The sequence below is a fragment of the Pandoraea oxalativorans genome (assembly GCF_000972785.3).
Lineage (GTDB): Bacteria > Pseudomonadota > Gammaproteobacteria > Burkholderiales > Burkholderiaceae > Pandoraea > Pandoraea oxalativorans.
Genome location: NZ_CP011253.3, coordinates 3,909,688 through 4,140,373, shown reverse-complemented (window position 1 = coordinate 4,140,373; position 230,686 = coordinate 3,909,688). Strand labels below are relative to the sequence as shown.

Here is a 230,686-nt window from a genome sequence, read left to right as displayed (position 1 = left end):
CCCCGCGCATCGTCATGCCGTCGGCGGCCGCCATCACGCAAGCGGCTGAGCAACTGGCAGCGGGCGAGCTGGTCGCGTTCCCGACGGAGACGGTCTACGGGCTGGGCGGCGACGCGGAGAATCCGGCGGCTGTTGCGTCGATCTACGCGGCGAAGGGGCGTCCGGCCAATCATCCGGTCATCGTGCACTTTTCGCCGGAAGGCGACCCCGGTTACTGGAGCGACGACGTCACGCCTGCCGCGCGCAAGCTGATGGACGCGTTCTGGCCCGGTCCTCTCACGCTCATTCTCAAACGCGCACCGCATATCCCGGACGCCGTCTCCGGCGGACAGGATTCGGTTGGTTTGCGTGTTCCGTCGCATCCGGTGGCTCAGGCGCTGCTGCGCGAGTTCGCCCGGGTCAAGGATAGTCAGGGAGGGCAAGGTGGCGTAGCAGGCCCGTCCGCCAACCGGTTCGGTCAGGTGAGTCCGACCGCCGCGCAACACGTGCGTGACGAGTTCGCCGGGCTGCCGGGCGTTACCGTTCACGTGCTCGACGGCGGAGAAGCGGCCGTCGGCATCGAATCGACCATTGTGGATCTGTCGCGCGGATTCCCGGCGTTGCTGCGTCCCGGCCATATCACGCCGGAACAGATCGCCGAGGCGCTGGGCGAGATGCCGCGTTTGCCGGGGCAGGATAGTAACGCGCCGCGTGCCTCAGGCACACTCAAGGCGCATTACGCGCCGCGCACGCCGCTGTACCTGTGCGACGCCGGGCAGTTCGCGGCGGCGCTGGCCGTGCATCCTGCGGGCGAACGTGTGGCTGTGGTGGCCTTCGCGCCGACACTCGCCACGCTTCCCGCCGATATCGCCGCATCCACCGATATCGTGAAGCTTGTGCTGCCTGCCACGCCCGCCGGTCTCGCGACCGACCTGTATGCGATGCTGCGCCGCCTCGACCGCGCCAACGTCACGCACATTCTGTTCGAGCGTCTGCCGGACACGCCCGCCTGGGCGGCCGTCGGCGATCGCCTTGGCCGCGCCGCAGCGGCATTCGAACGCGCTTGAGCGCGCGCTTGCGACCGCGCTCGTTTCAGGTCGTCAAGTCGTCACGTCGTCTTCCCCTCCGGCATCGGCGCCGTCTCACGTGCATGACGCCATTCCGGCGGCCCGAATAACGCCATCCATTTGTTGCGCCAGCCCGGCATCGTGACGACGTCGTGCGCCATCGCACGCCATTCGTGGAACGTCAACGTGATCGGGTTATGGGTGTGGATCTGATCGACGATGCCGTACTCGCACGGCTCGGCGTCGCTTTCCTCGACGTATGAGCCGAACATGCGATCCCAGATCACTAGCACGCCTGCGTAATTCCGGTCGATGTAGCGCGGATTGCGCGCGTGATGCGCGCGATGGATCGACGGCGTATTGAGCACATACTCCAGCCAGCCCAGCTTCGGAATCGCCTGCGTGTGCACGAAGAACTGGAACGCGAGGTTGAGCAGCACGACCCCGACGATCTGGATCGGGGTGAAGCCGATGAGCGCCATCGGTGTCCAGAACAGCCACATCCCCGCGACGGGATACATCAGGCTCTGTCGGAATGCCGTCGACAGATTCAGCCGCTCGGAGGAGTGATGCACGACGTGCGCCGCCCACAGCCAGCGAATGCGATGGCTGGCGCGGTGAAACACGTAGTAGAGAAAATCCTGAACGATGAAGAGCAGCACGAAGCCGACCCATCCGGCAGGCATCGTGTAAATGCGGTGATGGTCGTAGAGCCACGCGTAGAACGGCACGATGAGCAGCCACGCGAGCTTGTCGGCACCCTGATGCATGAGCGCGAGCGTCGCGTTGCTGATGGTGTCCTTCAGGCTGTACATGCCGGGACGTCGGCGTCGCCAGTACCACGCCTCGATGCCGATGCACAGCACGAAGACCGGCGCGAGCGCCAGCAGAATCAACTCGACGTTCATGACCTCGCGTCTCCTCACGATTGGGTCATCTGAACCGGTGTCCCCGCCTCTCTTGACGTGCCACTTCTTGTGGCACGGCCGGTGCAGGTGACACCGATGGAACGTCTATTCTGACGCGAATCGCCCCCGGTGGCGCTGTCGTTAGAGGGAAACGTCAAGTGCCGCGTCGGGCCTCGCTTCTACGCCGATGCCCTACGACAGCACGACGAAAGCAGGAGGCAAGCAGGAGGCAAGCCCGACGCCAGCCCCACTCAAGGGGCGTTTTCGTACACCCACGAAATCAGCGCATCGTTGAACGGACGCGCGTTGCTGGCCTTCGGATCGTTGATCAGCGAGACCACGACGTAGGTGCTGCCCGAGCGCGTCGCAACGTAGCCCGCGACGGCCCCTACGTCGTCGAGCGTTCCCGTCTTGATGTGTGCGTTGCCCGCGACGTCACGATTGGACAGACGATTGCGCATGGTGCCGTCGACGCCGACCGTCGGCATCGATTCGATGAGCACCTGTCCGGTCGGGCTATTGATGCCGTGTTGCAGCAGCCGCGCCAGTTCCGAGGCGCTGATGCGTTCCACGCGCGACAAACCGGAACCGTTCTCCACGACGAGGCCCGGTGTCGCGAGATCGTTCTTCTCGAGCCAGCGCGTGAGCACTTCACGCGAGCGCGCGATGCTCGCCGGCGTTTTCCCGTCGGCGGCCAATCCCAGCGTGAGGAACAACTGACGCGCCATCACGTTGTTGCTGAACTTGTTCATGTCGTGCACGACTTCGGCCAGCGTTTGACCGCGATGCGTGACGAGCAGGCGCGCCCCTGGCGGCACGACGCCCGTGCGCACGTTCCCCGTGAACTGGCCGCCCGACGCCTGCCACAGCGCACGGAAGCCGCCAAGGAAGAAGCGGTCACGATCCGGCGCGGCGATGTTCCATCCCTTGTCTTCGCACGACGCCGGATACGTTCCCGAGAAGTGCGCCACGTAGGCGCCGTCGGGTGTCGTGCTCAGTGTGGGATGAATCCGTGTGAGCCAGTCGCCGCAATTGCCCGAGGGCGTCGACGACATTTCGTTCGCGACCTGCAGGTTCGCGAGCGGCGGCAGCACGCCGACATCCACCGTGCCGTTCGGATTGCCGGTGAAGCTGAAGGACATCGCCTTGAACGAGTACAGCAGCGGATCCGGCGCGACGTTGTAGGGCCGGTCGCTGTCGCCGTCGATGGGCCCTTGCGCGCCGATGTCCGTGCTATACGCCGAGCGGTCGAGCACGATGTCGCCGTTGATGTTCGTCACGCCCGCGTTGCGCAGCTCAGCGACGAATTTCTCCATCTCTTCCGGCACCAGCTTCGGATCGCCGGTGCCTTTGAAGTAGAGATTGCCGTTGAGCGTACGACCGTCGGACGTACCGTCGGTGAAGGCTTGCGTGCGCCACCGGTAGTCGGGGCCAAGCGTGTCGAGCGCGGCAATCGTCGTGACGAGTTTCATCGTCGATGCAGGATTGCGCGGCACGTTCGGATTCACGGCGAGCAGCGGTGCAGGCACCGCGCCGCGCGTTTGCAGCGGGTTGTCCACTTTCGCGACGATCACGCTCACGTGCGACGCGGGTACCTTGCTCGCCGCCAGCGCGCGGGCCAGCGGTTGCGGCAACGGCGTGGCGTGCGGCGCCGTCACCGGCACCTTCGGCATTTTGCGCGTCGTCTGCTTTTCGGATTTTGCCTGCACGGGCACGCTTGCCAGCATGGCAATGGCCAGCACCGCGCCACAGGCGCGCGCGACGTTAGACCTCGGGGAAACGACGGCGCGGGACGAAAGTGAGGGAAGCGACGGAAGCGACGAAAGCGATGGGGAACTGAGGCGATGCTGTGCGTCGGACGCGTGACGAAGGGAATGCAAAGGGCGGCGGGGCAGGCGTAGCAAACGCATGACGGGCGGAGTTCTCCAGTGTTGCGCGCTGCGAAACCCCACAGCGCGGTGCGATGCGTGCCATTGTAAGTCCGACGTGCAACGAACTGTCGCTACAATGAGTCGAATTCCGGTGAGTGTCACTCGAAGGCAACATTGAGCGATCCCTCCCGACGCGCGCTGCGTCGGGCAAATCGGTGGACGCCCAACGCTTGCGACCGATGTCGGACATGCCGGGCAAGCCTCAACCGGTACCCAACCATGCGAATTTTGTTGGTGGAAGACGATGCGATGATCGCCACGGCCGTCATGAAAGGTCTGCGCCAGGACGGCTGGACCGTCGACCATGTCGGCGATGGGCAGCGTGCGCTCGACGCGCTCGCCGTGGAATCGTACGACGCGCTGCTGCTCGACCTGGGGCTGCCGCGTCGCGACGGCATCGACGTGCTGCGCACACTGCGCGGGCGCGGTCAGACACTGCCGGTGCTCATTGCCACCGCGCGCGACGCCGTGGCGGACCGCGTCAAGGGGCTGGATGCCGGTGCCGACGACTACCTCGTCAAACCCTTCGATCTCGACGAACTCGCAGCGCGGCTGCGCGCGTTGGTCCGGCGTCAGGCCGGACGCAGCGAACCGTTACTGCGTCATGGCGGTATCGTGCTCGACCCGGCAACGCGTCAGATTACCTGCGACGGCGCGCCCGTCATGCTCTCGGCACGCGAGTACGCCGTGCTCGAAGCGTTGCTCAACCGTCCCGGGGCCGTGCTATCCAAGTCGCAGCTCGAAGAGCGCATCTATGGCTGGGGCGAGGAAGTGGCGAGCAACGCCGTCGAAGTCCACATTCACGGGTTGCGCAAGAAACTCGGCGCGGATGCGATCCGCACGGTGCGTGGTGTCGGCTACATGATGCCCGCGCAGACGAGCGAGACCCCGAACGGTGGACCATCGGCGTCGGAGGCGAACTGATGCGCTCGATTCGTCGCCGTCTGCTCTTCGGTTTGCTCATTACGCTGGCGATTGCGCTGGTGCTCGCGGGCATCGCCATCTTCCGTCAGGCACGCACCGAAGCCAACGAGTTGTTCGATTTCCAGTTGCAGCAGATGGCGTTGTCGCTGCCTGCCGAATCGTTCTCCAGCGTGCCCGGCGAGCACAACGACACCGAAGGTCTCGTCATCCAGATCTGGAGCCAGAACGGCGTGGAGTTGTACTACTCGCACCCGCGCACGCCGTTGCCGCCGCGTGCCGAACTCGGCTTCACCACTGTGCAGACGCCCGTCGGCGACTGGCGCGTCTACGCGGCGCGCGTAGGCGATAACGTCGTGCAACTCGCGCAGCCGATGGTGATCCGTGACTCGCTCGCGGTGTCGATGGCATTGCGCACGCTACTGCCGCTGGTCGTCGCGATGCCGCTGCTCGGCTTGCTCGTGTGGATTGTCGTGGGACGTGGGTTGAGGCCGTTGCGTCGTGTGACGAAGGCGCTCGATGCGCGTGCGCCGGGTGCATTGGAGGCGTTCCCCGAAGCCGGTCTGCCGGACGAGGTGCGCCCGCTGGTGCGTGCGCTCAACAGCTTGCTCGGTCGGCTCGATGACGCACTGGTTCAGCAAAAGGCATTCGTGGCAGACGCTGCACATGAGTTGCGTACGCCGCTCGCCGCTTTGCAGCTTCAGGTGCAGTTGCTCGAACGCGCGCACAGCGATGCCGAGCGTGCCGAGGCCATGCGCGACTTGCGTGAGGGCGTGCGTCGTGCGTCGCACATGGTGGCGCAGTTGCTCACGCTGGCGCGCCAGGAGCCGGATGCCGCACGCGCGGCTGCGGCGTTCACCGACTTGCCGTTGGCACCGTTGTTGCAGGACGTGGTGGCGCACCATGCGGCGCTGGCCGTCGCACGGGGGATCGATCTGGGACTGGACGCGCCTGACGCGCTGGCGCAGATCGGTCGAGTGCGCGGCGATACGAACGCGTTACAGACGCTCTTCGGCAACCTCGTCGACAACGCGCTGAAATACACACCGCGGGGCGGACACGTGGATGTGCGTCTGATCTCGGCGATGCCATCTCCGGTCGTCGAGATCGAAGACACCGGCCCGGGTATTGCACCGGCCGAGCGCGAGCGCGTGTTCGATCGATTCTTCCGTGGCGGCGCGGCCGCGATGGATGGCACGGTGCCGTCCGATGCCTCGGGCCAGCACCCGGCGCACGCGGCAAGCGAGCCGGACGCGCCGCGTGCGCAAGGCAGCGGTCTGGGTCTCGCCATCGTGCGCAACATCGCGCAGACGCACGGCGCGCAGGTGGAATTGCTCGATGCGCGCAACGGTCACGGATTGCGCGTGCGTGTGAGTTTCGGCGGCGCGACCTCGGTGCCCCCGGCGCTGTGATCTCGCGCGTCTCGCATCTTGCGGTGCCGACGCTCGCGTCGACACCGCATTGGCGACGGACCGCGCCAATCATCCGCGCGTCACGCTCGTGACTTTGTCGTTTTCAATCGTGAGCGTACGGCGCTCCGGACGGTGATCGCGCGTCATCGGCATGGTCTTGCCGTCCTGCATGCCGATGCGCCACGGGCACCCTTGCAGCATCGACCTGGCTTCCGTGAGCGACTTGCCGACGATGGCCTGATCGGACGGCGCATCCTTCGAACATTCGCTGTTCTGGCTCTGCATTTGTCCGGACGTCGGCCCTTGTGCGGGTGTCGAGTCGGCCGGGCCCTGCGTACCCACACCATTGCCCGATGCGGCCTGCACAGACATCGTCAGTGTCAGACAGAGAAACGTACCGGCTGCGCCGATCCAGCGTGACGCACGGCGTGTGTGGTGACGGGGCTCGGAGGGTTGGGAGGGCGCGGACGCTTCGGAGGTGCCCAACATATCGGTCTTGCGCATCGTGATTCTCCTGTCGATGAAAAGGCGCGGCGCAAAATTGCACCACCCAGCCACCGTAGACAGCGGCACCCGACGTACGCAAGTCGAACAACGCGAGGTGCGCTTTCAAACGTCTGCCGCCGTAACGCATAGCCATCACTGTCGCGCTGATTCGTCTTCGATGAATGACATTTCGGCGTCGACGCTTTTTCGTCGAGTGGTGTCGTTGCCGTCTAGAAGTCTCCCGAGTGCTTCTTCAAGTTTCGTCTTAAGGTTCTCTTAAGGGAGCCTCTCTACGATGACAGTCATGTTCAAACGTGGTCGTCGGTAAGGAGAGACTCATGCAGACTTCGAAGCTCACTCGTACGTTGGTTGCCGGTGCCGTGCTCGTCGCCCTGACGGGCGGCTATGTGGCCGGTCGTCAGCACTGGCAGACGCCTCTGACCTCGGAAATGGTCAGCGACGCGAGCGCTGCAAGCTCCCCGGCTACGACCCCGGTCGCCGCCCAAAATAGCCCGAATACCGCGCCCCGCATGCTGGTGCCGGACTTCTCGCAACTGGCGGAACAATACGGACCGGCCGTAGTCAACATCAGTGTGACGCACGATGGGAAACCTTCGGCGCAACGCGGCGCGGCTGCAAATCAGTCGAATCAGCTCCCGCCGGGCATGGATCCGAGCGATCCGCTGTTCCAGTTCTTCCGCCACTTCTACGGCGCGCCGCGTAACGACGGCGGCGACGGCGGCGACGGTGGCGACGACGGCAGCAGCGGGCCGACGCGCAGCCTCGGCTCGGGCTTCATCGTGAGCCCGGACGGCTACATCCTCACCAACGCCCACGTCGTCGACGACGCGAGTCAGGTGACGGTAAAGCTCACCGACAAGCGCGAGTACAAAGCGAAGGTCGTGGGCAGCGACAAGACGAGCGACGTAGCGTTGCTGAAGATTGCCGCCACGGATTTGCCGACGGTGAAGATCGGCGATCCGTCGAAGTCGAAGGCGGGTGAGTGGGTTGTTGCCATCGGTTCGCCGTACGGCTTCGACAACACGGTGACGGCGGGTATCGTGTCGGCGAAAGCGCGTGCGTTGCCCGACGAGAATTACACACCGTTCATCCAGACCGACGTGCCGGTCAACCCGGGTAATTCGGGTGGACCGCTGTTCAACCTGAACGGTGAGGTCATCGGCATCAACTCGATGATCTATTCGCGTACCGGCGGATTCCAGGGCTTGTCGTTCGCGATTCCGATCGACATGGCGATGAAGGTCAAGGGGCAGCTTCAGCAGTACGGCAAGGTGAGTCGCGGTCGTATCGGTGTGGCGATTCAGGAAGTGAATCAGTCGCTGGCGAAATCGTTCGGCCTGCCCAAGCCTACCGGTGCGTTGGTGTCGTCGATTGACAAGAACGGCCCGGCGGCGAAGTCGGATCTGAAGGCGGGCGACGTGATTCTGGCCGTCAACGGCGCGACCATCGAGGATTCGGTCCAGTTGCCGGAGAAGATTGCGGATATGCGTCCGGGACAGACGGCTACGCTTACCGTGTGGCGTAACGGCGCGAAGCAGGACGTCTCGGTCAAGATTGCTGCGCTCAGCGACAAGAAGGACGTGGCGAGTGCCGACGATTCTGCGACGCACGGTCGTCTGGGCCTGGCGGTTCGCGAACTGTCGCCGCAGGAAAAGCAGGCGGCGCAGGTGACGAACGGTCTGCTGGTCGCACGTGCAGGTGGTCCGGCGGAGCAGGCCGGTGTGGAGGCGGGCGACATCATTCTGTCGCTCAACGGCACGCCGGTGACAAGCGCCGCGCAACTGAGCGAGAAGCTCAAGAAGGCGGGCAATAATGTCGCGTTGCTCGTGCAGCGCGACGGGCAACAGATTTTCATCCCGGTCGATCTCGGCTAAGCCTCTGAGCATCAACACAGGCCCCGGGAAAGACGCCAAGGGATGCCACGCACTACCCGGGTACCGGCGGCAGCGCTGTCGGTACGAACCGCATCGCTTAAGTCATGCAAGGGGAGGTTGAATATGTGGCAACGACAATGGCAACGCTGGTCGGTGGCAGCCGCCACGGCCGCAGCACTGACGGGCAGTCTGGGCGGCATTTCCGTCGCGCATGCACAGGGCGGTACATTGCCCCCGACGATGCAGCAGGGCAACGTGACGTATGTGTCCGGTGGCATCGACAGCGACGAATCGGGCACGTTCAAGCGCGAAGCGTCGCGTTGGCCGCTGTCCATCACGATGGCTGCACGCGGCAATGGCGCGAACGAATACATTGCCGACGCACAGGTGCAGATCATGCATGGCGGCACGACGGTGCTCGATACTCGCGCGAAAGGGCCGTACATGCTGGTGAAGTTGCCCGACGGCGACTACACCGTGAAGGTGACGTACGAGGGCAAACCCATGACGAAGGATGTGAAGGTTTCCGCCAAGGGCCACGCCGTCGCATCGTTTCTGTGGCCGCACGAATGATGTGCCGATCGGTCGGGCGAATGTAGCGCCACGGATGTTCGATGCGTAAGTGGAGGTTACCCAGGCAGTACCAGGCAGTACCACTCTGCAACGAGTGAGCGAGTTGCGCCGCCATGTTCTTCATGGCGGCGCTTTTTTTTCGGCGTCGCTTTCGGCGTCGTTTTCGGCGTTGGAAAGGGGCGGGGCGCGAGGTGCCGAGCGCTCAGGCGGCGCTGGGGCACGCGGTGGCAGCGGGGGGGCCGTCTGCCCCGTCTGCCGCACTGTCGGTACGCAAGGCAAACGTCTGCGTGACGGCGATGCCGTTTTTGATCGCGGTCATCTCGGCAAGAATCGCCACGGCGATTTCGGCAGGCGTGCGCGCACCGAGATGCATGCCGACGGGGCCATGCAGCCGCTCGATCTCCGTCGTGCTCAGATCGAACAGCGAGAGCCGCTCGCGACGCCGCGCATTGTTCACACGCGAGCCGATCGCACCGATGTAGAAGGCGGGCGATTTGAGCGCTTCGAGCAGCGCCATGTCGTCGAGCTTCGGATCGTGCGTGAGCGTGAGCACGGCGCTGTGGGAATCGAGTTGCAGACGGACGATGAGATCGTCCGGCATCTCGCGCGAGAGTTCGGTGCCCTCGACCTGCCATTCGTCCGCATACTCGCTGCGCGGGTCGCACACGATCACGTGATAGTCAAGCGCGCACGCCATGCTCGCCACATATTTCGAGAGCTGCCCCGCACCGATCACCACCAGACGACGGCGCGGCCCATGCGATGTGATCAGACGCTCGCCGTCGAATTCCACGGGCGGTGTGTGGTGTCCCGGCGCCATACGGACCGCGCCGGTCTTCATATCCAATTCGCGCACGACGAGCCGGAACTGACCGATGCTGTCGAGCAGTTCGGGAATGCGCGACGTCTCACGCACGGGTTCGAGCACCAGTTGCAGCGTGCCGCCACACGGCAGCCCGAAGCGATGCGCTTGCTCGGCGGTGACGCCATAGCTGGTGATTTGGGGACGGTCCTGCGGCCAGTCGCCGGCGCGAATACGCGCGACGAGGTCGTCTTCGACGCAGCCGCCGGACACGGAGCCGACGAGATGACCGTCTTCGCGGATCGCGAGCATCGAGCCGACGGGACGCGGGGCGGAGCCCCAGGTGCGCACAACGGTGCCCAGCGTGACGAAAAAGCCCGCGCGCGTCCACTGCACGGCGGACTTCAGCACTTCCAGATCGACACTGTCCATAGCACTTTCCTTCGCCAATATGCGAGCGGCCGACCACTTGCCAGCGGGACACTGGCTGCCGATGGCTCTGTTACTGCGCCGCTCGATGTGATGCGGCGAAGTATATCGCGCCTTGGCTCGCGCTGTATTTCGGCGGATACTCCGGTCGGACGGAGTTCCGGTGAGGGTCGACGTGTGGCGGATCGACATCGCCACCCCGAGGAGACGATGCTGCGGCCGTGATCTGACGAGCGGTTACTCGTGTCACAATAGTTCGATGTTCGAGACAACGCCGCAATGCCGCAATATCCGTACGTCGCCACGTTGCGATGCTGCCATGCCACCTGAGGGAGGGACGTCCTTCGGGCGCAGACGCTAAGGAGAGAGGCAATGGAACTACAGAACAGTCGACAGTTACCCGTCGCGCGCGACGTCGCGTGGATCGCGCTCAACGACCCGGGCGTGTTGCAGGGATGTATTCCCGGATGCGAGTCGATCGAGCGCGTGGACGATACGACGTGGACCCTCGCAATCGCAGCGACACTCGGCCCCGTCGGCGGACGTTGGACCGGGCGCATCAAGCTCACCGACGTCATCGCGCCGACCTCGTACACACTGCATTTCGACGGGATCGGCTCGTCGGCGGGCCTCACGCGCGGTCAGGCCGCCGTCACGCTGCAACCGCAAGGACCGATGACCACATTGATGACTTACGACCTGAAGGCGCAGTTCGGCGCCGAGTACGCCAGGCTCGATACGCCGGAGGTCGACGGGGCGGCCGCCGCGCTCGCCAACGAATTCTTCCGACGCCTGACGGCAGCCATCGCACCGCACCACAAGCTGAACGATCCCATTGCCGCCGACGGCGAAGTGGCCGCCGCGCTGGCCACCGACGCCGCGGTGCGCGACATGCCTTCGACGCGGGGCAAGCTCTCGCGCTGGTGGCCATGGGCCGTGGCGCTGCTGATTCTGATCTTTATCGTCATGTGGGGCAACCATGCCAGTTGAGCGCCGTCAGGGCAAATCTGCGACGGCTGAGGTGTCACCCTCGCCACCACCGCCACGGCAGGAAGACGCTCAGCGCGACGCGCTTGCGCGCGAGTTGCTGGCGACGGCCGAAGCGCTCGAAGCGGCTGGCAAGGAGCCGGTGTCGCCGGGCGTGGCAGGGTACGACGTGCGTGTGCGCATTCGCGACGGCGAGACGCCGGTGTTTGGCCCGGGGCGTCTCACACTGCTGCGCGCCATCGATGCGACCGGGTCGATCTCGGCAGCGGCACGTCGTATGAACATGTCGTACCGCCGCGCATGGCTGCTCGTCGAAGCGATGAACCACGAATTTCGCGAGCCGCTCGTCACGCGCCACATCGGTGGCGTCTCGGGTGGCGGGGCACAGTTGACGCCGTTCGCACAGAACCTCGTCGCGCATTACGACACCCTCATCAAGGAAATCCGCTCACTGCTCGACGCCCACGTGCCGACCTTCGACGCGTATCTCAAAGAAGGCAACGCCGTCGACCCGGACGACGAGTGAGCCGCTCCTGAAGGCACCGGACGTCCATCGCGTCCTGGGCCGCAGGACCGTCGTCCCGGCCCGCTTCCCACGATTGCCCTGCTGAGCTGCCGGGCGCGGCAACACCGCAACACGGGAACACCGTTTGGCACCCGGTATTCCCCCTTGCGCCGTTCGTCACGAAAAAGTTAATTCTTCGTGAGGACTTCGTCACCGGCACGCGGCGACACTGACTCCATCGAACAACACTTCTGCGATGGAGACCGCGATGACCACGATGACGAAGTCGGTGCCCCCTGCGGCACAGCCTCCGGTGCGTCCCGCTACGGTTCAGCCCTGGTGGCTGCGCGTGACGCACTGGCTCAACGTGCTGGCCGTCGTCGCGATGGTCATGAGCGGCTGGCGCATCTATAACGCTTCGCCGATTTTCCCCTTCCGCTTTCCGAACGAGATCACGCTCGGCGGTTGGCTCGGCGGCGCGTTGCAGTGGCACTTCGCCGCCATGTGGCTGCTGGTTGCCAACGGTCTGATCTATCTAACGACGAACGCCGCAAGCGGCCGCTTCTCGCGTCGCTTTTTCCCGCTGACGCCGCGCGGTGTCGTGCGCGACCTCTTCGCGGCACTGCGCGGTCGGCTCACGCATGACGATCCCCGTCACTACAACCAGGTGCAACGCGCCGCCTATCTGTTCGCCGTGCTCGACCTGGTGTTGCTCGTCGCGTCGGGGCTGGCGGTATGGAAGCCCGTGCAACTCGGTTGGTTGTGCACGCTGTTCGGCGGCTTTCAGGGCGCACGCCTCGTTCACTTCATCGCGATGGCCGGCCTCGTGGGCTTCGTCGTCGTCCACGTGGCGATGGTGGCTTTGGTGCCCCGCACGCTGCGCACCATGATTACCGGACGCTGAGCGGGCGCTGCCCCTGTTCATCGAACGCCGACACCAAGGAAGCTCCGCCATGACGCACGAACGCAAGTCCTCGATCCTGATGTCCGACGCCCCGGTCGTGCGCGACGGCGAGGCGATTCTTCACGAAGCCCGTGCGCCGATGGCACGTCGCGTGTCCGAGCCGTCGCGCCGCGCGTTTCTCACACGGACGTTGTCGCTCGGCGGCGTCGCGCTGCTCTCCGGCTGTTCGCTCGACGACAACGCCAGCGTGGAGTCGGCGCTGACCAGGATCTCGCGCTGGAACGATCGCGTGCAGGCTGCGCTGTTCCGAAAGAGCGTGCTGGCCCCGACGTTCCCGGCCTCGGCCATCACGCGTCCGTTTCCGTTCAACGCGTTCTACACGATGGACGAGGCGCCCGTGGTCGACGAAGCCGAGTACCGGCTGGAGTTGTCCGGTCTGATTGCCGACAAAGCGCCGTGGCGGCTCGACGCCTTGCGCGACTTCGCCGCGCCGCGCGCGGCCGAACAGATCACGCGTCACGTGTGCGTGGAAGGGTGGAGCGCTATTGGACGCTGGGGCGGCGTGACGTTCGCCGACTTCCTGCGCCGCATCGGCGCGGACACCTCGGCGAAGTACGTCGGCTTCAAGTGTGCGGACGACTACTACACCAGCATCGACATGCCCACGGCGTTGCATCCGCAGACGCTGCTGGCGCTTACCTACGACGGCCAGACGCTGCCGCGGAAGTACGGCTTCCCCATGAAGCTGCGCATTCCGACCAAGCTCGGCTACAAGAATCCCAAGCACATTCGCGCGATCTACGTGACGAACACGTACTCGGGCGGGTATTGGGAGGACCAGGGATACAACTGGTTCGGCGGCAGTTGATGCGATGGCCGGGACGCTCGATTCGCTTCCCGGCTGCGTAGCGCTGCACGATTTACGGGACGGACAGGAAACGTCTCACTGGAAATTTCTCACTCTTGGAGCAAACGCAATGAAGACACGATATCTGGCAGTGATCGCAATGGGTCTGGCACTTGGCACGGGTGCCGCATTTGCACAGGACGCCATGGGCAAGGGCGACGCGATGGGCAAAGGAGACGCCATGGCCAAGCACGACGCGATGAGCAAGGGCGACGCAATGGGCAAGGGTGACGCCATGAAGAAGGGCGACGCGATGGGCAAGGGCGACGCCATGAAGAAGGGCGACGCAATGGGTAAGGGCGACGCCATGAAGAAGGGCGATGCGATGGGCAAGGGCGACGCGATGAGCAAGTAATCGCTTCCCAAAGCGAAAATAGCGACAAGGCGTCGCAGCGGTTTCCGTTGCGACGCCTTGTCCTTTTTCAAGAGGCGCGAGCGCGTTTCCAGTGCAACGCTAGCGTGTCAGCGCCACCGATTTGATCAGCAGGTACACGTCACGTCCCGGCGCGAGTTGCAGTTGATCCGCAGAGAAGCGTGTGATGCGCGCGCGAAGCACGGTATTTGCAGCGTCGCCGCAGAGCGTGGCACCGACCTCGACCGAGTCGCCAAGGTCGCGCAGCGTTGAGACGCGTGCGCGAAGCACGTTAAGCACGCTCGTGTCGACAGGGGCGGACGTCGCGACGGCCACATCGCGTTCGCGCACGAGAATGCGGCAGGCGTCTCCCGCCTCGCCACCCGCGCGGGCAACGCGCAACCGGATCGTGTCGCTGCCATTCACGGCAAGCTCCGTCAGACCGTATTGCGCGTCGTGAGCGACGATGCGCGTCTCAAGTACCGTGCCCGGAGTATCGATCGTGCCGTCGAGGGCGTCGCGATGCAGATTGAGCACATCGGCAGGTGCGCCCTGCGAAATCGTGCGTCCTTCCCTGAACAGCACCACCTGATCGGCCAGTCGCATGACCTCGTCCAGCGCGTGCGTGACATACAGCACCGGCAGCTTCAGTTCGTGACGAATGCGGTTCAGATAGTCGAGGACCTCCAGACGCCTGGCATGATCGAGCGAGGCCAGTGGCTCGTCCATGAGAAGCATGCGCGGGCACGACAGCAGCGCGCGGCCAATGCCCACCCGCTGCTTCTCGCCGCCCGAGAGCGCGCCCGGACGACGCTCGAGCAAGTGGCCGAGGTTCAGCACTTCGACGACGTGTTCGAGGGCGATTGCACCGCTACCTGCCGCAGCGACATCGCGACGTCGCAACCAGCGGCCAAAGAGCAGGTTCTGGCGCACGGTGAAATGCGGCAGCAGACGTGCGTCCTGAAACACGTAGCCGATGCGGCGACGCCAGGTCGGCAGTGCGATACCGGCGGCGCTGTCGAAGAGCACGTCATCGCCCACGACGATGCGCCCGGCGTCGGGTTTGAGCAGGCCGGAGACGGCGTTGACCACCGTGCTCTTGCCGCTGCCGGAGGGACCGAACAGGGCGGTCACGCCCATGCCTGCCGCAAACCCGGCGTCGAGTACGAAGCTGCCGAAGCGGTGTTGGAGGCGAACTTCAACCGTCATGACCCATCGCCTTGCGATTGCCGAAGCGAATCGACACTTCGGAGAAGATGAGCGTGGCGACGGCCAGTACGACCGAAATCGCGCACATGCGCCAGACCATCGCGTCGCCGTCAGGGACTTGTGTGGCCGTGTAAATCGCCAGCGGCAGCGTCTGCGTCTGTCCGGGAATGTTCGAGACGAAGGTGATCGTCGCGCCGAATTCGCCCAGAGCACGCGCAAAGGCCAGTACGAAACCGTGCAGCACGCCGGTCGCGGTGAGCGGCAGCGTCACGGTGAGAAAGGTGAGCCAGGGGCCCGCACCGAGCGTCTGAGCGGCCTGCTCGAGCTTCGTGTCGGACGATTCCAGCGCTTGCCGGATCGCGCGTACGAGCAGCGGAAAACCCATCACACCGGCCGCAAGCGCAGCGCCCGTCCAGCGAAAAGCGAAGGTGAAGTCGAACCACTCACGCAGCAGCTTGCCGATCGCGCCCTGCGCACCGAACAGAACGAGCAGCGCGAAGCCCACGACCACCGGTGGCAGTACGAGCGGTAAATGCAGGATGGCATCGAGCAACGCCTTGCCGGGGAATTTCCGGCGGGCGAGCAGCCAGGCGGCTGCGTAGGCCAGGGGCAGGCTGCAAAGCGTGCCCCACAGACCTACGCGCAGGCTAAGCTCGACGATGCCCCATTCTTCTGTGGTGAGGCCCATGTCGACCATGCCGAATTAAGGACGGCTGAAGCCGAAACGCTGGAAGGTGGCCTGTGCCGTCGGCGTTTGCAGGAATTTGAAGAACGGATCGGCGTCGGCGCGGTTGGCCTGCTTCGTCACGGCCACCGGGTAGACGATCGGTGCATGGCTGTCGGCGGGGAAGGTCCCCGCGATGCGCACGCGCTTCTCGGCGTTGGCGTCCGTCTTGTAGACGATGCCGTACGGCGCTTCGCCGCGGGCGACCAGCAGCAGTGCGTTGCGCACGTTGTCGGCGGCGGCCACCTTGCCCTGCACCTTCGACCAGATGCCGAGCTTCTCAAGCGCGGCCTTGCCATAGAGGCCAGCCGGGACGTGAGCGGGGTCGCCCATCGCGAGCTTGCCATTGCCGAGTTTGGCGTCGAGATCCGCGCCCGACTTGAGGTCGACGTCACCCGAGGTCGTGGCGGGCGCGATCAGCACCAGGTCGTTGCCGAGCAGGTTGGTGCGGGTCTTCGTGTCGATCAGGTCGTGCTTCTGCGCGTAGTCCATCCAGTCCTGATCGGCCGAGATGAAGACGTCGGCGGGGGCACCTTTCTCGATCTGGCGGGCGAGCGTCGAGCTTGCGCCGTACACGAGCACCGGCTTCTTGCCCGTCTGCCTGGTGTAGACGGCGGAAAGATCGTCGAGGGCGTCTTTCATGCTGGCGGCGGCGAACACTTGCTGGGCGGCGGCGTGGTCGGCAAACAACAGACTGGCGCCGACGGCGGCAACGCCGAGCACGCGGCCCAGCATGGCGGCAGTGGCATTCGAAGCCGGGGACGTGCGGCTAACAGTGACAGGGGGTGCGACAGCTTTCACGAAAGTGGTCTCCAGCGTGTGGTGGCAAGGCAGACTCGGCTGGCTCGGCGTTCGGCGCGCAGCGGGTGTCGGCTTATGGATACGGTCGGGCAGCGAGGCCGGACCTTCGGCTGCGCGGGGTGCACAACGCGTTGTGTAAGATTATATATAACGGTGCGGCGCTGTACAGCGATATGCCATATCACGGCACTCGAATGGCGCAGGGCGCGGCAATGCCGCGTCGCGAAACGGAGAATTCGGGACAATGTGCACGTTCGCCGGACATGGCGAACGCGAGAATTGGGCGTGACGTCCGCTAATTAATATATGTAGTAAATCGCAGGGGCCGCGAATGGGCCCCTGGGTCAAAGCTCAGACCGCCGCTGTCTGACCGCCCGGGCGCAACATCGCCGGGCTGGTGCGCAGCATGTCGAAGAAACCGTCGACCACGGCGTCGCACTCTGCGCCGAGATCGTAGTCGGGCAGGAAGAGCCAGTCCGACATCATGCCGACGACCAGCGCGTGCAGCATGATCGCCGCACGCCGCGTGTCGAGTGCTGCTGGCAACTGGCCGCGCTCGATGGCGCGTTCCATGTCGCGCGTGATGCGCTGCTTGCCGTCTGCGCAGGCTTCGCGCTGACGCTCCAGCACCGAGAGCATTTCGTTCGTGCATTCACACTTGTGGAACAGAATGTCCAGCACGCGTTGGCGGCGCTCGTTGCGTGCGGTTTCCTTGAGCACCAGCTTGCAGATCTCGTGCATGCGCTGCATCGGGTCGCCGTCTTCCGGCTCGGTGCATTCCTCGTCGATCATGCGCTCCATCGGCAAACGGATGCGATCCGTCATGGCGTTGAAGAGGTCGATCTTGTTCTTGAAGTGCCAGTAAATGGCGCCGCGCGTAAGGCTGGCGGCTTCGGCGATGTCGGCCAGCGAAGTGCGCGACACGCCTTTCTGCGCGAACACCGTCTCGGCGGTGTCCAGCAACAGATTGCGGGTCTCGATCGCTTCTTCTTTCGTTCTGCGGGCCATCGTCGTGTCACAGGGGCAGCGGAAATTTGTGAAATGTCATGTAAACCGCGCCGCACGATGGTGCGACGCAATATGATTTACATACATTCATGAATGTATCTATAATAGCAGCCGCTTGCTCTATTGCACAGGGACCATTTAAGCTGCCTCCTCCAAGGGATAACTCCCTGACCGGAGAGAGCGAATTGATGTAGCCGCGCCGCCTGATTGGGGGTTAGGTGCGTGAGTCAAGGTCGCCTGATGTCCCGGAGCCTGTTCGACGATCTCACACGAGTGCCAGCGTGCGCGGCCTGTGTCGCGCCCGGGGACGTCCTGTTGGCCCGCCCGTCCCATCCGGCGGGCCTGTCTCCGATGGCCCGCTCACCCGGGCCTTTTGGTATTTGCCGCCCGCTTTTGTGCGACGGGATTGCGGACCGGCCTTCGCCGTCGCAATCGTCGCAACGTTATTCGTCATTTTGTCTGACCGCATTCCATTTATCGGGGGCGTATATGCACGTCAAGAGAAGTTCACTGGGGATGGTCACTGCCGTCGCACTCGCGGTATTGACCCTGGCCGCGTGCGGCAAGAAGCCGCAGCAGCCGCAGGGCATGGTGCCGGAAGTCGGCGTCGTGACACTGCAACCCCAGAGCGTCACGCTGACGACCGACCTGCCAGGCCGTACCGCGCCCTACCGCGTCGCCGACGTGCGTGCGCGCGTCGACGGCATCGTGCTCAAGCGCGATTTCACCGAGGGCGGTGACGTCAAGGCTGGCCAGCGTCTGTACAACATCGATCCGGCAACGTATCAGGCCGCTTTCGAGAATGCCAAGGCAACGCTCGCGAAGGCCGTGGCGAATCAGGCGTCGACCAAGCTGCTGGCCGATCGCTACAAGCAACTGGTCGCCGTCGAAGCCGTGTCGAAGCAGGATTACGACAACGCGGTCGCCGCTGCACTGCAGGCCGACGCCGATGTGCAGGCCGGCAAGGCGGCCGTCGATACGGCGAAGATCAACCTCGGCTACACCGACGTGCCGGCCCCGATCTCGGGCCGCACCGGTCTGTCGCAAGTGACCGAAGGCGCTTACGTGCAGTCGGGCGCCGCCACGCTCATGACGACCGTGCAGCAGATCGATCCGATGTACGTGGACGTGACGCAATCGGCCGCCGACGGCCTGCGTCTGCGCCGCGCGCTGGCCGACGGCAAGCTGCAAAGCGCCGGCAAGAACGCTGCCAAGGTCGAACTGACGCTGGAAGACGGCACGAAGTACCCGCTCGAAGGCAAGCTGCAGTTCTCGGACATCACCGTCGACCAGACGACCGGCTCGGTGACCGTTCGCGCCATCTTCCCGAACCCGAACCGCGAGTTGCTGCCCGGCATGTTCGTGCACGCCAAGCTCCAGGAAGGCGTGAAGGAAGGCGGTCTGCTGGTGCCGCAACAAGGCGTGACGCGTGACCAGAAGGGTCAGCCGACGGCACTCATCGTGAACAAGGAAGGCAAGATCGAACTGCGTCAGCTCGTGACCGACCGTGCGATCGGCGACAAGTGGCTGGTGAGTTCGGGTCTCGCCGCAGGCGATCAGGTGATCGTGTCCGGTCTTCAGAAGGCGCGCCCCGGTTCGCCTGCGAAGGCAGTGCCGGCGCAGTTACCGGGTGCTCAGGCGCAACAGCCGGCGGGTGCGAGCGCACCGGCCGCTGCCAGCGCTTCGGGCGCCTCTCAGGCCGACGCCGCCTCGAGCGCCAAAGCCCAATAACGCGGAGCCTTATTCATGGCAAAGTTTTTTATCGATCGCCCGATCTTTGCTTGGGTGATCGCCATTGTCATCATGCTGGCCGGTGCGCTTTCGATTCTGAAGCTGCCGGTCTCGCAGTACCCGCCGATCGCACCGCCCTCCGTGCAGATCACCGCGACCTATCCGGGCGCTTCGGCGCAGACCGTGCAGGATACGGTCACGCAGGTGATCGAGCAGCAGATGAACGGTATCGATCACCTTGAGTACATGTCGTCGACGTCCGACGGCTCGGGTACCGCTCAGATCACGCTGACGTTCGCTCAGGGCACGAACCCGGACATCGCCCAGGTGCAGGTGCAGAACAAGCTGCAACTCGCCACGCCGCTGCTGCCGCAGCAGGTGCAACAGCAGGGTATCAAGGTGGCGAAAGCGACCAAGAACTTCTTGCTGGTGATCGGCGCGTATTCCGATGACGGCACCATGACCGACATCGACCTGGCGAACTATATTGCAGCCAACGTGCAGGATCCGATCAGCCGTGTGAACGGTGTGGGTCAGGTCCAGCTGTTCGGTTCGCAGTACGCCATGCGTGTCTGGGTCGATCCGCAGAAGCTCAACGGTTACAACCTGACCGTCATCGACGTCTCGAACGCGATTCAGTCGCAGAACGTGCAGATCTCGGCCGGTGAGCTGGGCGGCGCGCCTGCAGTGAAGGGCCAGCAGCTTAACGCGACCGTGACGGCGCAAAGCCGCCTGCAAACGCCGGAGCAGTTCCGCAAGATTCTGCTCAAGGTCAACAAGGACGGCTCGCAAGTGCGTCTGGGTGACGTGGCGCGTATTGAACTGGGTGGCGAGTCGTATCAGGTCGTGGCGCGTTACAACGCCAAGCCCGCAGCCGGTCTGGCGATTACGCTGGCCACCGGCGCGAACGCGCTGCAGACGGCCACCGCCGTCAAGCAGGCGGTCACCGAACTCGAACCGTACTTCCCGCAGGGCATGAAGGTCGACTACCCGTACGACACCACGCCGTTCGTGAAGATCTCGATCGAGGAAGTGATCAAGACCCTGATCGAAGGTATCGTGCTCGTGTTCCTCGTGATGTATCTGTTCCTGCAGAACCTGCGGGCAACGATCATCCCGACGATTGCGGTGCCGGTGGTGCTGCTCGGTACGTTCGGCATCATGGGTGCGGCAGGCTTCTCCATCAACACGCTGTCGATGTTCGGCCTCGTGCTCGCCATCGGTCTGCTCGTCGACGATGCCATTGTGGTGGTCGAAAACGTCGAGCGGGTGATGGCAGAAGAGGGGCTGAGTCCAAAAGAGGCGACGAAGAAGGCGATGGATCAGATCGTCGGCGCGCTGGTGGGCGTGGCGCTCGTGCTCTCGGCCGTGTTCGTGCCGATGGCATTCTTCGGCGGCTCGACCGGCGCCATCTATCGTCAGTTCTCGCTGACCATCGTGGCGGCCATGGCGTTGTCGGTGCTCGTGGCTATCGTGCTCACGCCGGCCATGTGCGCAACGATCCTCAAGCCGATCAAGAAGGGTGAGGTGCACGAGAAGCGCGGCTTCTTCGGCTGGTTCAACCGCAAGTTCGACAGTGGCTCGAAAGCCTATCAGGGGCAGGTGGAGCGCTTGCTCAAGCGCACCACGCCGCTCGTGATCGTCTACGTGGTGATCGTGGCGGTCGTCGGCTTCCTGTTCGTGCGCATGCCGACGGCGTTCTTGCCGGACGAAGACCAGGGTTACTTCTTCAACCTCGTGCAATTGCCGCCGGGTGCGACGCAGGAGCGTACGCTCGACGTCATGAAGCAGGTCGAGAAGCATTACCTGGAGAAGGAAAAAGACTCGGTTCGTTCGATCTTCACGGTGACGGGCTTCGGCTTTAACGGCCGTGGTCAGAACGTGGGTCTGGCGTTCACGATGATGAAGCCGTGGGAAGACCGTCAATCGTCCGACCTCAAGGTGCAGGCCGTGATTGCGCGTTCCTACCAGGCGTTCGCCAGCGTGAAGGACGCCATGATCTTCGCGATCAACCCGCCGTCGGTGCCGGAACTCGGTAACGCGGGCGGTATCGACTTCGAGTTGCAGGATCGTGCAGGTCTGGGTCACGACGCCCTGATGGCCGCCCGTAATCAGATGCTGGGCATGGCGGCGAAGAACCCCAATCTGGCGAACATGCGCCCGAACGGTCTGGACGACACGCCGCAGTACAAGGTGGACGTCGACGAAGAAAAGGCCGCTGCACTGGGTCTGTCGATTGCCGACGTGTACCAGACGTTGTCCGCATCGTGGGGCTCGTCGTACGTGAACGACTTCATCGACCGCGGTCGTGTGAAGAAGGTATACGTGATGGCGGAACCGAAGGACCGGATGCTGCCGCAGGACATCAACAAGCTCTTCGTGCGTAACAGCAGCGGGACGATGGTGCCGTTCTCCGCCTTCGCCACGGGCAAGTGGACGTATGGCTCGCCGCGTCTGGAACGCTACAACGGTGTGCCTGCCGTGGAAATTCAGGGTATGCCGGCACCGGGCAAGTCGTCGGGCGACGCGATGAAGGCAGTGGAAGAAATCGCGAAGCAACTCCCGCCGGGTATCGGTCTGGAGTGGACGGGTCTGTCGTTCGAAGAGCGTATTTCGGGCTCGCAGGCACCGGCGCTGTATGCGATCTCCATCCTGATCGTGTTCTTGTGTCTGGCCGCGTTGTACGAAAGCTGGTCGATCCCGTTCTCGGTGATTCTGGTGGTGCCGCTGGGCGTGTTGGGGGCACTGTTGGCCGCTACGTTGCGCGGGTTGTCCAACGACGTGTACTTCCAGGTGGGTCTGCTCACCACCGTGGGTCTGTCGGCGAAGAACGCGATTCTGATCGTGGAATTCGCCAAGGATCTGCAGGAGCAGGGCCGCACGCTGATGGAAGCGACGATGGAAGCCGTGCGACTGCGTCTGCGACCGATTCTGATGACGTCGATGGCGTTCATTCTCGGTGTGCTGCCGCTGGCGATCTCCAACGGTGCCGGCTCGGCGTCGCAGCACGCCATCGGTACCGGCGTGATCGGCGGTATGCTGGCCGCGACGTTCCTCGCGATCTACTACGTGCCGGTCTTCTTCGTGCTGGTGCGCAAGCGCTTCGCCCATGAGGATCTGGACACGGTGGAACATCCGGAAGCGCGTCATGAGGACCCGGACGCAACCACCGGTCCCGCCAAGGAAGGAAACTGACCTATGAAGCACAAAGCATTGCCGATGGCCTTGGCGGCGGCGTTTCTGGCAGGCTGTACCCTCGCGCCGCATTATGAGCGGCCCGAGGCACCGGTCGCCACGTCGTTCCCCACGGGCCCGGCTTACAAGACGCCTGGCGCGGCGAACCAGAACGGGGCCGCCGACAGCAATGTCGTGGCCGCCGATCTGGGATGGCGAGATTTCTTCGCCGATCCGCGTCTGCAAAAGCTGATCGAGATCGCGTTGGAGAACAACCGCGATCTGCGTGTCTCGATGCTCAACGTCGAAGCCGCACGTGCGCAGTACCAGATCCAGCGCTCGGCGCTGCTGCCCTCGGTGGGGGCGGCAGGTCAGGCGTCGGTTCAGCGCTCGCCGGCGGATCTGTCGGCGTCGGGGCGTGCGGGGATCAGTCGCAGCTATCAGGTCGGCGTGGGTTTCACGTCGTACGAACTCGATCTGTTCGGTCGCATCCAGAGCCTGAAGGATCAGGCGTTGGAGTCGTACCTGGCGAGCGAGGACACAGCCAAGGCAGCGCATATCACGCTCGTCTCGGAAGTGGCGACGGCCTACCTCACGTGGCTGGCCGATCAGGAGCTGCTCAAGCTTACGGCGGACACGCTCAAGAGCCAGCAATCGTCGTATAGCCTGACCAAGCGCAGTTTCGACGTGGGCACGGCCTCCGGGCTGGATCTGCGTCAGGCGCAGACGCCGGTCGATACGGCGCGTGCGAACTTCGCGCAGTACACGCGTCAGGTGGCGCAGGACGAAAACGCGCTGGCGCTGCTCATCGGCCAGCCGCTGCCGGCCGATTTGCCGCCGGCACGTCCGCTCGACGGGCAGGGCCTGCTGGCCGATCTGCCTGCCGGGCTGCCGTCGGACTTGCTGCTGCGCCGTCCCGACGTGACGGCTGCCGAGCACACGCTCAAGGGTGCCAACGCGAACATCGGTGCGGCACGTGCGGCGTTCTTCCCGTCGATTTCGTTGACGGCGAGTGCTGGCACGGCGAGCGCATCGCTGAGCAATCTGTTCAAGGGCGGGCAGGGTGCATGGTCGTTCGCACCGACCATCACGCTGCCGATTTTCGCGGGCGGGCAGAACATCGCCAACCTCGATCTGGCCAAGGTGCAGAAGCGCATCGAGATCGCCAACTACGAGAAGGCGATTCAGACGGCGTTCCGCGAGGTGTCGGACGGACTGGCTGCACGCGGCACGTTGGACGATCAGATTGCGGCGCAGGAATCGCTCGTGAAGGCGAGCGACGAGAGCTACAAACTCTCGGATATGCGCTATCGCAATGGCGTGGACAGCTATCTGAACGCGCTGGTCGCACAACGCTCGCTGTATTCGTCGCAGCAAACGCTGATTGCGACGCGTCTGGCGCGCTGGACCAACCTCGTCACGCTGTACAAAGCGATGGGCGGCGGGTGGGAAGAGCGCAGCGTTCCGGCCAATGCCGGCGCGGCGTCTGCTCCGGCAGCGTCTGCGTCGTGATCTCACGGCGGGATGTGAGGGCGGCTCGCGCTGCCTGACTGTCTCGCGGTGATGCAAGACTCGCAAGTCGAAACGCCCGGCCAATTCGAATTTGAATTTGCCGGGCGTTTTGCATTGACGGGCATGCCGCGCGTTGTGCGGTGCCGTGTCTCTGAGGAATCCGCTCAGTTCCCAAGAGGTTTAGACGCGGGGTTCTACGCTGGCCCCTACCTTGCGTAGGCCATCGTCGCTATCCTTGTTCGCGTTGTCTTCGCAACATCCCGAGCGTCGACGCGTGTGCCGCAATTGATTTTGCGGACATTGCCCGGTCGTCGCGCGGGTCACTTATAAGCTGACTGTTTTCCAGGGAGAGACACCATGAGCGATCTTCAAGCCCGCTTCGACGAGGCGGTAGCCCAATCCAAGACGCTGCCAGAACGCCCCGACAATCTGACGCTGCTGCGCATTTATGCGCTGTTCAAGCAAGGCACGGAAGGCGACGTTTCCGGCGCACGCCCCGGTGCGATGGACTTCGTTGCCCGTGCCAAATTCGATGCCTGGGAAATGCTCAAGGGAAAATCGAAGGAAGAAGTGCAAACGGCTTACGTCGAACTCATCGAGTCCCTCAAGGGGTGATGACGGTGCGTGCTTCGTCGATGCCCCTTACGCTTTCGAGTGAGGTAAGTGTGATGCTTAGGTGACGCGCACATGCGGCGCGACCCGCGACTATCGACGAGAAGAAAGACGGCGACTTCGGTCGCCGTTTTTTTTGGGCGATGACGGATGTGAACAGCGTGATGGTCCGCACGGGTGCGATGCGAGCGACCGGCGCGACGAAGATGGCGAGAACGGCGAGCGCCGCGCGGGCGACTGCGGCGATGTTTCTCGGGCATGGCGCGGTGCACGATCTCGTGTACGAGAAGTGAGGTCGCGCATAACGGGGCGGGTTTTGCGGTGTTGTCCGATTGGTTTGGGGAGGGTGGTGCGAGACGATGGGCACGTCGTCAACGAGTCGAGGAATCGCACCATGCAACAGGATCGCCACCACGTGCTGCAACGCATCGGGCATCACACGTCACGTGATGTACAGATGAATCGCGCGCGCGCACCGTCCTCACTGAGCGGTGCTGCACGAAATGAAGTCGGCGCGGCGCTGCCACACAAGTCAGGAACACGCCGATTGTCGCCACATACGTCGGGGAATGCGTCGGCATCGACACCGTCGAGACCGCGTTCGCCGCACTTCCGTTGTCGACGCAGGATGCGAGGGGCGGCGCTGCTCGACGTCTTGTTCACGATGACGGCGCTTGTCGCCGGTGCGCAGGGTTTCGCGCACTGGCAAGCGGCGGGCGGTGTGTCGTCGGCCGCCGGGACGGTTGCGCACACCGTAGTCACAACCGCTTTGCCTTCGCCTGCGATGCAAGGTGTCATGGCGGTTGAGCGTCTGCCATGACGACATCGCCAACGACTAGTCGTCTACCGGCAGGTAAGCGTCGCATGCACGGCTTCACCCTGCTCGAATGGGTGATCGCCATGCCGCTGGGTCTGCTGATCGTGATGGCTGCGACGGCGATCTATCTCGCGGGCATCCGACTATGGCGCGTGCAGGCGGAACGATACGAGGTGAACGAGCGTGCTGCGTTCGCGCTGAACCAGCTCACGCGTGCTGTGGGCATGGCCGGATATCGAAACTGGGATCCGTTGGAAGGTCCGATCCTCAACGCAGATCGATCTGTGCGACCCGGGCTAGGCGATTGGCCGTCACTGCGAGCCAGTGCCGAATGCGCAAGCACGGTGGACACGTGCCCGAAGCGTGGCTGGCAGGGCAGCACGATGCTGGAGGTGCAGTACCACGGTGCGGGCTTCGGCGACGAAAACGGCAATGGCAACGGCGCGGTGCAGAACTGCGGCGGGGCAACCGTCAGAGCGAGAAGCGATGGTGACGAACGTAACGTCAGTGCCTTCTACGTCGACAAGGGCGAAGACGGCGTCCCGTCGCTGTTCTGTCGATACGGCGACCGGGGATACAAGATCACAACGCTGCGTGCGGCGCAGGTACTGGTCGCCGGTGTCGAGGCGATGTATATCCGGCTGGGCGTGCGTGCCGGGGGCGCCGGACCATTGCGATGGATGACGCCGGCGAAGAGCGCGCGACGCAAGCCGCCCAGTGCGCCCGCAGGGTCCGGTGGCTGGGAGAACGTGGGTGCCGTGGCATTTTCGCTCGTGTTAAGGGGCGCACCGCGACGGGGGGGAAAGCAGCGTGCGGGTCGGACCGTCGAAGTCTTCGATGCGGCGTCCGGAGGTCGCGAGTACAAGTGGCTGACCAATGCCGGTGACGTCCATTTGCATGTGTTCACGGTGGTGGCCTACCGGCGCAACGATGGCGGGATTCGCGAGGAGGCGAAATGGTTGGTGTCTTCATCGTGATGTGGCTCGCGGCCCTGATGGCGCTGGCGGCCTCAGGCATGCAACATCGTGAACTGGCGACGCGCTTCATCGCGTACACGAACGACAGGGTGCTCGCTTTCGGCGCGGCGCACGATGCACTCCGGGCGGCTCGCGAGCGATTGGTCGGCGGCGCGGATGCGCCGGATATCGCTGCACCGTACGAATTCGACGAGGGGCCGCATGGCGTTATCGGCGCGCGTTATCGCGACGGAAGCCGCGAGCCCAATCAAATGGCGGGCTGGGTCGGGATTGGCTGGAATGACGTGCGCGTCGTCTCTGTGACCCGTGCGCGGTACTTCATCGAGCGAATTGCGTTCACCGAGTATTTGCCGGACGCGCGCGAGGCGAAGGCGGCAAGAGAGTCGCGCGTGCGCCGCTACCGCGTAAGCGCGATGGGATGCGGCAAGTTGCCCGGCACGAGAGTCTTCCTGCAAGCGATTTATGAGGTTCGTGCGTCTCATGGACGTCAGGCGGCGGGAGGTGCTGCGCCCATATCGTTCTCGTCGCGCAGGTTGAACTGGCGCGAAGTCGCGACGTGGCACGACAGCGCGATAACGACACAGGTGCCGGGGGCCGGACGTGAGCGTTGCGATGTGTGATGGGGGGAGCGTGTCCCGGCAGATCGATGGGAGAGGTAGGCCATATAGGCGATATAGATATCACGCGCGTGGCGCGCGTCCGATGCGTGGCGTCACGCTGATCGAATGCCTTGTGGCGATGGCGGTGCTTGCCGTTGCTCTGTTTGCTGTCGCGCCGTCGATAGAGGCGGTGCGGCGTCGCGTGGCAGTAGAGGCGACGGCGCGCGCATTTCTGGCGACGATGCAAGCGTCGCGAGCCGAGGCATTGGGGCGACATCGGCGAATCGCCATCGCACCGCACGACGGCGTGAGTCTGAACAGCGGTTGGGTGACGTTTGTCGACGAGAACCGAAATCACCGGCTCGACGCGGGTGAGACGCTATTGGGGCGTCATGCGCCGCTGCCCTCGGGCGTGAGTATCGAGGCGAGGTGGGGCTTGTATTACACGCAAGGGCTGGCATTCGCCGAAAGTGGCTTCATCCGGACCGAGGCGCGCAAATGGCTGTCGGGCACGGTGCGCATCGCGGGGCATGATCGACGCATCTGTATCACCATCAACGCCTACGGCCGCGCACGGGTCGCAAAGCGTTGCGATGCGTAGTCGGCCGTATGAGCGGGGGGCACGACCGCGAGTGCACGAATGAGGAGCGGCGCGGAGATGGCGCGGTGAGACAGAAGGGCGAGAAGGGCGAGAGGGGGGAGAGGGGGGAGCGGAGCGAGAAGGGGGGAAAAGAGCGAGAAGGGCGAGAAGGGCGAGAGGGGGGAGCGGAGCGAGAAGGGGGGAGAAGAGCGAGGAGTGGGCGCAGGGCGAGGAGGGCGAGGCAGAGGCGGAAGGGCAAACCGGACCTGGAGGCCGGTTTGCCGCAAATGCCGGTATTACATCAACGGCGGGGAGCCACGATCGTTGTCTTTGGCGGCTGTGCGCGATGGTGTTGTTGCGGGATTCGTTGAGGTCGCGGCGTCTGTCGAAGCGTCGGCTTGTGTCGACGATCCTTTCGTCGATTCCTGCCAGAGCTTGATGCCTTGCCACGCGAGCACCCCGAGGCTGCCCCACTTGAGTCCGCGACGGGCGATGCGTCCGATAGACGTGTGGGAGAGGCCCGTCAGCGCAATCGACGCCACCGAGCTGACGAGCGGATATCGTTCGAGCAGACCGCCGAGTTTGAGGCCGGAGTTGGCGAGGCCACCGAGGCCACCGAGGCCGCCGAGTCCGGAGAAGCGTGCGAGGCCGCCCGGCAACAGGTAGCGGACCCAGCGGAAGTTGCGCAGGCGCTCGCGCGTCACACGGGACGCCTGAATCAGTTCCGCACGCTCGACGGCAATGCGCGTGAGCACGATTTCCTTGCGGATGGCGAGGAGTTCGTGACGGGAGCGTCGCGACCGATGCGGGCGACGCGGTCGTTGTGGATGGTTCTGTTCCAGCGGCACGGGCGGGTCTCCTTCAGTCCGGACGCAGGGCGTCACGGTCCTTTTCGAACTCGGCCAGCGTGGCTTCGAACGGCATCGGGGCATCGCGCAGAATGTTGCGCGCACGCATGGCGCACCAGCTCGCGAGCAAGAGATACACGACGAAGATGCCGGTCATGGCCTGGAGCCGATAGGTGTCCCAGAAAATGACGATGACCAGTGCGGTCAGCGACACGAGGGCGAGAACACCGAAGAGCATGGCGGCAAGACCGAGAAATGCAACGCCCATCAGGCGTTCCTTCTCTTCGGTCAATTCAATGCCGATGAGTTCGATGCGCGACTGAAGGATCTCGAGCAACGCACCGGCGAGGCGCCGTAGCGAAGGCCGCGGCGGGGTCGTGCGATCATTGTCGGTCATGGGCTGGACGGGGCGGCCCACCCGACCCGTCGCACCGGTCAGGCAGGCTCCGCCTTTGGCAGAGTAGGCGAGGAAGTGACTTATGCCGATCGCGCTGACTGCGCGTATTCAGCGAGCTTACTTGCGGTTGAGCAGCAGGCCGATCACCACGCCGATACCGGCGGCGATGCCTACGGCTTGCCACGGATGATCGTGCACGTAGTCGTCCGTGGCGCGAGCGGCCTGCTTGCTCTTCTCAACCACAACGACCTGAACGTCCGACGCCTTTTCCTTGGCTTGCTTGAGCAGGGCGAGGGCCTTGTCGCTCAATTCGGAAGCACGCTCACCGGTCGTGTTGGCGGCTTGCTTGAGCAGGTCTTCGGCGTCGGCCAGTACGGATTTGATATCGGTCATGAACTTCTCCTTGTTGGTATGCACTTGCGACATAGTCGTTACCCGTTTCTGGGAGGAAAATGCGGAGGGTGTGCGACTGACATTGGGGTTATCGTACCGCTTTCAACGCGTCGTTGCCAGAAAACAACAGACTCGCCGCGGTATATTTCCAGAATTCATTTGGAACAAATTTTTTATTCGTTCTGACTAAGCTTAGCATCCTTTAGTCTTGATCCCACTGAGTGAAAGGTTCTCAAGGAGACCGTAAATGACATTGCGTTTGGGTGATATCGCTCCCGACTTCGAGCAGGATTCATCGATCGGCCCGATCAAGTTTCACGAATTCCTCGGCGATGGCTGGGGTGTCCTTTTCTCGCATCCGGCCGACTACACGCCGGTGTGCACGACCGAACTGGGTCTGACTGCAAAACTCAAGGGCGAGTTCGAAAAACGTAACGTGAAAGCCATCGCCTTGTCGGTGGACGATGCGGAGTCGCACAAAGGCTGGATCAGCGACATCAACGAAACGCAGAACACTACGGTGAACTTCCCGATCCTGGCGGACGGCGATCGCAAGGTTTCGCAGCTGTACGACATGATTCACCCGAACGCCAGCGAAACCGTGACGGTGCGCTCGCTGTTCGTGATCGATCCGAAGAAGAAGGTGCGCCTGATCATTACGTACCCGGCAAGCACGGGTCGCAACTTCGACGAAATTCTGCGCGTCATCGATTCGCTGCAACTGACCGACAACTACTCGGTCGCTACGCCGGGCAACTGGAAGGATGGCGAAGACGTGGTGATCGTACCGTCGCTCAAGGACGAGGCAGTGCTGAAGGAAAAATTCCCGAAGGGCTACAAGGCCGTGCGTCCGTATCTGCGTCTCACGCCGCAGCCGAACAAGTAATCGATGGGTGATGGATGGGCGGTTGCACGACGATGCGCCGCTCATGCCGAAGCAAGACATAAAAAATGCCAGCTCGCATGAGCTGGCATTTTTTGTTGGGTACGCGCCGTCCCTCGTTGGATTGACGGCCCGCGACATGCGGCTCGAGAAACGACGCGTACCCAACAACAGCGACACAAAAGCGGGGCGCAGACGGGGGGCGAACCGGTCGGACCCGGGAGACCGATACGTCATCGGCTCCCGAAGAGGGACCGCGAGTCCCCCGCACTTCTCGCGCTTCCTGTTCCCTGCGCGTTCGGGAATCAGAAGAACGCCTGAATACCCGTTTGCGCGCGACCCAGAATCAGGGCGTGGATGTCGTGCGTGCCTTCGTAGGTGTTGACCACTTCGAGGTTCACGAGATGGCGGGCGATGCCGAATTCGTCCGAGATGCCGTTGCCGCCGAGCATGTCACGCGCCAGACGCGCCACGTCGAGTGCCTTGCCGCACGAGTTGCGCTTCATGATCGAGGTGATTTCGACCGCCGCCGTGCCTTCGTCCTTCATGCGACCCAGACGCAGACAGCCTTGCAGGCCCAGCGTGATTTCCGTCTGCATGTCGGCCAGCTTCTTCTGAATCAACTGATTGGCGGCGAGCGGGCGACCGAACTGCTGACGATCGAGTACGTACTGACGCGCCATGTGCCAGCAGGATTCAGCGGCGCCCAGTGCACCCCAGGCGATGCCGTAGCGGGCCGAGTTCAGGCACGTGAACGGTCCCTTCAGACCGGAGACGCCGGGCATCAGGTTCTCTTCCGGCACGAAGACCTGGTCCATCACGATCTCGCCGGTGACGGACGCACGCAGGCCGACCTTGCCATGAATCGCGGGGGCCGACAGACCCTTCCAGTCTTTTTCCAGAATGAAGCCGCGGATCTTCTCCTCGCCGTTTTCGTCGGCGAGCTTGCCCCAGACGACGAAGACGTCGGCGATGGGCGAATTCGTGATCCACATCTTGCTGCCGCTCAGCTCATAACCGCCGGCGACCTTCTTGGCCCGCGTGGTCATGCCAGCCGGGTCCGAACCGTGGTTCGGCTCGGTCAGACCGAAGCAGCCGATCCATTCGCCGCTGGCGAGCTTCGGCAGGTACTTCTGCTTTTGCGCTTCGCTACCGAATTCATAGATCGGGACCATGACCAGCGACGACTGCACGGACATCATCGAGCGATAGCCCGAATCCACGCGCTCGACTTCGCGGGCAATCAGGCCGTAGGCCACATAGTTCAGACCGGGGCCGCCGTATTGTTCGGGGATCGTCGGGCCGAGCAGGCCGATCTCGCCCATTTCGCGAAAGATCGATGCGTCGGTGCGCTCGTGACGGAACGCTTCGAGCACACGCGGCGCGAGCTTGTCGTTCGCATATGCGGCGGCCGCGTCGCGAATCATGCGCTCGTCGGTGGTGAGCTGCGCGTCGAGCAACAGCGGATCTTCCCAGTGAAACTGTGCATTGCCTGCCATGACCCATCTCCTCGAATCAACTTGACGAAAGTTCCGCAATGCGGAACAATGTTCTGAAATCGAAGTTAGTTTAACACTAAAATTTTTTCCCGGGCAAACGGCCAGTGCATGCGCTGGCCGAATCTGTTTGATCATGTCCGACCCTGCTTGCCCGGTATGTTCAATGTGACTGCGAAGTCGATGCGGAGTGCGCGATGGCTGTGATCAAAACGTCCCTGTCTGCCCTTACCGGTGCGCCGGCTCATGGCGTATCGCCGTCGCACGACGAGCGCAAGTTCGTCACGGCGCTGGCGCGAGGCCTCGAACTGCTGCGCGCTTTCGGACCGGACGACATGCTGCTCGGCAACCGCGATTTCGCCGCGCGCACGGGCTTGCCGAAAGCGACGGTGAGCCGTCTGGCCTACACCCTCACCGAACTCGGCTACCTGCGCTACGACGTTGACCTCGGCAAATATGCGCTGGACGCGGGCGTGCTGGCCCTCGGCTACGCCTTCCTGAACGGCACGGATATGCTGACGCTGGCGCGTCCGCATATGCGCGCGCTTGCCAAAGAAATGGGATGTTCGATCTCGCTGGGCTGTCGCGAGGGCGTGGATATGATGTATCTGGAGACGATTCGCAGCGATTCCGCGCATCTCACGCTGGGTCTGACGGCAGGCTCCCGTCTGTCGATGCTGACCAGTTCGATGGGGCGCGTCTACCTCGCGGCCATGACGCCGACAGAGCGCGAGACGATGCTCTCGGATCTGCACGATGCCTACGACGCCAATCCCGCCGCGCTGCGCAACGTCGGCTGGGACGCGTTGCAATCGGGCGTCGACAAAGGGATCGAATCGTACAAGCGGGAGGGGCTTTGCTACTCGTTTCGCGAGTGGCATGAAGGCGTCAACGCCGTCGCCGTGCCGCTTCGCGACATCCGGCAAAACCGCTGGCTCGCGATCAGTTGCAGCGGGCCGTCTTCTTCGATTCCGGATGCTGTGTTTCGGGAGGAGATCGGACCTCGATTGAAACAGTTGGCCGCTCGTCTCAGCGGAAACGCTTAATCGGTCTGGGGTGAATCGGGTTGGGTGTCGCCCGCGGCGCTCCACTACCTTTTAAGTCGCACCGCGGGCGACACCCAACCCGATTCGTCACCGTCGTCGTTGCGATGACACCGAACGATCGACAACCGCGCCAAGTTTCCGGACATCCGATGGCGGTGATTGTCCGGCCCCTGACGTAGCGACTTAAAAGGTCTTGGAGCGGAGTCAGGGGCCGGGCAAGCGCCGCTGCCCCGGGTATGGGCAGGCGCGCTAACCGTTTCTAAACGACGGTTTTCACCACACAGCAAAAAAACTCACAGCAACGTCCGCACGTGCCAGAGCTCAGGGAACAACACCACGTCGAGCATCTTGCGCAGATAGGGCGCGCCATTCGTGCCGCCGGTCCCTTGCTTGAAGCCGATGATGCGCTCGACCGTCGTCACGTGACGGAAGCGCCACTGGCGGAAAGCGTCCTCGAGATCGACCAGTTCTTCGGCCATCTCGTATAGCTCCCAGTGTTGCGACGGATTGCGATACACCTCAAGCCACGCGGCTTCGACGGTCGTGTCGTGCGGTGTCGGCTTCGTCCAGTCGCGCTCGAGACGCTCCGGTGCAATCGCAAAATCGCGGCGCGCCAGCAGGCGCACCACTTCGTCATAGAACGACGGTGCGTTGAGTGCCGCTTCGACCTGCTGATACAGGTCCGGGCGATGCGAATGCGGCGCCAGCATTGCCGCATTCTTGTTGCCCAGCATGAACTCCAGAATGCGGTACTGATACGACTGGAAGCCCGACGAGCTGCCCAGCGACGGACGCATCGACGAATACTCCGATGGCGTCATCGTCGCCAGCACGCTCCACGCCTGCACCAACTGCTCGAGAATGCGCGACACACGCGCCAGCATCTTGAACGCTGGCGGCAGTTCGTCGTTGTGAACCGCCGTTCGCGCCGCCTGCAACTCGTACAGTGCGAGCTTCATCCACAGTTCACTCGTCTGATGCTGAATGATGAACAGCATCTCGTTGTGGTCCGTCGAGCGGGGATGCTGGGCATTCAGAATCGGATCGAGCGACAGGTAGTCGCCATAGCTCATGCTCTTCGAGAAATCGAGCTGTGCGTCGTGCCACTGCGTGGCGTTGGCAGACGTACTGGCGGACGTGGCGGACGCGCCGCCAGTCGATTCGCCTCCATGCCCGAACGGGCACCCGCCCTGCGTGGGCGAGTCGGACGTCGGCGTCGTAGTCTTGGGGGACGGATTGGTCATGCTGACAACTCCTCGCTCAGGTCACCGCGCCACGGCGACGGAACTCGGGCTTGTCCCACGAACCGGTGCTCAGCACGTCGCGCAGAATCTCGACCGAATCCCACACGTCGGCAAAGCTCGTGTACAGCGGCGTCATGCCGAAACGCATGATGCGCGGCTCACGGTAGTCGCCGATCACGCCGCGCGCAATCAGTGCCTGAATCACTGCGAAACCTTCCGGATGCTCGAAGCTCACCTGCGAACCACGCGACGCGTGATCGCGCGGCGTCACCAGCGTCAGCGGGAAATCGGCGCAACGCGCTTCGACCAGCTTGATGAACAGGTCGGTCAACGCGAGCGACTTGCGACGCAATGCGTCCATCGACGTTTGCGCAAAAATGTCCAGACCACACTGCACCAGCGACAGCGAGACGATCGGCTGCGTGCCGCACAGGTAACGGCCGATGCCGTCGTCCGGCGTGTACTCCGGCGTCATCGCGAACGGCGTGCGGTGGCCCCACCAGCCCGACAGCGGCTGCCAGAACGTGTCCTGATGCTTCTTGTTGACCCACACGAACGCCGGTGAGCCCGGGCCGCCGTTCAGGTACTTATACGTGCAACCCACGGCGTAATCGGCGTCTGCGCCGTTCAGATCGACCGGCACAGCCCCGGCCGAGTGGCACAGATCCCACACCGCCAGCGCGCCGCTCGCATGAATCTCGGCCGTGCGCGCCTTCATGTCGTACATCGCACCCGTGCGGTAGTTCACGTGCGTGAGCAGCACCACGGCGACGTCGTCGCCCAGCGCGCTTTGCAGTTCGTCCGGCGAGTCGATCAGACGCAGCGAGTAACCGTCGTCGAGCAGACGCGTCAGCCCTTGCACGATGTACAGATCGGTCGGGAAGTTGCTGCGCTCGGAAATCACGACGCGGCGCTTGGGCGAACGCTCACGCTGCGCGTCGAGCGCGGCGGCCATCACTTTGAAGAGGTTGCTCGACGTGGTGTCCGTCACGACGACTTCGCCCTTGCCTGCACCGATGATCGGAGCAAGGTTGTCGCCGAGCGTGCGCGGCAGCGCGAACCAGTCGGCTTCGTTCCAACTGCGGATTAGGCCCACGCCCCATTCGCCGGTAATCACTTCCTGCGCGCGCTTGGCCGAGGCGATCGGACGCGCGCCCAACGAGTTGCCGTCGAGATAGATCACATTGGGCGGCAGGTCGAACTGTGCGCGCAGCGGGGCAAGCGCATCGGCCGCGTCGAGGGCCAGACAATCGTTGCGAGAAGACGTCATGGTTTGCGTAGTGGAGTAATGAGTAAAAGCGTTGAATGAAAAAAGAAAACCGTGGGCGCCGCGATGCTCAGAGTGCGCGAAGCACTGCGCGCACCGGACTCGCATCGAGCCGCATGAACTTCAGCGGCAGCGCGATGAGTTCGTAATCGGCCGGTGAGATGGCGTCGAGCACCAGCCCTTCGAGGATCGCCATGCGATGCGCACGAATGCGGTGATGGGCGTCCATCGTTTTGCTCTGCTGCGGGTCGAGCGAGGGCGTATCGATGCCCACGAGCTTCACGCCATGCGACGCCAGCAAATCGATCGTCTCCGGCGCAACGGCGCAAAACTCGCTGTCCCAGTGCGAGACCGGCGCTTGCGTGTAAGTGCGCAAAAGCACGCGCGGCGGAACGTTGGCGAGGTGCGGCGCGACCATCTCCGGCGTGACGACCGGCGACGCGCCAATGCAATGGATCACCCGGCAAGGCCCCAGATACGTCTGAAGGTCGACTTCGCCGATGCAAACGCCGGCGTCGTCGTAATGACGCGGGGCATCGGCGTGCGCGCCAGTGTGTGGCGAGAGCGTGATGCGGCCGACGTTGACCGGGCAGCCGGGGCCGATCTGCCACACGGCTTGCTCGGTCAGCGGCGTGTCGCCGGGCCATACGGGCGTGTCTGCGGACAAGGGCGCGCTGATGTCCCACACGCGACGCTCGGTCGCAGTGGCCACATCTGCGGAGTTGGCCGCCATATTCGGTGCTTCCGAAGCGTTCGAAACGTTCATACGCAAGCGCTTGGTGAGGCGCGTTTTGTGGAGGAAGAAATCCCGGATAGTGTAGGAAATTCTTCGCCGCAGGTGCTTGCGTATTCGAATGCTCAGGCCGCTGGAATTGAAGTCAGGCATACATTTACGCCGATTTCGCGGTGGATTCTTTTAAGTTTTTCGAATTTGATCGAATTCGATGCGAGTTCACCCGAATTCGTTGGCGGGGTACGGGGAGGGGGAAGGGGGGAGGGGGGGAGTGCGAGGGGAGTGCGTAAGCGAGGAGGGCGACTAGCGTCGATCCGTCATCTGATCGATAAGCTCGCGCAGCGCTTCCTTGAGTTGTGCCGACTGCGGCTCACCGAATCGTGCGAGCACACTCGCCTCATGACGTCGCGCACCTGCCAGCAACGGGGTGACGTGGGCGATGCCCGCCTCGGTGAGCGAGACCAGCGATTGCCGACGGTCAGTGGCGCTCTCGCCCCGCACGACGTCGCCCGACGCTTCGAGCCGGTCGACGACCTTGGTGACGGTCGGCTGCTTGGCGAGCACGATGTCCGCCAACTGATTGATGATGCGCGCCTGCCCGTCGGACAACGTGGCCAGCACGCGCCACTCCAGCACGCCGAGCCCGGCGGCGGCCACTTCGCGGTGAAACTCGTCCGACACGAGCGCGCTCGCACGGGCGAGCAGATACAGCAGATAGTCGTCGACGAACGGCGTGTCGGAGGAAGCCGGGGTCGCCGAGGTAACCGGCCGCGCGACGGACATGAGGTGACTCAGCCCAGCGACTGCGGTTTGTGGAAGCCGCCCGCGTGGAAGATCAGCGGCATGCGCTCTGCAACCTCCGTATGCACGCCACAACGCTCCACCTCACCCACGAAGATGACGTGATCGCCTTCGTCGTAACGGCTGCGGTTGTGACATTCGAACCAGGCAAGTGCACCGTCCAGCACCGGTGTGCCCGACGCCGACAGCGTGTACGGCACGCCCGCGAACCGGTCGCCCTTCATCGTCGCGAAGCGCTTGCACAGGTCGAGCTGATCGGCAGCGAGCACGTTCACGGCGTAATGCGTGTTTTCGCGGAACACGGGCATGCTGCCCGCACGCGTGGCAAGACTCCACAGGATGAGCGGCGGCGTGAGCGACACCGAATTGAACGAACTGGCGGTGATGCCGATGAGCGAGCCGTCGTCGGCCCGCGTGGTGATCACGGTGACACCGGTCGCAAATTGACCGAGCGCACTGCGAAAAGCTGCGCTGTCGAAATCAGGCGCCGAAGCGCGATTGGCGTTCACTTTCCCTGCACTCCCGTCCGGCTAATTTGATCGGGTTGATTTGTATGAATATTCATATACTATGGCACGAACAACAGATCGACAAGACGCGTGATGGCCAACGCTGCCCGGCAAGGGCGCAAGGGTCGGACGCTCAGGAGACGATATGCTGATCGAGCGAATCGAGCATAAGTGGATCGACGTATTTGCCGAGACCTTGCGGCGCTGCGACATACGACCCGGTGATGTGGTGGCGATTGTAGCTGAAACGCAATCCCGGCCTGTCAATGTGGAATTGGCGCAGTTGGCCGCCGAGGCGCTTGGCGCAAGGCCGTTCCGGCTGGTCGTGCCCAGTGCGCGTGTCAGTGCGCCGGTGCCGGTGCGCTCGACCGGGGCAAGCGACGCGCTGGGGCAACTCGCCCCTGTCGTGGCCGCCCTCAAGGCGGCGACGCTCGTCGTCGACTGCACCGTCGAAGGCCTGTTACATGCGCCCGAACTGCCCGAGATTCTGGGCGGCGGTGCGCGCGTGCTGATGGTGTCCAACGAACATCCCGAAATTCTGGAACGCTGCGCCACCGACCCGGCGCTGGAGCCGAAAGTGCGCGCTGCGATCAAGCGTTTGCGCGGTGCAGCGCAAATGCATGTGACGTCCGCTGCCGGTACCGATTTGCGCATCGGACTTCGCGACGCGCGTGTGGGGGGCGTCTGGGGCTGGTGCGCCAAACCGGGGCAGGTCGCGCATTGGCCCGGCGGTCTCGCGCTGGCGTTCCCTGCTGCGCATAGCGTCAACGGCCAGCTCGTGCTCGCGCCGGGGGACATCAATCTCACCTTCAAACAATACTTGCGCGATCGCATCGCGCTCACCGTCGAGGACGACTATGTCGTGGCTATCGACGGCGAGGGCGTGGACGTCGACCTCATGCGCGATTACTTCGCCGCGTGGGGCGACCGCGAGGCGTACGCCGTGTCGCACGTCGGCTTCGGCCTGAACCCGCGCGCCCGCTGGGAGGCACTCGCCTGCTACGACAAGCGCGATTGCAACGGCACGGAGCAGCGTGCCTTCGCAGGCAATTTCCTTTATTCGACGGGGGCCAACGAGGTCGCGGGACGCCATACGCTGGGCCATTTCGACCTGCCGCTGCGTAAATGCACGATCGCCCTCGACGGCGACGTCGTCGTGCGCGACGGGCAACTGCAAGGCGAGTTCGCCTCATGACGCCGCCCACGATGGCCGCGCCTGCCTACCGGGAGGCTGGCGACGGTCCGCTCACGCTCGTGCTGCTGCACGGCATCGGCGGCAACCGGCACGTGTGGCCTGCGCAGTTCGACACGTTTGTCGCTGCGGGTTACCACGTCGTGGCGTGGGACATGCCGGGCTATGGCGAGAGCGCCATGCCTGCCGAGCCGACGATGGCGGCGCTCGCCGATAGCCTTCGCACGTTGCTCGATACGTTGCGCTCGACGTCGGAGGCATCGGACGCGCCACGCTTCGTCCTCGTCGGACACAGCATGGGCGGCATGGTGGTGCAGGAGTTGATGGCGCGCGGCGCACCTGCGACCCGCGACGTCGCCGCCCTCGTGCTGTGTGGCACGTCACCGGCCTTCGGCAAACCGGACGGCGACTTCCAGCGCGAATTCGTGCGTCAGCGCACAGCGCCGCTCGACGCGGGCAAGACCCTGCGCGAGATGGCCGAAGCGATCATACCGGGCATGCTCGGCGAGCCTGATGACGTGACGCGCGCGAGCGCGCACGCACTGGCCGTCGACGCCATGGGCGCGCTCACGCCACCGGCCTATCGCGCCGCGTTGCAGGCGCTCGTCGGCTTCGAGCAGCGCGCGGCACTGGCGCGTCTGAATGTGCCGGTGTTGCTGATCGCGGGCGAACACGACACCAACGCGCCGCCGAAAGTGATGGCACGCATGGCCGAGTCGATTCCCGACGCGCGCTACGTCTGCCTGCCCGGCGCAGGCCACCTCATGAATCTGACACACCCGGCCGCCTTCGACGCCGAGGTGCGCACCTTCCTCGCAACGCTCTAGAACAAACATCAGGAGACAACCGTGGCCTATCAGCCTCCCTCGATCGTCGGCGAGCACTTCCCGCTCACGGACAAGCAGCGGCGCCTGCTGGCGCTGGCAGAACAGGTCGGCCGCGAGTCGCTCGCGCCGCGCGCGGCGCGCTGGGACCGCGAAGCGTCGTTTCCGTTCGAGAACTACGACGACATGCGCGCCGCCGGTCTGCTGAAGTTGTGCATCCCGGAAGAAGACGGCGGGCTGGGGGCCGACTTCGCCACGTACATGATGGTGTCCGCCGAGCTGGGCCGCCATTGCGGCGCGACCGCGCTCACGTTCAACATGCACACCTGCTCGATGATGTGGACGGGCATTCTGTCCGACGATCTCGACATGACGCCCGAGCAACGCACCGAGCATGCGGGCTATCGCAAGCATCACTTCGCGCGCGTGATTCAGGATGGTGCGATCTACGCGCAACCGTTCTCCGAAGGCAGCGCGGCCGCCGCCGGCAAGGCCCCGTTCGGCACCACGGCGACGAAGGTCGACGGCGGCTGGAGGATCAACGGCCGCAAGATCTTTGCGTCGCTCTCGGGCGCGGCGAACTACTACGGCGTGCTGTGCACGGAAGACAAGCCCGAGCTGTCGATGAAGGACACGTTCTACATCGCCGTGCCGGGCGACGCCCCGGGCGTGACCGTCACCGGCGACTGGGATCCGCTCGGTATGCGCGGCACCGTCTCGCGTACGCTGCTCTTCAAGGACGTGTTCGTCCCGGACGAACTGCAACTGATGCCGCGCGGCGTCTACTATCAGGCGGCGAGCCGCTGGCCGCACATGTTCATGACGCTCGCACCGACCTATATGGGGATCGCGCAGGCGGCGTACGACTTCACCGTCAAATACCTGCGTGGCGAAGCCGACGGCATGGGCGCGCCGGTCAAGCGTCGCATGTATCCGACCAAGCAGATCGCCGTCGCGCAGATGCACATCATGCTGGAGCAAACGCGCGCGCTGTTCCTGCGGGCCTTGCAGGACGGCCGGGCCGATCCGGGCAAGGAAGCGCGCTTGCGCGCGTATGCAGCGCAGTACACGATCATGGAGAATGCCAACGAGTTGTGCCGTCTCGCGATTCGCACGTGCGGCGGCCAGTCGATGCTCAAGACCTTGCCGCTCGAACGCATGTATCGCGATTCGCGTTGCGGCGCGCTAATGTTGCCGTGGACAGCCGAGCTGTGCCTCGACCGCATCGGTCGCGAGGCGTTGTACGAGCCGGGTGAGCGCGACGAATAAGTCATCCAGGGCGAAGCGCGCGCTTCGCCCATCCGGAGTGCCGTGGTTCAGCGAATCGGCGAGCTCGCCAGGTGGCGATGGCCTCGCCGTCTCTCTTGTGACGGAGAAGAAGTTGACGCCTTTTGTAGAAGCGCTTGCCCGTCATGCGCGCGCCACGCCCGAACGGCTGGCGCTGCGCTGCGGTATCGGTGACGAAGCCGTCACGACCGACTACGCCGCCTTGTGGCGTCGTGTCGAGCGTGTTGGTGGTCATTTGCGCGAGACGTGGCGCATTGCGCCGGGCGACCGCGTCGCCTGTCTCGGTCTGAACGACGCATTGCAACTGGCGCTGCTCTTTGCCTGCGCGCGCGCCGGTGCCATTTTTCTGCCGCTGAACTTCCGGCTCGCCGTGCCGGAACTGGCCGCCATCGTGCGTCATGCGGGCGTGCGCGTGCTGTGGTTCGACGCCACGCATCGCGACGCCGCACGTCAGATTCGCGATCTGCTCGAACAGGACACCATCACCGATTTGCCGCCGCCGGCCATTGCGCCTATCGACGGCCTGATTGCCGTGCCGTCGGTCAAGCCGGTCGACTACCCGGACGTGCCACCCGATGCGCCCGTGCTGCTCGCCTACACGTCCGGTACGACCGGCGAACCCAAGGGCGCGTTGCATACGCAGGCCGGGCTGCTGGCCAATGCCGAAGCGAGCTGGTGGTCGCACGACATGCGTGCCGACGATCACATTCTTTCGACGCTGCCGATGTTTCACGTCGGCGGTCTGTGCATTCAGACGTTGCCCGCGCTGCTCTGTGGCGCGAGCGTCACCCTGCATCCGCGCTTCGATCCGGCGGCGTGGCTCGCCGATGTCGCACGCCATCGTCCGACGCTCTCGCTGATGGTGCCCGCCACCCTGCGCGCCGTGCAAACGCACCCGGCGTGGGGCGCGAGCGATCTCTCGTCGCTGCGGGGCGTCATGGCGGGATCGAGCGTCGTGCCGATGTCCGCCATCGACGCCTTCCACGCGCGCGGTATTCCGCTCGGGCAGGTGTATGGCGCAACGGAGACGGGGCCGGTGTCCATCGCATTGCGCTTCGGCGAGGCGAAGGCGTACCCCGGCGCGGTCGGGCGGGCGTGTCCCGGCGTGGAAGTGCGTCTGGTCGACCCGGCAGGGCAGGACGTGGCACCGGGCGACGTCGGTGAAATTCTCGTGCGGGCGCCGAACGTGATGCGCGAGTACTGGCGCGCGCCCGATCACGCGTCGTTCGACGACGGCTGGTTCCACTCCGGTGACCTGGCGCGCCTGCGCGAAGACGGTTGCTTCGAAGTCGTCGGCCGGAGCAAGGACATGATCATCTCCGGGGGCGAGAACATCTATCCCGCCGAAATCGAGAACGCGCTCGTCGATTGCCCGGGCGTGCTCGAAGCGTCGGTCGTCGGCGTGCCGGACGAACGCTGGGGTGAAGTGCCGGTGGCCGTGGTCGTGACGACACCACAAGCGGGTGCGACGCAGGCGTCCGTACTCGACTTTCTCGGCGCGCGCATCGCGCGCTTCAAACTGCCTCGACGCGTCGTCATTTTCGAGAACCTCCCCAAGAGCGCACTTGGGAAAGTGCAAAAACCGATTCTCATCGAGTGGCTATCGGACGCCGCGAATTCGCAAATGACTACCAGGAGTCGCTAATCAGAAGCTTTATTCAAATTTTGCTTAAAAGCGCCGGATGCCTTGTCAAACAAGGGTTTCGGCGTTTTTTTATGGTGGGCTTCCGCGATGCATAAGGGAAAGTCCCTATGCGTAATCTCCCAATTTGTTACCATCCGATGAGAATCACATTTTTTACTTTGGGAATTGCATCGCAAGATAGCGCCCATGTCGTCATCGGCGGCACAGCCTGCTGATTTTTTTGCTTTCTTTGGTTTTTGAAGACGATGGACACCACCGAAGCTCATTCGGTCTCCGAGCGCGTACTGCAAGTCCTCGTGACTGTAGCGCGTCATGGACGCCCGATCGCGGCACGCGAGATCGCCGCGCAAACGAGCCTGCCGCTCTCTACGGTTTACCGCCACCTCGTTCCGCTCAAGAAGTGGGGGCTGGTACAAGAGCACGCCCATGAGGCGCTCTACGAACCGGGTCCGGTCGGCGTGCAATTGGCGTGGGGTTTCGACCACAACTCGCATCTTGTGACTCAGGCACGGGAAGAGATCGACGCCCTCGTGCAGCGCACCGGGGAGACGGTCGGTCTGCTCGTCGCCGCCAACGGTCAGGTCGTCTGCCTCGACATGCACGAGAGCGAGCAATCGCTGCGCTGCTCGTTTGCAAAAGGCCGTGCGCACCCGCTGGTGCATGGCGCCTCGGCCAAGGCCTTGCTCTCCTTCCTGCCCCAGACAACCCGCGAGAATCTGATTGGCCGTCAACTGGCTGGCCAGCCCGTCGCGCAGGAGCGTCTGGCCGCGCAGATCGAAGAGATTCGCAAGCAACGGTACGCCGTGTCGGAGAGCGAAGTAGATTTCGGCGTCTGGGGCGTGTCGGCCCCGGTCTTTGCCGCGAAGGAACGTCTGGAGGGCACCATCACGCTGATGGCGCCGGCCGTGCGTGTGGCGCAGCGCCACGAAGAGCTGATCCGCCTCACGGTGGCGGCAGCCGAGCGTATTTCGAATCGATTGCAGTACTTTTAACCGGTTTTTCCGAACCGAGACTACACGAAGGAGTACCAGATGAAATTGCGTCACATCCTGTTCACGATGGCGCTGGCCGTCACCTGCTCGAGCAAGGTCTTCGCTGCTGACGACGTGCTGCGTGTTGCCACCGACGCCACGTTCCCCCCGTTCGAATATGTGGATAACGGCAAGCGCACCGGCTTCGACGTCGAAATGGTCGAAGCGCTGGGCAAGGCCATGGGCAAGAAGGTCGAGTGGACGGATATCGACTTCAAGGGTCTGATCCCGGCCGTGCTGTCCAAGCGTGTCGACGTGGCCGCTTCGGCGATCTACATCACCGACGAACGCCTGAAGGCCGTGAACTTCACGCACCCGTATTACACCGGCGGTCTGGCCATCATGGTCAAGGCCGACAACACCAGCATCAAGGAACCGGCCGATCTGAACGGCAAGAAGGTGTCGGTGCAGGTCGGTACGAAGTCGGTGCAGTTCCTGACGGAAAACTACCCGAAGGTCGCGCGCGTGGAAGTCGAGAAGAACGACCAGATGTTCGAACTCATGAAGATCGGCCGTGCCGACGCCGCTGTGACGGGCAAGCCCGCAGCGCTGCTGTACGCCAAGGCCAACCCGAGCGTCAAGGTGCTCGACAAGACCCTGACCGTCGAGCGTTATGGCTTCGCGCTGCGCAAGGACGACAAGGCGCTGACCGAAGAAATGAACAAGGCGCTGGAAAAGGTGCGTGCTGACGGCACGTACGCCGCGCTCGTGACCAAGTACTTCGGTACCTCGAAGTAAGTCGCGTCATTCGCATCACGTATTACCCGAGCAATACCGGGCGGGCTGGCCGTCGCTTCTGCTGGAGTGACGTCGCCCGCCCCTGTAATAAAGCAATAGCGCAGTAGAGCAACTGACGGAGTACGCATGGAACTCGATTTTTCGCCGGTGTGGGCAAACTGGACGGACCTGGCGCGTGGCGCGCTCGTGACCGTCGAAGTCACCGCCTGTGCCCTGGCCCTCGGCTGTGTCCTGGGTTTGCTGGTCGGCATGGGCCGACTCAATCCGGCCAACCGCATTCGCTACGGCATCTGTACCGCTTACGTCACGTTCATTCGTGGCACGCCGCTGCTGGTGCAGCTTTTCATCCTGTTCTTTGGTCTGCCTCAGTTCAATATTCTGCTGCCGGCGTTTGTGTGCGGCGTGCTGGGTCTGGGCATCTATAGCGGTGCTTACGTCTCGGAAATCGTGCGTGGCGCCATCCAGTCGATCGAGCGCGGTCAGATGGAAGCCGCCCGCTCGCTCGGCATGCCTTACGGTCAGGCCATGCGCTCGGTGATTCTGCCGCAGGCCGTGGTGCGCATGATCCCGCCGCTGGGCAACGAATTCATCGCGCTGATCAAGAACTCCGCCCTTGTATCGCTGCTCACGATTCATGACGTGATGCACGAAGGTCAGAAGATCATCAGCGTGTCGTATCGATCGCTGGAAGTGTATCTGGCGATTGCATTTGTTTATCTGATTCTGACCGGTGTCACTACGCTGTTGCTGCAGCGCGCCGAGAAGTCCCTGCGTGCCGGAGGCGCCGTGCAATGAGCGAAGTGAAGACAACCAACGGCGCCCCGATTCTGAAGATCGAAGGGCTGGGCAAGGCTTACGGCAGCCATCAGGTGCTCAAGGGCATCGACTTCGAAGTGCAGTCGCGTCAGGTCGTCGTGGTCATCGGCCCGAGCGGTTCGGGCAAGAGCACGTTCCTGCGTTGCTGCAACGGGCTGGAAACGGCCGAGCAGGGCACCATCGAGATCGTCGGCAAGAAGCTCGTCGATCACGGCAAGATGATGGGCGAGAACGCACTGAATCATCTGCGCACGGAAGTGGGCATGGTGTTCCAGTCGTTCAATCTGTTCCCGCATCTGACAGTGCTCGATAACGTGACGCTCGCTCCGCGCAAGCTGCGCGGTATGAAGCACGCCGACGCCGAAAAGCTCGCTCGCGAATTGCTCACCAAGGTGGGTCTCGCCGCGAAGGCTGATGTCTACCCGGGCACGCTGTCGGGTGGCCAGAAGCAGCGCGTGGCGATTGCCCGCGCACTCGCCATGCAGCCGCAGGTCATGCTGTTCGACGAACCGACGTCGGCCCTCGATCCGGAACTGGTCGGCGAAGTGCTGCAAGTCATGAAGGCGCTCGCGAACGACGGGATGACGATGCTCGTCGTCACGCACGAAATGGGCTTCGCTCGCGAAGTCGCCGACGTGGTGGTCGTGATGGATCAAGGCCGCATCATCGAAGCCGGCTCGCCGGAGCAGATCTTCACTGCGCCGCGCGAAGCGCGTACGCGTGAATTCCTGCAAGCGGTCATTTCGCGTTCGGCGTAACGATCTCGCGACACCGGCATCGGCAGCGGCAGCGGCAGCGGCAGCGACGGTGTACGTCAACGCAAAGCGCAAAGTAATTCGGTAACGAGCAGGTAAGGCAAGGCAGGAAAACGTATGACAATCGATCGAGCGGTCTGGCAAGGCCGTGTGGATACCGGCGAAACAGGCCACACGCTGCGTCTGCATCAGGTGCTGCGCGACTACGATGCTTGCGAAGCATCGGAAGTGGCGGGCGGCGCAGTGGTGCTGGGTTTTTGCAGCGACGAAGGCGTGCGCCGTAATCATGGACGTCAGGGCGCTGTCGCCGGTCCGGACATGCTGCGCCGGGCACTGGCGAGCCTGCCCGTGCAAGGCACGCCGTCCGTGTTCGACGGCGGCAACATCGTGTGTGCCGACGAACGGCTCGAAGCGGCGCAAGCCGCGCTGGGCCATCGCGTCGCCGAGGTGTTGGCGGCGGGAGCGCGTCCGGTGGTGCTGGGTGGCGGACATGAGATCGCTTACGGCACGTTCCTTGGCGTGGCGGAACACTACGGCGACCGTCTTCGCGACGAGCCGATTCTGATTCTCAACTTCGACGCTCACTTTGACCTGCGCGCACAGCCGACGGCCAGCTCCGGCACGCCGTTCTGGCAGATCTTGCAGTTGCTGGCGGGCCGTCAGGCGCCGTTCCATTACGCGTGTCTCGGTGTGAGCCGTTACAGCAACACCGACGCGCTCTTCGAGCGCGCCACCGCGCTGAGCGTCGACTACTGGCTCGACTCGACGATGCTCGCGCACCGTCTGCCGGAAATGTGCGACCAGTTGGAGAAGAAGCTGGCGAAGGTGAGCCACGTCTATCTGACCATCGACATGGACGTGCTGCCCGGCGAGAAGGCCCCGGGCGTGTCGGCACCGGCAGCGCACGGCGTGGCGTTCGAAGTGGTGGAAGCGCTCATCGGCGTGGTGCGTCGTTCGGGCAAGCTGCGCGTGGCGGACATCGCCGAGTACAACCCGACCTACGACCGCGACGGCCTCACGGCACGTGTCGGTGCCCGTCTGCTGCATCCGCTGATCACGCAGTTGCAGGGCTGAACTGCCGGGCTAAACGTGCGGTTGAACGGGCGGGCTGAGCGAGCAAGCTAAACGAGCAAGCTAAGGGCACCAGGCGCGCGAACGAATGAAACGGCATAGGTGCGGGGCTTCACGTATCCTATGCGCCGCGCAAGGCCTGAGGTTATTTGCGCCGCTCGCGGGACTTCTGCGCGACAATAGGGCGGGCGATCGAACTCTCGATCGCCCGCCCTATTTGTTTGGTGCACTGCGGCATGACGGTCCGACGCCAGTGCGCACAATCGCAGTCGACAAGCGAGGTCAAGATGACAGAGCAGACGAACTCCCCGAGCGATACCCGCACCGAAGTCGCCACGCTGGCCGGTGGCTGTTTCTGGTGCCTCGAAGCCTGCTATCAGCAACTGGACGGCGTGAAGTCGGTCGTCTCGGGCTATGAAGGCGGCCATGTCGACAATCCCTCATACGAACAGGTTTGCGAAGGCGACACGGGCCACGCGGAAGTGGTTCAAGTGACCTATGACCCGGACGTCGTCACGTTTGAAGAAATCCTGGTCGTCTTCTTCCAGATCCACGATCCGACCACGCTTAACCGTCAGGGCGACGATGTCGGTACGCAATATCGCTCGGCAATCTTCTATCACGACGACGCACAGAAGACGGCGGCCGAACATCTCATTGCCGAACTGATGGCGGAGATGACGTACCCGCATCCCATCGTCACGCAGGTGGTCGCCACGCAGACGTTCTGGCCCGCCGAGGCGTACCACCAGAACTACTTCCGTCAGCATCCGGATCAGCGCTACTGCGCTTATGTCGTCGCGCCGAAGCTCAAGAAATTCCGCGAGAAGTTCGCCCGCCGGTTGAAGTCGGCGGCATAAGTCGGCCGCATGAGTCTTCCGCATAAGTCGGCCTCACGAGTCGGCCGCACGAGTCGCGCGCCATTGATCTCGCTCACAGGAGCGTGCAGTTGTAGCGCGGATCGTGCTCACGCGACAGCGAATATGGCGGGGAAGGCGGGGAAGGTGGCGGACCAGCGTCCGCTGCCTTTCGACGTGCGCGCGGTGCGTCCGGCTCTGCCGAAACCGGCATCCGGCCCCGCGTGCTGGCGGTACTGCTCCGAAAGGGAGGCGGTTCGGCGCGCTGCCGACATCGTTCGATATGCCCGATGAAGGTGGCGATACGGTGTTGCTGGTGCCGCGCATTTCTCAGGCGTTGCTCCAATGGCACGTCCGGCTTTGCCACGGCGGCCGCGATCGCCGCCGCCTCCGATTTGAAGGGAGCCGTGAGTTGTACCGATGATGGGAAGGCAATGCGCCTCATCGCTTCAAGTGCCTGAAGCGCTTCGTACGCTTTGAACGAGTTCACCCCCGCTGCGCCGTAATGGAAGTCGAGAATGCGTCTGTGGTCGCGCAGGACTTCCTCCGCGTGTGGGCTGTCGCTGTCGAGGTAGGACAGTTCGCGTGCGCCTGCCTCATGTAACGCGCCATCTCCCGGCGTATCGACATCGGCAAGATCGGGCAGTGCGCTCTGCCCGATGGCCACGATCTGTGCACCCACGTCATAACGTAATGCTTCCAACGTTCCCGGCAGATATTGCGGCTCGTCACGGAGCAGCGAAGGAAGGCCCAGCGATTTCAACCTCGCCTCAAGTAACGCCGTGCCGCCCTCCGGATGCAAGGCGAGCGCTGTCGCGACCGAATGCCGAAGCTCCGCATTGCGCGCATAGCGTCGCGACGGACATCCCTCCTTGGGGGTGACCAACGCAGCGAGCACGTTATGCATGTAGTCGTTCACATGCACGCCCTGACACGGCGTTTCTCTCGGGATGGCCTGACTTCCCCTTGCCACCGACGCCTCCCGAATGGCGTGCCCTTCAGGCAGACGATTTCTGATGCTGGTGAACTGTGTCGCCGTGCGGTCGCGCTCGGGTGCCTCGCCCCCGTGGACTTGCCAGTTCGACAATTGCGGCCAGTGACCCGGAAGCGGTTGCGATGGTGCGGGCATGAAATCCTCCCTCAAAGTCTGTCGTTGCCGTTGTCACGCCGTCGCCCCGGCGGGGCGCAGCGCTCGCGAGATCGTTCGAACATCAGAGAATTACGCAGGGACCGGTTTGCATCGTGTCCAGCGGCGAGACGGGATACACGCCCCATTTGTTGACCATGAGGATCGAACGGCCAGAGCGTGCAAGACGTCGGCAACGCGTGAGGTGTGCGGTGAAATCCGAGAGTTGCGTTTCGTCTTGCACGGCGTTGACATATCCCGTCGGCGGCAGTGCCGTGTGGCCTCGCATGCCGGCGGCCCGATAGTGGAAATCGAGTATCGAAGCATGGTCCTCCCTGACCAGCGGGGCGACAGGGTCACCTTCACGAAGATGTGCCAACTCGCATTCGCCTGCAAAACGAAAGGCTGCGGCCTTGCCATAGGTGTCGGTCTCCGGGAATTTGAATCGTCCAAGGCGAATGGCGTTGGCGCCAACGTCGTAACGCATCGCATCAAGCGTCCCGGGCAAATATTTCAGGTCGTCGAGCAGCAGCGAGGGCAACCCCAGCGCTTCGATTTGTGCCGCCACGCTCACGCCTTCGCCGTCCGGGTGAAGTGCCAGCATGTCGGCAAGTTCCGTACGAAGCACGGCATTGCTCGCAAACGTTCGGGGGGCGCATTCGCCGCGTGGCGTGACGAATTCGGCGAGCGCATGGGCGAAGTAATCGCCGACCGGCGTCGGCTGGCATCCGTAGGCGCGACGAGTCGATTTGTCCGAAGCCCCGCCCCGACGCGTCGGCAATTCCCTGTCGGTGACTGAGTCAACGTTGTTGGCCACCTGCATTTCGATGGCAGTCGATGGGACGGCCACGTCGACATTGACCTTGGCCGAAACAACGTTTCTGACGCCTTGTACTTCGATGGCGCCCGATGGGACGACGAAGTCGACATTCGATCTGGCCTGTGCGGCGTCGGCGCGGGCCTGCGCGAGAGACATTCCAAATGTGAGAAACGGCATGGTCTACGCTCCCTGAGAATGGACACAACGTTGAGGAAGATGTGACGGAATGAGAAGGTCCTCCGTGGACAGGGGCTGGCCGACATTGCGCGCGTCCGTGTGCGGACCCCGCGAACGTCTACCCGGCGACGCTTGTCGCGCCGCCGGTCGCCGAAGAGAAAAGGATCAGGCACGGTTCGCCCACGTCTGCTGCATGCCCATAGGCGGCGTCGAAGTGATCGAAGTAGAACGCTTCGGCCGGGCTGGGCACTTGCTGCGTGACGATGGCGAACTGGTGGTGATCGAAACGAATATCGAGATACGTAAGGCTTGAGTAAAACCAGACGACATACCCGGCATACGGCAATGTCGCGGGAAGTTCCGGAAGTGCGGCCGTTATCTGAGCTGCCTCCTGTGCGTCAGCCGATGTCTCGCCACGTTGTGCGTTCAACCAGCGTCGGTAGTCTTCGCGCGCAGGGCGATGTTTCATGGGCGTATCTCCAGAGAAGTGACGACGACGCTTTCCGAAGCGTCGAGCGATGGTGCGGCCGTTGTTGAAGCGCGGTTTTGGCGAATGCGCTGGGAATTGACGTATTTGCTGCGTTGCGCGCCCGGCCAGGACACGTCGATGATGCCCGGCGCGTGGTGGCGTGGGGTTGTGGAGCGTCCGAAAGGGGTATCGGACAACGCCCCGATTTGAGGGAGCGGGCAGCGATGCGCATCGTGAATTGAGCCTTTGTTGAATTTTTTATAGATATACGTTGAATTTATTTTGGTGGTGACTTCGCAACAGGGGACGAGGAGGGATCCGCGCAGAACAAGGCATACCGGGGACTTCCGGTCTGAAATGCGCGTTATGCATAACCGTTCATATATTCATTACTTTTCGCATAAAATGATGCCTCCCCTCCATGAAGTCTTCAGGTAGTTTGCCGTGCGCCCCCTGCCTTTCCGCGATGCGTTGATGGCCATGATCGGCATCGCGCTCGTCAACATGCTGGTCGCCCTGGACCAGACCGTCGTCAGTACTGCACTTCCCTCCATCGTCGCCGAGCTCAAGGGGTTCGAGTATTACGCCTGGATTGCGAGCATTTACTTGCTGGCCTCCGTCGTAACCGTGCCGGTGTTCGGGCGGCTTGGCGATTACTTCGGTCGACGCACGTTCGTCATCGCGTCGGTGCTGACGTTCACGTTCGCCTCACTGCTGTGCGGCCTCGCTCCCAACATGCCGTTCCTCGTATTCGCGCGCAGCCTGCAAGGCATTGGCGGCGGGATGATGGTCGGTACGGCGTTCGCGTGCGTCCCGGACCTTTTTCCGGACGCCCGTTCGCGCGTGCGCTGGCAGGTGGTGATCACCACGGCCTATGGCATCGGCACCGCGGCTGGCCCGTCGCTGGGCGGTCTGCTCTCCGAGCATTTCGGCTGGCGCTCCACCTTCTTCGTCAACCTGCCGGTCGGGCTGGCGGCGCTCTACTTCGTATGGCGTTATCTGCCGAAATTCCCCCCGGCCCATCAGGGTGACGTTCGCGTCGATTGGCGTGGTGCGCTCTGGATCGCGGTGGTCCTGGGCGGTTTTCAGGTGTTTATCGAGAGCGTGCCGGAGCATGGCGCGTCTCTGGTCAACCTCGCGTTGATCGCCGCCGTCGCCATCGGCTTCTGGGCGTTGCTGCGTACCGAGCGAAGCGCGACGCATCCGATCGTGCCGCTCGACATGTTCCGCCATCCGCAACTGGTGGTGTTGTTCACGCTCTCCGTGCTGATCGGCTTCGTGATGTACTCGCTGATCTTTTTCGCGCCGCTGTTGTTGCAGGGCGGCTTCGGCCTCAGTCCGCAGGCCGCCGGGCTGATCGCGACGCCGATTGCGGCGTGCATCGCGCTGGGCAGCTTCATCAACACGCCGGTGGTGGTGCGTCTCGCGCGACCGACGAACATGCTGGTCATCGGCTTCTGCCTGCTGGCGGTGGCTTCGGCGGCGGTGGGACTCGCGCACAACACGACACCGCACGGCTTGCTCGCGTTGGCGATGGCCTGCGCGGGCATCGGCATCGGTTTCATCCTGAACAATATGAACGTGTTCGGGCAGGAGATCGCCGGGCGCGAGCGCTTCGGCATTACGACCGCGCTGTTGCAATCGACGCGCATGGTCGGCGGCATGCTGGGCACGACCATCGTCGGTACGCTGGTCAATCACTGGTATGCACGCGGTGTGGCCGGTGCCGTGACGAGCTACGACGGCACGCCCGCAGCACACGCCGTGGCGCGCGCGCTCGACCCACGCATCCTGATCGACCCGGCGTTGCGCGCCGACTTGCTGACGGACCTGCGTGCCATGGGCATCGATGGCCTGCCGCTGGTCGAAACCGCACGCGAGACGCTGGTGAGCGCGGTGCATGCCGGTGTGCTGCTCACGGGCGTGGCCGCAATCGTGGCGGCCTTACTGGTGCGCCGCATTCGTCAGATTCGGTTCCCCAAGCGGGTCGATCGTACGGTCGTCGTTGCACCGGAATAGCATTGGAATAGCACCGGAATAATCCGAATATCGTTCGGCGCCGTCCGACAGAACATTGCCGAACGGCGGAAAGTGGTCGGAAATCGGGCGACGGGCCGGGCAAAACGGTCTCAAACTGCCGGGCCCGGCCCGACCTCGTTTACAATGCGCGGTGTTTGCCGGGTGAGCCGGCATCACCGAATTTTGTGAACGAGGTTTCCATGATCATCAAGCCACGCGTGCGCGGCTTCATCTGCGTCACCACCCATCCCGTCGGCTGCGAAGCCAACGTCAAGCAACAGATCGAGTACGTGAAGGCGCAAGGCCCCATCGCGAACGGCCCGAAAAAGGTGCTCGTGATTGGCGCGTCGACCGGCTACGGTCTGGCCGCACGGATTACGGCCGCCTTCGGCAGCAATGCCGACACGCTGGGCGTGTTCTTCGAGCGCGCGGGCAGCGAGACCAAGCCGGCCACGCCGGGCTGGTACAACACCGCCGCCTTCGACAAGTTCGCCACCGAAAAGGGCCTCTACGCGAAGAGCATCAACGGCGACGCCTTCTCCAAGGAAATCAAGGCCAAGACCATCGAGACGATCAAGAACGATCTCGGTCAGGTCGATCTGGTCGTATATAGCCTGGCCGCGCCGCGCCGCACGCATCCGGAAACGGGGCAGGTGTTCAACTCGGTGCTCAAGCCGGTGGGCAAGTCGGTGACGCTGCGCGGCATCGATACGGACAAGGAAGTCGTGAAGGAGTCGGTGTTCGAACCGGCCTCGCAGGAAGAGATCGAGAACACGGTCGCCGTCATGGGCGGCGAAGACTGGCAGATGTGGATGGACGCGCTGGCCGACGCCGGTGTGCTTGCCCCGGGGGCCAAGACGACCGCCTTCACGTATCTCGGCGAGAAGATCACGCACGACATCTACTGGAACGGCTCCATTGGCGCGGCCAAGAAGGATCTGGACGAGAAGGTGCTGGGCATTCGTGCAAAGCTTGCCCCGAGCGGTGGCGATGCGCGCGTTGCCGTGCTCAAGGCACTCGTCACGCAGGCCAGCTCGGCGATTCCGATGATGCCGTTGTATCTGTCGCTGCTGTTCAAGGTCATGAAGGCCAAGGGCACGCACGAAGGTTGCATCGAACAGATCTACGGTCTGTACAAGGACAGCCTGTACAACGCTTCGCCGCTGCTCGACGAAGAAGGCCGCGTACGCACCGACCAGAAGGAACTGTCGCCGGAAGTGCAGGGCGAAGTCTCGGCGCTGTGGGATAAGGTGACGAACGAGAACCTGTACGAACTGACGGACTTCGCGGGTTACAAGCACGAGTTCCTGCGTCTGTTCGGCTTCGAGATCGAAGGCGTGGACTACGACGCCGACGTGAATCCGGACGTCGCAATTCCGCACCTCGTCGCATAAGCACTGCACGTTCGAATGACGATGGCCTGAGCCCGGTGTCACTGCCGGCTCAGGCCATTGTCGTTTCCGGAGGGGGCAGCTCACGCTGCTCCGCTCGATGGTGACGAAGTGAAGCAGCGATCCGATCAGTCGGCTGCGGTGTCGGCTGACGACCGTGCCAACTCGGAAATCCGCTCGGCCAGCGCCTTGCACGACAACGGCGACGAGCCTTCGGCCTTGTTGTTGACGATGACGTAGACAGGGTGCCCGGCCAGTGCATAGTGCGTGGCCAATGCGGCGAGCACGTCGCGCGTGGTCGGATCGGGATCGACGATTTTGTCGAACGGCGCGTACTTCGCTTTCGCCTGTTCGTACTTGTGGCCGCTGTTCAGGTTCCAGCGCACGACGAGCGGACCCGCGCCCATCTCATCGAGCAATGCCAATGCAGCGGCCTGACGCTCCACATGCGGCATGCGTGCGTGCAGACCGATGCAGTAGCGCACACCCAGTTGCCCCAGGGTGCGCATGAGACGGGGCGTCAGCAGTGCGCCGTCGCGAATCTCCAGCGCATAGCATGGCCCCGGCGCTGCCGTCCCGTCGGGCAGCGTCTCACCCTGAGGCAAGGGGGGGAGGGCGGAGAAGAACGATTCGATGCGTTGAATCAACGTGGGGATGTCGCGCAGCAGCTCGGTGGGTAGCGGCGACACCTGAAACACCATCACACCGGCCTTCGGACCCAGTCCAGCGAGACACGGCGCGACGAACTGTTCGGTGGCGATGCGCGCATCGAGAAAACACGGATTTGCGCTGAGACCTTCGCCTTTCTCGCCACGCACGACGGCATCTGTCACGACACTCGGTGCTTTGACCAAAAAGCGAAAATCCTTCGGAACCTGCTCGGCGTACTTCTGGTACTCGACGATCGACATCGGCTTGTAAAACGACCGGTCGATACCGACGCAACGCAGCACGGGATGGCTGGCGTAGGCGGTGAGTCCCTGACGCGAGAGTTTGGTGTCGCTGTAATCGTCGTCCCAGACGATGCCCTTCCAGCCCGGGAACGACCACGACGAGGTGCCGAGACGGATGTTGCCGGGTAACTGTTCGCCCAGCGCTTGTACTTCGGGCGGAAGGTCGGCCGCGCCGACGCCGCCACGCGACGGGCGTCGGTGCTCGGAAGACGCCGCAGAAACGGGGGCTGCGGGCGAGGTGGAAGCGGCGGACTTGCCGTGGATCTGCCAGGCACGTCCGCCTGGCGAAGGATCGTCAGGCGGTGTGCCGAACAGATCGAACTGACTCATTGCTTTTCGCGATTCTCGTACATGTAACGGCGCGACCACGGAAGCTGCTTCGCCGATTGTCCTGCCTTGCGGCAAACCACCTGATAGATCGAGACGTAATCGTGCTCGAACGCATAGGCGCATCCCGCAAGATACACGCGCCAGACACGGAAGCGTTCTTCACCGGCCAGCTCGCGCAGACGGGGCGCATTCGCTTCAAAGCGCTCCGACCACAGCGTCAGCGTTTGGGCGTAGTGACGACGCAGACTTTCCACGTCGCTCGCCTCCAGTCCGCCACGCTGCATCGACTCCAGCGCCAGGCTGATGTGCGGAAGTTCGCCGTTCGGGAACACGTACTTGTCGATGAACTCGCCGCCGCCCATCGCCGTTTCGCCGCTGTCGGGATCCGTCGACGTGATGCCGTGGTTCATGGCGACGCCGTCGTCCTTGAGCAGCGAAGCCATCTTCGCGAAGTAGTCCTTCAGATTCTTGCGCCCGACATGCTCGAACATGCCCACGCTCGTGATCCGGTCGAACTGACCTTCCACGTCGCGGTAATCCTGAATGCGGATCTCGATCTTGTCTTCCAGTCCGAGCTTTTTGACACGCTCGGTCGCCAGCGCGAACTGATTTTCCGAGAGCGTCACGCCGAGGCACTTCGCCCCGAACTTCTGTGCGGCGCGAATCACCAGTGCACCCCAGCCACAGCCGATATCGAGCAGCGTCTGTCCGGGTTGAAGTCCGATCTTCGTGAGGATGTGATCGATCTTCTTCTCTTGCGCCGTGTCGAGGTCTTCGTCGCCATTTTCGAAATAGGCACACGAATAGACCATGTTCTTGTCCAGCCAGAGCTGGTAGAACTCGTTCGATACGTCGTAGTGGAACTCGATCGAGCGCTTGTCGGACTTCTTGGAGTGATTGAAGTGACGCACGGCCCGCTCAAGCGGACCGATGGTCGTCAGACTGCTGCCCGCGAGCGCGTAGCTCATGTCGATGACGTCGGCCAGTCGGCCTTCGACATCGATCTCACCCTTCACATACGCCTCGCCGAGATTGTCGAGGCTTGGACTCAGTAGACGCGTCATGGCCGCAGGGCCATTGATGCGCAACGTTACGCTGGGGTTGCCGAAGGCACCAAAATCGTATTGCTGACCGTTCCAAAGCGCGAGGCGAATGGGCAGGTTCGACGAGGTCTTGACACCGCTGACCCAGTTTTCGAGTTTTTTCTCCCACAACATGGATGTGCTCCAAGTGTCACCAAAAAAACTTTCATCCGTACCGTCGGCACGGTGACGTCTCCTCGTCAAACGGGCGGGCAGGCGTACCGCGTCGGCGTAGCCGACACAACAACGTTCAGGGGGACAGGCGCGCGATGCGCCACGCTCCATCGGCAAGCCGGAAAAATTTGATGCGGTCGTGCAGGCGCGATTCGCGGCCCTGCCAGAACTCGATGGTGTCCGGCACGAGCCGGTATCCACCCCAGTGCGGCGGACGCGGCGGGGCGTCGCCGAACTGGCGCCGGAACTCCGCTTCGCGTTGCTCGATGATCGTGCGATCGGCCACTTCGGCGCTTTGCACCGAGGCCCACGCGCCAAGGCGGGAACCCACCGGACGCGAGTGGAAATAAGCGTCGCTTTCTTCTGCGCTCACTTTCTCGACACGTCCCTCGATGCGCACCTGACGCTCGAGTTCGATCCAGTGAAACAGCAGACAACCGTACGGCGTGGCCGCCAGCTCCTGACCCTTGCGCGAATCGTAATTCGTGAAGAACGTGAACCCGCGTTCGTCGGCACCCTTGATCAGCACGATCCGCGCATCGGGGCGGCCGTCCGGCGTGACGGTGGCGAGCGTCATGGCGTTCGGCTCGGCCAGTTGGGCGGCAAGCGCTTGCTCAAACCAGAGTCGGAATTGGTCGAACGGGCTAGACGCGACATCGGTCTCCGAAAGTGAGCCGAGGGCGTAGTTTTTGCGCAGGTCCGCGAGAGAAAGCGTCTGGGTCACGACGATCGTAATCGGTCTGGTGCGTTGGGGGTTGCGACACAGTATAGCGAAGAGTCAGGGAAATTGCGCACGTGGCGATTTGTCGCGTCGTACGCGCAACGATCCGTCGAACGCCCCGTGGAATGGGCATCTCACGCTATGTGTTTGATATTTAATGAATGAAGTATTTCCGTCCGGGGCCGTTCCCTGTCCCGAAAATCGCCCCGAAAGGCGACGTCAAATCCATCACGTTGGCATGGGCATTGCTTCGCATGTCGTGTGGCGTTAGCCGTGCCATGCCCATGTAACGCGAATCGGTCAGGGTTTCTCGCTTCCCGCGCCAGCGGCGGCGGACGGTGACGACTGCGCGGCACGCCCCTGGCCGCTGGACTTGCCACCGGAGGCGTCGCCCGTTCCGGTGCCAGTGCCGCTACCGTTCGCGTCGGGCACGGGTTTGACGCTGGCGGGGTTGCGGCTCGGCGGGTGCTGCAGCTTGGCGAGCAGTTCGCCGCAGGGGCTGTCCTTGCCGGGACCGAGTTCGAGCAACGGTACGAGTGCGGTGTACGGGGCGAGCACGCCCAGTGCAATCGCGCCGCCCGCGCGGGCCACCAGCGTCGGCACGCTGACCCCCACATCCGGATGCTTGAAGGTACCGCGCACATACAGCGGCGAGCGTAACGACAGCAGGCCGAAATGCTTCGGCTCGGGCCGGATGGTCAGGTTGAAGTGTTCGCGCTTGAGGTCGACCTGACCCGTCACCCCAATGCTTGTATCGTCGGTGTCGATCACGAAGGTGCGAGTGTCCATCAGGCCGTCGCGCACGGCAAAGTCGGCGGCGGCGCAGCGCATTTCGATCTGCTTGTCGCCGAAGAGCTTCGTCAGCACGATGTTGCCCACGTTCAGGCCCATGTATTGCAGCAGCAGCTTGCTGACCGAGCCACGGTCGATGAGCGTCTTGATCTCGCCGTTCGATGAGCCGGCCAGCGCCGCAATCGAGTTGCCGGTGGCGGTCAGGGCCGCGTCGCCATTCACTTCGCCGACACTCGTCTTCATCAGATCGACATCGGGCAGCAACTGCTTCATCTTCAGATGGCGCAGCGAGACTTGCGAATCCACCTTCATCGGTTCGGTCTGTCCGTTGAGGACGAGCGTCGACGTAATGCGCCCACCGGCCACGCCGAATTCCAGCGGTCGCAGCGAGAGCACGCCGTCGTCCAGCACGAGATGCGTGACGAGGTTGTCGATTGGCAGGCTCTTGTCCTTGACGATCTTGCGGCCGGTGAATTGCACGTCCGCGTCGATGGCGCGCCAGCGGTCCGTCTTGAACGGATCGACCGGCAGCACCTTGTCGGACGGCGGCGCTTTCGGCTTGCCCGACAGGTCGCTGCCGCCCGACGGATTCTGTCCGCCGATGGCCGGTCCCAGATCGATCAGACGCAGTTGATTCGAGACGACTGCGCCTTGCAGAATGTTGCGCGGCTGGCGTTGACGGAACAGGAGCGTGCCCGAGAGATCGCTCTGGCCGACCTTGCCCTGGAAGCGCTCGTATCGCCAGACACCGGCGGTATGCAATAGGTGCCCGTTGGTCTCGTAAGACGGCGTCTCCGGCGGCAGCACGCCGGTAATCGGATAAAGGTCGGCCATGGTCGGCCCGGCCAGGCGCAGGTGCATGTCGAGTGCCGACAGGGTGGCCGGGTTCGTGAACGTGCCCTTGGCAGCGATCTGCGTGCGGCCGATGCGCACGCTCGCGTCGAGCGGATAGGGCTCGCCATAGTCTTCGAGCGAGAGGACGTCGCCGCCTCGGCCCTTACCGGTGATGGCGACCTTGCGGAACGTGCCTTTCACGGCGACGCCGATGCCGTACGGCGCCTGGCCGTCGATGGTGGCGATATTGGCCGTCAGATCGAGTTGCTGCGGCACGAGATTGGCGCGTACTACGCCGTCTTCGAGAATCAGACGTCCGATGCGGAATTTCCACGGCGACGGTTGACCGTCACCCTTTGTGAAGGTCCAGTTGTTGCGCCCGTCTGCCTGTTGCTCGACGATGACCTTCGGTGCGGACAGCGCGACTTCGGGCAGGACGACGCGCTTGTCGAGCAGCGGCAGCCATTCGAGCGAGAACGTGAGTCGTCCGACGGAAACCATGTTCGGCTCCTGACTCCACGCAACGTTGCCTAACACGATATCATTCGCGATCAGGCGAGGCCGCGGTAGCCAGCGCCCCAGACCCGGGGCCTGCGCATTCGGGGCCAGCCAGTGCAGCGAGAGGTCGCCCCGGATAGCAAACGGGCGACCCGTCGCGGTGCTCACCTCCCGGTTGATGAAGGGCCGGGCGTAGTTCCAGTCAAACCACGTGATGAACGCCGCGAATGCCAGGACGATGGCGACTATCGTGATCGCCAGCCATTTCAAGGACGTTACCCATCGCATCATGAACAGTACCCCGTCGATCGTTGTAGCTCCGGTGCCGGCCACGCCATCGGAGAAGGATTATGATGCGAACCGCCGCTTCGGCGGTCTCGCGCGCTTGTACGGTGACGACGGTCTCGCGCGTCTGCGTGAAGCCCACGTGGCCGTCATCGGTATCGGCGGCGTCGGTTCGTGGGTGGCCGAAGCGCTGGCGCGCAGCGCCGTGGGCCGACTCACCCTTATCGATCTCGATAACGTCGCCGAAAGCAATACCAATCGTCAGGTGCATGCACTCGATGGCAACTACGGCAAACCCAAAGTTGCCGCGATGGCCGAACGGATCATGGCCATCAATCCCGGTTGCCAGCTTACGCTCATCGAGGACTTCGTCGAACTGGAAAATCTCGACGCCATGTTGGGCGGCGGCTTCGACTGGGTGGTCGATGCCATCGACAGCGTTCGGGTGAAGACGGCGCTCATCGCATGGTGCGTGGCGCATAAGCAGCGTCTGATCACCGTGGGTGGTGCTGGCGGTCAGATCGATCCGACACGGATTCGTATCGACGATCTGGCCCGCACGATCCAGGATCCGCTGCTTGCGAAAGTGCGTGCGCAATTACGCAAGCAACATGGATTTGTCCGTGGTCCGAAGGCCAAGTTCAACGTGCCGGCCGTGTACTCGGACGAGCCGTTGCAATATCCCGAAGCGGTGTGCGCGCCGGGCGAAACGCCCGAAACGTCCGATACGGCTGCGGGGCCGCAGGGCCTGAATTGCGCCGGTTTCGGTTCGAGCATGTGTGTCACAGCGACGTTCGGCATGGCAGCCGCAGCTCACGTTTTAAAGCAGGTGACGAAGGTCGGACGTTGAAATAGGCAAGGTGCGGCACTGACGTGCCCGAGATTTTCCCAAGCCTCGCGCGTGGCGTCTGTAACCAAAAGTTACGAAACGGCGACCTGTCTCTCGATGTTCAAACAAGAACGGCCGGAGAATCTCCGGCCGTTCTTGTTTACGCTGCGTTGTTTCGTCGTGCATAACGTCACAGCGTAAATGCCTCAATGCGGCAGTGCCGCAATGAAACCGTCTCAACGCAACTCGCGACGCAGCACCTTGCCGACGGGCGTCTTCGGCAACTCGGTGCGGAACTCGATGACGTGCGGCACCTTGTAGTTCGTCAGATGCTGACGGCAGAAGTCGATGATGGCCTTTTCCGACAGATCCTGCGACTTCTTGACGATCACCGCCTTGACCGCCTCACCGGTCCGCTGGCTCGGCACGCCTACGACTGCCGATTCCAGCACGCCCGGGCACATTGCGAGCACGCTCTCCACTTCGTTCGGATAGACGTTGAAGCCCGACACGATGATCATGTCCTTCTTGCGATCGGTAATGCGCACGAAGCCTTGTTCGTCGATCGTGCCGATGTCGCCGGTGCGCAGCCAGCCGTCCGGCGTAATGGTCTTGGTCGTCTCGTCGGGGCGATGCCAGTAGCCCTTCATGACTTGCGGGCCACGCACACAGATCTCGCCTTCCTGGCCGAAGCCCAGTGCTTCGTTGGCGTCGTTGCGAATGCTGACTTCGGTCGACGAAATCGGCAGACCGATGGAGCCGTTGAACTCGCTGCCGAGCGGGTTGATACACACCGCAGGCGACGTCTCCGTTAGCCCATACGCCTCGATCAGCGGGTGCCCCGTGACCTTCTGCCAGCGCTCGGCCACCGCGCGCTGCACGGCCGCGCCGCCGCCCAATGCACACTTGAGCGCGGTGAAGTCGAGCTGATCGAAGCCCGGCGTGTTGAGCAAACCGTTGAACAGCGTATTCACGCCCGTCATGAACGTGAACTTCCACTTGCCCAATTCCTTCACGAAGCCGGGCATGTCGCGCGGGTTGGTGATGAGCAGGTTGAGTGCGCCGAGCTGGAGGAACACCAGACAGTTCGCCGTCAGACAGAAGATGTGATAAAGCGGCAGCGCCGTGACGATGATCTCCTTGCCTTCTTCGAGACCGGAGCCGATCCACGCGCGCGCCTGCAACATGTTGGCGATCATGTTGTAGTGCGTGAGCATCGCGCCCTTGGCCACGCCGGTCGTGCCGCCGGTGTACTGAAGGAAGGCGATGTCGTCGTGACCGAGCTGCGCTTCCTCCAACTTGGCGCGTGCGCCTTGTGCCATGGCGGTGCGAAAGGGCACTGCGTGAGGAATGTTCCACTCGGGCACCATCTTCTTCACGTGACGCACGACGTAGTTCACGATCCAGCGCTTCGGCGCGGGCACCATATCGCCGATGGCGGTGGTAATGACGTGCTTGACCGGCGTATTCGGCAACGCCTTTTGCAGCGTGGCGGCGAAGTTCTCGATGACGAGGATCGCGCCGCAATCCGCGTCCTTTAATTGATGTTCCAGTTCACCCGCCGTATAGAGCGGGTTGACGTTCACGACGACCATGCCCGCGCGCAGGATGCCGAACACGGCCACCGGATACTGGAGCAGGTTCGGCGACATGATGGCCACGCGCGAACCGCGTTGCAATCCCGGCAGGCTTTGCAGATATGCGGCGAAGTCGCGCGACTTGCGCTCGAGGTCGGCAAACGTCAGCGTGACACCGAGATTGGTGAACGACGGACGATTCGCGAACTTCTGGCAGCTTTGCAGGAACACATCGTTGAGCGAACGATACGTGTTGACGTCGATCTCGGCCGGCACGCCGGGCGGATAGCTTTTGAGCCAGACTTTATCCATGAGCGCCTCCTTGGACTGGTTTTTATCGCATCCGGTGCGCCGGGGGAAGTACCAGTGAAAAAGTACAGGGCGACCGATGCATCGTTTCATCGCATGTCGTGTGGGGGTGCGAGCGGGGCGTCTCCTTGCCCGATTCTGCCTCGCGTGCGCAGCAGGTGCGCCATTCGATGCGTTGCAAAAAGCCGTAGCATACCGTGCCGTCTCCGGGGCGAGCACATGGAAAGCCCTGATTTGATGCGGGTTTGCGTGGAGTAATTGTTCTAGCGGCAAAGGCTTGCCAGTGAGGGGGATTCCGCGCTAATCCCGCATGAATTGCCCGATGCGGCGAGAAAACCGGGGATATGACAAAAGAATTGCAAAAAACACTTGCGTGGCAGATTGGTTTCTTACATAATTCTGTTCTCACAGCGCGGCTGTAGCTCAGTTGGATAGAGTACTTGGCTACGAACCAAGGGGTCGTGGGTTCGAATCCTGCCAGCCGCGCCATCTATTTAGAGGGTCTCCTCACGGGGAGACCCTTAGTTTTTCGGGAGAGTCCTTCCGTTGATGCACCGAGTGTCATGCACCGGTGAATATCGATGAAAGGCACGCCGACAGCAGCAGGATCGTCTGATCGGTATCTCGTGCAGTAAGTGCGGCTGTAGCTCAGTTGGATAGAGTACTTGGCTACGAACCAAGGGGTCGTGGGTTCGAATCCTGCCAGCCGCGCCAACTCAGTTGGCAAAAACGCTCCAGAGGCGAAAGCTTCTGGAGCGTTTTTCGTTTACCGCAGTCCATTGACGCCATCCATTGATCGGCGTGAGCGTGACGGCATCCCGCTCGCGAATGCCGTCACCGCCACTGCGATCAGCTCGTCGTCTGTCCCACCTGCCAACCCAGTCCCAGCGCCTTGTGCAACGTCACGAACGACTTGAGCAGTTGTGCGTCGCCCGCAATCCGGTCCTGCTCGGCAGAAAAACGCGTGCGTTCTGCGTCGAGCCAGTCGAGCGTGCTTGCCGTACCCGCGCGGTAACGCCGGCGCGTGAGCGTTGCCGCACGCGTGGCCGATGCTTCCACACTGCGCAAACGGTAGACGTTCTCCCGCTGATGACCGTAGCGCGCGAGCGCGACGTCTGCGTCGCGCAGGGCCGTGAGCACCGCGCTTTCATACTTGGCCTGCGCCTGATCGCGCCCCGCCTTTGCACCGTCCACGCCCGCTTGCACGCGTCCGAAGTCGAGCACGTTCCATTGCAGGCGCGGCAGTGTCATCCAACTGAAGTTGTCCTTGCGCACGAGATGTCCCGGATCGAACGCGGAATATCCGAGTTCGCCCATGATCGAGAGCTTCGGAAACCAGTTGGCGGTCTGCACGCCGATCTGCGCGTTCTGTGAGGCCAGACGCCGCTCGGCCGCACGAATGTCGGGACGCGCCTGCAACAACGCCGACGGATCGCCGATGGCCACCTTCGCGGGAACGGTGGGCAACGCCTTGGGCGACTTGAGTGTGTCGTCCAACGAACCCGGTGCGCGTCCCGTCAGGAGTGCGAGTTGATCGAGCGATTCGATGACGTCGGCTTCCAGCGGCAGCACGCGCGATTGCGTCTGCTCCACCTGTGTGAAGAGTCGTTCGACGTCCAACTCCGAAGCGACACCGCCTGCACGACGCTGACGCGTGAGCTCAAGCATCTCGCCTTCGAGTTGGGCCGAGTCGCGCACCAGCGCAAGGCTGGCCTGCTGATCGCGTAGCGCGACGTAGTTCTGCGCGACTTCCGCCGCTAGCTGCACGTGCGCGTCGGCGAGGTCTTCCGACGCGGCGTCGGCATCGGCGCTTGCGGCTTCCACCGCGCGACGCGTGCCGCCGAACAGATCGATTTCCCAACTGGCGTCGAAACCGGCGACGTATAGGTCGAGCGGTCCTCGTCCGCCACCGCTGCCGTTGCCGGTCAGCATGCCGAGATCGGGCGAGCGTGTACGCAGCATGGCGGCATCCACGGTGGCCTTGGGCAGCAAGTCTGCCTGATGACTGCGCAGACTGGCGCGCGACTGACGCACCTTCGCCTGTGCTGCGCGGATATCGGGGCTATGGGCGATGGCGTCGTCGATCAGTGCGGTGAGTTGCGGATCGTCGAGGGCTGTCCACCAGCGGGCGACGCCGGGCGCGTGCGCTTCGACGCCTTCGCCCGCGTGAGAGAATGTCGCACCGGTGCGCAGCGCGTCGCCAGCCACGTCGGGGGCGCCGCGATAGTCGGGGCCGACGGTACAGCCTGCGACGAGAAAGGTGGCCGCCACGGCCAGCGTTCTGAGATGAAAAGTCATGATCGTTCAATGCCCGCCGGCGCTGAAACCGGCCGGTTGCTTGAGCATCAGGGCGAGCGGCACGCAGAGCAGCAGCGCAATCCCCAATGCGTAAAAAGTCTCGGAAAACGTGATGACGCTGGCCTGTCTGGCGATCTCGGCCGCGAGTTGCGCGCTCGCCTGCAATTGCGCGTGAACCATGTCGCCCGTCTGCGCAAAAAAGCCCGCCGCATTGGCCGCGAGATGTTCCTGTCCCATCGGATTATTGGCGGTGAGCGACTCGCGTAGTACGGCGTCGTGATAGTCCGTGCGACGTCGATCAGGGTGCCCAGCAGCGCGAGGCCGACCGAGCCGCCGAGGTTGCGCGCCATGTTGTAGAGCCCCGCGGCGTCGCCGGCGTCCTGCGCATCCACGGCGGCCATCGACGCCTGATTGAGCGGCATCATCGCGAGCATCTGCCCGACGCCGCGCAGCAACTGGGACAACGTGAAATCGTGCCCCACGCTTTGCGCCGTCAGATCGATGTCGAGCATGCAGCTCGCGAAGAAGCAGAGCAGCCCGAGAATCACCAGCAAACGGATATCCACGCGACTGATCAGGCGCGGCAAGAACGGCATCATCAGGAACGCGGGCAGCCCAGAGAGCAGCATGATGTTCCCGGACTGCTGCGCGTTGTAGCCCGCAATCGTGGCGAGAAACTGCGGCAACAGGTACGACACGCCATAAAGCCCCGCGCCGACGGTGAACACGATGTAGATCACGCTCGCGTAATTCTTGTTGCCCAGCAGCGCGAGTTTGACGATGGGCTTCTCGGCGGTGAACTGCGCCACGAGCATCATGCCGATGCCGATGACCGAAAACACCGAAAGCCAGATGATCATGTGCGAATCGAACCAGCGCTCGCGTTGTCCCTCTTCGAGCACGACGGTGAGCGTGCTCAGTCCGATGGTCAGACCCACGATGCCCAGCCAGTCCGCTTTGAGGAACGCCTGCAAGTTGGTCGGTTCGCGCTTGAGGCCGAGGCCCAGCAACGTCACGATGGCGGCGGAGAGCGGCAGGTTCAGGAAGAAGCACCAACGCCAGTTCGCATTCTCGGTGAGCCAGCCGCCCACCACCGGGCCGAGTAGCGGGCCGAGCAACACGATCAGGCCGAACATCGCCATGCCGACACCCATTTGATGCCGGGGCAGACGCGTACGGATGATCATTTGTGCGGTCGGAATCATCGCGCCGCCTGCGAAGCCCTGGCCGATTCGGCCGACCACCATCTCGGTCAGGCTGCTCGACGCGCCGCACATCATCGAGAACAGCGTGAAGAAGACGGCGTTGAGCATCAGAAAGCGTCGCAGCCCAAGCACGCGTGTCAGCCACGCGGCGAGCGGAATCATGACGATTTCGGACATCAGATAGCCTGTGGAAATCCACGTGCCTTCGGTGCCCGATGCGCCGATCTGCCCCTGAATCTGCGGCAGTGCCGAGTTGGTAATCGAGATGTCGAGCGTGGCGAGCAGTGCGCCGAGCGCGCCGGCGGCGACGGCGATCCAGTCCGACGCGCTCGCGTTGGCCGGTCTGGCGGCTGCGCTGGCAACGCCAGCGGCACCGGTGTCAGCCACGTTGGACCCCGTTGGCCGGTGCCGTACTGGCGTTCGACGGCAGGCCCGTCGCGGGGCCGACGCCCGAACCGAGCGGCGCGCTGAGCGACACCTTGGTCGGGGTGGCCGCAGTCTTTTGGGTCGTGGCGTGTGTGTCGACATCTGCCGTCACGGACAACCCCGGCAGCAGCACGGCGCGCAACGATTCCGGCGCGTCGAGGCGGATGCCTACCGGCACGCGCTGCACGATCTTCGTGAAGTTACCCGTCGCGTTCTGCGCGGGCAGCAGCGCGAACTGCGAGCCGGTGCCCGGGGAGACGGAGTCGACCACGCCGTGGATCGGCTCGCCGGGCAGCGCGTCGACGTGAATCGTCACGGGCTGGCCGGGGCGCATATGACCGACCTGCGTTTCCTTGAAGTTCGCCGTCAGATAGACGTTCTGCACCGGGACCACCGTCAACAGACGGGTGCCGGGCTGCGCGAACTGGCCCACGCGCACGGCACGGTCGCCGACGCGTCCGGCCAGTGTGCTCTTGACCACGGTATCGGCGAGATCGAGTTCGGCCTTGCGCGCGCTGGCCTGCGCGACGGCCAGTTGAGCCTTGGCCTGCGCCAGCGCAGCGCTCAGCGTATCGGTTTGACGCTCGGTCGACTGAAGGCTGGCTTCGTTGCTCTTGAGCGAGGCGTCGGCGCGGGTGCTGGTGTTGCGCAGTTCGGCCAGACGTTCGTCTGTCTCCGCACCGGTCGCCACGAGCGGGGCGTAACGCTTGACCTGACCGGCTGAGTATGCGGCGTTCGCCTTTGCACTATCGAGTTCGGCGCGGGCTTGCGCAATGGTCGCAGCGTGTTGCGAAAGCTCGGCCTGCGCGCGGGCGACGTCCGCCTCACGCGCCACGACGGTCGCCGTCGCTTCGTCGTAAGCGGCCTGATACTGACGCCCATCCAACCGTACCAGCGGTTGTCCGACCGTCACCGTTTCGTTGTCGCGCACCAACACTTCGGTGACGTAGCCGCCGACCTTCGGCGCGACGGTCATGCTGTCGGCCTGCAGATAGGCGTCGTCGGTAGATTCGATGAAGCGCCCCACCAGCCACCAGTGCACGCCCCAGCCCAGACCCGCAACGACCCCCAGCGCAAGCGCGCCCAGCAGCAGTTTCTTACGACGTGGATGGGGCGGGGTCTTCGTCTGGCCGGGCTTTCCTGCGCTGTCCACCGCCTTGGCGGCGGGGGCATCTGCGGGACGCTCCATCGTGTGCACCGGTTCCGACGGTTTGGCCTGTGTTGCGGTATTCATGGGAAATTCACCAAATTATTCCAATTGGCAGAATTATTCCAGTTGATCGATTTATGTCAAGTGTTATATTTTTGACGAAAGTTTTGGGAAGCAAGGAGAGTCATGACAGGGACATCACGTGCCGGGCGCGTGCGCATGCAGAGCACAGCCACGCGCCCGCGGCATGCGGTCGATACCGGCTATCAGCGCGGCGAGGAAACGCGTGCGCGCATTATCCTCGCGGCGATCAAGTGTTTCGGCGAGTTCGGTTTTGCCGGGGCGTCCACGCGCGACATCGCGAACGAGGCGGGCGTGAATGCGCCCGCGCTTCAGTACTACTTCGACAACAAGGAAGGGGTGTACAAGGCTTGCGTCGAGTACATCCTGGGGCTGGTGCTCGGGCAGATGGGCGAGGCAATCGAGTCGGCCGAGCGGGTGATGGCCGATCCCGACGCTACAGACAAGCAGCTCATCGACGCCTTCTGTGAGCTACAGAATCGCAAGGCGGGCTTCATGGAAGAAGTGCCGGAAATCGAGGGCTGGAACATGTTCATGGCGCGCGAGCAGGCGGGTCTCGGGCCGGAAGCGGGATTCAAGGTGTTTCACGACCGCTTTTCGAGCCGTCTGGCGTCGGTAGGCGCGGGCATCGTGACGCGCCTGGCGGGCGTAGCACCCGACGACGAAGCCATGCGAGTGCGCGCCGTGTGCATCAGCACGCTCGGGATGGCGTTTCGCGTGATGCGCCGTTCCGTCGACAGTTCGATGGGATGGGGCACGGAGCCGAACCCGGAGCGCAACCGGATGGTGCGCGAAGCCGTGCTGGAGCAGACGCGTTACCTGCTGGAGCGCACGGTACGCCAGCGCAAGGCGGCCGCGAAGTCGTGAGGGTCTGAGCGACGCCACACGCGCCGATGCGTGAAGCGGTGTGTGAGTTGAAAAGAGACGGGGCATCCATGGATGCCCCGTCTCTTTTTATCTCCGCGTGCGGCGAACGCCTACGATTGCGTCGCCGTGCGCGCCTGCGGCGCCCCGTCGCGCTTGCGATACCACAGGAAGTAGATCAGCAGTACGGCGGCCACGAAAGGCACCCCGAAGATCATCGTCATGCGGAACACGCCGGTCAGGAGCGTCGTGAGCATGATGGCGGCCATGAGTGCGGCCCCCAGCAGCGTGAGCCACGGAAAGCCCCACATGCGAAACGCCAGCGGCGGGTGGCGCTCGCGTCGCCATGCGCGACGGAAGAAGAAGTGCGTGACGAAGATCATCATCCACGTGAGCATTGCCCCGAACATCGAGATCGCCATCATGAACGTGAACGACGACTCGGGGTACAGGAAGTTCACGAGCGTCGCGAGCGCAATGCCGACCGTCGAGAGCAGCAGGGCGGCCAGCGGCACGCCGCGCTTGTTCACTTCGCCGAAGCGGGCGGGGGCGTAACCCGCGCGCGAGAGCGAGAACATCATGCGGGTCGTGATGTAGAGCTGGCTGTTCATCGACGAGAGCGCTGCGATCAGCACCACGAAGTTGATCACGCCTGCTGCGCCCGGAATGTTGATGGCCTGCATGACCTTCACGAAGGGGCTTTCGTCCTGCCCGGCGGCGGTCCACGGCACGATGGCGAGCATCAGCGCGAGCGTGAGCAGATAGAACAGCACGAGGCGCACGACCGTCGAGCGGAAGGCGCGCGTGACGGCGCGCTCGGGGTGCTCGGCTTCACCGGCGGCCACGGCGATCATCTCGATGGACAGGTAGCTGAAGATCGAAATGATGACGGCTACCCACATGCCCCAGAGCCCCTTCGGGAAGAAGCCGCCGTGCGCGGTGTAGTTCGCGAACCCGGCTGGCGAATGCGCGCCGTCGGCTACGGAGCCCGGTGCAACGAACACCACGTAAGCGCCGATCAGAATGAAGGCGACGATGGCCGTGATCTTGATGAGCGAGAAGCCGTATTCGATCGCGCCGAACAGATTCACCGACATGGCGTTCACGAGCACGAGCGCGGCGGAGAAACCGGCGACCCAGTACCAGCCAGGCACCTGCGGGAACCAGTACTTCATGTAGACGGCGATGGCGCTGACCTCGGTGCCCACGGCCAGCACAATGCACGACCAGTAGGCATAACGCACGAGAAAGCCCGCCCACGGCCCGATGTAATGCTCCGCGTACGCGCCGAACGAGCCCGACGTCGGATGCGCGACGGTCATCTCGGCAAGGCATCCCATGAGCATGAGCGCGATGAGCGCCCCGATGGCATAGGAGATCAGCACGCTCGGCCCGGCGAAGCCGATGGCAAAACCGCTGCCGAGAAAGAGTCCGGTGCCGATGGCGCCGCCAATGGCGATCATGGCCATCTGGCTGGCGGTAAGGGAGCGTCGCAAGCCTTGTTCGCGACGAGTGATATGCGAGAAGTCGCGCTTGCCGGACGAAGATGACGAAGGCGACGTTGAAGACGAAGGGGCTGGGGAGTACGCGTCATGACACACCTTTCACTACAGAAGTTGAAGCGTGCTGCGGGGAGGGGGGGCGGAGGGCGCGAGCCCATCAAAACAGAACGACGCTCGCGCCTGCCACTTAGAAGATGTGGCGGATACCCGTGCCTACACCGACTTGCGTCGAGTTACCCGGCAGTTCGACGCGTGCTGCGCCGCTGACCTTGTTGTAATCGACGGTGCCGTAGAGTTGCGTGCGCTTGGACAGCGCGTACTCGGCGAGCAGCACGTACGTATAGCGACGACCCGAACCGGCATCGCCCGCCTGCGCGTTGATGTTCTTGATGTCGTTGAAGTATGCGGCGCCCGTGATCGCGAGGTTCGGCATGGCCTGGATGGTCGTGCCGAGGTAGAACGTCGTGTCCTTGCGCGGGTTGTCGTTCAGGTTGCCCGTCGTGACCGTGTGCGCCGGATCGTTGAGTGTGCCGTCGAGCCAGCCGCTGCGATCGCGTCCGCCAATGTAGCCCACGAAGACCTTGGCGATGGAGACGCTGTAAATACCGCCGAGGCCCCACATCTGCTGCACACGCTTGGCGGCGTCGCGCGCTTGCTGATACACACCGGCGATCTTGAACGGACCCATCGCATAGGCGGCGCGAGCACCCCAGTAGTTGCTGGCGGCCATCGTGCCCGCAGTGTTGCCGAAGCCGTAGGTCGCGCCGACCGACAGACCGCCGAACGTGCCGGCGTAACTCACGGCGTTGTCCACACGACCGCGCGTGATGTTGTACATCCACGAGTTGTTCGCGTAGTTGCCGATGGTGAGCGGATCGAAGTCGCCGTAGACGTTGAACGCCTCGGTGGCCTGACGCCCGATCTTGATCGTGCCGTACTGGTTCTGCAGGCCGACGAACGCATAGCGGTCGAACAGACGCGGACCGTTGGCGAGCGTGCCGTTTTGCGGGTTGATACCCGACTCCAACTGGAAGATGGCCTTCATGCCGCCGCCGAGGTCTTCCGTGCCCTTGAAGCCGAAGCGGCTGTTGGTCACGGCACCGTTGGCGACTTGCCACAGCGCGTCGTTATTGGCGTTCGCGTTGGTCTGATAGCGCACGCTCTGGTCGACGATCCCGTACAAGGTGACGTTGCCCGAGCTTTGTGCGGCGGCAGTGGTGCTGAAGGCGAGGCCGCAAGCGGCCGAGAGAATGGCCAGACTGGCCGGAATTGCAGACTTCATGGGTCTCCTGGTGACGCCTTGTAGACGTTTTATGAATGCTCTTTAAAAACGATCCGCCGTTCCTTCCGATATAGGAAGCAGCGGATTCTTCTCGGCACGACGACTGCAATATCTGAAAGCACCCGACGGAAATGTCTCACCCTTCCCGGCGCGGGGGCGAGGGCTATCATATCAACGCAAAAATTGAATTTGCTTGCTATTTCTATCAAGCAACTGGCGGTAAATCGAAGGATCTGCCAGAATCTCGGGAAACTTGATGGATTCTGCCGATGAACCTCGACCTTGCCGATCTGCGCATCCTCCGCCATCTCGAACTCAATGGCCGCATCTCCAACCAGGAACTGGCGGACGCTGTCGGTCTGTCGCCGTCGGCATGCCTGCGCCGGGTGAAATTGCTGGAGGATCGGGGAGTGATTTCCGGATACCGCTGCATCGTGGACGCACAGCATATCGGGCTGGAGTTCGAAGCGCTAGTGCAAATCACGCTGCGTCCGGACGTCGATCAGTGGCACGAAAAGTTTCTGGCGGCTGTGCAGAACTGGCCCGAAGTGGTCACCGCTCGCATCGTCACCGGATCGGCAAATTACATCTTGACGGTAAGAGCGCGCAACCTCGCGCATTACTCCGACTTTATCGTCAATGAGCTGTACCGCGCGCCGGCCGTTATGTCGATTCAATCGAACATCGTCTTAAAGACAATCAAGAACACGCAGTCGCTTGTCGACCTCGTGAAGCAGAAATAAAGAATCTAGAACATATTAACTATTCTCGAAGTACGAGAGAGAATTCTTAAAAGAAGAGACGCAGCATGGCAGTGATCACCACCATCGAGGACTTGCGGGTTCTCGCGCAACGGCGCGTACCGCGCATGTTTTACGAGTATGTCGATTCCGGCTCGTGGACCGAGTCCACGTATCGGGCCAACACCGACGATTTCGGTGGCATCGGTTTCCGTCAGCGGGTGGCGGTCAACATCGAGCATCGCAGCACGCGCACGACGATGCTCGGCCAGCCGGTGGCCATGCCGGTTGCGCTCGCGCCTACGGGCATGACCGGCATGCAGCATGCGGACGGGGAGATTCTTGCCGCGCGGGCGGCGGAAGCCTTCGGGGTGCCGTTCACGCTATCGACCGTGTCGATCTGCTCCATCGAGGACGTGGCAGCGCACACGAAAGCGCCGTTCTGGTTTCAGCTGTATGTCATGCGCGATCGCGACTTCATCGAGCGTCTGATCGACCGGGCGAAAGCGGCCGGATGTTCGGCGCTGATGGTGACGATGGATCTGCAGATCAGCGGTCAGCGTCACAAGGACATCAAGAACGGGCTGTCGGCACCGCCGAAACTCACGCTGCCGAACATCGCCAACATGATGACCAAGCCGCGCTGGTGCAGGGGCATGCTGGGCACGCGGCGTCGGACGTTCGGCAATATCGTCGGGCACGCCAAGGGAGTGGACGACATCGGCTCGCTGGCCGCATGGTCGGCGGCGCAGTTCGATCCGCGCCTGTCGTGGGACGACGTCGAGTGGATCAAGAAGCGCTGGGGCGGCAAACTGGTGCTCAAGGGCGTGCTCGATACGGAGGATGCGCGCGCAGCACGCGACACCGGGGCGGATGCCATTGTGGTGAGCAATCACGGCGGACGACAACTGGATGGCGCGATCTCGTCGATCCGCGCGCTGCCGGACATCGTCGCTGAAGTGGGGCGCGACACGGAAGTCTGGCTCGACGGGGGTATCCGTTCGGGGCAGGACGTGATCAAGGCGATGGCGCTGGGCGCGAAGGGCACGTTGATCGGGCGTCCGTTCCTGTATGGTCTGGGCGCGATGGGGGAGGCCGGTGTGCGCCGGGCGCTGGAGGTAATTGCGAAGGAGATGGACGTGACGATGGCGCTGACGGGCCGCACGACCGTCGACCGTCTGGACCGGTCGATGCTGATCCCGGGCAGCTACCCCACGGGCATCGGCCCATACTTGCCGGAGCCGGGCGGTCGCTAACACCGCAAACACCCGCATCAATGGAATAAGCCGCAGCGACCCGCTGCGGCTTTTTTCGTTTCCGTAGGGCCATTCCGATAAAACGATGATCGCGCCCCCCAGCAGCCGACGGTCCGGGATGATGTCACCAGCCTGTCCCGGTGCGCAGGAGCGGCGCTCTACGGATTTACAACAAATGTGTTGCTTTTTTTACGAAAAAAATTGCAACAAATCTGTTGTATTATTCAAGTCCATTGCGGGTGATTTATGAAGTACAGCGAGTTCAGAAGGTGGCTCCGTCGGCAGGGGGCCGCTTTTGAGCAGCATCGAGCCGGTTCCAGCCATTTTCGTGTGACGCTCAATGGACGTTCCACGGTCTTTCCCGATCATGGTGCGAAGGAAATGGGGCAGGGTCTCGTGGAAGTTATCAAGAAGCAGTTGGGGCTGAAATGAGTCCGGCAAACACCCTGAGGGCCAAGCAAACATTCGAGGTGCACCATGTTGACCTATCCCATCACGCTTAAGCGAGATACCAACGGCACGTTGTTGGTGACGTTCCCTGACGTGCCTGAAGCGATTACGGTCGGTGAGAACGAAGAGGACGCGCGTGAACAGGCGCTCGAAGCGCTTGAGGCAGCGTTGGAGTTCTACTTCGCGCAGAAGACACCGATTCCATGGCCGACGCGTCCGAAGCGGGGGCAGGAAACGATTACGCTGCCGATCATGGCGTCGATCAAAGTCCTGCTTGCCAACGAGATGATCGCCCAGAATGTGCGCAAGGCCGAGCTAGCGAGACGCATGCACGTGAATCAGGTGCAAGTGGATCGCCTTTTGAAGCTCGGATATGCATCGCGACTCGATGCCGTGGAGTCCGCGTTCGCGGTACTAGGAAAGCGCCTTGAGGTTCGGGCGGTCTGAGATCAGACACGCCCGAGCGCCAGCATCAATGGTGATGCTTGTGATGACCGCGACGCTTGCCGCGATAGTGACCATCGTCGTACGAGCTGGAGCGGGACATGTTGCCGCCGAGCGCCGCACCGGCACCGCCGCCGACGGCCGCACCGATCAGGCCGCCCGAGCGTCCGCCCATGGCATTGCCCGCGGCCGTGCCCGCGCCACCACCCAGCGCACCGCCGAGGATGGCGCCCGTGCGCTCACGACGGTTAGAGGTGATTGCGCCGCCAGCACCACCGCCGACCGCGCCGCCCACCACCGCACCGGTGCTGCCACCCAGCGCGCCGCCCACGGCCGCGCCTGCCACGCCGCCCAGCGCACCGCCGAGGGCGTTGTTCATATCGCTGGCGCTCGCCGTCAGAGAAGTCGTTGCAGCCAGCGTGGCCATCGCCACAATCGGAAAAATTCGCTTGAACATGAGTCTTGATGAGAATTCGGATTAACGCGACGCAAGTATAAAGAGACCCGGCCGCGCCGCCGTCTCCCCAATGTTTCGCTTCTCGTAAGACGGGTAACAAAGTGTTTCGGTGCGTGCAATCACGACGCATCGACGCTATGCGCATTCTCAGCGCCGTCGACGTCGGCAGTATCCGTTCCGCCCGCGCGACGTCGCGACGCCACCTTCATCTCCGCCACGAAGCGGTACAGCTGTGCCGCTGCCGGTGAGAGCGGACGCGCCTTGCTGCGAATCATCCCCATACGGCGCGTGACCACGGGGTCAACCAGCGGCACACTCGTGAGCAACGGATGACCGCCGCCCGGCATCGCCATCGTCGGCACCGCCGCGACCCCCAGGCCCGCCTCCACCAGCCCGATCATCGTCGTGACGTGTTGCGTCTCGCAGATACTCGGCGGACGTTGCGGCAAGCCGGTCAGCGCCTGATCGAGCAACAGCCGGTTGCCCGACGCCTTACCGACGGTGATGTAGTCGTATTCGTATAACTCGCGCCACGTCACCCGCTTCTTGCCCGCGAGCGGATGATCTCGACGGCACGCCGCCACGTACCGCTCCTGCAACAGCAGCTTGAACTCGATGTTCGGCTCCTGACTGCCGATGAAATTCAGCCCGAAATCGGCATCGCCGTTCACCACGGCCGCCAGCACCTCATTGGCGCTCGCGTCGAGCACCGAAACGCGAATGCGCGGGAACGCCCGGTGATAGCGCGAGATCACTTGCGGCATGAAGTAGTAGGCGGCCGACGGCACGCAGGCAATCGTCACGTGCCCGAGACTCGACGACGCGACGTCGCGAATGCCCAGCAGCGCATTGTCGAGGTCGTCGAGAATCCGCTCGGCATCGCGGGCGAAGGCCCGGCCGACATTGGTCAGTGCCACGCGACGCGTACTGCGCTCGAAAAGTTTGACGCCCAGCGCGTCTTCCAGCTTGTCGATGCGACGCGACAACGCCGGTTGGGAGAGATGAATCGACTCGGCCGCACGACGGAAGCTCGCGAGTTGCGCGACCGCGCGGAAGGCCTGCAGATCGTTCAGATCGAAGTTGATCGCCATGACATGGGGGGATGAATGCCGTACAAGCACACGGCGGACCCTGAAACCCCTGACGGCACGGGGGCGCGGGCAAATACCGGTGCGGCGCAGAGTGTAACGTGTTACCGCTCGGTAGGTGCATAAGCATCCTGTCATTGATAGCGTGGGCGCATCAATCTTTCCAAAAAATGCAATTCACAAGCGCGGAACTTCCGGCGCACCATTAGCGGCTTCATCAAGCGTCCGTGACGGCTCGACACGTCCCTGGCAGAGACGCAGTGCGACGATTAATCTCGGCCCGACCCCCCGGGCCGCAGGCAACACGGAGACAGCGCATGTCACAGCGCCCCCAAGACGCAGTTTCGCGTCAACCCTCGAAAGTCGGCGCGGTCATTCGCGTCACCGCCGGTAACTTCCTCGAACAATTCGATTTTTTCCTGTTCGGTTTCTACGCCACCCAGATTTCCCGCGTCTTCTTCCCGACGGACAGCGAGTTTGCGTCGCTCATGCTGACCTTCGCCGTCTTCGGCGCAGGCTTCCTGATGCGTCCGCTCGGGGCCATCGTGCTGGGGGCCTACATCGATAACGTCGGTCGTCGCAAAGGGCTGGTCACGACGCTGGCCATCATGGCGAGCGGCACGATCCTCATCGCCTTCGTGCCCGGCTACGAAACCATCGGTCTCGCCGCCCCCGTGCTGGTGCTGATCGGCCGCTTGCTGCAAGGCTTCTCGGCCGGTGCAGAACTCGGCGGCGTGTCCGTGTATCTCGCGGAAATCGCCACACCGGGCCGCAAGGGCTTCTACACGAGCTGGCAGTCGGCCAGCCAGCAGGTCGCGATCGTCGTCTCGGCGGCGCTCGGCTTCACGCTCTCGCTCACGCTCACCGCGCAGCAGATCGCGTCATGGGGCTGGCGTCTGCCGTTCCTCGTGGGGTGCATGATCGTGCCGGTGATCTTTGTGCTGCGCCGCTCGCTTCAGGAAAGCGACGAGTTCAAGGCACGCAAGCGTCACCCGTCGGTCGGCGAAGTGTTCCGCTCGATGGCGGCGAACCTTGGCGTCGTGATTGGCGGCACCATGCTCGTGGCGTTGACCACGACGGCGTTCTACCTCATCACCGTCTATGCCCCGACGTTCGGCAAGAGCGTGCTGCACCTGTCGAGCGCCGACGCGCTGCTCGTCACGCTGTGCGTTGGCGTGTCGAACTTCATCTGGCTGCCGATCGGCGGCACGCTCTCGGACCGTATCGGTCGTCGTCCGGTGTTGCTGCTCTTCGCAGGCCTCACGCTGCTGACGGCTTACCCGGTGCTCTCGTTCCTCGTGCAGGCCCCGAGCTTTACTCGCATGCTGGTCGCACTGCTGTGGCTCTCGTTCCTGTATGGCATGTACAACGGCGCGATGATCCCGGCGCTGACCGAAGTCATGCCGCCGGACGTGCGCGTCGCCGGTTTCTCGCTCGCGTATAGCCTGGCGACGGCGCTTTTCGGCGGTTTCACACCGGCGCTGTCGACCTACCTGATTCACGCGACGGGCGACAAGGCCGCACCGGGCTACTGGATGAGCTTCGCAGCGCTGTGCGCCATCTGCGCGACGCTGGCGCTCTATCGCGGCCGCCGTGGCGGTCAGCGTCCCGTCGGACTCGCCGCAGGCTGATATCACCGGATACCGGACGCCGCCATTGCCGCAAGTCCCGCAGCGGCACGGCGTGCGCACCGTCCCAATTCACAATAACGAGAGACAGGTCACACCATGAAAGGCATTTCGACGCGACGTCTGCTGAGCGCACTGGGTGCGGGCATCGTCCTGACGGCAACGCTCGCCGCAGCACCGGCGAGCGCAGAAAATCTGAACGTGATGAACTCCGGCGGGTTCACGGCCGCCTACAAGCTGCTGCTGCCGAAGTTCGAAGCGGCCAGTGGCGATCACGTCGACACGGCGTGGGGGCCGTCGATGGGCAAGGCGCCCGAAGCGATCCCGAACCGGCTGGCGCGCGGCGAGTCGGCCGACGTCGTCATCATGGTCGGCTACGCGCTCGACGACCTGATCAAGGCCGGTAAAGTGCGTGCGGACTCGCGCGTCGATCTGGCCGACTCGCGCATCGGCGTCGTGGTCAAAGCCGGTGACGTGGTGCCGGATGTCAGCACGCCGGAGAAGCTGAAGGCAGCGCTGCTGGCGGCCAAATCGGTCGCGTACTCGGACAGCGCGAGCGGCGTGTATGTCGAGCGCGAACTGTTTAAGAAACTGGGCATTGCCGAACAGATGCAGGGCAAGGCGGTGATGGTGCAAAAGACGCCGGTGGCCGAGAAGGTGGCGGCGGGCGATTACGCGCTCGGTTTGCAACAGGTGAGCGAATTGCTGCCGGTCAAGGGCATTGCCTTCGCGGGCAAGATTCCCGAGTCGCTGCAATCGGTCACGCGTTTTGCCGGTGGCGTGCCGGTGAATGCCCCGCACCCGGAGCAAGCGACGAAGCTGCTGACCTACATGGCGGCGCCGGCTGCGGCCAAGGACGTCGAATCCACCGGTCTCGATCCGCTGACGCACTGATTCGATTGTGGTTTGGCAGGAAAGCCAACGCGGCCCGATGAACGTCGGGCCGCGTTTTTTTTGCCTCGCAACGTCACTGTGGATGCGCGATTCCCGATAGCGAATATATGAAATAATTTCTTCGCTTCGGTATCGGGCCGGGATTGGCCGACAATGACGCATCCGATTGAGACGTCGCACCGCATGACGTCGATACCACCCATAGCGAGGAGAGAGACATGGCCGCCGTGCCGAACCTGAACGACATCGTCGCACTCGACGCGCTGGCACTGTCCGACGCCATTCACCGTCGTCGCGTGTCCTGCCGCGAGGTGATGCAGGCGTATCTTGCGCACATCGCGCAGTACAACCCCGAGGTCAACGCCATCGTGTCGCTGCGCGACGCGCAGACGTTGCTGGCCGAAGCCGACGTACGTGACCGTCAACTGGCAAGCGGCGAATCGCTCGGCTGGATGCACGGCATGCCGCACGCGGTGAAGGACATCGCGTCGTGCGCCGGATTGCCCACGCGCAAGGGTTCGCCGTTGACATCCGACGCCCCGGACACGCAGGACAGCATCAGCGTGTCGCGCATCCGGGCGGCCGGGGCCATTTTCATCGGCAAGACGAACGTCTCCGAGTTCGGACTCGGCTCGCACAGCTACAACCCCGTTTTCGGCACCACGGTCAACGCCTACGACCCCACGCGTATTGCCGGTGGCAGTAGCGGCGGCGCGGGCAGCGCACTGGCGCTGCGCCTGTTGCCGGTGGCCGACGGAAGCGACTTCATGGGCTCGCTGCGCAACCCGGCGGCGTTCGGTAACGTCTACGGATTCCGGCCGTCGCAAGGCCGTGTGCCGTACGGTCCTGCACCGGAGGTCTTCGTGCAGCAAATGAGCACCGAAGGACCGATGGGACGCACGGTCGCCGACGTCGCGCAACTTCTCGACACCCAGTCCGGTTACGACAAACGCAGCCCGCTGTCGATTGCGAACGGTGCGTCCCGCTTCGCCGGTGCCTTGCAGCGCGATGTCAAGGGAATGAAGCTCGGCTGGCTCGGTGACTACGGCGGCTATCTGCCGATGGAAGACGGTGTGATGGCGCTGTGCGAGGCATCGCTGAAGGACTTCGGCGCGATCGGGTGCGACGTCGAGGCGTGCGCGCCCGACTTTGCGCCTGACCGGCTCTGGCAGACGTGGCTCACGCTGCGTCACTGGATGGTGAACGGCTCGCTCGGCGAGATGTACGCCGATCCGGCGCGTCGCGAGAAGCTCAAGCCCGAAGCGCAATGGGAGGTCGAAGGCGGCGCGTCACTGCGTGCGACCGACGTATTCCGTGCCTCCATCGACCGCAGCGAGTGGTATCGCTCGCTGGCGCGTCTGTTCGAGCGTTACGATTTCCTGCTGCTGCCATCGGCGCAAGTCTTCCCGTTCGACGCGCAGACGCATTGGCCGACCTCGGTCGCAGGCAAGCCGATGGACACCTATCACCGCTGGATGGAGGTCGTGATCGGACCGACGCTGGCCGGACTCCCGGCGATCAGCGTGCCGGTCGGGTTCGACGCGCGCGGGCTGCCGATGGGTTTGCAGATCATCGGTCCGGCGCAGGCGGATCTCGCTGTATTGCAGCTCGCACACGCGCATGAGCAACAGACGCAATGGGTCAAACGTCGTCTGCCGCCGATGCTCACGGGGCGCTGGCGCGATCCGCCCTCGCGCGCAATGCGCAGGCGCGCGTCCCGCTTATTTCGGACGCGCCTGCGCCCGCAGCGGCTTGAGCAGTTCGCCGAGCGCGTTGTGGTCGATTTCGTGCATCAGCGCGAGCAGGCGGCCGATCTCATTGGAGGGAAAGCCTTCGCGGGCAAACCAACTGAGGTAGTTGCCCGGCAGGTCGGCGATCATCGTGCCCTTGTGCTTGCCGTAGGGCATGGGCGTGGTTACGAGACGCATCAGGGCGTCGGCGTCGAAATTAAGCATGAGCGCAGGTATAGCTCAAACCCGCGACGTCAGCAACTGCCACCCTGCCGCACCGAAGACGACGGCCAGACAGCCGTCGAGCCAACGGCGGACGCCGAGGTACACACGCCGCGCGGTTTGCGTCGAGAACAACATCGCGTAGCCGCAGAAGATCATCAGCCCGAGCATTGCGCAGCCGGGCACGACGGCCACCGGCATGCGCCCGTCAGGCCCCGACGACAACGCGACCACGGACATCCACCCCAGCACCGCCTTCGGATTGGTGAGATGGAACAGCGTGCCGCGCACATAGAGGCGCTTGAGGGACAACACCCCGTTGGCGTCCGTCGGCACGAACGTCGCTGCCTTTGACGGACGCAGCGCTGCACGCCCCGACTTGAACGCCAGCCACAGCAGATAAGCACCGCCGAAGAGCTTGAGCGCGACGAGAAACTGCGCGTAGGCGAGCAGCGTGGCCGAGATCCCGAGCATGGCGACCGTCGCCCAGAACAACGAGCCGGACATGACGCCCAGTGCGAACGTGAGCGCGGGACGGCGGCCGTGGTTGGCGGCAATGGACATGATCGCGAGATTGCTGGGACCGGGACTCGCGGCGTTGACGAAGTACGCCGTGAAGGCGACCAGAAGATGGGCGGAGAGCGCGGTGCTGACGATCATGGCGAACCTTTTACCCGATGACCGATCCCCGGTGAGGGGCGAGCAGACGGGCAATCTGACTGACGGGGAATCGTCAGAGTGTCGGGGCGCGCCTCGCCTGGCGCCATAGACAGTTGGCGTGATTTCTACCGTGCCAGTTGGCGATCGGTCTGCCCTGCGCCCATCCGCTTAAGCGTTGCGCACAGTCACACCTTGCCGGAGAAGCGCCGGTCGAAGGTCGGGCGGACGTCGAGCGGCTGACGTAGCAATCCGACCTGCGCGTAGAAGTCTGCGGTGCGTTGCTGTTCGGCAACGAGTGCGTCGTCGATATTGCGCCATTTCGTGGCGCGCCGCGAGAACTGGAGCTTCGCCGCTTCGGCCGGAATGCCGATGATGCGCGCCATCGCGGCCGAGTACGCGTCCACATGCTGATACGACCAGACTTGCGCACGCACCACCCGGGCAAGGAAGTCGCGCAGCACTTCCTGTTTGGCGGCGATGGCGGCGTCCGTGGCGGCGAGATAGCTCAGCCCCGACCACAACCCCCGCCCGTTCACCAGCACCCGTGCACGCCCGGTCGTCTCCGCCACTGCCGTATAAGGCTCCCACGTGGCCCAGGCGTCGACCGAGCCACTCGCCAATGCGGTGATCGTATCGGCGGGCGGAAGGAAGCGGAAATTGACGTCGCCCGGCGCAAGCCCTGCCGCCGTGATCGCCTTGAGCGTGACGAAGTGCCCGATGGAGCCGCGCGTCGTGCCGATGTTCTTGCCCTTGAGGTCGGCGGCGGTGCGCAGCGTCGCGTCGGGGCGCACGAGCACGGCGGTGCCGAAAGCGTCCGAGCGATTGGCGCCGATGATCTTGATGGCCGCGCCGGCGGACAGCGCGAAGATCACCGGGGCGTCGCCGATCGGCCCGCAGTCGACGGCACCGGCGTTGAGCGCTTCGGCCAGCGGCGCGGCGGCGGGGAATTCCGTCCACTGGATGTCGTACGGTAACTGCTTCAGTTCGTCGGCCGCTTCGAGCAGCGCGCGCAGGCCGCCCTTCTGGTCACCCGCCTTGAGGACAGGACGTCCCGATTGAGCGAACGAAGTGCCGGGCAGGGTGAGCGTGGTCAGCGCGCCGGCAGCGCTGGAAGTCGTGACGTACTGCAGGAAACGGCGTCGGGAAATCGTCATGATGAAAGCCTGTGGTGGATCGGAAGGGTCTTGAGGTTGAGGGATTGGCGGTGCGCACAGATGGGCGTCAATGCGCGTCAATGCACGAAGCCGCCTTTGACGAAGCGCACCGGGTCGCCATCCATCTCGCGCAGCGTGGCGGTGAGCGGGTCGCGTGCCGACGATTTGTCGCCGTCTTGCAGTGAGATCGACGTCGTGCACATCAGACCGCCGTCTGCCCAGCCGCGACGTCCTGCCGGGGCGAGCGCGCGCAACCAGCCGTCGCGATCCGCCAGCCACTCGGTGCCCGCCAGACCGGACGCCGGAGCTCCCGCGATCTGCGCGAAGACCTGCCAGGCCTCGGGGGCATCGGCGACACAGTCCGCACGGGTGCCGAACAGCGGCGTGACCTCACCGGGTGTGCGCTGAGTCGTCGCTGTGGCTGCGGTAGCCACCTTGCGCACGGATGCGGCCGCCGGTCCCGTTGCCTGCGCGTCGCCGCGCCGGACCAGCAGCGTGAGGAATCGTGGGTCTTCGAACGGTGGCGGATGCGCAGCGTCGACCGCCACTACGCGAACGCGCTGATGGCCGCGCCATGCACTCAGTGCACGGTCGGGACGGCCCGCGCATCTCACTACCATCGACGGCAGCGCAATCGGCACGGGCCAGCTCCCCCCGGCGGCCATGCCTGCGGACGCGGACAGCACGCGCATGTAATCGAGGGCGGCCCACACTTCGCGGTCGCTCAGGCGGCCGACGAAACCGGGCATGGTGACGCCCTGGTCGTCGCGCATGCCGTACAGCACGTGCCAGAAGAGTTCCCCGTCGGCGCGACGGCTCAGCAGCGCACTCGCCATCGTGGGCGGCCAGCGCCTGAGCGTAGCGGCGCGCGGCCCCTCGCCGCGTCCATCCACGCCATGACAGGCGGCGCATTGCGCCGAGTAGACGCGTGCGCCGCGCGCGATGCTGTCCACCGTGAAGCCCGTCGGACTCGTATGAAAGCTGGTCGGCACGGCGGCCGTCAGCCACAACCGGGGCGATGGCCACGGCGCGAGGATGAGTGCACCGATGGCCGCCGCCGTTAGCCAACGCCACGCGCGTCGCCAGCACACGGCCAGCAGCACGCAGACGATGGCGAATGCGATTGCCGCGAGCATCCACGCGAACTGCCGGGCGAGCGCCACGTCGATGACGAGGTTCTCCCCCGCGATGCGCAGCGCCCACGGCCACGCGGGTGCGCCGTGCGAATCGTCGGTGATGCCGAGCGCATAGAGCGCGCCGAGCCACGTCGACTGCACGAACTGCAAGGCCTGCAGCAGCGCATTGAGCCAGAGATGGGAGGGTGGCGAGGTCATCGGACGCACACCTCATGGGGGCGGTCCGATGACGGAATCGACGACGGATTCGGCAACAGCGGGCGGGATGACATCGGAAGGATCAACGACATTGCAATGCAGCGAACGACAGCACGCAGTTCGGAATTACCAGCTTGCATCGAGCCCCAGATGTCGGAGCGCTTCGTGGCGCAGTTCGGTGATGCGGGCGTCGCCGCGATGACGCGGATAGGGCAGGTCCACGTGCAGCTCTGCCACGATCTTTGCCGGGCGCGGGCTGAACACGATCACGCGTTGCGCGAGGAACAGCGCCTCCTCCACGTCGTGCGTGACGAGCAGCGCTGAGAACCCTGCGCGCTGCCACAACTCGACCAGTTCGCTTTGCATCGCCAGCCGCGTGAGCGAGTCGAGCTTGCCGAGCGGTTCGTCGAGCACGAGCAGGCGCGGGTCGTTCACGAGCGCACGGGCAAGCGCGACCCGTTGCGCCATGCCACCCGAGAGTTGGTGCGGAAAGGCGTCGGCGAACTCGGAGAGGCCCACGCGCGCGAGCGCCGCATCGACACGATGACGCTCCTTCCCGAGCACGCCGCGCGCTTGCAGACCGAGTGCGACGTTGTCGCGCACAGTTCGCCAGGGGTAGAGCGTCGGGTCCTGAAACACCACGATGCGCGACGGATCGGGGCGTGTGATGGCGGTGCCGTCCTGCGTGATGGTGCCGCGCGTAGCGGTCTCCAGACCGGCGACAAGACGCAGCAAAGTGGACTTGCCGCATCCGCTCGGGCCGAGTAGCGCAACGAATTCACCGGGCGCGACTTTCAGATCGACGCCGTCGAGCACTTGCAAGGGCGACTGACGCGAGCCGAACCAGTGACTCACGCCTTGAATGTCGATCTGTGCGCCGGTGTCGTTGGCTGAGTGTGCGCCGTCGTGAATCGACGGCGATGTCAAAGCGGCATCCGCACCTGCGAACGCAGGGGAAGACGTTGGAGAAGAAGCGGCGACGCTTACCATTTGACGGTTCCTTTCTGCCAGGCGAGTGCGCGGTCGCGCACGGTGAAGAGCAGCGTGATGACGCCCGAGAAGAGCAGGGCCATGACGATCAGCGCGGCGTACATATTCACGTAAGACGCCCAGCCTTGCGCCCACGTGAGATACCAGCCGAGACCGGACTTCACGCCCATCATTTCGGCTGTTACCAGCACCGAGAACGACGCGCCCAGTCCCATGAACAGGCCGACGAAGACATTCGGGAGTGCGGCGGGAATCGCCACGCGCAGCACCAGAAACGCTTCGGACGCGCCCAGCGTGCGGGCCACGTCGTAGTAGCTCTTGTTGACGCCTGCGACACCCGACCACGTAAGCACGGCCACGGGAAACGCCGTCGACAACGCGATGAGAAAGGCCGCCGCCGAGTAGCTCGACGGGAAGAAGTAGAACGTGAGCGGTAACAGTGCCGTGGCGGGCACGGGGCCGAGCACGCGAAGCACCGGATGCACCCAGTAGCCAATGGCGCGCGACCAACCGATCGAGACGCCGATCAGAAAGCCCGCGATCGCACCGAAGCCGAAGCCCAGTCCCAGCAGCTTGAGCGTGTTCGCGGCGCTGTCGCCGAGACGTCGCCAGTCTTCCGTGTAGACCTCGATGAGCGCTTGCGGCGGCGCGAAGAACGGCGTGGGCAGCGAGCCTGTCTTCGCAGTGAGGATTTCCCAGGCGGAGAGCGCCACCGCAATGGCTACGAGCCACGGTCCCGCGCCGCTCAGGGCTTCACGCAGGCGCAGCAGCGGCGGTGTTGCACGGCCAGCGACGGACAGCACGGCAAGCAAGGCGGCCACCGCCAGCGCAAACACACCCAACTCGTCGGTGAAGGCCCAGTCGGAGAAGCCGACGACCTTGTTCGGCCAGCGCAGTGTGAGCGCGCCGAAGGCCGCCCACGCCAGCGCGGCGGCGAAGCCCACCCCCCATAGTGCAGACGTACGCGGGGCGGCAAACAACTGGTCGATTTCGGTTTCGTCGAAGGCGGGGATGCGCGGCACGGAAGCCGCGCTCGCCGTACTTGTCCGCAGCGCGGACCCTTCGGCCTGTTCCGTCAGCTCAAGCGCACTGGCGGGCGATGCACCGCGCAGTGCGGCGTTGTCGAGAATGGCACTCATGATCACTTGTCCGGGAGGTGCGCTCAGCCCAGCACGTTGGCGTAGACGTGTTGCGCGAGTTTCTGCGGATCGGTCGTCTTCTTGAGCACACCGATGCGGCGGAAGTCGTCGGCGAAGTACGCGATCTCATCGCGCAGGTCCACGCCGGTCGGGTGATGGGAATAGGTGAGCGTGGCGTACAACTTGCGCAAATCCTCGGGGCTGATCTTCGGCGAATACTTCGCAAAGATCTTTGCGGCCTCGTTCGGGTTCTCGTTGACGAACTCGGTGGCCTGCACGATGGAGCGTGCCAACGCACTCGCAGCCGCGCGGTCGTTGCGCACCAGATCGCCGCGCGCGCCGATGACGCAGCACACCTTGCGGGCGTACTCGCCGGTGAGGTTCGTCGCCAGTTCGACGTAAGCGCCGTTGGTGCGCTTCTCCAGCAGATAGAGGTTCGGATCGCCGTCGGCAATCGCCTGAATCTCGCCCTTGTCGACGGCGACGCCGAGCAGGTCCGCAGGGTACTGACGCCAGGTGATGTCGCGCTCGGCGTCGATGCCGTTCTTCGCCAGCAGAATCTGGAAGAAGTGCTTGCCCGGTGCAGCCAGATCCGACACACCCACCGTCTTGCCCTTGAGTGCGGCGAGCGACGTAACGCCCGCCGCCTTCGAGCCGAGCAGGCGCACGCAGCCGCCGTGCGAGCTGCCGATGATCTTCACGTCGAAGCCCGATTCGAGCGGCTTGAGCCAGCGGTGAATCATGCCCACGGCCGCGTCGGCCTTGCCTGTGGCGATCGATTCGAGCAACTGGTCCGTCGAGCCGCTGTAGTTGATCAGGTCGACTTGCAGGCCGTTCTTCTCGAAGAAGCCGCGCTCCTGTGCGGCGACGATGGGCGTCAGGCAGAACGAGTTCTGGTTCCACGCAAAGGTGAGCTTCTTCGGCTGCGACCATGCCTGACGGCCAAGTAGCAGGGCGGGCGCGGCGAGCGCGGCAGCGGTGCCCGCGCGCAGCACCTTGCGGCGACCGGCGTGCACGTCGGTTTGCGTGGCGGTGCCGCTGATACCGGTCGTGCCAGCGGTCTTGTCGGTGTGGCGGAACTTCATGGGTACGACTCCCCTGTTGATTTCTGATGTTTATGTGGCTGACGCTTCAGTCGAAGACCTCAGTCGAAGAAGTCAGTCGAAGAAGTCAGTCGAGCAGATCGGGCTCGGCTTCGACGAGACCTTCGTAAAGGCTCTCGAACGAGTACAGCGCGCCTTCCGGACCGCCGACCTGACTGTGCGTGTGACGTGCCGTCGCTTCGTCGATGGGTTGCGGCGTGCCTGCCGCTTCGGCGAGCAATTGCGTGTGCGCCACGTTCTCCAGCGCGATGTACCACCACGCGGCGGCTTCCACGCTCGGACCGGCGGTGAGAATGCCGTGGTTTTTCAGGATCACGCCCTTGACCGTGCCGCTGCCGTCGGGCTTGTTCAGGGCATGCGCAATGCGTTCACCCTCGCTGCCGTCGACCACCATGCCGGTGAAGTCGTCGAACAGTGCGTGGTCTTCGAAGAAGCCGCACGAGTCTTGCGTGAGCGGATCGAGCGCGCGGCCCAGCGTCGACCATGCTTTGCCGTAGGTCGAGTGCGTGTGCGCGGCGGCGACCAGATGCGGATGCGCTTCGTGGATCGCGGCATGAATGGCAAACGCCGCCTTGTTCAGGGGGCGGTCGCCGACCACGGTCTCGCCTTTGGCGTTCACGAGCAACAGGTCGGAGACCTTGATGCGCGAGAAGTGCACACCCAGCGGATTGACCCAGAAGTGATCCGGCAACTCGGGATCGCGTGCGGTGATGTGACCGGCGAGTCCGAGGTCGAAGCCGTGACGCGCAAAGATACGGAACGCCGCAGCGAGCCGCGTCTGACGATGGCGGCGCTCGGCGAGGATGTCGCTGCGCACGGGCGGTGCGTCGAACCAGAAGCGCTGCTGCGGCGCGGCGTTGAGCACGAGACCGGTCGGCGTGGTCTTGGTCTGGGCGGGTGGGGTAGACGTGGTGCGTCCGAAACTATGTGTGTCGACGGGCAGAACGGCTGCCATAGTGTTTTTCTCCGTGTCGTGTGGGGACGCCGCTCAGGCGGCGCGACGCGTGGCGTCGTTCTGGCGGTCGCGCTCGGCGACCAGCGTGCGCAGACGCGGAATCAACTCGCGGCCGTAGTCGATTGCGTCGCCCAGCGGATCGAAGCCACGAATGAGGAACGTGGTCACGCCGAGGTCGTAGTAGTCGAGCAGGGCGTCGGCGACTTGCTCCGGCGTGCCGACGAGGGCGGTCGAGTTCGAGCGTCCGCCGATAAGCTTGGCGATCTCCGTCCACAGCACTTTGTCCAGTCGCGCGCCCTTGTCGGCAGCGGCAAGCAGGCGTCGTGCGCCTTCGCTTTGCAGCGCCGAGCCTTGCGACACACCGGCGGCTTCGCGGATCGCCCTGGCTTGCGCCAGAATCTTGTCGGCGCGTTCCCACGCCTTTGCTTCGGTCTCGGCCAGCACCGGGCGGAACGACACCGAGAAGCGCGGCGTGCGACCATGCACGGCGGCCGCGGCGCGCACGCGCGTGGTGATCTCACGCACCTGATCGAGCGATTCGCCCCACAGCGCATAGATGTCCGCGTGTTTGGCTGCGACTGCCAGTGCAGCGTCGGATGCCCCGCCGAAGAAGATCGGCACATGCGGCTGCTGCACGGGTTTGACCTCGGAGAAGCCCTGTTTGAAGCGGTAGTACTTTCCGTCGTGATCGAACGGCGTGTCTTCGGTCCAGATGCGGCGCAGGATGCTCAGGTACTCGTCGGTGCGCGCATAGCGCTCGTCATGGAGCAGAAAGTCCCCGTCGCGCTGCTGTTCTTCGTCCGATCCGCCAGAGATGAAGTGAACGCCGAGGCGGCCGCCGCTGAACTGATCGAGCGTGGCGATCTGGCGGGCGGCGAGCGTCGGCGCAACGAAGCCCGGACGATGCGCGAGCATGAAGTGGATGTTCTCGGTCACCGTCGCCGCATAGGCAATCGTGAGCGTGGCCGACGGGCTGGTGGAGTGATGGGGCACGAGAATGCGGTCGAAGCCGGATTGCTCGTGAGCGCGCGCAAAGTTGCGCACGTAGTCGCGGTCGACGGCAGCACCCTTCTTGGGGTGAATTTCGGATTGCTTACTGCTTTGAATCATGCCGATGATTTCTACGCTCATGACGACGTTCTCCTTGTGGGGTGGGGACGCGTGCACGGCGACGTGGGTCGGTTTGCGCTACACGCCCATCGATCGGAACAGACGGTGAATGGGAGTGAGCCTACGCAAACAATCATCGAGCGTTAAATAATCATTTACGCAAAGATTATTCGATATGGATGGTTGGGCGCGGCGCCGCCGGGCCTTACGCTAGGGGCACTGCGTAAAGCGGCGCACCGGGCGTCGAACGCGTATTTGCTTATTCCAAAATCATGGCTTCTTCAGGTCTCGCACATTCCGGCGCGGTGCTGCCCCTGCCGCCCCAGCCACGTGGAGATGGCCCCGCACGTCACGCGCAACTCGATGCGCTCCTGCCCCCGATCACCCGCGCACTGGCCGAGAGCGCGACGGCGCTCGATCGCGATGCACGTTTCCCTTTCGACAACTTCGCGCTGCTGCATCGTCACGGGCTGATTGCGGAAGTCGTGCCGCGTGCGGCGGGCGGTGGCGGTGGCGGTCTCGCGACGGCGCGTCGCATCGTCGGTGCCGTCGCCAAAGGGGAATCGGCCACCGCACTGGTGCTGACGATGACGTATCTCCAGCATCGCTCGCTCGTGCGCGAAAGCACGCGCTGGCCGGAGGCGCAGCGTCGCGCGGTGTTCGAGAGCGCGGTGCGCGACGGCGCGCTGATCAACGCGCTGCGCGTGGAGCCGGATCTGGGTACGCCTGCCCGGGGCGGGCTGCCCGCGACGATTGCGCGTCGCACCGAGACGGGCTGGCGTTTGTCCGGCCGCAAGCTCTATTGCACGGGCATTCCCGCGTTGCGCTGGCTCAGTGTGTGGGCACGCACGGACGAAGCGGAGCCGCGCGTCGGGGTCTTTCTGGTGCCGCGTCCGGCGGGGGGCGAACAATCGCCGGACCGTCCGGGCATTCGCGTCGTCCAGAACTGGGATCACCTGGGGCTGCGCGCGTCTGCCAGCCATGAGGTCATTCTCGAGGACATCGATCTGCCGTTCGGCAATGCCGTCGATATTCGTCCACCGAACGAATGGGCGCCAGCCGGTATCGGCCAGCGCGACAACGATGCGCACATCGAACAACAGGCGTGGATGAGTGTGCTGCTGGGTACGCTTTACGATGCGGTGGCGCGTGCGGGCGTCGACTGGCTCGTGACATTCCTGAACACGCGTGTGCCGGGCAATCTCGGCGCGCCGCTGGCCACCTTGCCGCGGGTTCAGGAGACAGTCGGCGAGATCGCCACGTTGCTGCACGTGAACCAGCGTCTGCTGGACGCGGCCGCGCAGGCGGCCGATGCGGGAGAACCGGATGACGATATCGCCAGCGGTGCGCTAAAGTTCACGGTGACGGGCAATGCGATCCGGGTCCTCGAACTGGCCTTGCAGCTTTCCGGCAATCATGGACTTTCGCGCAACAACCCGCTTGAGCGCTATCATCGCGACGTGCTGTGCAGCCGTATCCACACGCCGCAAAACGACACCATACTGGGCGCTGCCGGTCGGCAGACGCTCGCTGCTTTCCGGGAATTCGCATGACTGGTACGACCGAAGTGCTGGATGGCATCGCCTTGTCGCGCGACCTGCCAGCGCACGATTACGACGCGCTCGATCCCTTGCGCACCTTCGTGGCCGGGTTCTCGCGACTGTTGGATCGACGCCCCCATGAAACCACGCTGCTCGAAGAGGGGGCGGGCCTGCTCGCTCAACTGGTGGCACGCGACGATTGGCTGCCCGCTGCGTTCGCCACGCCGCATCCCGACCATTACCAGCAGTTCCTGCTGCATTGCGATTCGGCGCAGCGCTTCTCTATCGTGAGCTTCGTCTGGGGCCCCGGGCAGCGCACACCGATTCACGATCACACCGTATGGGGGCTGATCGGCATGCTGCGCGGCTCCGAGGACTCGCAACCGTTCGTGCTCGATGCAAAGGGCGTTCCCGTCGTGGCGGGCGAGGCAGTGCGGCTTCTGCCGGGCGACGTCGAGGTGTTGTCGCCGCGTCTGGGCGACATTCACCGCGTGAGTAACGCCTATGCGGATCGCGTGTCCGTGAGCATCCACGTGTATGGCGCGAACATCGGCGCGGTGCATCGCAGTGTCTTTACCGAGACGGGCGAGCGCAAGGGCTTCGTGTCGGGCTACGCCAACGCCCAATTGCCCAATCCGTGGGGCAAGGCGGCGCCGCCCGCCGACAAGCAATAGACAAGCCATCGCCGGGCAATCGCCAGGCATCAACGTTTCGACGTCCGACGAATTCAAGGAATGACCGTGTCCGAGCTTCCGAATCACACGACCCCCGATGCGCCATCGCAGGCCGCAGCGTTCCCCGAACTGACCTACGCCGACGTGCGCGCAGCGTTGCTCGCGCGTGAGGAAATCGCACTGCTCGACGTGCGTGAAGAAGACCCGTTCGCGCAGACGCACCCGCTGTGGGCTGCGAACCTGCCGCTCTCGCGCGTGGAGATCGACGCATGGGCGCGTATACCGCGCCGCGACACGCGCATCGTCGTCTATGGCGTGCACGATGGCGAAGACCTGGCGCCGCGCGCCGCCGTCGTGCTGCGCAAGCTGGGTTACACCGACGTCAATCTGCTGGCGGGCGGTCTGGACGGCTGGATTGCCGCCGGTGGCGAAGTGTTCCGCGACGTGAACGTGCCGAGCAAGGCGTTTGGCGAGTGGGTCGAAGGACTGCGCCACACGCCGTCGCTCTCGGCGCAGGAAGTGCAGGCGCTGCTCGATGCGGATGCCGACGTCGTGGTCGTCGACGCCCGTCGCTTCGACGAGTATCAGACGATGAACATTCCCGGTTCGACGAGCGTGCCCGGTGCCGAACTGGTGCTGCGCGTTCGCGAGCTTGCGCCGGACCCGGCCACGCGCGTGATCGTCAATTGCGCGGGGCGCACGCGCAGCATCATCGGCACGCAATCGCTCGTGAACGCCGGACTGCCGAATCCCGTAGCAGCGCTGCGTAACGGCACCATCGGCTGGACGCTGGCCGGTCAGACGCTGGAGCGCGGCGCGGACCGCCGTCACCCGGCGACGGTGCGCGACGCCACGCTGGCCGTTGCCCGTGAAGGCGCGCGCGCTGTGGCGGATCGTGCCGGTGTGCGCCGTGTGGCGCTTGAGGACGTGCCGTCGCTGAATGCACCGGGACGCACCGTCTACCGCTTCGACGTGCGCACGCCGGAGGAGTATGCGGCGGGGCATCTGCCGGATTTCGCCAACGCACAGGGCGGTCAGCTGGTGCAGGAGACGGATCACCAGGCACCGGTGCGCGGCGCATGGATCGTGCTGGCGGACGACGACGGCGTACGCGCCGACATGACCGGCTCGTGGCTCGCGCAAATGGGCTGGACGGTGTACGTCGTGGAGCCGCACAGCGCGCATGCCCGCAGCGCGCAAGGGGGCTGGCCGCTGCACACGCCGAGCGCGCCGGAAGTCGCCACCGTCACGCCCGCGTTGCTCGCACGCTGGCTCGACGAAGCCGCGCCGGGGCAGATCGCGGTGCTGGACTTCACGTCAGGCGTCAATTACGTCAAACGACATATCCCCGGCGCGTGGTTCGTGATTCGCGCGCGTCTGGCCGAAGCGCTGCGCACCATCGGGCCGGTGCAGCGTTATGTCCTGACGTGCGGATCCAGTCTGTTGGCGCGCTTCGCTGCGGACGACCTGCAACGTCTCACTGACGCCGAGATCGTGGTACTCGAAGGCGGCACGCAGGCATGGATCAACGCCGGGTTGCCGCTGGAGTCGGGCGAAACGCATCTGGCCAGCGCGCGCGACGATCGTTATCGCCGTCCGTACGAAGGCACCGATAACGCGGCCGAGGCCATGCAGGCCTATCTCGACTGGGAGTTCGGTCTCGTCGACCAGTTGCATCGCGACGGCACGCATCACTTTCAGGTGGTGTAAGCCGTCAACGTCCAGAGCATTCGGCCGAATCTGCCGGGGCGCACGCCGTCCCGGCGGTGCGCCCGTGGCATACTCCGGAACTTCCGGCGCTGCCCCGCATTCGATCCGACCATGCCACTTCCGCGTTTCATCACCCGCCGACTGGAGGCGCTCACCGAACCGAGCACCCGCATTCCGTACGCGTGGGTGTATCACGAGCCCGACGTCTTCATGCAACGTACGTCGGCTTTCACCGTCGCCAAGAAATACCTCCACCGCCGGTTGCGTCTTGCGATGAGCGGGCAACTGCGCCATGAGGTGCGGCACGTCGCACCGCAAGCGCGCGTATTGTGGATATACGGTGGAAAGCACTCGGTGGGCGACGCCGTGATGGATATGTCGGGCCGCGCGCTGCTGCGCGAACGCGAAGGTCCCGTCGATCTGCTCATCAGCCCGGGGCTCAAAGCGGTCTTCGAGGGAGACGACATCTTCCGAAATGTCTTCGACGATCCGGCTGCGGTGAATCCCGCCGAGTACGACGTCGTCGTCATGCAGGAATTCAACTACCCGACTTTGCGCATCAAGCGACGCTTTTTCTCGACGCTCCCCTTCGCGTGCCTGTTCCGATTTTTCCACGGCCCGGACCGCAATCAGACGCAATTCAGTCTGGCAGCCGTCAACGATGTCTTCGGCCTGGAACTGGCGTCGGACGAACTCTTTGCGCGGGCGAAGCCGTATCTGCGCGAAGAGACGGATTTACCGGCGGTCATCGCGAACCAACTCCCGACGGGATCCTTCGTTGTGCTGGCGATGGGAGGCGTGGAGCCGCGCCGTACCTATGCGCATTGGCGCGCGTGCCTCGATGCCTACGATGCAGCGTACTTCCCCGGACTACCCACAGGTATCGTGTTGTTGGGTTCGGGCAACGGGGCCGACGCCGCCCGCGCGCTCATGGAAGCGAAATTCCGGCATCTCGAAATGGTGTCGTTCGTCGGCCAGTTGACGCTGCGCGACGCGAAGCGAGTGATCGCGAATGCGTCGCTGTTCGTCGGCGCCGATGGCGGGCTGATGCATGTGGCGCACACCACGCGAGCGCCGAGCGTGTCGCTGTTCGCTGCGGCGGAGCCACCGTATCTGCGTCTCACACCGCGCTGTCAATCGACGCCCTTGCAGACGGAGAGCGACGTTAGCGCGGTCGATCCGGTCGAGCTTGCCCAGACGATGGTCGCGACGCTGGCGGGCGCTCCCTCGTTCGTGCCGAATCAACCCAAATCTCAGCCCGCATCGCAGCCCCAAACGCTGCCGACTTCTACACCCAGCGCTTCGCGCTGAGGCCATTTTTCCGTCTTGCGCCGTCTCTGGGCGCTTCGCGCGCCGGGACGGCCGCGTCCCGAGCATTACACGTTTGCGTCGCCTCGGCACCTGTCAACGTTGACAGGTGCGGTTTCGCGCGCCGGAATCTAACGTTGAATGAACTAAAACGCTGCAACTCCATGATTTCATAGGGTTTTCCCTTGCATTCGGAGCGTGGCGCGACGGACTGCGACCGTGGGGGGAACAGCCTGGGCGCGCCAGGGGCATTCTCCGGCGGACTGCACTGAGGGGCGCGTCCGTCGGCCTTGTCGTATCGAGCGGTTTGTTATGCGTGTGCGTAGGAGAACCGTATGAAAACGTCAAAGCCCGTGACGCCGACGCGTCATCAGATTGCTCAAGCCGTTGGCGTGGTGCTGACCTGTCTCGCAGCGCAGGCGCATGCCGGAATCGTAGACGGTGTCACCCAGACAGTCACCGCGCCTGGCGACCCCGCGGAATCATGGCAGGTGCATAACTCGGGTTCGCTCACGGTAGATCCCGGTGCTGCGACCAATGCGATCCTCGTCGATACCGACAGCTCGCTGACACTGAACGGTGCGGCGGTGGCGGCGACGGTGACGACCAACCCGGGGGTATCGCTGCTCAATACGAATGGTGTCATCACCAATTCGACCATCAGCAGCGTCGGTGGCCCGGGCCTGACGCTTGGCGGCGCCGGGGGTAGCACCATTGCACCGAGCGCGACGGTCACCAACAGCACGATTTCCGGCGCTGCGATTGGTGCGCAAGTCAGTCTGAACGGCACGCTGACGCTGAACAACAGTACGATCAGCTCCGGCAGCGCGACGGTTGGAGGAGGCTTCAACGCGGGGGTCGCCAACTTCGATTCCACCGTGATCATGAACGGCGGGTCTTCCAGAGGGGTGAACGGCTTCTGGGTCGCTACCGGTGTCGGTGGCAGTACTTCGACGACGACGCTCACCGGCGCGAACATCGTCGGGACCAGCGGCGCGGGGATACTGATCCAGCCACAGCCGGGACAAACGACAAATCGCACGGCCACGCTGCTCATCAATGGCGGTACGACGATTTCCGGCGCCGACGGCAACATCATCAAGGCCAACGGCCCAATCACTTCCGCTATCACCATCGACGGTTCTCCGCAAACAGGCAACGTGACAGGAGACGGCACCGCGATCGTCAATCTGACGTTGCAGAACAACACGACGTTGACCGGGTCGCTGGTCAACCTCACCTCGCTCGCGGTGAATTCGGGGTCGAAATGGGCGCTCGCCGGTAACAACACGGTGCCGACCGTCACGATGAACAGCGGCACCATCGATATTTCCGGTACCGCTGCGGGCACTGGCACGTTCCACACGTTAACGGTGGGCACGCTCTCGGGCAACGGCGCATTCAACATGAACACCAACATCGCCACGCATAGCGGCGATCTGCTTGCCGTCACCGGAAACGCGACAGGGGCCTATCAGTTGCACATCGCCAACACCGGGGCGGAGCCGTCCGTCTATGCGCCGTTGACGGTGGTGACGACTGGCGGTGGGGGCGCAGCGTTCTCGCTGGTCGGCGGTAAGGTCGATGCCGGGGTCTACCGCTATGACCTGCGCCAGGACGGTAACAACTGGGTACTCGCCAGCGACGTTCCCGATCCGGCCGATCCCGGGGGGCCCGATCTCACGCCGGGGGCGCAAACGGTCATCGGTATCTCGGGCGTTGCGCCTACTGTCTGGTACGGCGAGCAGGCCATCCTGCGCAGTCGCCTCGGTGACGTTCGTCTCGCAGTTCAAAGCAACAGTGGGGTGTGGGTCCGCACCTTCGGCAGCCAGTTCCATGCAACGCCGGTCTCGGGCGTCGATTACCGGCAGACGCAGTACGGTGTCATGGGGGGCGCCGACGCGGTGGTGGGCAAGGCGTGGGGGGGGACATGGCTCGTCGGCGGATTGCTCGGCACCAGTCACAGCAAGCTTGCGTTCGACGGCGGGTCCACCGGCGGTGTGAACAGCTACACCGCAGGCTTGTACGGCACATGGCTGGGATCCACGGGCTACTACTTCGAAACAGTGGCCCGCTATAACCACTTCCAGAACGACGCGAACGTCATCATGAGCGACGGAGAGGGTGCCCACGGCAGCTTCGGCGAAAACAGCTTCGGTGTGACATTCGAGTTCGGTCGTCACATGAAGTTTGCCAACGACTGGTTCGTCGAACCGTACGTGCATCTGGCCGTGTTGCGAGTTGGGGGCGACGACTTCACGCTGACCAACGGCATGGCGTCCAACACGGACCATACCAGCTCGGTGCAGGCGCGCGTGGGCGCGGCGTTTGGCAAGACGGTGTCGCTCTCGGGCGGGGGCATGATTCAGCCCTACGTGAAACTGGCGCTGGTGCAGGAGTTCATCACCAGCAACCGGGTTACGGTCAACGGCATCACCTTCAACAACGATCTGTCGGGAACGAGATTCGAGTTCGGTGCCGGTGTGACAGGGCAACTGCGCAAGAACCTCCAGCTCTATTCCGAAGTGGCGTCGAGCGTCGGCCATCACATCAATCAGCCATGGGGGTTCCAGGTGGGGGTGAGGTACACGTTTTGACGGCGAATCGATATATCAATAAGCGCCGCTTTCGATGAGATTGAAGGAATATTTATGAAGTTCAGTGAATATTGGTGTTTTTTAGTGTGATTTTGATTTTTTGATAGCGGTTTACCCTACGCTGCGCGTCGTTAACTTTATAGGAAACGACGATGACGCGTACGACGACCAAGGGCACGACGCCCGCCATGCATTCGGTTCGGGCCATCAGCTTCGCGGTTGCCGTGGTGCTGAGTGGTTTTGCAGTTACCGCCAGCGCGGCCGAGCTCGACGGTGAAGAAATAGTCCTCAAAGGCGATTACGGCGACGAAGGCTGGATGCTGACCAATGGGGCCAGACTGTTTATCTTGCCGGGGGGAACGGGCAACCCTGCCTTCATTCATCTGCAAGCGGAGTCGGGGGCGCGGGCAGATATCGACGGCGTGCGCATGATCGGAAATATCAAGGCGGGGGCGACGCCCGGCGACCGGGGATTGATCTATGTCGGCGTTGGCAGCAAGGTCTGGGTGCGCAACTCCTATATTCAGTCGCTGGATGACTATGCCGTCATGGTCGGAGGCCAGCCCTTCGGAACGGAGAGCAACGGCATTCCGATCTTTGATATGGAGCACAGCACCATCGTAGGTAAAGGGCGCGCTTTGCTGGTTCGTGAGGGAGCGCAGGCCAGCATCAACGGATCGACCATCATCGGCAGTTTCAACGACGCGAACGGTCGCGCTACGAACAATGCGCTTCAGTTGCAGAATGCGACGGCCAACGTTTCCAACTCGACGATCAAGGGAGGCGTGGATGGTGTTTTCATGGTGACGGACCAGTCCACAACCGAAGCCACCAGCACGCTGAATCTGTCGAATACGCGAGTCGAGGGCGAGCGTGGCGCGGCGATCCGGATTGACGACCATGAGCGAAACAGCCCGCTGACCGCGAACATCCTCATCGCCAACGGCAGTGAACTGCACGGTGGCAACGGCAAGCTGATAGAGGCAGGCTACGCTTCCAAATCGGATGCGCCGCTCATCGTCAATGTCGAAGTCAACAACAGTCGACTGACGGGGGACTTCGATTTCAATGACTACGTTGACAGCGACGTGACCATCACCAATCACGGCTCGCTCACGGGTCGTCTGCTCGGCACCGACAAACTGACGCTGTCGGATAACGGTGCGTGGAATCTGGTCGAAGATAGCCGTATTGCCGACCTGAACATGCGGGGCGGAATCGTTGACATTCACGGTACGGCGGCCGAAGGCACGTGGCACACCTTCGACGTCGAAAAACTGGCCGGAGAAGGGACGTTCGCCATGCATGCGGATCTGGAAATCGGCGTGGCAGACAAGCTCAACGTGAACGATTCGCAGGCATCGGGCGCCTATGCGCTGCTGGTGAAGAACACCGGTACGGAAGGCGTCGTCGATACGCAACTCCTCGTGGATCAGGCCGGTGGCGATGCCACGTTCTCGCTGGTCGGCGGCAAGGTCGACGCAGGGGTGTACACCTACGAACTCAAATCGGCTGGTGAATCGGGCGGTGAACAGTCGTGGTATCTGGAGCGCACCGAAGAAATTTCGTCGGGGACCGCCACGGTGTTGGGCATCCACAATGCGCTGCCCACGGCGTGGCTGGGCGAGCACAGCGTGTTGCGCTCACGTCTTGGCGAAGCCCGTATGGGTGAGGGCGACGCCGGCGGTGCATGGGCACGCACGTTCGGTACGCGCTTCAACGCGAAGCCTGCACTGGGTCAGGGCTACAGCCAGGATCAGTTCGGGGTGCTCGCGGGTAGCGACGCCGTTGTGATGCGCGGCGATCACGGCTATTGGCTGGTCGGCGGCATGCTGGGTACCAGTAACAGCCGCCTCAAGTTCAATTCCGGTTCGACGGGATCGATCGAGAGTCATACGGCAGGTGTCTATGCGACGTGGCTGGGCAAGAACGGCTACTACTTTGACGGGGTGTTGAAGTACAACCGCTTTGCCTCCGAACTTGACGTTCGCATGAGCGACGGTGTGCGCAGCAAGGCCGATTTCGTGTCGCATGGCGTGGGCCTGTCGGCAGAGCTCGGTCGCACGATCTCGTTGCAGAACCAGTGGTTCGTCGAGCCATTTGCACAAGTGGCTGGCATGTCGGCCGGAGGTTCGGATTTCACGCTGGATAACGGCATGCAGGCCAAGTCCGGACGCACCTCGTCGGTCCTGGGTACGTTGGGCGTGAACATCGGGAAGACGTTCGAGACGTCGAAGGGCACCTTCCAGCCGTACGTGAAGCTTGCCGTGAAGCATGAGTTCGCCAGCGGCAACAGCGTGCGGGTGAACGACATCGAATTGCAGAACGACATCTCCGGCACGCGATTCGAAGCGGGCGCCGGGTTGGCCGCGCAAATGACAACTAACCTTCAGGCCTATGCCGATGCCAGCTATTCGGTCGGCAAGCGACTGGATCAGCCTTGGGGCGTCAATGTGGGGGTGCGCTACCGCTTCTGAGTCTCCGAAGGTGGGGCGTAGCGTATGCAATGCCCTTTTGTGCACCTGGTGTGCACTTGGCCTGACAGATTTGCCTCTGTCAGGCTTTTTTCATTTGCGGTGCGTTCAACGCGTTCGACGCGACTTAGCGAGAGACGGGCGGGGGCGGCGCTGCGCAGAACACGCGAGGCTGTTCGTTGAATCCGACGCTCATCCCGGAGCCAGTGCGCATCGCCTGAAAGTAGTCGGTATGACCGGGGCGAAACCCTTCATAGACATATCGGAAGACCAGGTCGTCCGGGGCATTGTCGGTGGCGAGACGGCTTGCGCGAACGGTGTTCACGCGCATCATGCTGTCGAGCGCCACGTACTCGAACTCACTCATCCGGTGCACGACACTGAGCGCATCGACCTCGCGAACGCGTCCTGAAAAGCGCGCCGTGCCGGTGCCGTTGCGCGCGTAGTCGGATGCCATCGTGCCTACGACATGCACCAGTTTTCCGTCCGTCGTGACCGTATCGAATTCGATGTCCGAAAGACATCGCCAGTCGACGCGTTTGTCGGGCACCAGCCACCACGCGGCCATCCACGGAATGACGACGGCGGCTGCTACGCCCAGCCAAAGCGTGCGTCGGGAAACGTGTCGGGAACTATGCCCGGTCTGCGTCGGATGCGTGTGCGGGGATGGAATCATGGCGTCAGATGATTGATCAGCAGATACGAGACGCAGTCGGGCGCCGGATGCGAGATGGGTTCGAGGCAGAGAAAGTAACTGGCCACCTCGTTGCTTTGCGATCCATTGAGATACACGAGGCGTTCCGGCATGTCGTCGATGGATGTCGGCGGCGTGCGGGAAAGTCTTGAGAGTCTGTCGTCGATGAACGCCTTATCGTTTTTCAACGACGGCGGTACGAAGACGCGATTGTCGGGCGCAGAATCGAGCGCCACCCATTGCACTGCGGGGGCGTGTGAGCGCAAGTCGCCGTGAATCGCTGGCACGACCCGTAGCGCTGCGGCAGTGCTCAGAAAGGCAATGGCCAGCCACGCGATCGTCGCTTTGTCGAGCCGAACGCGTCGGCGGGGTGTCCCACTGGCCGCTGCTGTCGCAATGGCCTCTGCGGGCGCGGACGGCGAGACCCTGTCGATGCCGACGACTGGCGATTCGACTATCGGAATTTCATCGGATGACGTCGACTTTTGGGCGATTTCCCTGTCTTCGGTGGGCCGATGTGACTCGGTGACGTCGTCGGAAGGGGCAATTGCCCGTCCCATTGTGTGAGGCGAAACCCGCTCGACGCCGACAATCCGATAGCCGATGCGAGGCAACGTCACCAGCGCTGCGGGGTCGGCCCCAAGCTGTTGGAGCGCTTTGCGGATACGCACGATGGACTGACTGAGGTTGTTGTCGGAGACGACTGCACCGTACTGCTCCCATCCCTGCGCGAGGAGTGATTTCTTGGTGACGATCGCGCCGTCGGCCTCCAGCAGGACTTGAAGACAGCGACCGGCCGCGGCGCCGAGCGGCACGCTTTGGGTGCTGTCCCGACACGAGACGAGGGCAAACGTATCCGTATCGAATCCGGCGATACCACCGATCAGAAACTTGACCATAGAAAGCGCCAGGACGACGGGCGCCCTGGCGTAGTGGGGAAGATAGGTGTGGTGCGCAGTCCGGCCAGCCTTTCACCGGTTTGCGCACTTTGTTTCACCTGATGTTACTCGTTTCACTCCAATTTTGGGGCCGGTCGCAAAGAGATCTGACGGAGCTTTTCCTGCAACGGCGTGAGTTCGCCCGTGACGGATTGGGCAGGCGTCCTGGCGCCGCCATTCAGCCGACGCTGGCGCAATTGTTTGCGACGGCTCGGGCTCGTTCTCCACAGCCGGACGAACTCGTTGAGTGCTGCCTGACGTTGCTCCGCGGTCTTGCCGCGCGTGTGGCTCAGGAGTTCTGCGGTCGTCATGCGCCGTGCGCCTTCCGGGATATCAGTGGGAGGCTCGCCTCTGCCTGTCATGTCTGTACGCTTGTCGGCGCTCGGAGGGGCCGTTGCCTTGGTGACGCCGTCCGCGCGTGTAACGGAGTAGGAAACGCGGATGTACCCATAGGGATAGGTCCACTCGGCCCTTTCCTTCGGATACCCGAAGCTCAGGTCCATATCGACAGTGTCAGGCGTGACGGTCTTTTCGAAATCGTAAACCGGATGCGGATAAATCCCGTTATCTCCGCCCCACTCGGAATAGGGGTACGGGTCGCCCATTTCGCCTGACAGGAATTCATCGGCGGTGACGTGCACACGGACGACGTCACCCGCGCGCATGTTCTGGTAGGCGCGCACGGTAATTGGGGCGTGACGGTTTGGCTCGACATAGCTCCAGAGAATATTCGCCTCGTCGAAGTCGCAAGGCTCAAGACCATCTGGCCCCCCCGGATTGTCGCTACTGTCCACTGCCTCCACTTGCGCGAGCGGGGAGATGGAGATGTTCTCTTCGAGGGTGGGGTTAATGTAGCGGGTCACGGTGTACTGGATGTCGTGCGTCCCGCTACCGGCGGCTTTGACGATTTCCCATGGCAGGGTAATCACGATATCTTCCTCGTTCACCATATCCGGGGGCTGCACGGAGACCGGCGTCAATCCGATTTCCCCGTATCGGGCAACGATCAGATCGGTCGAGGTAAAGGCAGGCGTGCCGGTGGGATTGCCATTTTCGTCGCGAGTAAAAAAAGGAACGATGAACTCGTGATCCTCTTCGATGGATGCGTCGGGAATGAAGTTCTCCCGATCGTTGTTCCATTGCGAGTGATGCACAACCGGTGCGCCCAGTGCTTCGTTCTCGGGGGTTTCCGGATCGGGGTCCTGCCCGCCGGCCTGGTTCAGATTCACGACCACGTTGTGCGGGGCCGCCGGGCGGCCGACTTCCCTATCGCCACGAAAGACGACGTAGTTGACGGGAATGGTCGCGAAGCCGTCTTCATCTTGTGTGGCATCGGCCCATTCGCCGCTGACCTCGCCATAAGGAATCTCGATCTCGAGAATCACCGGCGCTTCGCTGTCGGGCCCGGCAAACGTCACCGGCGGCTGTTCGCGCGTACCCCAAAGGACGACGATACGGTCGCCTATTTCAATGCCTTCGTGTCCCGGAATGTGGACTTCGACGGGGGTGCGAGCGTCCTCTTCGTTGATCAGTTTGATGTTGGGGGCGTTGTCGTCGTCGTCATCGTAGAGCGGGACGAGCGGCGGCTCCAGATCGGCGATACCGGGTGTCAGATAAACGTCGATGATGGTCGGCTCGGACCGGGCGCTCACGTTGCCTGCGAGATCGGTGATCTCGTAGGTGAACGTCAGCAAGCCATCGCCTGCCTGTTCGAGCAGTGCGCGGGGGAACGGGATGAGCAGCTCAGCGTTCGACTGCCCGTAGGGAATCCGAACCGGCTCGGATCGGAGTTCCGTGGCGCCGTCTGCACTTTCCACAAAGCCGACGACCGTATCGCCGTGAATACGATCCATATAGCTCGGGACTTCGCCTTCGAGGATATCGCCAAGTTCGGTGAGCCGCGCGTCGGTCAAACCGTTCTCGTGTACATCGTCCGGAAACTCGAGTTCACCCGGCACCGGTTGGCCCGGAGGGTCCAGGTCGACCGTGAACATTACGGGATCGCAGGGAGGATTCCAAACGGTCTCGAGTTCGCTTTTGCAGTCGTAGATGAAGGCGTGCGCGTCATTTATTACGTAGACGTCTGGCTCAAGCGCCATTGTGAGCTGGTTGGCGTCGATATCTGCCTGGGTGACGAGATGCTCAGCTCCGTCCCAGATGCCGTCCATGTACAGGCGATAGAGCCAGGTGGAATCCATCGCCGGGTATAACGGGGCAGTGAACACGAGCGGCTCGGTGAGATGCGCTTTCTTGATCAGATTGAACGGCGCGACATTGTCGGGGAAGTCACCCGGATGCGGCACGACCGCGACCGGATCGATCGTGGCGTCGGGCGACTGCGCGTTCTTCGTTGCGTTGCGGCGGGTGGTGCTCAGACGTGCCGGGGCGTTGTCGTTGCGAAGCAGGGCCTTACTCTTGGTTCTCATGATGAACCTCCACGCGGTGGGGAAATCGTTCCCCAAGTGTGGCGCCAAGAATCTCGGGCGGTAACTGTCAACCTTGACAGGCTGCCGAAGGCGCAAGGCGTTCGCGGCCCCTGTCAAGGTTGACAGTTGTCGGGCGACAGTTGCGGTGGCGAGATAGGAACCCTGCGTCTTTTTTCGCTCGCCTCGTTTCACTCGTCACGGGGCTCGCATCTTTCCGAAGCACACCGGAGGTCGATCATGAACATCCGCGACAAATTTCCCCCGCGCGACGCCAGCCACCTTGATGAGACACGCCAGCTTCTGGCCCCTGAGGTGCCGTTGGCCGATGCCAACGGGGGGATTCGGAAGAAGGATGTCTACACCGACCTCGCTGACACGATCCAGGTGAATGTGCGCTGGTATAACTTTGTGGTGCGAGGCGACACGTTGAGGCTGTATTGGGGGCGGGACGATACGGCCGTCGACGTGATCACCGTCGAAAACACCAACGATTCGATCTTCCAGCTCAATGCTCCGGTGGTGGATGTGTTGGCGCAAGGAGACGGACTCATCGAGGTCTGGTATGAGCGGATCTCGGCGGGCGGCGATCCGGTGCCGCAGAAGTCCCCCGTTATTCAGGTGCTGGTCAAAACCACCGTACCCGGTGGCGATGACCCTGATCAGTCGACGTTCCCGCTAAACGAAAACCTGGCAAAGGTCATTTTGCCGCCGGGGCCCATCGAGGATCCGGTACCTCCGGAGGGCATCCTTGTCACAATTCCGGCATGGCAGAACATGGCGGCAGGCGACAAGGTGAGGCTGTTCTGGGCGCATCGGGGCACGGACTTCGACCCTATCGACGCGGCGCAAGTGGGCCAGCCGCTCGAATTGATGGTGCCGAAGTTCGTGATCGACGGCGTGGGCGGCGACAACGTGGCGGTGACTTACGAAATCCGTGACGCTGTCTCGAACTGGTCGGGCCGTGCCGGGCCGGCGTTCATCGAAGTGGATGTGGGGGGCACACTCTACGACGCCCCACTGGTGCCGCGGCTGGACAATGACGAACTGGACTACGATGCGCTCGCCGGTGCGGACGTGCAGGCTATCGCGGTGCGCAACGGCGACATGGCCGCAGGCGACGACGTCACCATCGTCTTCGAAGGACGGTCGTTCGAGGGATGGTTGGTCACATACACCGAAACGAAGCCGCTCGGTACCGGCGGCATGGTTGAGTTCTATCTGCCGAACGCCAAGATTGGCGAGGCTGTTCCCGGCGAAGGATCGGTGCTTTACCGCGTCGAAAACGCAGGCGTGAGCAAGGGCCGTTCCCGTCGTCAGTCGTTCACGATTCGGGGCGAAGCCGCGCCGCTACCGGCGCCGGAGGTGCGCGAAGCGGTGGGCAGCACGCTCGACCCGGGCGCCGTAGTGAACGGCGCGAACGTCGACATCGAGCCGTGGACGGGGATGGCTGTCGGGGATCTTGTCACCTTGCGTTGGGAAGGGACGACGGCGGGCGGGGATCCGGTGCCGTACACGGAGCCCAAACAACTGGCGGCGCCGGATATTGGCAATACGCTGAATTTCCTCGTGCCGTTTTCTCAGGTCTCCGCGATTGCCGGTGGCCGTGTCGTCGTGCATTACACGGTCGAGACCGATGTGAGCACGCGTTCGTCGGAACGACTCTCGCTCACGGTGCTCGAGAACGCAGCATTGCAGCCGCCGCTCGTAGAGGGCGAGACCGGTGGCGATCTGGATCCGTCGCTTGTGCCGGACGGGCCCGACTTGACGATCCCCCAATGGCCTCGCATGGCCGTGGGGGACTCCGTGACATGGTTCTGGCTGGGCACATCGGACGGCGGTCAGGAAAGCAAGACCGTCGTCGTGCAGTCCGTGGGCGATGTGGTGGCCAGGGTCGATCCGAACGTCCTCGCGATCAATGCGAACGGCAACGATAAGGTGACCGTGCTGTACGCAGTCACTTATGTGGGCGGAGGCACGTCGCAGTCGGTCATCAAAACACTGAACGTCCTGCCGCTACCGGAGAACCTGTTGCCTGCCCCGGTCGTGGAAGAAGCGGTGGACGACACCCTCAACCCGGACGACATCGACGACTTTGCCACGGTCACAGTGGCCCCGTACACAGGCATGGCCGACGGCGATGTGGTGTGGGTCTATTTCGGTGAGGGCAGCGGCGGTGGCGAGATGAGCCAGCACTTTCTCGTATCCGAAAACCACGTGGGTGTCGAGATCCAGATGTTCGTGCCCAAGGCGAAGGTCGAATTCTTCGACACGTCGAGCGTGACGGTGTATTACCGGGTTGTAAAAGGCGCGGGCGTCGAACAGCGCTCGCATCCGCTGGTGCTCAATGTCAGCTCGCCGCTTCGCTGGCCCGCGCCGCGCGTGCCGCAGGCCACTGGCGACTACCTCCCGGAAGATGCCTACCCGGTACTGGTTCACACGACCGTACTGAAGCATCCCGACATGCTTTCCGGGGACATCATCACCATCTATTGGGGCGAAGGTGCCCGGGAGTATTCCGACCGGGTGCCCGTCACCACGCCGATGGACTTTCCATTCCGTGTCGAGAAGGCGATTGTCAACCGATGGTTCGGCGAGACGGTGGCGATTCGTTACACGATTACGCGCGGCCCGCTCGTGATTCATTCGGAAGTGCTGAACTTGCGCGTGGGGGTCAAACCGACGGAACTGGCGTTGCCGGAGATGGACCAGGTCGTCGATGGCAAGCTCAATGTGTCCGACCTGACCTATGGCGCTGACGTGCGGGTGCCGATCTACGACGACATGAGGTGGGGCGATGTCGTGACCATCGAATGGGAGGGGGGAATCGACCACGGCGGATTGACGTTGGTGATTCAGGTGAGCGAGAACCAGATAGGCAAACCAATTGAAAGCTTCTTCGCAATCGGTGACGTCAGGCGTTTCGAGGGGCAGACGGTGACGGTCGACTATCGGATCGAAGGGGACCTGGGCACCCGGCAGTCCGACTCGATCGAATTCGATGTCGTGAGCGAAGCTACGACGCTGGAGCCGCCGAGAATTCCGGCCGTCGTCAACGGCGAACTGGATCCACGTCAGGTCATCAACGGCGCTCAGGTCATCGTGCCGTACTCCGCAGGCAACATGCAGCAGGGAGACATCATCTCTATGCTCTGGGACTGCACGAACGACGGTGGCGATCACACCGCGTCCGCGCCCGTCGGCGGTGGCACTGTCGACATCACGTTCACCGTGCCCTATGCAAAAGTCGAAGCCGGGATTGACGGGACCGTGACCGTCTCGTACGAAGTTCGGCGTGGCGGGAACGTCATCGGGTCAGGTACGGCGACGGCCTTCGTCATCAAGATGACGGAACTGCCTGCCGTGGTGATCGTCGAGGCCAATGGCGACAATCTGGATCCGGACGATGTGCCGGTAACGGGAGCGACGGCGGAAATCGCGGAGACGGCGGTGTTTGTGCTGGGCGACATCGTGACGTTGTTCTGGGAGGGAGCCACCGACTATCAGGTGCCTCACACCATCGCGGCGGTCGACGTGGGCAAGGCGCTGCGTCTGATGATTCCGAAAGCCTACGTCGACGCCAGCAATGGCTCCGTCGCCTCGGTCTATTACACGATTGTGCGCAAAGTAGGGGGGCATACCGAAACGTCGCCGACAGCCACTTACGACGTGGGCCGCGAGCTTGGCAGGGGAGATCTGCTGGTGCTCGGTGCGCGCAACGGCAGCGCGGCGTATCGCGCGTCGAGCTCGCCGCGATACCTGCGAGCCGTCAGCGCGACGACGCGTCAGGACATCGTTGTCGAGTGGCGCTATAAGGACGACGTAACCGCCTTCACCGGATCGTCGTTCCTCGACACTCAGCCGTGGCGTTCGCTTAGCGTGCGAACGGAAGACGCATCCACGTCGATTCGTCCCGTGCATCTGGCGGGCACGGGAACCGACAGCGCCTCCACCACGGGGGCGGCGGCGTTCGGTGCCCTGCTCAAGCAGACTGGACCGTATGCTTGGGGACACCTCAGCTGGGGCGCCAATATCCCTTCTGATTACATCGGCATGGACGGGTTTGTCGAGATCAGCACGACACCGTCGTCCATGGCGGCACGCCTGTACAACGGTACGGTCGTCGCCTGGGGACAGGCCAATACCGGTGGCGTGGTCTCGCCAATGCCGATCAACGTGAAGCGTGTGGTAGGGAACGCCGCCGCGTTCGCCGGGATGCGCAATGATGGAACGTTGCTTGCCTGGGGCAATCCCGCTAACGGAGGTCAGCTCTCGCAGGCTGCTCTTTTGGTTCGGGATGCCGAGAGTCTGGCGTCCACCGGCGGCGCGTTCTGTGTCCGGCGCGCGACCGGCACACTTGTTGCGTGGGGTGCGGCGACGCACGGCGGAGCGATGCCGCCGGCCCACGACACCACGCCGTTCGCGAGCGTGATGGGTAACTTCATGGCGTTTTGTGCGTTGACTCCCGACGGGAGGCTGGCGGCGTGGCAAGACGCGGCCTACGGCGGGGTACTGTCCGCGGAGGCGGCTGCGGCACGGAATGTCGCGTCGCTCGCGAGCGCAACGGCACGTGCCTTCGCCGTGCTCACTACCGAGCGCAAGGTCATCGCCTGGGGGCCGGAATCGCACGGCGGCGTGGTCTCCGATGCGGCCAGGCTCGTCACCGATTTTGTCGAGATCACCGCCACGTGGGGGGCGTTTTGCGGTCGCCGCGAGAACGGCAGGCTGATTCTGTGGGGCGACACGACGCGCGGTAACAGTCTCCCTCCCGCGTACGCAAACGAGGACTTCGTGCAAGTTGTCGGCACTGCGCGCGCGTTTGCCGGGTTGCTTCGCGACGGTCGCGTACTCACGTGGGGAGACCCGAACTTCGGTGGCAATTCGTCGGCGGTCGCACCGCGGCTGGTGAACATTCGCGCGGTGTATTCCAACAGCGAAGCGTTTGCTGCGATACGCCATGACGGCGGAGTCGTGACCTGGGGTATTGCGAACGGCGGCGGCACGCTGACGCCAGCGCAAGAGGCGCTGCTCAACGAGCACATGCGCTACGAAGCGGAAGGGAGTGCCGTGGACGCTGCATCGCCTCAAGGGCGTGCGCTCGCGTTGTTCCAGCAAAAGCGGATGACCTCAACGAACATTGCGGCCGAGTAACAGGGAGAGATGGTCATGGACACGAAACTCAACACTTCCGGTCGCACCGGCGCACGCGCGGCTGAACCGCACACCGCCCCCGAAATCGAGGGCGTGACAAATGGGAAACTCGATCCGGCGCTCGTGCCCGATGGACCGACGTACACGATTCCCGAATGGGCCGGCATGGCCGTAGGCGACTTTGTGCAGTGGTACTGGCTCGGCACGTCGGCGGGCGGGCAGGACATGGGAGAGCTCACCGTCGAGACCGTCGGCGATGTGGTCGCGACCGTGGCGCGCGGCGTGGTCGAGATCAACGCCAACGGCGGAGATAAGGTCACTGCCGTGTATGCCGTGACGCCCGAAGGCGGTACGCGCGAAGAGTCCGCCGCCACTGTCTTCGACGTGCTGCCGTTGGCCGGTGGCGAAACATTGCCGCCGCCGACGGTACTCGAAGCCGATGAGGGGGGGCTCGATCCGGACAACATCGGTATCGACATCACCGTGTTCGTCGATGTGTACGACGGCATGATTGATGGTGACAACGTCTGGGTCTATTTCGGTCAGGGAACGGACGGCGAGCACAGCGAACATTTCATGGTCTCCGACAAGGTCGTCGGCAAGCCGGTGGAGATGTACGTCCCGAAAGCCAAAGTCGAGCGTCTCGACGGAACCTCCGTGACCGTGTACTACGAGGTCATGCGCGCGGCTGGGTCGACCGACGTGTCGCAAGATCTGGTGCTTTGGGTGGGGGAGCCCATCGCGGGGCCGCGCTGGCCCGCGCCGTATGTAGAGGAGGCCGACGGCGACTACTTGCCGGACGGCGCTTACCCGCGAGGTGTCCGCACCGTTGTGCCGCTGCACGATGACATGCAGGTGGGCGACGTGATCCATCTGTATTGGGGGAGCGGCGAACGGGAATACACCGACTCCGTGAACATTACACAGTTGAGGGATTTCTCGTTTCGGGTAGACAAGGACATCGTGGACCGCTGGTACGGCGAAGTGGTCGCGGTGCGTTACACGCTTACGCACGGCACCAGCGTAATTCACTCGGAAGTGCTCCATCTTGGCGTTGCCGTCGAGCCTGCGGGCCTGCCGCCGCCAGAGATGTCGGAAGTCGTCAACGGCATCCTCAATGTTTCGGATCTGGCACGTGACACCGATGTCACGGTGCCTGTGTACGAGGGCATGGCATCGGGTGATGTCATCTACATCGACTGGGGGCCCGGTGCGGGAAATGGTGGGCTCACGCTTTTGGACCAAGTGACGGAAGGTATGGTCGGCAGGCCGGTGACCGCTTACTTCGAGACCGATGCGATCGCACCGTTCGTTGGAGAAACGATCCCGGTGTCTTACCGAATCGAAGGCACATCCGTCAACGCCAAGTCCGACGACCTTCTGGTGACGGTGGTTCGCGAGTCGGCGACGCTGAGTCCGCCCGACATCCCGGCGGTCAAAGGCGGGATGCTGGACCCACGACAGGTATCGAATGGCGTCGAAGTCGTCGTCCCGTACTCCCGGCAATACATGCAGCAAGGCTACCTGATTCGTCTGACGTGGCGTTGCAGCAACGATGACGCGGACTACACCACGAGCAAGCCAGTGGGCGGGGGGACTAACGACATCCTGTTCACGGTGCCTTTCGCGACCATCGAGGCGGGTATCGATGGCACCGTCACCGTCAGCTATGAGGTGCTGGTGGGAGAGGACGTCGTGGCGTCTGGCGCGGCCGATGCGTTCACGATCTACCAGGCGCCGTTGCCAGCTGTCGTGCTGGTCGAGGCGGTCGGCAGTAACCTGAATCCGGATCACATACCGCCCGAAGGTGCGACGGTGGACATCGGCGAGAGTGCGATGTTTGCGCTTGACGATATTGTCACGGTGCATTGGAAAGGCGTCACGGATTATTCGATACCGCCCTACACCATCAAGTCCGCCGACGTTGGCAATGCGATCGAATTACTCTTGCCGAAGGCGACCGTCAATGCGAGTAACGGCACGGTTGTCTCGGTGACTTACGAGGTTCTACGCAAGGCGTCGCAACTTACGGAGACCTCCCCGCCGTCGACCTACGACGTGGGCCGTGAGTTGGCGCGCGGAGATCTGATTGTGTTGGGGGCGCGCAATGCCGATTCGGATTATCGCAACGCAGGGGCATCCCGGTATCTGCGTGCCGTGGAAGCGGCGACACGCAGCGACATCGTCGTCGAGTGGCGGTATGAGGGCGATACGGCCTCGGAGTCCGGCTCGTCGTTCTTCGACCGCGAGCCATGGCGCTTGCTTCACGTGCGAACCGAAGATGCGTCCCTGTCGGTGCTTCCTCTGCATGTGGCCGGATCGGGGGTCGACAGCGTTCTGGCTACCGGTGCGGCAGCGTACGGCGCGTTGTTCGCCACCAGCGGGCCATACGCGTGGGGGCAGGCCGCTCATGGCGGAGAGATCGACTCGTCATTCATGGGGTTCGATGCTGCGGAAGTCAGCGCGACACAGCATGCCTTGGTAGCACGGCTAAGCGATGGCCGCGCGCTGGCGTGGGGCAACCCTACGAACGGTGGTTCGGTAAGTCCGTTTCCGACCAATGTGGCGCGGATCGTCGGCAATGTGGGGGCCTTTGCATATATACGCCGGGACGGGACGCTGGGGGCGTGGGGCAATCCCGGGACCGCCGGTGTGGTGACGGGAGACGCCGCTACCGTGAACGATGCCGCCTCGATAATTCCCTGTTCGCAGGCATTTTGTTGCATGCGTGCCAATGGTCAACTGGTTGCGTGGGGAGAGGCGGCACATGGCGGGGTCATACCGCCTTTGTTCGACGGAGAAGCGTTCGTGAGCGTTCGGGGGGGCATGTACACGTTTTGTGCGTTGCGTCCCGATGGCGGGCTCATCGCGTGGGGAAGCGAGGCCAACGGGGGAAAACTGTCAGACGAAGCTGCAGTAGCGCGCAATATCGCCGAGATTGCCGCGTCGACCCACGGCGCGTTTGCTGTCATTACCACCGAGCGAAAGGTGATGGCGTGGGGGCGCGAGCCGTATGGCGGCGAGGTTCCCGAAGCCATCGAACTTATCGACGACATCGTTGAAGTCGTGGCGAACACCAAGGTGTTTTGTGCGCGGCGCGCTAACGGCAAAGTGGTGACGTGGGGTGGTACTGCGCCGACCGACAACCACGGCTATCCACTTCCCAATGAATTGGCACTGGAGGAATTTATCCAGGTCACGGCGTCGTCGACTGCCTTCGCCGGGCTCAAGCGCGATGGCACCGTACTGACGTGGGGCGACCCCGCGCGAGGCGGCGACTCATCGGCGGTTCAGGCGAAGCTGGTCGATATCCGGGCCGTGTATGCCAACAGTCAGGGGTTCACGGCGATCCCGGCGCGGGGTGGGGCCGTGACGTGGGGCGTCGCCGCCGGAGGGGGCTCGCCAACGTTGATCCAGCAGAACCTTCTGGACCAGAACCTGCGCTACGACGCCGAAGGATCCGCCGTTGCCGCGGCGTCGCCGCAGGGCGCTGCGCTTGCCGCGTATCGCTTGCGAAAGGCCCGGGCGGCGAAGGCGTGAACGCAGCCGCCGTGCATGGCGTATGAGGGCGCGACGGCGACTGCCGCCGCGCCCGGCGTCATCGCTGCGCACGCCTGAGATTCACTTTCGCACATTCTGTGGGGTCGACCGATCCCAGGGAGGCATGACCATGACAACGACAAGCACTTCTGCGCAACGCACCGGATCGTCTGCATCGGTAGCGCGCCGCCGCCACGCGGGCGTCACGAATCTGCCTGCCCCGACGCTTCCGCATCTGGAGAGCGGGGGCGGCATTCTCGACCCCAATCTGCCAAGAACGAATGTCACGGTGCCCGTGTATGACGGCAAGGCCCTGGACGACCTGATTACGTTGCACTGGGACGCCCCAGTGACTGGCGTGTACACCGATTCGGTTCCGGTCACGACGCCCAATCTTGGAATTCCGATCACTTTCCAGGTCGTGAAGGAGGAGATCAAGCCGAACGAAGGCACGACCGTTCACGTCTTCTACACGGTCTCGCGCAATGGCGTCGTTGTCGAGACTTCATTGCCGACGGACGTTCCCGTCGGTGAACAGGTCGCGGAACCGGGCGATGTCGAGCCACCTGCTATCGAAGGCGTTGCCGGTGGCGTGCTCAATCTTGTCATGTGCCTGAAGCAGGTGCGGCCGCCATCGTGGCCCCCTATGAAGGCATGGGCATAGGCGACATCGTGTTCATCGATATCAACGATTCGGCGTGGGAGGATTATGTGATGATCCTCCACGCGGTACAGGTGGGACAGCCTGTGTCGTTTGTGATTCCGAAGGCTGAGTTGCAACGATACTCGGGCACGACGATCACGGTGGGGACCGTAGTGGCAAACAATGGCGAACTGATCGAATCGAATCGGCTTTCGATCCGGGTCGTGGAACCCGTCGGGGAGTTGCCGGTCGTGCGCGTGACTGGCGCTATCGGCAATTCGCTGAAACCGGAAGACATCGTCGGCAACTTCGTCGAGGTGATCGTCGGGCCGTATCCCGGGATTGCCGAGGGTGACAGGATCACGTTCCGGTGGGTCAATGCAAGTGGAAGTCCTGCGCCGTTCGAGGCCACACGCGACGTCGGTGCCACGCCCGCGCAGGATTACGTCTTCGAGGTGCCGCGTGCCCATGCGGATCAGAATCAGGACCTGTCGGCCACGCTGTCTTACATCGTGACACGAGGCACGGCGCAAACCCCTTCGGACCCGTTCGTGTTGTGGTTCGGCGAAGCGTTCGAGGCGCCGCATGACGTGGACATGTCCATCTATCGTTACATCGTCGGGAAGAAAGCGCCCGTGAGCGTGCCCGCATTTGCGAGGCTCAGCCGGGAGGCGAAATTCGGCACGGCGCCGTATCGCTACGAGAGTACCGACCCAACGCTGGCCAGCGTCGACAGTGCTGGCAACGTGACGTTCCTCGGCAGCGGCACGGTACAGATTTCCGCGACCGATAACCGCAACGAAACCCGTTCGTTCACGCTGACGATCCGAGGACTGAAGCGGATGTTCTTCGTGAGTCCGTCGGCCGACTTCGCCGGTGCGGCGGCGGCGTGTGCGGCGGCCGGACTCGACGTGCCGACGATTGACGACCTGAAAGCGTTCTGGGTGACGTACTTCGAGAGTTCGGGACCCGTGGCCATCTACATGGGCTGGCTTTCCTACTTGTTCTGGAGCGGCACGCCATTGGGGGCGGGGACGGCCTATGCCTACGACCTGAACGGCCTTGACGAGCAACAGAACGCGAAAGGGCGCAACGAGGCCGACTACTACCAGGTGGTCGGTGTCATTTCATGACGTTATGAGGTCACGAGTCGTCCAGGCCAGAGGGCACTGCGCCCCTGAGCCGTCGATGTAACGTTCCGGGAGCATGCCTCCCGCGCGAGGTGTTCCATGTCGAAGAGAATGTGGCATGCAGCACGGCTGTGGGTGACGCCGGTGCTGTTGGCGGTGTTCGCCTGTGCCTGCACAACGATTGCGAAAACGCCGGTTCCCGCGCTCTCCGATACGACGAGCGTCGCCGCCAGCACCGCACCACGTCTGGAGGGGGCGGACGTCGCATTCACCGTGAATCGGCGCTATGCGCAGACGCCAGGCAAATGCTTCGTCAGCAGCCCGGCGTTCGAGTGTTCGGGAGTCCTGTTGCGACCCGCGCCCCCCGGGGCAATAACCGACGCTTTTTGGCGCATCGGTGCCGATGAGATCGCGGCCGGTCATGCCCGCCTCGACTATGCCCGGCAGGATCTCCCGGCGGTGAATCTGTCGAACCCGGTGGGGTTCGTCCTTGCGGATCGCCCCTCGGCTGTGGGGAGCGGGCAGCCTTACACGCTCGTGTGCGGACGTGCGCCGCTCGGCCAAACATTGCCGCCGTGCACCGGGGATCCCGATGGTGTCGGCGTGAGTCTGTGGAACGTTGCCAATCCTGCGGCACTGGCCGTGCAGGCCGTGTATTACGACGTGGCGCACGGTGGCCAGTTGTCGCAGGCGCTGCGTTATCAGAAGCAGTATTACGACGGCACTGGGCAATGGGTTCCCATTCTCATCGCGACGATAGGGGACGGCACAGCGACCGCATTCGGCTTTAACGAGCGCGATCAGCTCAACTGGGGGTTCACGGTGGCGCGCGACCTTGAGGCACGCCATGCCGATACCCGCATGACATGCCCCGGCAATACGGCGCCCTACAACTGTTCGGGGGTGCTGATCCGTATTACGGGGTCTGGAGACTTCAAGTCATGGAATCCGACCGAACTCTCCATGACCCGAAACGGTGTGTCCTTCTCGTATGCACGAGCCGATATGGCGTTGAAAACGACGCACTCCGGCGGACCGGGCATCATCATGAGGGAATTACAGGCCCCGACGGCGCATCCGCTGACGTGGCGATGTGCTTTTCCTACGAATGGCAATACGAATGCGAGGGGCGACAGTTGTCCGACGCCCAACGGTGACGCACGCTTGTGCGATGCCAGAGGCATCCTGACCGCGACGCAATGGAAAAATTCGTACGGGGTCGATTCGGCGGTCGCTTGCGGCCTTTCACCCTCCGCATCCCAGTTCGCCGTGTTGCAGGAGTTGCGACAGACCGTCAACAGTGAGCACAACGAGGTCGTTATCGCCGCGTGGCCGCAGAACATCCCGGAACAGATTCCGATCGAAGCCTGGTTCTATCCGACCGCAGATGCCAAGCCGGGGGCTGTACACATTCAGCAGGACTACATGGCGACGACGGGACACTTCATGCCGGTTCTCGCGGTCACGCTGACCAACCCCGCGGGTTCGATCTACGTCTATCGGGTCGACGATCAGGTCGGTGCGATGAGTCCCGGTTCGGTGCTAACGGTGCCGGGTAATGGCGGGCCGTATCCCGATTGGTGACGATTTGCAGGCCGTGGCATCGCTCGATGATCGAAGCATTTCCAGCGTGGCGCGCGCACTTCGCCGACGTCGATGTCGGCGCTTTTTTTCACCCATTTTCAGAAAAAACAGTGCTCCCGAAGGGGCAATGCAATCGAGGAACGTCGCGGGGAAATCTCGATAAATGAGCGATTCCTGATGGCAAATTTCTGCAATCGACATGCCATGTGTCGCACCTGTCAACGTTGACAGTTTTCGCTTCATTTCTGCGTCGCTAATCTGCCTTCATCTACTAACGATGGAGGTTTGGAATGCGAGTCGATGTGATGCGCGGTGCTCAGTTGATCCCTTCTGCAAGAGGCGAAATCGCGCGCTTTCGCCACCGGGTTTTCGTGCAGAAACTGGGGTGGGAGATGAGATCGTCGTCGCAATGTGGGATGTCGGCGGTAGGTGAGGAGTCCGACGAATATGACCGCGACGACACCATTTACGTCACGCTTCGCCACGAAGACGCCATTGTCGGATGCGCTCGCCTCCTACCGGCAACACATCGTTATTTGCTCGCCGATCACTTCCCCCATCTCGTAGACGATCTTCCTGCTGCCATTCAAATGGGAGACGGCTTCGACATGGGGGAAGGGGCTTGCGCGACGCCGGTGTGGGAGCTGTCGCGCTTTGCCTGCGAGCCGCCACAGGCGGAGGGCGTGTACCCGAGTCATACGCAGGCGCAGCAGGCGACGCAAGGGGCGAGGGAATTGTTGCGTGCTGCGGTTTTCACTGCAAGCTCGCTGGGCGCGCGTCGATTGATCGGCGTGACGTTCGTCAGTCTGGCGCGTTTGTTCGCGCGCATTGGCGTGCCCACCCACAAGCTTGGTGCGGCTTACCGGATCGACGGTCGGTTGGTGGCGGCGTACCGTATCGACATCGATAATACGACGCGCATGGCGCTGGGGTTGTCGTGCGTTATGTCGAACAATTGAGTGTCGACGACCGGTGCGCCACGAAGGTGGTGTCGTCGGTCCAGCCTCCCCCACGCCTTCGAGGCATGACTCCGGCAGCGGGGGAGCGAGGGTTAGCGCCACATCACCAGTCGTATGGCGCTCTGCACCTTGTTGCGGCAGCCGGTTTTATCGAGGCAGTTGCGAATGTGGAAATTGACCGTACGTGTCGAGATACCGAGGATGTCGCCGATCTCGTCTGCGGTTTTTCCCTCTGCGGTCCACAACAGAACTTCGCGCTCGCGCGTCGACAATGTTTCAATGTCGAAAGGCGGACGTTCAGCTCGCAACAGGCGGCTCATCGACTCGTGCGTGTAGTTCGCCAGCACACCCATGCCGACTTGCAGTGAGTTCAACTCGATCGGTGTGAGGTATTGCGTCGATCGGCCGAAGCTCAACAGACCGAATTCGCCGTGAGGCCCCCAGCTCGAGCGCGCGACACCGTGATTCAGGCCAAAGTCGTTTGCATCGCGCCATAACTCGGGTGCTGCGGGCAGGGTGGGATCGCGCCAGGACAGTAGCCTTTCCGTATGTGCGCCGACGGCGACGGTCGGATCGACGTTGAGAAATCCCTTTTCGCTATAGTGCGCCATCCATCCGGTCGGATAGCTGTCGAAGACACGCACTTCCGATTGTGTCGCGCTCCGATGATGACGGAAACCGTAACAGCAATATTCGAAGCCGATGCGTTTTGAGAACGAATCGATGCGCTGAAAAAGCTTCTGTGAGTCGGTTATTCCACTGCAATCGTCGTGGATAGTTTCGAGCAAATGCATCAAGGCAGACATGATGTCTCCAGGGGGGAATCCGATGCTTGTGCGTTTAAATGCTTACTTTAGAGACACCGATTCCGAAAGTGCGCACGACGCCACCGTGACGAATTACGTCGCGTCGGCCCCTGGGTCATGCTGCTATGACGGAGTATTTAAGTGAGTGCTGTAAAAGGATGGTGTCGCTGACGTTGGCAATCGTTTCGCACGCCGTGGCAAATGCAATAAATCGAAAGCACTACGTAACGGTGTCGGGCGGCTCTGTCCGCATGTATGAACTTGATTCCGTCCACCGATGGGCTGAAGAATATCAACCGGTTAACCGGATTTCAATGATTGCATTGAAAATATTGAAAAACGGGACTTCTCGAAAATCAAGATATTTTTTTGTTTTTTTGTTTCAGGAAAAAATCAAAAAAATATCTAAGATCGACTTCCGTAATGCGAGCGTTATCAATTGTATTTTTGGCTCGGTATTATGCGGAGTTTATTTATGGCGAATGTTAATCGCTTTTGGTGGGGGTTGCAATTATAAATTAATTGCTTATTTAAATTTACAAGACATCAAGTTCGATGGGTTTTGATTGCGGCGCGGATCGAATTGGCGAGCGCTTCTTCGTCGGGGGAACGGCCTTTTTCACGCGCGCGTCTGCGGCAGAGAAAAGGGCGCTGCGTGCTATCCAGCGCCTATTTTGACGAAGACAGGAAAGACGGAAGGCTTTGGGGGAGGCTGGCGAGCGCGTGCGGGTTATCGACGCATCGCCAGCGCAACATCAGAACGCTGCCGAGTAGATAGCGAAAGCGTCGGCTTCTGACACTTCGCGGGGGTTGTTGACGAGAAGGCGCGTCTGAAGCATGGCGTCGCTGGCCATACGCGCGATGTCATCCTGCTTGACGCCCACTTCGCGCAGCGTGCGCGGAATGGCGGTCTCGACGATCATCGACTCGATGTGCCGGATCAGCGCATCGGTTTTCGCTTCATCGCTGCCGGTCGCCTTCACGGGAAGAATCACGTCGGCGAGTTCTGCGTAAAGCTTGCTGGCAGCGGGCGCATTGAAGCGCATGACGTGCGAGAGCACCAGCGCGTTCGACAGGCCGTGGGCGACGTGGAAGATGCCGCCGATCGGGTAGGCGAGCGCGTGGACGGCGGCGACCGGCGAGTTGGCGAACGACTGTCCGGCGAACATCGCGCCGACGAGCATGGCTTCGCGCGCTTCGCGGTTTGCGCCATCGTTGCAGGCGGGCAGGAGATTGCGCGAGAGCAATTCCAGGGCCTTCACGGCGAGCATGTCCGAGATCGGATTTTTCAGGTGTGCCGACGTATAGGCTTCGATCGCGTGCACCATCGCGTCGATGCCGGTGGCGGCAGTGGCAGCGCGCGGCAGACCGAGCGTGAGTTCCGCGTCGAGGATTGCGAGATCGGCAAAGAGTTGCGGTGCGACGACACCCATCTTCGTCGTCTCGCCGGTCGTCACGATCGACACGGCCGTGACTTCGGAACCGGTGCCTGCGGTCGTCGGCATTTGCACCAGCGGCAGGCGTGTACCCGTCACCTTCTTCACGCCGTACATGTCCTTGATGGACTGCGTGCCCGGCAGCAGCACTGCGAGCAGCTTGGCCACGTCCATCGACGAACCGCCGCCCAGACCCAGCACGATTTCGGCGTCTGCCGCGCGAGCGCGTTCGGCGGCTTCGAGCACCACGTGCTCGGGCGGATCGGCGATCACGTCGTCGATGACCGACACTTGCCAGTCGTGCTTCGTCAGATCGGCCAGCGCCGGGGCGAGCAGACCGCTCTTATGCAAGAAGCCGTCCGTGACCACGCACAGGCGTTTGCCCGACGGAAACTGCTCGCGCAGCAGCGCACCCAGGCGGCGCGCTGCACCGAATTCCACGACGACGGTGGGGACCGTCTGGAAACGAAATGCGTTCATGATCGCTTTCCTATTTTCCTATGAAGACTTGATGAGACTTACGCGACCATCTGGCCGCGGTCGATTCGGTAGACGTTATCGAGCACTGCCCCGGCGTGCTGCAAATCCGCACCCGAGAGAATGACGGCGAGGCCTTCGCCGCGCATCTGGCCGATCACTTCGGCAATGCGCTTCGAGAGTGCCGGGGCCACGCCTTCGAACGGTTCGTCGAGCATCAGCAGGCGCGAACTCGTCATCAGCGCGCGACCGACGGCCACCAGTTTCTGCTGGCCGCCCGACAATTGCAAGGCGCGGCGCGGGGCCCACTCGCGGGCTTCCGGAATGATGCGGTAGACCTTGTCCAGACGCGCCTGTACATCCTTCGCCTTGAGTGCCCACGCAGGCACGCACAGGTTTTCTTCCACCGTCATGTCCGGGATCAGACGGCGGTCCTCCGGCGCATAACCGATGCCCAGTGCCGTGCGTTCGTGCGACGGCGCTTTGACCAGATCCACGCCATCGAACGTCAACGTCCCGCCGTTTGCCTTCACAAGACCCATGATCGCGCGCAGACGTCGTCGTCTTGCCAGCGCCGTTGCGACCGATCAGCCCGACGATGGCGCCCTTCGGCACCGAGAACTGCACGCCCCGAAGAATGTCCGTCGCGCCGAAGCGCACATTCAGATTTCCGACTTCAAGCATGGGCTACCTCGCCAGCCATATTTCCCGACGCCGGCGCTGCGGCCACCGTCTCGCCAATGATCAACTCGCGCACTTGCGGGTCGGCCAGCACCACGTCGGGTGTGCCATCCGCCAGGATGCGGCCGTCGCAGAACGCCAGCACGCGGTCGCTGTAGCGGCGCACGATTTCCATGTCGTGCTCCACGAACAGCACCGTAATGCCCAGCGCACGCGCAGCATCCAGCACGCGATTCATCACGTCGAACTTCTCTTCTGCTGCGACACCCGACGTTGGCTCGTCAAGCAGCAGGACTTCCGGTTTGCAGACCATCGCGAGCGCGATGTCGAGCAGCTTGCGCACGCCTTCAGGCAAGGTGCCCGACATCATGTCGGCAAACTCCAGCACGCCCAGACGCGCCAGGCTCTCGTTCGCCAGATCCGCCGACAAACCCGAAATCGCCAGTGCAATCTCGATGTTCTCGCGCGCGGTCTGCGAGCCGAACAACTGCGGAATCTGGAACGAACGCGCAATGCCCAGACGCGTGATCTTGCGCGGTGCCAAGCCCGTAATGCGCTTGCCACGGAACATGATTTCGCCGCGATCCGGCTTGATGTAGCCCGTGAGCATGTTGACGAACGTCGTCTTGCCCGCGCCGTTCGTGCCGATCAGGCCAACCACGCTCTGTGCGTCGATGTTGACGGTGATGTCCTTCGCGGGCGTTACGCTCCCGAAGGTCTTGTGCAGGCCCGTAGCCTCAATGATGTGTGTCGTTGCCATCTCGTGCCCCTTATGTCGCGTCGGCCGAAGCGCTGACTTTCGCAGTCGCCGTCTGCGTGACGGGATGTGCCGCTGTCGCCTTGCGACGTCCCAGGCCCAGACTCGTGAGACCGCCCGGCAGGAAGGCGATGATGGCGAGCATGATCGCGCCCATCACGATTTGCCACGTGTTCGGTGCGTAGCGATACGCCATCGCCCGCGCCACTTCGAGCAGCAGCGCGCCGATGAACGGCGAGAAAGCGAAGCGGGTGCCCGAGAGCACGGCGATGAAGACGAATTCGCCCGACGTGGTCCAGAACGCCATGTCCGGATCGATGTGACCGATGTTGAACGCCTGCAACGCGCCGCCGAGACCGGCGAGCGCGCCCGCAATTACGTACGTCAGATGAATGTTGCGGCGGGCGGAGGTGCCCAGATATTCCACACGGATCTCGTTGTCCTTGATCGCGGGGCCGAGGCGTCCCTGCGTGGAGCGCATGTACACGGCCACGGCCATGACGCACACGATGGCGGCGATGAAGCCCACCGCGAACAGGTTCGTGCCCGTGAGCTGCCACGGCTCGGCACTGCTGCCGAGGGTCGGGGCGTTCACGTTGAAGCCGTCGCTGCCGCCGAGTTCGACGTTATTGAGCAGCAGGCCGTAGCAGATCATCGACAACGCCAGCGTAAGCATCGCGAAGAAGATGTCGCGATAGCGCGCCAGCAAAAAGCCGAGCACGAAGGCCAGCACGGCCGACACGAGCATCGACACGGCGAGCAGCGCGAACAGTTCCGTCAGTCCGTAGTAGTTCATGCCGAGGCCCACGCAATACGCGCCGACCGCGAAGAACAACGCCTGACCGAACGATGCGAGACCCGTGCGCAGCAGCAGCGCCAGACCCAGTGCGACGATGCCCTTCGACAACGCCACCGACACCAGAAACTGCCATTGGGGCAGGGCGAGACCTGCTGCGCCGATGACGACGAAACCGACCACCGCGAGCCACGTGCCGGGCGCGCGCAGTTGGGAACAGATTGCGGAACTCATATCTTGCGAGCCTCCAGCGGAGCGAAGATGCCTTTCGGACGCACAGCCAGCACCAGCGCCATGACGATGTAGATGGAGAACAGCTCGCCTTGTGGCCAGTAATGCACGGCACTCGCGCGCACCAGACCCACGAGCAACGCACCGAACGCCGCGCCGGGCAGCGAACCCAGGCCGCCGATCACGACGACGGCGAACGTAAGCACCACGATCTCCACACCCATGCCGGGCGCGACCGACACGGTCGGTGCGGTGAGTGCGCCACCGATGGCGGCGAGGACCGCACCGGCCATGAACGTCACCACGAAATAGCGACTCACGCGAATACCCATCGCCTGACTGACTTCACGGTCGTGAATCACCGCGCGCAGCAAACGGCCGCTACGGGTGAACTTCAGGAACGCCGTGAGGCCGACGCCCGCGACGAGCGCCACGCCCACGATCAGGAAGTTGTAGTTCGGGTACGAGAGATCGCCGAGGTCGAAGTTGCCGAGGAAGCTGTACGGTTCCGAGACCGAGTACGGATCGACGCCCCAGACGAGTTTGATGGCGTCTTCCATGATGAGGAAGAGCGCATAGGTGACGAGCAGCAGCACCACGGGGTCCTGCCCGTAGAAGCGCTTCAGAATGCCGCGCTCCATGATCAAACCGATGGCTCCACCTGCGACAATGGCCGCCAGCACGAGCAACAGATAGCTCACGTAAAGATTGCCGCCCTGGGCAACCCACGGGCCGATCAACGTCACGCCAGCATACGCGCCCAACGCGTACAGGCTGCCGTGCGCCATGTTCAAGATTTTGAGCACGCCGTAGACGAGGGTCAGTCCCAGAGCTACCAGGAACAGCCACGCGGCGTACATCACCCCGTCCACCAGGACGGCGTAGATCTGCGACATCTCGCATTCTCCTTGGAACGCAATGCAGCAAGTGGCGTGATGACCACGTCGCGCGCATTGCGGGTACCGCTTTATTGCCAGGGGACGAGAGGACGAGACGTGCCCATCCTCCCGAACTTGATGCTTAAGTGTTACGTGACAGGGATCTGCCGGGGGATGGCTTAGTGCTTCAGGCCGCCCTTGATCCAGTCGGCCGACTTCACGCCTTCAGGCGGCGTCACTTCGGCGATCGAGTACTGCTTCACGTCCGTCACAGTGACCTTGCCGTTCACGTTCTTCACGATGCCGAACGCGGTGCCTTGCGCAGCCTGGTGCCCCTTGCCCAACGTCAGACCGATCTTGCCCGCCGGTGCTTCGAAGGCGAGGTGTTCGAACGACGCGATGACCTGCTCGGGCGTGGGTTGCTTGCCGCCGTTCGCGGCTTGCGCCTTCTCGTAAGCGGCCTTGAGCGCGAGGATGCTCTGGTTCATCTTGTACGACGGGTAGCTCGGCGTGTCGTTGAACTTGGCGCTGTAGGCGGTGCGCAGCCAGCGGTTGAGTGCGTTGTCCGGCGCGAACATGCCATACATGCCGCGTGCGCCGATGATCACGCCGTCGGGCAGACGCGTCTTGCCGTGTGTGGCCGTCTCACCGGCGGTGAGCACCGTGAGCGACTTCTTGAAAAGGTCGCGCGGACCGGCTTGCACGACGAGACCTTCGAGGTCGCCGCCCCAGAAGCTCGAATGCAGCACGTCCGGGTGGGCGGCGAGCAGGCTCGAAATGCCCGCGTTGTACTGACCTGCGCCGAGTTGCGGCATTTGCGAGCTGACCGACTTGGCGTTCGGCTTGAGCGACTTGAGCGTGCCTTCGAAGTCGGCCCAGGCGTCCTGACCCCAGGCGTAGTTCTGATTGATGCCCGCGTACGTTTGCAGATCCGGCTTGCGCTCGGCGACGTAGCGGGCAGCGCCCACGTTGTCCATCGTGGCCGTGGCCACCGGGCGGAAGACGTACTTGAAGCTCGCGTCTTCGAACACGCGCGGCGTGCCGCAATCGAAGAACAGCGTGACCTTCTTCATTTCTTCGGCCACCGGTGCAATCGCCAGACAGTTGCCCGACGAGGTGTAGCCGACGACGTAATCGACGCCTTGGTTCAACAGGTTGCGGTATTCGCTGACCTGCTTGCTCGTGCTGCCCGCTTCGTCGATATAGACGAGTTCGATCGGTGCACCGCCGAAGCCCTTCGTGGCATACGGGGCCGGCACCTTGCCAGCGTTCAGCTCGGCAGCGGTGACTTCGGCGGCGTTCTTGGCCGGCACGCCGAAGGGACCGGCGGCAGCCCCCGACATGAACGTCACGATGCCGATCTTGATCGGGCGGGCATCGGCGTGTGCCGTGGTGGCAACCGAGGCGATCGCGGCGCCGGCCGCAAGTGCGAGAGCAAGCGGCTTCATGCCGCGCTGGATAACGCGCTTCATACTGGTTTCCTTTGGTGGTGTTGCGACGCGTACGTCGATGGGTGTCGATGTATGTCGATTTATGAACGTGCGGAGTCTGATGCCCCGGTGCGGTGCCCGGGCCTGCCGGACGTATGCCCGGCAGGCCACCTACCTCACACTTGCAGGCACAGGTACTTCATTTCGAGGTATTCCTCGATGCCGTAGCGCGAGCCTTCGCGGCCCACGCCCGATTGCTTGATGCCGCCGAAAGGGGCGACTTCGTTGGAGATCAGGCCGGTGTTCAGGCCGACCATGCCGTATTCGAGCGCTTCGGACGTGCGCCAGGCACGGGCGATGTCACGCGTATACAGATAGGCGGCGAGGCCGAATTCGGTGTCGTTCGCGAGTGCGATGGCGTCGGCGTCGCGCGTGAAGCGGAAGAGCGGGGCGACCGGCCCGAAGATTTCTTCGCGGGCCATGCGCATTTGCGACGTGGCGTCGGCGATCACGGTCGGTGCGTAGTAAGTGCCGCCCAGTGCATGGGCTTCGCCGCCCACGAGCACGCGAGCGCCACGCGACTTCGCGTCTTCGACCAGCGTCACGACCTTGTCGACGGCTTTGCCTTCGATCAGCGGGCCGATGACCACGCCGTCTTCCAGACCGTTGCCAACCTTCATTTCGGCGACGCGCCGGGCGAACTTCTCGGCGAACACGTCGTAGACGCCGTCCTGAATGTAGAAGCGGTTCGCGCACACGCAGGTCTGACCGCCATTGCGGTACTTCGCGGCGAGTGCGCCTTCGACGGCGGCATCGATGTCGGCATCGTCGAACACGATGAACGGCGCGTTGCCGCCCAGCTCCAGCGACAGACGCTTGACCGTGGGGGCGCACTGCGCCATCAGCAGACGGCCTACGCCGGTCGAGCCGGTGAACGACAGCTTGCGCACGCTCGGGTGCGACGTCAACACGCCGCCCACGGCGCGGGCGTCGCCAGTGACGACCTGGAACACGCCGCCGGGAATGCCAGCGCGATGTGCCAGCTCGGCCAGTGCGAAGGCAGACAGCGGGGTGAGTTCGGACGGCTTGACCACGATGGCGCAGCCAGCCGCCAGTGCCGGGGCGACCTTGCGCGTGATCATCGCGGCAGGGAAGTTCCACGGCGTGATGGCGGCACAAACACCGACCGGTTGCTTGATGGTGACCAGTCGCTTGTCGGCGGCGGGCGTGGCGAGTACGTCGCCGTCCACGCGCTTGGCCTCTTCCGCGAACCATTCGATGAAGCTGGCCGCGTAGGCGATCTCACCGCGGGCTTCGGCCAGCGGCTTGCCTTGTTCGCGCGTCATCAGGTACGCGAGGTCGTCGGTGTTCGCAATCATCAGATCGAACCAGCGGCGCAGCACATTGGCGCGTTCCTTGCCGGTGCGGGCGGCCCATGCCTTCTGGGCGGCTTCGGCGGCGCTCACGGCGCGCGTGGTTTCCTCTGCGCCGAGCTCCGGCACTTTGGCCAGCACTTCGCCGGTCGCCGGGTCGAGCACGTCGAACGTCTTGCCGCTGTCGGCCGAGATCCATTGACCGTCGACCCATGCAAGGGTCTTGAAAAGGTGGGTGTCTTTGAGTTGCATGGCAAGTAGGCCGGGCGGGCCGGCGTTTCCTATGGGCAGTGTCTCGGGTTGTTGCTTGCCGTTCTATCTATTGAACGGTATTCTATGTATTGAATGCGATTCTACGTATTGAACGTTTTGGGTGCAACTAAGGGGTTTTCCCTAGGCCGGAATGAGAATGACTTGCCCGTACCATGCTGGCGGCGTGTCGGTCGTTACCCGGCCCGTCCACCCGATGCATCCCGACACAATCGACGCCGTTTCCCGAGATTCCCGAGATCCCCGATTCATGCCAAAGCGCAAACTCGATCTGCCTGCCAACGCTTCTGCGGCGAACGCCGCCGCCCATTCCGACGAGCCGCTAAAGACCACAGCGCCTGCCGTGGTGCGGGCTGTGCATGTCCTCGATGTGATTGCGGCGTCGTCCGAACCGGTGGCGCTGGCCGATCTCGCGCGCGAGACGGGCGTGCCGAAGAGCACGCTGCATGGCTTGTGCGACACGCTGGTCAAACTGCGTCTGGTGAAGCGTCATGCCAACGGCGGCATGACGATGGGGTCGTATGTGATGGGATGGGCGAATGCGTTCCTTTCGCAGACCAACATTACCGAGGAGTTCCGGGCGGTCTGGGAAACGTCGCGTGCATTCTCGGAAGAAACCGTGACACTGTCCGTGCTCGATGGCGCGGAAGTGATCTATCTCGCGTGCCATAACGGCAACCGTCCGCTGGGCGTGACGTTTCGCATCGGCATGCGCTTGCCCGCGCCCTATACGGCGACCGGCAAAGCCATGCTCTCGACATTGCCGCCGGGCGAGGCGGCCGATTTGCTGGCGGGGGCGTGGCCTGCACCGCTCACGCGTGCGAGCGTCGCGACCTATCCCGCATTGGCCGAAGAGATGGCGCAAGTGCGTCGCGACGGTTATTCGATCGACAACGGGCAGATGCGCGAAGGCATGATCTGCTTCGGCGCACCGGTGTTCGACGCGAGCGGTGAGCGTGCAGTCGCCGGGCTGGCGGTGAGTTTTCTGACCAATGAGATCGATGCGCAGACCGGACAACGCATCGGTCGCCAGATGCGCGAATTGGCCGATCAGTTGTCGGTGAGACTTGGCGCGTCCGCCGGGGCAACGTCACGGCGCTAAACCGGCGTCGTCTACGCAGAATGCCCGCACGAGACGTTCGTGCTTCGTTGAGTCGAACTCATGCGGTTTGCGGGAACTGTCGAGCGTCCGACGGCGCAACCTGCGCTGTCGGACATCGCGAATCTTCCCGTAATTGCCCCTGCCACCGGTGGGGCCATGAGCCTTCGGCTCCGCCTGTCGGGGCTGTTCCGCCCACTGGCCTGCCGCGCCTTGCTGCAAGGGCTTTTCGGCCGGTGGCGTCCACGGCGGCGCGCCGTCAGCGCCGCGCCATCTTCCTGTCAGTTTCGCGCTCGCGAAGTGACAGCATCCTGAATTCGTTCGATTGTTATCTTTAACGGAACAGTCATGTCCATGAATGCGGGCTATTCCCTAGGGGTTATCACTGGCATTATCTGGCCTTGACTGATGTCCAGACAGCCAGAGGAAGCGTAGGGAAGCGCGATCCCGGCGGTGCCATGGGGCGGACATCCAATTGGGAAGCACTACGCCATGTCCAATATCGCAATCGTGTATTACTCGCAGGGCGGCGCAACCGCCATGATTGCCCATTCGGTCGCCCAGGGCGTGAATGACGCGGGCGCACACGCACAACTGTTCAGCATCGAGCCGCATCAGGTGATCGGCAATCAATGGCACGACGAAGTCATGCTGTCGCGTCTGGCTGCGGCCGACGCCATTATCTTCGGTGCACCGGCGTTTCAGGGCGGCGTTGCCGCCGCATTCAAGGCTTTCGCCGACGCCACCACGGGCATGTGGCGCGCACGCAGTTGGCGCAACAAGGTCGCGGGCGGATTCGCGTTCAGTTGCCGCTCCGGCGAAGACAAGCGCAACACGCTCGACTACTTTGCCGCGCTGGCTGCACAGCACGGCATGGTGTGGGCCGATGCGCAAGCCGACGACGCCGAATTCGAGATGCGCGGCGCGGCAGGATCGCCGGTCACGCGTTTCGCTGGCGATTTCCCGGCGGTCACGGCGCCGGGCGTCGAAGTCGACGCGGCCTATGCGCTCGATCCGGCCGATGTCATCGCTGGCAAGCAGTACGGTCGTAACGTGGCTTCGCTTGTTGCGCGCCTTGCGGGAGAAGTGCTGGAGTCACCGGCCGTCCTGGCGCGTCGGGCACTGGAAGCGGCAGAGCGTCGGCTGTAACGGCGTACAGCGGCGATGCGTCGGTGGGTCCCGCGCGCAGCGAAGCATTGCGCGGCAAAGGTCGTCGTCAATGCTGCCCGAGAGAAGGTGGCGACAAAGTCAGTCGCAAAGCAAACGGCACGTTGAGTGAATGCACTCGCGTGCCGTTTGTCGTTTGATGTGATGTTGGCCGAGATGCCGCGCGTCAGTTGCTCGGGGCGTCGCTTGCCGGTTCGGCGTGAATTTGCAGGACGGCGTCGCGCTTGGCCAGTAAATGCTTGCGCAGAATCTCGCCGAGTCGTTTGCCGTCGCGTCGCTCCAGCGCGTCGATCATCTGCTCGTGCTCGTGAATGGCGCGGTCCCACTTGTCCGAATGGAAGTTCGAGCGAAAGCGCAGCGCCATCAGCCTGCGGTTGATCGCCAGATAAGTCTGTCGCAACGCGCCGTTGCGCGCCGCTTCGTTGATGCGATCGTGAATCGCCTGATTCCGCGCGTAATAGCCCGGCAGGTCCTGCTGCACGCGGCACGCGAGCATGGCGTAATGCAAGGCCTTGATCTCTGCGAGTTCGACGGCTGTCATACGCTCGGCTGCCAACTCCCCCGAGAATGCTTCAAGCGCGCTCATGAGTTCGAACATCTCGCGGATTTCCTTCTCCGTCATGCGCGCGACGCTCGCGCCGCGATTCGGTGCGATCTCGATGAGTCCTTCGGCGGCCAGCACCTTGAACGCTTCGCGCAGCGGCGTGCGCGAGATGCCCAGCGTCTCGCACAACTCGCGTTCGTTGAGCTTGACCCCGGGGGAAAGCACCCCCTCGATGATGAGGCGTCGGAGGTGCTCGACGACGGTGTCGTGCAATCGCAGGCGTTCGACACGCGGGATTTCGGGGGCGGCAATCGTCGACGTGTTATCCATTTTTTGCATTCAAAATCATCAAATCGGCATCAGGCGTCATGGTCGCGATTGTAGCGCACCGTATCAGGCGTCCGTATCTCTAGGGTAAACGACTGTATTAAAAGCGCTTCTCACCCCTTGCGAAAGTCATCGGCTCTGCTAAAGTATTTTGAATGCAAAATTCAAAAACGAATTTTCCAAGAGGAGATAGACGTTCATGTTGAAGCTCGATTTCCATCCCTCGGGTCGCCATTTCCTGCAGATTCCTGGTCCGAGCCCGGTGCCCGATCGCATTCTGCGCGCCATGAGCTATCCGACGATCGATCACCGCGGCCCCGAATTCGGGGCGCTCGGTCGCAAGGTGCTCGCCGACATCAAGAAGATTTTCAAAACCGAACAGCCGGTGGTGATTTATCCGGCGTCGGGCACTGGCGCATGGGAAGCGGCGCTGACGAACACGCTCTCGCCAGGCGATCACGTACTGATGTTCGAGACCGGCCACTTCTCCACGCTGTGGAAGAAGATGGCCGAAAACCTCGGCCTGAAGCCGGAGTTCATCGGCCTGCCGGGCACTGATGGCTGGCGTCGTGGCGTGCAGCCGGACATGATCGAAGCGCGTCTGCGCGAAGACACCGGCCACGCGATCAAGGCGGTGTGCGTGGTGCACAACGAAACGTCCACCGGTGTGACCTCGGATATCGCGGCCGTGCGTCGCGCCATCGATGCGGCAAAGCACCCGGCGCTGCTGCTCGTCGACACGATCTCGGGCCTCGGCTCGGCCGACTACCGCCATGACGAATGGGGTGTCGACGTCACCGTCTCGGGCTCGCAAAAGGGTCTGATGCTGCCACCCGGCATCAGCTTCAATGCCGTCTCGCCCAAGGCGCTGGAAGCCGGTAAGCAGGCCAGGCTGCCGCGTGCCTTTTGGGGCTGGCAGGAAATCATCGAAGCGAACAAGAACGGCTACTGGCCGTACACGCCGAACACGAACCTCTTGTACGGCCTGTCCGAAGCGCTGGACATGATTCTGGAAGAAGGGCTGGACAACGTGTTTGCCCGTCACCAGCGACTGGCCGAGGCGACGCGTCGCGCGGTCAACGCCTGGGGGCTGGAGATTCAGTGTCAGGATCCGGCGGTGTACAGCCCGGTGCTCACCGGTGTGGTCATGCCGCAAGGCGTGGACGCCGACGAAGTCCGCAAACGCATTTACGAACGCTTCGACATGTCGCTCGGTCAGGCGCTCGGCAAGATCCGCGGCACGATGTTCCGTATCGGCCATCTGGGCGACTGCAACGACCTGACGCTCATGGCGACGCTCTCCGGTTGTGAAATGGGCCTGCAAATCTCTGGCGTGAAGCTGGCGGGTTCGGGTGTCGTCGCGGCAATGGACTATCTGGCGAAGGCAAAAGACACGCCGTCGCTCAAGGTCGCCGCGTAACCTGCCGTTAGTAATCCTAACCAGGAGACGCGGAGCGTCGGCGTCTCGATGTATGAAACGCCGGCGCTCCTGAAGTAAAACGCTTTAATTGTCATTCACGCGTGGCAGAGCTTCACGACAGAAGAGCTCGCGGCGCAGCAACGCCTTTGCGCTGCCAGCATGCTGCGGGCGCGCTTCACAGGATGTTTCAGGAGACATGCAATGAAGCTTTTCAAGGCGACAAGGGTCGTGCTGGTGATGCTATGCGTCATGTATTTCATCACCTACCTCGATCGCGTCAACGTCAGCACGGCGGCCGCCGGTTTCGGCAAGGAATTCAATCTCAGCAAGACGGAAATCGGTCTCGTCTTCTCGGCATTTGCCTATCCCTATCTGGTTTTTCAAATCATCGGCGGTTGGGTGAGCGATCGCTTCGGTGCGAAGCGTACGTTGCTGGTATGCGGCGCGTTGTGGGCAGTGGCGACGATCCTGACCGGGATGGCCGGTGGCCTAGTCACGCTGTTGCTGGCGCGCTTGCTGCTGGGTCTAGGCGAAGGGGCGACGTTCCCGGCGGCCACGTCGGCCATGTCGCGCTGGATTCCCAAGGAAAAGCGCGGTTTCGCGCAGGGGATCACGCACGCGGCCTCGCGTATCGGTAACGCCGTGGCCCCGGCCGTGGTGGTGTTCATCATGGCCACGCACGGCTGGCGCGAATCGTTCTACCTGTGCGGGATCGTGAGCCTGATCTGGGTGGGGCTGTGGGCGCTCACGTTCACCGAACGTCCGCAAGACCATCCGCGCATCACGACCGAAGAACTGGCCGTGCTGCCCGCGCTCAAGGCCAAGACCGGATCGGTACCGTGGGGTCCGCTGTTCAAGCGCATGATGCCGGTCACGGTCGTGTACTTCTGCTACGGCTGGACGCTCTGGCTGTTCCTGTCGTGGATTCCGCAGTACTTCCTGCATAGCTACGACCTCGATCTGAAAAAGTCGGCGCTGTTCGCTTCGAGCGTGTTCTTTGCCGGTGTGATCGGCGATACGCTCGGCGGGATCGTCACCGACAAGCTCTACGAGCGCACCGGCAACCTGAAGCGCGCCCGTAGCTGGATGGTCTCCGTGTGCATGCTGCTCACGCTGATTTCGCTCGTGCCGATGATGTTCACGCACCATCTGTACGTGTCGATGGCGTGTCTCGCGTCGGGCTTCTTCTTCGCCGAAATGACGATTGGCCCGATGTGGGCGATCCCGATGGACGTCGCACCGGAATACTCGGGCACGGCCAGCGGCATGATGAATACCGGTTCGGCACTCGCGGCGATCATCTCGCCGGTGCTCTCCGGCTATCTCATCGACCGCACGGGGAACTGGGAACTGCCATTCGTGGGCAGCATGATTCTGATGGCCGTCGGTGTGGTGCTGGCGTTCCGCATGCAACCTGAGAGCAAGTTCTCGCTTGCCGGTGATACGGCTAACGCAAGCAACGCGCGTCAGCCTGCCTGACGTGCGTGCGATGTCTGCCTGATCTGTCGGATCGTGAGGGGCGCGGCGAGCGTGCGCACGATCCGCAAGACAAGCGACATCTCCCTGCAGAACACCTGCCGGACGGGCCTCGTGTCCGTTCGTCGCAGGCCCGCCCCCGATGCGTGGTGCCTCTTCTTCGGTCCGGCCAGCTCAACGCCAGCAACGTCATGAATTCCCAATCGAACGCCCGCGCGACGCCTCATGGCGCCTCTTCCACGACTCCGACGCCTCCGACGACTCCAACGCCGCAAACGCCGCAAACGCCGCAAACGCCTATCAGCCAGCCCGTGCATTTGATGCCGATGCAGCGCGGCGGGGTGGCACTCACGCCGTTGCAGAACCGCCTGCGTCGCGAACTACGCGGCGACGTGCTATTTGATCGCGCCAGTCGCGGGCGCTATGCGACGGATGCGTCGATCTATCAGATCTTCCCCATCGGTGTGGTGGTGCCGCGCGATCAGGAGGATCTGATCCGCGCGCTCGATATCGCACGCGACCAGAAAGTGCCGGTGCTCGCGCGCGGTGCAGGCACGAGCCAGTGCGGACAGACCATCGGCGAAGCGCTCGTCATCGACAACAGCAAGTGGCTCAACCGTGTGATCGACTTCGACGCCGGGGCGCGCACCGTGACCGTCGAGCCGGGCATCGTGCTCGATCATCTGGACGCGTGGCTCAAGCCGCACGGGCTGTGGTTTCCGGTGGACGTTTCCACCGCCGCGCAATGCACCATCGGTGGCATGACCGGCAACAACTCGTGCGGTTCGCGCTCCATCGAGTACGGCAACATGGTGCACAACGTGCTGTCGGTCGATGCGGTGCTGGCCGATGGCGCGCAACTGCACTTTGGCTCCCTGCACACGCCGCCCACGGATGCGCGCACGAAGGCGATCCTCGCGAGCGTTCACGACATCGCGATGCGCGAACAGGCAGAGATGCGCGAGCGTGTGCCGCGCGTGCTGCGCCGTGTGGCGGGCTACAACCTCGACTTGTTCGATTGCCTGAACCCGCGCGCGTACACGGATGACGGTGTGGCCAACCTCTCGCATCTGCTGGTGGGCTCGGAGGGCACGCTGGCGTACAGTCGTCAGATCACGCTAAAACTCGCACCGTTGCCCGCCCACAAGACTCTCGGCGTGGTGAACTTCCCCACGTTCTATCAGGCGATGGACCTCACGCAGCACATCGTGAAGCTGGGGCCGGTGGCGGTGGAACTGGTCGATCGCACGATGATCGATCTGGCGATGGACAATGCCGCGTTTCGTCCCGTCATCGAGAAGGCGCTCACGGGCGATCCGCAGGCGATTCTGCTGGTCGAATTCGCGGGCGACGATCCCGCCGCACTGCGCGCGAAGCTCGACGATCTCGCCACGCTGATGGGCGATCTCGGTTTGCCGGACAGCGTGGTGAAGATGCCGGACGCCGGGCCGCAAAAGGCGCTCTGGGAAGTGCGCAAGGCGGGCCTGAACATCATGATGAGCATGAAGGGCGACGGTAAGCCCGTGTCGTTCATCGAAGACTGCGCGGTGCCGCTTGAGCATCTGGCGGAGTACACGCGGCGTCTGACCGAAGTGTTCCACCGCAACGGGACGGAAGGCACCTGGTACGCCCATGCGAGCGTGGGTACGCTGCACGTGCGGCCGATTCTGGACATGCGCCGCGACGGCGCCGTGAAGATGCGCGAGATCGCCGAGGAAGCGGCGGCGCTCGTGCGCGAATACAAGGGCGCTTATTCGGGCGAGCACGGCGACGGGCTGTGTCGCGGCGAATGGGTGGCCTGGCAGTATGGGCCGCGCATCAATGCGGCCTTCGGCGAAATGAAGAATCTGTTCGATCCGGAGAATCGTTTCAATCCGGACAAGATGGTGCGCCCGCCGAAGATGGACACGCGCGAGCTGTTCCGTTTCGCACCGGGCTATGCGGCAAAGCCGATGACGCCCGCACTCGACTGGACGGCCTGGAACGTGAAGCGCGATGCGCTCAGCGGCGAGCAGAGCGCGCCGGACACGGGGACGGACGCCTCGCACGGCCTCGCGTCCGCCGTCGAGATGTGCAACAACAATGGCCACTGTCGCAAGTTCGACGCGGGCACGATGTGCCCGAGCTATCGCGTGACGCGCGACGAGCAGCACGTCACGCGCGGGCGGGCGAATACGTTGCGTCTGGCCGTCTCCGGTCAACTGGGCGACGAAGGGCTGGCGAGCGACGAGGTGAAGGCGGCGCTCGACCTGTGCGTGTCGTGTAAGGGGTGCAAACGCGATTGTCCGACGGGCATCGATATGGCGCGCTTGAAGATCGAGGCGCGCAATGCGCGCGCGAAGCGCCACGGCGTGTCGTTGCGCGACAAGCTGATCGCGTATCTGCCGCGCTACGCGCCGTGGGCCAGCCGGGTGGGCAGGCTGCTGGATGCGGCGCAGCGTCTGCCCGGCAGCAACGTGGCGAAGCGCTGGCTTGGGCTTGCGCTAGAGCGCTCGGTGCCTGCGCTTACCGGCGCGTTCCTGGCGCGTCAGACGCCGCTGGGCCGTCCCGTCGATGCGGAGAACTCGCGTCAGGTGCTGCTCTTCGTCGACACGTTCAACAACTACATGGAGCCGGAAAACGCCCGCGCGGCGAAGCAGGTGCTCGAAGCGGCCGGTTACACCGTCCATGTGAATCAGCGCGCTGGCGAGCGGCCGCTGTGTTGCGGCCGGACATTCCTCGCGGCCGGTCTGGTGGACGAAGCGAAGGCGGAAGCGCGACGCCTGCTCGACGCGGTGATGCCGTTCGTCGAGCGTGGTGTGCCGATCGTCGGGCTGGAGCCGTCGTGTCTGCTCTCGCTACGCGACGAAGTGCTCGGCTATGGCTTCGGCGATGCGGCCCGCAAGTTGGCGGACAACGCGTTTTTGTTTGAGGAATTTCTGGTTCGCGAGAGGGCGGCAGGGCGACTGGATGTGGCCTGGCAAGCGCTGCCGCAGGGCGTGGGCGAGGCGCTGGTGCACGGGCACTGCCATCAGAAGGCGTTCGACGCTTACTCGCCCGTCACGGCGGTCCTTGGTTGGGTGCCGGGGCTGAAGGTATCATCGATCGAATCGTCGTGCTGCGGCATGGCGGGCAGTTTCGGTTACGAGGCGGAGCATTACGACACGTCGCGCGCCATGTCGGAATTGACGCTGTTGCCTGCGATTCGTCAGCGCAGCGAAAACGCCATCGTGGTGGCCGACGGCACCAGTTGCCGCCATCAGATTCACGATGGGGCCCAAACGGAAGCGTTGCACGTTGCGCGCGTATTGGCGCGGGCGTTGCCGGGCGGGGTGGCTTAAGCGACTGCGGGTGTGACCGCCAGCGCGACTGCCAGCGCGACACCGTGCGTGTTGGCGTGGCCTCGCGCGAATGCCGCCATTTTCTGCGAACGCCCATCAACGGATTGAGGATTGTGATGCCAGATTCAGTCAATACGGTTTCGACGCAGGCGAGTGCTGCCAACGCTGCGAACGTGGTCACCGGCAGCATTGCCGTGCCGCCTGTGGCACGGGCGGGGGACACGCTCGCGCAGGTGGCTACGCCGTCGCTGCTGCTCGATCTCGACGCGTTCGATGCGAACGTCGAACGCATGGCGAGCGCAGCGGCAGCGCGCGGTGTTGCGGTGCGCCCGCATGCCAAAGCGCACAAGTCCGTCGCCATCGCGCGTGCACAAATGGCAGCGGGCGCGGTCGGCATCTGCTGTCAGAAAGTGACGGAGGCCATCCCGTTCGTCAACGCGGGCATCGGCAACATCCATATCAGTAACGAATTCGTCGGCGAGGCGCGCGTGGCGCTGGCTGTGGCCATGGCGGCGCACGTCACGCTGTCGGCGTGTGTCGACGACGTGCGGCAGGTCGCACCGCTCGGTAAGGCCGCGCAGCGCGCCGGCGTGCGCATCGCCGTGCTGCCCGAGGTGGACGTGGGGCAGGGGCGTTGCGGCGTGGATTCGACGGATGCCGTGGCGCAACTGGTCGACGCCATCGATCACTACGAGGGATTGCGTTTCGGCGGATTGCAGGCGTATCACGGCAGCGCGCAGCATGTGGACGGCTGGGAAAAGCGGCGCGATACGGCGCGTCTTGCTGCCGACCGCGCATCGGCTTACGTGCGCTTTCTCGAAGCGCGCGGCATTGCCTGTCCGGTCGTGACGGGCGGTGGCACAGGCACGGCCGAGTTCGATATCGAGAGCGGCGTGTACACCGAAATTCAGCCGGGGTCGTATGTGTTTCTCGACGGCCATTACGGCTCGCTCGAATGGCGCGACGACTGGCGTTTCCGCCATGGCCTGTTTCTCGCGTCGACGGTCATGAGTACGGCGCGCAACGGGATCATCGTGTGCGATGCGGGACTCAAGAGCGTGGCGACCGATTCCGGCCTGCCACGCTTCTGGTCGTCGCAACAGGCGAGCAAACCGCATTACCGGACCGCCTCGGACGAGCACGGCGTGCTGGAACTCGCCTCGCCGGAGGAAGATAGCGCGCCATGGCTGGGCGAGCCGATTCTGCTGGTGCCGGGGCATTGCGATCCGACGGTCAATCTCTACGACCGATACGTGGCGGTGCGGCACGGGCGGGTCGAAGGTCTCTGGCCCATCGAGGCGCGTGGACTGAGCCAGTAAGACCGGGGATCGGGTGTGACCGACGGCGGGCGAGTCATCGTGGTGACATCCGGCTCCGTCAAAATATTTTGATACAGGGGCTTCCCAAGGTCGGAAAAGCACGCTATAGTCTCACTTCTTCGCCGTACGGGGGTATAGCTCAGCTGGGAGAGCGCTTGCATGGCATGCAAGAGGTCAGCGGTTCGATCCCGCTTACCTCCACCAAAACGGAAGACTTTAGGTCCCCTTCGTCTAGAGGCCTAGGACATCACCCTTTCACGGTGAGTACAGGGGTTCGAATCCCCTAGGGGACGCCAGATTTAGCGGCGTGATTCTCGGAAAGCTCCAGAAACACGACGCACGATCGGTTGTCGACAAACGCGCTTGGCTTCACGGCCAGGCGCGTTTTGTTCTTGTGCTGCCGGTTCATGCGCACGACCCTCTTTCAACGCACCGGCGTGCTTGCCGTCTTGCCGACGACCGTCTTCCACGGCCGTACGCGCCACGACTTCACCAGTCCATTCACCACATACGGATCGGTCTTCGCGAAGGCTTCTGCCGACGTAGGCGAGTCGCCTTCGAAGAGCAGGGTTGCCGTGTCGACGGGTGACTCCAGCGCGCCCGCAAGCAGCAGTTCGCCGCGATCCGAAGCCGCCCATGCGAGCGCCAGATGCGCGTCGCGGTACTGGCCGCGGCGATCGAGGTAATCGTCGACGAGTTCGTAAGTGAGCAGGTAATGCATGGTGTGATCTCCGTGATTTTTGCGCGCGCTGTGACCTGATGACGTTGTCCCGTCGCATCGACGCGCGCTGCACTCGTCATTATCGATAAAACGCCGACGGCGGTACGCCGAAGTGCCTTTTGAACATCGCTGCAAATGCGCTCTGGCTGGCGTAGCCATGATCGAGCGCCACATTCACGATCTTTTCGCCACGTGCGAGCGCTTCCAGCGCCTGAAGCAGCCGCGCTTGCTGACGCCAGCGGCCGAACGTCAGGCCCGTCTCTGTGGAAAAGCGTCGCTGAAACGTCTTCGGTGAGATGCCCGCTTCGTTGGCCCAATGGTCGATGACGGCGTCGTCGCAAGGGCTTTGCATCAGACGAGCGCAAATGCGCGCCAGACGCGCGTCTCGTGGCCACGGCAGATAGAGCGGCAAGACGGGCAGGGCGATCAGTTCGTCGAGCAGCAGACGCATGAGGCGTGCGTCGCGAGAGTCGGGCGCGTAGTCCGGCGGCACATGGATGGCGGCCAGAATCAGCTCGCGCATCAGGGGCGTGATCTCGACGACACAACTGGTGTCGGGCAACGGCTCGCTGCCCGGCTCTACGAATACGGTGCGCATCTTGACATTACCGCTCATGCGCACCGTGTGTTCCAGCCCGGCCGCGAGCCAGACACCGCGTGTCGGCGGCACGACCCAGCGACCCGACGACGACGCGATGATCATCACGCCCTCAATCGAAAAGAGCAGTTGCGCGCGCCGATGCGAATGCGACGCGATGAATTCGTTGTGCGCGTAATCGACCGCCATCGCCGCCATCGGCATGGGGGTGCTCTCGAATCGCAGGTGGTCGGTCAGACGCGGATCGATGACGCGACGCACAGCCTTTTCGGTGGCCACGGGTGTCCTTTTTGAGACAGGTTTTGGAATTTTAGCGTGAGACGGTCCGGTGTGACATCCCTGACGATGGCGTTTCCTTTGTCAAACCTGTGGGAAATCGTCATGGGGTACTTTCTGTATCCGCTCGGCGCCATGTTGTTGTGGGCCGGCAATGTCATCGTTTCGAAGCTCTCGGCCACGACCATCGCGCCGTCGGCCATCACGTTCTATCGTCTGGTGCTGGCGCTAGCCGTCATGACACCCTTCGTCATTCGTCCGCTACTGCGCAACTGGCATCATGTGCGCCCGCAACTCGCCAAGCTCGGTTTCCTCGGCTTTCTGAGCATGTCGTTCTATCAGAGCCTGTCGTATCTCGCGGCGCACAGCACCACGGCGACCAATATGGCGATCGTGACGGCGCTGGCCCCGTTGCTGACCCTGCTTTGGAGCGTGGTGCTGCTGCGCGAGCCGCCGACCCTCGGCATGCTCGTGGGCGGTCTGCTGTCGCTCGCCGGGCTGGTGTATCTGATCGGGCAGGGACATCCGTCGCAGTTGCTCGACGGCGGCATGCATCTGGGAGACATTCTGATGCTGATCGCGTCCGCTTCGTACGGGTTATACAGCGTGCTGCTGCGGCGCTGGCACGTGGCGGTGCTGCCCGCGCAGTCGACCTACGTGCAGGCGTGGGCGGCGCTGATCACGATGATCCCGATGCTCGCGATGGTGCCTGCCGGTCAAGCCCAGTTGAATGCGGCGACGGTGCCGTTGGTTCTGTACGCCGGGTTGGGGGCTTCGATCGTGTTGCCGATTCTGTGGATTCAGGGGATCCGGCATCTCGGGCCGAACCGTTGCAGCATGTTCATCAACGTGCTGCCGGTCATGACGGCAGCGATTGCCGTCGTGTTGCTGGGTGAGCAACTGCACACGTTCCACGTGATCGGCGGCGGTGTGGCGCTCGTCGGTGTGTTCATCGCGCAGCGCTGGCAACGTCCGCTGCCGGGCTTCGGTGGCGTGGAAGATTCGGACGAAGTGCCTGCGTGATTTTTTGCGGGCCGTCCGTCCGGCATAAGGTCCAGTCAGGTTGCCACTGACTGGACCTTCGACATTCAATTGCCGGGGACGAGCGGAACCACGAAGTCCTTCGCCACCGCAAGGTTTGCCGTCGCAAGATCCTTGTACTCGTCAGGGATCGGCAAAGGACAAGCGCCCTGTTGCACACGCTCCCAGAACGCTCTGGCAGCACAATACGCTTTTCCCCAAACGTTTGGCCGCGCGCCAATCGCCCCAATCCTGGGTGTGATGGGCAATAGATCGGGATCGACGCCTGCGCCCAAGGGCGCGTAATTCATGGGAAGAATGTCATATGCGGGGGCCACTCGATCAATCCCGCCACGCGCATTAAAGAGCAGCGAGATGTTCTCGAAGTGTCGGTCTCCGTTACCGATAAGCTCGCTGAATGCGGCCATCACGTGAATCTTCGTGGCTTCGGTTGCCGGAATGAGCCGAGCTTGCTCGCATCGCGTCGCGAACGCGGACCAATTGTCTCGCTTCCCAAAATACTCGTCGTCTATCGCCCCCGCAGAGAGCATTCCGACGCGACCGAAGCGTCCGATCCGGTCGAACCGTTGCACCTCAAGAAAGGTGTAGCTATCGGTCGCGAGGAGGTGCGTCGGAGCCGACGGGATGTCCGCGATACTCAGCGCCCGAAGGGCCAGATGCTCAAGCGATAGCAGTTCCGCCGCAAGTCGCCCCGACCTGTTCTTGATCCCAAACGGAGGGGGTGAGGGGCAGGGCGCTCAGGCGTTTCGCACCGCGACCCCGTAAGTGCTCACTATGCGACGGTCTTGTTCTGCGGCGGAGAAGGCTTCCCACAGCAGGCCGTTGCAGTCCGTGCTGCTGGCGTACTCAGGGGCCTCGTCGTCTTCGAAGCCGACGTGGCGAAGCTCCCCCACGCGCGACGGAGACTGATTGATCGAGAAGTTCAGCAGATCGGTGCGCCACATGGCGTAGGCACCTGGCACGACGGCTGCGGGCGGCTGCCCGAGACGCGCGGAGTAATCGATGATGGATTCGTCGAGATCGCGCACGGCGAGCGCGATATGAAAGCGTTTCATGGGGTCTCCTGACGCCGGATTCGATGTGAACCCCGCCGCTGCACGGTGTGAGCGCCCGCTCCCGTGTTGCGGCGGAGAGCGCAGTGCACGCGGTATGTCGGCGAAATTCATCTTAGGCGTCGTCGGACGCGCTAACCAGACGGGCGGTTATCCCGGTATCCGCAGTGATGGGATGGGGCAGGAGAGGAGGAGGCAGGGTTAGCGGGTGCTTACTGGGGACGTTGAAATTCGTTCTCGACCCAGGCGCGCGCGCTGTTGCGCGAGAGCTTGAACGACGGCGGCACTTTGACCGTCGCAATCGTTTCGCCGAAGCGATCGATGGCGCTCAACATGGCGTAGGGATCGTAGTCGTCGGGCACGATGTCGAGTGTGACGTCGATTTCGCCGTCCGGCCCATCCACACTGATGCGCTTGTGCAACTGCGCGCGCAGTTGCTGTTCGTGACGCCGCAACACCTCGCTCGCCGTTTTCACCAGCGTATGGAACGCGCCGACATCCAGCGGCTTCGGATTCTTCTTGTCGCGCCCCATCGTCCACGGCCCCACAAGAGCGGGTTCCGACTCGCCGTCCTTGAACATCGCCACCGCCCAGCCGTCGTCCTCTTCGTTCTTGACGACCTTCGCCGTCCACCCGTCGTCGCGCCACAGGCGGTCTTCGTGGATGGCATCGGTGCCGCTGGTGTCGTCAGTCGGGATGTCTGCGGGTGTGGCGGAAGTTGCGGTCACTGTCTGAATTCGGGGTTGGGAAGTGAGATGGGGGTGAGCGTGCGCTCACAAAGACGGCAATTTTACCGCGTCCGGCGTCGGCACGGACGCGTTCCCCGCCTTGCGTACTGCGTAGGTCTGACGTACTGGGTTCAGCCCTTCACCAGCCCGCCGTCGACGATGAGGTTCTGCCCTGTTACGGCACGCGCCCACGGCGAGAGGAAGTACAGCACGGCGTCGGCGAATTCTTCCGGCGTCGTGACCCGACGCAACGGCGTGAGGCTTGCGATCAGATCGAACACGGCTTGCGGTGTGGCGGCGCTGGCGTCGGTCACACGCAGAAGACCGCCCGAGACCATGTTGACGGTGATGCCGTCGGGGCCGAGATCATTGGACGCCGTGCGCGTGAGCGCGAGCAGGGCGGCCTTGGCGGTCGTGTAATCGTGATACGGCACGACCGGGTTCTGGAACAAGTTGGTGCCCACGTTCACGATGCGTCCGAACCCGGCTTCGCGCATGCCCGGCAGTGCGGCCTGCATCGTGTTGAGCGCGCCTTTGACGGCCCCTTCGAGCTGCTGCGAGAAGCGCGACCAGGAGATGTCGGCCAGTTTGGGACGTGCATCGCCGTCGAAGCGGAAGTCGGCCAGCGCGTTGTTGACGACGCAGACGATGGGGCCGCCAATGCGCTCGCGGGCTTCGGCGAAGAGGCGGGCGACGGCCTTCTCGTCGGTGACGTCGGCCTGCAACGCGATGGCGCGCTCGCCAAGCGATTCGGCCAGTTCGCGCGCGGCCACGTCGCTGCGCAAATAGTTGATGACGACGCCTGCGCCTTCACGCGCTACCGCGCGCGTAATGGCCGCGCCCAGTCCGCGTGCCCCACCCGTGACGAGCACCCACTGCGAATCCAGCTTCATTCCGAAATCCCCTAATCCCGCAAAAGGCCGACATTATCGCGCGTTCCGCGGGATTGTTCTTCGGGGACGGAGCAGGCTCACTCGTTGGCGGTGGCGAGCGCGGCGAGCAGCGCGACCGGCAACAGCACGCTCCAGAAGCCTGCGCCGTGGTACGCGAAGCCGCCGAGGATGGCGCCGACGGCGAAAGCGGCCAGTGCAGGCAGCATCTTGCGCAGCCGCGTTCTGGCGGCCTTGTCGTCGCCGCAGTTGCCGCTGGCGAGTTCCACCATGTCGATCACGATCTGCGTGGTGTTGCCGGTCATGATGGTGGTCGGGGCGAGGTCGGCGAGCACCAGCCGTCCGACGGCGTTCTGGATCGCGAGCGCGGCGACGCCGAACATGCCGGAGAGAATGGCGAGCGGCGCGTCGGCCGAGAGAATCGGCTGCGCGGCCATACCGACGATCATGAACCCGAGCAGCAGCAACGTCTGCAAGATCAGCAACAACCGGAGCGGACGGCGGTTGGTGTTTGCAAAACGCTGCACGATGAGCTTGACCATCGCGACGAAAATGACGAACACGGGCAACGCGAGCAACTTGGCGAGTACGCCGACGTGGGTGTTGGCGACCAGTTGTACACCGATCATCACGAAGTTGCCCGTCACGTGCGCCGTGAAGAGGCCAAACAGCGCGATGAAGCCGACCACGTCGATATAGCCTGCGACAAACGCGAGCGTCATGCCGACGGCGGTGGGGTTGGAGAAGTGGCTGACCCAGTTGCGGGCGAGCGTGGCGGCCTCGGTCGGTGTGGGGATGTGGCGGGGAGTACCCATGACGGCTCCTGTGTCGGCATGCGTGGCAGATGGCGTCCCGTGCAGCGTGCCGGTGAGGCCTCGATACTCGATACTGTCTGTCCGGCCCCGGACGCCGATGAAGCATATCACCGGGCCTGCCTCGCCGGACGTCACGTCGACTCGCTATACTGCATCACACCGGCAATTCTGCGCGACTGTCCGAACGTCTTATTGCATCGCGCGGCCTGAGCCACTGCTTTGGGCATCATTTCTGCACAATTGCCTGAACGCAAGACAATGCCATTCATGCACGATCTCACGCTGACGGCGTTGCTGTGCCGTCGTGCCGATCCGATGCTGCATCAAGCGCCCACGAAGCCGCAGATCAGGTTCGGCGGCGACTCCCGTCAGACAACGCGATTGAGTGGATTGGCGGGCAGATTGACCGACAGGGCGGACCGCTTCAGATGCTCGCGATCGTGGAACATGTCGGTCACCAGACACATCAGGTTCTCCGCATTGCGCGACATCACCGCGGCCTTGTCGTCGTCCTCGCCGCCAAGCGCCTTTTCGACCGCTAGCCGGAGTTGGTAGGCGAGCTCCCCGTCATCGTCATTGCGATGCAGGCCGATGAGTTCCAGTGCGTCGACAAGTGACGGCGAGCGTCCCAGAAACCACTGTTGTGCCTCGAGCATCCGATCTGCGTTCACTTCGGCCTTTGCCTCGGGAAACGCTTGCTCGCGCGCTGCGTCGACAATGCGGCAGAGGCCGACCTCGCCCAGCGTCTCCAGCACTGGCAGCCCCTTGTATCGAAGGGACAGCAGCAGTTTTGCCATATCGGCCACGCTCGGCGGCGGTTCCGAGGGCGCCTGAGACGCCCAGTCGACCTTCGACGCGACGATATACCCGCCTATCTGGAAGGCGGGGCGTTCGTGTTCTCCAATGAGCCACGCCAACTGCTGGCGATGTTCGGGCTCGACGTAGCGAAGCAGCTCGAGATACGACGTCTGCATCACATCGGTCGTTTCGGCATTCAGCATCCGGTATAGCGCCAGTTTTGCGTCCACGCGATGCGTGCCGAAAAACCAGTCCTTGATGCGTCCCCAGAGGCTTTCCAGGTCTTTCTCGGTGCGCGCGTTCTTGCATTCGTTGAGGTGCTTCGCGCTGAGGCTGGAGGCAGTGTCGCCGCAGAGTAGGAGGACCGGCGAAGACGGGTTCGTGATCATGGCGATGAATCCTTTGCAATGCGTTTCCAATCTTGAGGGCGCTGGGTTGCGCTGCGTGCGCAGTGACGGCTTAGTAGCGGTCCTTGAGCGCCGTCGCGAGCTTGCATAGCCGCTCTGCGTTGCGACCGATCTCGCCGCTCGCGGGTGCGACGGTGCCGTCGATCTCGATCATCAGCGCGTTGATCGCGGCCCTTACGCGTGCACTGAGGCCGGGAATTTCATCGTCACGATGCAGGCGCATGATTTGCAGGGCATCGAGCAGCGTCGGCATGGCGCTGAGCTGTCGCTGGCATCTCCCCACCATCACGGCACACTGCGGGGCATCTGTCAGATCGTGTAGCAGCAGGCCGAAGTCGGCGCCTCCCGTAAGCACGTGGTGGCCGTCGAGTCGAAGGCTGAGCAGCAGATGGCAACTGTCTTCGAAGTCCATCCACGTGCTGTGCTTCATGTAGTCCACGACATCGTGCGCGGGCGCGAAGACAGCGTCGCCGACCTGGAAACCGATGACTTCATGACTGGATATATGCCAATGCAGACGGTGCATATCCTCGCGAGCGACGTAGCGCAGCAGTTCCGCGAACGCGGCGACCTGTTCGTCCATGGTTTTCGGATCCGCCAGCCGGAACAGCGCGCGTTGTGCTGCTTCCTTGTGCGCGCCCGGGAAGAAGTCCCCCACCTGGCCCCAGAAGCTCATGCGCGCCTTCTCGCTTTCGGCGTCCCTGCACTTCTGGATGGTCTCCTCGCTTAACGTGCTCGCGAAGTGGCCGGTGAGCTGGGGAGAAGCAAGGGCTGAAGGCGTCGAACTCGCCATGCGATGAAATCCTTTTGTCGTGGTGGGAGGGGCGCGCGTCGTTGTTGCGCGGATGCCCCGGGCTATTAATTTTGCGCAAATGGCCGAGCGGAGAATTCCAGAAATCGCCCGGTGCGCGGCAGGAAAATTCCAGCGCTGATAGCATGTGCTTTTGCCCGCATTTCGCCGTTACCCGCGCATTGCGCAATGGGTCATCTCCCGAGGAGTCCCCCGATGTCCATCACCCTCTATCGCGCCACGATTCCCGTTTATCTCCGTGGCCTGACCGTCATGGCCGACTACATCAATAAGGCGCGCGCGCACTGCGAAGCCACGTCTGCCGACCCGGATTCGATTCTCAAGGCCAGGCTCGCGCCGGACATGCTCGACTTCGTCGCGCAGGTGCAGCGCGTGAGCGATACGGCAAAGTTTGCGGTGTCGCGCATCACCGGCGTCGAATCGCCGAAGTTCGAGGATACGGAAACGACGTTCGATCAACTGCGGGACCGCATCGCCAATACCGAGGCATTCATTGCGGGCATTCTCGAAGACCGTTTCGACGGTGCGCAGTCGCGCCAGATCACGCTGAAGTTCAAGACGCAGCAGACAACGATGGACGCCGTCGACTATCTCTTCAAGTTCGCGCTGCCGAACTTCTATTTTCACGTGACGACGACGCACGACCTGCTGCGTGCGCAAGGCGTGGAAGTGGGCAAGATGGACTATCTGGGACCGTTCGAGATGCAGCCGGTCTGAGGGCCGAACGCTACGCGCCAGGTCACTGGCGTGCGTCTGCAATAAGCGAGCGCGCCGACCCCGAAAGGTGTCGGCGCGCTCGTTTTCGTTCGGCCGATGGTTCGCGGTTCAGCGCGTGGCAATCGGCAGATACATGCGAATGTCGTCGCAAAAGCCGTTGCCTACGCGCATGGCGTCGGGCTCGCGGCCGATTTCCACGAAGCCGAACGACTGGTAGAGCGCGAGCGCCGCACGATTGTCGGCGTTCACCTGAAGTGTGAGATGGCGCAGCCCGGGCTGTGAGCGCGCGAGGGCAAGGGCGGCGTCGAGGAGCGCTCGGCCAACGCCGCGCCCGACGGCGTCCGTATGGACGTACATTCCCCAGAGAAAACCGACGTGCGCGAAGTTCGCACGTGTCTGACGTCCCAGACCGACCACACCTACAAGCCGTTCGTTCTCGAATGCACCGAAAACGCCCGTGTCCGGGCGCACTGTCAGCCACTCGCGCACACGTTCGACCGGCCAGTCCTTTTCTTCGGCATAGCTTGAACCGAACGCCTCCGGATGCGCTTGCAAACCGGAAAGACGCAATGCCTGAAAGGCGAGTGCGTCGGCAGGAACGAGCCGACGCACCTGAACCGCAGACACCGTCGTCGTCATGGCAGGCGCGGCTCCATCATCGCCAGCACCGTGCGTGCGGCTTCTTCCGATGAGGCAGGATTTTGCCCGGTAACGAGGCGTCCATCGCCGACAACATGGGATTCCCAGTTGCCGCCTTTCTCGTATAGCCCGCCCAGCCGCTTGAGTTCGTCTTCCACGAGGAACGGCACCACGTCGGTGAGACCGACGGCGGCCTCCTCGTCGTTGGTGAAGCCGGTGACGTGGCGTCCGCGCACGAGCGGGTCGCCGTTCGCGGCGCATACCTGACGCAGCACGCCAGGCGCATGACAAACAAAGCCGATGGCCTTGCCTGCGCGCTCGAAGGTTTCGATCAGATGAATGGAATGCGGGTCTTGCGCGAGATCCCAGAGCGGGCCGTGGCCGCCGGGGTAAAAGAGGGCGTCGTAGTCGTCGGCTTTGACGTCGGCGAGTTTGAGCGTGCTGGCGAGTGCCTGCTGTGCGTCGGGGTCTGCGCGAAAGCGTCGGGTCGCTTCGGTTTGCGCGTCCGGCTCGTCGCTCTTGGGATCGAGCGGCGGCTGGCCGCCGGCCGGCGAGGCAAGCGTGACGGAGAGCCCTTCGTCGATGAATACGTAGTAGGGCGAGGCGAATTCTTCGAGCCAGAAGCCCGTCTTCTTGCCGGTGTCGCCCAGGCGGTCGTGCGAGGTCAGAACCATCAGGATGTTCATGAAACGTCTCCCTGTCGAATCAGCCATGCGAATCATTCTACCCGTCATGTATGATCGACGAAACCGGCGCCAAGCGCCTCGAACCTTGGAGCAAGACATGCAGTTGATCGGAATGCTGGACTCGCCGTACGTGCGTCGTACGGCCATTTGCCTGAAGTTGCTTGGCCTGCCTTTCGAGCACCGTTCGTTGTCGGTGTTCAGCACCTTCGACGCGTTCGCCGCGATCAATCCGGTCGTCAAGGCGCCGCCGCTCGTCACCGACGACGGCACGGTGCTCATGGATTCGACGCTGATCCTCCAGTATCTGGAATCGCTGGTCGAACCGGCGCAGCGGCTGGTGCCTGTCGATCCTGCCGCGCGTGTGCGCGCGCTGCGTCTGACGGGACTGGCGCTGGCGGCCTGCGAGAAGTCGGTGCAACTGGTGTACGAGCGCGAACTGCGTCCGAACGAGAAGCGGCATACGCCGTGGACCGATCGCGTGCGCACGCAAGTGCACGCGGCGTTTCACGAGTTGGAACTGGAGCTGGCGCAGGTGCCCATTCTGGCAACGCCGCAACAAATTGGCGAGCATGGCGTGACGGTAGCCGTGGCGTGGCGTTTCCATCAATTGCTGCTGCCGGAAATCGACTTCGGCGCGGAGTTTCCGGGGATTGCCAACTTCTCGGCACAGGCCGAAGCGCTGCCCGCGTTTCGCGAGACGCCGCCTGTCTGACGTGTTGGGGAGGGAGTGAAGCGGGGCGTGAAGTAGCGACGGGGAAAGACAAGCCGGACGGGGTCGCCGTCCGGCATTGCTATCTACGTCAGCTTTTCAGGCGATAGCCCGTCTTGAACATCCACGCGACGACGGCGAGGAAGATCGCCAGGAACAACAGCGTCATGCCAAGGCTCACGGCGACGCTCACATCCGCCAGTCCGTAAAAGCTCCAGCGGAAACCGCTGATGAGATACACGACCGGGTTGAAAAGCGTGACCGCGCGCCAGAACGGCGGCAGGATGCTCGTCGAGTAGAAGCTGCCGCCAAGGAACGTGAGCGGCGTGATGATGAGCAACGGCACGAGTTGTAGCTTCTCGAAGCCATCGGCCCAGATGCCGATGATGAAACCGAGCAGGCTGAACGTCACTGCGGTAAGCACGAGGAAGAAGATCATCCAGATCGGATGCTCAATGCGCAACGGCACGAACAACGCGGCCGTGCCCAGCATAATGACCCCGAGAATGATCGACTTGGTCGCCGCCGCCCCCACGTACGCGCACACGATCTCCATGTAGGACACCGGTGCGGAGAGCACCTCGTAAATCGTGCCGGTAAAGCGCGGGAAATAGATGCCGAACGAGGCGTTCGTCACACTTTGCGTGAGCAGCGAGAGCATGATCAGGCCCGGCACGATGAAAGCGCCATACGGCACGCCTTCGATTTCCGGAATGCGCGAACCGATCGCCGCACCGAACACCACAAAGTACAGCGAGGTCGAAATGACCGGCGAGATGATGCTCTGCATCAGCGTGCGACGCGTGCGCGCCATCTCGAAGTTGTAGATCGCCTTCATGGCGTAGAAATTCATGGTGCGGCTCATCCTTCTTTCTTGTGCACGAGCGAGACGAAGATGTCTTCGAGCGAGCTTTGCGTCGTGTGCAGATCCTTCACCGATATGCCCGCACGCTCCATGTCGCGCAGCAGCGAGGCGATGGACGTCTGCTCGATATTGGCGTCGTACGTGAACACGAGTTCGGTGCCGTTGTTGCCGAGCGTGAGGCCGTAAGCGGCCAGCGCATCGGGAACGGTGGAGACCGGCTCGGTCAGTTGCAACGCGAGCTGCTTGCTGCCCATGTGCCGCATCAGTTCGGTCTTCTCCTGCACGAGCGTAATCTGCCCGCCGGTGATGATGCCCACGCGGTCGGCCATTTCTTCGGCCTCTTCGATGTAGTGCGTGGTCAGGATCACGGTCACGCCGGTCTCGCGCAGCGACTGCACGAGACGCCACATGTCGCGGCGCAGTTCGACGTCCACGCCGGCCGTCGGCTCGTCGAGGAACAGCACGCGAGGCTCGTGCGAGAGCGCCTTGGCGATCAGCACGCGTCGCTTCATGCCGCCCGAGAGCTGCATGATGCGGCTGTCCTTCTTCTCCCACAGCGAGAGCGAGCGCAACACCTTCTCGATGTGCGCCGGATTCGCGGGCTTGCCGAACAGGCCGCGCGAGAAAGAGACGGTGGCCCACACCGATTCGAACGAATCGGTGGTCAGCTCCTGCGGGACGAGGCCGATGGCTTCACGCGCGGCACGGTAGTCCGTGACGATGTCGTGACCGTCGACCGTCACCGTGCCCGAGGTCGGTCGCACGATGCCGCAGATGGTGCTGATAAGGGTCGTTTTGCCGGCGCCGTTCGGGCCGAGCAGGGCGAAGATCTCGCCGCGCTGGATTTCCAGGTTGATGTTTTTCAGCGCCTGGAAACCTGTCGCGTACGTCTTCGACAGATTCTGGATAGAGATCACGGATGGCATGGCGGCGACGATAGCACAGGCGTGAGGAACTTGTCGGACACGAACCGGCGAACAAAAAATGCTCGCCGCCCAATGGCGGGCGGCGAGCGTCGATGCGTGTGTGTCTGTGTGCCGGGAGATTCGGCAAGGGCGGAGGATCAGCCCTTCGGCATTTCCTTAGGCACGATCACCATCCAGTTCATGCCGAAGCGGTCCTTGACCATGCCGAACGTTTTCGCGAAGAACGTCTCGCCAAGCGGCATGTTGACCGCACCGCCCTCGGCCAGCGCGTGGAACGCCTTTTCGGCAGCGCCGACTTCAGTGAAATCGACGGACAGCGAGAAGCCGTCGAACTTCGGCTTGCCGCTCACCATGCCGTCCGAGGCCATCACCATCGATTCACCGATGAAGAATTCGCCGTGCATGATCTTGTTGTCGCTGCCCGGCGGCAGCATGCCGTCAGGGCACTGTTCCGGACTTTCGCCGTAACGCATCAGCATGCCGCGCCGTGCGCCCAACGTCTTCTCGTAGAAATCAATCGCTTCTTCACAACGACCTTCGAAAAACAAATAGGAATGAACTTGCATGGAGCGCTCCTCGATGTGTCGGTAAAAAAGGGCGTGGGGACGCCCCGTGGGGGAAGTGTCATTGGGCGAACATCTTCGGTACCTCGTCCACCATAGTGCCTTCGCATTCAATGCGCGAACGTGACGAAGCCTGTGCCGTCTGACGCACTGCAAATTGCCTTTGTGGACAGTGTACACAAACAATAGCAGACATAATGGACACTGTCCACAAGGGGTAGCAATGACAGAACAAGAAACAACGGCCGGGCCGGCGCGCGCGACTTACCGCCACGGCGACCTGCGCCGGGCGTTACTGGAAGCGGGGATCGCGCTGGCGCGCGACGGAGGACCCGACGCGGTGATCCTACGCGAGGCGACGCGTCGCGCCGGGGTCGTTCCCAACGCCGCTTACCGGCATTTCGCCAATCGTCAGGATTTGCTCGATGCGGTGCGCGCGGCGGCACTGGCCGAGTTGGCGACGGGCATCGAGCACGAGCAGGCGATGATCGACGCGGCATCGATGCCCGACGGCGTGTCGCGCTCGCGTGCCGTGCTTCGCGCGGTGGGCGTTGGGTATCTGCATTTCGCCCGGCGGCAGCCGGGGTTGTTTCGCACGGCGTTTGCGCCGTCCGAGAACGTGCGCTCGGCGGGTGGGCCGGAGAAGGCGGGCGCGAGCGGTCTGAATCCGTTCGAACTGCTGGGGGCGGCGCTCGACCGCATGGTGGCGGCGGGCATCATCGATGCAGCGCAACGGCCCGGCGCGGAGTATCTGGCCTGGGCGGCCGTGCATGGCCTCGCCGTACTCGTCATCGACGGTCCGTTGCGCGACTTGCCCGACGATCAGGTCGACGCGCTCGGGCAGCGGCTCGTCGCGATGGTGGAGAAGGGGCTGTAAGCGCGCTGGAGCACGGTCGCAGGAGACGCCGCGCTACAGACGTGGCGTCAGCAGTTCGGTAAGCCAGTTCATGAATGCCTGCGCGCGCCGTGGCAGGTGACGCCGGTTCGCATAGAGCAGCGAGACGGCCAGCGGCTCCGCCTGAAATTCCGGCATCACCTCCTGCAACTTGCCCTCGGCGATGAGGGTGCGCACGCCGCCTTCGGGCGCCTGGATGAAGCCGAGTCCGGCGACGCAGGCGGCCTGATAGGCATCGGCGTTGTTCACCGTCAGCACGCCCTCCATGGGCCATTGCGCATAGCGCTCGCCGTCGAAATACTCCCAGCCTGCCGGACGCGTGCCGAGGGTGGTCGTGTAATGGATCAGACGGTGCTGGCTCAGGTCGTCCAGCGTCGTGGGCACACCGTGACGCTCGAGATAGGCGGGACTTGCCACGTTGATCTGACGCATATGACCTAGTGGCCGGGCAATGAGCGTGGAGTCGACGACCGCGCCTACGCGCAGCACGCAATCGAACCCTTCGCGCACCAGATCGACGCGTCGGTCGGTGCTCGACAGTTCCACGCGCAGCGCCGGGTGCTGCGCGAGAAACGTGGGCAGCGCCGGGATCACGGTCGTACGGGCGAGCGTCGCGGGCAGATCGACCCGCAGGCGGCCGGTGAGCGCTTCGTCGCGTGCGACGAACATCGTCTCCCACTCCTCCATGTCGGCAAGCAGGTCCTTGCATCGCTCGAGACACGCCTGACCATCCTGCGTCAGTTGTACGCGTCGCGTGGTTCGATGCAACAAGCGTGTGCCCAGCTTCGTTTCGAGTTGCTTGATGGCGTTGGAGACGCTCGCACGCGGCAAGCCCAGACTGTCGGCGGCCTGCGTGAAACTGCCGGTTTCGGTAACGCGCACGAAGATGCGCATGGCGTCGAGTTGATGCATGGGGGCGAGGGGCCAATCGTCTCGACGGACGATCGATTGTTATTTGAATTTGATCAGTGTAATCAGATTCGTGCGGTTTATTGGTTAAATTCGTTGCAATAGGATGTTGAACAGATCGACGCGGTGTGGCCGGGCGGCCTCGCCGGATCCCATTCAGCATTCAGGAGAATCACCATGACGCACAAGATCGCTCTCATTACCGGCGGCAGCCGTGGTCTGGGTCGTGCATCGGCTATCGCCGCGGCACAACACGGCATCGACGTCATCCTCACCTATCGCAGCCACCGCGCCGAGGCGGACGCCGTCGTCGCCGAGATTGTCGAACTGGGCGCGAGGGCCGTGGCCTTACCGCTCGACGTTTCGGAGTCGTCGCAATTCGCACCGTTCGCCGCAGAGGTCAAACGTGTGCTGAACGAGGTCTGGGAGCGCGACACGTTCGACTTCCTCGTGAACAACGCCGGTACGGGCTTGCACAAGCCGGTGACCGAGACGACGGAAGACGAGTTCGACTTCCTCGTGCGGCTGCACCTGAAGGGCCCGTTCTTCCTCACGCAGACGTTGCTGCCGATGATGGCCGACGGCGGTCGCATTCTCAACGTGTCGAGCGGTCTCGCCCGCTTCACGTTCCCGGGCGCTTCGGCGTACGCCATGATGAAGGGCGGTATCGAAGTGTTTTCGCGCTATCTGGCGAAGGAGCTGGGCGCGCGCGGCATTCGTGCCAACACGCTCGCGCCGGGGGCGATTGCCACCGACTTTAACGGTGGCACCGTGCGCGACAATCAGGCCGTGCATGAGATGGTCGCGGGCACCACCGCGCTGGGACGTGTGGGCGAAGCGGACGACATCGGTGGCGTCGTGGCAGCGCTGCTCGGCGACCAAATGGGCTGGATCAACGGCCAGCGCATCGAAGCGTCGGGCGGCATGATGCTCTAAGGGGCGCGACGACGTCGCTCAGATGGACGACGGACGGGTCAGTGAGCCGGGCGGCGTGAGCGCATCGAGCCGGACCACGCAACGGCACCGACGATGCACACGCCGCCAATCGCCATCTTGAGCGTGGGTGACGTGCCGAACAACACCCACGCGAACGCAATCGCGTAGACGGGTTCGAGCGCGATCACGACCGCTGCCTGACTCGCCTTGACGGTGCGCAATGCATGAATGAAGAGGGTGTATGCCAGCGCGGTGCAAAGGACGCCCAGACACGCGAGCCATCCCCATTGCGCAGCAGGAAGCGTCAAGGACTCGCGCCATGCGAACGGCCCGAGCACGATCAGAATGCCCACACATTGCCACCAGCTTGCCTGCAACGGCGAGGCCTGCGCGCCCAGCACCCGGTTCGACAGGGCGATGACGGCGTAGATCGCGCCGGACAGCACGCCCCACGCGAGGCCGAGCGTCGCGCCAGCCTGCCAGTCGAACGCAGGCGTCACCAGCGCAAGACCGATACAAACAAGCGCAATCACCCCGGCGTCGCCCAGTGTGGGACGTTCACGGCGCAAGGGCCATTCCAGCAGAATCACGAACGCCGGGAAGCAGGCGAAACCGAGTGTGCCGACGGCCCCGCCGCCCGCTTTGATGGCGAGGAAGAAGGCCAGCCAGTGCACGGCGAGCAGCACGCCCGCGACGATGAGGCGCGCGCTGGATGCTGCCGACAGGCCGCGCCACGGTGCACCGCCGGACAAACGGGCGGCGCTGCTTATTCAGGCAGGTCCGCCGGCAAGCTCGCCAGCCAGTCCGACAAGCGCGATGACGGTAAGCGCGAGCCAGGAGAACAGCCCGCGCCCGAAGACGATCATCGTGCTGCTCGCGGCGATGTGTTCGCCGAACAGGGCGGACGCGCCGAAGAGCATGGCCGCCACGTGCAGTGCAATCTGCTGACTGGCGCCCCCCTGCGGCGCGGCGCTCTGCGCGCCGGTCGGTGCGCAAGAAGTCCCGGAAGTGGCCTCAGGCATCGCCCGATGCGTCTGGCGGCTGGGGCACCGGCACGGCCGTGGTGTACATCACTTGCTTGAGCGCGAAGCTCGAACGAATGTTGCGGATGCCAGGAATGCGGGAGATGCGCTCGGTGATCAGCGATTCGTAAGCGGCCATGTCGCTGACCATCACGCGCAGGAGATAGTCGGCGTCGCCGGACATCAGATAACACTCCATGACGTTCGGCAGCGCGGTCACGGCGGCTTCGAAGGCATCCAGTCCGTCGCGATTCTGGTTTTCCAGCGTGACGTGGATGAACACGTTGATGTGCAGCCCGAGGCGCGACGGGTCGAGCAGCGTCACGCGCTGCCGGATATAGCCCGCCGCTTCGAGCGCCTTGACGCGCGCCAGACAGGGCGAGGGCGACAGGTTCACGCGCGAGGCGAGTTCAACGTTGGTGAGGCGGGCGTCGGCTTGCAGCTCCCGCAGAATCTTCAAATCAATGGCGTCGAGTTCCATACCACTCTACGCGCGTGCCCCGGATGGGGGCCGGCGTTCCGTTCAATTAGCCGCTCGGTAGGCGACAGTGCCGCGATATTAGCCTATTTGTCGACGTTGCCGGGGCTTCTGTCACCCGCGACGCGCGCGTTCCCCGGATTCGGCGTGACCGGCACGGTAAGGAACTGAAAGGGTGTATTTCTGTGTTGTCGTTGCTGCCTGACGACAACATTTGTTGACGCTGGGCGACAGTTTGTTAATATCCCGGATCCGCAAATGAGAACGTTAACGATTCTCATTAAGAATAAATTGTTTAGTCACACGGGATTTCAAGCATGTCTTCCGCTTCGGCTCACCGGGTCAGCCGCGTTTTGCGCGCGAATGGCCGCCACGCTGCTCGTCACTTTTCTCTGACTCCCCGTAGTACCGTCGCACCGCTCGCGCTCGCCACAATGCTGACGTTTGCCGCATCGTCGGCATTCGCGCAGTCGACCTCCGGTGCCGACGACACAGCGAACGCCGGGGCTGCTCCCGCCACGCTCAAAGCGACGACGGTGACCGACTCGGCGCTACGCGAAACGCCGCAAAACCTGAAGCAGTCGGTGCAGGCCGGTGCGCTTGGCTCGCGCAGCCAGCTCGACACGCCGTTCTCCACCACGGTCGTCAGTCAGGAGCAACTTGAGAAGCGTCAGGCGACCAAGCTCGGCGACGTGTTCGTCACGGACGCCTCGGTGACCGACGGCAGTAACGCCTTCGACGCATGGGCCGGTTACATCTACGTGCGCGGCATGCCCATCGACTGGCAATCGGGCTTCAAGCTCGACGGCATGCCGGTCATGACTTACGGCGTGACCATGCCCTACGAACAGTTCGACCGTGTCGAATTGCTCAAGGGCCTGTCCGGCTTCATGTACGGTTTCGTCGCGCCGGGTGGTGTGGTGAACTACGTCACGAAGAAGCCGACGGACGAGCGCATCGCCAGCATCGACGTGGGTTTTCAATCGGAAGGCATCTGGCGCGAGCACGTCGACCTCGGCGGGCGCGCCGGTCCGAACGACATGTTCGGCGCGCGTCTGAATTACACGCACGAAGAAGGCCGCACGTACACCGACGGTAATCTGAACCGCGACACGGTGTCGGTCGCCCTCGACGCACGCATCACGCCCGACCTCACGTGGAACTTCGGCGCGATGTATCAGGACCGTCGCGCGACGGGCACGTCGCCGTCGCTGTCGACGGCTTACTTCAGCGGCAACCAGTTGCCGGGTCCGATCAACGTTTCGAACGCAAACTTGCAGACGCAGGCGACGCATTTGAACACCATCACTCAGTTCTATACGACGGGCCTGCAGTATCAGATCAACCCGGATTGGAAGGTGTCCGCGAACTTCGCGTACAACAAGTCCACGCGTGATCGAAACGAAGCAACGATGTACCTGCTTAACGGTGCTGGCGATTATCGTGGTCTGAATGATCTGGGCGATGAAATCAACACTTTCCACGCATGGCAGGTAACGGCTGAAGGGAAGGTGCGCACGGGGCCGCTGACGCATCAGTTGACGTTCGGCTACGCGTCGCAATACCAGACGAACGACTACGCGTACCTTTATAGCCCCGTAACAGCCAACCCTTACGTGCCGTTCTCGACGTATTCGGGCAATCTGTATCAAGGCAATTCGTACCAGTTCTACGGCGACGGCACGCCGCTTCAGGCGCAACGTTCCAGCGCGATCGAGCAAAAGTCGGTCTTCGCATCGGACTCGGTCCAGATCACGGACCGTTTCTCGGTGCTGGCCGGTGGCCGCTTCACGAACTATGACCAGACGAATGCGCAGGGCGCGTCGACGTACTCGACCAACGGCGTCTTCACGCCGACGCTCGCTGCGATGTACAAGCTTACGCAGAACACCACGGGCTACGCCAGTTATGTGGAGGCGCTCGAAGCGGGTGAAGTGGTCGGTTCGAACTACGCTAACGCGGGCGCGGTGCTCAACCCGTTCAAGAGCCGTCAGTACGAAGTCGGCGTAAAGACGGAGCAGGCAACGTGGAGTACGACGGCGGCGTTGTTCCGCATCGAACGCGGCGCGGTGTACACGAACAGCGCGAATGCCCGTGTGGCCGACGGTCAATCCATCTATCAGGGGATCGAACTCGCGGGCTCCGTGAAGCTCGGCCCGCAGTGGACGCTGGGTGCCAGCGCGATGGCGCTCGACGCCTGGTACGCACGCACGGCAGGTGGCTTCGACGGCAACCGCGTCGGCGGCGCACCGCGCTTCGTGCTCTCGGGCAACGTCGAACACAAGGTGCCGTACGTGCCGGGCCTGTCCGTCGGCGGCGATATTCGCTACAACGGCCGCACGACGCTCAACCCGCAGAACTCGCTGACGGTCTCCGGCTACACGCTGATCAACATCGGTGCGACGTACCGCACGCGCATGGCGGGTAAGGACGTGACGCTGCGCGCGGCCGTGAGCAACCTCACCAACCGCAAGTACTGGGAGTACCAGTACGACAACTACATCAAGCCCGCCGACCCGCGCATGGTCAGCCTGAGCGCCAAGATCGATTTCTGATCGACGCCCGGTGTCTTGATGCGACGAACGACAGCGGCCTGCGGGCCGCTGTTTTTCATCGGGCGGTCGATGATCGTCGGCGCGCGGCTATCGCCTTCATCGAAACAATCAATCGACGTCGTCGAAAAGGAACTTGACTGTCTATCTACTAGTAGATAAAGTTCGTCACATGAACCGCACAACGACATCGCCCGCTGCACCGACCGTCCGGGAACAACTGCTCGATCATGCGCAGACGTTTCTGATGACGCGAGGCTACAACGGCTTTAGCTACCGCGATCTGGCGGCGCGCGTCGGTGTGAAGACGTCGAGCATTCACTACTACTTCCCGGCCAAGGAAGACCTGGTGCTCGAAGCGATCAGAGCGTACGACGGTTTCATCGGCGAAGGACTGGCGGCGATCGACGAGACGCTGCCCGCGCCGGAAAAGCTGGCGTTGTATGCGAAGGGCTTCGGACGCATCGTCGAAGACGGCCACCGGATCTGCCTGTGCGGCATGCTGGCGGCGGACATTGAAACGCTACCGGAAACGGTACGCGAAGCGGTGCAGCGGTTCTTCGCGTTTCACGAAGCGTGGCTGGCGCGGGTGCTGAGCCAAGGCACGCAAGCGGGTTCGTTGACGTTGACGTCCACGCCGGACGCGACGGCCCGCGCGCTGTTCGCCGGGTTTCAGGGCAGTGTGATGGCGTCGCGGCTGTTTCGCGCGCCGTCGAGACTGGAGGATGTGGTCGCGTCGGTGTGCGGCGTGGCGTGAACGCTTAAGGAAACACGCCGCGAACCGTCGCGGCGCAGCAGGACCCACACGGGAGGCATCTCCCGATTATTTGGGTTCGATTATCTATCTAGTGATAGATAGATATTGTGGGATGCGAGAAACGGGACGGGCGAAGCGGCGAGGTGGCTGCGACGTTCACAGAAGGTGTCCTGTGAGTGCATTAAGATGACCGCTTGGCTGCAAGGCACCGCGTTGTGCTGTGTCGGGTCAGGAAGGTCGAAGTTTGGAAGTGAAATTTTTCTACTTACCAGGAGTTCGTCATGTCGATCGAAAAAGTGCTGTACACCGCCCACGCCACTGCCACCGGAGGCCGTGATGGCCGCGCCACGTCGTCGGACGGCGTGCTTGACGTCAAGCTGGTCGTGCCCAAGGAAATGGGTGGCCCCGGCGTTGGCGGCACGAACCCGGAGCAACTGTTCGCCGCGGGCTACTCGGCCTGCTTCCTGGGCGCGCTGAAGTTCGTCGCAGGCAAGGAAAAGGTGACGCTGCCCGCCGAGACGAAGATTGACGGTAGCGTCGGCATCGGCCAGATCCCGACCGGCTTCGGCATTCAGGCCGAACTGAAGATCAGCGTGCCGGGCGTCGCTCGCGCCGTGGTCGAAGACCTCGTGCAAAAGGCACACATCGTGTGCCCATACTCGAACGCCACGCGTGGCAACATCGACGTGACGCTCACGATCGTCTAAGCGTCCTCGTCCTCGCACGTCGGATGTGAAAAGAGCAGCCCTCGGGCTGCTCTTTCGCTTCCTGCCGCCTGCAATGCTGCGCGGCGCCGTGTTACTTCGTCTTCACTTCGACCTTGATGCCGTCCGGCAGCACGGTGATCGCACCCGGCTCGACGTCGCGTCCGCCGTACTTCAATTGCTCCGGCTTGAACGTGTAGATCGGGTATTGATTGAGGACCTGCTGGGCAACATTGCCACCGATGGCCGTCAACTGCTGACCGTAGGCGGGCGGCATGCCATTCACGTCGACGCGCTCGACGCTCGGGTTGTCGAGCAGCACGGCGCGTCTGACCGGGTCGTACTTCAGCGCGCTGGAGATCGCGAGCACGCCTTTGAGCGGCTGACCTTGCAGCAGCACGTTCTGCACCTGCGCATCGACTTGCGTGTTGATGCGGTTGGCCTGCGGATTGAAGCCGATCTGCGGATGCGTCAGCTCGACGGCGAGCAACTGGCCGTAGTTCAGCGTCGTCGGAAAACGTTTGTCGACGGCGGCCTCGATGTCCTTGCGCGTCATCGTGTACTCGCCGGTCCAGATGTTGTAGGCGGCGTTTGCCGGACGCATGAGCGGCGCGAGCGCCAGACCGAGCAACCCGCCGATGGCGAGGTGCAGGGTGTCGCGGCGCGAAAGGGCGGAGGTGTCGTCGAGACGCTGGGTGTGCGCGATCGTCCGGGTGCGGCGTGAGCGTTGCGAAGTCATGTCACTGGGCCCGGCAGGCGGGCGTGCTTGAATCGTCGATGGTCATGTGACCCGCATGGCGTGGAATCGTTCTGAATGCGGCGTTGATCCGCGCGATCGACATCAGCTGCCGGATTCCACAATGTCCGTTGCGAGGCAGCCACAAATGTTGTTGCCGCAAGTTGCGCCAAACGCGTTTCAATAGTGCGGCGGAATTTCGTGACGCGGATTGCCGTCGCTGGCGCCACTCTGACCCTGCGATTGCATTTGCTGATAAAGCGCCTTGAGCTGCTTCTGCAGCAGGTCGATCTGCTGCTCCTGACGCGTCACGATCTCGTTGAGCGTCTCCAGCAGGTCTTCCTGAAATGCCGCTTTGACTTCGAGTTCGACGACGCGGGCTTCCAACGATTCCATGAGCTTCTCCGGTGAACGCGGCATTGTAGGCCATTGAACGGTTCACACGTCCGCGCTGCATGGTGCGACGTGCGTGGCGAGACGTTTCGCGAACGTGCCGGGCATAATCGCAACATGAAAACCTTTCTGCTTTATGTCGTCACGGCGGTGGCGGAAATCGTCGGCTGCTACTTGCCCTGGTTGTGGCTCAAACAGGATCGCAGCGCGTGGCTGCTGGTGCCCGGCGCTGCGGCGCTCGCGCTGTTCGCGTGGTTGCTCACACTCCATCCGTCGGCCGCCGGGCGCGTCTATGCGGCATATGGCGGCGTGTACATCGGGGTCGCCATCGTGTGGTTGTGGCTTGTCGATGGCGTGCGTCCGACGTCATGCGACGTCGCCGGTGTCGTTGTGGCGCTCGCGGGCATGAGCCTGATTGCGTTTCAGCCACGCTGAGCTCGCACCGGCGGCCATAGCGAGGACAGCCGTTCAGTCCGTCTTCACGCGATAGGTGCAACGCTGTCCGCCTGCGAGGATGTGCGTCTCGCGCGACACGGTGCCGCGCTTACCGATCAACTCTTGGAACAGTTCCAGTTCCGTGCGACAGAAGCCCTGACAAGTCTTGGCCGCAGCGCAGATCGGGCAGTGGTCCTCGATCAGCAGCCAGTCGTCGCCATCGCGCTCCACACGCGCCATGTAACCTTCCGCCGAACGAATTTCCGCAAGCTTCTCCATGCGGGCCGGTAGGTCGGGCAGCGGATCGATGGCCTTTTTGTAGCTCGTGCGCGTCTCGGCCGCGCGTTGCGTAATCAGCCGGTCGAGCCCGTCCTCGCCGAACAACTGACGAATCGAGCCGATCAGTTGAATCGTGAGCGTGGAGTGGGCGTCGGGAAAGCGGCTGTGACCGGCTTCTGTGAGGGCCCACGCCTGACGGGGACGCCCCGCGCCACGCGAGGGCATCGTCTCGCCGGCGAGCAGACCGTCCGCCACCAGCTTCTGCACCTGCTGACGTGCCGCTTCCGCCGTGATCCCCAACCCGGAGGCGACTTCCGCCGTCGACGCCGGGCCTTGCGTCTTCAACCAATGCAAAACGCGCTCGTGCCCGGCAACCGGCGCCACGAGCGGTGCTGCCCTATTATCCAAGTGGTTATTTGGGTAATTCATCGTGAGGCATGTAATATCCAAGAACTTTCTTGCATATTAGTCGCCGCAGCGGTGACTGTCCATCCATGACAACGAGCACGACGAATTCCACGGCGCCGGGCTGGCGCGATTTGTTGAGTGGCAACAACGGCTGGCGGTCGTTGGCGCTAGCGGGTGGGGTCGCGTTACATGCGACCAACGTGTACGTGGCGACGACGGTGTTGCCGTCCATCGTGAAAGAAATCGGCGGACTGGATCTGTATTCGTGGAATACGACGCTGTTCGTCGTGGCGTCGATTCTCGGCTCGGTCTTCGCGGCCCAGATGCTTTCGACGCTTGGGCCACGCGCGGCTTATATCGCAGCGCTCGTCGGCTTCAGCGCGGGCACGATCGTGTGCGCCGCCGCGCCGAGCATGCCGTGGATGCTGGCCGGGCGCACGTTACAGGGCTTCGGCGGTGGCATTCTGCTGGCGCTGAGTTACGCATTGATCCGCATCGTGTTTGCGCCGCCGTTGTGGTCGAGGGCGATGGGGCTGGTCTCGGGGATGTGGGGCGTCGCAACGCTCTGCGGCCCGGCCGTTGGCGGCGTCTTCGCGCAGTTCGGTCACTGGCGCTGGGCGTTCTGGTCGCTACTGCCCATTGTGGTGGGACTGGGCCTCATCATTCGCGCACAGGTGCCGGGCGGACGCACGGTGAAAGCCGCCGACGGGACGTCGCAAAGCCACGGTGACAACGACGGCGCGCACGCCGTGCCGTGGTTCAAGGTCGTGCTGCTGTGCGCGTCGGCTGTGGCGATTTCGCTCGGTGCGGTCGTGAATTCGCACGTCGTGGCCGCAGCGTGGATGGTGCTCGGCCTCGCCCTCGCAGGGTGGCTGGCACAGCGCGAGCGCAGCGTGCGCCATGCGTTGCCGCGACTGATGCCCACGGGCGCGTACTCGTTGCGCACGCGTTTGGGCAGGCTCTACGCCACCATGAGCCTGCTCGGTTTGGCCATGACGAGCGAGATCTACATCCCCTATTTCCTTCAGACGATTCACGCACAGACGCCGTTTGCTGCGGGCTATCTTGCTGCACTCATGGCAGCGGGCTGGTCGGTCGGCTCGATGACGAGCGCCAGCCTTCAGGGCGACGCCGCCGAGCGGCGCGTTCGCCTCGGCCCGGTCATCGTCGCCGTGGGGATGTTTGCCCTCGCGTGGTTGCTGCCACAGTCATCGCTCTTCGACAGCGCAGCAGGGATTACAACGCTTTGCATTGCGCTGTTCGGCGTGGGGATCGGTGTCGGCATTGGCTGGCCGCATTTGCTCACGCGGGTGATGACGGCGGCGCGTCCGGGTGAAGCGGGGCTGGCGTCTGCCTCGATCACCACGGTGCAGTTGTATTCGATGGCGCTCGGCTCGGCGCTCGCGGGGCTCGTCGCGAACTCGGCGGGCCTGGCCGACGGCGGGCTGCCCGAAATCCAGCGAGCCTCGATCTGGTTATTCGCGGTATTCGCCCTCGCGCCGGCGGGCGCGGCCGTCACCATCTGGCGCGGCAGGACAGCCGCATTCATTCACGCAAACGCACAGAACGAACGAGAAGGGCGGGAGGCATCATGATCGATCGAATCACTGCCATGCGTACCTTCGTACGCGTGGCCGAGGTCGGCAGCTTCACGAAGGCGGCGGCGTCGCTCGATATTCCACGCGCGACGGCGACGACACAGGTGCAGCACCTCGAACGCTGGTTCGGCGTGGCGCTCTTCACGCGCTCCACCCGGCGTGTGGCGCTCACGATGGAAGGTGCGGCGTACTACGAGCGATGTTCGACGATTCTCGCGGACGTGGAAGAAGTCGAGTCGGGGCTGTTCGGCGCGCACGCTCAGTTGCGCGGACGCCTCGCCGTCGTACTGCCGCCGGTTATCGCCCGCGAGGTGGTCATGCCGTCGCTCGCCGAGTTTCAGGCGCGTTATCCGGGGCTGGAGATTGCGCTCGATGCGACGCCTGCCCATGGGGACTGGCGTGGCGACGGCGTGGATTGCGGAGTCGTGCTGGGGGAGTTGCCGGACTCGCGGCTGGTGGCGCGACATTTGGGCGACCTGCCGCGTGTGACGTGCGCAAGCCGTCGCTATCTCGACCTGCACGGCACGCCGGAGGATCTCGACGGACTGGCGACGCACACGTCGGTCAAATGGTTGTCTGCGCCAGCGGAGTCTTTGGCCCCGCTGGCTGCACCGTCGCAAGCATCGTCGGCATCGTCGGCGTCGTCAACTGAGGGCGGTCAGGGCTTCATGTTGCCGACGCGTTGTGGCGATCTCACGCTGACGGTCGGCGGCCAGGCGACGTGCGTGCGCACGCGCGGCCAACTACACGTCGGCGATGAAGCGGCCTATCTCGCCGCAGGGCTGGAAGGACTGGGACTGATTCAGCCGACGTTGCTGGCGGCCGCGCCGTATCTGGCGTCGGGGCGGCTGGTGCCGGTGCTGCCGAAGTGTCCGCCACCGCCGTTGCGGCTGTCGGCGGCGTATCCGGCGCAAAAGCGTGTGTCGCCGCGTGTGAGAGCGTTCGTCGACTGGCTGGCGTTGATCTGCGAGCCGTTAGCTCATGCAGGTCATGCACAGGCGGCTGGCGGCGACGTGGCGGAGGAGGCCGCAACGCCAGCCGCCCAAGCCCCCGACGTAACCGCCGGTTCGAAGCCCCGTTCGAAAGCCGAGCAGACGCGTTATGCGCCTCTGTCGGTCTTGCCCGGGGGCGAACCGTCGAGCACGCGGCGCTCGTTGACGCTGCCCGCGTAGTGATTGCGCTTCTCTTCGTACATCAGCAGATCGGCGCGCTGGATCGTCGCTTCGAGCCGTTCGCCAGCCTCGCACGTCGCCATCCCCATCGAGAACGACAGCGGCGTGCCGGGGTAGAACGAGTTATTGAGCTCCACGAGCTGACGAATGCTCTCGATCATCGCGGCACCGCCTGTCTTGTCGGTCGACGGCAGCAGCAGCGCGAATTCGTCGCCGCCGATGCGGGCCGCGATCTGAGGCGCGGCGACCGCCTTGCCCAGCACTTCGCCCGCGCGACGCAGTAGCGCGTCGCCAGCGGCGTGCCCCAACTGATCGTTCACCGTCTTCAGGCCGTTCAGATCGGCGACCACCACCGTCACCGGGTATGGGCCCTTACGCTCGAGCCGGTTGAGTTCGTCCACATAGAACGACCGGTTGCGCAGCTTGGTTAGCACGTCGTGCTTGCCGAGGAATTCCAGATACGACTCGGCCTTCTTGCGCGCGGTGATGTCGGTGAGCGCAACGAGTACGAGATCCCAGCGCGACTCATGGCCGGGCAGCACGGCGAATTGCAGATGGACGTTGATCTCGTTGCCGTCGAGCGCGTAGTTCACGACTTCGCGCTGCTGAAAGAGTTTGTTCTCCCACAGGTCGATCAGTTGTTCGCGGAAGTTGTGACGCATGTCGTCGCGGAACACGTCGGGCAGACGGCTGAGCAGGGTGGCCTTGTCGGGGGCGACGAACATCGCCAGCGTGTGACGATTCACGTCGAGCACGTCGATTTCCTGCATGCAGCGCTCGACAAACTCCGGGTGCACGTCGGTGAACGTGCGGAAGTCGGTAATGCCGCGTGCACGCGCATCGTCGAGCAGCAACTTGATCGCGCTGAAATCTTCGACCCACAGCGAGACCGGCGAATACTCGAACAGTCCTCGGGCGTATTGCTCGCCCATGGTGACGCGCTCGCGGGCGTGCTCCAGTTCGGTCACGTTCTCCAGCGAGATCAGCACGCGATCGAGCGTGGCTTCATGCCCGGGCAGGACGGAGCCGTTCAGCAGTACGTCCAGACGGCGGCCGTCGAGCGTGTAGTTGACGGTCTTGCTCGTGAAATGGGTGTGGCCATCCCACAGTTGGCAAACCTCTTCGATGTGCGTCTTGAGCATGTCGTCGCGGAACACGCGCGACAAGTTGGCGACGAGTTCGTCGAGCGTGGGCGCATTGAACATCGCCAGGGTCCGACGATTGACCTTGATGACGCGAATACGTTGGGAACACTGCGAGACGTGCGACGGATCGGCTTTGAAGTGTGCGCGCAGATCGACCACGCCCTGCGCACGCCATTCGTCGAACAATCGCTTCACGCCGCTGAAGTCTTCTAGCCACAGAGAGACGGGCGCGAGGTCGAACATCAGGGCGTCGTCGGTGACGCTGGCCGCCGAGGGCACGGCGGTCGCGGACGTCGCGGACGTCGCGGATGACGCGGATGACGCGGATGACGCGGATGACGCGGATGACGCGGGTGTCGCGGATGTCGCGTTAGGCGAAGGTACGGCGGGCATGGCGTCCGGCATGTGGCACCTGGTCGGTTATGTCTGTTTTAGCCCGCCATTTTACGTTCAAACGATTTGCAAGCCGTCCTGACTTCGTGCGATTTCGCGTTGCGTCGAATTACAGCAGCGGCGCGCCGGTATCGCGTTTGACTTCGCGCAGGGAAAGCATCGACTCGATGGACGACACGCCGGGCAGGGCGCGCAATACGTCGCGCGTGAAACTGCCGTAATCGTCGAGGTCGGTGGCGACCACGCCGAGCAGATAGTCGGCACTGCCGGAGATGTTATGGCACGACACGATACGGTCGATGGCTTGCACTTCCCGCTCGAACTGTTCGGACAGGGCACGATCGTGCACCGCGAAGCGCACATGGACAAAGGCGGTCACGCCGAGACCCAGCGCGCGGTGCGAGAGTTCGGCGCGGTAGCCGGTGATGTAGCCCTCGGCTTCGAGACGCTTGAGGCGTCGCGCACATGGCGTTTCCGAGAGCGATACACGCTCCGCAAGGCGGGCGTTGGAAATGCGGCCATCGCGTTGGACGATGGCGAGAATTGCCCGGTCGATCGCGTCGAGTTCGTTCATTGTGGGTATCCCGCTACAAAATCTGCTGCAAAGATGGCATTCCACCACGATATGGGAGGAGGGGAAAGTGTTTCCCTCGTCCGTTTGGCCTAAGCCGATGAGCAACGGGATAAAGGTGAGGATGGTGGTTTTTGTCGATGTTTAAATGATAGTGGTGTAATGCGCCAATAAATGAGTATTTATTGGGTGGAAAACGCCATGTATCGCTCATTGAATGGCGAGATCATGAGGTTCATTTTCGTCCGCTTTCATTCGTTGGGGAAAAACATGGTCTCGCCGCAGTTGCTCACCGTCTTCATTGGCGCGCTGATTGTCGTCTACGCGCTGCCCGGCCCCGATATGGCGGTGGTGATGCAAACGAGCATGACGCGCGGCACGCGACACGGACTCGCCACGGCCGCCGGTCTGGCGCTGGCGCGTGCCGCGCACGTGACGCTCTCGGCCTGCGGCGTGGCGGCGCTGCTGCGCGCCGCGCCCTGGCTGTTCGAGACGGTGCGCATTGTCGGCGCTATCTACCTGGCATGGGTGGCCCTCCAGATCTGGCGTTCACCGGCATTCGGGGTGCAGGCCGTGGCCGCGTCAGACGAGGCCGCACCGCCGCTCTCCCACGCGTTTCGCCGTGGCGTGTTGTCGAGCGTACTCAACCCGAAGGCGCTGCTGTTCTGTTCGGTGCTCCTGCCGCAGTTCGTCCGCCCCGAAGCGGGCCCGGTGTGGACGCAAGTGCTCGAACTCGGCGTGCTGCTGCTGATCGTCGGGGCGATGTTCGACGTCGCGCTCGCATTCGGCGCGGCGCGCATCGCTAACTGGCTGCGCGCCCGGCCGTTTGCACAAAAAGTACAACGCTGGTCGTTCGGCGCTGCGCTCATGGCATTTGCCGTACGACTGTCGCTCGACTGAAAAGCCGGGCACAATACATCTCACCTACATCACCTTCCATCGATTGCACCAAACAAGTGCATTTCGCTGCGACACGGCAAATTGGGGTGCGACACAACGTCGCACCCATTGAATTCCCAGAACCTTCCCGCATTGCTGCATTGCACAGCGTTTACCGTCAAAAAGGTGCCGATCTGCTCGGAAATCGTCGCGCGCGTACGCGTGAAGGCTGCGCGACACATTGTCGCGCAGGCGGGTGTGCGATGTCCGGCCTAATTAAACTTCGGCATAATGCCGCACCGTGATGGAAGTAAAAGACAAGAAGTCGGACAGTGACTTGAGGTCTGCGGGCGGCAATCCGCCCCGGTTCCCGTCTTTTCGATGACACAGTCGTCGTAGTTCGACCGGTGCAATACCGGCGAGACGACTGCTCCCGTCCCACCTAACCCTTGCCAACCTCCTGCGACCCTGCATCAGGCCGGTAAGCCCGTGTTGCGCCGTTCGCTGGCCAACTCAACCCTGTCGTGTGACATGAAGAAACACAGAAACCCGCGATTGTTTAGGCTGCTCGCCTTGTGCTCGCCGCTGCTTTTGGCAGGCTGCGACATGACGCTGCTCGACCCTAAGGGGCAGATCGGACTTGAGAACAAGAACCTGATCCTCACGGCCACCTGGCTGATGTTGATCGTGGTGATTCCGGTCATTCTGATGACGCTTTGGTTCGCGTGGAAGTACCGCGCATCCAACAAGACGGCGCGCTATGAGCCGAATTGGTCGCACTCGACGGCCATTGAGGTCGTGGTCTGGCTCGTGCCGATCATCATCATTGCGATCCTCGCGCGCATCACCTGGGTCTCCACCCACGAACTCGACCCGTACAAGCCGCTGGAAAGCGACGTGAAGCCGATTACGGTCGAAGTGGTGGCGTTGAACTACAAGTGGCTGTTCATTTATCCGGAACAGGGCATTGCGTCGATCAACGAACTGGCCGTTCCTGTCGATGTCCCGGTGAATTTCAAGATCACCTCGGAATCGATCATGAACTCGTTCTTCATTCCGCAACTGGGTAGCCAGGTCTACTCGATGGCTGGCATGGAAACGAAGCTGCACCTGATCGCCAACCACGTCGGCTCGTACGACGGGATTTCGGCGAACTACAGCGGCGGCGGCTTCTCGGGCATGCGTTTCAAGACGCTGGCGATGACGGACGGCGACTTCCAGCAATGGGTCACGAAGGTGCGCGAGTCGAAGAAGGTGCTCGACAAGCAAGCCTACGCCTCGCTGGTGCCGATGAGCGAGAACACGCCGGTCACGTACTACAGCTCGGTCGACGCGAACATGTTCCAGTCGATCGTGCACGCCCCGATGGCATCGGGCATGGCTCAGCAGCATGAAGGCCATGAAAACCACGGTGCCATGGAAATGAAGGGCATGGACATGAAGATGGAAATGAAGGGCGCGGGCACCGACGCCGCGACGGCTCCGGCCGCTGCGGCCAACGTGCAAGGCCAGTCGATGACCATGGCCATGGACGCCGGTGCGCACGCGATGCATGCCGGCGCGGCTGCGCACGCGCATAAGGAGTAAACAACAATGTCAGCACTGTTTGGCAAACTGACTCTCGAAGCCATCCCGTACCACGAGCCGATCATTGTCGGCGCGGTCGGCATGATGGTCTTGGGCGGGTTGGGCATCCTCGGGTTGCTCACCTACTTCGGCAAGTGGAAGTACCTGTGGAACGAGTGGGTCACGTCGGTCGATCACAAGAAGATCGGCGTGATGTACGTGCTCGTCGCGCTCGTCATGCTGCTGCGCGGCTTTGCCGACGCCATGATGATGCGTACCCAGCTGGCGCTTGCGCATAACTCGGGCGGTATTCTCCCGCCGGATCACTACGACCAGATCTTCACCGCCCACGGCGTGATCATGATCTTCTTCGTGGCGATGCCTTTCATGACGGGTCTCGTGAACCTCGTGGTGCCGCTGCAAATCGGCGCACGCGACGTGGCGTTCCCGTTCCTGAACACGCTGTCGTTCTGGCTGTTCGTGGCCGGCGCCGCGCTGGTGAACCTGTCGCTGGGCGTGGGTGAATTCGCTCGCACGGGCTGGCTGGCTTATCCGCCGCTCTCGGGTATTCAGTACAGCCCGGGCGTGGGGGTGGATTACTACATCTGGGCCTTGCAAATTTCAGGTCTGGGGACGTTGCTCACGGGTGTGAACTTCGTCGTCACGATTCTGAAGATGCGCGCACCGGGCATGAACCTGATGAAGATGCCGATCTTCACGTGGACGTCCCTCTGCACGATGGTGCTGGTGTGCGCAGCGTTCCCGGTGCTGACCGTGACGCTGGGCCTGCTCTCGCTGGATCGCTATCTCGACTTCCATTTCTTCACGAATGAGTTGGGCGGCAATCCGATGATGTACATCAACCTGATCTGGATCTGGGGTCACCCTGAGGTGTACATCCTGATCTTGCCGGCGTTCGGTATCTTCTCGGAAATCATCTCGACGTTCTCGGGCAAGAAGCTGTTCGGCTACAAGTCGATGGTGTACGCCACGGCCGCGATCATGGTGCTGTCGTTCCTCGTGTGGGCGCACCACTTCTTCACGATGGGTTCGGGCGCAAGCGTGAACGCGTTCTTCGGTATCGCGACGATGATCATCTCGATCCCGACCGGCGTGAAGATCTTCAACTGGCTGTTCACGATGTACCGTGGTCGCGTGCAAATGACGACGCCGGTGCTGTGGACGCTGGGCTTCATCGTCACGTTCGTGATCGGTGGTATGACGGGCGTGCTGCTGGCCGTGCCGGGCGCCGACTTCGTGCTGCACAACTCGCTGTTCCTGATTGCTCACTTCCACAACGTGATCATCGGCGGCGTGCTGTTCGGTTACATCGCCGGTATGAACTACTGGTTCCCGAAGGCTTTCGGCTTCAAGCTCGACGAGCGTCTGGGCAAGGCAAGCTTCTGGTGCTGGCTGATCGGCTTCTACCTCGCATTCATGCCGCTGTACGTGCTCGGCCTGATGGGCATGACCCGTCGTCTGAACCACTACGACAACCCCGCATGGCAGCCGTGGCTGATCGCTGCGCTGATCGGCGCGCTGTTCATCGCCGCCGGTATCGGCTTCCAGGTGCTGCAACTGGTCGTGTCGATCAAGAACCGCAAGGCGCTGGCCGACACCACGGGCGACCCCTGGAACGGCCGTACGCTGGAGTGGATGACGTCGTCGCCGCCGCAGTTCTACAACTTTGCCGAAGAGCCGCGCGTGCATGACATCGACGAGCTGGCTTATCGCAAGGAACACGGCATCAAGAGCGATCTGAAGACGAGCTACGCCCCGATTCACATGCCGAAGAACACCGGCGCAGGTTTCATCATCAGTGCGTTCTCGCTGGTGTTCGGTTTCGCCGCGATCTGGCACATCTGGTGGCTCGCCATCGTTGGCTTCGTGGGCATGATCGTGACGTTCATCTGCCGCAGCAACAACGATTCGATCGACTACTACGTGCAGTCGCCGGAAGTGGTGGCCATTGAATCGGCTCACCATCAGGCACTGGCCGCAGCAGCAAAGGCTTAATCATGACGAGCGAAGTTCTCAAACACACGGGCGCGCATGCCGATGCGCATGCGCACGACCACGCGCACCACGACACCGGCGGCAATACGATCTTCGGTTTCTGGGTGTACCTGATGACCGACCTGGTGCTGTTCGCCAGCTTGTTCGCCACCTTCGCGGTGCTGCGTGACTCGACGGCGGGCGGCCCCACGGGCAAGGAACTGTTCGACCTGAAGTTCGTGCTGGTCGAAACGTTCATCCTGCTGTTCTCGTCGATCACCTATGGCTTCGCCATGATCGGCCTGCACAACGGCAAGAAGGGCGCCGTGATGAGCTGGCTGGCCATCACGTGGCTGCTGGGCGCGGGCTTTATCGCGATGGAACTCGATGAATTCCATCACCTGATCCTCGAAGGCGCAGGTCCGAACCGTAGCGGCTTCCTGTCGTCGTTCTTCGCACTGGTGGCGACGCACGGTCTGCACGTGGCCTCGGGCCTGCTGTGGATGGCGGTGCTGATGTTCCAGATCGCCAAGAAGGGCCTGACGTCGACCAACACGACGCGTCTGCAGTGCCTCTCGCTGTTCTGGCACTTCTTGGACGTGGTCTGGATCGGCGTGTTCACGGTCGTGTACCTGATGGGAGCGATGTAATGAGCAATAGCAAATCGGTGCAATCGCACGGCCACGACGCTGGCCACAACGCAGCCGGTGGTAGCCACGGTAGCGTGAAGTCGTACCTGATCGGCTTCGTGCTCGCCGTGATCCTGACGGTCATCCCATTCAAGCTGGTGATGGACGGCACGATGCCTCCCTCGACGGTGCTCCCGCTGATTCTCGGCGCAGCACTGATCCAGATCATCGTCCACCTGATCTACTTCCTGCACATGGACCGCTCATCGGAACAGCGCTGGAATGTGATGGCGTTCCTGTTCACCGTGCTGATCGTCGCCATCGTGCTCGTCGGCTCGCTGTGGATCATGCACAACGCCAACTCGCTGATGATGCCGGGGATGTAAGTCCCGGAACTTGCCGGTAGTCTTCGGCAAGTGCGAAAGGCGGCTTCGGGTTTTACCGGGCCGCCTTTTTCTATTTTGGCTTTGAGGGGCTGTTGGCGGTGGGTTGGGGCGTTTGGCGCTTTCAGTACGCAAAAAGGGCAATTCGACTCATCGAATTGCCCTTTTTGCTCACACGCGGTCTGTTCGTCGACACCGCCCGCCGTTCAATCGCGTACGCCCTTTCCCACCCCCGAACCCGCGGCGCTTGCCGGTACCCTGACTGCGCTCCACCTGAAAGTCGCTCCGTCAGGGCACCGACAATCACCGCTCATTTATCCTGCGCCGTCACCGCTATCGATTAACCATGCGGCGGCTTGTCGTCCGGCGGCGTATCCGACGTCGGGGCCGCCAGTATGACCCCCGGGCGCACCGGCAGGTCCGGACGAATGCCCAACAACGGCAGCGCCTGCGACGCTATCTCCGCAAATGCCGGGCCCGCCGCCTGACCACCAAAGTGCTGCGATGCCTTCGGCTCATCCACCGACACCGCAATCACCAATCGCGGTGCCGACAACGGCGCTATCCCCACGAACGACGCACGGTACTTCGAATGGTCGTACCCATGCGCCCCGGCCTTGTATGCCGTCCCCGTCTTCCCACCAATGCTGTATCCCGCCACCTGCGCCGTCGTTGCCGTCCCGCCCGTGTCGACCACGCTGGCCAACATCTTGCGCATCTCGGACGCCGTGCGCGTATCGATCACCCGCACGCCCTCCGCCTGTACCGGCGTATCCGGCTTGATGATCGAAATGGGCACCATCACGCCATCGTTCGCGAAGATCGTGTACGCCCGCGCCAACTGGAACAGCGACGCCGAAATCCCGTAACCGTACGCCATCGTCGCCTGCTCGATCCGCCGCCACGACTTGTACGGACGCAGACGACCCGATACCGCACCCGGAAAGCCCAGCTTGGGCTGCTGTCCCAGACCGATCTCGGTGAACATGTCCCACATCTCTTCCGCACGCAACATCGTCGACACCTTCGTCATGCCAATGTTGCTCGACTTCTGAATCACGCCCGCCGCCGTCAACGTGCCGTTCGCACTGTCGTCTGTGATCGTCGCTCCCTCGAAGACATAACGGCCCGGGCCGGTGTCGATGGGGGTCGTTGGCGTCAGGCGATGCAGATCCAGCGCCAGCGCCATCGTGAACGGCTTGAGAATCGACCCCGGCTCGAAGACGTCGGTGAACACGCGGTTGCGCAACTGCTCACCCGTCAGATGCCCCCGATCGTTCGGGTTGTACGTCGGCAAGTTGGTCAAGGCCAGCACCTGTCCGGTCTTCGCGTCGATGACGACCGCCATCGCAGCCTTCGCACCCGTGCGGTCCAGCGCATTCTTCAACGCCTCGTAAGCGATGTACTGCACGCGAGTGTCGAGCGTCAGACGAATGTCCTGGCCGTCTCGCGGCGGACTGGAGTCGTCGAGATCCTGAATCGTGCGCCCGATGCGATCCTTGATCACGCGCCGCACGCCCGCCGCGCCTTCGAGCAGCGACTCCTCGCCCAACTCCATACCCTCCTGTCCCTTGTCCTCGACATTGGTAAAGCCAACCACGTGCGCAGCCACTTCACCTTCGGGGTAGAAGCGCTTGTATTCGCTACTCTCGTAGACGCCGGGAATGCCCAGCGCTTCGACCTGCTTGCCAATCTCCGGCGACACCTGACGCTTCACATAGACGAACTTCTTCTCACCGATGAGCTTGGTGCGCAGTTCCTTCGCAGGGATGTCGAGCAGCTTGCTGGCCTTCTGGACGTCACTGTCGGAAAGGTCGTCCGGCACTTCGGCAGGGACGGCCCAAATGGTGCGCATCGGCAGACTGGTCGCAAGCACGCGACCGTCGCGATCTTCGATCTTGCCCCGTACCCCCGGCATGACGATGGCATGCTCGTAACGCTTTTCACCCTGCGCGATGTAGAAACCGTTGCCCGGTCCGGCAATCCAGAACGCCCGGATGACCAACCCGATGAAAGCGAGGGTGATGACGATGACGACGAATTTGGAGCGCCATAACGACATGCGCGATTGCAAAACAGGACTTGCGGAGAACGTGACGTCCTTGGGCTGGCGTTTCTTTTGCATGGCGCTCGCAGGGCGAATGAGAGGCGGGTTACGGCGATTAGCAGCATTGAGCCCGTCAACCGACGATGGCTCAAATTCTAGGCGAGATAGCGTAGCACGCAAGCGTCTGTTGCAATAGCGCAAAAGCCCCGTCAGACGGGGCTTTCAGGGTTATTTTGGAGACTTTCGACGCGGCATTTCGCATGGGTGTCGGCAGGTGAAACCATAGGCGGATTTTCATCCGGATTTGCGTGCTGGTTTGCGTGCCGATCCTTGCCTCGATTCGCGCTCCGATGCGTGCTATTTCCCCGCGTCGAATCGTACGTCGCCATACCACGCGCGCGCTGTCGCATGGGTGTTGTCGCTATCGGTGAAAATGCCGTAACCGAGCAACTTGCCCGGCTTCTCTTTATAGACGCGCTCGTAATCGGCCGCGACGTTGCGTGAGAACGTCTGCCACTTGCCGAGCGACGCATCGCCGCCCGCCACGACCATCATCTGCACCCGGTCGGTGTGCGGGTTCTGGATGACACCGCCCACCGGTGCATCGTTGGACCAGATGTACATGAGCGTTGCGTACGGCAAGTCTTCGCCCCCCGCCTTGGCCAGCGTCATCGCCGCACGGTCCCCGAACGACAGCGACGACTTGTCGCCGTCGAAGAAAAACACGAGTCGCGCCGGCGCATCCTCCTTGTCGCTCGCGAGGTTGTCCGCGCCCGGAATGGCTTTGTCGACCTTCCATCGCCACGCGACGACCGGCGTGACGTTCAGATCGATACCGTCACCCTTGGCGACGAGCGCCGACGCCGAATCGACCGAATTGGCCTCGATGACGTTGCGCTTGCCATCGGCCACGACGGTGTAGGCGGTGAGCTTCTTGCCGCTCACCACGGGCAAGTTCTGCCATCCCGTCGGTAGCGCGCTACCCGGACTGGCTTTCGAGAAAGGCACGGCTGCCGAGCCGCCACCGGCGCTTGCGTCGGCCGAAATGGCGTTGGGAACATAGGCCAGCGCGGCGAGCCAGGCGACGACCGCAGCCAATGCCGCCCCCGTCGCGCGACGGGACGGCGGGTGGAAGGCTTGCGCGCAAAGAGTGACGTACGGCGAACGAAGCGTCGAGACAATGCGTTGCATGGTGAACGACTCCAACGTTGAAGAACGAACTCGGCACGACGAACTCGGCACGACGAACTCAGCAGGACGAACTCAGCGCTGTTGCATGGCGACGCGCAGGCCCAGGCCGATGAAGATGGTGCCGATGATCTTGCCCTGCCAGCGCAACAGCCAGGTGAGGCGTCCCACGAACTTGCCGAGCGGACGCACCGACATCGCAATGGCCGCCGTATAAAGCGCGCTCATCGCTACGAACACCAGCCCCAGCACGAGGAATTGCCCGAAGGCATTGCCCTCGCTCGTATGCACGAACTGCGGCATGAAGGCGAGGAAGAACAGGGCGGTCTTCGGATTGAGCACCTCGGTCGCTACCGCCTGAGCGAATGCGCGCCCCGGCGAGACTTTCGGCGCAACCGGCAACTGCGGATCGGACGGCCGCTCACGCAGCGCTTTGACGCCCAGATAGATCAGGTAGGCCGCACCCACATATTTGACGACGTCGAACGCCAGCGCGGACGTCATCAACACCGCCGAGAGCCCGACCGCCGCGCACAGCGTGTGCACCAGATCGCCCAGCGCAATGCCCATGCCGGTCATGACACCGGCGCGGCGTCCGCCCTGCACGGTGCGGGTGATGGTCAGCAAGACGGCCGGGCCGGGAATCAGAAAAAGCCCGAGGACAACGGCAACGAATGTGGCAAGCGTGGCAAGGGTCGGCATGAAAAGCCTCCGGTGGGGTCGAGGGCGGTACGGGCCGTGACGGCCGTGCAATGGCGACATCATCCCAGATTCCGAAGGCGGGCGCCCGAAAGGGCACAGAGCGAATCCTGAAGCGCCGCGCGCACCAGTGACAGACCATGCCCGGTCTTTCGATCCCGCCGGATGACGGCATTCAGGAGCCCGCGCTATGTCACTTGGATCTTCCTCTTCATCTTCCTCGTCTTCTTCGTCCTCTTCGTCCTCTTCTCTCTCGATGGTCTCGTCTCTTCCCGCGACAGGCACGCTCCTCCAGGTCGCACTGAATGCGATGCATTGCGCCTTCGACGGCTTCCGTGGAGACTTCTCGGGAGCCGTGGCTTGTCTGCGCGATAGCGGCTTAAGCCAGTGGCTATCCGATTCATGGCGGCACGCGGGGCAGCGGTTCCAACAGCACGCGCCAACACATTCCGGCGTCTCGGACGTTGGCTTTGCCTGCGCATTGAGCGCGATCGCCGTCGGCGCGACATGCACCTATCTCTGGCCGGAACTCAAGGCACTCGAACGTGCCATCGACGGGGGCGACGAGACGCAGCGTCAGTGGGCGTTGCAGACGGACACGCAACTGCGCCGTCGCACGGTGGCGGACGTGACGGCGATGCGTCAGTGCCTCGCAGTGTTCGACGCCACGGCCCTCGCTGCAGCGGCGCAGCAAGCGGGTACGGACATGCCCCGGCGCGCGCTGGCCGAAATGCGCATCGCCGAAGCACTGCTGCTTCATATCGCCGACGCCCCTCAGTCGGATTTCGCACGGAGCGACCGGGTCGCCGGGCTTTGCCAGCTCATGGCGCACGGCCTCGGCTTCAAACTGCCGAAGACGGCGCGAGATGCCTTGCACATCAGCGACGAGCGGCCGTCCCTGATTCGCGACGACAACGCGTTCGCGCTGCTCAAGGCCCAATTGGCGCCGGACTGGCGGCAGGACGAGGCGGGCAGCGCGACTTTCACCGTCCATCCCATCGATGTGCAGATGTTCGATCCCGACGAGACGGCCGACGATCTCTCGTCGAAGACACGCAACGAACGCCGCTTGCTGACCCACCCGGGCGCATTGCGTCGCGTGCGCGCCCGTCTCCTGGCGCTATTCGCCGCGAGTGTGCGCTACGACTGCGGGGGCACGGGCGATTGGCGTGCGATCGCGCAGCGGGCATTGGCGGCTGCGGCGCAGCACGGCATGTCGTGCGACAAGGTACTGCTCGCCATGGGGATCGCCGCGCGCTCGGGTATCAGCGCCCGCTTTGCCTGGCGCTGGAGCGACGAGCCGGTGCTTCTGCCGGGGGAAACGTTACGGCCGACGATTCCCGTGGACGTGGCCCAATGGATCGCACGGGTGATGATCGTTGCGGGCAATCCCGATGCGAATCTGCCTTGCCCGTCGCGTCTTGCCGCACTGGTCAGAGGCGACACCCCGCCGACGCTACAGGTCGGCAGCGATGACTGGGTGCGTCTGACCGACGGGATCGACGCGCTCGGCCGCCGTCACTGGCACATGTCGTTCGCGCAGGTCTGCAACGCCGCACGCGGGGCGCGCCGCGCGTGACATGCATGACATGCGTGACCTGCGCGGCACGCTCAGAGGTATGCGCCGCCCAGCAGCCCGGCGACGCTGCCCGCCGCGAGCCACCACAGGGGATGCACGCGGGTTCTGATGGCCAGCACTGCCACGCTTGTCGTGATGCCCGCGAGCAGCCACGACGTGGCCGAGGCTTCGGCGATCAGCGCCGCGCTCGCGGCCACGAGCCCCGCCGTCATCGGCATCAGCCCCGCCTGCACGATGCGTCGCCACGGACGATCGCGGAAGCGCTGCCACAGATGCAGCACACCGACCGTAATGAGCGACGACGGGCCGAACTTGGCCAGTGTCGTGACGAGCATGCCTTGCCAGCCCGCGACATGCCAGCCGACGAGCGTCACGATCATGAGGTTCGGCCCCGGTGCAGCCTGTCCCAGTGCGAACAGCGCGCTGAATTGTTCGGATGTCATCCAGTGATGCAGATCGACCACTTGCCGCTCCATCTCCGGCAGGATCGTGTTGCCGCCACCGAAAGCGAGTACGGACAGCTGAGTGAAGATGAGCGCAAGCGAGATGAGGGTACCGGTCATTGCGAAACCCTCCAGGTGGCGTAAAACGAAATCGGGGTCATCACGAGCATGGTGAGCACCAGCGGCACGCGCAGTACCGCAATCGCAATGAAGCACGCTACCGCCACGCCGCCAAGCACGACGGACTTGCGCAGCGGCCACGCCACCTTCCATGCCATCTGAATCAACAGACCGGCCGCCGCCGCCGCCAACCCCGCAAACAGATGCTTCACATGCGCATCGTTCTGGAAGCGCTGATAGATCGTGCCCAGCGCAATCACCACGGCCGATGGCGCCGCAATCAATCCGAGAATCGACGCGAGCGCTCCGCGCCAGCCATGAAAACGCATGCCGAGCGCGACCGACAAGTTGATGATGTTGCCGCCCGGTAGAAACTGGCAAAGACCCAGCAGATCGGTGAACTCCGCGCCGCTGATCCAGCGATGCTTGTCGACGATCATGCGTCGCGCCAGTGGCAACGCCCCGCCAAACGCGGTCATGCCGAGGCCGAGAAAGCCGAAGAAGAGCGCGCGAATGCTCGGGCTGTCCGTCACCGATACGTCGTGCACGCCGTCGGCGGCGACCGGGGTGGCAGGGGTGTTCGACGCAAGGCGGGTGTCGGACTTCCCGGGCGTACCCGGGGGGGAGGAGGTGAACGGGGCCTGAGTGTTCATGGCGGGCAAACTCTGAAAACCGAACTACGTTGGGGCCGCCCGGCAGGAATGGCATCGAGGGACGGGATGCATGGGTGCCGCGCGGGACACCCTGAGATTAGGTCGATTGCGCTATATTGTCCAATATATGGAAGTGACTTAAATCATATTCAACCGATATGGCAAACATCGACGTGCGCTTGCTGCGCTACTTCGTTGCGGTGGCTGAAGCCGGGCACATGACGCGGGCCGCCGAGCGGCTCGGCATCGGGCAGCCTCCGCTCTCGCAACAGATCCGCGTCCTTGAGACACAACTGGGCGTGGCGCTCTTCGAACGCTTGCCGCGCGGCATGGCGCTCACCGACGCGGGGCAGGCCTTCCTCGTCGACGCCTACGAAGTCGTGCGCAAGCTCGATCAGGCGGTCGACGACGTACGGCGCGTGGCGGCAGGCATCAAGGGACGCCTGTCGGTCGGCTTCACCAGCTCGGCCGCGCTCCATCCGTTCGTGCCGACGGTCATTCGCGCGTTCCGCAGCGATGCGCCGTCGGTGTCCTTGATGCTCGACGAGTCGAGTACGGGGGATTTGCTGGACGGGTTGCGCGACGGGCATATCGACGTCGCGTTCATCCGTCAGCCGCAGGGCAACACCGGCGAGATCACCGTCGTGCAGGTGCTGGAAGAACCGATGGTGCTGGCCGTGCCGTCCGCACATCCGCTGGCGCTCACGGGCCGGGCGGGAAAAGCCGCCGTGCCGATGACGGCCATTGCCTCGGAAAAGCTGATTCTCTACCGGCGCCGCGCAGGGCAGGGACTGTACGACGCGATCATCGCCGCATGCCACGGCGCCGGTTTCAGCCCGGCCATCGAACAGGAAGCGCCGCGTCTGTTGACGACGCTCTCGCTCGTCGCGGCCGGGTTGGGGGTTTCGGTGGTACCGGCGTCGCTCATGCGCATGCAGATCGAGGGGATCGTCTACCGGCCCCTCGCACCGCCGCCGCGTGCACCGCTGTGTTGCGCCTATCGAGAAGGCGTACTCGCCGGTCCCACGGCGCGGCTGCTCGAACATGTGAACGCCGCGGTGCAAACCATCGCCAAGGCATGACAGGCTCGCACGCTTGGGCAGATATTCAGGCAGACGTTCAGGCGGGCGTGCCGCTCTTCTGTGCGACCAGCGCTTCGATGTGGCCGTGCAGCCCCATGTCGGTCCAGTCCAGTTCGCCCATGCGCCAGAAGCGCGCGTTGCCCGCGCGGTCGACGAGATAGGTCGCGGGCAGGCCGAGCGAGCCGAAGCGTTTGTAGACCGCGCCGTCGGTGTCGAGCAGCACGGTGCCGTCGATGGGGAGCTTGTCGACGAAGGGCTTCACCGTCGTGGCCGGTTCCTTGTAGTTGATGGCGAGCAGGGCGAGGCCGCGCTGACGGTACTGACGCACCACCGCCCCCATCGCCGGAATCTCCTCGCGGCAAGGCCCGCACCACGTCGCCCAGAAGTTGACGATGACGACGCGTCCGCGATACTGCGACAGCGCGTACGTCTTGCCGTCGAGCCCGTCGAGCGAGAACGCCGGTGTCGCGCCGCGCCATGCCGAGAGCGTGCCGCCGGACGTCCCGGCGAGCGCGCTGTCGTCGACCTCAGTCGCCCCCTTTGTCGGTCCCGCTGCGAGCGCATCGGGGCCGGTGGCCCCTAATGCACCGGCAGCACCGAGCGCCCCCAGCGTGTGAAGAAAGTGACGGCGTTGCATGGCGAAGCGCTCCTTCATTGGCGTAGGTCGGTAACGCGGTAACGCGGTAACGCGGTGACGGGGGGCGGGTGTCGATGGCCTCGATCAGGCCGCGATTTCGCGGGCGCTCATGCGATATCGGAAGGTGTCCGGATTCAGACTGTCGAGCTGAGCGCGCGCCACTTCGCCATTCGGGTACATGAGGAACGGTACGGTGCTTGCAGGCTTGCCCTGCGCGCCGGGCAGCGCAATGTCCGCGCCGTGATTGAACGCGACCCAGTTCATCTCCCATTGGCCGAAGAGCATTGCACGCGCGGCGCGAACGCGCAGATCGTCGAGCGGCAGACCGCCCGGCACTTCTTCGAGTACGACCTTGCGCACATCCGCCGGATCGACGGGGACCCAGCCGTAACCCGCCGCGTAAAACTCGGCGCGGCAATGCTGGGCACGCGTCACGTCCCCCGCCTTGCCCAGACTGTTGAAACCACGACGCGAGGTCGCCACGCGCACACCGTAAGCGTCTCGCGCGGGAATCCCCACGGAGCGCGCCAGCGCCGTGAAGAGTGCGTTGATGTCGGCACACTTGCCCGCGAGGTCGCCGGTCGTGAGCATGTAGCGCACGTCGCCCGTGCCGCAACCGCGCACCGAGCCTTCGCGACGGCAGTTCTCCACGATCCATTGATAGATGGCGCGCGCTTTCTCCACGTCGCCCTTCTCGCCACGCGTGATCTTCTCGGCAGTCTCGCGTACCAGACCGTCGGTCGGCTGGAGTTCGGTCGGCTGGAGGTACTGACGCAGCACCGCCGCCGATTCGCTCGGTGCGTTGGCCGACGGAGGCTGCGACAGATCGACCACGCGATCGCGTGTCGCAAACGTGTTCGTCAGGGTGACGGTGCGCGCGTCCTGCGCGGCGCTCTCGGGCCATGCCACGGCGAGCATCGGCACACCGATGCCCGACGCGCCACGCGCCATGCGCAACTCGGCCCTGGCCCCCGGCGCGTGCCAGTGCGTGCCGAGCGCTTGCTGGTAGGCCCCCGACGGCGACGTCGCCACCGGCAGCCAGACGTTCGCCGGGCCGTTGCCAGCGGGCAAGTCGACCTGTGTCGTCAACTCAAACGTGCGCCAGCCATCGGCGGCGCCAGGTGTCTGGCTCGACGATCTGGCCGCGTGGGCATAGCCCGGTAGCAGCGAGGTGGACAGCAGCGAGGCGGGCAGGGCGTAAGCGCCCAGAGACAGGAAGCGGCGGCGTTGCATGATGAAAGTCCCCTTTGGCGTCAGCGCTCACGGCGCATGTGGTTAGGGCAGTAGCGGCGGCGTCCCGTCATGCAGGGACGATGTGAACCGGTAGCATGACACCGTCGGATGTCGGCCACAGTCATTTCGGGACATGGCGACGGCGCAAAGCTGCTTCATAATACGTCGACTTAAGGAAAACGAACACCAACGACCATGACTGCAAACGAAGCAACTCAAGTGGGTGCTGAAACGGCGGCACAATCGTCGGCACAAGCGCCGCGTCTGACGTCGCTATCGCACGGCGGCGGCTGCGGCTGCAAGATCGCGCCGGGCGTGCTTTCCGAATTGCTGGCGCGCAACGAGGCGCCGCTGCCCGCCCCGGCCGCGCTGCTGGTCGGCACCGAAACGTCCGACGACGCCGCCGTCTATCAGCTCAACGACGAGCAGGCCATCATCGCGACGACGGACTTCTTCATGCCCATCGTCGACAATCCGTTCGACTTTGGCCGTATCGCCGCGACCAACGCACTCTCCGACATCTACGCGATGGGCGGCAAGCCGATTTTCGCGCTGGCCATCGTCGGCATGCCGATCAACGTATTGCCGCACGAAACGATCCGCGAGATTCTGCGCGGTGGCGAGTCGATCTGCGCCGAAGCGGGCATCCCGATTGCGGGCGGTCACAGCATCGATTCCGTCGAACCGATCTATGGCCTGGCGGCGCTGGGGGTGGTGCATCCGAAGCGACTCAAGCGCAATGCCGATGCGCAGGCGGGCGACGTGCTTGTGCTCGGCAAACCGCTCGGCGTCGGCGTGATGTCGGCCGCGCTCAAGAAGAATCAACTCGACGACGAGGGCTACCGCTGCATGATCGACGCCACCACGCGCCTCAATCGGGTAGGCCCGGCGCTCGCCGCGCTGCCCGGCGTACATGCGCTGACCGACGTGACCGGTTTCGGTCTGCTCGGCCACACGCTGGAGATGTGCCGAGGCGCGAATCTCGCCGCCTATCTGCGAATGTCGGACGTGCCGCTGTTCGACGGCGTGCGCGAACTGGCGGACAAGGGATGCATTACCGGCGCGTCCGGTCGCAACTGGGCGTCGTACGGCAAGTCGGTGGAGCTTGGGGAGCGCATTACGGAGCGTGACCGCGATCTGCTGTGCGATCCGCAGACGGCTGGCGGCCTGCTGGTGTCGTGCGCACCGGGTGCGGTGGACGACGTGCTGGCCGTCTTCCGTGCCGATGGCTTCGACGCAGCGGGGATCGTGGGCGCGATGCGTCCGGGCACACCGGGCGTGCGCGTCATCTGACGAACGGCTTGCGGTCGTCCAGACGACAACGGGCGCTCTCCGGTCTTCGGAGCGCGCCCGTTGAGCTTCCGGCGACGTCAGCCGTCAGTCGCGATCACGCCGCCTGACGCCGTACCTGTGCCCCGATGAACGCGACGATGGCCGCGCCGAGCGGTGCCGGGGCGTCGCGATGCGGCGAGTGTCCGCAGTCCGGCAGCTTCACCACCTTCGCGTGCGGCACGTGCGCGGCAATGCTGTCCATCTGCGCCATCGTGCCGTACTCGTCGTTCTCGCCCTGAATGGCGAGCAGCGGTTTCGAGATGGTGGCCACCGCGCCGACCAGATTCCAGTCGCGGAACGCCGGATTCAGCCAGATGTCGTTCCAGCCCCAGAAGGCCGAGTCCACATCGTCGTGATAGCGGCCGAGTTTTGTGCGCAGGTCCGTCGTCTGGTAGACGGTTTTCGTCTTTGCGATGCTCTCGACGGAAACGTCCTCGACGAACAGATGCGGTGCGATCACGACAGCGCCTGCCAGCCGGTCGGGGAATGCCGCCGAGAACAGCAGCGCAATCGAGCCGCCGTCGCTATGACCGACGAGCCACACGCGGTCTGCCTGCGCTTTGCCGACACCGACCGCATCGAGAAATGCGGGGAGCACTTCGCGCGCCTGACGGTGCATGAAGTCGACGGGCCACTTCTCGTCCTTCGGGCGTGGCGTCGAGCGGCCATAGCCGTTGCGTGAAAACACGAGTCCGCGATAGCCGCCGGCGTCGCACAACTGCTGCGGCCAGTCCTTCCACATGGCGACGGAGCCGAGCCCTTCGTGCAGAAACACCAGCAGCGGCGCGTCGGTGCGCTCGCGGTGGATCCATCGATACTCCAGCGAGAGCGCACCGTGCGAGGGCGTCTCGATCCTGGCGAACTGTATGTCCGACATCGTTCTTGCGTCTCCTAAAGCAACTCGCGCAGCTTGAAGCGTTGCACCTTGCCCGTGGCGGTCTTCGGAAGATCGTCGACGAACACCAGCTCGCGAGGATATTTATGCGGCGCGAGGCGCGCCTTGACGAAGGCCTTCAGCTCGGTCGCCATGGCGTCCGTGGCGACCAGCCCCGGCTTGAGGACAACGAACGCCTGGGTCTTCGTCAGGCCGTTGTCGTCGCGTCCCACGACCCCCGCTTCCAGCACCGCGTCGTGCTGCATCAGCACCATCTCGACTTCGATGGGGGAGACGTATTGGCCGCTGACCTTGAGCATATCGTCACTGCGTCCCGCATAGACGTAATACCCATTGGGCAGACGCTGGTACTTGTCGCCGCTCTTGAGCCACTCGCCGAGGAATGTCGAGCGCGACTTCTCGCGGTTGCACCAGTACATGAGCGCGGCGCTCGGCCCCTTGATGTACAGATCGCCGATCTCCCCGTCGGGCACCGGCTGACCGTTCTCGTCGCGCAACTCCACGGCGTAGCCGGGCACCGGTTCGCCGGTCGTGCCGTAGGCCACCTGGCCCGCGCGGTTCGACAGAAAGATGTGCAGCATTTCGGTCGAGCCGATGCCGTCCAGAATCTCCGCACCGAAGTGCGCGGTGAAACGCTCGCCGATCTCGCGCGGCAGCGCTTCGCCCGCGGACGTGCACAGACGCAGCGCCACGTCGGCGCGTGCGGGCAGATGCGGCGAAGCGAGCAGCGTGGCGTAGAGCGTCGGCACACCGTAGAAGATCGTAGGACGATGCTCTCGCAGGCGCTTCGCCACCGCTTCCGCCGTGGGGCGTTCCGCCATCAGCACGATGGTTGCACCGACGGACAGCGGGAACGTCAGCCCGTTGCCGAGGCCGTACGCGAAGAACAGTTTGGCCGCAGAGAACACGACATCGTCTTCGCGAATGCCGAGCACGTTGCGTCCGTATGTCTCGGCCGTCCAGTAAAGATTGGCGTGCGTGTGCACGGTGCCCTTGGGCTTGCCGGTCGAGCCGGACGAGTACAGCCAGAATGCGATGTCGTCGCCCGCGGTGTCGACGGGCAGTGCGCTGGGTGGGCCATCGAGGAGTGCGTCGAAGGTCGGCAATGGGGTCGCGCCGTCGTTCTCGGTCACGATCGGTTGCGAGACGATGCACGGCGGTGGCGACCCGGCCTCGGCGACCTTGTCGAGGGCGGCATGCACCGTCGGCATCAGCGCGCCGGAGGCGATCACGAGCTGCGCCTTGCTGTGCAAGATCATGTATGCGTAGTCGTCGGCCGTGAGCAGCGTGTTCACGACGACCGGCACCACGCCTGCATACAGCGCGCCGAGAAACGCGACGGGCAGGTCGATGGTGTCGAGCATGACAAGCAGAATGCGCTCTTCGCGATGCACGCCCGCGCGCGTGAGGCCGGTGGCGAAGCGTCGGCTTTGCTCGGCCAGCTCGCCATACGTCAGCGAGCGTGTGTCGTCGAGATATGCAGTCTTGGCAGCGCGCTCGCGGTTGAGCGTCTCCAGATGCGCGGCGAAGTTGAAGTTCGCCGGCGGTGGGGTGAGTACGGCTTCCATGTTGCCTCCGGTGGATCACCACACGGCACAGCGCACTTCAACGGGCGCGGCACGCGTGGCGTGAGTTCTATTCAGCGCTCTGACGGCGCCTCTTTGAATCACCTTGACTGCGACGGCTTGCGGCTTCTACGGCTGGCGTAAAACGGGGGCGATGGCGGGGGCGGTGCCCCCCATCGGCATAAATCTGCGACATCGTTGCGACGTTATGACTTCGGCAGTTCGACGGCGTCCTGCGTCAGCGCTTCGACGAGGGCGGCAGGCCCCTGAACGGCCGAGCGCACGTGATAGAAGCGCAGCGCACGCAGGCCGCCGAGTTCTTCGCCGCCACCGGCGCGTCCCGGGCCGCCGTGCAGCGACTGCGGCATGACGTTGCCGTGACCTGTCTGCGTCTTCGCGACCGACGGATCGACCGCGTGAACGCGACCGTGTGCGTCGGCGAGCGCCAGGGCCGGTGCGCGCATGGCGACGGCGTCGTTGCTATACAGCGAGACGACCAGCGATCCCTGACCACGCTTGGCGAGTACGACGGCTTCGTCGACATCGCGATAGCCGACGAGCGTCGCCACCGGGCCGAAGACCTCGGTGTCGTGCACACGCTTGCCTGCTGCACCCTCGCGCAGGCCCAGCAACACGGGCGCGACACAGGCGCTCTTCGCGTCGGCATCGACAAATGCGGCGTCGCGATTCCCGTCGTAGAGCGTTTCGGCTTCGGTCTGCAGATGCGCGATGCCGTCGAGCACCGCACGCTTTTGTGCCGCACTCACGAGCGACCCCATCTTCACGCTCTCATTACGCGGATTGCCGACGATCGTTTTCGGCAGTCGCTCGGCAATAGCGGTCGCCGCTGCGTCGAAATGCTCGACCGGCACCATCGCGCGACGAATCGCCGTGCACTTCTGCCCCGACTTGACCGTCACCTCGCGCGCCACCTCGCGCACGAACTGATCGAAGGCCGCGGTGCCGGGTGCAGCGTCCGGCAAAAGGATGGCGCTGTTCAGGCTGTCGGCTTCCACGTTGATGCGCGCGGAGCGTTCGGTGAAGGCGGGATGCGCACGCAACGTGGCGGCAGTGTCCGCCGAGCCGGTGAACGAGACCACGTCGAACGCTCCAATGCGATCGAGCAGACCGGCGGCGCTGCCACAGATCACCGACAGGCTGCCCGGCGGCAGAATGCCTGCGGCGACGACATCGGCCACCATGCGTTGCGTGAGCCATGCGGTCGAGGTCGCCGGTTTGACGATGACGGGCACACCCGACAGCAGCGCAGCTGCCGCCTTCTCCCAGAGACCCCACGCGGGGAAGTTGAACGCGTTGATGAAGAGCGCTACGCCAGGCGTTGGGCGGAAAACGTGACGCACGGCAAACGAGGCGTCCTTGGCGAGCGGCACGGCCGCCCCATCGAGCAACGTGTGCGCCTCGCCCAGCGACGCACCTAGCTTCGCGTAGGTCGACAGCGTGTAAATCGCGCCGTCGATGTCGACAGCGGAGTCGGAGGCGACCGTGCCCGAGTTGGCCGTCGCGATGGCGTAGTAGTCGTCGCGATTCGCCTGCAACGTGGCGACGATCTGCGAGAGACGCTGCGCCCGCTCGCCGTACGACAGCGCACGTAGCGCGGGACCCGCCGTGTCGCGCGCGAAGGCGAACGCGGCGTCGAGATCGAGACCGGCGCTCGAGACGAAGGCGAGCGTGTCGCCCGTGACGGGATCGGTCAGCGCGGTGCGCTCGCCGCCACCGGCCACCCATTGGCCAGCGACGTAGTTTTCCAGCAAGGCAGGGGTACTCATATCCATCACCGAAGTGAATCAAGCAGGGAGCCGGGGCGCGCCAGTCTCAGGCGCTGCGCGTAAATTCGATGGCGCCTTCGGGCAGTAAATACAGCACGAGGGCACGACCGCTCGCGACCGTCGGCCGATGCGCGGTGCCCGGGCCGTACACGCACCAGCCCGCCGGGTGCCCGTCGAAGGTCGCGCCCGGCGTGAGCGGCATGATTAGATCGATTTCGCCATTGGGATGCACGTGGTGCGGTCCGGCCAGATCGGCCATGTCGACGACGTCCACGGAAAAGCCGTGCGTGTCGGGCGAGGGTTTGATGACGCGCCCGTACCGAATGCCGCCGCCTTCGCGATTGCACAGCCAGCCCTCGGCGACGCCGACGCGGCAAGCCTCGATGAGGGCTTCGTAACCTGGGGAGCCTGCGCCGTAGTTGGCGTTGAGCCAGTCGGCGAGCGAGCTGTCTAGCGGGCGAGCGTCGAGCTGACGTGTCACGTCGGCGATCAGCGCCTGAAATTGGGGCACATCCATCCATGTCTCCTGGGGGACGTCGTGTTTGCTTTTTTACCGACGCATGGTGAAAATTAGAGCATGCAAATTTGGCTGTCAAGCAATATATTACATGTTACCTGCTTCGAGGATCTCATCCGATGAATAAGAGTGCGCAAGCCGATGGGGTGCCGACGGCGCGAGGCGCCAGCGAGAAAGACCCGTTCCTGGTCGCACTGGGGGAGCGGGTTCGGACACTGCGCGCCCGTCGCGGCCTGACCCGTAAGGCGCTGGCGCTCGATGCCGGGGTCTCCGAGCGTCACGTCGCCAATCTGGAGTCGGGCGTGGGGAACGCCTCCGTGCTGTTCCTGCGTCAGCTCGCACAGGCACTAAATTGCACATTGGCAGAGATCGTGGGCGACGAAACCACCTCTTCCGCCGAGTGGCTGCTGATTCGCGAAATCCTGCACGGGCGCGATGGCGAGGCGCTCACGCGCGCGCGTCAGGCGTTGAGCGAACTCTTCGCGGGGAGCGAGCGAGACCCCGACCGGCGTGGGCGCATCGCGCTGATCGGCCTGCGCGGCGCAGGCAAGTCGACACTGGGCCGCATGCTCGCCGACGACATGCACGTGCCGTTCGTCGAACTCAACCGCGTGATCGAACAACTGGCGGGCTGCCCGCCGTCGGAGATCTACTCGCTGTACGGTGCGAGCGCCTATCGTCGGTATGAACTGCGCGCCCTGGAAGCCGTGGTGGCCGAGCATCCGCGTGCCGTAATCGCTTCGCCGGGCGGCATCGTCAGCGACGCCGCCACGTTCAATTTCCTGCTGACCCACTGCTATACGGTGTGGCTGCAAGCGTCGCCCGAGGAGCACATGAAGCGCGTGGTGGCGCAGGGCGATCTGCGGCCGATGTCGGGCAATGCGGAAGCGATGGACGACCTCAAGCGCATTCTGGCCGGGCGTCAGGACTTCTACGCCAAGGCCGACATGAGCTTCGACACCGGCGGGCGGGCGCTCGCGGACGCCTACTTGCAACTACGCGGACGTCTGGCAGTGCAATTGTCATCCGATTGATCGGATGCATTCTGCAAAATAATTCATTTTTATTTGGTTAAATGGTTGACGATGGGTTTGTGCTGCACTATATTGCAATTCAACAAGATCATTATTCGAGTTGGAGGCAATCATGTTCGGCAAACCCCACGTCGACTACCGTACGGACCCCACGCAGTACAAGCACTGGAAGCTGACCTTCGAGGGCTCGGTGGCCACACTCGCCATCGACATCGCGGAAGACGGCGGTATTCGCGAGGGCTACAAGCTCAAGCTCAATTCGTACGATCTGGGTGTGGACATCGAACTGCACGATGCCATCCAGCGCATTCGGTTCGAACATCCGGAAGTGAAGACGGTGGTGGTCACGAGCGCCAAGGACCGTGTCTTTTGCTCCGGGGCGAACATCTTCATGCTGGGCCTCTCCTCGCATGCGTGGAAGGTCAACTTCTGCAAATTCACCAACGAAACGCGTAACGGTCTCGAAGACTCCAGCCGTCATTCGGGCCTGAAGTTTATTGCCGCCGTGAACGGCGCCTGCGCTGGCGGCGGTTACGAGCTGGCGCTGGCGTGCGACGAGATCTATCTGGTGGACGACCGCTCGTCGTCGGTCGCGCTGCCGGAAGTGCCGTTGCTGGGCGTGCTGCCGGGCACCGGTGGCCTGACGCGTCTGACGGATAAGCGTCATGTGCGCAACGACCGCGCCGATATCTTCTGCACCATCGTGGAGGGCATTCGCGGCGAGCGTGCCAAGCAATGGCGTCTGGTCGACGAAGTGGTCAAGCCCGCGCAGTTCGCACAGGCCGTGGCTGCGCGTGCACAGGAACTGGCGCAAGGCAGTCATCGTCCGGGCGGCAAGGGCGTGACGCTCACGCGCCTCGAACGCACCGACGAGCCGGATGCCATCCGTTACGAATTCGTCGACGTCGAGATCGACCGCGCCAATCGCACCGCAAGCCTGACCGTGCGGGCGCCGAAATCTGCGCCGCCGAGCGACATCGCCGGTATCGAGGCTGCGGGCATCAACTGGTGGCCGCTGAAGATGGCGCGCGAACTCGACGACGCGATTCTCAATCTGCGCACCAACGAACTCGACATCGGCACGTGGTTGCTGCGCACCGAAGGCGACGCGAAGCATGTGCTGGCCGCCGATGCATCGCTGCTCGCGCATCAGGACCACTGGTTCGTGCGTGAAACGCTCGGCATGCTGCGCCGCACGTTCGCCCGTATCGACGTGTCGTCGCGCTCGCTGTTTGCACTGATCGAGCCGGATTCGTGCTTCACCGGCACGCTTGCCGAATTCGCCTTCGCCGCCGACCGCACGTACATGGCCGCGCTCCCGGCCAGCGAGGAAGACGAACCGGCGATCACGCTGAGCGAGGTCAACTTCGGCCTGCTGCCAATGGTCACCGATCAATCGCGTCTCGCACGCCGTTTCTATGAAGACGCTGCCGAACTGGAGGCTGTGCGCGCCACCATCGGCCGTCCGGTGCGTCCGGACGAAGCCGAGCGTCTGGGGCTGGTCACGGCCGCCGTCGACGATCTCGACTGGCCGGACGAAATTCGCATTGCCATCGAGGAGCGTGCGGCGATGTCGCCCGATGCGCTCACCGGCATGGAAGCCAACCTGCGCTTTAACGGCAAAGAGACGATGAACACGCGCATCTTCGGTCGCCTGTCGGCATGGCAGAACTGGATCTTCATTCGTCCGAACGCGGTGGGCGAGAAGGGCGCGCTCAAGGTCTACGGCAAGGGCAACAAGGCGCAGTTCGATCTGAACCGCGTCTGACGAATGCACAGGGTGCGGCGACAGCCGCGCCCGAACCCGATCAAACGTTTCCATAGAACACGGACGAGACACGAGGATTCCCACGATGGCTTCGATCAACTACAGCGAGAAGATCCCCAACAACGTCAACCTGTCGGACGACCGCACGCTGCAACGCGCGCTCGAACAATGGCAGCCGAACTTTCTGTCCTGGTGGGGCGACATGGGACCCGAGGGCTCGCATGGTTTCGACGTCTATCTGCGCACGGCCGTGAGCGTCGATCCGAGCGGCTGGGCGCACTTCGATCACGTGAAGATGCCGGACTATCGCTGGGGCATCTTCCTCACGCCGGGCGAGTCGGATCGCAAGATCCACTTCGGCGAGCACAAGGGCGAAGCCGCCTGGCAGGAAGTGCCGGGCGAGCATCGCGCGAACCTGCGCCGCATCATCGTCACGCAGGGCGACACGGAACCGGCGTCGGTGGAACAGCAGCGTCACCTCGGGCTGACCGCCCCCTCGATGTACGACCTGCGCAACCTGTTTCAGGTGAACGTGGAAGAAGGCCGCCACCTGTGGGCGATGGTCTACCTGCTGCATCGCTACTTCGGCCGCGACGGCCGTGAAGAAGCCGAAGCGCTGCTCGGCCGCCGCTCGGGCGACGAGGACAATCCCCGCATTCTCGGTGCATTCAACGAGAAGACGCCGGACTGGCTCGCGTTCTACATGTTTACGTACTTCACCGACCGCGACGGCAAGTTCCAGTTGTCCGCGCTGGCCGAGTCGGGCTTCGATCCGCTCGCACGCACCACCAAGTTCATGCTCACGGAAGAAGCGCACCACATGTTCGTGGGTGAGTCGGGCGTGTCTCGTGTGATCGCCCGCACGGCGCAGGTGATGAACGAACTGAAAACGGACGACGTCTCGAAGCTGCGCGCGGCGGGCGTCATCGATCTGCCGACCATCCAGCGCTACATCAACTTCCATTACTCCGTGACGATCGATCTGTTCGGCGCGGACCAGTCGTCGAACGCGGCGATCTTTTATAGCTCGGGCCTCAAGGGGCGCTACGAAGAGAGCAAGCGCGACGACGATCATCAACTGAACGGTCAGATGTACCGTCTGCTCGATGTCGACAACGGCAAGCTCGTGGAGCGCGAAGTGCCGATGCTCAACGCGATGAACGAAGTGCTGCGCGACGACTACATCAAGGATTCGGTCGCCGGTGTGAATCGCTGGAACAAGGTGCTGGAGAAGGCCGGGATCGACTTCCGTCTGACGGTGCCGCACAAGGCGTTCAATCGTCAGATCGGTACGTTTGCGGGCGTGCGCGTGTCGCCGGACGGTCGTGTGGTGAGCGAGACGGAGTGGGCCGCGCATGAGCGCGAATGGCTGCCGACGTCGGAAGACCGTGCGTATGTGGCGTCGCTCATGGGCCGTGTGACGGAGCCGGGCAAGTTCGCCAACTGGATTGCGCCGCCTCCGCTGGGCATCAATCGTCAGCCCATCGATTTCGAGTACGTGCGTTTCAACTAAGTCATTGCCAAGTCATTGGAAAGGCCGCAAGAGCCATCCCCACAAGGAGACAGCATCATGAACGGCCCCGTTCCGGTCGAAGTCCTGAAGCAGCATCTGATCGATCCGGAGATCTGCATTCGCTGCAACACCTGCGAGGAGACGTGTCCGATCGACGCGATCACGCATGACGAGAACAATTACGTCGTGCGCGCGGACACGTGCAATGGATGCATGGCGTGTATCTCGCCGTGCCCGACGGGGGCCATCGACAACTGGCGCGACGTGCTCAAAGCCGAGGCCTACGCCGTCGAGGACCAGCTCACGTGGGACGAACTCCCCGTGCAGGACGATGCGCTCGCCGGGCAGGGCACGATCGGTGAGGCGGCGGAGGGCGCGGCTGGCGGTGCGTCTGGTGCGTCCGCCGATGCGTCGGAACCCGTCATCGGTGGCTCGGATCTGGTGCGCGGCTCGGTCGTGCCGCCGTGGTCCGCTGCGAAGCCTTACGTCAACCTCTATAACCACAAGGCCCCGGTGCAGGCCACCGTGGTCGGCAACTATCGCGTGACGGATGCGAGTACCGAGAGCGACATTCATCACATCGTGCTCGATTTCGGCAAGCAACCGTTCCCGGTGCTCGAAGGGCAGTCGATCGGCATCATCCCGCCGGGCACGACGGCGGACGGGCGTGCACACCATGCGCGCCAGTATTCGATTGCGTCGCCGCGCGATGGGGAGCGTCCGGGATACAACAATCTGGCGCTCACGGTGAAGCGCGTGACGAAGGACCATCAAGGGCAGGCTGTCGGTGGTGTGTGCTCGAACTATCTGTGCGACCTGAAGAAGGGTGACGTGGTCAACGTGATGGGACCGTTCGGCAGCACGTTCCTGATGCCGAACCACGCCGACTCGCGTCTTCTGATGATCTGTACCGGGACGGGCGCTGCACCGATGCGCGCGATGACCGAATACCGCCGTCGTCGCCGCATGAAAGGGGCGACCGGCAAGCTGATGCTGTTCTTTGGTGCGCGCACGCAAGGCGAGTTGCCGTACTTCGGTCCGCTGCTCAATCTGCCGAAGGATTTCATCGATACCAATCTCGCGTTCTCGCGCACGCCGGGAAGCCCCAAGCGCTACGTGCAGGATGCGATGCGCGAGCGGGCGGCCGATGTGGCGGCGCTGCTGCGGCATGAGCATACGTACATCTATGTCTGCGGGCTGAAGGGGATGGAGGACGGCGTGCTTCAGGTGTTGCAGACCATTGCCGGTGACGCAGGTCTCGACTGGCAGACGCTCTGGCAGCGGATGAAGACGGAAGGGCGTCTGCATCTGGAAACTTATTGACGACTCAGGCGCGCGGCATTACACCGCACTTCGCGAAGCGGAGGCCCCACGATTGACCGACGGCGTTTTGCGCCGACTTAACACCGCGTGTTTCGGCACGCGGTTTTTTTTTGTCTGATGCGGTTCGATGCTGTCTCAAGTGCGTCACTGGAATTGAGTAACATGGAGGGGCTGTTTCCCTTCCATTTTTTCTCTGACGGAGAGTCACATGGGCAAGAAGCGGATTCTGGTGTTGGCGGGCGATTACGTCGAAGACTACGAGCTGATGGTGCCGGTGCAGGCGCTGATGGCCGTCGGGCATCGCGTGGAAGTCGTCTGCCCAGGCAAGAAGGCGGGCGACAAGGTGCGTACCGCGATTCACGATTTCGAGGGCGACCAGACCTACAGCGAGAAACGCGGTCACGACTTCACGCTCAACGCGACTTTCGACGGCCTCTCGCCCGCGGACTTCGATGCGCTGGTGATCCCCGGCGGCCGCGCCCCCGAGTATCTGCGGTTGAACGAACAGGTGCTCGCCGCCGTGCGTCACTTCGCCGAGAACGACAAGCCGATTGCCGCGATCTGTCACGGCGCGCAGTTGCTCGCGGCGGCCGGTGTGATCGAAGGGCGCGAGTGCTCGGCATATCCTGCGTGTGCGCCGGAAGTGCGTCTGGCTGGCGGGAAGTACATGGAGATCGCCATCGACGACGCCCATACCGACGGCAAACTCGTCACCGCCCCGGCGTGGCCCGCGCACCCCGCGTGGATCGCGCAGTTCCTCGCTGTGCTCGGCACGAAAATCGAGCTGTAAAGCCGCCTTAAAGCAGCCCTGAAGCAGCCCTAACCAGGACCTGCTATCGGACGTCGCCGCCGCTGCGGCCGTTGCCGCAGACGCGCGGCGGATTCGTCCGAACTTGCCTCATTTTCGAAAGCTGGCTGCCCGACGCCGCAGCAAGATTGCCGGTCTCAACCGGGGAGGCCGGCGTCCGCACACGTCACGGCCCCCTGCAACGACCAGGGAGCGTCGCGATGCAGGTCAACACTTTCCTCGTTCACAGTGACATCGGTCACCACTGCCACGACAGGCTCACGGGCGATGCCACCGGGCACACAGGCTTATTGCCGGAAGCCGGGCCGCAGGGCATCTTCGGCGCGGTCATCGGGCACGACGGAAGTGGTGCGTCGCTGCCGGACATCGGTCCCCACGATTTCTCCAACGCCACGCGCGTGACCAAGGCCATGCCGATGGGCAGCACGGGTGTGGCCATCCGCATGTCGCTCACGCCGCACGCGGATATGCCTCAGTACGTCGTCAAGGCGTGCCCGAGCGCAGGGCATGCTGCGCAGGCATGGCTCGCGTCGCGGCTCTTCGGCGCGGTGGGACTGGCGACGCCGACGGCTGTGCTGGTGCGCGGATGTTCGCAGGCGTTCGACGGGAAGCGCGACCCGACGCGCGTCTATCTGGCAACGACGTTTCTGTCCCGCTATCAGGATCTCGGTGACTGGCTGGAGAGCGACGACGCGTGGCGTGTCTTCGAGGGGGCAACCGGTCCCGATGGACCCGACGGGGGCGACATCTCCGGGCTGCGACGGGCGAGGGACGAAGCGATGGCGGCAGGGCGGCAGATGGCGCGACTCATGGCATCCAACGGCGTGCCGTTTCATGCGCTGAGCGGCGAGGCGGCGAAGGCGTATGCCGATGCACTGGCGCGTCGCAACGTCATGCGGCATCGACTTTGTCACGCGTTGCCGGATGTCTATCAATGTGCGCTCGAACGTCACTACGTTGCCGCCCTCTGGCTCGGCAACCGGGAGATGTGCAACGCCTTCATGGAGAACGTAGGCGTCTGGCGGGACAAGAACGACTTGCCGTACGCGATGTCGCTCGACTTCGACGCGGCAGACTTCGCTGCCATGCTTGCACCAGACGCGCTCGCGGATCTCTCTCAATTTCCCTATGGCGATCGTTGCGCACCCTTTGTCCGTCGTCTGAAGGGACTCGCGTGCGAGGCGTCGAGCAAGACGGTGCACGACGAGTTGAAGAACCCGGTCGGTGTGCGTGCGCTGGCGGCCGAAATGGCCTACCGGTTGGGGCGGATTTCTGCGCAAGCCATTCGGCCGTGGGCGCAAAGCGCCCATGCCGTGGCGCGGGCCGGGGACGCGGCGTGCGGTGCTTCACCCGGCGCTGCCGCTGCGTGCTGCGAACCGGACGCGCTCGTGCCCCGGCTGCTGGCACGACGCGATGACCTGGTAGAACGCCTTGGCGGCACAGGGGCTGCGCAAACCTGGGCGCACAGGTACGACATGCGTGCGAGGGCGGTTGACGCTCGACAAGCGCCGTTCCTGTGTGTGTGGCAACGTTGATCGCAGACGGTGGCGTCGGACGCTTCGTCGTCTGATCGTCATCCGACCCTCATGCCGTCGGCGGCATCCCCAGCAATGCCGGTGCCGCACTCACGAGCGTGTCGATGGCGGCGCGCAGCTTGGGAGACGGATGCCGCGTGTCGGGCCAGACCAGATGCAACGGGGTGCCGGGCGTGCGAATCTGCGGCAGCAAGCGCACCAGCGTGCCGTCGGCGATCGCGCGCATGATGACCCAGTGCGGCATGCAAGCGATGCCGAGCCCCTGTTCGGCGGCGTCCACGAGCGCGATCAGATCGTCGAGGATGAAGCGCGGAAGGCGATGCGGGCCGTCGGCGGGCATCATCGGCGTGGGCCATCGATACAGATTGCCCGCACGTCCGTACATCAGACATTCGTGTGCGGCGAGATCGTCAACCGTCTGCGGTGTGCCGTACGCCGCCAGATAGGCAGGGGACGCGCATAGCATCATCGTTTGCTCGCCAAGGGCGCGCGCCTTGAGTCCGGGCGTATCGTCGAGCCGTCCGCTGCGCACGGCCAGATCGTAGCCTTCCTCCACCAGATCGATACGGCTGTCGCTGAACGCCATCTCGAGACGCAACTGCGGATGCGCCTTCGCCAGCGCCAGCAAGACCGGCGCGATGCACTGGCGTCCGATGTGCACCGGCATCGTCACGCGCAGCTTGCCCATCGGCGTCTGCGACCCGGCGCTCAGTTCGTCCTCCGCCTCGGACAATTCCGTCAGCACCTTCGTGCAACGCTGATAAAACGTTTGCCCTTCGCCGGTGAGGTGCTGGCTGCGGGTGGTGCGGTGGAACAGGCGTACGCCCAGCCGCGCCTCCAGTCGGCCGATGCGTTTGGCGACCGCCGAGCGGGTGAGATGCAACCGTTCGGCCGCGCCCGCAAAGCTCCCGGCGTCGACCGCCGCGACGAACGCCGAGATGCCCGAAAGGCGGTCGGGCGTGTAAGTCTCATTGGTTCTCATAAGTCGCCAATCAGTAGAGAAATTGCCATCACTGCCGCGAAGTATTCTCCAATAAGCTGATCCTTGTCCACCCGGCCTGTCGGGATATCCGTTTTGAAAACGTCGACGAGGAAATTGGCAATGACAACGATGCAGCAATGGCAAATGACGACGCTAGGCGAAGCCTCGCTCAAATTGGCGAGCGTTGAAGTCCCGACACCCGGGCCGGGTGAAGTGCTCGTGAAAGTGAGCGCAGTGTCGCTCAATTATCGCGACGCCCTCATGATCGACACCGGCATGGGATTGCCGGTGACGTTCCCGTTCGTGCCCGGCTCGGACATGGCGGGTGAAGTGGTGACCGTAGGCGAGGGTGTAACGCGCGTGAGCGTGGGCGAGCGCGTCATCAACACGTTCTGGGATCGCTGGCACGAGGGGGAACTGGCGCCGGCCGGTTTGCAGATCTTCGGCGGCACCTTGCAGGGTGTGCTTCGGGAGTACGCCGTATTCGACGAGGCGGCGCTGGTGCGTGCGCCGTCCACGCTGGACGATGTGGCCGCATCGACGCTGACGTGTGCGGGGCTTACCGCCTGGTTCGCGCTGTTCGCGACCGGGCGCAAGCTTGCGCCCGGCGAGACGGTGCTGTCCATCGGCACCGGCGGTGTGGCACTGTTTGGCGCGCAACTGGCGCTTGCGCACGGAGCAAAGGCCGTCGTCGTGAGCGGCAGCGAGGAAAAGCTGGCCCGCGCGGCAGCGCTGGGGGTGACGTACGGTGTCCAACGCCGGGAAGGTTGGGCGGACGGAGTCCGTCGACTCACCGAAGGGCGGGGCGTCGAACAGGTGCTGGAACTGGCCGGTGGCGACATGCGCGAGACGATGGCGGCGCTCGCGCCCAACGGCAAAGTCTCGGTGATCGGCACGCTGGGCGGGGATTTCCTGCAAATCCCGGTCTATCCGATGCTGCTCAAGCGCGCGCACGTGCAGGGCATCGGGGTGGGGCACCGGCAGGGGCTGGAGGCGCTAAGTGCGACGATCGACCGCCACGGCATCACGCCGGTGGTGGATGCCGTCTACGACTTTGCCGACGCCGCACAGGCGCTGTCTCACTTGCGTCGCGGGGCGTTCGGCAAGGTGGTGGTGCGCGTTGGCGGGTCAGTTGCCTAACGTCCCAAGCTCGCATAAACTATCGACGCCACAAACCCCGCGTGACTGGCGATTAGGGCCCACACCCTTGTGTGCCCGAGGTGGAGCAACCCACCGGGAAGCGCCGGGGTCTTATTTGCCGTTCGCCTGGGCAGCCGTGATGGTTGGTGCTGCCCTGTCTATCGTCTTCCGAAGCACAAAGGAAGGCGCGCCGCAGCATCCCCCTCCCGGAAAATCTGTTCAACTCAACGGAACCGCCATGTTCGACAAATCGAAATCTACCGTTGCCTCCGTCGATCCCGACGTCTGGGCCGCGATTCAGAAAGAAAACCAGCGTCAGGAAGATCACATCGAACTGATCGCGTCGGAAAACTACACCAGCCCGGCCGTGATGGAAGCGCAGGGTTCGCAACTGACCAACAAGTATGCGGAAGGTTATCCGGGCAAGCGCTATTACGGCGGTTGCGAGTATGTCGACGTCGTCGAACAACTGGCGATCGACCGCGTGAAGGCGCTGTTCGGCGCAGAAGCCGCCAACGTGCAGCCGAACTCGGGCTCGCAGGCTAACCAGGGCGTGTACTTCGCCATGCTCAAGCCGGGCGACACGATCATGGGCATGAGCCTCGCGCACGGCGGTCACCTCACGCACGGTTCGCCGGTCAACATGTCGGGCAAGTGGTTCAACGTCGTGAGCTACGGCCTGAACGAAGCCGAAGACATCGATTACGACGCTGCCGAGAAGCTGGCGCAACAACACAAGCCGAAGATGATCGTGGCAGGCGCCTCGGCCTTTGCCCTGAAGATCGATTTCGAACGCATGGCTAAGATCGCGAAGTCGGTCGGCGCCTATTTCATGGTCGACATGGCGCACTACGCGGGTCTGATCGCCGCAGGTGTGTACCCGAACCCGGTGCCGCACGCCGACTTCGTCACCACGACCACGCACAAGAGCCTGCGCGGCCCGCGCGGCGGCGTGATCCTGATGAAGGCGGAGTTCGAGAAGCCGATCAACTCGGCCATCTTCCCGGGCATTCAGGGTGGTCCGCTCATGCACGTGATCGCCGGTAAGGCCGTCGCGTTCAAGGAAGCCGCATCGCCGGAATTCAAGGAATACCAACAGCAAGTCGCGAAGAACGCGCGCGTGATGGCCGAGACGCTGGTCAAGCGCGGTCTGCGTATCGTGTCGGGCCGTACCGAATCGCACGTGATGCTGGTCGACCTGCGCGCCAAGAACATCACCGGTAAGGCTGCCGAAGCCGCGCTGGGCGAAGCGCACATCACCGTCAACAAGAACGCCATTCCGAACGATCCGGAAAAGCCGTTCGTGACCAGCGGTGTCCGTCTGGGCTCGCCGGCCATGACCACGCGCGGTTTCAAGGAAGCCGAAGCCGAGCTGGTCGGCAACCTGATCGCCGACGTGCTGGACAACCCGGAAGACGCTGAAAACCTGGCCCGCGTGCGTGCACAAGTGGCTGAGTTGACCAAGCGTTTCCCGGTCTACGGCTAAGCCACGGCGTCGCACGCATGCGCTGCCCGTTCTGCCGGCACGACGACACGCAAGTCATCGACTCGCGTGAAGCGGAAGACGGCGCCGCCATCCGGCGGCGTCGGAAATGCCCGTCGTGCGACAAGCGCTTCACGACTTACGAGCGTGTCGAACGCGCCATGCCGGTCGTCGTCAAGAAAGACGGCAGCCGCGCCGAGTACGACCGCGCGAAAGTGCGCGCCAGTATGCAGTTGGCGATTCGCAAGCGCCCCGTCAGTGCCGAAGCGATGGATGCCGCAATCGCACGCATCGAGTACAAATTGCTGGCCGGTGCGGAGCGTGAAGTGATCAGCCAGCGCATCGGCGAACTGGTGATGCGCGAGTTGAAGCGGTTGGACAAGATTGCGTACATTCGCTTCGCGTCGGTTTATCGAAGCTTCGAAGACATCGCGGAATTCCGCGATGTCCTTGAGGAAATCGACAGCCCGGACGTCAAGCCCAAGCGCAAGCCGGTGGCCTGAACACGGGCGGCGTACGCTGCCCGCGTTGAAGACTGCCGGACAGACTTAGGTGGGGAATGTCCCGCCGGTCGAATGAATGACGAAAAACCCGTCGTGCCTGAAAGGGCGCGACGGGTTTTTTTATGGGCATCCGCGGGGCATCCTCCCACGTGGATGACGGGCAATCTCGGTGCGGACTCACCCGAAATTCACACATGGGACGCGGCTGAAAGGCGCTGTCACGCCGTTGCGCGCGTGTCGCATGCATCGAAGCTTTTGGGGAAATAAGAAACGCAATAAACATTATTTTGGGATGATTCGGAAAATCGTTAAATCAATATTATAAGAATAAGCCCAAATGAAAATTCTGATTGAATTATGGGGTAAGTACTAAAAATTATCTGAACTGACAGGATTTCGATAGTTCGTCTCTAGAATTCACAACCTCGATGGTGGCAGGTGTGTCGCCGTTTTGGCGATAGCGAGTTAATTCGCTATTTGATGTGAATTGAAAATAAGAGATTTATCGAATGCAAAAGAATCATCCGAAGTCGAATGTCCTGCGTCAGACGAAGATACGTATGGCAGCTGCGGCCGTGGTAGCCGCGGTATTGCCCGCCTACGTTCACGCACAAGCGGTGCCGCAGCCGCTTGAAAAATGGGAGGTCAGTCGCAATAGCCGGATTTCGGAAATTGCGAATGCAATCGGCGATCTAAGAAATGACATCGATAAGGCGAGAGTGACGTCGGTTTTTGCCGATAAGATCGATATTCAATTGGCTTGGGTGAAGACGGTTATCGCCGACGCTGTGGGGAATGAGGATAGAGAGAAATCTTTTAGGCATCTGGCGTCTTCCATTGCCGACGATTTAAAGATCGAAGACGCGTTGCTTACCGATGCAGGGCGCGAGCAAAAGCGCGCACTGTCGGCGCTGAAGCAAAAGCTCGATGAAGCCGCTGCCGCAGCGGGGGAGGGGCGGCAAGACGTCGTCGACCGTGCGCAAAAGGCGCTGGAAACGGAAGTCGCAAAGCATGCGGGTTTTCTCGCCGACAGTGAACAGGCGTTCGAGGCGCTCAAGCGCGAGGCGCGTCTGCTGGCGATGAAGCGAGACCGCGTGCAAGGGGTGACGTCCGAGGCCGAGCTCAGCGGACTCGCCAACACCCGTCAGCTCCGTGCAACCGCGTCGAACGTAGCGACGCATGGAGGCGCGCTGACGTGGAGCGACAAACATCTGACGAATTTCATGGGGGCGGATGCGACGACCGATGCCCACAACGTGCTAGGCAAGGACAGCACGCTTGAATTCACGCGTCGCTCGGGAGAGGAATCGGATGCAATCACAGGAACGGGCGGCGTGCGCGACGTGGGCACGCTCCAGGCGCGCCGGTCTGCAGACCACGACGTGCGCGTCGACGGCGGTACGCTGAATATCCACGGGGAGATTGGGGGTGAGGGACGACTCGGCGTCACGGTGGGGAAGGGCGGCACACTGCACTTTGCCGACGGGGGCATCGGCGTGTCGTCGGACGCGAAGGACGTGACGCTGTGGGCCGGACGCAGCGAAAAGGGATCGCCTGAGGGCGGAACCATCGAGTTCGGCAAACATACGGGCGCGGGCACGGCAACGATCATCCTGAAAAAGGGCGGAAGCCTGCACTTCGCCGAGGGTGCCAACGCCGGCGTCAGTGACATCGAGATTGGACAGGGGGCGAGCGCCACGTTCCATTCGGCGACTGCCGCCGTCGCGAGCCTCCAGAACGACGGGACGCTGACGTTTGAGTCGGGGGCGAAGGCCGGTCGCGCCGATATCGTTAATCAGTCGGGCGCGCTTGTAACGTTCCGCAACGCCGATCTTCAACGCGCCGAACTCGTCAATCTGGGCACGACGCATCTGGAACGGACGATGGGCGGATCGGCGACGTTGATCAACGGCGTCGACGCGCATGTCGACGTGCTCGATTCGGACCTGCAACAACTCGGATTGGCCAATGTCGGCGTCGTTACCCTGCGGGGCAATACGCAAGCGCGCGACGCCAGAATCGAAATGCTGGGCGGCAAGTTGAACGTCTCGGATATCGAGGCGACGGCTTCGGCAGGCGAGTCCGATAAAACGCTCTCCCTCGGCTCGTTGAGCGGCGTTGGCAAGGTCGTCACGGGGCAGACGAAACTCGTGCTGGGCGAGCGCAACGAAGATGACCGCTTCGACGGCGAGATCGTGCGCGAGGAGGCGAGTACCGGCGACCGGTCGAGCACGCTGCGCCGCGCAACCAGGTCGACCGAACAATCTGCTGCGCTAACGGGCGCGAACGTGGTCAAGGTCGGTACGGGCGACCTGACGCTGGGCGGCGACCAGCGTGGCGTGGACAGCCTGCGAGTCGAGCGTGGCAGTGTGACGGCCGCGCATGCGAATGCACTGGGTTCGGGCACCGTGACGGTGACGGACAAGGGCGCAGTCAGGCTGGCGTCCGATGTCGACGGCGTGAAGCACATCGACAACGCCGGTCGGATCGAGCTCGGCACGAAAAAGCTGGCTGTGCAGAAGTACACGTCGAAGGCGGGCGCGAAGATCAGTTCGCATGTGTCGCGCGTGGGAGGGCGCGTCGCTGGGGGGGCGATTCAGGTGTCGGAAGACAGCGACTTCACGAACACGGCCATCGATGTCACCGTTGCCAACGACATCACGCTGGCCGACGTTCAGGACAAGCTCGGCGTGGTGAGCGTAGCCGAGGGGAAAACGGCCAAGCTGGGCAAAGTCACGATCGGCAGCATCGTCGGCGGGAAGACGGTGGATCCGACCGATCCGACCACGACGAGCGACCCGACCGACCCCGTCGACCCGACCGATCCGTCGGATCCTTCGGGCGTCATCACCAGCCAGAGCGTCGTGCAGTACCTGGCGGCTGGCGGCAACTACAGCGCGAACGAGCGGGCGGTGCTGGCGTCGGTCAACGGCGTCACGGTGGGCGATCTGACCGCGGGCAGGATCGGCGGCAAAGTCCTCTCGGAGATGGCACTGCAAACGGCGGGTTCGGCCGAGCAGCGCCGCTCGGCCAGCCTGCTCTCGGGCGAGTCGCTGGTGAACAACGCCCTCGCCGCGCAAGGTGCGACAACGGCATTCCAGCGCGGCATGCAGTCGCGCATGCTGGCAGGCGGCGCAATGTTCGACGACAAGACGGCTAACGGCTCGAATGCCGATCGCCATGGTATCGCCGGGTGGGCGTCGTTCTCGGGTGGCAACGCGTCGCAACGTGGCGATGCCCTGTCGTTCGACGTGCGTGGCATCGACGGCGCGATCGGTGTCGACAAGCGTATCGGCAGCAGCACGGTCGTGGGGGCGTCGGTCGGCATGGGCAACCGGAACTCGAAGGCGAAGGGCATGCCGGGCGAGTCGAAGATCAACAGCGTGAGCATCGGTTTCTACGGTTCGTATCTGAACGACGCCAATGTATTCGTCGGCGGTGGCGTGTCGTACACGAATCACAGCGTGACGACGGACCGCACGGTGGCGGCACGCAACGCATCGGCGCGTCTGTCGGGGAAAACGAGCGGCAACACACTAGGCGCATTCGGCGAGATCGGCAAGCGTATCGATGTGGTGGGTTTCAACGTCGACCCTTCGATTGGCCTGCGCGTTGCGTCCACGCGTCTGAACGCCTTCGACGAAACGAATCGCGACGGTGCGGGCAGTAACGACGGGCTGAAGGTCGGCGCGCAGTCGCAGACGTCGGCACGCAGCGTGCTGGGCGTGCGCTTCTCGCGTGACGTGATCGACTTCGATGGCGGCAAGCTGACGCCGATGCTGCGTCTGGCGTACGAGCATGAATTCGGCAATACGCAGACGAGCCTGACGAATTCGCTGTACGGCGCGCCGCGCGCGTTCAACGTGAAGGGCGCGAAGCTGGGCCGGGACATCTTCACGGCCGACCTCGGCGTCGACCTCCAGGTCAAGAAGCGCTTCAACGTGCACGTCGGCGGCAATGTCAGCGTGCGTCACGGCGAGCGCGCACTGGGCGGCGGCATCTCGGCGAAGTATCGCTTCTAAGCGACGCGTCGGGCCGCGTGTGTTGCGGATCGGCTGAATGCAGCGACGAAACCCGTCGTGTCCACGAGGACGCGGCGGGTTTTTTCGTTCGGAAACCTAAAAAAACATCGGAGGAAATGTCGCAATTGCATGGGTGAAATGTAGAGTCCCGGCGTCACGCCGACGTCCGTTTGGGAGTAGTGCGGCTAAAACACATTGAGGTATGAGCGATTAATTGAAATTTAAAACAGATCGCGTTGGGATTTAACGTTTATTGGATTGTTCAATGATGGTTGGGCGAAGTACCAAAGCGTATTGAGATCGCGATTATTCCGATAAATCGACTCCAGAATTTGCCGGAACGACGGCGGCCGACAAGCCACTGTCTGAAGCGTGATGAGGGAATTCATCATTTGAGGCGAATTGAATAGGAGTTGTCTAATGCGAGGAAATCGTCCGAAGTTGTATGCGCTGTGTCAGACAGAGATTTATGCGGCGATCGTCATGGCGGTTGCGGTCATAGGCGGGGCTCCGAATGCGACGGCTGGAAGTCTTCAGTCAAGCGGAATGGAAAACAGAGAGCAAAGGTTGAAGGCGCTGGGCCCCCTCCACGAGCACCAGAAAAACGTCGAAAAAGAGAAATCGGATGAACATGGAAAGAACATGTCTCTGCTGGGAACGGAAATCCCTATTCATAATTCTCTGACAAACCTTACCGATGCCGACGAGTTGAAGAAAACCCTGGGGAATCAGTTGGTGGATATACAAGACGCCATAGACGTTGTTCAAAAGCGGATAGACGAAGGGAAGGAACTGCCGAAGGATAAAGATCTTATTCGCGAACTGAGTGACTTGAAAGGGAGGGTCGATGCGGTGGCGAATAGCCAAAACCCATTGGCGGGGCTGGAGCGTACGGCCCTGGATGATCTCCTGAGTGAAGATACGAACAAATTCAAGGATTCGCTCGCCGCATTGGTTCAGGCAAAAAAGGATTCCGAGCTCGTTGGCTACAAACTTCAACGTTGGCATGACGCCGACGACGAAAAGACGGCGAGTCGTCTCAGCGTCACCAAGGAATTGAATGCCTCCGCCAACGGGGTCGATCTGGTTCCCAATACCGACTACGTCACATGGAACGACAAGAACCAGATCGACTTCATGTCGGATGCCACGCCTGTCGATGGCCAGTCGCTGATCGATGCCAAAACGACGCTTGAGATTTCGGCGCGCTCCGGGCGATTGTCCGACGCGATTTACGGCGCCACCGGTCAGCAGAGGGACGTGGGCACGATCCGAGCGGTCAACGGCGCGGACCACACAGTGCGTGTCGACGGTGGCACGCTCTCCGTTTATCAGGGCATCGACGGGGAGGGCACCCTGACGCTGAACGTCGGTAGCAACGGCGCGCTCAAGTTCGCGGAGGGCGGTCAGGGTATTTCGGACGCCGCACAACACATCACACTGAGTGCGGGGAAATCGGATGGGCAGCCGCCGGAAGCTCCGGGTGGCACGATCGATTTTTTCAAGGGAACGAGTGCCGGAGCGGCGAGGCTCCAGATTCACGACGCAGGCGCACTCACATTCAACCCGGGCTCGACTGGCGGCCGTAGCGTCATCGAAGTCGAAACGGGCGGAGTCGTCGGGTTCGATGAGGCAAATGTCGCCGACGCTACGATCCTTAACAGCGGGTTCGTGGGAATGCGAAAGGCTACGGGCGGGGCCGGGGTCATTGAAAACAGGCAGGGCGGGCAGCTCGTCGTGGTGGATAGCGATCTGGAGGCGCGCCGGATCGTCAACGCAGGCGTGACCAATCTTTCCGGAACGACAACGGCGGACTCGGCAACCATCGCGATGGAGGACGGTGCGCTCAGTCTCGTGGACCTCGATCCCCGTCTCCGAGACGATCCACCGGCCGAACGGTCATTGACCATCGGTTCGCTTTCGGGCAGCGGCCATGTGGTCACTGGTGGCAAAACGCTCAAGCTCGGCGCGCTTGGCAAGGATGATGTCTTCAGCGGCGATATCGTCAAGCTCGATACCGATAAGTTCGGTGCCACCGTCGCGAAAGTCGGCACCGGCAACCTGACCTTCAGCGGTGACCAGAGCGACATCGATTCGTTGACGGTCGAGAGCGGCACGCTCACCGCAGCGCACCGCAACGCCCTCGGTACCGGGCTGCTCGCGCTCTCCGCCCCCGGTACGATCTCGCTGGCCAACGATGTCTACGACGTCAAGAAATTCGAGAATGCCGGCACGCTCAAACTCCACGGTTACCGGATCGTGATGGACGAATACGAATCGAAGGGCAAGGATGCCAGGATCGAGTCGGACGCCAGGCGCGATCCGAGTGCCCCCGACGAAGTGCATCGCGGCACGATTCACATCAAAAAGAAGGGCGACTTCACGGATACCAGGATCGTTCTGACGCCGGATGGATCGGTGAGCGCCAAAGAACTGCTGGACAAGAAGATTCAGGTCGTCACGCATGATCCCGATGCCGACGTGAAACTCGGCGAGGTCGACTACGGCAGCATTCCTACAGAGCCGGGCGAGGGTGGTGGTGGCGACGGCGGCGACGGTGATGTCGTCGTCGACCCGAACAAGGAGATCGCCTTCCTCGATCCCGATGCGCCCTACACCGGCAACGAGAAGGGCCTGCTGGATTCGCTTCAGGGCGTGACGCTCAACGACATCGTCGACGCCCGGGTGGGCGGTTCGGTCCTCGGTCAGTTGGTGTTGCTTCCCGCAGGTTCCGCCGAGCAGCGTCGTGCGGCACGCATGCTCTCGGGCGAATCGCTCGTGAACAACGCGGATGCTGCCTACAGCGCGTCCGACGCCTTTCGCAGCAGCCTGCAGACGCGTATGCTCGCGGGCGGCTCGCTGCCCGACTGCAACGCAACCAACGGGCAGAGCGCGGGGCAGAACGGCATGTCGGTGTGGGGCGCGTTCAAGGGCGTCGGCGCGACTCGGAGTGACGGCGAACAGCGCTTCTCCACCTCAGGCGTCGACGGTGCGTTCGGTGTCGACAAACGCCTCAATCGGAACGCGCTCGTGGGTGTCGCGCTCGGGTTGGGCAGCAGGACGTCCCGCGCCGACGATCTGCCGGGCGACGCCAGCATCAGGAGCGCCAGCGCGGGCCTGTACGGTTCGTATCTGAGCGACACACGCTGGTTCGCCAACGGTGGCCTCTTCTTCACCCACCATAACGTGACGACCGAGCGCACAGTGGCCGCCCGCGATGTGTCGGCACGGGTCGCGGGCAAGACCAGCGGCCGCACGCTCGGACTGTTCGGTGAAGTCGGGCAGCGCGTGCTTGCCGGCGGTATGAACGTCGATCCGTTTATCGGTTTGCGGATCGCCTCGACGCGTCTGAACGGCTACGACGAAACGGATCGCGACGCCGGACAGGGCAACAACGGCCTGCACGTCGGGTCGCAGGTCAGCAACTCGCGGCGGGCCATTCTCGGTGTGCGTCTGTGGCGCGAACTGGTGAATACGCGCGGCGGCAGCGTGATTCCGTCGTTACGGCTGGCGTACGAACACGTGTTCGGCGATACGCAAAGCAGCCTCACGAACGCCATTTATGGTGCACCGCGCGCCTTTACGGTCAAGGGTGTCAAGCTCGGACGCGATATCTTCACCGCCGATCTCGGCGCCGACGTGCGTGTCACCCGGCAACTCAACGTCCACGTCGGCGGCAATCTGAGCCTGCGCTCGGGGGAGAGGGCAATCGCGGGCGGTGTAACGGCGAAGTACATGTTCTGACATAAACGCCATCGACAGGCCCCCCAAAGCAAACCGCCCGGTCAGCACCGGGCGGTTTGTCCTTTTGTGACGCGCTTGCCGTCGTCAGAACGAGTGCGATACCCCGATGTAAGCACCCATTTGGTTCTTGCCCGCTGGCGGGTTGTCCAGCGAGTCGCTCGGAATTGCCGCCACCGAGAAGCTCTGGCCTGAGCTGTTCATCACGTACGCGATCGTGCCGTACAGGAAGGTGCGTTTCGAGAGGTTGTAAGTGGTGCCCAGTTCGGCCATCGTGGCGTGCCCGAAGCCGCCCGGCACGTTCACGTGATAGACCGCCGCGTTGGCTGCCCACACCGCCGTCGCCTGGTACTTCACCCCGGCCCAGTAGTGGTCGGCGCGTGTGGCGAAGCTGGGGGCGGGCGCGTCCGGCGCGGACATGTGCGTGTAGCCCAGCGAGATCGTGAAGCGGTTCAGGAAGATATTCGCACCGGCGAAGTATTCCCGCGACGTGGCGAACACGTCGGTGAAGCGTCCGTTGGTGTCGCGAATTTCGTCGTACAACGCGCGCAACTGGAACCGATCGTGCGTGTAAGTCAGCTGTGCGCCCATACCACGGCCGTTGTTGAACTGCCCGGCGATGTTAGAGAAGGCGTACTGACCGACAATGTCGAACCCGCGCCAGTTCGGGCTTTGATAGTTGACGGTATTGCTCGCCTGCGGCCAGTTGCGCCCACGCACCAGCGACGCCGACGAAAAGGCCTGCTGCTGGAATGGATCGAAGTCCCAGACGCCGTTACTGATGAACAGGTTGCGCCCGAGCGTCAATTGGCCCCATGAGCGGGAGTTGAAGCCGACCAGGGCACGGCGGTCGAAGATCGAACCCGAGCCGTTGTTGTTGTAACCGTTCATCAACTGGAAGCCGCCTTCCAGATTGAATACCGCATGCAATCCCTGCCCGAGATCTTCGTAGCCGCGCAGGCCGAACAGGCTCGTGCCGTAGTCGCCGCCCTGCGCGCTGAAGCGCGAGGTGGTGCCGCCGTTGCCGTCCTGCAAATTGTTCATGAACTGAAAGCCGCCATCGACGCGGCCGTAGAGTTGCACGCTCGATTGCGCGTGCGCAAACGTACCGATGCCGCAAAGCAGGCTTGCTGCAATGAGCTTCTTCTTCATGATCTGCTCCCCAGGTTGCGTTTTGCCCCGCACCTTCTTTTGCGTGGTTATGCCCGTCGTCGTCGCGATACGCCCGCGCAGGGGCGTGCACAGACATCGGCGGAAAAGCCTGAAATTTCGTTACGAGTGACGAGAAATCGGCAATCGGGGACGCCTGGGCAACGGGCGCCGCGTGGGGGAACGCGGCCGGTTGCGAGTGATGCCTGCACGTTCTGCATATCCATTTCGGACACTTCGAACGTCACGCTCTGGTATTCAGAGATCGTCGTCATGGCAGTCCACTGGCGTTGGGTCGGCGACAGCGCAATGCGCGCGCAGCCATGCGACCGGAATGCGTGGCGGGAAGGGGCGTAACGACCCGAATTGCGGGTCGATTAAGTTCGCATTACGTACGATTTCGTGACGCGAGACCAACACACCTTCGCCTGATTGGCTTCTTTATATCCGAATTCGTCCTGACGCAACATCAGGGAAAGGCTTAGTTTTTCGACTGTTGCGCGCCAGCAACCAGACGGCGTCCGGCGGGACACTTCTGCAGCGAAAAGTCCCGTGGAGGCATTTCAGTCGTCCGTTTTGGTCTGCGGCTCGGGCGCGTCAGTCGGGCGCACCAAAGGCTTCCATCTTACTGGCGAGGTGCGTGAGTAATCGGTTGGCGGCACCGGACAAGCGTCGCCCGGCGCGCGTGATCAGATGCGCTTCGGCACTGCTGAGAATCGGATGGTCGATGGGCAGGGCGCGCAGCACGCCTGCTTCGATTTCCTGTGAGACGGCAAACGTGGGCAAAAACGTTGCGCCAAGACCGGCGCGCACGAAGTGCTTGAGCACGGAAATCGAGTTGGTCGTGACCGTCGGCACGAGACGGTGCTTCTCCGACTGCTCGGCCAGCTCCATCAGTTGACGCGTGCCGTAGGAGCCGTGCATGAGTGCGAGCGGCACATCGTAGAGCGCGTCGAGCGTGAGCGTGCCGCGCTTGTCCGCCTGCTCGATCAGCGGCGAATCGGGCGCGACGATGGCGTGCACCGGCTGCGCCAACTGAGCGCGTGAGACGATCTTGGGCTCGGCGGGCGGGTTGTAGACGAGTCCGATGTCCGCATCGTCTTCCGCCACGAGCCGCATCACTTCGTTCGTCCCGGCCAGATCGAGCGTGAGGGTGATGTCGGGATACCGTTTGCAGAAGAACTGCAGCGGCGCCCCCATCAGATCGCTGACGAAGCCCTCGCCGACCGCCAGTCGAATGTGGCCACGCCGCAACCCGCGCACTTCCTGAAGCTTGGCGAGCAAGTCCTCCTGGTGCGCGCGCTGCTCGCGGTAGTACTCCATGAGCAAACGACCGGCCTGCGTCAGGTGGACCCCGCGCTTGTGGCGTTCGATCAGCGGCAGCGCCAGTTCGGCCTCCAGCAAGGCGATCTGGCGGCTGACGGCGGACGGGGCGATGTCAAGTCTGTCGGCGGCGGCGCGCACGGTGCCGCACTGAACGGCTTCGAACAGATACGACAGACGACTTTCGTTGATGGCAGGTGTCATGCCCTAAAGACTAATAATTAGAACAAAAATGTTCAAGCGTTGTCATTGAGCGTCGTTTTTTTTCAATCCACACTGCGAAGCATGCGGATCGGCCCCGACGTCGTGCAACGAACCCAGGCGAGGCCCGATGTCGGCGGTCCGATTCCGCGCCACTCACCCCTCGGAGGCACCCGATGAGCCTGACGATTCCGCCGCGCAATTCGCGATTCGGTATCGATCACCCGCTGGTGACGGTCCATGACCATCCGCGGCGGCTGGCGCATTACGAGCGCATGGGGTTTGCCCCGTCGCCGGTGTCGTATCACCCGTGGGGCACGGTCACGTCGCTGATGATGTTCGGCGACAACTTTATCGAACTGATCGGCGTGGACGACGCGAGCAAGTTCGGCACGAACGCGCTCGGCGACTTCTGTTTCGGCCGCTATCTCGGCCGTTTCCTCGCCCGCGAAGAGGGCGTCTCCCTCGTTGCCCTGCACAGCAAGGACGCTCGCGCCGACCACACCCGCCTCGCGCAGGCCGGGCTCGAGACGCAGGGCATCATCGATTTTCGCCGCGCCATGCGCAAGCCCGACGGCACGCCCGACGAGGCCGTGGTCGCGCTGGGCCTGCTCATCGACGACGTCCTCGGCGACGCTTCCAATTTCATCTGCCACCAGCAGCGCCCCGAGCTGATCTGGGCGCCCGAATGGCAGCATCACCCGAACGGTGTCACCGGCATCGTCGGTATTACGTATGTAACGCCCGACATGGTGTCGTTGCGCAGGCTCGCTACCCGCTGGCAGCGCATCTACGGCGCGCGCCACGTCGATCTGTACGACGGCGGCGCTGTGGCGGACACCGGATGCGGGCACTTGCGGGCGATGTCGCCGCAGCGCGCCGAAGCGCGCTATGCCGCCGTGGGTCTGCCGATGGCGCAGGGCGTACGCACGCACGCCGTGGCGATCACGCTGCTCACGCCGGATCTGGCGCACGTCGAGGCGCTGTGGCGGGAGAACGGCGTGCCTTATGGCTATAACGAGCATGGACTGGTCGTGGAGCCCGAGTTCGCGGGCAATGTGGTGCTGGAGTTCGTCAATCACTAGCGCCCGTACCCGTCAGCCCATAACGGTCCATGTAACGATCCCCTGAATTTACTCACCGACCGGATGTCCCGGGCGGTGTCGAGCAACGCGGCGTCGCACGTGGGGGCGGTGTCATCTTCGCAGTCAAACTGGAGTCAACATGAAAATCATCGGAGTGGTCGGACTGGGCAATATGGGACGCGGCATGGCGCTGTCGTTGCAGCGCGGCGGTTTCACGGTGCTTGGGTTCGATCCGTCGTCGGCCGCCGGTGCCGCGCTCGCGCAAGCCGGTATCGGCCTGCGCGCCTCGGTTGCCGAACTCGCTCGCGAAGCCGACGCCCTCGTGCTGTCGTTGCCGACGTCGCAAGTCGTCGAGGCCGTGGTGAACGGCGCGAACGGCATCGCCGCGAACGGGCGCGAAGGTCTGGTCGTGATCGACACGTCGACGGCCGATCCGCAAAGCACCCGCGCGCTGGCCGTCACGCTGCGCGAAAAAGGCATTGCGCTGATCGACGCGCCGGTCTCCGGCGGCCCGAAGGGCGCGCTCAATGGTGCGCTGACGATGGTGCTGGGCGGCTCGGCTGAAGACGTCGCCCGCATCGAGCCGGTGCTCGCCGCCATGTCGGCCAAGCGCGTGCACATCGGTGATGTCGGTGCCGGTCACGTGACCAAGCTGATCAACAACCTGATGTGCGCCGCCCACCTCGTGGTGGCCGGTGAAGCGATGCGTCTGGCGAAGGCCGCCGGTGTGGCCCCGGAACAGGTGCTCGAAGGCCTGAACGCCGGGTCGGGTCGCAGCGGCATCACGCAAACCAATTATCCGACGTGGATCCTGAACGACGCCTTCGACTCCGGCTTCACGATGAAGCTCATGCGCAAGGACGTGCGTCTGGCCATGGCGCTGGCCGAGCAGACGGGCACGCTCGCCACGGGCCCGCTGTCGGCGGAAGTCGGACGCCTTTGGGCCGCGAGCGCTGCGACCGTGGGCGACGACGAAGATTTCAACCGTATCGTGCAGTTCATCGAGCCGGGCCGCGCGTAATTACGGCGCGCCTGCTTCAACGTTTCACGACGTACCCCTCTGATTTTTTGTTTTGACGACACGATGCGCGCCCGAGCGCGCATCGCACGGAGCTTTCTCATGGCAAACCAACAAGCCGCCTTGCTCGGCGCATTCGCGAAGTTTTTCCCTAACGCCACGACCATCGGCTCGTTCGTCAATGGCGAACTGGTCGTAGACACGGGCGACTCTAGCATCGACATCGTGAACCCGGCCACCGGCCAGACCGTGCTGGCTTACCGCGATGCGGGTGCCGCCGTCGTGGCGCAGGCCGCCGAGGCCGCACAAGCGGCGCAAAAGACCTGGTGGGCGCTCACGCACGCCGCGCGGGGTCGTGTGATGCAAGCCGTCGGCGCGAAGATTCGCGAAAACGCCGAAGCGCTCGCCCAGCTCGAATCCATCGGGGCAGGCAAGCCGATCCGCGATTGCCGTGGCGAAGTGGCCAAGGTGGCGGAGATGTTCGAGTACTACGCCGGATGGACCGACAAGTTCTTCGGCGACGTCATTCCCGTGCCGAGCACCCACCTGAACTACACGCGTCGCGAAGCCATGGGCGTGGTGCTGCAAATCACGCCGTGGAACGCGCCGGTCTTCACCTGCGGCTGGCAACTGGCCCCGGCGATCGCCATGGGCAATGGCGTGCTGCTCAAGCCGTCGGAACTCACGCCGGCCAGTTCGCTGGTCGTGGCCGCCCTTGCCGAGCAGGCGGGTGTGCCGCGCGGTCTCATCAACGTGCTTGCCGGTTACGGCCATACGACGGGCCAGGCCGCAATTTCGCATCCGGTCGTCAAGAAGGTCGTGTTCGTCGGCTCACCTGCCACGGGCAGCAAGATCGCCACCGCCGCTGCGCAACGTCTGTTGCCGAGCGTGCTGGAACTGGGCGGCAAGTCGGCCAACATCGTGTTCGACGACGCCGACCTCAAGCGCGCGTGCCTCGGTGCGCAGGCTGCCATCTTCTCGAGCGCGGGCCAGAGCTGTGTGGCCGGTTCACGTCTGCTGGTGCAGCGCGGCGTGTACGACCAGATGATCGACATGCTGGCGCGTGGCGCGGAGAAGATTCGCGTGGGCGAGCCGATGGACGACACCACCGAAGTCGGTCCGATCTGCAACCGCACGCAGTATCAGCACGTCATGAACATGATCGACGCGGGCGTCGAAGGCGGTGCGCGTCTGGCGGCGGGTTCGCAACAACGCAGCGACGGCGGCTTCTTCGTGCGCCCGACCGTGCTGGCCGACGCCAACAACGCGATGGGCGTGGCCCGTACCGAAATCTTCGGCCCGGTGGTCGTGGCGATTCCGTTCGACACGGAAGAAGAAGCGCTGGCGATTGCGAACGACAGCGAGTTCGGTCTGGCGGGCGCCGTCTGGACGCAGGACGTGGCCCGCGCGCACCGTGTGGCGTCGCAGGTCAACGCCGGTACGTTCTGGATCAACGGCTACAAGACCATCAACGTCGCCTCGCCGTTCGGCGGCTACGGCCACAGCGGTTATGGCCGTTCCAGCGGCGTGGAAGCGCTGTACGAGTACACGCAGACGAAGAGCGTCTGGGTCGAGACGGCCGCCAATCCGGCGACGCCGTTCGGCTACGTCGAAGCGTGACACCCCGGGCTGGCGGGGGCGAAAGCCCGCCGTCGTCCGGTGGGAATTGCTGTCATCGTGCGTTCAGTTGTCGGGAACGCATGGCAACAGGGCAACAAAAGGGTAGTGAGTGTGCCGGGCACCGGTCGCGAGACGTCGTCCGGCATGCGAGCGTTTCAGCCTGCGGGACAGAGGGCCGAAACGGTGTTTTTGACCGCGTATAATGCCGCCCTCGGGTGGTTCGGCGCGGGGGATCGATTACGCTGTTGCTGTCACCAAGGTGTGCCAACATGGCGGGCGTTCAGCCGCCATGCCCCAAGAGTTCGCCGGTGTATCCCGTCGTGATCGGATCGACGGGCGTCACCGGACGGACGGCGTGCCGAACTTCCTTAACTACCGAAATGGTGGTCGCTCTGCCGGGTAGCTCGACGGCGGACGGCATCGGACCGGCTCAATAGCAAGTGCAGTGGAGACCCAGATGGCAGTCATGGAACAAAAAGCGGCCAAGCCGCAGGGAGGCGCCTTCAGCGATGGCGTGCGCCTGTATGTTTGGGCAATCGTGATCCTGGTGGTCGCGGAGCTGATCGGTGCGATCAGCATCAATGCCGGTCACGGCAAGATCGTGTTGTTGCCGATGGTCTGGGCCTTGTTGCTCGGCGCGGCGTTGGGCCTGTCGCAGGCGCGCTTGCCGCGTTTCGCACAGATCGACCTGTCGATGCAGCACAAGGCAGCCGCCATTCTGCAGCCGGCGCTGCTGCTCTTCGTGGCAAAGCTCGGCCTGCTCGTGGGCGGCTCGCTGCCCAAGCTCGTGGCCGCCGGCTGGGCGCTGGTGTTCCAGGAGTTCGGCCACTTCGTCGGCACGATCATTCTGGGCCTGCCGGTCGCATTGATGCTCGGCATCAAGCGCGAAGCCATTGGCGCGACCTTCTCGGTCGGCCGTGAGCCGAGCCTCGCGATCATCGGCGAAAAGTACGGTTTCGACTCGCCGGAAGGCCGTGGCGTGCTGGCCGAGTACCTGACGGGCACCATCTTCGGTGCGGTGTTCATCTCGCTGTTCGCGGGCTTCGTCGCCAGCCTGAACCTGTTCCATCCGCACTCGCTCGCCATGGGCGCCGGTGTCGGCTCGGGTTCGATGATGGCCGCTGCCGCCGGTGCGATTGCCGCACAGCAGACGCCGGAAGTCGCTAAGGAAGTCGCTACGTTCGCCGCTGCGTCGAACCTGATCACGACGACCATCGGCACGTACTTCACGCTGTTCATTTCGCTGCCGCTCGCCGTGTGGGGCTACCGCGTGATGGAGCCGGTGCTGGGCCGCATGAGCAAGCGTGGCCGTGCTAACGCCGAAGCCGCTGCCGTGGCCGACGCCGAAGCCGCCAAGGAACTCAAGGAAGCCAGCAAGGCGCACACCGTCGAGATGAACTTCGGCGCACGTCTGTTCGCATGGTTCTTCTCGGGCGCACTTGCGCTGGTCGGCAACAGCATGGCCTTCAAGACGCCGTTCCTCGACGGCGTGCCGGGCATGCTGATCATCATCGGTGCTGTGCTTGTGGGTGAAGCGCTGTACTTCGTCACGCGCCGCAAGGTGCCGGCCGTGTGCTGGGTGTCGCTGATCGCGATGTTCCTGACGTCGCCGGCCTTCCCGTTCGCGCCGGTTGTCGAGCAATTCACGGGCAAGATCAACTTCCTGTCGCTGGTCACGCCGATGCTGACCTACGCGGGCCTGTCGGTCGCCAAAGACGTGCCTGCCTTCCGTCGTCTGGGCTGGCGCATCGTGGTCGTGTCGTTCCTGGCGAACGCCGGTACGTTCCTCGGCGCTGCGATCATCGCCGAATTCTTCCACGTGTAATGCCTGAGGGCGAATGCGCGACGGTGACAGGTCGCGCTTTCGCAGGCAGTCGGAAGAAGCATCGCTGGAAATAGCGGTAAAACGAAGGGCCGGGTCCTGCAGTATGCAGGCCCGGCCCTTCGTGTTTTGAGGCAGGGGCGATCAGGGCTTCGTCGTGGCGGCGTCGGCCTGTGCCCGGTCGTGATAGTAGCGACGGAAGAAGCTGCGGATCTCCGCTGGCGAGAGCTTGCCGTCGCGATTGACGTCGATTTGGTCGAAATGCTGATACAGGAACGGCTCCGAGGCGGCGGCTTCGTCGCGGCTCAGATAGCCGTCGCCATCTTTGTCGGCCGCCTTGAAATAGCGCTCGAACGTGGCGCGCCGCGCCTGTAACTGGCTGCGCTGATACGCGGTCCATTCGTTGCGGTCGATCTTGCCGTCGTGGTTGGTATCGATGGCGTCGAACGAACGCTGCAGGTAAGTTCCAAGCGCGGCGTTCTGGTCGGCAGCGTCGCCGTAGTCCGGGCCTGCCGTGGGCGGTGGCGGGGGATTTGGCGTTGTCGGTACGACACCGTTGACGGGCGGCGCGCCCGTTTGCGCAAAGCTCGGCATGGCGGCCAGCGACAAAGCGGCCGCGCCCGCACAGACGGTCACGACAGCGAGAGTCCGGCGACCGAGGCGTCGCGTCTTGAGCGTACGAAGCGCACGCTGGCGAAGGGTGTCCTGGGAGTTCATATCTCGCTTCTCCTTATTGCATCGTCAGATGAGCGGGGGCCGTATATCGCCCCCTCGACGGAGATTGTCGGCGGTGGTTGATGGTCATTGACGGTCGTCGACGAACGGCACCGGTCAGCGACGATGGCGATCGTCCGTGACGACGTTACCGATCACACCCCCGACGACGGCGCCGCCCACGGTCGTGCCGAGGTCGCCGCCCGAGATGAGTGCGCCGCCCAGTGCGCCGACTCCGGCACCGACTGCGGTATTACGCGATTCACGCTGGGACATGCCGCCGCAACCGGCCAGCGTGCCGATCAGGGCTGCACCCACGAGGATCGGGGCGACCGAGCGCGAAAGATGTGAGACGTGCGAGGTCCATCGTTGCGTGGTTTTCATGACGCATGACTCCTTCGGTTGGGGCACCCGGCCCCGGGATATCCGCAGGCGGCGTGCGATCGGGCTTCTCCAATAGTCGGTCACGCCGCGCATCGCCTGCTATTCATAAAGTCGAAAATTCGGTCGCACCTTCGGTCGGGGGGCGGCGCTCAGTGCGCGGTAGCCGAGCCGTTCTCCGGTGCAGCGGCCCCGTCGGCCGGTTTCGTTTCCCGGTAAGCCGGCGGAGGCGGGGGCGGCGGATATGGGCGTCCCTGTGCATCGGTCGGATATGGACGACCATAAGCGTCCGTCGGCGGATAAGGGCGGCCGTAGGCATCGGTATTCGGGACCGGTGCGCTCGGCGCCGCGTATGGACTACACGCGGACCCCGGCGCGTACGGGGGCGGGCCGCAGTTCGGGTCAGCCGACCGATACGCCGGATTCGTGCTTTCGTTGCCCCGATACGGCAAGCGCGGCTGCGGTGGCGATTCATACGCGCAACCGCCCAGCGACAACAATATCGTCGCGAGTCCCACCGCCGAGCACATCCTGGCAATGCGCACTTTCACGCGGTGGGCCGACGCTGCGTTTGCAACACCCTCAGGGTTCGTTCTCATCATGACCTCCGTTCGAACGCGGTGTTTGTCCCGCGCTTCGTCATCATGGATTGATTGGAATGGTTTAAAGAGATGACTGACGTTGGACGCAGATTGCGGGATTTGGATCGCCCCATCTTGTAAATTTTTGTAATTGCGTCGCAATGGGCCGTCCCGTGGGGCTTCGCAGGCATATTGCATTGCACACAATGCAAGTATTATTGAATGGAGTCCGAAGTAATGTAGGAATGCGCTGACGGCATAGGCCTACGACGCGACTCATACGCGCGTCGACGCTTCGTTCAGATGCGCCATCAGACGCGCCATCGGAGACGCAAAGTGCGTGCTCATATGCGTATCCATTGCGCTCAGCGCCGGGCTTTTGCATTCCTTCGGGGATTCACCGTCATATACGAAGCGCGCGGCGCGTCGGCGCCATTCCCATGCGTAAAATGCATGACATCGAAATTGTTCAATTTTGAAATATATGCGGGGGGATCGCAGGCGCCCATCCACTTCCTGTCCACGTGCGGGCAACGTGCGGCAATGCCACGCGTTACGCGATGTCTGTCATCGCAATTCGCGTTGGGTGCGCGGAAATATCGGGAAAGTCCGGGGGAGTGTTTGCGCTTAGTTTTCGCCGCAAGCTGCGTCTGCGCTGGCATACTGTGCGCGCTGACGTCGTGTATCGACATCAGCGGACGTTGAGAATTAACGATCGAGGTGCCCGGCCTAACGGTGCAGGCTCACATATGCCACAAGTCAAGAAAGAAGACATTCGTCTCGCCATTCTCGAAGCCTCGCATGCCCTGTTTCTCGAAAAAGGGTATGTGGACACCACAATGGTGCAGATCGCCAAGCGTGCCGGAATTTCGCACGCGAACATTTACAGCTACTTCACTGCGAAGCTGCAAGTCTTCTTCTGTGTTTACGACACATGGTTCAAGGCGCGCATCACGGCGCTTGAGTCGGAAGTCATGTCGGCGCACGGCCCGCATGCCCGCATGCGGGCGCTGCTCGCCGGCCTGCTGGTCGACACGCCGAGGCTTGATAACGGTTTCTCGCACAATCTGGTGCAGGCGCTCTCCACGGTGGCGCCGGGCGATCCCTACGATCCGTCGTTGCTTCAATGGTTCAGGGAGCGGTTGTCGGCGATGCTGGCGGCGTGTGCGCCGAGTCTGGCGCGCGACGGTGTGCGACGCGCGCGTCTCATCGACATGCTCGTGCTGACCTTCGACGGGTGCCTCATCAACTACCATGTCAACCCGGCCTCGCTGCCGGATGTGGCCATGCTCGAAGAGTACGTGGCTGCCTTCTTGTCGACGGAGCCCGCCGAGTCGGCAATCGCGTCGCAGGGGGCAGAGTCGGTGACGGCGTCCGGAACGACGGCGACCGCCTGAACAGGACGCCGATGCGATCACTTCCCTGGACAGCCCTTAATCTCGGACGAAAGCTCAAGTTTCACCAGCTTCAGGTCTTCGACCGCGTGCTCGAAACGGGCTCGCTCGTGCGCGCCGCCAACGAAACCGGACTGACGCAGCCCGCGGTGAGCAAGATCGTGCATGAGCTGGAAGCCTGTTTCGAAGGCCCGCTTTTTGTGCGCAGCAACCGCGGCATGCAGCCGACCGAACTCGGCGAGTTGCTGGGCCATCGCGTGAAGTCGCTGATGGCCGAATTGCGCTACCTGACGGACGAAGTGAACGCGTTCAGCGCGGGCACGAGCGGACACGTGATCGTCGGCACGCTCATTTCGGCCGCCGCCGACTTGTTGCCGCGCACGATCGCCATGCTCAAAGAGCGCACGCCGGGCGTGCTGGTGACGGTGCGTGAGGCAACCACCGCACAACTCTTTCCGGCGCTCGCGAGCGGCGATCTGGATATCGTGGTGGGGCGCTTACCCGAGCGCTCGCTGCCGGTGGCCAACGCCTTCGCACTGACTCACGAGATTCTCTTTAACGAATCGCTCAGCGTGATCGGCGGCAAGCGTCACTGGACGCATCTGCCGGAGCGTGTGCCGCTCGCCGAATTGCGCGAAGGCGCGTGGATTTTGCCGGTGCCCGAGTCGCCCTCGCGTCTGGCGGCGGAGCGTCTGTTTCACGATGCAGGGCTCGCGTTGCCGGAAGACGTGGTGGAATCGCTCTCCGTGCTGACCAACATTGGCCTGATGCTGGAGACGCCGCGTGTCGCGCTGATGCCGCGTGCGGCGGCCGCACCGTTCGTGGAGTCGGGCCTGCTGCGTGTGTTGGCCGACACGATGTCGGGCAGCTTCGGCGACGTCGGCTATTCGCTGCGTGCGGACAAGTCGCCCAGCCCGGCCTGTGCACGATTCGTCGCCTGTCTGCGCGAAGTCTGCGGACTTAAGCCGTAGCGCTCGGAGGACACAGAAAAAGGGGCGTGCCGACGAATCGGCACGCCCCTTTTTCATCACGCGAGCGCAAGGACTTACAGGCGCGCAAGCGAGGACACCAGGCCCGGGTTCTGTTGCACCAGCCGTATCAGACAGGCGGCCTGGGCGTTCGGACGCGCGCGCCCTTGCTCCCAGTTCTCTAGCGTACGGGGATTGGTCCGGAGATAGTGGGCGAAGACGTTACGGGACATGCCCAGATGTTTGCGCAGGGCAAGCAACTCGTCGGGGAAGACTTCCAGCTTGGGAAGCGGTGTACGCGGCAACTCCTTGATGTTGAGCGGGAGGTCCGCAGGGAGCCCGTTCTTGACTTGAGCAGGCTCGGCGGGCGGCGGCGCACCGGTGTCCTGCGTGAGCAGCCAGCGGAAGGGATTCGAAGGCGTATTGGTGTAAGCCATAGTCCTTGACCGGTGTCATTAGTTGTTGATCGGGTGCGCTTGCAAAGGCAATCAAGCGGAGCCGATTGCACCACATCCATTTGCTGGGTGCTTTCACAAAACACTCCCGATTTTCGCGTCTGACACCTATCGAGTACTACGCACCTCGTGGGGACGAGGTGCCGTAGAGTGTACGCAGACAGGGGATGCGCGTGGCTTGGCGGGCGTCTCAGACGCCGAGGTAGGCCTGCAATTCCGGCAATGACTGACGCAGCTTCGACGAGTCGCCTTGCCACGCCACACGGCCCTTATCGACGATGTAGTGCTGGTCGCCGAGTTCGAGCATCGGTGCCAGATTCTTGTCGATGCAGAGGATCGACAGGCCGCTGCCTTTGAGTTGCTTCAGGCATTGCCAGATTTCACCGCGAATGAGCGGCGCGAGGCCTTCCGTCGCTTCGTCCAGAATGAGTAATTTCGGATTCGTCATCAACGCGCGGCCGATGGCGAGCATCTGCTGTTCGCCGCCGGACAGATTGCTGCCGAGGTTTTTCTCCCGTTCGCGCAGACGCGGAAACAGGCCGTAGATGCGCTCCAGCGTCCACGGTGAAGCCGCGCCGTGCCGGTTGCCAGCGGTCGCCACGAGGTTTTCGCGCACGGTGAGCGTGGGAAAAATCTGACGGCCTTCGGGAACCAGCCCCATGCCCGCCCGCGCGATGCGATGCGACGGGCTGGCATGTATGGGCTGTCCGTCGAACACGATCTCACCACGTGCGGGGCGCATCAGCCCCGTCATCGATCTGACGGTGGTCGTCTTGCCCATGCCGTTACGTCCGAGCAGGGTGACGAAAGCGCCGCGCTCGATATTCAGTTGCATGCCGAACAGCGCCTGACTCGCGCCGTAGTACGACTCGACGCCGGATAAAGACAACAAGGTGCTCATGCCGTCGCTCCCAGCATTTCGTTGCGGGTTTCGTCCCCGAGATAGGCTTCGCGCACGCCCGCATCGCGGCGAATCGTGTCGGCGTCGCCGCAGGCGATGGCGCGTCCGTAGACGAGCACTGTGATGCGGTCGGCCAGTGCGAACACGGCGTCCATGTCGTGTTCCACCAGCACGATGCCGTAGTCGCCCTTGAGGTCGGCAAGCAGATGCGTCATCTGTTCGGACTCGGCCTGCGACATACCGGCCATCGGTTCGTCGAGCAGCAGCAGCTTCGGCCGGCCGGCCAGCGCCATCGCCAGTTCGAGCTGACGGTGTTCGCCGTGCGCGAGCGCGCTGGCAGGAACATGCATGCGGGCGGCCAGCCCCGTGCGCGCCAGAATCTCGCGCGCCGGTTCGACCAGCGCCGCTTCGCGGATCGCCGGACGCCAGAAGCCGAAGCTATGCCCCTGCATCGCCTGCACGGCGACCAGCACGTTCTCCAGTGCCGTGAATTCGCGGAAGACCGAGGTGATCTGATACGAGCGCGCCAGCCCGGCACGCGCACGTTGCTCGATGGGCACCGAGGTCATGTCGTGTCCGTCGAAATGAATGCTCCCTTCGTCGGGGCGCAACTCGCCCGCCAGTTGGCCGATGAGCGTGCTCTTGCCCGCGCCGTTCGGCCCGATGATGGCGTGCAGTTCGCCCGGTGCGACGTCGAGGCAGAAGTGATCGGTGGCGGTCAGCCCACCATAGCGTTTGACCAGTTGGTCGACACGAAGGAGGCTCATGCTTTGCCCTCCACGGTGCGCGTGCGACGTGAAAGGCGCACTTGCAGATCGCCCAGCAGCCCGTACAGACCACGACGCGAGACCAGCACCGCCACAACGATGAGCGGCCCGAAGAGGATCATCCAGTGCTCCGTCATGCCCTTGAGCCACTCCTCGATGAGCAGCATCGCGGCGCTGCCCAGCACCGGCCCGAAGAACGAGCCGAGGCCGCCCAGCACGACCATCACGATCAGTTCGCCCGAGGCGGTCCACGCCATATAGGCGGGCGAGACGAAATGCGTGAGATTGGCGTACAGCATGCCCGAGACGCCGCAAACCATCGCGCTGATGACGTAGGCCACGAGCTTGTAGCGCAGCGTCGGGTAGCCGAGGGCGCGCATGCGGCGGTCGTTCTGACGCGCACCGCGAATCACCATGCCGAAGCGCGCTTCGACCAGACGGCGGCCCGCCCACACGCACAGGCACAGCACGGCGAACGCGACGTAGTACAGCACCACCGGGTCGTCGAGCGTCACGCTGCCGAAGCGGCTGCCGACGGAGACGGGCAGGCCGTCGTCGCCGCCGTACTGTTTCAGGCTCACGGCGAGGAAGTAGAACATCTGCGCGAACGCCAGCGTGATCATGATGAAGGCGATGCCGGTCGTGCGCAGCGAGAGCAGGCCGGTGATCGCGCCGACGAGCGCGCACAAGACCAGCGTCACGCCCAGATGCAGGAAGCCGTTGTCGATGCCGTGGAAGCTCATGATGCCCACGACGTAAGCGCCGAGACCGAGATACAAGGCATGGCCGAAGCTGACCATGCCGCCGTAGCCGAGAATCAGATCGAGCGAGACGGCTGCGATGGCGAACACCACGATGCGGCCGAACAGGGTGAGGAAGAACGGTTGCTGAGCAAACGTCGCGTAAAGGGGCACCAGCGCTAGCAGGACCAGCAGCAGTATCGGCACGGCGGTGCGTAGGTTGAGTTTCATTTCCATCGTTTCCATCGTCAGCCGTGTTTCACCGGGAAGAGACCTTGCGGACGCACCGCGAGGACCGCTGCCATGACAAGATAGATCAGCATCGACGCCAGCGCAGGACCGGCGGTGTCGGCCGTGCTGCGCTCCATCATGCTGCGCAGTATCGAGGGCAGGGCGGTGCGGCCCAGCGTGTCGACAACCCCGACGATGAGTGCTGCGAGGAACGCCCCGCGCACCGAACCGATGCCGCCGATCACGATCACGACCATCGTCAGAATCAGGATCGGCTCGCCCATGCCCGGTTGCACCGACAGAATCGGCCCGGCCATGAGACCGGCAATCCCGGCGAGAATCGCGCCCAGCCCGAACAGCAGCGAGTTGAGCAGCACGATGTTCACGCCGAGCGCACCGACCATCTGACGGTGCGTCGAGCCTGCGCGGATCAGCATGCCGATACGCGTGCGGTGAATCAGCAGGTAGCAGCCGAGCGCGACCACGAGGCCCACCACGATGATCAGGAAGCGATAAGCCGGATAGTCGAGACCGAAGAGATTGACCGTCCCGGAGAGCCACTCAGGCACTTCCATGTAGTACGGCGACGGGCCCCAGATCATGCGCGCCAGTTCGTTGAAGAACAGGATCAGACCGAAGGTCGCGAGCACCTGATCGAGGTGATCGCGGTCATAAAGCGTCTTGAGTGCGACGAACTCGACGATCAGGCCGATCAGCAGCATGGCGGGCACGATCGCGATGGCGGCCAGCGCGAAAGACCCGGTGTAGTTGTAGACGGTGGCGGCGATGAACGCGCCCATCATGTACAACGAGCCGTGCGCGAGGTTCACGAAGTTCATGATGCCGAACACCAGCGTGAGACCGGCGGCCATCAGGAACAGCAGCACCCCGAGTTGCAGTCCGTTCAGGCACTGCATGATGAAAAGTGTCGGGCTCATGTCGCCTCCCGGGGCAGGCCCATCTGACGGAAGATGGCTTGCGTGAGCGGGCTTCGCGCGTCGTTAAGCGTAAGCACGATGTCGAAGTGGTTCGTGCCCGGCATCGGGACGTACTCGCCCGCGTAACCCTTCTCGCGCCACGCCGCGAGATAGTCGTCGGTCTGGCGCTTGAACTCGGGCGTCTCGGTCTCGCCGTAAGACACGATGAGCGTACAACCGCGCGCGGGCAAGCGGAAGAACGGGCTGTTGCGTTGTGCGTCGTCTGCCGAGAGCTTCATCCATTCGTTGATATGCGTGAACGGAATCGGCGTGAGGTCGAACAGACCGGACAGCGGGGCGGCGCCCGCGACGACATCCTCGGGCACGCCGTAGTCGGCATGCCAGCCGTGCGCGAGCAGCATGCCGACAAGGTGACCGCCTGCCGAACTGCCGCAGATGTGAATGCGGCGCGCGTCGCCCTGGTGCTCGCCGATGTGACGATGAACCCATGCGAGTGCGCGACGCGTCTGGTCGACGATGGTGTCGAGCGACGCGCCGGGCGCGAGCGAATAGTTGACGGTGACGACGGTGGCGCCCGCTTGCGTGAAGGCCGGCGCCATGTTGCTCGAATCGCTCTTGTTCAGTGCACGCCAGTAGCCGCCGTGAACGAAGAAGAACACCGGTGCGCCGGGCTGCGGCGCGGGAAAAATGTCGAGCGTTTCGTCGGGGCGGGCCCCGTAGGCGACATCGAGCACGCACGGCACGGTGGCGCGGGCGTGCGCGCTCTGCTCGGCGTATTGCGTGAGGATGTCGAGAATGTTGGGGGTGGTGGCGCGAGCGTTGTACTGAACGTCCAGCTCGGCGGCGTCGAAATTGCGGTAGCGCTTCATAAACCCTCGATAGTGCTCAAAGACCGCGGGGGCAGGGCGCCCCCGCTTTACTGCGTTGCACAACGTTGAGCGGCTTACGAGCGGATCTTGCACATCGACGCGAGATTGGCGCGCGTCTTGACTTCGATCTTGCCCTTGTTCGCAAAGGCGGCGCCGCTGCTGTCCTTCACCACATCGACGCGATAGAACGGCGCGATGGGGAACTGATTGCTGGCGAACTTGAACGAGCCGCGCACGGACTGGAAGTCGGCGGACTTGAGCGCGGCGCGCAGCGCCTCGCGGTCGGTCACGCTGCCCTTCGTCTTGGTGAGTGCGGAGTCGATCAGGTTCGCGGCGTCGTACGACTGCGCGGCGTACATCGACGGCACGCGGTTGTACTTCTTCTGGAAGGCCGCGACGAATTGCTTGTTCTGCGCGTTGTCGAGGTCGGGCGAGTAGGGCGCGCTGGTGATGCTGCCCACGGCCTGTTCCTTCAGCGCGGGCAAGGTCGAACCGTCGATGGTCGACACCGAAATCAGCGGAATCTTGCCGAGCAGCCCGGCCTGGCGGTACTGCTTGACGAAGTTCACGCCCATGCCGCCCGGATAGAACACGTAGACGGCGTCCGGCTTGGCGGCGGCGAGTTGGGCGATTTCGGCCGAATAGTCGGGCTGGTTGACCTGCGTGTAGACCTCGTCGACGATCTGGCCCTTGTAGTCGCGCTTGAAGCCGTTCACGGCGTCGCGTCCGGCCTGATAGTTCGGCGCCATCACGTACATCTTCTTGTAGCCGAGATCGGTCGAGAGCTGACCTCCGGCTTCATGCAGTTCGTCGTTGTCCCACGAAGTCGAGAAGAAGTTCGGCGAGCATTGCTCGCCCGCAATCGGCGCCGGGCCGGCGTTCGAGCCGACCATGACCACGCCCGCGTTCGTCACGTTCTTGTGGATGGCCATCATCACGTTCGAGAACGTCACGCCGGTGATGAGCGAGACCTTGTCGCGCTCCACCAGTTTGGTCGCAGCCTGTACGCCGACGTCCGGCTTGAGCTGGTCGTCTTCCTTGATCACCTGCACCGGCACGCCACCGAGCTTGCCGCCCTTTTGCTCGACGGCGAGCATGAAGGCGTCGTACTGGTCCTGCCCGAGCGCGCCGCCCGGGCCGGAGAGCGTGCCGATGAAGCCGATCTTCACCTGAGCATGGGCACCGCCCGATGCGAACATCGCCGCGGCTGCGGCGATGGCGCCAAGCACGGCGATGGCTTTGCGTTGCGTGGTCTTCGTTCCCGTCATCATGGTCTCCAAACGATGAATTCAAGCACTGTCAGCTGCGGACTCGCGCCGGGATACTTGACCGCTTCTTCACGTCGGTCATGGCAGGCCAGGCGCGTCAGACTAATTCAAAACTTCCAGAATTGTTTAAGCATCAAATATTTACATGCCCAGCCTAAACGACGCCTTTTGCGTAGGCAAGCATTTTCAAAAACACCTCGGGAAAGCACCAGTTACAGCCCGAAGAACTCAAGCGCGTTCCCGGCCAGAATGCGGTGCCGGGCATTGTCGTCGAGGCCCGGCTGATCGGCCACCAGACGGCCGATGTCCTGCTCGCCGAGCGGGAACGGGTGGTCGGAGCCGAGCATGATGCGCTGCGCGCCCATAGTGTCGACGAGCAGACGCAGGGCGCGCGGATCGAACACGGCGCTGTCCACGTAGAAGCGGTCCAGATAGTGCGACGGCGGGTGCGGGCTGTCGGCGCGCACGATGTCGCGGCAATGCCAGGCATTCTCGGCGCGGCCGAGCAGGTAAGGGAACGCACCGCCACCGTGCGCGAAGCACAGCTTGAGCGAGCGCGGCAGGCGTTCGAACGCGCCCGAGAGGATGAGCGAGAGGATCGACAGTTGCGTCTCGGCAGGCATGGCCACGAGCCACGGCATCATCCACTTCTTCATGCGGCCGTCGGTCATCATGTCCCACGGATGCACCAGCACGGGGATATGTTCGTTGCCGCAGTGCCGCAAAAATGCCACGAGTTGTTCGTCGTCCAGATCTTTTTCACCGAGGTGGTTACCGATCTGCACGCCGACGTGGCCGGTGGCTTTGGCGCGCGAGGCTTCGGCGCAGGCCAGATCGAGGTCTTGCAGCGGCACCTGCGCCATCGCCTTCAGGCGGTTCGGGGCGTAGGCGCAGTGCTCGAGCGCGAGGTCGTTCATGCGCTGGACCCAGTCCATGACGGCGCGCCCGTCGTAACGATAGCCGAACATGATCGGCGTGGCGCATACGACTTGCAGATCGACGCCGTGGCGGTCGAGTTCTTCAATGCGCAGCGACGGGTCCCACAGGGCGCGGTATACCGGACGGAAGGCGCGATTGTCCAGCATGATGTTGCCGGTCTCGCCACCTTCGTCGATTCGCAGCCAGGGGGCGGTGGCGGCGACGAGGCGGGCTGCTTCTTCCTGCGTGATGCGCGGGAAGAAGTGAGCGTGCATGTCGATTTTCTTCATGACGTGACGTGAGAGTGTCTGTGTTCGGTGCGGCGGGTCAGGCCGACGTCGCAGTAGTCCTGGGTTGTGCCGCACGGCCCGGGTGGATCTCGCCGCAGCCCGGGCAACGGCGCAGCGATTCGTTACCGTAGAACGCCTCGAAGAGCGGCGGCAGATCGGTCACGATGCTCTTGAGTTGCACTTCCACGCGGTGCACCAGCGTGCCGCAGCTCAGGCAGTACCACTCGAAGCCGTCGAGCAGACCGGCCGGGCGCTGGCGCTCGATCACGAGGCACAGACTGCCTTCCTCGGGACGCTGCGGCGAGTGGCGCACATGCGGCGGCAACAAGAAGATGTCGCCTTCCTTGAGATCGATCCGTTCGGGCTTGCCGTCGATCCAGAGATTGACCCAGGCATTGCCCTTGAACTGATAAAAGAACTCTTCGAGCGGATCGTCGTGATAGTCGGTGCGATGGTTCGGACCGCCGACGACTGTCACGATGAAATCACTGTCCTGCCAGACTTGCTGATTGCCGACCGGCGGCTTGAGCAGGTGCGCGTGATCGTCGATCCAGCGCTGGAAATTGAACGGCTTGCCATACGTCAACATGCTTGTCTCCCGGGTCATGTCGCGCGATGTGATGCCTGCGTGAGCGAAGGCTTAGCGTGCGCGCGGCGCATAGGCCACGCACTTGATTTCGATGAGCAGCAGCGGATGCGGCAACTGGTGCACGGCCACCGTCGTGCGGGTAGGGCCGTTCTCGTCGAAATACTCGCCGTACACCTCGTTGTAGCCACCGAAGTCGTTCATGTTCACGAGGAACGAGCCGACTTCGACGACGTCCGCCAGGCTCGCGCCTTCGCTCGCGAGAATGTCGCGAATGTTCTCGATGACGGCGCGCGTCTGCTCGCGAATGTCGAGCTGCGTGACACCCAGCGCATCGACCTGCGCACCGGCATACGAGTTATCGGGGCGTCGCGAGCTGGTGCCCGAGACGAACAGGAAGTCGCCTGCACGTTTGATGTGCGGGAACTTGCCGCGCGGCTTGGCCTTGCCTTCGACCACGCGGGCCTGCGTGTTTTGCGATGCGCTCATGGATTCGAGTCTCCGTTGTGTTCGTGTCATCGGACGGCGCGCGGGTGCGGCAGCCTCGACCCCCATCGAGATTGCCGCACCGTCGCCTCACAGCTTGATTCAGATCTTGATGCAGATGTTGGTAATTTCGGAATAAAAATCGAGCGAGTGACGCCCGCCTTCGCGACCGAGTCCGGAGAGCTTCACGCCGCCGAACGGCGTGCGCAGATCGCGCAGGAACCATGTGTTCACCCACACCAGCCCTGTCTGGAACTGACGCGCCACGCGATGCGCACGGGAGAGGTTCGTCGTCCACACGCAGCCCGCGAGACCGTAGTCGCTGTCGTTCACGCGGCGAATCACTTCGTCTTCGCTGTCGAACGGCGCAACGTGGCACACCGGGCCGAAGATCTCTTCGCGCACGCAGCGGGCCGTGTCGGGGAGTCCCGTCCAGACAGTCGGCTGCACGAAAGCCCCTTCGTCGCGGGCGTCGCCAAAGGTCGGCACACCGCCACCGGTGACGACCGTCGCGCCTTCCTCGACGGCGAGGCGATAGTACGCGAGGACCTTCTCGCGATGTTTGCGGGAAACGAGCGGGCCCATTTGCACGCCGTCGGCATCGGGGGCATCGATACGCAGCGCTGCGGCGCGCTCGGCCAGTGCCGCGACGAACTTGTCGAAGATCGGACGCTCGACGTAGACCCGCTCAGAGCACAAGCAGACCTGACCGGCATTGGTGAAGGACGAACGCACCACCCCGTCGACCGCTTTGTCGAAGTCGGCGTCGGCGAAGACCACGGCAGCGTTCTTGCCGCCCAGTTCGAACGAGATTTCCTTCACGCCGTCGGCCACCGCTTTCATGATGGCGCTGCCGGTGCGCGATTCGCCGGTGAAGGTGATCGCGGAGACGTCCGGGTGTTTCGTCAGAAACTCACCGGCCGAGTTGGGGCCGAAGCCGTGCACGAGGTTGAAGACGCCGGGCGGCACACCGGCGGCGTCCATGACTTCGGCGAGCAGCGTGGCCGAGGACGGCGTTTCTTCCGAGGGCTTGGCGACGACGCAGTTGCCCATGGCCAGCGCGGGGGCGACCTTCCACGTGAAGAGCAGCAGCGGCAGGTTCCACGGCGAGATGATGCCGATCACGCCGAGCGGCTTGCGCGTGACGTAGTTCATCACGTCGCCGCCGTCGGCCGCACGCATTTCGTAGACTTCGCTACCGGCGGTCTTGATGAGGTCCGCAAACATGCGGAAGTTGGCGATGCCACGCGCGATGTCGAGCGTGCGGGCCTGTTCCTCCGGGCGGCCCGTGTCTGCCACTTCGGCGGCGACGAACTCGTCGAAGCGTGCCTGAATGCCGTCGGCGATACGGTGCAGCACGGCCGCGCGCTCGGCGGGCGTGGTCTTGCCCCACGGGCCGTCGTGCAGGGCGCGACGGGCGGCGCTCACGGCGCGCTCGACGGTGGCGGCGTCTGCTTCGCAGACTTTCGCGACGAGACGCCCGTCCACCGGGCTGACGTTATCGAATTGATGATCGGTGGCGACGAATGCGCCATCCACGTAATGCCGCAGCAGCGGCGCAGTCGCAAGGCTCACGAGGTCTCCTGGAGCGGAATGTGTTGCGGGGCGGCAGACGTCGGTGGCGCACAGCACCACGGCATGGCCGCCGGATGCTCACAAGTCTAGGCATCCGTCGATATAAAAAAAATGAAATCTATCGGATCGTGTATTCCTGAATGGAATATCGGAGGCGAGGCGGCGGGCGGGATCGTGGATGAGGGCGGTGAGTGGCGTTTCTGGCAGCGATTTCGGGACGTATCTCGCCGATTTGCTAGGCCGCAGCCCGACTCGATTCGGCGCCATATCGAAACCGGAAGGTCTGCGTTCGACTCATAAAGTGAGGTGCCGCATAGCGACCAAGATGGAGTCTTGTATCTTCGTCTTCGTGATGGTTAGCTACCGTCACATGAGGTGAAGTGAGCATGTTTGGAGCCTGAAGGCTTGGACCTTGCTGTGGAGATAATGCCCTTCGCCTCGCCCTCACCAGCACAGACACTGAACGGTAGCCAAGGGCGTGGACCCTGTATGTACAAGGCAAGTGGGTGAGTTGGTATTGATTCCTCGATTAAGGATCAAATTGATGTTCTACCTCGGTATTGATGTTGCCAAAGCCAAGCTGGATTGCTGCCTGCTGGACATGACAAACGGCAAGCGTAGTACGAAGGTTGTTGCCAATAGCCGCGCCGGCCTAACCGATCTGTTGGGCTGGTTGGGCAAGAGACACACCGAGCCGAGCCACGTACATGTCGCGCTCGAAGGTACCGGCGTCTATCACGAGATGGCCGCGTGTGGCCTGCACGATGCCGGGCTCTCCGTGTCTGTCGTTAATCCTGCGCAGGTGCGTGCTTTTGCGACGGGAATGGGCGTGCGCACGAAGAACGACATGGTAGACAGCCACGTGTTAGCGCGCTTTGCGATGCACGCACAGCCAATGCGCTGGAGTCCTCCAGCGCCCGAGGCTCGCATACTTCAAGCACTGATGGCGCGCCGTGAAGCGCTTGCACAAGAGGGGGTGTCAGAAATTCCGTGTTCAAGGCGGGGTTGAGGTTTACACGGATGGCCGGACGAAACGATCCTCGTAAAGGATAGCGAATTGGTTCATAGCTGTCTTCCAATCTTGAGCGGCGCGGCCCCAATCTGCGGTGATGTTACGCAGCGCCAGCCAGATCAGCTTTGTTGCCGCATCATCGGTTGGGAAATGGCCTCGGGTCTTGATGATCTTGCGAAGCTGCGAGTTGATGTTCTCAATAGCGTTCGTTGTGTAGATCACCCGGCGCACAGCGGGCGGGAACGCGAAGAACGGAATGACACGATCCCAGGCATTGCGCCACGCGGCACTGACCGGCGGGAATTTCTGGCCCCACGGCCCTTGGGAAAATGCGTCCAATTCGGCCAGAGCCGCCTCGGCGCTTGGTGCCGTATAGATCGGCTTGATTGCGGCGGCCAGCCCCTTACGATCCTTCCAGCTCGCGTAATCCAAACTGTTGCGGATCAGGTGGACGATGCACGTTTGCAACGTCGTCGCTGGAAACACCGCGGCTAACGCCTCGGGCATGCCTTTGAGGCCGTCAGTCACAGCAATCAGGATGTCGCCCACGCCGCGCGTTTTCAGATCGTTGAACACTTTCATCCAGAACTTGGCCCCCTCGGTGTTCTCGATCCACAGGCCCAGGATGTCGCGCGTGCCGTCGGGCAGAATGCCCAGCGCGAGATAAATGGCCTTGTTACGCACGACGGCATCCTCGCGGATCTTCACGCGCAGCGCGTCGAAGAACACGACCGGATACATCGGCTCAAGTGGCCGAGCCTGCCACGCCGTGACTTCAGCCATCACTTCGTCAGTGACTGAGCTGATGAACTCGGGCGAGACCTCGGTGCCGTACTGCTCCAGAACAAAGCCCTGAATCTCGCGCACGGTCATACCCCGGGCGTACATGGCGACTATCTTGTCGTCGAAGCCTGTAAAGCGTCGTTCGTGTTTGGGGATCAACAGTGGTTCGAAGCTGCCATCACGGTCGCGGGGCACCCCGATGCGAATCGGGCCGCCTTCAGTCAGAACCGTCTTGGCGCCTTTGCCATTGCGCTGATTGGTCACGCTGGCCGGTTTGGCCGCGCCAGGCGCGTAGCCGAGATGGTGATTGAGCTCGCCCCCCAGCGCGCGTTCTATGAGCGCCTTCTTGAGCGCAAGCGTCGCGGCGTGGATGGCTTCGGCCGTCATCGGGCCGTTACCGAATTGTTCAAGCAATTCAGCGGGAATTGCCGGTAGCTCTACCGGCGGGGTCTTCGGTTTGCGAGGCATAGTCACTCCTTGGCGACATGTTATGCCTCAAACACGAAATTAATGACAGGCCCGCACAAGATCTTCAGCGTGAGCGCAACCGGCATGAGAAAGCGGAAATCACGGCTCCAACGGCGCTAGTCCTGCATTCGATTCTCGAGACGATCGAGTTTTTGGAGCGCCATTTAGCCAGCCTGCAACGCGAGATCGATGATCACATTGCTGCCCATCCGGGCCTTAAAGCAAACTTGATGCTGCTGCAAAGTATCCCGGCAGTTGGCCCTCAGGTAGGCCGCACGCTGCTTGCCATCATGCACGCGCGCCACTTCGATTCTGCAGAACAACTTGCGGCGTATCTCGGCCTGGTGCCGGTGCAGAGGCAGTCGGGATCGTCGATCCAGGGCCCTTCACGTTTATCGAAGGCCGGGCCGCCCAAGGTACGGGCAACTCTCTACATGGCGGCCGTCGTCGCTAAACGCTATAACCCCCACATCAAGGCATTGTGTGAACGCTTGGCAGCGCGTGGCAAATCCACCATGTCTATACTCGGCGCTGCAATGCGTAAGCTTGTGCATCTGTGTTTCGGCGTTCTGAAGACACGACAGCCTTATCGGGCGAACTACGTCGCAATCGCTTGACGGGCAAGACGGTATCTCCTATCCCCGATGGAGAACCATCATGACGAGAAACGTGAGCGGACTACCCGATGTGCCTATCCAGATTGGGCCGTGTGACCCGGCGCAGACTGAAGCTCAGGCTTCGGCGCCTGAACCCGGAACGATTGCGTCCGACTTCAGCCGTGCCGGACATGCGTTCGCAGCGCACGGCGACGCGAATGAATATTCGCCTCATTGGCCACATTGGCCTGAAGACGGTGCCTCGGACTACCGCGGGGCATCATTTCCGAACAATGTTAGTTACAGCGACGCTCGCGATTCGTCCGGTTCGCGTGCAACGTTGACGCTGTACACATCGCAACCTACGACGGTGAGCCTTGCGCTCGGGGCTGATATGAACGCCTCACGTATGCGTGAAGTATGGTTTGGCGACATGCAAACCACACCTTATGCGAAGGGGGCGGCACCACGCACGGAGAATCGGC

General features: G+C 63.3%; 201 protein-coding genes, 4 tRNA genes, 4 pseudogenes and 1 riboswitch (1 of these 210 cut by a window edge). Of the genes and pseudogenes, 104 read left to right on the top strand and 105 right to left on the bottom strand.

What is annotated here, in order from left to right:
- Positions 1-14 precede the first annotated feature (14 nt).
- Positions 15-1,046 carry an L-threonylcarbamoyladenylate synthase gene (locus MB84_RS18205; RefSeq protein WP_046292781.1) on the top strand — a complete coding sequence of 344 codons (1,032 nt, stop codon included), beginning with the start codon at positions 15-17 and terminating at the stop codon, positions 1,044-1,046.
- Positions 1,047-1,087: 41 nt separating this feature from the next.
- Here the strand turns inward: MB84_RS18205 and MB84_RS18200 are convergent, their stop codons facing one another.
- The gene (locus MB84_RS18200) at positions 1,088-1,954 is read right to left on the bottom strand and encodes a sterol desaturase family protein (RefSeq protein ID WP_046292780.1); all 867 of its coding nucleotides are present in this window, start codon (positions 1,952-1,954) and stop codon (positions 1,088-1,090) included.
- Between the two features lie 251 nt (positions 1,955-2,205).
- Positions 2,206-3,681 carry a D-alanyl-D-alanine carboxypeptidase/D-alanyl-D-alanine endopeptidase gene (gene dacB / locus MB84_RS18195; protein ID WP_245725403.1) on the bottom strand — a complete coding sequence of 492 codons (1,476 nt, stop codon included), beginning with the start codon at positions 3,679-3,681 and terminating at the stop codon, positions 2,206-2,208.
- Between the two features lie 423 nt (positions 3,682-4,104).
- Here dacB and MB84_RS18190 point away from each other — a divergent pair, with 423 nt between their 5' ends.
- Both MB84_RS18190 and MB84_RS18185 read left to right on the top strand, forming a co-directional pair.
- On the top strand, positions 4,105-4,809 hold the full coding sequence (locus MB84_RS18190) for a response regulator (protein WP_046292779.1): 705 nt from the start codon (positions 4,105-4,107) through the stop codon (positions 4,807-4,809).
- Positions 4,809-6,218: an ATP-binding protein gene (locus MB84_RS18185; protein ID WP_046292778.1), complete on the top strand. Its 1,410-nt coding sequence runs from the start codon at positions 4,809-4,811 to the stop codon at positions 6,216-6,218. Before MB84_RS18190 ends, MB84_RS18185 begins: the two co-directional genes overlap by 1 nt.
- 69 nt (positions 6,219-6,287) lie before the next feature.
- Here the strand turns inward: MB84_RS18185 and MB84_RS18180 are convergent, their stop codons facing one another.
- Positions 6,288-6,722 (bottom strand): hypothetical protein, encoded by a 435-nt coding sequence (locus MB84_RS18180; protein ID WP_052652557.1) that lies wholly within the window; start codon positions 6,720-6,722, stop codon positions 6,288-6,290.
- A gap of 320 nt (positions 6,723-7,042) precedes the next feature.
- Here MB84_RS18180 and MB84_RS18175 point away from each other — a divergent pair, with 320 nt between their 5' ends.
- The gene (locus MB84_RS18175; protein WP_046292777.1) at positions 7,043-8,599 is read left to right on the top strand and encodes a DegQ family serine endoprotease; all 1,557 of its coding nucleotides are present in this window, start codon (positions 7,043-7,045) and stop codon (positions 8,597-8,599) included.
- A 123-nt stretch (positions 8,600-8,722) separates the two neighbouring features.
- Positions 8,723-9,172, top strand: a complete 450-nt coding sequence (locus tag MB84_RS18170) for a hypothetical protein (RefSeq protein ID WP_046292776.1) — start codon at positions 8,723-8,725, stop codon at positions 9,170-9,172.
- 202 nt (positions 9,173-9,374) lie between these two features.
- Here the strand turns inward: MB84_RS18170 and MB84_RS18165 are convergent, their stop codons facing one another.
- Positions 9,375-10,406, bottom strand: a complete 1,032-nt coding sequence (locus MB84_RS18165; protein WP_046292775.1) for an XdhC family protein — start codon at positions 10,404-10,406, stop codon at positions 9,375-9,377.
- A gap of 369 nt (positions 10,407-10,775) precedes the next feature.
- Here MB84_RS18165 and MB84_RS18160 point away from each other — a divergent pair, with 369 nt between their 5' ends.
- The 5 genes from MB84_RS18160 to MB84_RS18140 all read left to right on the top strand — a co-directional run bounded on the left by MB84_RS18160 (position 10,776) and on the right by MB84_RS18140 (position 14,061).
- Positions 10,776-11,393, top strand: a complete 618-nt coding sequence (locus MB84_RS18160) for an SRPBCC family protein (protein ID WP_052652555.1) — start codon at positions 10,776-10,778, stop codon at positions 11,391-11,393.
- Positions 11,383-11,916, top strand: coding sequence for a LysR family transcriptional regulator (locus tag MB84_RS18155; RefSeq protein ID WP_084009856.1), 534 nt, complete (start codon positions 11,383-11,385; stop codon positions 11,914-11,916). The genes MB84_RS18160 and MB84_RS18155 overlap by 11 nt, the downstream gene beginning before the upstream one ends.
- A 256-nt stretch (positions 11,917-12,172) precedes the next feature.
- Positions 12,173-12,799, top strand: a complete 627-nt coding sequence (locus MB84_RS18150; protein ID WP_046293967.1) for a cytochrome b/b6 domain-containing protein — start codon at positions 12,173-12,175, stop codon at positions 12,797-12,799.
- Positions 12,800-12,848: 49 nt separating this feature from the next.
- The gene (locus MB84_RS18145) at positions 12,849-13,667 is read left to right on the top strand and encodes a molybdopterin-dependent oxidoreductase (protein ID WP_157122783.1); all 819 of its coding nucleotides are present in this window, start codon (positions 12,849-12,851) and stop codon (positions 13,665-13,667) included.
- A 109-nt stretch (positions 13,668-13,776) separates the two neighbouring features.
- A complete protein-coding gene (locus MB84_RS18140; RefSeq protein WP_046292773.1) occupies positions 13,777-14,061 on the top strand; it encodes a hypothetical protein in 285 nt (94 codons plus the stop codon).
- A gap of 99 nt (positions 14,062-14,160) precedes the next feature.
- Here the strand turns inward: MB84_RS18140 and modC are convergent, their stop codons facing one another.
- The 4 genes from modC to MB84_RS18120 all read right to left on the bottom strand — a co-directional run bounded on the left by modC (position 14,161) and on the right by MB84_RS18120 (position 17,800).
- Complete coding sequence (gene modC / locus MB84_RS18135; protein ID WP_046292772.1) at positions 14,161-15,267, bottom strand: molybdenum ABC transporter ATP-binding protein; 1,107 nt, start codon at positions 15,265-15,267, stop codon at positions 14,161-14,163.
- Positions 15,257-15,955 (bottom strand): molybdate ABC transporter permease subunit, encoded by a 699-nt coding sequence (gene modB, locus MB84_RS18130; RefSeq protein ID WP_046293965.1) that lies wholly within the window; start codon positions 15,953-15,955, stop codon positions 15,257-15,259. Before modB ends, modC begins: the two co-directional genes overlap by 11 nt.
- Before the next feature lie 15 nt (positions 15,956-15,970).
- Positions 15,971-16,792, bottom strand: a complete 822-nt coding sequence (gene modA, locus MB84_RS18125; RefSeq protein ID WP_245725401.1) for a molybdate ABC transporter substrate-binding protein — start codon at positions 16,790-16,792, stop codon at positions 15,971-15,973.
- A gap of 351 nt (positions 16,793-17,143) precedes the next feature.
- Entirely contained in the window at positions 17,144-17,800 is a 657-nt protein-coding gene (locus MB84_RS18120; protein ID WP_046292770.1) for a TetR family transcriptional regulator, read from the bottom strand.
- A 489-nt stretch (positions 17,801-18,289) separates the two neighbouring features.
- Here MB84_RS18120 and MB84_RS18115 point away from each other — a divergent pair, with 489 nt between their 5' ends.
- The 8 genes from MB84_RS18115 (at position 18,290) to MB84_RS18080 (ending at position 27,823) form a co-directional block, all read left to right on the top strand.
- On the top strand, positions 18,290-19,531 hold the full coding sequence (locus MB84_RS18115; RefSeq protein ID WP_046292769.1) for an efflux RND transporter periplasmic adaptor subunit: 1,242 nt from the start codon (positions 18,290-18,292) through the stop codon (positions 19,529-19,531).
- A gap of 15 nt (positions 19,532-19,546) precedes the next feature.
- Entirely contained in the window at positions 19,547-22,726 is a 3,180-nt protein-coding gene (locus tag MB84_RS18110) for an efflux RND transporter permease subunit (protein WP_046292768.1), read from the top strand.
- A 3-nt stretch (positions 22,727-22,729) separates the two neighbouring features.
- A complete protein-coding gene (gene adeC / locus MB84_RS18105; protein WP_046292767.1) occupies positions 22,730-24,217 on the top strand; it encodes an AdeC/AdeK/OprM family multidrug efflux complex outer membrane factor in 1,488 nt (495 codons plus the stop codon).
- A 357-nt stretch (positions 24,218-24,574) separates the two neighbouring features.
- Positions 24,575-24,832, top strand: a complete 258-nt coding sequence (locus MB84_RS18100; protein ID WP_046292766.1) for an acyl-CoA-binding protein — start codon at positions 24,575-24,577, stop codon at positions 24,830-24,832.
- Between the two features lie 158 nt (positions 24,833-24,990).
- The gene (locus MB84_RS31480; protein WP_281192309.1) at positions 24,991-25,122 is read left to right on the top strand and encodes a hypothetical protein; all 132 of its coding nucleotides are present in this window, start codon (positions 24,991-24,993) and stop codon (positions 25,120-25,122) included.
- 571 nt (positions 25,123-25,693) lie between these two features.
- A complete protein-coding gene (locus tag MB84_RS18090; protein ID WP_046292764.1) occupies positions 25,694-26,623 on the top strand; it encodes a PilW family protein in 930 nt (309 codons plus the stop codon).
- Positions 26,602-27,243: a pilus assembly PilX family protein gene (locus MB84_RS18085; protein WP_052652553.1), complete on the top strand. Its 642-nt coding sequence runs from the start codon at positions 26,602-26,604 to the stop codon at positions 27,241-27,243. Before MB84_RS18090 ends, MB84_RS18085 begins: the two co-directional genes overlap by 22 nt.
- Positions 27,244-27,325: 82 nt before the next feature.
- Positions 27,326-27,823: a GspH/FimT family pseudopilin gene (locus MB84_RS18080; RefSeq protein WP_046292762.1), complete on the top strand. Its 498-nt coding sequence runs from the start codon at positions 27,326-27,328 to the stop codon at positions 27,821-27,823.
- Positions 27,824-28,098: 275 nt separating this feature from the next.
- Here the strand turns inward: MB84_RS18080 and MB84_RS18075 are convergent, their stop codons facing one another.
- From MB84_RS18075 to MB84_RS18065, 3 genes are all read right to left on the bottom strand, one after another.
- Entirely contained in the window at positions 28,099-28,650 is a 552-nt protein-coding gene (locus tag MB84_RS18075) for a DUF3318 domain-containing protein (RefSeq protein ID WP_052652551.1), read from the bottom strand.
- Positions 28,651-28,663: 13 nt separating this feature from the next.
- Positions 28,664-29,047: a phage holin family protein gene (locus MB84_RS18070; RefSeq protein ID WP_046292761.1), complete on the bottom strand. Its 384-nt coding sequence runs from the start codon at positions 29,045-29,047 to the stop codon at positions 28,664-28,666.
- Between the two features lie 117 nt (positions 29,048-29,164).
- The gene (locus MB84_RS18065; protein WP_044456631.1) at positions 29,165-29,473 is read right to left on the bottom strand and encodes an ElaB/YgaM/YqjD family protein; all 309 of its coding nucleotides are present in this window, start codon (positions 29,471-29,473) and stop codon (positions 29,165-29,167) included.
- A gap of 214 nt (positions 29,474-29,687) precedes the next feature.
- Here MB84_RS18065 and MB84_RS18060 point away from each other — a divergent pair, with 214 nt between their 5' ends.
- Entirely contained in the window at positions 29,688-30,326 is a 639-nt protein-coding gene (locus tag MB84_RS18060) for a peroxiredoxin (protein WP_046292760.1), read from the top strand.
- 302 nt (positions 30,327-30,628) lie between these two features.
- Here the strand turns inward: MB84_RS18060 and MB84_RS18055 are convergent, their stop codons facing one another.
- The gene (locus tag MB84_RS18055; RefSeq protein WP_046292759.1) at positions 30,629-31,822 is read right to left on the bottom strand and encodes an acyl-CoA dehydrogenase; all 1,194 of its coding nucleotides are present in this window, start codon (positions 31,820-31,822) and stop codon (positions 30,629-30,631) included.
- Between the two features lie 194 nt (positions 31,823-32,016).
- Here MB84_RS18055 and MB84_RS18050 point away from each other — a divergent pair, with 194 nt between their 5' ends.
- A complete protein-coding gene (locus MB84_RS18050; RefSeq protein WP_245725400.1) occupies positions 32,017-32,865 on the top strand; it encodes an IclR family transcriptional regulator in 849 nt (282 codons plus the stop codon).
- Positions 32,866-33,158: 293 nt separating this feature from the next.
- Here MB84_RS18050 and kynA read toward each other — a convergent pair whose 3' ends face one another.
- From kynA to MB84_RS18025, 5 genes are all read right to left on the bottom strand, one after another.
- Positions 33,159-34,109: a tryptophan 2,3-dioxygenase gene (gene kynA, locus MB84_RS18045; RefSeq protein ID WP_046292758.1), complete on the bottom strand. Its 951-nt coding sequence runs from the start codon at positions 34,107-34,109 to the stop codon at positions 33,159-33,161.
- A 16-nt stretch (positions 34,110-34,125) separates the two neighbouring features.
- Positions 34,126-35,379, bottom strand: coding sequence for a kynureninase (gene kynU / locus MB84_RS18040; RefSeq protein ID WP_046292757.1), 1,254 nt, complete (start codon positions 35,377-35,379; stop codon positions 34,126-34,128).
- A gap of 67 nt (positions 35,380-35,446) precedes the next feature.
- Positions 35,447-36,109 (bottom strand): arylformamidase, encoded by a 663-nt coding sequence (gene kynB, locus MB84_RS18035; RefSeq protein ID WP_046293962.1) that lies wholly within the window; start codon positions 36,107-36,109, stop codon positions 35,447-35,449.
- Positions 36,110-36,412: 303 nt separating this feature from the next.
- The gene (locus MB84_RS18030) at positions 36,413-36,892 is read right to left on the bottom strand and encodes a MarR family winged helix-turn-helix transcriptional regulator (protein WP_046292756.1); all 480 of its coding nucleotides are present in this window, start codon (positions 36,890-36,892) and stop codon (positions 36,413-36,415) included.
- Between the two features lie 8 nt (positions 36,893-36,900).
- Positions 36,901-37,419 (bottom strand): flavin reductase family protein, encoded by a 519-nt coding sequence (locus MB84_RS18025; protein WP_046292755.1) that lies wholly within the window; start codon positions 37,417-37,419, stop codon positions 36,901-36,903.
- Between the two features lie 145 nt (positions 37,420-37,564).
- On the opposite strand from MB84_RS18025, the gene MB84_RS18020 reads away from it, so the two are divergent.
- The 10 genes from MB84_RS18020 to msrA all read left to right on the top strand — a co-directional run bounded on the left by MB84_RS18020 (position 37,565) and on the right by msrA (position 47,638).
- On the top strand, positions 37,565-38,614 hold the full coding sequence (locus MB84_RS18020; protein ID WP_046292754.1) for a 2,5-dihydroxypyridine 5,6-dioxygenase NicX family protein: 1,050 nt from the start codon (positions 37,565-37,567) through the stop codon (positions 38,612-38,614).
- Positions 38,611-39,438 (top strand): alpha/beta fold hydrolase, encoded by an 828-nt coding sequence (locus MB84_RS18015; protein ID WP_052652549.1) that lies wholly within the window; start codon positions 38,611-38,613, stop codon positions 39,436-39,438. The genes MB84_RS18020 and MB84_RS18015 overlap by 4 nt, the downstream gene beginning before the upstream one ends.
- Positions 39,439-39,459: 21 nt before the next feature.
- Complete coding sequence (locus tag MB84_RS18010) at positions 39,460-40,704, top strand: acyl-CoA dehydrogenase family protein (protein ID WP_046292753.1); 1,245 nt, start codon at positions 39,460-39,462, stop codon at positions 40,702-40,704.
- A 112-nt stretch (positions 40,705-40,816) separates the two neighbouring features.
- Complete coding sequence (locus MB84_RS18005; RefSeq protein ID WP_046293960.1) at positions 40,817-42,367, top strand: class I adenylate-forming enzyme family protein; 1,551 nt, start codon at positions 40,817-40,819, stop codon at positions 42,365-42,367.
- 245 nt (positions 42,368-42,612) lie between these two features.
- Positions 42,613-43,359 carry an IclR family transcriptional regulator gene (locus tag MB84_RS18000; RefSeq protein WP_039396700.1) on the top strand — a complete coding sequence of 249 codons (747 nt, stop codon included), beginning with the start codon at positions 42,613-42,615 and terminating at the stop codon, positions 43,357-43,359.
- 39 nt (positions 43,360-43,398) lie between these two features.
- On the top strand, positions 43,399-44,136 hold the full coding sequence (locus MB84_RS17995; RefSeq protein ID WP_046292752.1) for a transporter substrate-binding domain-containing protein: 738 nt from the start codon (positions 43,399-43,401) through the stop codon (positions 44,134-44,136).
- Between the two features lie 126 nt (positions 44,137-44,262).
- Positions 44,263-44,931, top strand: a complete 669-nt coding sequence (locus MB84_RS17990; RefSeq protein ID WP_039396703.1) for an amino acid ABC transporter permease — start codon at positions 44,263-44,265, stop codon at positions 44,929-44,931.
- The gene (locus MB84_RS17985; protein WP_046292751.1) at positions 44,928-45,710 is read left to right on the top strand and encodes an amino acid ABC transporter ATP-binding protein; all 783 of its coding nucleotides are present in this window, start codon (positions 44,928-44,930) and stop codon (positions 45,708-45,710) included. The genes MB84_RS17990 and MB84_RS17985 overlap by 4 nt, the downstream gene beginning before the upstream one ends.
- 114 nt (positions 45,711-45,824) lie before the next feature.
- Positions 45,825-46,781, top strand: a complete 957-nt coding sequence (hutG, locus tag MB84_RS17980) for a formimidoylglutamase (protein ID WP_046292750.1) — start codon at positions 45,825-45,827, stop codon at positions 46,779-46,781.
- Between the two features lie 284 nt (positions 46,782-47,065).
- A complete protein-coding gene (msrA, locus tag MB84_RS17975; RefSeq protein ID WP_046293959.1) occupies positions 47,066-47,638 on the top strand; it encodes a peptide-methionine (S)-S-oxide reductase MsrA in 573 nt (190 codons plus the stop codon).
- A gap of 73 nt (positions 47,639-47,711) precedes the next feature.
- Here msrA and MB84_RS17970 read toward each other — a convergent pair whose 3' ends face one another.
- The 3 genes from MB84_RS17970 to MB84_RS17960 all read right to left on the bottom strand — a co-directional run bounded on the left by MB84_RS17970 (position 47,712) and on the right by MB84_RS17960 (position 50,227).
- Positions 47,712-48,764, bottom strand: a complete 1,053-nt coding sequence (locus MB84_RS17970) for a hypothetical protein (protein WP_052652547.1) — start codon at positions 48,762-48,764, stop codon at positions 47,712-47,714.
- A gap of 82 nt (positions 48,765-48,846) precedes the next feature.
- A complete protein-coding gene (locus MB84_RS17965) occupies positions 48,847-49,758 on the bottom strand; it encodes a hypothetical protein (RefSeq protein WP_157122780.1) in 912 nt (303 codons plus the stop codon).
- 118 nt (positions 49,759-49,876) lie between these two features.
- Positions 49,877-50,227 carry a hypothetical protein gene (locus MB84_RS17960; RefSeq protein WP_046292747.1) on the bottom strand — a complete coding sequence of 117 codons (351 nt, stop codon included), beginning with the start codon at positions 50,225-50,227 and terminating at the stop codon, positions 49,877-49,879.
- 480 nt (positions 50,228-50,707) lie between these two features.
- Here MB84_RS17960 and MB84_RS17950 point away from each other — a divergent pair, with 480 nt between their 5' ends.
- Complete coding sequence (locus tag MB84_RS17950) at positions 50,708-52,246, top strand: MFS transporter (RefSeq protein ID WP_046293958.1); 1,539 nt, start codon at positions 50,708-50,710, stop codon at positions 52,244-52,246.
- 200 nt (positions 52,247-52,446) lie between these two features.
- On the top strand, positions 52,447-53,640 hold the full coding sequence (gene fabV / locus MB84_RS17945; RefSeq protein WP_046292745.1) for an enoyl-ACP reductase FabV: 1,194 nt from the start codon (positions 52,447-52,449) through the stop codon (positions 53,638-53,640).
- 125 nt (positions 53,641-53,765) lie between these two features.
- Here the strand turns inward: fabV and MB84_RS17940 are convergent, their stop codons facing one another.
- The 4 genes from MB84_RS17940 to MB84_RS17925 form a co-directional block, all read right to left on the bottom strand.
- A complete protein-coding gene (locus MB84_RS17940; RefSeq protein WP_046292744.1) occupies positions 53,766-54,995 on the bottom strand; it encodes a DUF72 domain-containing protein in 1,230 nt (409 codons plus the stop codon).
- Complete coding sequence (locus MB84_RS17935) at positions 54,917-56,137, bottom strand: SAM-dependent methyltransferase (RefSeq protein WP_046292743.1); 1,221 nt, start codon at positions 56,135-56,137, stop codon at positions 54,917-54,919. Before MB84_RS17935 ends, MB84_RS17940 begins: the two co-directional genes overlap by 79 nt.
- A gap of 115 nt (positions 56,138-56,252) precedes the next feature.
- Positions 56,253-56,900, bottom strand: a complete 648-nt coding sequence (gene pdxH / locus MB84_RS17930) for a pyridoxamine 5'-phosphate oxidase (protein ID WP_046292742.1) — start codon at positions 56,898-56,900, stop codon at positions 56,253-56,255.
- 297 nt (positions 56,901-57,197) lie between these two features.
- The gene (locus MB84_RS17925; protein ID WP_245725399.1) at positions 57,198-59,312 is read right to left on the bottom strand and encodes an AsmA family protein; all 2,115 of its coding nucleotides are present in this window, start codon (positions 59,310-59,312) and stop codon (positions 57,198-57,200) included.
- Here MB84_RS17925 and tcdA point away from each other — a divergent pair.
- Positions 59,311-60,156, top strand: coding sequence for a tRNA cyclic N6-threonylcarbamoyladenosine(37) synthase TcdA (tcdA, locus tag MB84_RS17920; protein WP_046292741.1), 846 nt, complete (start codon positions 59,311-59,313; stop codon positions 60,154-60,156). The genes MB84_RS17925 and tcdA overlap by 2 nt on opposite strands.
- 215 nt (positions 60,157-60,371) lie before the next feature.
- Here tcdA and MB84_RS17915 read toward each other — a convergent pair whose 3' ends face one another.
- A complete protein-coding gene (locus MB84_RS17915) occupies positions 60,372-62,024 on the bottom strand; it encodes an AMP-binding protein (RefSeq protein ID WP_046292740.1) in 1,653 nt (550 codons plus the stop codon).
- Between the two features lie 409 nt (positions 62,025-62,433).
- Between MB84_RS17915 and MB84_RS17910 the strand changes: the two genes are divergently transcribed.
- Both MB84_RS17910 and MB84_RS17905 read left to right on the top strand, forming a co-directional pair.
- A tRNA-Arg gene (locus MB84_RS17910) sits at positions 62,434-62,510 on the top strand.
- A 148-nt stretch (positions 62,511-62,658) separates the two neighbouring features.
- Positions 62,659-62,735: transfer RNA gene (locus tag MB84_RS17905), tRNA-Arg, on the top strand.
- A 135-nt stretch (positions 62,736-62,870) separates the two neighbouring features.
- Here the strand turns inward: MB84_RS17905 and MB84_RS17900 are convergent.
- From MB84_RS17900 to MB84_RS17890, 3 genes and pseudogenes are all read right to left on the bottom strand, one after another.
- Positions 62,871-64,319, bottom strand: coding sequence for an efflux transporter outer membrane subunit (locus MB84_RS17900; protein ID WP_046292739.1), 1,449 nt, complete (start codon positions 64,317-64,319; stop codon positions 62,871-62,873).
- A gap of 6 nt (positions 64,320-64,325) precedes the next feature.
- Positions 64,326-65,911, bottom strand: a pseudogene (locus MB84_RS17895) (MDR family MFS transporter).
- Positions 65,904-67,139, bottom strand: coding sequence for an HlyD family secretion protein (locus MB84_RS17890; protein WP_425415916.1), 1,236 nt, complete (start codon positions 67,137-67,139; stop codon positions 65,904-65,906). The pseudogene MB84_RS17895 and the gene MB84_RS17890 overlap by 8 nt, the downstream one beginning before the upstream one ends.
- 147 nt (positions 67,140-67,286) lie before the next feature.
- Here MB84_RS17890 and MB84_RS17885 point away from each other — a divergent pair, with 147 nt between their 5' ends.
- Positions 67,287-68,048 (top strand): CerR family C-terminal domain-containing protein, encoded by a 762-nt coding sequence (locus MB84_RS17885; RefSeq protein WP_245725398.1) that lies wholly within the window; start codon positions 67,287-67,289, stop codon positions 68,046-68,048.
- A 110-nt stretch (positions 68,049-68,158) separates the two neighbouring features.
- On the opposite strand, the gene MB84_RS17880 is transcribed toward MB84_RS17885, so the two are convergent.
- Complete coding sequence (locus MB84_RS17880; protein WP_425415868.1) at positions 68,159-69,541, bottom strand: amino acid permease; 1,383 nt, start codon at positions 69,539-69,541, stop codon at positions 68,159-68,161.
- A gap of 193 nt (positions 69,542-69,734) precedes the next feature.
- On the bottom strand, positions 69,735-70,829 hold the full coding sequence (locus MB84_RS17875) for a porin (RefSeq protein WP_046292737.1): 1,095 nt from the start codon (positions 70,827-70,829) through the stop codon (positions 69,735-69,737).
- A gap of 269 nt (positions 70,830-71,098) precedes the next feature.
- On the opposite strand from MB84_RS17875, the gene MB84_RS17870 reads away from it, so the two are divergent.
- The 4 genes from MB84_RS17870 to MB84_RS17855 all read left to right on the top strand — a co-directional run bounded on the left by MB84_RS17870 (position 71,099) and on the right by MB84_RS17855 (position 73,722).
- A complete protein-coding gene (locus MB84_RS17870; RefSeq protein ID WP_039396747.1) occupies positions 71,099-71,572 on the top strand; it encodes an Lrp/AsnC family transcriptional regulator in 474 nt (157 codons plus the stop codon).
- Positions 71,573-71,637: 65 nt separating this feature from the next.
- On the top strand, positions 71,638-72,825 hold the full coding sequence (locus tag MB84_RS17865; protein ID WP_046292736.1) for an alpha-hydroxy acid oxidase: 1,188 nt from the start codon (positions 71,638-71,640) through the stop codon (positions 72,823-72,825).
- 246 nt (positions 72,826-73,071) lie between these two features.
- Positions 73,072-73,257: a type II toxin-antitoxin system HicA family toxin gene (locus MB84_RS17860; protein WP_046292735.1), complete on the top strand. Its 186-nt coding sequence runs from the start codon at positions 73,072-73,074 to the stop codon at positions 73,255-73,257.
- 45 nt (positions 73,258-73,302) lie between these two features.
- Positions 73,303-73,722 (top strand): type II toxin-antitoxin system HicB family antitoxin, encoded by a 420-nt coding sequence (locus MB84_RS17855; protein ID WP_046292734.1) that lies wholly within the window; start codon positions 73,303-73,305, stop codon positions 73,720-73,722.
- A 25-nt stretch (positions 73,723-73,747) separates the two neighbouring features.
- Here the strand turns inward: MB84_RS17855 and MB84_RS17850 are convergent, their stop codons facing one another.
- Both MB84_RS17850 and MB84_RS17845 read right to left on the bottom strand, forming a co-directional pair.
- Positions 73,748-74,176: a hypothetical protein gene (locus MB84_RS17850; RefSeq protein ID WP_046292733.1), complete on the bottom strand. Its 429-nt coding sequence runs from the start codon at positions 74,174-74,176 to the stop codon at positions 73,748-73,750.
- Positions 74,177-74,295: 119 nt separating this feature from the next.
- Complete coding sequence (locus tag MB84_RS17845) at positions 74,296-75,267, bottom strand: LysR family transcriptional regulator (RefSeq protein ID WP_046292732.1); 972 nt, start codon at positions 75,265-75,267, stop codon at positions 74,296-74,298.
- 314 nt (positions 75,268-75,581) lie between these two features.
- Between MB84_RS17845 and tcuC the strand changes: the two genes are divergently transcribed.
- The 3 genes and pseudogenes from tcuC to MB84_RS17830 form a co-directional block, all read left to right on the top strand.
- Positions 75,582-76,895, top strand: a complete 1,314-nt coding sequence (gene tcuC, locus MB84_RS17840; protein WP_046292731.1) for an MFS transporter — start codon at positions 75,582-75,584, stop codon at positions 76,893-76,895.
- Positions 76,896-76,991: 96 nt separating this feature from the next.
- A complete protein-coding gene (locus tag MB84_RS17835; RefSeq protein ID WP_046292730.1) occupies positions 76,992-77,786 on the top strand; it encodes a substrate-binding domain-containing protein in 795 nt (264 codons plus the stop codon).
- 218 nt (positions 77,787-78,004) lie between these two features.
- A pseudogene (locus tag MB84_RS17830) lies at positions 78,005-79,393 on the top strand (amidase); the annotation flags it as partial.
- Between the two features lie 114 nt (positions 79,394-79,507).
- Here the strand turns inward: MB84_RS17830 and MB84_RS29100 are convergent.
- From MB84_RS29100 to MB84_RS17790, 9 genes are all read right to left on the bottom strand, one after another.
- Positions 79,508-79,741 carry a DUF3820 family protein gene (locus MB84_RS29100; protein ID WP_084010060.1) on the bottom strand — a complete coding sequence of 78 codons (234 nt, stop codon included), beginning with the start codon at positions 79,739-79,741 and terminating at the stop codon, positions 79,508-79,510.
- Between the two features lie 15 nt (positions 79,742-79,756).
- Entirely contained in the window at positions 79,757-80,398 is a 642-nt protein-coding gene (locus MB84_RS29095; RefSeq protein WP_084009851.1) for a LysE family translocator, read from the bottom strand.
- Between the two features lie 185 nt (positions 80,399-80,583).
- Complete coding sequence (locus MB84_RS17820; protein ID WP_046292728.1) at positions 80,584-81,552, bottom strand: ABC transporter substrate-binding protein; 969 nt, start codon at positions 81,550-81,552, stop codon at positions 80,584-80,586.
- Between the two features lie 77 nt (positions 81,553-81,629).
- The gene (locus MB84_RS17815) at positions 81,630-82,886 is read right to left on the bottom strand and encodes a c-type cytochrome (protein ID WP_046292727.1); all 1,257 of its coding nucleotides are present in this window, start codon (positions 82,884-82,886) and stop codon (positions 81,630-81,632) included.
- 126 nt (positions 82,887-83,012) lie between these two features.
- Positions 83,013-83,876, bottom strand: a complete 864-nt coding sequence (locus MB84_RS17810; RefSeq protein ID WP_084009850.1) for an ABC transporter ATP-binding protein — start codon at positions 83,874-83,876, stop codon at positions 83,013-83,015.
- Entirely contained in the window at positions 83,870-85,015 is a 1,146-nt protein-coding gene (locus tag MB84_RS17805; RefSeq protein WP_211279317.1) for an ABC transporter permease, read from the bottom strand. The genes MB84_RS17810 and MB84_RS17805 overlap by 7 nt, the downstream gene beginning before the upstream one ends.
- A gap of 23 nt (positions 85,016-85,038) precedes the next feature.
- Positions 85,039-86,007: an ABC transporter substrate-binding protein gene (locus MB84_RS17800; protein ID WP_245725577.1), complete on the bottom strand. Its 969-nt coding sequence runs from the start codon at positions 86,005-86,007 to the stop codon at positions 85,039-85,041.
- 178 nt (positions 86,008-86,185) lie between these two features.
- Entirely contained in the window at positions 86,186-87,073 is an 888-nt protein-coding gene (locus MB84_RS17795) for a class II aldolase/adducin family protein (protein WP_046292725.1), read from the bottom strand.
- 33 nt (positions 87,074-87,106) lie between these two features.
- Positions 87,107-88,204, bottom strand: coding sequence for an LLM class flavin-dependent oxidoreductase (locus MB84_RS17790; protein WP_046292724.1), 1,098 nt, complete (start codon positions 88,202-88,204; stop codon positions 87,107-87,109).
- A gap of 251 nt (positions 88,205-88,455) precedes the next feature.
- Between MB84_RS17790 and MB84_RS17785 the strand changes: the two genes are divergently transcribed.
- From MB84_RS17785 to MB84_RS17760, 6 genes are all read left to right on the top strand, one after another.
- Positions 88,456-89,736, top strand: coding sequence for an acyl-CoA dehydrogenase family protein (locus MB84_RS17785; protein WP_084009848.1), 1,281 nt, complete (start codon positions 88,456-88,458; stop codon positions 89,734-89,736).
- The gene (locus MB84_RS17780) at positions 89,733-90,398 is read left to right on the top strand and encodes a cysteine dioxygenase family protein (protein WP_084009847.1); all 666 of its coding nucleotides are present in this window, start codon (positions 89,733-89,735) and stop codon (positions 90,396-90,398) included. Before MB84_RS17785 ends, MB84_RS17780 begins: the two co-directional genes overlap by 4 nt.
- A gap of 66 nt (positions 90,399-90,464) precedes the next feature.
- Positions 90,465-92,108: a rhodanese-related sulfurtransferase gene (locus tag MB84_RS17775; RefSeq protein ID WP_425415867.1), complete on the top strand. Its 1,644-nt coding sequence runs from the start codon at positions 90,465-90,467 to the stop codon at positions 92,106-92,108.
- A 111-nt stretch (positions 92,109-92,219) separates the two neighbouring features.
- Entirely contained in the window at positions 92,220-93,419 is a 1,200-nt protein-coding gene (locus MB84_RS17770; protein WP_052652541.1) for a glycosyltransferase family 9 protein, read from the top strand.
- Positions 93,420-93,751: 332 nt separating this feature from the next.
- Positions 93,752-96,013, top strand: a complete 2,262-nt coding sequence (locus MB84_RS17765) for an autotransporter outer membrane beta-barrel domain-containing protein (RefSeq protein ID WP_052652539.1) — start codon at positions 93,752-93,754, stop codon at positions 96,011-96,013.
- Positions 96,014-96,165: 152 nt separating this feature from the next.
- Positions 96,166-98,490 carry an autotransporter outer membrane beta-barrel domain-containing protein gene (locus MB84_RS17760; protein ID WP_052652537.1) on the top strand — a complete coding sequence of 775 codons (2,325 nt, stop codon included), beginning with the start codon at positions 96,166-96,168 and terminating at the stop codon, positions 98,488-98,490.
- A 124-nt stretch (positions 98,491-98,614) separates the two neighbouring features.
- Here MB84_RS17760 and MB84_RS17755 read toward each other — a convergent pair whose 3' ends face one another.
- The 3 genes from MB84_RS17755 to MB84_RS17745 form a co-directional block, all read right to left on the bottom strand.
- Positions 98,615-99,163, bottom strand: coding sequence for a hypothetical protein (locus tag MB84_RS17755; protein WP_157122779.1), 549 nt, complete (start codon positions 99,161-99,163; stop codon positions 98,615-98,617).
- Positions 99,160-100,080: a winged helix-turn-helix domain-containing protein gene (locus MB84_RS17750; protein ID WP_046292720.1), complete on the bottom strand. Its 921-nt coding sequence runs from the start codon at positions 100,078-100,080 to the stop codon at positions 99,160-99,162. The genes MB84_RS17755 and MB84_RS17750 overlap by 4 nt, the downstream gene beginning before the upstream one ends.
- Positions 100,081-100,193: 113 nt before the next feature.
- Positions 100,194-102,545, bottom strand: a complete 2,352-nt coding sequence (locus MB84_RS17745; RefSeq protein WP_046292719.1) for a hypothetical protein — start codon at positions 102,543-102,545, stop codon at positions 100,194-100,196.
- A gap of 237 nt (positions 102,546-102,782) precedes the next feature.
- On the opposite strand from MB84_RS17745, the gene MB84_RS17740 reads away from it, so the two are divergent.
- The 6 genes from MB84_RS17740 (at position 102,783) to MB84_RS17715 (ending at position 115,549) form a co-directional block, all read left to right on the top strand.
- Positions 102,783-107,693, top strand: coding sequence for an RCC1 domain-containing protein (locus MB84_RS17740; protein WP_046292718.1), 4,911 nt, complete (start codon positions 102,783-102,785; stop codon positions 107,691-107,693).
- A 15-nt stretch (positions 107,694-107,708) separates the two neighbouring features.
- Positions 107,709-111,233: an RCC1 domain-containing protein gene (locus tag MB84_RS17735; protein WP_157122778.1), complete on the top strand. Its 3,525-nt coding sequence runs from the start codon at positions 107,709-107,711 to the stop codon at positions 111,231-111,233.
- Positions 111,234-111,363: 130 nt separating this feature from the next.
- Positions 111,364-111,897: a hypothetical protein gene (locus MB84_RS17730; protein WP_157122777.1), complete on the top strand. Its 534-nt coding sequence runs from the start codon at positions 111,364-111,366 to the stop codon at positions 111,895-111,897.
- Positions 111,843-113,009 (top strand): Ig-like domain-containing protein, encoded by a 1,167-nt coding sequence (locus MB84_RS17725; protein ID WP_169835024.1) that lies wholly within the window; start codon positions 111,843-111,845, stop codon positions 113,007-113,009. Before MB84_RS17730 ends, MB84_RS17725 begins: the two co-directional genes overlap by 55 nt.
- A 96-nt stretch (positions 113,010-113,105) precedes the next feature.
- Positions 113,106-114,590 (top strand): hypothetical protein, encoded by a 1,485-nt coding sequence (locus tag MB84_RS17720; protein WP_157122775.1) that lies wholly within the window; start codon positions 113,106-113,108, stop codon positions 114,588-114,590.
- Positions 114,591-114,880: 290 nt separating this feature from the next.
- On the top strand, positions 114,881-115,549 hold the full coding sequence (locus MB84_RS17715; protein ID WP_046292715.1) for an acyl-homoserine-lactone synthase: 669 nt from the start codon (positions 114,881-114,883) through the stop codon (positions 115,547-115,549).
- A 92-nt stretch (positions 115,550-115,641) separates the two neighbouring features.
- Here MB84_RS17715 and MB84_RS17710 read toward each other — a convergent pair whose 3' ends face one another.
- Positions 115,642-116,355: an autoinducer binding domain-containing protein gene (locus tag MB84_RS17710; RefSeq protein WP_052652528.1), complete on the bottom strand. Its 714-nt coding sequence runs from the start codon at positions 116,353-116,355 to the stop codon at positions 115,642-115,644.
- Positions 116,356-116,513: 158 nt separating this feature from the next.
- On the opposite strand from MB84_RS17710, the gene MB84_RS29995 reads away from it, so the two are divergent.
- Positions 116,514-116,921, top strand: coding sequence for a hypothetical protein (locus MB84_RS29995; RefSeq protein ID WP_157122774.1), 408 nt, complete (start codon positions 116,514-116,516; stop codon positions 116,919-116,921).
- A 189-nt stretch (positions 116,922-117,110) separates the two neighbouring features.
- Here MB84_RS29995 and MB84_RS17705 read toward each other — a convergent pair whose 3' ends face one another.
- The 8 genes and pseudogenes from MB84_RS17705 to MB84_RS17675 form a co-directional block, all read right to left on the bottom strand.
- Positions 117,111-118,271, bottom strand: a complete 1,161-nt coding sequence (locus tag MB84_RS17705; protein ID WP_046292714.1) for an iron-containing alcohol dehydrogenase — start codon at positions 118,269-118,271, stop codon at positions 117,111-117,113.
- Positions 118,272-118,309: 38 nt separating this feature from the next.
- The gene (locus MB84_RS17700; RefSeq protein WP_245725397.1) at positions 118,310-118,810 is read right to left on the bottom strand and encodes an ATP-binding cassette domain-containing protein; all 501 of its coding nucleotides are present in this window, start codon (positions 118,808-118,810) and stop codon (positions 118,310-118,312) included.
- A 49-nt stretch (positions 118,811-118,859) separates the two neighbouring features.
- Positions 118,860-118,952: pseudogene (locus MB84_RS31610) on the bottom strand (ABC transporter ATP-binding protein); the annotation flags it as partial.
- Complete coding sequence (locus MB84_RS17695) at positions 118,945-119,709, bottom strand: ABC transporter ATP-binding protein (protein ID WP_046292713.1); 765 nt, start codon at positions 119,707-119,709, stop codon at positions 118,945-118,947. The gene MB84_RS17695 and the pseudogene MB84_RS31610, both read right to left, overlap by 8 nt.
- 10 nt (positions 119,710-119,719) lie before the next feature.
- Positions 119,720-120,736, bottom strand: a complete 1,017-nt coding sequence (locus tag MB84_RS17690; protein ID WP_084009846.1) for a branched-chain amino acid ABC transporter permease — start codon at positions 120,734-120,736, stop codon at positions 119,720-119,722.
- A complete protein-coding gene (locus MB84_RS17685; protein WP_046292712.1) occupies positions 120,733-121,629 on the bottom strand; it encodes a branched-chain amino acid ABC transporter permease in 897 nt (298 codons plus the stop codon). The genes MB84_RS17690 and MB84_RS17685 overlap by 4 nt, the downstream gene beginning before the upstream one ends.
- A gap of 161 nt (positions 121,630-121,790) precedes the next feature.
- A complete protein-coding gene (locus MB84_RS17680) occupies positions 121,791-123,083 on the bottom strand; it encodes an ABC transporter substrate-binding protein (RefSeq protein WP_084009845.1) in 1,293 nt (430 codons plus the stop codon).
- A 134-nt stretch (positions 123,084-123,217) separates the two neighbouring features.
- Positions 123,218-124,666, bottom strand: a complete 1,449-nt coding sequence (locus MB84_RS17675; RefSeq protein WP_046292711.1) for an NAD-dependent succinate-semialdehyde dehydrogenase — start codon at positions 124,664-124,666, stop codon at positions 123,218-123,220.
- 268 nt (positions 124,667-124,934) lie between these two features.
- Here MB84_RS17675 and MB84_RS17670 point away from each other — a divergent pair, with 268 nt between their 5' ends.
- A complete protein-coding gene (locus tag MB84_RS17670) occupies positions 124,935-125,786 on the top strand; it encodes an IclR family transcriptional regulator (protein WP_084009844.1) in 852 nt (283 codons plus the stop codon).
- A 489-nt stretch (positions 125,787-126,275) separates the two neighbouring features.
- Positions 126,276-126,932 (top strand): flavodoxin family protein, encoded by a 657-nt coding sequence (locus tag MB84_RS17665; protein ID WP_052652526.1) that lies wholly within the window; start codon positions 126,276-126,278, stop codon positions 126,930-126,932.
- A gap of 184 nt (positions 126,933-127,116) precedes the next feature.
- On the opposite strand, the gene MB84_RS17660 is transcribed toward MB84_RS17665, so the two are convergent.
- On the bottom strand, positions 127,117-127,833 hold the full coding sequence (locus MB84_RS17660) for a GntR family transcriptional regulator (RefSeq protein WP_046292710.1): 717 nt from the start codon (positions 127,831-127,833) through the stop codon (positions 127,117-127,119).
- A 187-nt stretch (positions 127,834-128,020) separates the two neighbouring features.
- On the opposite strand from MB84_RS17660, the gene MB84_RS17655 reads away from it, so the two are divergent.
- From MB84_RS17655 to MB84_RS17625, 6 genes are all read left to right on the top strand, one after another.
- On the top strand, positions 128,021-129,241 hold the full coding sequence (locus tag MB84_RS17655; RefSeq protein WP_046292709.1) for a pyridoxal-phosphate-dependent aminotransferase family protein: 1,221 nt from the start codon (positions 128,021-128,023) through the stop codon (positions 129,239-129,241).
- Positions 129,242-129,442: 201 nt separating this feature from the next.
- Complete coding sequence (locus MB84_RS17650) at positions 129,443-130,720, top strand: MFS transporter (protein ID WP_046292708.1); 1,278 nt, start codon at positions 129,443-129,445, stop codon at positions 130,718-130,720.
- 317 nt (positions 130,721-131,037) lie between these two features.
- Positions 131,038-134,037 carry an FAD-binding and (Fe-S)-binding domain-containing protein gene (locus tag MB84_RS17640; RefSeq protein ID WP_046292706.1) on the top strand — a complete coding sequence of 1,000 codons (3,000 nt, stop codon included), beginning with the start codon at positions 131,038-131,040 and terminating at the stop codon, positions 134,035-134,037.
- A 116-nt stretch (positions 134,038-134,153) separates the two neighbouring features.
- Positions 134,154-135,356: a DSD1 family PLP-dependent enzyme gene (locus tag MB84_RS17635; RefSeq protein WP_245725396.1), complete on the top strand. Its 1,203-nt coding sequence runs from the start codon at positions 134,154-134,156 to the stop codon at positions 135,354-135,356.
- Between the two features lie 128 nt (positions 135,357-135,484).
- Positions 135,485-135,560 (top strand) — tRNA-Ala (locus MB84_RS17630).
- A 16-nt stretch (positions 135,561-135,576) separates the two neighbouring features.
- Positions 135,577-135,652: transfer RNA gene (locus tag MB84_RS17625), tRNA-Glu, on the top strand.
- 128 nt (positions 135,653-135,780) lie between these two features.
- On the opposite strand, the gene MB84_RS17620 is transcribed toward MB84_RS17625, so the two are convergent.
- Together MB84_RS17620 and MB84_RS17615 are read right to left on the bottom strand one after the other, a co-directional pair.
- Entirely contained in the window at positions 135,781-136,077 is a 297-nt protein-coding gene (locus MB84_RS17620; protein ID WP_046292705.1) for a YciI-like protein, read from the bottom strand.
- A 79-nt stretch (positions 136,078-136,156) separates the two neighbouring features.
- A complete protein-coding gene (locus MB84_RS17615; RefSeq protein WP_084010057.1) occupies positions 136,157-136,879 on the bottom strand; it encodes an AraC family transcriptional regulator in 723 nt (240 codons plus the stop codon).
- Positions 136,880-137,056: 177 nt separating this feature from the next.
- Here MB84_RS17615 and MB84_RS17610 point away from each other — a divergent pair, with 177 nt between their 5' ends.
- A complete protein-coding gene (locus tag MB84_RS17610) occupies positions 137,057-137,974 on the top strand; it encodes a DMT family transporter (RefSeq protein ID WP_052653488.1) in 918 nt (305 codons plus the stop codon).
- A 65-nt stretch (positions 137,975-138,039) separates the two neighbouring features.
- Here MB84_RS17610 and MB84_RS17605 read toward each other — a convergent pair whose 3' ends face one another.
- From MB84_RS17605 to MB84_RS17575, 7 genes are all read right to left on the bottom strand, one after another.
- Positions 138,040-138,618, bottom strand: a complete 579-nt coding sequence (locus MB84_RS17605) for a HipA domain-containing protein (RefSeq protein ID WP_245725575.1) — start codon at positions 138,616-138,618, stop codon at positions 138,040-138,042.
- 111 nt (positions 138,619-138,729) lie between these two features.
- Entirely contained in the window at positions 138,730-139,047 is a 318-nt protein-coding gene (locus MB84_RS17600) for a VOC family protein (protein WP_046292703.1), read from the bottom strand.
- Between the two features lie 209 nt (positions 139,048-139,256).
- The gene (locus MB84_RS17595; RefSeq protein ID WP_046292702.1) at positions 139,257-139,772 is read right to left on the bottom strand and encodes a hypothetical protein; all 516 of its coding nucleotides are present in this window, start codon (positions 139,770-139,772) and stop codon (positions 139,257-139,259) included.
- Positions 139,773-139,903: 131 nt separating this feature from the next.
- The gene (locus MB84_RS17590) at positions 139,904-140,665 is read right to left on the bottom strand and encodes a 3-oxoacyl-ACP reductase (RefSeq protein ID WP_046292701.1); all 762 of its coding nucleotides are present in this window, start codon (positions 140,663-140,665) and stop codon (positions 139,904-139,906) included.
- Positions 140,666-140,742: 77 nt separating this feature from the next.
- Positions 140,743-141,477 carry a YoaK family protein gene (locus tag MB84_RS17585; protein ID WP_046292700.1) on the bottom strand — a complete coding sequence of 245 codons (735 nt, stop codon included), beginning with the start codon at positions 141,475-141,477 and terminating at the stop codon, positions 140,743-140,745.
- A 368-nt stretch (positions 141,478-141,845) separates the two neighbouring features.
- Complete coding sequence (locus tag MB84_RS17580; RefSeq protein WP_046292699.1) at positions 141,846-142,664, bottom strand: hypothetical protein; 819 nt, start codon at positions 142,662-142,664, stop codon at positions 141,846-141,848.
- Between the two features lie 70 nt (positions 142,665-142,734).
- On the bottom strand, positions 142,735-143,475 hold the full coding sequence (locus tag MB84_RS17575; protein WP_052652521.1) for a hypothetical protein: 741 nt from the start codon (positions 143,473-143,475) through the stop codon (positions 142,735-142,737).
- Positions 143,476-143,688: 213 nt separating this feature from the next.
- Here MB84_RS17575 and MB84_RS17570 point away from each other — a divergent pair, with 213 nt between their 5' ends.
- The gene (locus tag MB84_RS17570; protein ID WP_046292697.1) at positions 143,689-144,210 is read left to right on the top strand and encodes a DUF1993 domain-containing protein; all 522 of its coding nucleotides are present in this window, start codon (positions 143,689-143,691) and stop codon (positions 144,208-144,210) included.
- A gap of 108 nt (positions 144,211-144,318) precedes the next feature.
- Here MB84_RS17570 and MB84_RS17565 read toward each other — a convergent pair whose 3' ends face one another.
- Together MB84_RS17565 and MB84_RS17560 are read right to left on the bottom strand one after the other, a co-directional pair.
- Positions 144,319-144,849, bottom strand: coding sequence for a GNAT family N-acetyltransferase (locus MB84_RS17565; RefSeq protein WP_052652519.1), 531 nt, complete (start codon positions 144,847-144,849; stop codon positions 144,319-144,321).
- Complete coding sequence (locus MB84_RS17560; RefSeq protein ID WP_046292696.1) at positions 144,846-145,535, bottom strand: type 1 glutamine amidotransferase domain-containing protein; 690 nt, start codon at positions 145,533-145,535, stop codon at positions 144,846-144,848. Before MB84_RS17560 ends, MB84_RS17565 begins: the two co-directional genes overlap by 4 nt.
- Positions 145,536-145,632: 97 nt before the next feature.
- On the opposite strand from MB84_RS17560, the gene MB84_RS17555 reads away from it, so the two are divergent.
- The gene (locus MB84_RS17555; protein ID WP_046292695.1) at positions 145,633-146,247 is read left to right on the top strand and encodes a glutathione S-transferase; all 615 of its coding nucleotides are present in this window, start codon (positions 145,633-145,635) and stop codon (positions 146,245-146,247) included.
- An 88-nt stretch (positions 146,248-146,335) separates the two neighbouring features.
- Here the strand turns inward: MB84_RS17555 and MB84_RS17550 are convergent, their stop codons facing one another.
- The 3 genes from MB84_RS17550 to MB84_RS17540 all read right to left on the bottom strand — a co-directional run bounded on the left by MB84_RS17550 (position 146,336) and on the right by MB84_RS17540 (position 148,601).
- A complete protein-coding gene (locus tag MB84_RS17550) occupies positions 146,336-147,097 on the bottom strand; it encodes an ABC transporter permease (RefSeq protein WP_039402551.1) in 762 nt (253 codons plus the stop codon).
- An 8-nt stretch (positions 147,098-147,105) separates the two neighbouring features.
- Complete coding sequence (locus MB84_RS17545) at positions 147,106-148,035, bottom strand: ABC transporter ATP-binding protein (protein WP_046292694.1); 930 nt, start codon at positions 148,033-148,035, stop codon at positions 147,106-147,108.
- Positions 148,036-148,172: 137 nt separating this feature from the next.
- Positions 148,173-148,601, bottom strand: a complete 429-nt coding sequence (locus tag MB84_RS17540; RefSeq protein WP_046292693.1) for a VOC family protein — start codon at positions 148,599-148,601, stop codon at positions 148,173-148,175.
- Between the two features lie 220 nt (positions 148,602-148,821).
- Here MB84_RS17540 and MB84_RS17535 point away from each other — a divergent pair, with 220 nt between their 5' ends.
- A complete protein-coding gene (locus tag MB84_RS17535) occupies positions 148,822-149,475 on the top strand; it encodes a TetR/AcrR family transcriptional regulator (protein WP_046292692.1) in 654 nt (217 codons plus the stop codon).
- Positions 149,476-149,508: 33 nt separating this feature from the next.
- Here the strand turns inward: MB84_RS17535 and MB84_RS17530 are convergent, their stop codons facing one another.
- Entirely contained in the window at positions 149,509-150,405 is an 897-nt protein-coding gene (locus MB84_RS17530; protein WP_046292691.1) for a LysR family transcriptional regulator, read from the bottom strand.
- Between the two features lie 174 nt (positions 150,406-150,579).
- Here MB84_RS17530 and MB84_RS17525 point away from each other — a divergent pair, with 174 nt between their 5' ends.
- Entirely contained in the window at positions 150,580-151,338 is a 759-nt protein-coding gene (locus tag MB84_RS17525) for an SDR family NAD(P)-dependent oxidoreductase (protein ID WP_046292690.1), read from the top strand.
- Positions 151,339-151,376: 38 nt separating this feature from the next.
- Here the strand turns inward: MB84_RS17525 and MB84_RS17520 are convergent, their stop codons facing one another.
- Genes MB84_RS17520 through MB84_RS17515 form a run of 3 tightly spaced genes read right to left on the bottom strand, consistent with a single transcriptional unit; the run spans position 151,377 to position 152,841 of the window.
- Positions 151,377-152,090, bottom strand: coding sequence for a DMT family transporter (locus MB84_RS17520; protein WP_052652517.1), 714 nt, complete (start codon positions 152,088-152,090; stop codon positions 151,377-151,379).
- An 18-nt stretch (positions 152,091-152,108) separates the two neighbouring features.
- Positions 152,109-152,360, bottom strand: a complete 252-nt coding sequence (locus tag MB84_RS30780; RefSeq protein ID WP_052652515.1) for a hypothetical protein — start codon at positions 152,358-152,360, stop codon at positions 152,109-152,111.
- Positions 152,353-152,841, bottom strand: a complete 489-nt coding sequence (locus MB84_RS17515; protein ID WP_046292689.1) for an Lrp/AsnC family transcriptional regulator — start codon at positions 152,839-152,841, stop codon at positions 152,353-152,355. The genes MB84_RS30780 and MB84_RS17515 overlap by 8 nt, the downstream gene beginning before the upstream one ends.
- A 431-nt stretch (positions 152,842-153,272) precedes the next feature.
- Between MB84_RS17515 and MB84_RS17510 the strand changes: the two genes are divergently transcribed.
- From MB84_RS17510 to MB84_RS17500, 3 genes are all read left to right on the top strand, one after another.
- Positions 153,273-155,393, top strand: a complete 2,121-nt coding sequence (locus tag MB84_RS17510) for a TonB-dependent siderophore receptor (RefSeq protein WP_046292688.1) — start codon at positions 153,273-153,275, stop codon at positions 155,391-155,393.
- A gap of 169 nt (positions 155,394-155,562) precedes the next feature.
- Positions 155,563-156,147: a TetR/AcrR family transcriptional regulator gene (locus MB84_RS17505; RefSeq protein ID WP_046292687.1), complete on the top strand. Its 585-nt coding sequence runs from the start codon at positions 155,563-155,565 to the stop codon at positions 156,145-156,147.
- 281 nt (positions 156,148-156,428) lie between these two features.
- Entirely contained in the window at positions 156,429-156,854 is a 426-nt protein-coding gene (locus MB84_RS17500) for an organic hydroperoxide resistance protein (protein WP_046292686.1), read from the top strand.
- A 91-nt stretch (positions 156,855-156,945) separates the two neighbouring features.
- On the opposite strand, the gene MB84_RS17495 is transcribed toward MB84_RS17500, so the two are convergent.
- Complete coding sequence (locus MB84_RS17495) at positions 156,946-157,590, bottom strand: DUF1439 domain-containing protein (RefSeq protein ID WP_046292685.1); 645 nt, start codon at positions 157,588-157,590, stop codon at positions 156,946-156,948.
- 177 nt (positions 157,591-157,767) lie between these two features.
- Positions 157,768-157,983 (bottom strand): SlyX family protein, encoded by a 216-nt coding sequence (locus tag MB84_RS17490; protein WP_046292684.1) that lies wholly within the window; start codon positions 157,981-157,983, stop codon positions 157,768-157,770.
- A gap of 114 nt (positions 157,984-158,097) precedes the next feature.
- On the opposite strand from MB84_RS17490, the gene MB84_RS17485 reads away from it, so the two are divergent.
- A complete protein-coding gene (locus MB84_RS17485; protein ID WP_046293937.1) occupies positions 158,098-158,415 on the top strand; it encodes a YnfA family protein in 318 nt (105 codons plus the stop codon).
- A gap of 33 nt (positions 158,416-158,448) precedes the next feature.
- On the opposite strand, the gene MB84_RS17480 is transcribed toward MB84_RS17485, so the two are convergent.
- Complete coding sequence (locus tag MB84_RS17480) at positions 158,449-159,048, bottom strand: helix-turn-helix transcriptional regulator (RefSeq protein ID WP_342672604.1); 600 nt, start codon at positions 159,046-159,048, stop codon at positions 158,449-158,451.
- Positions 159,049-159,188: 140 nt separating this feature from the next.
- Between MB84_RS17480 and MB84_RS17475 the strand changes: the two genes are divergently transcribed.
- Together MB84_RS17475 and MB84_RS17470 are read left to right on the top strand one after the other, a co-directional pair.
- A complete protein-coding gene (locus MB84_RS17475; protein WP_046292682.1) occupies positions 159,189-160,697 on the top strand; it encodes an MFS transporter in 1,509 nt (502 codons plus the stop codon).
- Positions 160,694-161,872 carry a LysR family transcriptional regulator gene (locus MB84_RS17470; protein ID WP_052652513.1) on the top strand — a complete coding sequence of 393 codons (1,179 nt, stop codon included), beginning with the start codon at positions 160,694-160,696 and terminating at the stop codon, positions 161,870-161,872. The genes MB84_RS17475 and MB84_RS17470 overlap by 4 nt, the downstream gene beginning before the upstream one ends.
- Here the strand turns inward: MB84_RS17470 and MB84_RS17465 are convergent.
- Positions 161,800-163,260 (bottom strand): sensor domain-containing diguanylate cyclase, encoded by a 1,461-nt coding sequence (locus MB84_RS17465; RefSeq protein ID WP_046292681.1) that lies wholly within the window; start codon positions 163,258-163,260, stop codon positions 161,800-161,802. The genes MB84_RS17470 and MB84_RS17465 overlap by 73 nt on opposite strands.
- A 13-nt stretch (positions 163,261-163,273) precedes the next feature.
- On the opposite strand from MB84_RS17465, the gene MB84_RS30775 reads away from it, so the two are divergent.
- Positions 163,274-163,492, top strand: coding sequence for a hypothetical protein (locus MB84_RS30775; protein ID WP_052652510.1), 219 nt, complete (start codon positions 163,274-163,276; stop codon positions 163,490-163,492).
- A 27-nt stretch (positions 163,493-163,519) separates the two neighbouring features.
- Here the strand turns inward: MB84_RS30775 and MB84_RS17455 are convergent, their stop codons facing one another.
- Positions 163,520-163,984: an Lrp/AsnC family transcriptional regulator gene (locus tag MB84_RS17455; RefSeq protein WP_039396907.1), complete on the bottom strand. Its 465-nt coding sequence runs from the start codon at positions 163,982-163,984 to the stop codon at positions 163,520-163,522.
- Between the two features lie 267 nt (positions 163,985-164,251).
- Here MB84_RS17455 and MB84_RS17450 point away from each other — a divergent pair, with 267 nt between their 5' ends.
- From MB84_RS17450 to MB84_RS17430, 5 genes are all read left to right on the top strand, one after another.
- Positions 164,252-164,881, top strand: coding sequence for a LysE family translocator (locus MB84_RS17450; protein WP_046293935.1), 630 nt, complete (start codon positions 164,252-164,254; stop codon positions 164,879-164,881).
- A 510-nt stretch (positions 164,882-165,391) separates the two neighbouring features.
- On the top strand, positions 165,392-166,447 hold the full coding sequence (gene cyoA, locus MB84_RS17445; protein ID WP_046292679.1) for a ubiquinol oxidase subunit II: 1,056 nt from the start codon (positions 165,392-165,394) through the stop codon (positions 166,445-166,447).
- A 15-nt stretch (positions 166,448-166,462) separates the two neighbouring features.
- On the top strand, positions 166,463-168,442 hold the full coding sequence (cyoB, locus tag MB84_RS17440; protein ID WP_046293934.1) for a cytochrome o ubiquinol oxidase subunit I: 1,980 nt from the start codon (positions 166,463-166,465) through the stop codon (positions 168,440-168,442).
- A 2-nt stretch (positions 168,443-168,444) separates the two neighbouring features.
- On the top strand, positions 168,445-169,071 hold the full coding sequence (locus MB84_RS17435; protein WP_046292678.1) for a cytochrome o ubiquinol oxidase subunit III: 627 nt from the start codon (positions 168,445-168,447) through the stop codon (positions 169,069-169,071).
- Positions 169,071-169,436 carry a cytochrome o ubiquinol oxidase subunit IV gene (locus MB84_RS17430; protein WP_046292677.1) on the top strand — a complete coding sequence of 122 codons (366 nt, stop codon included), beginning with the start codon at positions 169,071-169,073 and terminating at the stop codon, positions 169,434-169,436. The genes MB84_RS17435 and MB84_RS17430 overlap by 1 nt, the downstream gene beginning before the upstream one ends.
- A 337-nt stretch (positions 169,437-169,773) precedes the next feature.
- On the opposite strand, the gene MB84_RS17425 is transcribed toward MB84_RS17430, so the two are convergent.
- From MB84_RS17425 to MB84_RS17415, 3 genes are all read right to left on the bottom strand, one after another.
- A complete protein-coding gene (locus tag MB84_RS17425) occupies positions 169,774-171,558 on the bottom strand; it encodes a peptidoglycan D,D-transpeptidase FtsI family protein (RefSeq protein ID WP_046292676.1) in 1,785 nt (594 codons plus the stop codon).
- Between the two features lie 279 nt (positions 171,559-171,837).
- Positions 171,838-172,671 carry a DUF3047 domain-containing protein gene (locus MB84_RS17420; RefSeq protein ID WP_052653482.1) on the bottom strand — a complete coding sequence of 278 codons (834 nt, stop codon included), beginning with the start codon at positions 172,669-172,671 and terminating at the stop codon, positions 171,838-171,840.
- A gap of 72 nt (positions 172,672-172,743) precedes the next feature.
- The gene (locus MB84_RS17415) at positions 172,744-173,370 is read right to left on the bottom strand and encodes a LysE family translocator (RefSeq protein WP_046292675.1); all 627 of its coding nucleotides are present in this window, start codon (positions 173,368-173,370) and stop codon (positions 172,744-172,746) included.
- Between the two features lie 478 nt (positions 173,371-173,848).
- Between MB84_RS17415 and MB84_RS17410 the strand changes: the two genes are divergently transcribed.
- A complete protein-coding gene (locus tag MB84_RS17410; RefSeq protein WP_046292674.1) occupies positions 173,849-174,946 on the top strand; it encodes a hypothetical protein in 1,098 nt (365 codons plus the stop codon).
- A gap of 32 nt (positions 174,947-174,978) precedes the next feature.
- Here the strand turns inward: MB84_RS17410 and MB84_RS17405 are convergent, their stop codons facing one another.
- Together MB84_RS17405 and MB84_RS17400 are read right to left on the bottom strand one after the other, a co-directional pair.
- Positions 174,979-175,509: a chromate transporter gene (locus MB84_RS17405; protein WP_046292673.1), complete on the bottom strand. Its 531-nt coding sequence runs from the start codon at positions 175,507-175,509 to the stop codon at positions 174,979-174,981.
- Positions 175,506-176,162 carry a chromate transporter gene (locus MB84_RS17400; RefSeq protein ID WP_084009842.1) on the bottom strand — a complete coding sequence of 219 codons (657 nt, stop codon included), beginning with the start codon at positions 176,160-176,162 and terminating at the stop codon, positions 175,506-175,508. Before MB84_RS17400 ends, MB84_RS17405 begins: the two co-directional genes overlap by 4 nt.
- Positions 176,163-176,320: 158 nt before the next feature.
- Here MB84_RS17400 and MB84_RS17395 point away from each other — a divergent pair, with 158 nt between their 5' ends.
- Positions 176,321-177,244, top strand: a complete 924-nt coding sequence (locus MB84_RS17395) for a LysR family transcriptional regulator (RefSeq protein WP_046292672.1) — start codon at positions 176,321-176,323, stop codon at positions 177,242-177,244.
- A gap of 37 nt (positions 177,245-177,281) precedes the next feature.
- Here MB84_RS17395 and MB84_RS17390 read toward each other — a convergent pair whose 3' ends face one another.
- Together MB84_RS17390 and MB84_RS17385 are read right to left on the bottom strand one after the other, a co-directional pair.
- A complete protein-coding gene (locus MB84_RS17390) occupies positions 177,282-177,881 on the bottom strand; it encodes a TlpA family protein disulfide reductase (RefSeq protein WP_169835023.1) in 600 nt (199 codons plus the stop codon).
- An 84-nt stretch (positions 177,882-177,965) separates the two neighbouring features.
- Positions 177,966-179,114, bottom strand: coding sequence for a transglutaminase-like domain-containing protein (locus MB84_RS17385; RefSeq protein WP_046292671.1), 1,149 nt, complete (start codon positions 179,112-179,114; stop codon positions 177,966-177,968).
- A gap of 195 nt (positions 179,115-179,309) precedes the next feature.
- On the opposite strand from MB84_RS17385, the gene selD reads away from it, so the two are divergent.
- A complete protein-coding gene (gene selD / locus MB84_RS17380; protein WP_046292670.1) occupies positions 179,310-180,407 on the top strand; it encodes a selenide, water dikinase SelD in 1,098 nt (365 codons plus the stop codon).
- A 94-nt stretch (positions 180,408-180,501) separates the two neighbouring features.
- Here selD and MB84_RS17375 read toward each other — a convergent pair whose 3' ends face one another.
- From MB84_RS17375 to MB84_RS17360, 4 genes are all read right to left on the bottom strand, one after another.
- Complete coding sequence (locus MB84_RS17375) at positions 180,502-181,323, bottom strand: alpha/beta fold hydrolase (protein WP_046292669.1); 822 nt, start codon at positions 181,321-181,323, stop codon at positions 180,502-180,504.
- A gap of 14 nt (positions 181,324-181,337) precedes the next feature.
- The gene (locus tag MB84_RS17370; RefSeq protein ID WP_046292668.1) at positions 181,338-182,909 is read right to left on the bottom strand and encodes a benzoate-CoA ligase family protein; all 1,572 of its coding nucleotides are present in this window, start codon (positions 182,907-182,909) and stop codon (positions 181,338-181,340) included.
- 203 nt (positions 182,910-183,112) lie between these two features.
- Positions 183,113-184,699: a 3,4-dehydroadipyl-CoA semialdehyde dehydrogenase gene (locus MB84_RS17365; protein ID WP_046292667.1), complete on the bottom strand. Its 1,587-nt coding sequence runs from the start codon at positions 184,697-184,699 to the stop codon at positions 183,113-183,115.
- Positions 184,700-184,739: 40 nt separating this feature from the next.
- The gene (locus MB84_RS17360) at positions 184,740-185,210 is read right to left on the bottom strand and encodes a DUF4863 family protein (RefSeq protein WP_046292666.1); all 471 of its coding nucleotides are present in this window, start codon (positions 185,208-185,210) and stop codon (positions 184,740-184,742) included.
- A gap of 119 nt (positions 185,211-185,329) precedes the next feature.
- Here MB84_RS17360 and MB84_RS17355 point away from each other — a divergent pair, with 119 nt between their 5' ends.
- The 6 genes from MB84_RS17355 (at position 185,330) to MB84_RS17330 (ending at position 193,191) form a co-directional block, all read left to right on the top strand.
- Positions 185,330-186,244, top strand: coding sequence for a helix-turn-helix transcriptional regulator (locus MB84_RS17355; protein ID WP_046292665.1), 915 nt, complete (start codon positions 185,330-185,332; stop codon positions 186,242-186,244).
- A 112-nt stretch (positions 186,245-186,356) separates the two neighbouring features.
- Entirely contained in the window at positions 186,357-188,012 is a 1,656-nt protein-coding gene (gene boxC / locus MB84_RS17350) for a 2,3-epoxybenzoyl-CoA dihydrolase (RefSeq protein WP_046292664.1), read from the top strand.
- An 85-nt stretch (positions 188,013-188,097) separates the two neighbouring features.
- The gene (boxB, locus tag MB84_RS17345; RefSeq protein ID WP_046292663.1) at positions 188,098-189,525 is read left to right on the top strand and encodes a benzoyl-CoA 2,3-epoxidase subunit BoxB; all 1,428 of its coding nucleotides are present in this window, start codon (positions 188,098-188,100) and stop codon (positions 189,523-189,525) included.
- Between the two features lie 57 nt (positions 189,526-189,582).
- Entirely contained in the window at positions 189,583-190,848 is a 1,266-nt protein-coding gene (boxA, locus tag MB84_RS17340; protein ID WP_046292662.1) for a benzoyl-CoA 2,3-epoxidase subunit BoxA, read from the top strand.
- Between the two features lie 208 nt (positions 190,849-191,056).
- Complete coding sequence (locus MB84_RS17335; protein ID WP_039396953.1) at positions 191,057-191,638, top strand: DJ-1/PfpI family protein; 582 nt, start codon at positions 191,057-191,059, stop codon at positions 191,636-191,638.
- A 218-nt stretch (positions 191,639-191,856) separates the two neighbouring features.
- Positions 191,857-193,191 carry a hypothetical protein gene (locus tag MB84_RS17330; RefSeq protein WP_046292661.1) on the top strand — a complete coding sequence of 445 codons (1,335 nt, stop codon included), beginning with the start codon at positions 191,857-191,859 and terminating at the stop codon, positions 193,189-193,191.
- Between the two features lie 49 nt (positions 193,192-193,240).
- Here the strand turns inward: MB84_RS17330 and MB84_RS17325 are convergent, their stop codons facing one another.
- Positions 193,241-194,173, bottom strand: coding sequence for a LysR family transcriptional regulator (locus tag MB84_RS17325; protein WP_046292660.1), 933 nt, complete (start codon positions 194,171-194,173; stop codon positions 193,241-193,243).
- Positions 194,174-194,302: 129 nt separating this feature from the next.
- Between MB84_RS17325 and MB84_RS17320 the strand changes: the two genes are divergently transcribed.
- From MB84_RS17320 to MB84_RS17295, 5 genes are all read left to right on the top strand, one after another.
- The gene (locus tag MB84_RS17320) at positions 194,303-195,313 is read left to right on the top strand and encodes a zinc-dependent alcohol dehydrogenase family protein (RefSeq protein WP_046293930.1); all 1,011 of its coding nucleotides are present in this window, start codon (positions 194,303-194,305) and stop codon (positions 195,311-195,313) included.
- Positions 195,314-195,344: 31 nt separating this feature from the next.
- A riboswitch (ZMP/ZTP riboswitch) is annotated at positions 195,345-195,452 on the top strand.
- Positions 195,453-195,551: 99 nt separating this feature from the next.
- Entirely contained in the window at positions 195,552-196,799 is a 1,248-nt protein-coding gene (glyA, locus tag MB84_RS17315) for a serine hydroxymethyltransferase (RefSeq protein WP_046292659.1), read from the top strand.
- A gap of 17 nt (positions 196,800-196,816) precedes the next feature.
- Complete coding sequence (gene nrdR / locus MB84_RS17310; RefSeq protein WP_046292658.1) at positions 196,817-197,299, top strand: transcriptional regulator NrdR; 483 nt, start codon at positions 196,817-196,819, stop codon at positions 197,297-197,299.
- Between the two features lie 866 nt (positions 197,300-198,165).
- A complete protein-coding gene (locus tag MB84_RS17305) occupies positions 198,166-201,321 on the top strand; it encodes an autotransporter family protein (RefSeq protein ID WP_169835022.1) in 3,156 nt (1,051 codons plus the stop codon).
- An 852-nt stretch (positions 201,322-202,173) separates the two neighbouring features.
- Positions 202,174-205,065 (top strand): autotransporter family protein, encoded by a 2,892-nt coding sequence (locus MB84_RS17295; RefSeq protein ID WP_211279316.1) that lies wholly within the window; start codon positions 202,174-202,176, stop codon positions 205,063-205,065.
- Between the two features lie 84 nt (positions 205,066-205,149).
- On the opposite strand, the gene MB84_RS17290 is transcribed toward MB84_RS17295, so the two are convergent.
- Both MB84_RS17290 and MB84_RS17285 read right to left on the bottom strand, forming a co-directional pair.
- On the bottom strand, positions 205,150-206,214 hold the full coding sequence (locus tag MB84_RS17290; protein ID WP_046292654.1) for a porin: 1,065 nt from the start codon (positions 206,212-206,214) through the stop codon (positions 205,150-205,152).
- A gap of 594 nt (positions 206,215-206,808) precedes the next feature.
- Complete coding sequence (locus MB84_RS17285; RefSeq protein WP_046292653.1) at positions 206,809-207,738, bottom strand: LysR family transcriptional regulator; 930 nt, start codon at positions 207,736-207,738, stop codon at positions 206,809-206,811.
- Positions 207,739-207,911: 173 nt separating this feature from the next.
- On the opposite strand from MB84_RS17285, the gene MB84_RS17280 reads away from it, so the two are divergent.
- The 4 genes from MB84_RS17280 (at position 207,912) to MB84_RS17265 (ending at position 213,283) form a co-directional block, all read left to right on the top strand.
- Entirely contained in the window at positions 207,912-208,820 is a 909-nt protein-coding gene (locus tag MB84_RS17280; protein WP_046292652.1) for a VOC family protein, read from the top strand.
- Between the two features lie 139 nt (positions 208,821-208,959).
- Positions 208,960-209,841, top strand: a complete 882-nt coding sequence (locus MB84_RS17275) for an NAD(P)-dependent oxidoreductase (RefSeq protein WP_046292651.1) — start codon at positions 208,960-208,962, stop codon at positions 209,839-209,841.
- Positions 209,842-209,940: 99 nt separating this feature from the next.
- Complete coding sequence (locus MB84_RS17270) at positions 209,941-211,458, top strand: aldehyde dehydrogenase family protein (RefSeq protein WP_046292650.1); 1,518 nt, start codon at positions 209,941-209,943, stop codon at positions 211,456-211,458.
- A 457-nt stretch (positions 211,459-211,915) separates the two neighbouring features.
- Positions 211,916-213,283, top strand: a complete 1,368-nt coding sequence (locus tag MB84_RS17265) for a DUF3100 domain-containing protein (protein WP_150666090.1) — start codon at positions 211,916-211,918, stop codon at positions 213,281-213,283.
- A 141-nt stretch (positions 213,284-213,424) separates the two neighbouring features.
- On the opposite strand, the gene MB84_RS17260 is transcribed toward MB84_RS17265, so the two are convergent.
- Positions 213,425-213,997 (bottom strand): EF-hand domain-containing protein, encoded by a 573-nt coding sequence (locus MB84_RS17260; protein ID WP_052652503.1) that lies wholly within the window; start codon positions 213,995-213,997, stop codon positions 213,425-213,427.
- Between the two features lie 114 nt (positions 213,998-214,111).
- Positions 214,112-214,378: a hypothetical protein gene (locus MB84_RS17255; RefSeq protein WP_245725395.1), complete on the bottom strand. Its 267-nt coding sequence runs from the start codon at positions 214,376-214,378 to the stop codon at positions 214,112-214,114.
- A 1,327-nt stretch (positions 214,379-215,705) separates the two neighbouring features.
- Here MB84_RS17255 and MB84_RS17250 point away from each other — a divergent pair.
- Together MB84_RS17250 and MB84_RS17245 are read left to right on the top strand one after the other, a co-directional pair.
- A complete protein-coding gene (locus tag MB84_RS17250; protein ID WP_052652501.1) occupies positions 215,706-216,353 on the top strand; it encodes a TetR/AcrR family transcriptional regulator in 648 nt (215 codons plus the stop codon).
- Between the two features lie 11 nt (positions 216,354-216,364).
- Positions 216,365-217,321 carry a LysR substrate-binding domain-containing protein gene (locus tag MB84_RS17245; protein ID WP_046292649.1) on the top strand — a complete coding sequence of 319 codons (957 nt, stop codon included), beginning with the start codon at positions 216,365-216,367 and terminating at the stop codon, positions 217,319-217,321.
- A gap of 74 nt (positions 217,322-217,395) precedes the next feature.
- Here the strand turns inward: MB84_RS17245 and MB84_RS17240 are convergent, their stop codons facing one another.
- The 11 genes from MB84_RS17240 to MB84_RS17190 form a co-directional block, all read right to left on the bottom strand.
- Complete coding sequence (locus MB84_RS17240) at positions 217,396-217,755, bottom strand: helix-turn-helix domain-containing protein (protein ID WP_052252580.1); 360 nt, start codon at positions 217,753-217,755, stop codon at positions 217,396-217,398.
- A gap of 208 nt (positions 217,756-217,963) precedes the next feature.
- Positions 217,964-218,674 (bottom strand): ABC transporter ATP-binding protein, encoded by a 711-nt coding sequence (locus MB84_RS17235; protein ID WP_046292648.1) that lies wholly within the window; start codon positions 218,672-218,674, stop codon positions 217,964-217,966.
- Positions 218,671-219,441, bottom strand: coding sequence for an ABC transporter ATP-binding protein (locus MB84_RS17230; RefSeq protein WP_046292647.1), 771 nt, complete (start codon positions 219,439-219,441; stop codon positions 218,671-218,673). Before MB84_RS17230 ends, MB84_RS17235 begins: the two co-directional genes overlap by 4 nt.
- Positions 219,438-220,412: a branched-chain amino acid ABC transporter permease gene (locus tag MB84_RS17225; protein WP_046293925.1), complete on the bottom strand. Its 975-nt coding sequence runs from the start codon at positions 220,410-220,412 to the stop codon at positions 219,438-219,440. The genes MB84_RS17230 and MB84_RS17225 overlap by 4 nt, the downstream gene beginning before the upstream one ends.
- A gap of 17 nt (positions 220,413-220,429) precedes the next feature.
- Complete coding sequence (locus MB84_RS17220; RefSeq protein ID WP_046292646.1) at positions 220,430-221,350, bottom strand: branched-chain amino acid ABC transporter permease; 921 nt, start codon at positions 221,348-221,350, stop codon at positions 220,430-220,432.
- Complete coding sequence (locus tag MB84_RS17215) at positions 221,347-222,219, bottom strand: alpha/beta hydrolase (RefSeq protein WP_046292645.1); 873 nt, start codon at positions 222,217-222,219, stop codon at positions 221,347-221,349. Before MB84_RS17215 ends, MB84_RS17220 begins: the two co-directional genes overlap by 4 nt.
- Positions 222,220-222,293: 74 nt before the next feature.
- On the bottom strand, positions 222,294-223,487 hold the full coding sequence (locus MB84_RS17210) for an ABC transporter substrate-binding protein (RefSeq protein WP_046293924.1): 1,194 nt from the start codon (positions 223,485-223,487) through the stop codon (positions 222,294-222,296).
- Positions 223,488-223,699: 212 nt separating this feature from the next.
- Positions 223,700-224,695, bottom strand: coding sequence for an amidohydrolase family protein (locus MB84_RS17205; protein ID WP_046292644.1), 996 nt, complete (start codon positions 224,693-224,695; stop codon positions 223,700-223,702).
- A gap of 37 nt (positions 224,696-224,732) precedes the next feature.
- Positions 224,733-225,284, bottom strand: a complete 552-nt coding sequence (locus MB84_RS17200) for a 3-hydroxyanthranilate 3,4-dioxygenase (protein ID WP_046292643.1) — start codon at positions 225,282-225,284, stop codon at positions 224,733-224,735.
- Positions 225,285-225,335: 51 nt separating this feature from the next.
- Positions 225,336-225,770 carry a RidA family protein gene (locus MB84_RS17195; protein ID WP_046292642.1) on the bottom strand — a complete coding sequence of 145 codons (435 nt, stop codon included), beginning with the start codon at positions 225,768-225,770 and terminating at the stop codon, positions 225,336-225,338.
- 99 nt (positions 225,771-225,869) lie between these two features.
- Positions 225,870-227,342 carry a 2-hydroxymuconic semialdehyde dehydrogenase gene (locus MB84_RS17190; protein ID WP_046292641.1) on the bottom strand — a complete coding sequence of 491 codons (1,473 nt, stop codon included), beginning with the start codon at positions 227,340-227,342 and terminating at the stop codon, positions 225,870-225,872.
- Positions 227,343-227,886: 544 nt separating this feature from the next.
- Between MB84_RS17190 and MB84_RS17185 the strand changes: the two genes are divergently transcribed.
- Positions 227,887-228,351: an IS110 family transposase gene (locus MB84_RS17185; RefSeq protein ID WP_245725394.1), complete on the top strand. Its 465-nt coding sequence runs from the start codon at positions 227,887-227,889 to the stop codon at positions 228,349-228,351.
- A gap of 3 nt (positions 228,352-228,354) precedes the next feature.
- Here the strand turns inward: MB84_RS17185 and MB84_RS17180 are convergent, their stop codons facing one another.
- Complete coding sequence (locus MB84_RS17180; RefSeq protein WP_046290551.1) at positions 228,355-229,605, bottom strand: IS256 family transposase; 1,251 nt, start codon at positions 229,603-229,605, stop codon at positions 228,355-228,357.
- 53 nt (positions 229,606-229,658) lie between these two features.
- Between MB84_RS17180 and MB84_RS17175 the strand changes: the two are divergent.
- Together MB84_RS17175 and MB84_RS17170 are read left to right on the top strand one after the other, a co-directional pair.
- Positions 229,659-230,222, top strand: a pseudogene (locus MB84_RS17175) (IS110 family transposase); the annotation flags it as partial.
- 40 nt (positions 230,223-230,262) lie between these two features.
- Positions 230,263-230,686, top strand: partial view of a hypothetical protein gene (locus MB84_RS17170; protein WP_157122773.1) — the beginning only. It continues 791 nt past the right edge of the window; 424 of the gene's 1,215 nt are visible here — the first part of the coding sequence; its start codon is at positions 230,263-230,265; its stop codon lies off the right edge, out of view.

Coding starts and splice junctions, on each gene's coding strand:
- MB84_RS17590 (WP_046292701.1), bottom strand. CDS start 140,665: ATGAAGCTGGATTCGCAGTGGGTGCTCGTCACGGGTGGGGCACGCGGA.
- MB84_RS17820 (WP_046292728.1), bottom strand. CDS start 81,552: ATGACGATTTCCCGACGCCGTTTCCTGCAGTACGTCACGACTTCCAGC.
- MB84_RS17835 (WP_046292730.1), top strand. CDS start 76,992: ATGAAAGGCATTTCGACGCGACGTCTGCTGAGCGCACTGGGTGCGGGC.
- MB84_RS17455 (WP_039396907.1), bottom strand. CDS start 163,984: ATGAACGAACTCGACGCGATCGACCGGGCAATTCTCGCCATCGTCCAA.
- MB84_RS17425 (WP_046292676.1), bottom strand. CDS start 171,558: ATGCAAAAGAAACGCCAGCCCAAGGACGTCACGTTCTCCGCAAGTCCT.
- MB84_RS17280 (WP_046292652.1), top strand. CDS start 207,912: ATGAGCCTGACGATTCCGCCGCGCAATTCGCGATTCGGTATCGATCAC.
- MB84_RS17575 (WP_052652521.1), bottom strand. CDS start 143,475: ATGGCGAGTTCGACGCCTTCAGCCCTTGCTTCTCCCCAGCTCACCGGC.
- MB84_RS17560 (WP_046292696.1), bottom strand. CDS start 145,535: ATGAACATCCTGATGGTTCTGACCTCGCACGACCGCCTGGGCGACACC.
- glyA (WP_046292659.1), top strand. CDS start 195,552: ATGTTCGACAAATCGAAATCTACCGTTGCCTCCGTCGATCCCGACGTC.
- modB (WP_046293965.1), bottom strand. CDS start 15,955: ATGGGCCTCACCACAGAAGAATGGGGCATCGTCGAGCTTAGCCTGCGC.
- MB84_RS17230 (WP_046292647.1), bottom strand. CDS start 219,441: ATGAGCCTCCTTCGTGTCGACCAACTGGTCAAACGCTATGGTGGGCTG.
- MB84_RS17495 (WP_046292685.1), bottom strand. CDS start 157,590: ATGACTTCGCAACGCTCACGCCGCACCCGGACGATCGCGCACACCCAG.
- MB84_RS17745 (WP_046292719.1), bottom strand. CDS start 102,545: ATGAGAACCAAGAGTAAGGCCCTGCTTCGCAACGACAACGCCCCGGCA.
- kynB (WP_046293962.1), bottom strand. CDS start 36,109: ATGGCGGCCAACTCCGCAGATGTGGCCACTGCGACCGAGCGTCGCGTG.
- MB84_RS18175 (WP_046292777.1), top strand. CDS start 7,043: ATGCAGACTTCGAAGCTCACTCGTACGTTGGTTGCCGGTGCCGTGCTC.
- MB84_RS17360 (WP_046292666.1), bottom strand. CDS start 185,210: ATGGATGTGCCCCAATTTCAGGCGCTGATCGCCGACGTGACACGTCAG.
- MB84_RS17615 (WP_084010057.1), bottom strand. CDS start 136,879: ATGCCGATGGCGGCGATGGCGGTCGATTACGCGCACAACGAATTCATC.
- MB84_RS17485 (WP_046293937.1), top strand. CDS start 158,098: ATGAAAACCTTTCTGCTTTATGTCGTCACGGCGGTGGCGGAAATCGTC.
- nrdR (WP_046292658.1), top strand. CDS start 196,817: ATGCGCTGCCCGTTCTGCCGGCACGACGACACGCAAGTCATCGACTCG.
- MB84_RS17985 (WP_046292751.1), top strand. CDS start 44,928: ATGAGCGAAGTGAAGACAACCAACGGCGCCCCGATTCTGAAGATCGAA.
- MB84_RS29095 (WP_084009851.1), bottom strand. CDS start 80,398: ATGATCGTCAGCACCGCGCTCTCCGCCCATCTTCTGGTCGCCTTCACG.
- boxB (WP_046292663.1), top strand. CDS start 188,098: ATGGCTTCGATCAACTACAGCGAGAAGATCCCCAACAACGTCAACCTG.
- MB84_RS17490 (WP_046292684.1), bottom strand. CDS start 157,983: ATGGAATCGTTGGAAGCCCGCGTCGTCGAACTCGAAGTCAAAGCGGCA.
- MB84_RS17535 (WP_046292692.1), top strand. CDS start 148,822: ATGACAGAACAAGAAACAACGGCCGGGCCGGCGCGCGCGACTTACCGC.
- MB84_RS18050 (WP_245725400.1), top strand. CDS start 32,017: ATGGCTGTGATCAAAACGTCCCTGTCTGCCCTTACCGGTGCGCCGGCT.
- MB84_RS18060 (WP_046292760.1), top strand. CDS start 29,688: ATGACATTGCGTTTGGGTGATATCGCTCCCGACTTCGAGCAGGATTCA.
- MB84_RS17655 (WP_046292709.1), top strand. CDS start 128,021: ATGTTGAAGCTCGATTTCCATCCCTCGGGTCGCCATTTCCTGCAGATT.
- MB84_RS17335 (WP_039396953.1), top strand. CDS start 191,057: ATGGGCAAGAAGCGGATTCTGGTGTTGGCGGGCGATTACGTCGAAGAC.
- MB84_RS17760 (WP_052652537.1), top strand. CDS start 96,166: ATGACGCGTACGACGACCAAGGGCACGACGCCCGCCATGCATTCGGTT.
- MB84_RS18120 (WP_046292770.1), bottom strand. CDS start 17,800: ATGGCCCGCAGAACGAAAGAAGAAGCGATCGAGACCCGCAATCTGTTG.
- MB84_RS17785 (WP_084009848.1), top strand. CDS start 88,456: ATGGCTTCTTCAGGTCTCGCACATTCCGGCGCGGTGCTGCCCCTGCCG.
- MB84_RS17665 (WP_052652526.1), top strand. CDS start 126,276: ATGTCCAATATCGCAATCGTGTATTACTCGCAGGGCGGCGCAACCGCC.
- MB84_RS17960 (WP_046292747.1), bottom strand. CDS start 50,227: ATGAAACATCGCCCTGCGCGCGAAGACTACCGACGCTGGTTGAACGCA.
- MB84_RS17740 (WP_046292718.1), top strand. CDS start 102,783: ATGAACATCCGCGACAAATTTCCCCCGCGCGACGCCAGCCACCTTGAT.
- boxA (WP_046292662.1), top strand. CDS start 189,583: ATGAACGGCCCCGTTCCGGTCGAAGTCCTGAAGCAGCATCTGATCGAT.
- MB84_RS17325 (WP_046292660.1), bottom strand. CDS start 194,173: ATGAGAACCAATGAGACTTACACGCCCGACCGCCTTTCGGGCATCTCG.
- MB84_RS17385 (WP_046292671.1), bottom strand. CDS start 179,114: ATGCAACGCCGCCGCTTCCTGTCTCTGGGCGCTTACGCCCTGCCCGCC.
- MB84_RS18080 (WP_046292762.1), top strand. CDS start 27,326: ATGCGTGGCGTCACGCTGATCGAATGCCTTGTGGCGATGGCGGTGCTT.
- MB84_RS17640 (WP_046292706.1), top strand. CDS start 131,038: ATGCCGATGCAGCGCGGCGGGGTGGCACTCACGCCGTTGCAGAACCGC.
- MB84_RS17200 (WP_046292643.1), bottom strand. CDS start 225,284: ATGTTGACGTATGGCAAGCCGTTCAATTTCCAGCGCTGGATCGACGAT.
- modC (WP_046292772.1), bottom strand. CDS start 15,267: ATGACGGTTGAAGTTCGCCTCCAACACCGCTTCGGCAGCTTCGTACTC.
- MB84_RS17450 (WP_046293935.1), top strand. CDS start 164,252: ATGGTCTCGCCGCAGTTGCTCACCGTCTTCATTGGCGCGCTGATTGTC.
- selD (WP_046292670.1), top strand. CDS start 179,310: ATGACTGCAAACGAAGCAACTCAAGTGGGTGCTGAAACGGCGGCACAA.
- MB84_RS17720 (WP_157122775.1), top strand. CDS start 113,106: ATGTCGAAGAGAATGTGGCATGCAGCACGGCTGTGGGTGACGCCGGTG.
- MB84_RS17275 (WP_046292651.1), top strand. CDS start 208,960: ATGAAAATCATCGGAGTGGTCGGACTGGGCAATATGGGACGCGGCATG.
- MB84_RS17900 (WP_046292739.1), bottom strand. CDS start 64,319: ATGACTTTTCATCTCAGAACGCTGGCCGTGGCGGCCACCTTTCTCGTC.
- MB84_RS18070 (WP_046292761.1), bottom strand. CDS start 29,047: ATGACCGACAATGATCGCACGACCCCGCCGCGGCCTTCGCTACGGCGC.
- MB84_RS17580 (WP_046292699.1), bottom strand. CDS start 142,664: ATGATCACGAACCCGTCTTCGCCGGTCCTCCTACTCTGCGGCGACACT.
- MB84_RS17870 (WP_039396747.1), top strand. CDS start 71,099: ATGAACCTCGACCTTGCCGATCTGCGCATCCTCCGCCATCTCGAACTC.
- MB84_RS17585 (WP_046292700.1), bottom strand. CDS start 141,477: ATGGGTACTCCCCGCCACATCCCCACACCGACCGAGGCCGCCACGCTC.
- MB84_RS17970 (WP_052652547.1), bottom strand. CDS start 48,764: ATGCCCGCACCATCGCAACCGCTTCCGGGTCACTGGCCGCAATTGTCG.
- MB84_RS18200 (WP_046292780.1), bottom strand. CDS start 1,954: ATGAACGTCGAGTTGATTCTGCTGGCGCTCGCGCCGGTCTTCGTGCTG.
- MB84_RS17475 (WP_046292682.1), top strand. CDS start 159,189: ATGACAACGAGCACGACGAATTCCACGGCGCCGGGCTGGCGCGATTTG.
- tcuC (WP_046292731.1), top strand. CDS start 75,582: ATGTCACAGCGCCCCCAAGACGCAGTTTCGCGTCAACCCTCGAAAGTC.
- MB84_RS17995 (WP_046292752.1), top strand. CDS start 43,399: ATGAAATTGCGTCACATCCTGTTCACGATGGCGCTGGCCGTCACCTGC.
- MB84_RS17770 (WP_052652541.1), top strand. CDS start 92,220: ATGCCACTTCCGCGTTTCATCACCCGCCGACTGGAGGCGCTCACCGAA.
- MB84_RS17790 (WP_046292724.1), bottom strand. CDS start 88,204: ATGAGCGTAGAAATCATCGGCATGATTCAAAGCAGTAAGCAATCCGAA.
- MB84_RS18055 (WP_046292759.1), bottom strand. CDS start 31,822: ATGGCAGGCAATGCACAGTTTCACTGGGAAGATCCGCTGTTGCTCGAC.
- MB84_RS18015 (WP_052652549.1), top strand. CDS start 38,611: ATGACGCCGCCCACGATGGCCGCGCCTGCCTACCGGGAGGCTGGCGAC.
- MB84_RS17375 (WP_046292669.1), bottom strand. CDS start 181,323: ATGTCGGACATACAGTTCGCCAGGATCGAGACGCCCTCGCACGGTGCG.
- MB84_RS17415 (WP_046292675.1), bottom strand. CDS start 173,370: ATGCCGACCCTTGCCACGCTTGCCACATTCGTTGCCGTTGTCCTCGGG.
- MB84_RS18085 (WP_052652553.1), top strand. CDS start 26,602: ATGGTTGGTGTCTTCATCGTGATGTGGCTCGCGGCCCTGATGGCGCTG.
- MB84_RS17690 (WP_084009846.1), bottom strand. CDS start 120,736: ATGAGTTCCGCAATCTGTTCCCAACTGCGCGCGCCCGGCACGTGGCTC.
- MB84_RS18185 (WP_046292778.1), top strand. CDS start 4,809: ATGCGCTCGATTCGTCGCCGTCTGCTCTTCGGTTTGCTCATTACGCTG.
- MB84_RS17670 (WP_084009844.1), top strand. CDS start 124,935: ATGCCAAAGCGCAAACTCGATCTGCCTGCCAACGCTTCTGCGGCGAAC.
- MB84_RS17875 (WP_046292737.1), bottom strand. CDS start 70,829: ATGAAGTCTGCAATTCCGGCCAGTCTGGCCATTCTCTCGGCCGCTTGC.
- MB84_RS17215 (WP_046292645.1), bottom strand. CDS start 222,219: ATGAAGCGCTACCGCAATTTCGACGCCGCCGAGCTGGACGTTCAGTAC.
- MB84_RS17530 (WP_046292691.1), bottom strand. CDS start 150,405: ATGCATCAACTCGACGCCATGCGCATCTTCGTGCGCGTTACCGAAACC.
- MB84_RS17685 (WP_046292712.1), bottom strand. CDS start 121,629: ATGTCGCAGATCTACGCCGTCCTGGTGGACGGGGTGATGTACGCCGCG.
- MB84_RS17815 (WP_046292727.1), bottom strand. CDS start 82,886: ATGACCTCGCCACCCTCCCATCTCTGGCTCAATGCGCTGCTGCAGGCC.
- MB84_RS17695 (WP_046292713.1), bottom strand. CDS start 119,709: ATGGCAACGACACACATCATTGAGGCTACGGGCCTGCACAAGACCTTC.
- MB84_RS18190 (WP_046292779.1), top strand. CDS start 4,105: ATGCGAATTTTGTTGGTGGAAGACGATGCGATGATCGCCACGGCCGTC.
- MB84_RS17735 (WP_157122778.1), top strand. CDS start 107,709: ATGGACACGAAACTCAACACTTCCGGTCGCACCGGCGCACGCGCGGCT.
- MB84_RS18030 (WP_046292756.1), bottom strand. CDS start 36,892: ATGTCCGTCGCGCGGCCGGTTACCTCGGCGACCCCGGCTTCCTCCGAC.
- MB84_RS18150 (WP_046293967.1), top strand. CDS start 12,173: ATGACGAAGTCGGTGCCCCCTGCGGCACAGCCTCCGGTGCGTCCCGCT.
- MB84_RS18155 (WP_084009856.1), top strand. CDS start 11,383: ATGCCAGTTGAGCGCCGTCAGGGCAAATCTGCGACGGCTGAGGTGTCA.
- MB84_RS17545 (WP_046292694.1), bottom strand. CDS start 148,035: ATGCCATCCGTGATCTCTATCCAGAATCTGTCGAAGACGTACGCGACA.
- MB84_RS17810 (WP_084009850.1), bottom strand. CDS start 83,876: ATGGTAAGCGTCGCCGCTTCTTCTCCAACGTCTTCCCCTGCGTTCGCA.
- MB84_RS17355 (WP_046292665.1), top strand. CDS start 185,330: ATGAATAAGAGTGCGCAAGCCGATGGGGTGCCGACGGCGCGAGGCGCC.
- MB84_RS17570 (WP_046292697.1), top strand. CDS start 143,689: ATGTCCATCACCCTCTATCGCGCCACGATTCCCGTTTATCTCCGTGGC.
- MB84_RS17680 (WP_084009845.1), bottom strand. CDS start 123,083: ATGAAGCGCGTTATCCAGCGCGGCATGAAGCCGCTTGCTCTCGCACTT.
- MB84_RS17660 (WP_046292710.1), bottom strand. CDS start 127,833: ATGCAAAAAATGGATAACACGTCGACGATTGCCGCCCCCGAAATCCCG.
- MB84_RS17565 (WP_052652519.1), bottom strand. CDS start 144,849: ATGACGACGACGGTGTCTGCGGTTCAGGTGCGTCGGCTCGTTCCTGCC.
- MB84_RS17430 (WP_046292677.1), top strand. CDS start 169,071: ATGAGCAATAGCAAATCGGTGCAATCGCACGGCCACGACGCTGGCCAC.
- MB84_RS17990 (WP_039396703.1), top strand. CDS start 44,263: ATGGAACTCGATTTTTCGCCGGTGTGGGCAAACTGGACGGACCTGGCG.
- MB84_RS17795 (WP_046292725.1), bottom strand. CDS start 87,073: ATGGCAGCCGTTCTGCCCGTCGACACACATAGTTTCGGACGCACCACG.
- MB84_RS17765 (WP_052652539.1), top strand. CDS start 93,752: ATGAAAACGTCAAAGCCCGTGACGCCGACGCGTCATCAGATTGCTCAA.
- MB84_RS17235 (WP_046292648.1), bottom strand. CDS start 218,674: ATGAGCACCTTGTTGTCTTTATCCGGCGTCGAGTCGTACTACGGCGCG.
- MB84_RS17550 (WP_039402551.1), bottom strand. CDS start 147,097: ATGAATTTCTACGCCATGAAGGCGATCTACAACTTCGAGATGGCGCGC.
- MB84_RS17935 (WP_046292743.1), bottom strand. CDS start 56,137: ATGTTGTGGGAGAAAAAACTCGAAAACTGGGTCAGCGGTGTCAAGACC.
- MB84_RS17845 (WP_046292732.1), bottom strand. CDS start 75,267: ATGGCGATCAACTTCGATCTGAACGATCTGCAGGCCTTCCGCGCGGTC.
- MB84_RS17705 (WP_046292714.1), bottom strand. CDS start 118,271: ATGAACGCATTTCGTTTCCAGACGGTCCCCACCGTCGTCGTGGAATTC.
- MB84_RS18115 (WP_046292769.1), top strand. CDS start 18,290: ATGCACGTCAAGAGAAGTTCACTGGGGATGGTCACTGCCGTCGCACTC.
- fabV (WP_046292745.1), top strand. CDS start 52,447: ATGATCATCAAGCCACGCGTGCGCGGCTTCATCTGCGTCACCACCCAT.
- MB84_RS17780 (WP_084009847.1), top strand. CDS start 89,733: ATGACTGGTACGACCGAAGTGCTGGATGGCATCGCCTTGTCGCGCGAC.
- MB84_RS17855 (WP_046292734.1), top strand. CDS start 73,303: ATGTTGACCTATCCCATCACGCTTAAGCGAGATACCAACGGCACGTTG.
- MB84_RS17465 (WP_046292681.1), bottom strand. CDS start 163,260: ATGTTCGACCTCGCGCCCGTCTCTCTGTGGCTAGAAGACTTCAGCGGC.
- MB84_RS18145 (WP_157122783.1), top strand. CDS start 12,849: ATGACGCACGAACGCAAGTCCTCGATCCTGATGTCCGACGCCCCGGTC.
- boxC (WP_046292664.1), top strand. CDS start 186,357: ATGTTCGGCAAACCCCACGTCGACTACCGTACGGACCCCACGCAGTAC.
- MB84_RS18170 (WP_046292776.1), top strand. CDS start 8,723: ATGTGGCAACGACAATGGCAACGCTGGTCGGTGGCAGCCGCCACGGCC.
- MB84_RS17730 (WP_157122777.1), top strand. CDS start 111,364: ATGACAACGACAAGCACTTCTGCGCAACGCACCGGATCGTCTGCATCG.
- MB84_RS30780 (WP_052652515.1), bottom strand. CDS start 152,360: ATGCCTGAGGCCACTTCCGGGACTTCTTGCGCACCGACCGGCGCGCAG.
- MB84_RS17850 (WP_046292733.1), bottom strand. CDS start 74,176: ATGTTCAAGCGAATTTTTCCGATTGTGGCGATGGCCACGCTGGCTGCA.
- MB84_RS17540 (WP_046292693.1), bottom strand. CDS start 148,601: ATGCAAGTTCATTCCTATTTGTTTTTCGAAGGTCGTTGTGAAGAAGCG.
- MB84_RS18000 (WP_039396700.1), top strand. CDS start 42,613: ATGGACACCACCGAAGCTCATTCGGTCTCCGAGCGCGTACTGCAAGTC.
- MB84_RS17290 (WP_046292654.1), bottom strand. CDS start 206,214: ATGAAGAAGAAGCTCATTGCAGCAAGCCTGCTTTGCGGCATCGGTACG.
- MB84_RS17600 (WP_046292703.1), bottom strand. CDS start 139,047: ATGAAACGCTTTCATATCGCGCTCGCCGTGCGCGATCTCGACGAATCC.
- MB84_RS17365 (WP_046292667.1), bottom strand. CDS start 184,699: ATGGATATGAGTACCCCTGCCTTGCTGGAAAACTACGTCGCTGGCCAA.
- MB84_RS17470 (WP_052652513.1), top strand. CDS start 160,694: ATGATCGATCGAATCACTGCCATGCGTACCTTCGTACGCGTGGCCGAG.
- MB84_RS18165 (WP_046292775.1), bottom strand. CDS start 10,406: ATGGACAGTGTCGATCTGGAAGTGCTGAAGTCCGCCGTGCAGTGGACG.
- hutG (WP_046292750.1), top strand. CDS start 45,825: ATGACAATCGATCGAGCGGTCTGGCAAGGCCGTGTGGATACCGGCGAA.
- MB84_RS17285 (WP_046292653.1), bottom strand. CDS start 207,738: ATGACACCTGCCATCAACGAAAGTCGTCTGTCGTATCTGTTCGAAGCC.
- MB84_RS17925 (WP_245725399.1), bottom strand. CDS start 59,312: ATGATGCGATGGGTAACGTCCTTGAAATGGCTGGCGATCACGATAGTC.
- MB84_RS17185 (WP_245725394.1), top strand. CDS start 227,887: ATGTTCTACCTCGGTATTGATGTTGCCAAAGCCAAGCTGGATTGCTGC.
- MB84_RS17650 (WP_046292708.1), top strand. CDS start 129,443: ATGAAGCTTTTCAAGGCGACAAGGGTCGTGCTGGTGATGCTATGCGTC.
- MB84_RS17370 (WP_046292668.1), bottom strand. CDS start 182,909: ATGGAAGCCGTACTCACCCCACCGCCGGCGAACTTCAACTTCGCCGCG.
- MB84_RS17210 (WP_046293924.1), bottom strand. CDS start 223,487: ATGACGGGAACGAAGACCACGCAACGCAAAGCCATCGCCGTGCTTGGC.
- MB84_RS17240 (WP_052252580.1), bottom strand. CDS start 217,755: ATGGCTTACACCAATACGCCTTCGAATCCCTTCCGCTGGCTGCTCACG.
- dacB (WP_245725403.1), bottom strand. CDS start 3,681: ATGCTGGCAAGCGTGCCCGTGCAGGCAAAATCCGAAAAGCAGACGACG.
- MB84_RS17890 (WP_425415916.1), bottom strand. CDS start 67,139: ATGGAGCGTCCCGCAGATGCCCCCGCCGCCAAGGCGGTGGACAGCGCA.
- MB84_RS17255 (WP_245725395.1), bottom strand. CDS start 214,378: ATGAAAACCACGCAACGATGGACCTCGCACGTCTCACATCTTTCGCGC.
- MB84_RS29100 (WP_084010060.1), bottom strand. CDS start 79,741: ATGCTTAATTTCGACGCCGACGCCCTGATGCGTCTCGTAACCACGCCC.
- MB84_RS17220 (WP_046292646.1), bottom strand. CDS start 221,350: ATGAGCCCGACACTTTTCATCATGCAGTGCCTGAACGGACTGCAACTC.
- MB84_RS18110 (WP_046292768.1), top strand. CDS start 19,547: ATGGCAAAGTTTTTTATCGATCGCCCGATCTTTGCTTGGGTGATCGCC.
- MB84_RS17270 (WP_046292650.1), top strand. CDS start 209,941: ATGGCAAACCAACAAGCCGCCTTGCTCGGCGCATTCGCGAAGTTTTTC.
- MB84_RS17525 (WP_046292690.1), top strand. CDS start 150,580: ATGACGCACAAGATCGCTCTCATTACCGGCGGCAGCCGTGGTCTGGGT.
- MB84_RS17500 (WP_046292686.1), top strand. CDS start 156,429: ATGTCGATCGAAAAAGTGCTGTACACCGCCCACGCCACTGCCACCGGA.
- MB84_RS17860 (WP_046292735.1), top strand. CDS start 73,072: ATGAAGTACAGCGAGTTCAGAAGGTGGCTCCGTCGGCAGGGGGCCGCT.
- MB84_RS18205 (WP_046292781.1), top strand. CDS start 15: ATGCCGTCGGCGGCCGCCATCACGCAAGCGGCTGAGCAACTGGCAGCG.
- MB84_RS18090 (WP_046292764.1), top strand. CDS start 25,694: ATGCACGGCTTCACCCTGCTCGAATGGGTGATCGCCATGCCGCTGGGT.
- MB84_RS17620 (WP_046292705.1), bottom strand. CDS start 136,077: ATGCATTACCTGCTCACTTACGAACTCGTCGACGATTACCTCGATCGC.
- MB84_RS17330 (WP_046292661.1), top strand. CDS start 191,857: ATGCAGGTCAACACTTTCCTCGTTCACAGTGACATCGGTCACCACTGC.
- MB84_RS17515 (WP_046292689.1), bottom strand. CDS start 152,841: ATGGAACTCGACGCCATTGATTTGAAGATTCTGCGGGAGCTGCAAGCC.
- MB84_RS17510 (WP_046292688.1), top strand. CDS start 153,273: ATGCTGACGTTTGCCGCATCGTCGGCATTCGCGCAGTCGACCTCCGGT.
- MB84_RS17965 (WP_157122780.1), bottom strand. CDS start 49,758: ATGCCGTTTCTCACATTTGGAATGTCTCTCGCGCAGGCCCGCGCCGAC.
- MB84_RS17245 (WP_046292649.1), top strand. CDS start 216,365: ATGCGATCACTTCCCTGGACAGCCCTTAATCTCGGACGAAAGCTCAAG.
- MB84_RS17320 (WP_046293930.1), top strand. CDS start 194,303: ATGCAGCAATGGCAAATGACGACGCTAGGCGAAGCCTCGCTCAAATTG.
- MB84_RS17885 (WP_245725398.1), top strand. CDS start 67,287: ATGACAGGGACATCACGTGCCGGGCGCGTGCGCATGCAGAGCACAGCC.
- MB84_RS18100 (WP_046292766.1), top strand. CDS start 24,575: ATGAGCGATCTTCAAGCCCGCTTCGACGAGGCGGTAGCCCAATCCAAG.
- tcdA (WP_046292741.1), top strand. CDS start 59,311: ATGAACAGTACCCCGTCGATCGTTGTAGCTCCGGTGCCGGCCACGCCA.
- MB84_RS18160 (WP_052652555.1), top strand. CDS start 10,776: ATGGAACTACAGAACAGTCGACAGTTACCCGTCGCGCGCGACGTCGCG.
- MB84_RS17555 (WP_046292695.1), top strand. CDS start 145,633: ATGCAGTTGATCGGAATGCTGGACTCGCCGTACGTGCGTCGTACGGCC.
- MB84_RS17710 (WP_052652528.1), bottom strand. CDS start 116,355: ATGTCTGCCTTGATGCATTTGCTCGAAACTATCCACGACGATTGCAGT.
- MB84_RS17675 (WP_046292711.1), bottom strand. CDS start 124,666: ATGCAACTCAAAGACACCCACCTTTTCAAGACCCTTGCATGGGTCGAC.
- MB84_RS17405 (WP_046292673.1), bottom strand. CDS start 175,509: ATGACCGGTACCCTCATCTCGCTTGCGCTCATCTTCACTCAGCTGTCC.
- kynU (WP_046292757.1), bottom strand. CDS start 35,379: ATGACGTCTTCTCGCAACGATTGTCTGGCCCTCGACGCGGCCGATGCG.
- MB84_RS17805 (WP_211279317.1), bottom strand. CDS start 85,015: ATGAGTGCCATTCTCGACAACGCCGCACTGCGCGGTGCATCGCCCGCC.
- kynA (WP_046292758.1), bottom strand. CDS start 34,109: ATGACCAATCCGTCCCCCAAGACTACGACGCCGACGTCCGACTCGCCC.
- MB84_RS17260 (WP_052652503.1), bottom strand. CDS start 213,997: ATGAACTCCCAGGACACCCTTCGCCAGCGTGCGCTTCGTACGCTCAAG.
- MB84_RS17715 (WP_046292715.1), top strand. CDS start 114,881: ATGCGAGTCGATGTGATGCGCGGTGCTCAGTTGATCCCTTCTGCAAGA.
- MB84_RS18065 (WP_044456631.1), bottom strand. CDS start 29,473: ATGTCGCAAGTGCATACCAACAAGGAGAAGTTCATGACCGATATCAAA.
- cyoA (WP_046292679.1), top strand. CDS start 165,392: ATGAAGAAACACAGAAACCCGCGATTGTTTAGGCTGCTCGCCTTGTGC.
- MB84_RS17250 (WP_052652501.1), top strand. CDS start 215,706: ATGCCACAAGTCAAGAAAGAAGACATTCGTCTCGCCATTCTCGAAGCC.
- MB84_RS17755 (WP_157122779.1), bottom strand. CDS start 99,163: ATGATTCCATCCCCGCACACGCATCCGACGCAGACCGGGCATAGTTCC.
- MB84_RS17610 (WP_052653488.1), top strand. CDS start 137,057: ATGGGGTACTTTCTGTATCCGCTCGGCGCCATGTTGTTGTGGGCCGGC.
- MB84_RS17225 (WP_046293925.1), bottom strand. CDS start 220,412: ATGAAACTCAACCTACGCACCGCCGTGCCGATACTGCTGCTGGTCCTG.
- MB84_RS17205 (WP_046292644.1), bottom strand. CDS start 224,695: ATGAAGAAAATCGACATGCACGCTCACTTCTTCCCGCGCATCACGCAG.
- MB84_RS18020 (WP_046292754.1), top strand. CDS start 37,565: ATGCTGATCGAGCGAATCGAGCATAAGTGGATCGACGTATTTGCCGAG.
- adeC (WP_046292767.1), top strand. CDS start 22,730: ATGAAGCACAAAGCATTGCCGATGGCCTTGGCGGCGGCGTTTCTGGCA.
- MB84_RS29995 (WP_157122774.1), top strand. CDS start 116,514: ATGGTGTCGCTGACGTTGGCAATCGTTTCGCACGCCGTGGCAAATGCA.
- msrA (WP_046293959.1), top strand. CDS start 47,066: ATGACAGAGCAGACGAACTCCCCGAGCGATACCCGCACCGAAGTCGCC.
- MB84_RS17195 (WP_046292642.1), bottom strand. CDS start 225,770: ATGAGCGCATCGCAAAACACGCAGGCCCGCGTGGTCGAAGGCAAGGCC.
- MB84_RS17700 (WP_245725397.1), bottom strand. CDS start 118,810: ATGGGTCTTGTGAAGGCAAACGGCGGGACGTTGACGTTCGATGGCGTG.
- MB84_RS17265 (WP_150666090.1), top strand. CDS start 211,916: ATGGCAGTCATGGAACAAAAAGCGGCCAAGCCGCAGGGAGGCGCCTTC.
- MB84_RS17180 (WP_046290551.1), bottom strand. CDS start 229,605: ATGCCTCGCAAACCGAAGACCCCGCCGGTAGAGCTACCGGCAATTCCC.
- MB84_RS17435 (WP_046292678.1), top strand. CDS start 168,445: ATGACGAGCGAAGTTCTCAAACACACGGGCGCGCATGCCGATGCGCAT.
- MB84_RS17635 (WP_245725396.1), top strand. CDS start 134,154: ATGCCAGATTCAGTCAATACGGTTTCGACGCAGGCGAGTGCTGCCAAC.
- MB84_RS17865 (WP_046292736.1), top strand. CDS start 71,638: ATGGCAGTGATCACCACCATCGAGGACTTGCGGGTTCTCGCGCAACGG.
- MB84_RS17400 (WP_084009842.1), bottom strand. CDS start 176,162: ATGAACACTCAGGCCCCGTTCACCTCCTCCCCCCCGGGTACGCCCGGG.
- MB84_RS17395 (WP_046292672.1), top strand. CDS start 176,321: ATGGCAAACATCGACGTGCGCTTGCTGCGCTACTTCGTTGCGGTGGCT.
- MB84_RS17950 (WP_046293958.1), top strand. CDS start 50,708: ATGATCGGCATCGCGCTCGTCAACATGCTGGTCGCCCTGGACCAGACC.
- MB84_RS18140 (WP_046292773.1), top strand. CDS start 13,777: ATGAAGACACGATATCTGGCAGTGATCGCAATGGGTCTGGCACTTGGC.
- MB84_RS17750 (WP_046292720.1), bottom strand. CDS start 100,080: ATGGTCAAGTTTCTGATCGGTGGTATCGCCGGATTCGATACGGATACG.
- MB84_RS17915 (WP_046292740.1), bottom strand. CDS start 62,024: ATGGATAAAGTCTGGCTCAAAAGCTATCCGCCCGGCGTGCCGGCCGAG.
- MB84_RS17390 (WP_169835023.1), bottom strand. CDS start 177,881: ATGCAACGCCGTCACTTTCTTCACACGCTGGGGGCGCTCGGTGCTGCC.
- MB84_RS18180 (WP_052652557.1), bottom strand. CDS start 6,722: ATGCGCAAGACCGATATGTTGGGCACCTCCGAAGCGTCCGCGCCCTCC.
- MB84_RS17505 (WP_046292687.1), top strand. CDS start 155,563: ATGAACCGCACAACGACATCGCCCGCTGCACCGACCGTCCGGGAACAA.
- MB84_RS17420 (WP_052653482.1), bottom strand. CDS start 172,671: ATGCAACGCATTGTCTCGACGCTTCGTTCGCCGTACGTCACTCTTTGC.